General features: G+C 62.5%; 217 protein-coding genes, 1 tRNA gene and 5 pseudogenes (2 of these 223 running past the window's edge). 95 read left to right on the forward strand and 128 right to left on the reverse strand.

The window, feature by feature from the left end:
- The 6 genes from ABVK50_RS18955 to ABVK50_RS18980 form a co-directional block, all read right to left on the reverse strand.
- A protein-coding gene (locus tag ABVK50_RS18955) for an alpha/beta fold hydrolase (protein WP_353645102.1) crosses the window boundary here: on the reverse strand, positions 1-864 show its 5' portion. Its footprint begins 525 nt before the window's first position; 864 of the gene's 1,389 nt are visible here — the first part of the coding sequence; its start codon is at positions 862-864; the stop codon falls past the left edge of the window.
- A 318-nt stretch (positions 865-1,182) separates the two neighbouring features.
- Positions 1,183-2,460: an FAD-binding protein gene (locus ABVK50_RS18960; RefSeq protein ID WP_353645101.1), complete on the reverse strand. Its 1,278-nt coding sequence runs from the start codon at positions 2,458-2,460 to the stop codon at positions 1,183-1,185.
- A 598-nt stretch (positions 2,461-3,058) separates the two neighbouring features.
- A complete protein-coding gene (locus tag ABVK50_RS18965) occupies positions 3,059-6,406 on the reverse strand; it encodes an adenylate/guanylate cyclase domain-containing protein (RefSeq protein ID WP_353645100.1) in 3,348 nt (1,115 codons plus the stop codon).
- Positions 6,407-6,913: 507 nt separating this feature from the next.
- Positions 6,914-7,891: an MBL fold metallo-hydrolase gene (locus tag ABVK50_RS18970; protein ID WP_353645099.1), complete on the reverse strand. Its 978-nt coding sequence runs from the start codon at positions 7,889-7,891 to the stop codon at positions 6,914-6,916.
- Between the two features lie 297 nt (positions 7,892-8,188).
- On the reverse strand, positions 8,189-8,392 hold the full coding sequence (locus ABVK50_RS18975; RefSeq protein WP_353645098.1) for a hypothetical protein: 204 nt from the start codon (positions 8,390-8,392) through the stop codon (positions 8,189-8,191).
- 787 nt (positions 8,393-9,179) lie between these two features.
- Positions 9,180-9,458, reverse strand: a complete 279-nt coding sequence (locus ABVK50_RS18980; protein ID WP_353645097.1) for a methyltransferase domain-containing protein — start codon at positions 9,456-9,458, stop codon at positions 9,180-9,182.
- A 478-nt stretch (positions 9,459-9,936) separates the two neighbouring features.
- Here ABVK50_RS18980 and ABVK50_RS18985 point away from each other — a divergent pair, with 478 nt between their 5' ends.
- Positions 9,937-10,488 carry a DUF262 domain-containing HNH endonuclease family protein gene (locus ABVK50_RS18985; protein WP_353645096.1) on the forward strand — a complete coding sequence of 184 codons (552 nt, stop codon included), beginning with the start codon at positions 9,937-9,939 and terminating at the stop codon, positions 10,486-10,488.
- Between the two features lie 346 nt (positions 10,489-10,834).
- On the opposite strand, the gene ABVK50_RS18990 is transcribed toward ABVK50_RS18985, so the two are convergent.
- A complete protein-coding gene (locus ABVK50_RS18990; RefSeq protein WP_353645095.1) occupies positions 10,835-11,068 on the reverse strand; it encodes a hypothetical protein in 234 nt (77 codons plus the stop codon).
- A 107-nt stretch (positions 11,069-11,175) separates the two neighbouring features.
- Positions 11,176-11,526: a DUF6176 family protein gene (locus ABVK50_RS18995; protein ID WP_353645094.1), complete on the reverse strand. Its 351-nt coding sequence runs from the start codon at positions 11,524-11,526 to the stop codon at positions 11,176-11,178.
- A gap of 161 nt (positions 11,527-11,687) precedes the next feature.
- Here ABVK50_RS18995 and ABVK50_RS19000 point away from each other — a divergent pair, with 161 nt between their 5' ends.
- Complete coding sequence (locus ABVK50_RS19000; RefSeq protein WP_353645886.1) at positions 11,688-12,668, forward strand: phosphoribosylaminoimidazolesuccinocarboxamide synthase; 981 nt, start codon at positions 11,688-11,690, stop codon at positions 12,666-12,668.
- Positions 12,669-12,782: 114 nt separating this feature from the next.
- Here the strand turns inward: ABVK50_RS19000 and ABVK50_RS19005 are convergent, their stop codons facing one another.
- Entirely contained in the window at positions 12,783-13,484 is a 702-nt protein-coding gene (locus ABVK50_RS19005) for an SOS response-associated peptidase (protein ID WP_353645093.1), read from the reverse strand.
- Between the two features lie 4 nt (positions 13,485-13,488).
- Positions 13,489-13,869: a hypothetical protein gene (locus tag ABVK50_RS19010; protein WP_353645092.1), complete on the reverse strand. Its 381-nt coding sequence runs from the start codon at positions 13,867-13,869 to the stop codon at positions 13,489-13,491.
- Between the two features lie 523 nt (positions 13,870-14,392).
- On the opposite strand from ABVK50_RS19010, the gene ABVK50_RS19015 reads away from it, so the two are divergent.
- From ABVK50_RS19015 to ABVK50_RS19025, 3 genes are all read left to right on the forward strand, one after another.
- Positions 14,393-15,346 carry an MBL fold metallo-hydrolase gene (locus ABVK50_RS19015; RefSeq protein ID WP_353645091.1) on the forward strand — a complete coding sequence of 318 codons (954 nt, stop codon included), beginning with the start codon at positions 14,393-14,395 and terminating at the stop codon, positions 15,344-15,346.
- A 607-nt stretch (positions 15,347-15,953) separates the two neighbouring features.
- On the forward strand, positions 15,954-17,549 hold the full coding sequence (locus ABVK50_RS19020; RefSeq protein ID WP_353645090.1) for an AAA family ATPase: 1,596 nt from the start codon (positions 15,954-15,956) through the stop codon (positions 17,547-17,549).
- Between the two features lie 585 nt (positions 17,550-18,134).
- Positions 18,135-18,719, forward strand: coding sequence for a hypothetical protein (locus tag ABVK50_RS19025; protein ID WP_353645089.1), 585 nt, complete (start codon positions 18,135-18,137; stop codon positions 18,717-18,719).
- 257 nt (positions 18,720-18,976) lie between these two features.
- Here ABVK50_RS19025 and ABVK50_RS19030 read toward each other — a convergent pair whose 3' ends face one another.
- The 3 genes from ABVK50_RS19030 to ABVK50_RS19040 all read right to left on the reverse strand — a co-directional run bounded on the left by ABVK50_RS19030 (position 18,977) and on the right by ABVK50_RS19040 (position 23,125).
- Entirely contained in the window at positions 18,977-19,210 is a 234-nt protein-coding gene (locus tag ABVK50_RS19030) for a hypothetical protein (protein WP_353645088.1), read from the reverse strand.
- A gap of 242 nt (positions 19,211-19,452) precedes the next feature.
- Entirely contained in the window at positions 19,453-20,943 is a 1,491-nt protein-coding gene (locus ABVK50_RS19035) for a histidine kinase dimerization/phosphoacceptor domain -containing protein (RefSeq protein ID WP_353645087.1), read from the reverse strand.
- A 412-nt stretch (positions 20,944-21,355) separates the two neighbouring features.
- On the reverse strand, positions 21,356-23,125 hold the full coding sequence (locus ABVK50_RS19040) for an adenylate/guanylate cyclase domain-containing protein (protein WP_353645086.1): 1,770 nt from the start codon (positions 23,123-23,125) through the stop codon (positions 21,356-21,358).
- Between the two features lie 265 nt (positions 23,126-23,390).
- Between ABVK50_RS19040 and ABVK50_RS19045 the strand changes: the two genes are divergently transcribed.
- A complete protein-coding gene (locus tag ABVK50_RS19045) occupies positions 23,391-24,494 on the forward strand; it encodes an alpha/beta hydrolase (protein WP_353645085.1) in 1,104 nt (367 codons plus the stop codon).
- An 11-nt stretch (positions 24,495-24,505) separates the two neighbouring features.
- Here ABVK50_RS19045 and ABVK50_RS19050 read toward each other — a convergent pair whose 3' ends face one another.
- From ABVK50_RS19050 to ABVK50_RS19100, 11 genes and pseudogenes are all read right to left on the reverse strand, one after another.
- Positions 24,506-25,465, reverse strand: a complete 960-nt coding sequence (locus tag ABVK50_RS19050; protein WP_353647050.1) for a dienelactone hydrolase family protein — start codon at positions 25,463-25,465, stop codon at positions 24,506-24,508.
- A 481-nt stretch (positions 25,466-25,946) separates the two neighbouring features.
- Positions 25,947-26,586 (reverse strand): annotated as a pseudogene (locus tag ABVK50_RS19055) (tyrosine-type recombinase/integrase).
- A gap of 220 nt (positions 26,587-26,806) precedes the next feature.
- The gene (locus ABVK50_RS19060; protein ID WP_353645084.1) at positions 26,807-27,892 is read right to left on the reverse strand and encodes a Gfo/Idh/MocA family oxidoreductase; all 1,086 of its coding nucleotides are present in this window, start codon (positions 27,890-27,892) and stop codon (positions 26,807-26,809) included.
- A gap of 272 nt (positions 27,893-28,164) precedes the next feature.
- On the reverse strand, positions 28,165-29,010 hold the full coding sequence (locus ABVK50_RS19065) for an SDR family NAD(P)-dependent oxidoreductase (RefSeq protein ID WP_353645884.1): 846 nt from the start codon (positions 29,008-29,010) through the stop codon (positions 28,165-28,167).
- 124 nt (positions 29,011-29,134) lie between these two features.
- Positions 29,135-29,572 carry a DsrE family protein gene (locus ABVK50_RS19070; protein WP_353645083.1) on the reverse strand — a complete coding sequence of 146 codons (438 nt, stop codon included), beginning with the start codon at positions 29,570-29,572 and terminating at the stop codon, positions 29,135-29,137.
- Between the two features lie 130 nt (positions 29,573-29,702).
- Positions 29,703-30,668, reverse strand: coding sequence for an MBL fold metallo-hydrolase (locus ABVK50_RS19075; protein WP_353645082.1), 966 nt, complete (start codon positions 30,666-30,668; stop codon positions 29,703-29,705).
- A 93-nt stretch (positions 30,669-30,761) separates the two neighbouring features.
- A complete protein-coding gene (locus ABVK50_RS19080) occupies positions 30,762-31,586 on the reverse strand; it encodes an alpha/beta hydrolase (RefSeq protein ID WP_353645883.1) in 825 nt (274 codons plus the stop codon).
- Positions 31,587-31,844: 258 nt separating this feature from the next.
- On the reverse strand, positions 31,845-32,144 hold the full coding sequence (locus tag ABVK50_RS19085; protein WP_352805192.1) for a tautomerase family protein: 300 nt from the start codon (positions 32,142-32,144) through the stop codon (positions 31,845-31,847).
- Positions 32,145-32,179: 35 nt separating this feature from the next.
- Positions 32,180-33,160 (reverse strand): zinc-dependent alcohol dehydrogenase family protein, encoded by a 981-nt coding sequence (locus ABVK50_RS19090; RefSeq protein WP_353645081.1) that lies wholly within the window; start codon positions 33,158-33,160, stop codon positions 32,180-32,182.
- A gap of 147 nt (positions 33,161-33,307) precedes the next feature.
- A complete protein-coding gene (locus tag ABVK50_RS19095; protein ID WP_353645080.1) occupies positions 33,308-36,178 on the reverse strand; it encodes a winged helix-turn-helix domain-containing protein in 2,871 nt (956 codons plus the stop codon).
- 141 nt (positions 36,179-36,319) lie between these two features.
- On the reverse strand, positions 36,320-37,288 hold the full coding sequence (locus ABVK50_RS19100; RefSeq protein WP_353645079.1) for an SDR family NAD(P)-dependent oxidoreductase: 969 nt from the start codon (positions 37,286-37,288) through the stop codon (positions 36,320-36,322).
- A 357-nt stretch (positions 37,289-37,645) separates the two neighbouring features.
- Here ABVK50_RS19100 and ABVK50_RS19105 point away from each other — a divergent pair, with 357 nt between their 5' ends.
- Positions 37,646-38,437: an alpha/beta hydrolase gene (locus ABVK50_RS19105; RefSeq protein WP_353646960.1), complete on the forward strand. Its 792-nt coding sequence runs from the start codon at positions 37,646-37,648 to the stop codon at positions 38,435-38,437.
- 601 nt (positions 38,438-39,038) lie between these two features.
- Here ABVK50_RS19105 and ABVK50_RS19110 read toward each other — a convergent pair.
- From ABVK50_RS19110 to ABVK50_RS19130, 5 genes are all read right to left on the reverse strand, one after another.
- Positions 39,039-39,344 carry a hypothetical protein gene (locus ABVK50_RS19110; protein WP_353645078.1) on the reverse strand — a complete coding sequence of 102 codons (306 nt, stop codon included), beginning with the start codon at positions 39,342-39,344 and terminating at the stop codon, positions 39,039-39,041.
- Between the two features lie 189 nt (positions 39,345-39,533).
- Entirely contained in the window at positions 39,534-39,902 is a 369-nt protein-coding gene (locus tag ABVK50_RS19115; protein ID WP_353645077.1) for a hypothetical protein, read from the reverse strand.
- A complete protein-coding gene (locus ABVK50_RS19120) occupies positions 39,881-40,270 on the reverse strand; it encodes a hypothetical protein (RefSeq protein WP_353645076.1) in 390 nt (129 codons plus the stop codon). Before ABVK50_RS19120 ends, ABVK50_RS19115 begins: the two co-directional genes overlap by 22 nt.
- A gap of 105 nt (positions 40,271-40,375) precedes the next feature.
- The gene (locus ABVK50_RS19125) at positions 40,376-41,140 is read right to left on the reverse strand and encodes a metallophosphoesterase (protein WP_353645075.1); all 765 of its coding nucleotides are present in this window, start codon (positions 41,138-41,140) and stop codon (positions 40,376-40,378) included.
- The gene (locus ABVK50_RS19130) at positions 41,137-43,272 is read right to left on the reverse strand and encodes an AAA family ATPase (protein WP_353645074.1); all 2,136 of its coding nucleotides are present in this window, start codon (positions 43,270-43,272) and stop codon (positions 41,137-41,139) included. Before ABVK50_RS19130 ends, ABVK50_RS19125 begins: the two co-directional genes overlap by 4 nt.
- Before the next feature lie 230 nt (positions 43,273-43,502).
- Here ABVK50_RS19130 and ABVK50_RS19135 point away from each other — a divergent pair, with 230 nt between their 5' ends.
- Entirely contained in the window at positions 43,503-43,745 is a 243-nt protein-coding gene (locus tag ABVK50_RS19135; RefSeq protein WP_353645073.1) for a hypothetical protein, read from the forward strand.
- A 238-nt stretch (positions 43,746-43,983) separates the two neighbouring features.
- On the forward strand, positions 43,984-44,241 hold the full coding sequence (locus ABVK50_RS19140; protein WP_353645072.1) for a helix-turn-helix domain-containing protein: 258 nt from the start codon (positions 43,984-43,986) through the stop codon (positions 44,239-44,241).
- A gap of 178 nt (positions 44,242-44,419) precedes the next feature.
- On the opposite strand, the gene ABVK50_RS19145 is transcribed toward ABVK50_RS19140, so the two are convergent.
- Positions 44,420-44,495, reverse strand: a tRNA-Ile gene (locus ABVK50_RS19145).
- Positions 44,496-44,629: 134 nt separating this feature from the next.
- On the opposite strand from ABVK50_RS19145, the gene ABVK50_RS19150 reads away from it, so the two are divergent.
- Complete coding sequence (locus ABVK50_RS19150) at positions 44,630-45,340, forward strand: SIMPL domain-containing protein (protein ID WP_353645071.1); 711 nt, start codon at positions 44,630-44,632, stop codon at positions 45,338-45,340.
- A 69-nt stretch (positions 45,341-45,409) separates the two neighbouring features.
- On the opposite strand, the gene ABVK50_RS19155 is transcribed toward ABVK50_RS19150, so the two are convergent.
- From ABVK50_RS19155 to ABVK50_RS19165, 3 genes are all read right to left on the reverse strand, one after another.
- Positions 45,410-45,790 carry a hypothetical protein gene (locus ABVK50_RS19155; RefSeq protein WP_353645070.1) on the reverse strand — a complete coding sequence of 127 codons (381 nt, stop codon included), beginning with the start codon at positions 45,788-45,790 and terminating at the stop codon, positions 45,410-45,412.
- A 196-nt stretch (positions 45,791-45,986) separates the two neighbouring features.
- Positions 45,987-46,433, reverse strand: coding sequence for a YcgN family cysteine cluster protein (locus ABVK50_RS19160; RefSeq protein WP_353645881.1), 447 nt, complete (start codon positions 46,431-46,433; stop codon positions 45,987-45,989).
- A 277-nt stretch (positions 46,434-46,710) separates the two neighbouring features.
- Entirely contained in the window at positions 46,711-47,400 is a 690-nt protein-coding gene (locus ABVK50_RS19165) for a hypothetical protein (protein ID WP_353645069.1), read from the reverse strand.
- Between the two features lie 147 nt (positions 47,401-47,547).
- Between ABVK50_RS19165 and ABVK50_RS19170 the strand changes: the two genes are divergently transcribed.
- Positions 47,548-48,699, forward strand: a complete 1,152-nt coding sequence (locus ABVK50_RS19170) for an OmpA family protein (protein ID WP_353645068.1) — start codon at positions 47,548-47,550, stop codon at positions 48,697-48,699.
- 228 nt (positions 48,700-48,927) lie between these two features.
- Positions 48,928-51,039 carry a DUF294 nucleotidyltransferase-like domain-containing protein gene (locus ABVK50_RS19175; protein ID WP_353645067.1) on the forward strand — a complete coding sequence of 704 codons (2,112 nt, stop codon included), beginning with the start codon at positions 48,928-48,930 and terminating at the stop codon, positions 51,037-51,039.
- 122 nt (positions 51,040-51,161) lie between these two features.
- On the opposite strand, the gene ABVK50_RS19180 is transcribed toward ABVK50_RS19175, so the two are convergent.
- The 3 genes from ABVK50_RS19180 to ABVK50_RS19190 all read right to left on the reverse strand — a co-directional run bounded on the left by ABVK50_RS19180 (position 51,162) and on the right by ABVK50_RS19190 (position 52,799).
- Positions 51,162-52,031 (reverse strand): NAD(P)-dependent oxidoreductase, encoded by an 870-nt coding sequence (locus ABVK50_RS19180; protein ID WP_353645066.1) that lies wholly within the window; start codon positions 52,029-52,031, stop codon positions 51,162-51,164.
- Between the two features lie 28 nt (positions 52,032-52,059).
- On the reverse strand, positions 52,060-52,263 hold the full coding sequence (locus ABVK50_RS19185) for a hypothetical protein (RefSeq protein ID WP_353645065.1): 204 nt from the start codon (positions 52,261-52,263) through the stop codon (positions 52,060-52,062).
- A gap of 113 nt (positions 52,264-52,376) precedes the next feature.
- Positions 52,377-52,799 carry a VOC family protein gene (locus ABVK50_RS19190; RefSeq protein ID WP_353645064.1) on the reverse strand — a complete coding sequence of 141 codons (423 nt, stop codon included), beginning with the start codon at positions 52,797-52,799 and terminating at the stop codon, positions 52,377-52,379.
- Positions 52,800-52,867: 68 nt separating this feature from the next.
- Between ABVK50_RS19190 and ABVK50_RS19195 the strand changes: the two genes are divergently transcribed.
- Positions 52,868-53,476: a helix-turn-helix domain-containing protein gene (locus ABVK50_RS19195; RefSeq protein ID WP_353645063.1), complete on the forward strand. Its 609-nt coding sequence runs from the start codon at positions 52,868-52,870 to the stop codon at positions 53,474-53,476.
- Between the two features lie 9 nt (positions 53,477-53,485).
- Here ABVK50_RS19195 and ABVK50_RS19200 read toward each other — a convergent pair whose 3' ends face one another.
- From ABVK50_RS19200 to dnaG, 6 genes are all read right to left on the reverse strand, one after another.
- Positions 53,486-53,776: an HlyU family transcriptional regulator gene (locus ABVK50_RS19200; protein WP_353645062.1), complete on the reverse strand. Its 291-nt coding sequence runs from the start codon at positions 53,774-53,776 to the stop codon at positions 53,486-53,488.
- Positions 53,777-53,869: 93 nt separating this feature from the next.
- Positions 53,870-54,163 carry a GYD domain-containing protein gene (locus ABVK50_RS19205; RefSeq protein WP_353645061.1) on the reverse strand — a complete coding sequence of 98 codons (294 nt, stop codon included), beginning with the start codon at positions 54,161-54,163 and terminating at the stop codon, positions 53,870-53,872.
- A 130-nt stretch (positions 54,164-54,293) separates the two neighbouring features.
- Positions 54,294-54,716: a secondary thiamine-phosphate synthase enzyme YjbQ gene (locus ABVK50_RS19210; RefSeq protein WP_353645060.1), complete on the reverse strand. Its 423-nt coding sequence runs from the start codon at positions 54,714-54,716 to the stop codon at positions 54,294-54,296.
- A 14-nt stretch (positions 54,717-54,730) separates the two neighbouring features.
- Positions 54,731-55,330 carry a Uma2 family endonuclease gene (locus tag ABVK50_RS19215; protein WP_353645059.1) on the reverse strand — a complete coding sequence of 200 codons (600 nt, stop codon included), beginning with the start codon at positions 55,328-55,330 and terminating at the stop codon, positions 54,731-54,733.
- A gap of 171 nt (positions 55,331-55,501) precedes the next feature.
- Positions 55,502-57,532, reverse strand: coding sequence for an RNA polymerase sigma factor RpoD (gene rpoD / locus ABVK50_RS19220; RefSeq protein WP_353645058.1), 2,031 nt, complete (start codon positions 57,530-57,532; stop codon positions 55,502-55,504).
- Between the two features lie 301 nt (positions 57,533-57,833).
- Positions 57,834-59,774, reverse strand: a complete 1,941-nt coding sequence (dnaG, locus tag ABVK50_RS19225; protein WP_353645057.1) for a DNA primase — start codon at positions 59,772-59,774, stop codon at positions 57,834-57,836.
- Positions 59,775-59,972: 198 nt separating this feature from the next.
- Here dnaG and ABVK50_RS19230 point away from each other — a divergent pair, with 198 nt between their 5' ends.
- Complete coding sequence (locus ABVK50_RS19230) at positions 59,973-61,154, forward strand: MFS transporter (RefSeq protein WP_353645056.1); 1,182 nt, start codon at positions 59,973-59,975, stop codon at positions 61,152-61,154.
- 83 nt (positions 61,155-61,237) lie between these two features.
- Here ABVK50_RS19230 and ABVK50_RS19235 read toward each other — a convergent pair whose 3' ends face one another.
- Complete coding sequence (locus ABVK50_RS19235) at positions 61,238-61,597, reverse strand: RcnB family protein (protein ID WP_353645055.1); 360 nt, start codon at positions 61,595-61,597, stop codon at positions 61,238-61,240.
- Between the two features lie 348 nt (positions 61,598-61,945).
- Between ABVK50_RS19235 and ABVK50_RS19240 the strand changes: the two genes are divergently transcribed.
- Positions 61,946-63,610, forward strand: a complete 1,665-nt coding sequence (locus ABVK50_RS19240; RefSeq protein WP_353645054.1) for a Na/Pi cotransporter family protein — start codon at positions 61,946-61,948, stop codon at positions 63,608-63,610.
- A gap of 13 nt (positions 63,611-63,623) precedes the next feature.
- Here ABVK50_RS19240 and ABVK50_RS19245 read toward each other — a convergent pair whose 3' ends face one another.
- Positions 63,624-63,812 carry a hypothetical protein gene (locus ABVK50_RS19245; RefSeq protein ID WP_353645053.1) on the reverse strand — a complete coding sequence of 63 codons (189 nt, stop codon included), beginning with the start codon at positions 63,810-63,812 and terminating at the stop codon, positions 63,624-63,626.
- A 332-nt stretch (positions 63,813-64,144) separates the two neighbouring features.
- On the opposite strand from ABVK50_RS19245, the gene ABVK50_RS19250 reads away from it, so the two are divergent.
- From ABVK50_RS19250 to ABVK50_RS19270, 5 genes are all read left to right on the forward strand, one after another.
- Positions 64,145-66,139, forward strand: a complete 1,995-nt coding sequence (locus tag ABVK50_RS19250) for a protein-L-isoaspartate(D-aspartate) O-methyltransferase (RefSeq protein ID WP_353645052.1) — start codon at positions 64,145-64,147, stop codon at positions 66,137-66,139.
- A gap of 4 nt (positions 66,140-66,143) precedes the next feature.
- Entirely contained in the window at positions 66,144-67,061 is a 918-nt protein-coding gene (locus ABVK50_RS19255) for a hypothetical protein (protein WP_353645051.1), read from the forward strand.
- Positions 67,062-67,132: 71 nt separating this feature from the next.
- Positions 67,133-67,585, forward strand: coding sequence for a hypothetical protein (locus tag ABVK50_RS19260; RefSeq protein ID WP_353645050.1), 453 nt, complete (start codon positions 67,133-67,135; stop codon positions 67,583-67,585).
- 55 nt (positions 67,586-67,640) lie between these two features.
- Positions 67,641-68,216, forward strand: a complete 576-nt coding sequence (locus ABVK50_RS19265) for a hypothetical protein (protein ID WP_353645049.1) — start codon at positions 67,641-67,643, stop codon at positions 68,214-68,216.
- Positions 68,213-69,688, forward strand: a complete 1,476-nt coding sequence (locus ABVK50_RS19270) for an FAD-dependent oxidoreductase (RefSeq protein ID WP_353645048.1) — start codon at positions 68,213-68,215, stop codon at positions 69,686-69,688. The genes ABVK50_RS19265 and ABVK50_RS19270 overlap by 4 nt, the downstream gene beginning before the upstream one ends.
- A 15-nt stretch (positions 69,689-69,703) precedes the next feature.
- Here ABVK50_RS19270 and ABVK50_RS19275 read toward each other — a convergent pair whose 3' ends face one another.
- Positions 69,704-70,144, reverse strand: a complete 441-nt coding sequence (locus ABVK50_RS19275; protein WP_353645047.1) for a DUF2267 domain-containing protein — start codon at positions 70,142-70,144, stop codon at positions 69,704-69,706.
- A gap of 76 nt (positions 70,145-70,220) precedes the next feature.
- Positions 70,221-70,799, reverse strand: a complete 579-nt coding sequence (locus ABVK50_RS19280) for an HPF/RaiA family ribosome-associated protein (protein WP_353645046.1) — start codon at positions 70,797-70,799, stop codon at positions 70,221-70,223.
- 393 nt (positions 70,800-71,192) lie between these two features.
- Between ABVK50_RS19280 and ABVK50_RS19285 the strand changes: the two genes are divergently transcribed.
- Both ABVK50_RS19285 and ABVK50_RS19290 read left to right on the forward strand, forming a co-directional pair.
- Positions 71,193-72,443, forward strand: a complete 1,251-nt coding sequence (locus tag ABVK50_RS19285) for a PQQ-dependent sugar dehydrogenase (protein ID WP_353646961.1) — start codon at positions 71,193-71,195, stop codon at positions 72,441-72,443.
- Between the two features lie 94 nt (positions 72,444-72,537).
- Positions 72,538-72,852, forward strand: coding sequence for a cytochrome c (locus tag ABVK50_RS19290; protein ID WP_353645879.1), 315 nt, complete (start codon positions 72,538-72,540; stop codon positions 72,850-72,852).
- Positions 72,853-73,091: 239 nt separating this feature from the next.
- On the opposite strand, the gene ABVK50_RS19295 is transcribed toward ABVK50_RS19290, so the two are convergent.
- Positions 73,092-73,541: a GatB/YqeY domain-containing protein gene (locus ABVK50_RS19295; RefSeq protein ID WP_353645045.1), complete on the reverse strand. Its 450-nt coding sequence runs from the start codon at positions 73,539-73,541 to the stop codon at positions 73,092-73,094.
- 296 nt (positions 73,542-73,837) lie between these two features.
- Here ABVK50_RS19295 and carA point away from each other — a divergent pair, with 296 nt between their 5' ends.
- The 3 genes from carA (at position 73,838) to ABVK50_RS19310 (ending at position 76,611) form a co-directional block, all read left to right on the forward strand.
- Positions 73,838-75,040: a glutamine-hydrolyzing carbamoyl-phosphate synthase small subunit gene (gene carA, locus ABVK50_RS19300; RefSeq protein ID WP_353645044.1), complete on the forward strand. Its 1,203-nt coding sequence runs from the start codon at positions 73,838-73,840 to the stop codon at positions 75,038-75,040.
- A 145-nt stretch (positions 75,041-75,185) separates the two neighbouring features.
- Complete coding sequence (locus tag ABVK50_RS19305; RefSeq protein WP_353645043.1) at positions 75,186-75,617, forward strand: hypothetical protein; 432 nt, start codon at positions 75,186-75,188, stop codon at positions 75,615-75,617.
- 214 nt (positions 75,618-75,831) lie between these two features.
- Positions 75,832-76,611 (forward strand): SH3 domain-containing protein, encoded by a 780-nt coding sequence (locus ABVK50_RS19310; RefSeq protein ID WP_353645042.1) that lies wholly within the window; start codon positions 75,832-75,834, stop codon positions 76,609-76,611.
- Positions 76,612-76,661: 50 nt separating this feature from the next.
- Here ABVK50_RS19310 and ABVK50_RS19315 read toward each other — a convergent pair whose 3' ends face one another.
- The 5 genes from ABVK50_RS19315 to ABVK50_RS19335 all read right to left on the reverse strand — a co-directional run bounded on the left by ABVK50_RS19315 (position 76,662) and on the right by ABVK50_RS19335 (position 82,606).
- Entirely contained in the window at positions 76,662-77,153 is a 492-nt protein-coding gene (locus tag ABVK50_RS19315; protein ID WP_353645041.1) for a Gmad2 immunoglobulin-like domain-containing protein, read from the reverse strand.
- A gap of 126 nt (positions 77,154-77,279) precedes the next feature.
- Positions 77,280-78,188 (reverse strand): neutral zinc metallopeptidase, encoded by a 909-nt coding sequence (locus tag ABVK50_RS19320; protein ID WP_353645040.1) that lies wholly within the window; start codon positions 78,186-78,188, stop codon positions 77,280-77,282.
- A 117-nt stretch (positions 78,189-78,305) separates the two neighbouring features.
- Positions 78,306-80,981, reverse strand: a complete 2,676-nt coding sequence (locus ABVK50_RS19325) for an EAL domain-containing protein (RefSeq protein ID WP_353645039.1) — start codon at positions 80,979-80,981, stop codon at positions 78,306-78,308.
- A 102-nt stretch (positions 80,982-81,083) separates the two neighbouring features.
- Positions 81,084-81,272: a hypothetical protein gene (locus tag ABVK50_RS19330; RefSeq protein ID WP_353645038.1), complete on the reverse strand. Its 189-nt coding sequence runs from the start codon at positions 81,270-81,272 to the stop codon at positions 81,084-81,086.
- Positions 81,273-81,424: 152 nt separating this feature from the next.
- Positions 81,425-82,606 carry an MFS transporter gene (locus tag ABVK50_RS19335; protein ID WP_353645037.1) on the reverse strand — a complete coding sequence of 394 codons (1,182 nt, stop codon included), beginning with the start codon at positions 82,604-82,606 and terminating at the stop codon, positions 81,425-81,427.
- A 146-nt stretch (positions 82,607-82,752) separates the two neighbouring features.
- Between ABVK50_RS19335 and ABVK50_RS19340 the strand changes: the two genes are divergently transcribed.
- Positions 82,753-83,094, forward strand: a complete 342-nt coding sequence (locus ABVK50_RS19340; RefSeq protein WP_353645036.1) for a helix-turn-helix transcriptional regulator — start codon at positions 82,753-82,755, stop codon at positions 83,092-83,094.
- A gap of 99 nt (positions 83,095-83,193) precedes the next feature.
- The gene (locus tag ABVK50_RS19345) at positions 83,194-83,853 is read left to right on the forward strand and encodes a dihydrofolate reductase family protein (RefSeq protein ID WP_353645035.1); all 660 of its coding nucleotides are present in this window, start codon (positions 83,194-83,196) and stop codon (positions 83,851-83,853) included.
- A gap of 100 nt (positions 83,854-83,953) precedes the next feature.
- On the opposite strand, the gene ABVK50_RS19350 is transcribed toward ABVK50_RS19345, so the two are convergent.
- The 4 genes from ABVK50_RS19350 to ABVK50_RS19365 form a co-directional block, all read right to left on the reverse strand.
- Positions 83,954-84,736 carry an ATP-binding cassette domain-containing protein gene (locus ABVK50_RS19350; protein ID WP_353645034.1) on the reverse strand — a complete coding sequence of 261 codons (783 nt, stop codon included), beginning with the start codon at positions 84,734-84,736 and terminating at the stop codon, positions 83,954-83,956.
- Positions 84,729-86,984: an ABC transporter permease gene (locus ABVK50_RS19355; RefSeq protein ID WP_353645033.1), complete on the reverse strand. Its 2,256-nt coding sequence runs from the start codon at positions 86,982-86,984 to the stop codon at positions 84,729-84,731. The genes ABVK50_RS19350 and ABVK50_RS19355 overlap by 8 nt, the downstream gene beginning before the upstream one ends.
- Positions 86,985-87,051: 67 nt before the next feature.
- Complete coding sequence (locus ABVK50_RS19360; protein WP_353645032.1) at positions 87,052-88,134, reverse strand: substrate-binding domain-containing protein; 1,083 nt, start codon at positions 88,132-88,134, stop codon at positions 87,052-87,054.
- Positions 88,135-88,583: 449 nt separating this feature from the next.
- On the reverse strand, positions 88,584-89,186 hold the full coding sequence (locus ABVK50_RS19365; protein WP_353645031.1) for a TetR/AcrR family transcriptional regulator: 603 nt from the start codon (positions 89,184-89,186) through the stop codon (positions 88,584-88,586).
- Positions 89,187-89,287: 101 nt separating this feature from the next.
- On the opposite strand from ABVK50_RS19365, the gene ABVK50_RS19370 reads away from it, so the two are divergent.
- On the forward strand, positions 89,288-89,770 hold the full coding sequence (locus tag ABVK50_RS19370; protein WP_353645030.1) for a hypothetical protein: 483 nt from the start codon (positions 89,288-89,290) through the stop codon (positions 89,768-89,770).
- A 122-nt stretch (positions 89,771-89,892) separates the two neighbouring features.
- Here the strand turns inward: ABVK50_RS19370 and ABVK50_RS19375 are convergent, their stop codons facing one another.
- Entirely contained in the window at positions 89,893-90,186 is a 294-nt protein-coding gene (locus ABVK50_RS19375) for a hypothetical protein (RefSeq protein WP_353645029.1), read from the reverse strand.
- A 146-nt stretch (positions 90,187-90,332) separates the two neighbouring features.
- Positions 90,333-90,968, reverse strand: a complete 636-nt coding sequence (locus ABVK50_RS19380; protein ID WP_353645028.1) for a hypothetical protein — start codon at positions 90,966-90,968, stop codon at positions 90,333-90,335.
- A 269-nt stretch (positions 90,969-91,237) separates the two neighbouring features.
- Between ABVK50_RS19380 and ABVK50_RS19385 the strand changes: the two genes are divergently transcribed.
- Positions 91,238-92,827: a BCCT family transporter gene (locus tag ABVK50_RS19385; RefSeq protein WP_353645027.1), complete on the forward strand. Its 1,590-nt coding sequence runs from the start codon at positions 91,238-91,240 to the stop codon at positions 92,825-92,827.
- A 51-nt stretch (positions 92,828-92,878) separates the two neighbouring features.
- Here the strand turns inward: ABVK50_RS19385 and ABVK50_RS19390 are convergent, their stop codons facing one another.
- On the reverse strand, positions 92,879-93,085 hold the full coding sequence (locus ABVK50_RS19390) for a hypothetical protein (RefSeq protein ID WP_353645026.1): 207 nt from the start codon (positions 93,083-93,085) through the stop codon (positions 92,879-92,881).
- Positions 93,086-93,330: 245 nt separating this feature from the next.
- On the opposite strand from ABVK50_RS19390, the gene carB reads away from it, so the two are divergent.
- Positions 93,331-96,810, forward strand: a complete 3,480-nt coding sequence (gene carB, locus ABVK50_RS19395) for a carbamoyl-phosphate synthase large subunit (RefSeq protein WP_353645025.1) — start codon at positions 93,331-93,333, stop codon at positions 96,808-96,810.
- Positions 96,811-97,258: 448 nt separating this feature from the next.
- Here the strand turns inward: carB and ABVK50_RS19400 are convergent, their stop codons facing one another.
- A complete protein-coding gene (locus tag ABVK50_RS19400; RefSeq protein WP_353645024.1) occupies positions 97,259-97,630 on the reverse strand; it encodes a rhodanese-like domain-containing protein in 372 nt (123 codons plus the stop codon).
- A gap of 228 nt (positions 97,631-97,858) precedes the next feature.
- On the opposite strand from ABVK50_RS19400, the gene ABVK50_RS19405 reads away from it, so the two are divergent.
- Entirely contained in the window at positions 97,859-99,871 is a 2,013-nt protein-coding gene (locus tag ABVK50_RS19405; protein ID WP_353645023.1) for an ATP-binding protein, read from the forward strand.
- Between the two features lie 32 nt (positions 99,872-99,903).
- Here ABVK50_RS19405 and ABVK50_RS19410 read toward each other — a convergent pair whose 3' ends face one another.
- Entirely contained in the window at positions 99,904-100,344 is a 441-nt protein-coding gene (locus ABVK50_RS19410; protein ID WP_353645022.1) for a hypothetical protein, read from the reverse strand.
- A 222-nt stretch (positions 100,345-100,566) separates the two neighbouring features.
- Complete coding sequence (locus ABVK50_RS19415; protein WP_353645021.1) at positions 100,567-101,331, reverse strand: DUF899 family protein; 765 nt, start codon at positions 101,329-101,331, stop codon at positions 100,567-100,569.
- Between the two features lie 392 nt (positions 101,332-101,723).
- On the opposite strand from ABVK50_RS19415, the gene ABVK50_RS19420 reads away from it, so the two are divergent.
- Complete coding sequence (locus ABVK50_RS19420; protein WP_353646962.1) at positions 101,724-102,578, forward strand: hypothetical protein; 855 nt, start codon at positions 101,724-101,726, stop codon at positions 102,576-102,578.
- Positions 102,579-102,725: 147 nt separating this feature from the next.
- Here ABVK50_RS19420 and ABVK50_RS19425 read toward each other — a convergent pair whose 3' ends face one another.
- From ABVK50_RS19425 to ABVK50_RS19435, 3 genes are all read right to left on the reverse strand, one after another.
- A complete protein-coding gene (locus tag ABVK50_RS19425) occupies positions 102,726-103,184 on the reverse strand; it encodes a GFA family protein (protein WP_353645019.1) in 459 nt (152 codons plus the stop codon).
- Between the two features lie 81 nt (positions 103,185-103,265).
- The gene (locus ABVK50_RS19430; RefSeq protein WP_353645018.1) at positions 103,266-104,318 is read right to left on the reverse strand and encodes a serine hydrolase; all 1,053 of its coding nucleotides are present in this window, start codon (positions 104,316-104,318) and stop codon (positions 103,266-103,268) included.
- Between the two features lie 77 nt (positions 104,319-104,395).
- On the reverse strand, positions 104,396-104,830 hold the full coding sequence (locus ABVK50_RS19435) for a helix-turn-helix domain-containing protein (protein WP_353645017.1): 435 nt from the start codon (positions 104,828-104,830) through the stop codon (positions 104,396-104,398).
- A 102-nt stretch (positions 104,831-104,932) separates the two neighbouring features.
- On the opposite strand from ABVK50_RS19435, the pseudogene ABVK50_RS19440 reads away from it, so the two are divergent.
- Positions 104,933-105,605 (forward strand): annotated as a pseudogene (locus tag ABVK50_RS19440) (glutathione S-transferase family protein).
- Between the two features lie 7 nt (positions 105,606-105,612).
- On the opposite strand, the gene ABVK50_RS19445 reads toward ABVK50_RS19440, so the two are convergent.
- Entirely contained in the window at positions 105,613-106,293 is a 681-nt protein-coding gene (locus ABVK50_RS19445; protein WP_353645016.1) for a lytic transglycosylase domain-containing protein, read from the reverse strand.
- A gap of 196 nt (positions 106,294-106,489) precedes the next feature.
- Between ABVK50_RS19445 and ABVK50_RS19450 the strand changes: the two genes are divergently transcribed.
- Positions 106,490-107,080 (forward strand): methylated-DNA--[protein]-cysteine S-methyltransferase, encoded by a 591-nt coding sequence (locus ABVK50_RS19450; protein ID WP_353645015.1) that lies wholly within the window; start codon positions 106,490-106,492, stop codon positions 107,078-107,080.
- Between the two features lie 41 nt (positions 107,081-107,121).
- On the opposite strand, the gene ABVK50_RS19455 is transcribed toward ABVK50_RS19450, so the two are convergent.
- The 3 genes from ABVK50_RS19455 to ABVK50_RS19465 form a co-directional block, all read right to left on the reverse strand.
- Positions 107,122-107,448 (reverse strand): hypothetical protein, encoded by a 327-nt coding sequence (locus ABVK50_RS19455; RefSeq protein WP_353645014.1) that lies wholly within the window; start codon positions 107,446-107,448, stop codon positions 107,122-107,124.
- A 75-nt stretch (positions 107,449-107,523) separates the two neighbouring features.
- Complete coding sequence (locus ABVK50_RS19460; protein WP_353645013.1) at positions 107,524-107,829, reverse strand: hypothetical protein; 306 nt, start codon at positions 107,827-107,829, stop codon at positions 107,524-107,526.
- 80 nt (positions 107,830-107,909) lie between these two features.
- On the reverse strand, positions 107,910-108,215 hold the full coding sequence (locus ABVK50_RS19465; RefSeq protein WP_353645012.1) for a hypothetical protein: 306 nt from the start codon (positions 108,213-108,215) through the stop codon (positions 107,910-107,912).
- Positions 108,216-108,508: 293 nt separating this feature from the next.
- Between ABVK50_RS19465 and ABVK50_RS19470 the strand changes: the two genes are divergently transcribed.
- Positions 108,509-108,721 carry a cold-shock protein gene (locus ABVK50_RS19470; RefSeq protein ID WP_008835680.1) on the forward strand — a complete coding sequence of 71 codons (213 nt, stop codon included), beginning with the start codon at positions 108,509-108,511 and terminating at the stop codon, positions 108,719-108,721.
- 335 nt (positions 108,722-109,056) lie between these two features.
- Here the strand turns inward: ABVK50_RS19470 and ABVK50_RS19475 are convergent, their stop codons facing one another.
- Together ABVK50_RS19475 and ABVK50_RS19480 are read right to left on the reverse strand one after the other, a co-directional pair.
- Complete coding sequence (locus tag ABVK50_RS19475; protein ID WP_353645011.1) at positions 109,057-109,668, reverse strand: glutathione S-transferase family protein; 612 nt, start codon at positions 109,666-109,668, stop codon at positions 109,057-109,059.
- A gap of 89 nt (positions 109,669-109,757) precedes the next feature.
- Positions 109,758-110,636: an EAL domain-containing protein gene (locus tag ABVK50_RS19480; RefSeq protein ID WP_353645010.1), complete on the reverse strand. Its 879-nt coding sequence runs from the start codon at positions 110,634-110,636 to the stop codon at positions 109,758-109,760.
- A 306-nt stretch (positions 110,637-110,942) separates the two neighbouring features.
- Between ABVK50_RS19480 and ABVK50_RS19485 the strand changes: the two genes are divergently transcribed.
- Entirely contained in the window at positions 110,943-112,145 is a 1,203-nt protein-coding gene (locus ABVK50_RS19485) for a pyridoxal phosphate-dependent aminotransferase (protein ID WP_353645009.1), read from the forward strand.
- Positions 112,146-112,231: 86 nt separating this feature from the next.
- Here the strand turns inward: ABVK50_RS19485 and ABVK50_RS19490 are convergent, their stop codons facing one another.
- A complete protein-coding gene (locus ABVK50_RS19490; RefSeq protein WP_353645008.1) occupies positions 112,232-113,821 on the reverse strand; it encodes an ABC transporter substrate-binding protein in 1,590 nt (529 codons plus the stop codon).
- Positions 113,822-114,103: 282 nt separating this feature from the next.
- On the opposite strand from ABVK50_RS19490, the gene ABVK50_RS19495 reads away from it, so the two are divergent.
- Positions 114,104-116,155 (forward strand): elongation factor G, encoded by a 2,052-nt coding sequence (locus ABVK50_RS19495; RefSeq protein WP_353645007.1) that lies wholly within the window; start codon positions 114,104-114,106, stop codon positions 116,153-116,155.
- A gap of 898 nt (positions 116,156-117,053) precedes the next feature.
- Positions 117,054-117,555, forward strand: a pseudogene (locus ABVK50_RS19500) (isoprenylcysteine carboxylmethyltransferase family protein).
- Here the strand turns inward: ABVK50_RS19500 and ABVK50_RS19505 are convergent.
- Positions 117,549-118,445, reverse strand: coding sequence for a LysR family transcriptional regulator (locus ABVK50_RS19505; protein WP_353645006.1), 897 nt, complete (start codon positions 118,443-118,445; stop codon positions 117,549-117,551). The pseudogene ABVK50_RS19500 and the gene ABVK50_RS19505 sit on opposite strands and share 7 nt — an antisense overlap.
- Positions 118,446-118,554: 109 nt before the next feature.
- Complete coding sequence (gene trxB / locus ABVK50_RS19510) at positions 118,555-119,529, reverse strand: thioredoxin-disulfide reductase (protein ID WP_353645005.1); 975 nt, start codon at positions 119,527-119,529, stop codon at positions 118,555-118,557.
- Positions 119,530-119,790: 261 nt separating this feature from the next.
- Between trxB and ABVK50_RS19515 the strand changes: the two genes are divergently transcribed.
- Positions 119,791-120,261 (forward strand): Lrp/AsnC family transcriptional regulator, encoded by a 471-nt coding sequence (locus ABVK50_RS19515; protein WP_353645004.1) that lies wholly within the window; start codon positions 119,791-119,793, stop codon positions 120,259-120,261.
- Between the two features lie 53 nt (positions 120,262-120,314).
- Here ABVK50_RS19515 and ABVK50_RS19520 read toward each other — a convergent pair whose 3' ends face one another.
- The 5 genes from ABVK50_RS19520 to greA form a co-directional block, all read right to left on the reverse strand.
- Entirely contained in the window at positions 120,315-121,013 is a 699-nt protein-coding gene (locus tag ABVK50_RS19520) for a glycosyltransferase (protein WP_353645003.1), read from the reverse strand.
- Positions 121,006-121,680, reverse strand: coding sequence for a hypothetical protein (locus ABVK50_RS19525; protein ID WP_353645002.1), 675 nt, complete (start codon positions 121,678-121,680; stop codon positions 121,006-121,008). The genes ABVK50_RS19520 and ABVK50_RS19525 overlap by 8 nt, the downstream gene beginning before the upstream one ends.
- Before the next feature lie 143 nt (positions 121,681-121,823).
- Entirely contained in the window at positions 121,824-122,582 is a 759-nt protein-coding gene (locus ABVK50_RS19530) for a glycosyltransferase family 25 protein (protein ID WP_353645001.1), read from the reverse strand.
- Positions 122,579-123,619 carry a glycosyltransferase family 4 protein gene (locus tag ABVK50_RS19535; protein ID WP_353645878.1) on the reverse strand — a complete coding sequence of 347 codons (1,041 nt, stop codon included), beginning with the start codon at positions 123,617-123,619 and terminating at the stop codon, positions 122,579-122,581. Before ABVK50_RS19535 ends, ABVK50_RS19530 begins: the two co-directional genes overlap by 4 nt.
- Before the next feature lie 58 nt (positions 123,620-123,677).
- A complete protein-coding gene (gene greA / locus ABVK50_RS19540; RefSeq protein WP_353645877.1) occupies positions 123,678-124,151 on the reverse strand; it encodes a transcription elongation factor GreA in 474 nt (157 codons plus the stop codon).
- 375 nt (positions 124,152-124,526) lie between these two features.
- Here greA and ABVK50_RS19545 point away from each other — a divergent pair, with 375 nt between their 5' ends.
- A complete protein-coding gene (locus tag ABVK50_RS19545) occupies positions 124,527-125,759 on the forward strand; it encodes a PQQ-dependent sugar dehydrogenase (protein WP_353645000.1) in 1,233 nt (410 codons plus the stop codon).
- A gap of 164 nt (positions 125,760-125,923) precedes the next feature.
- On the opposite strand, the gene ABVK50_RS19550 is transcribed toward ABVK50_RS19545, so the two are convergent.
- On the reverse strand, positions 125,924-126,463 hold the full coding sequence (locus ABVK50_RS19550) for a tetratricopeptide repeat protein (protein ID WP_353644999.1): 540 nt from the start codon (positions 126,461-126,463) through the stop codon (positions 125,924-125,926).
- Positions 126,464-126,701: 238 nt separating this feature from the next.
- Between ABVK50_RS19550 and ABVK50_RS19555 the strand changes: the two genes are divergently transcribed.
- The gene (locus tag ABVK50_RS19555) at positions 126,702-127,595 is read left to right on the forward strand and encodes a DMT family transporter (RefSeq protein WP_353644998.1); all 894 of its coding nucleotides are present in this window, start codon (positions 126,702-126,704) and stop codon (positions 127,593-127,595) included.
- Here ABVK50_RS19555 and ABVK50_RS19560 read toward each other — a convergent pair.
- A complete protein-coding gene (locus tag ABVK50_RS19560) occupies positions 127,585-127,935 on the reverse strand; it encodes a DMT family protein (RefSeq protein WP_353644997.1) in 351 nt (116 codons plus the stop codon). The two genes, ABVK50_RS19555 and ABVK50_RS19560, sit on opposite strands and share 11 nt — an antisense overlap.
- 147 nt (positions 127,936-128,082) lie before the next feature.
- On the opposite strand from ABVK50_RS19560, the gene ABVK50_RS19565 reads away from it, so the two are divergent.
- From ABVK50_RS19565 to ABVK50_RS19580, 4 genes are all read left to right on the forward strand, one after another.
- Positions 128,083-128,508, forward strand: a complete 426-nt coding sequence (locus ABVK50_RS19565) for a DUF3775 domain-containing protein (protein ID WP_353644996.1) — start codon at positions 128,083-128,085, stop codon at positions 128,506-128,508.
- A 59-nt stretch (positions 128,509-128,567) separates the two neighbouring features.
- Complete coding sequence (locus ABVK50_RS19570; protein ID WP_353644995.1) at positions 128,568-129,536, forward strand: extensin family protein; 969 nt, start codon at positions 128,568-128,570, stop codon at positions 129,534-129,536.
- Between the two features lie 103 nt (positions 129,537-129,639).
- On the forward strand, positions 129,640-130,419 hold the full coding sequence (locus tag ABVK50_RS19575; RefSeq protein ID WP_353644994.1) for an extensin family protein: 780 nt from the start codon (positions 129,640-129,642) through the stop codon (positions 130,417-130,419).
- Positions 130,420-130,554: 135 nt separating this feature from the next.
- The gene (locus ABVK50_RS19580; protein WP_353644993.1) at positions 130,555-131,253 is read left to right on the forward strand and encodes an LssY C-terminal domain-containing protein; all 699 of its coding nucleotides are present in this window, start codon (positions 130,555-130,557) and stop codon (positions 131,251-131,253) included.
- 68 nt (positions 131,254-131,321) lie between these two features.
- Here ABVK50_RS19580 and ABVK50_RS19585 read toward each other — a convergent pair whose 3' ends face one another.
- The gene (locus tag ABVK50_RS19585; RefSeq protein ID WP_353644992.1) at positions 131,322-132,539 is read right to left on the reverse strand and encodes a histidine kinase dimerization/phosphoacceptor domain -containing protein; all 1,218 of its coding nucleotides are present in this window, start codon (positions 132,537-132,539) and stop codon (positions 131,322-131,324) included.
- A 273-nt stretch (positions 132,540-132,812) separates the two neighbouring features.
- Between ABVK50_RS19585 and ABVK50_RS19590 the strand changes: the two genes are divergently transcribed.
- Entirely contained in the window at positions 132,813-134,123 is a 1,311-nt protein-coding gene (locus ABVK50_RS19590; RefSeq protein WP_353644991.1) for a hemolysin family protein, read from the forward strand.
- A 58-nt stretch (positions 134,124-134,181) separates the two neighbouring features.
- On the opposite strand, the gene ABVK50_RS19595 is transcribed toward ABVK50_RS19590, so the two are convergent.
- A complete protein-coding gene (locus ABVK50_RS19595; protein ID WP_353644990.1) occupies positions 134,182-134,784 on the reverse strand; it encodes an NAD(P)H-dependent oxidoreductase in 603 nt (200 codons plus the stop codon).
- A gap of 82 nt (positions 134,785-134,866) precedes the next feature.
- Between ABVK50_RS19595 and ABVK50_RS19600 the strand changes: the two genes are divergently transcribed.
- Positions 134,867-135,259, forward strand: a complete 393-nt coding sequence (locus ABVK50_RS19600) for a helix-turn-helix domain-containing protein (RefSeq protein ID WP_353644989.1) — start codon at positions 134,867-134,869, stop codon at positions 135,257-135,259.
- A gap of 113 nt (positions 135,260-135,372) precedes the next feature.
- On the opposite strand, the gene ABVK50_RS19605 is transcribed toward ABVK50_RS19600, so the two are convergent.
- On the reverse strand, positions 135,373-136,110 hold the full coding sequence (locus ABVK50_RS19605) for a cation transporter (protein WP_353644988.1): 738 nt from the start codon (positions 136,108-136,110) through the stop codon (positions 135,373-135,375).
- A 62-nt stretch (positions 136,111-136,172) separates the two neighbouring features.
- Here ABVK50_RS19605 and ABVK50_RS19610 point away from each other — a divergent pair, with 62 nt between their 5' ends.
- The gene (locus ABVK50_RS19610) at positions 136,173-136,598 is read left to right on the forward strand and encodes a helix-turn-helix domain-containing protein (RefSeq protein WP_353644987.1); all 426 of its coding nucleotides are present in this window, start codon (positions 136,173-136,175) and stop codon (positions 136,596-136,598) included.
- A 101-nt stretch (positions 136,599-136,699) separates the two neighbouring features.
- On the opposite strand, the gene ABVK50_RS19615 is transcribed toward ABVK50_RS19610, so the two are convergent.
- Entirely contained in the window at positions 136,700-137,587 is an 888-nt protein-coding gene (locus ABVK50_RS19615; RefSeq protein ID WP_353644986.1) for an NmrA/HSCARG family protein, read from the reverse strand.
- A 100-nt stretch (positions 137,588-137,687) separates the two neighbouring features.
- Between ABVK50_RS19615 and ABVK50_RS19620 the strand changes: the two genes are divergently transcribed.
- Positions 137,688-138,626, forward strand: a complete 939-nt coding sequence (locus tag ABVK50_RS19620) for a LysR family transcriptional regulator (protein ID WP_353644985.1) — start codon at positions 137,688-137,690, stop codon at positions 138,624-138,626.
- 140 nt (positions 138,627-138,766) lie between these two features.
- Here ABVK50_RS19620 and ABVK50_RS19625 read toward each other — a convergent pair whose 3' ends face one another.
- The gene (locus ABVK50_RS19625) at positions 138,767-139,582 is read right to left on the reverse strand and encodes an oxidoreductase (protein ID WP_353644984.1); all 816 of its coding nucleotides are present in this window, start codon (positions 139,580-139,582) and stop codon (positions 138,767-138,769) included.
- Positions 139,583-139,667: 85 nt separating this feature from the next.
- On the opposite strand from ABVK50_RS19625, the gene ABVK50_RS19630 reads away from it, so the two are divergent.
- On the forward strand, positions 139,668-140,105 hold the full coding sequence (locus ABVK50_RS19630) for a helix-turn-helix domain-containing protein (protein WP_353644983.1): 438 nt from the start codon (positions 139,668-139,670) through the stop codon (positions 140,103-140,105).
- A gap of 119 nt (positions 140,106-140,224) precedes the next feature.
- Here ABVK50_RS19630 and ABVK50_RS19635 read toward each other — a convergent pair whose 3' ends face one another.
- On the reverse strand, positions 140,225-140,821 hold the full coding sequence (locus tag ABVK50_RS19635; protein WP_353644982.1) for a hypothetical protein: 597 nt from the start codon (positions 140,819-140,821) through the stop codon (positions 140,225-140,227).
- Between the two features lie 372 nt (positions 140,822-141,193).
- Entirely contained in the window at positions 141,194-141,598 is a 405-nt protein-coding gene (locus ABVK50_RS19640) for an acyl-CoA thioesterase (RefSeq protein WP_353644981.1), read from the reverse strand.
- A gap of 179 nt (positions 141,599-141,777) precedes the next feature.
- Between ABVK50_RS19640 and ABVK50_RS19645 the strand changes: the two genes are divergently transcribed.
- From ABVK50_RS19645 to ABVK50_RS19655, 3 genes are all read left to right on the forward strand, one after another.
- Positions 141,778-143,394: a GMC family oxidoreductase N-terminal domain-containing protein gene (locus tag ABVK50_RS19645; RefSeq protein ID WP_353645876.1), complete on the forward strand. Its 1,617-nt coding sequence runs from the start codon at positions 141,778-141,780 to the stop codon at positions 143,392-143,394.
- Positions 143,395-143,464: 70 nt separating this feature from the next.
- Positions 143,465-144,676, forward strand: a complete 1,212-nt coding sequence (locus tag ABVK50_RS19650; RefSeq protein ID WP_353644980.1) for a mandelate racemase/muconate lactonizing enzyme family protein — start codon at positions 143,465-143,467, stop codon at positions 144,674-144,676.
- 435 nt (positions 144,677-145,111) lie between these two features.
- Positions 145,112-146,569, forward strand: a complete 1,458-nt coding sequence (locus ABVK50_RS19655) for a hypothetical protein (RefSeq protein WP_353644979.1) — start codon at positions 145,112-145,114, stop codon at positions 146,567-146,569.
- A 39-nt stretch (positions 146,570-146,608) separates the two neighbouring features.
- Here ABVK50_RS19655 and ABVK50_RS19660 read toward each other — a convergent pair whose 3' ends face one another.
- Together ABVK50_RS19660 and ABVK50_RS19665 are read right to left on the reverse strand one after the other, a co-directional pair.
- On the reverse strand, positions 146,609-147,484 hold the full coding sequence (locus tag ABVK50_RS19660) for a hypothetical protein (protein ID WP_353644978.1): 876 nt from the start codon (positions 147,482-147,484) through the stop codon (positions 146,609-146,611).
- A 141-nt stretch (positions 147,485-147,625) separates the two neighbouring features.
- Entirely contained in the window at positions 147,626-147,868 is a 243-nt protein-coding gene (locus ABVK50_RS19665) for a DUF1344 domain-containing protein (RefSeq protein ID WP_008835645.1), read from the reverse strand.
- 371 nt (positions 147,869-148,239) lie between these two features.
- On the opposite strand from ABVK50_RS19665, the gene ABVK50_RS19670 reads away from it, so the two are divergent.
- A complete protein-coding gene (locus ABVK50_RS19670; RefSeq protein WP_353645875.1) occupies positions 148,240-148,668 on the forward strand; it encodes a DUF1772 domain-containing protein in 429 nt (142 codons plus the stop codon).
- Positions 148,669-148,773: 105 nt separating this feature from the next.
- On the forward strand, positions 148,774-149,031 hold the full coding sequence (locus ABVK50_RS19675) for a SemiSWEET transporter (protein ID WP_353644977.1): 258 nt from the start codon (positions 148,774-148,776) through the stop codon (positions 149,029-149,031).
- Here the strand turns inward: ABVK50_RS19675 and ABVK50_RS19680 are convergent.
- From ABVK50_RS19680 to ABVK50_RS19695, 4 genes are all read right to left on the reverse strand, one after another.
- Positions 149,028-149,360, reverse strand: a complete 333-nt coding sequence (locus tag ABVK50_RS19680) for a hypothetical protein (RefSeq protein WP_353644976.1) — start codon at positions 149,358-149,360, stop codon at positions 149,028-149,030. The two genes, ABVK50_RS19675 and ABVK50_RS19680, sit on opposite strands and share 4 nt — an antisense overlap.
- Positions 149,357-149,986, reverse strand: a complete 630-nt coding sequence (locus ABVK50_RS19685) for a hypothetical protein (protein ID WP_353644975.1) — start codon at positions 149,984-149,986, stop codon at positions 149,357-149,359. The genes ABVK50_RS19680 and ABVK50_RS19685 overlap by 4 nt, the downstream gene beginning before the upstream one ends.
- A gap of 139 nt (positions 149,987-150,125) precedes the next feature.
- Complete coding sequence (locus tag ABVK50_RS19690; protein ID WP_353644974.1) at positions 150,126-150,659, reverse strand: DUF1097 domain-containing protein; 534 nt, start codon at positions 150,657-150,659, stop codon at positions 150,126-150,128.
- Between the two features lie 211 nt (positions 150,660-150,870).
- Complete coding sequence (locus ABVK50_RS19695; protein ID WP_353644973.1) at positions 150,871-152,007, reverse strand: glycosyltransferase family 4 protein; 1,137 nt, start codon at positions 152,005-152,007, stop codon at positions 150,871-150,873.
- Between the two features lie 310 nt (positions 152,008-152,317).
- On the opposite strand from ABVK50_RS19695, the pseudogene ABVK50_RS19700 reads away from it, so the two are divergent.
- The 3 genes and pseudogenes from ABVK50_RS19700 (at position 152,318) to ABVK50_RS19710 (ending at position 154,895) form a co-directional block, all read left to right on the forward strand.
- A pseudogene (locus tag ABVK50_RS19700) lies at positions 152,318-152,790 on the forward strand (VOC family protein).
- Positions 152,791-152,943: 153 nt separating this feature from the next.
- On the forward strand, positions 152,944-153,657 hold the full coding sequence (locus tag ABVK50_RS19705; RefSeq protein ID WP_353644972.1) for a haloacid dehalogenase type II: 714 nt from the start codon (positions 152,944-152,946) through the stop codon (positions 153,655-153,657).
- A 164-nt stretch (positions 153,658-153,821) separates the two neighbouring features.
- Positions 153,822-154,895 (forward strand): siderophore-interacting protein, encoded by a 1,074-nt coding sequence (locus ABVK50_RS19710; RefSeq protein WP_353644971.1) that lies wholly within the window; start codon positions 153,822-153,824, stop codon positions 154,893-154,895.
- Between the two features lie 12 nt (positions 154,896-154,907).
- On the opposite strand, the gene ABVK50_RS19715 is transcribed toward ABVK50_RS19710, so the two are convergent.
- A complete protein-coding gene (locus tag ABVK50_RS19715; protein ID WP_353646963.1) occupies positions 154,908-156,053 on the reverse strand; it encodes an MFS transporter in 1,146 nt (381 codons plus the stop codon).
- 80 nt (positions 156,054-156,133) lie between these two features.
- The gene (locus ABVK50_RS19720; RefSeq protein ID WP_353644969.1) at positions 156,134-158,257 is read right to left on the reverse strand and encodes a TonB-dependent siderophore receptor; all 2,124 of its coding nucleotides are present in this window, start codon (positions 158,255-158,257) and stop codon (positions 156,134-156,136) included.
- A gap of 222 nt (positions 158,258-158,479) precedes the next feature.
- Between ABVK50_RS19720 and ABVK50_RS19725 the strand changes: the two genes are divergently transcribed.
- Complete coding sequence (locus ABVK50_RS19725; RefSeq protein WP_353644968.1) at positions 158,480-159,676, forward strand: adenylate/guanylate cyclase domain-containing protein; 1,197 nt, start codon at positions 158,480-158,482, stop codon at positions 159,674-159,676.
- Positions 159,677-159,692: 16 nt separating this feature from the next.
- On the opposite strand, the gene ABVK50_RS19730 is transcribed toward ABVK50_RS19725, so the two are convergent.
- Complete coding sequence (locus ABVK50_RS19730; protein WP_353644967.1) at positions 159,693-160,661, reverse strand: alpha/beta hydrolase; 969 nt, start codon at positions 160,659-160,661, stop codon at positions 159,693-159,695.
- 303 nt (positions 160,662-160,964) lie between these two features.
- Between ABVK50_RS19730 and ampC the strand changes: the two genes are divergently transcribed.
- Positions 160,965-162,104 carry a class C beta-lactamase gene (gene ampC / locus ABVK50_RS19735; RefSeq protein WP_353645874.1) on the forward strand — a complete coding sequence of 380 codons (1,140 nt, stop codon included), beginning with the start codon at positions 160,965-160,967 and terminating at the stop codon, positions 162,102-162,104.
- A gap of 20 nt (positions 162,105-162,124) precedes the next feature.
- Here ampC and ABVK50_RS19740 read toward each other — a convergent pair whose 3' ends face one another.
- From ABVK50_RS19740 to ABVK50_RS19760, 5 genes are all read right to left on the reverse strand, one after another.
- Entirely contained in the window at positions 162,125-162,931 is an 807-nt protein-coding gene (locus ABVK50_RS19740) for a hypothetical protein (RefSeq protein ID WP_353644966.1), read from the reverse strand.
- A 10-nt stretch (positions 162,932-162,941) separates the two neighbouring features.
- A complete protein-coding gene (locus ABVK50_RS19745) occupies positions 162,942-163,529 on the reverse strand; it encodes a protein-S-isoprenylcysteine O-methyltransferase (RefSeq protein ID WP_353644965.1) in 588 nt (195 codons plus the stop codon).
- A gap of 70 nt (positions 163,530-163,599) precedes the next feature.
- Complete coding sequence (locus ABVK50_RS19750) at positions 163,600-164,271, reverse strand: hypothetical protein (RefSeq protein WP_353644964.1); 672 nt, start codon at positions 164,269-164,271, stop codon at positions 163,600-163,602.
- Between the two features lie 146 nt (positions 164,272-164,417).
- Entirely contained in the window at positions 164,418-164,564 is a 147-nt protein-coding gene (locus tag ABVK50_RS19755; RefSeq protein ID WP_353644963.1) for an ABC transporter, read from the reverse strand.
- 191 nt (positions 164,565-164,755) lie between these two features.
- Complete coding sequence (locus ABVK50_RS19760) at positions 164,756-165,355, reverse strand: L,D-transpeptidase (RefSeq protein ID WP_353644962.1); 600 nt, start codon at positions 165,353-165,355, stop codon at positions 164,756-164,758.
- Positions 165,356-165,594: 239 nt separating this feature from the next.
- On the opposite strand from ABVK50_RS19760, the gene uvrB reads away from it, so the two are divergent.
- Positions 165,595-168,753 carry an excinuclease ABC subunit UvrB gene (gene uvrB / locus ABVK50_RS19765; RefSeq protein ID WP_353644961.1) on the forward strand — a complete coding sequence of 1,053 codons (3,159 nt, stop codon included), beginning with the start codon at positions 165,595-165,597 and terminating at the stop codon, positions 168,751-168,753.
- 74 nt (positions 168,754-168,827) lie between these two features.
- A complete protein-coding gene (locus ABVK50_RS19770) occupies positions 168,828-169,073 on the forward strand; it encodes a hypothetical protein (protein WP_353644960.1) in 246 nt (81 codons plus the stop codon).
- Positions 169,074-169,128: 55 nt separating this feature from the next.
- Here ABVK50_RS19770 and ABVK50_RS19775 read toward each other — a convergent pair whose 3' ends face one another.
- The gene (locus ABVK50_RS19775; protein WP_353644959.1) at positions 169,129-169,671 is read right to left on the reverse strand and encodes a Kazal-type serine protease inhibitor domain-containing protein; all 543 of its coding nucleotides are present in this window, start codon (positions 169,669-169,671) and stop codon (positions 169,129-169,131) included.
- 371 nt (positions 169,672-170,042) lie between these two features.
- On the opposite strand from ABVK50_RS19775, the gene ABVK50_RS19780 reads away from it, so the two are divergent.
- The 3 genes from ABVK50_RS19780 (at position 170,043) to ABVK50_RS19790 (ending at position 171,392) form a co-directional block, all read left to right on the forward strand.
- Positions 170,043-170,255: a cold-shock protein gene (locus tag ABVK50_RS19780; RefSeq protein ID WP_353644958.1), complete on the forward strand. Its 213-nt coding sequence runs from the start codon at positions 170,043-170,045 to the stop codon at positions 170,253-170,255.
- Positions 170,256-170,589: 334 nt separating this feature from the next.
- A complete protein-coding gene (locus ABVK50_RS19785; protein WP_165032707.1) occupies positions 170,590-170,802 on the forward strand; it encodes a cold-shock protein in 213 nt (70 codons plus the stop codon).
- Between the two features lie 149 nt (positions 170,803-170,951).
- Complete coding sequence (locus ABVK50_RS19790) at positions 170,952-171,392, forward strand: BA14K family protein (RefSeq protein WP_353644957.1); 441 nt, start codon at positions 170,952-170,954, stop codon at positions 171,390-171,392.
- A 55-nt stretch (positions 171,393-171,447) separates the two neighbouring features.
- Here the strand turns inward: ABVK50_RS19790 and ABVK50_RS19795 are convergent, their stop codons facing one another.
- From ABVK50_RS19795 to ABVK50_RS19805, 3 genes are all read right to left on the reverse strand, one after another.
- Positions 171,448-172,092 (reverse strand): MBL fold metallo-hydrolase, encoded by a 645-nt coding sequence (locus tag ABVK50_RS19795; protein WP_353644956.1) that lies wholly within the window; start codon positions 172,090-172,092, stop codon positions 171,448-171,450.
- 122 nt (positions 172,093-172,214) lie between these two features.
- A complete protein-coding gene (locus ABVK50_RS19800; protein ID WP_353644955.1) occupies positions 172,215-172,499 on the reverse strand; it encodes a hypothetical protein in 285 nt (94 codons plus the stop codon).
- A 140-nt stretch (positions 172,500-172,639) separates the two neighbouring features.
- Positions 172,640-173,533: a branched-chain amino acid aminotransferase gene (locus ABVK50_RS19805; protein ID WP_353644954.1), complete on the reverse strand. Its 894-nt coding sequence runs from the start codon at positions 173,531-173,533 to the stop codon at positions 172,640-172,642.
- A gap of 241 nt (positions 173,534-173,774) precedes the next feature.
- On the opposite strand from ABVK50_RS19805, the gene ABVK50_RS19810 reads away from it, so the two are divergent.
- The 4 genes from ABVK50_RS19810 (at position 173,775) to ABVK50_RS19825 (ending at position 177,911) form a co-directional block, all read left to right on the forward strand.
- Complete coding sequence (locus ABVK50_RS19810; protein WP_353644953.1) at positions 173,775-174,308, forward strand: MarR family transcriptional regulator; 534 nt, start codon at positions 173,775-173,777, stop codon at positions 174,306-174,308.
- Positions 174,295-175,014, forward strand: a complete 720-nt coding sequence (locus ABVK50_RS19815) for a response regulator transcription factor (protein WP_353644952.1) — start codon at positions 174,295-174,297, stop codon at positions 175,012-175,014. The genes ABVK50_RS19810 and ABVK50_RS19815 overlap by 14 nt, the downstream gene beginning before the upstream one ends.
- A 208-nt stretch (positions 175,015-175,222) precedes the next feature.
- A complete protein-coding gene (locus ABVK50_RS19820) occupies positions 175,223-176,563 on the forward strand; it encodes an ATP-binding protein (protein ID WP_353645873.1) in 1,341 nt (446 codons plus the stop codon).
- 328 nt (positions 176,564-176,891) lie between these two features.
- A complete protein-coding gene (locus ABVK50_RS19825) occupies positions 176,892-177,911 on the forward strand; it encodes a glycosyltransferase family 1 protein (protein WP_353645872.1) in 1,020 nt (339 codons plus the stop codon).
- 23 nt (positions 177,912-177,934) lie between these two features.
- On the opposite strand, the gene ABVK50_RS19830 is transcribed toward ABVK50_RS19825, so the two are convergent.
- From ABVK50_RS19830 to ABVK50_RS19845, 4 genes are all read right to left on the reverse strand, one after another.
- The gene (locus ABVK50_RS19830) at positions 177,935-178,984 is read right to left on the reverse strand and encodes a DNA topoisomerase IB (protein WP_353645871.1); all 1,050 of its coding nucleotides are present in this window, start codon (positions 178,982-178,984) and stop codon (positions 177,935-177,937) included.
- A 116-nt stretch (positions 178,985-179,100) separates the two neighbouring features.
- Positions 179,101-179,460 (reverse strand): tRNA-binding protein, encoded by a 360-nt coding sequence (locus ABVK50_RS19835; RefSeq protein ID WP_353644951.1) that lies wholly within the window; start codon positions 179,458-179,460, stop codon positions 179,101-179,103.
- A 2-nt stretch (positions 179,461-179,462) separates the two neighbouring features.
- Positions 179,463-179,963 carry a YbjN domain-containing protein gene (locus ABVK50_RS19840; RefSeq protein WP_353644950.1) on the reverse strand — a complete coding sequence of 167 codons (501 nt, stop codon included), beginning with the start codon at positions 179,961-179,963 and terminating at the stop codon, positions 179,463-179,465.
- Positions 179,964-180,284: 321 nt separating this feature from the next.
- The gene (locus ABVK50_RS19845; RefSeq protein ID WP_353644949.1) at positions 180,285-180,602 is read right to left on the reverse strand and encodes an accessory factor UbiK family protein; all 318 of its coding nucleotides are present in this window, start codon (positions 180,600-180,602) and stop codon (positions 180,285-180,287) included.
- Positions 180,603-180,734: 132 nt separating this feature from the next.
- On the opposite strand from ABVK50_RS19845, the gene ABVK50_RS19850 reads away from it, so the two are divergent.
- From ABVK50_RS19850 to ABVK50_RS19880, 7 genes are all read left to right on the forward strand, one after another.
- Positions 180,735-181,391, forward strand: a complete 657-nt coding sequence (locus ABVK50_RS19850; protein WP_353644948.1) for an FkbM family methyltransferase — start codon at positions 180,735-180,737, stop codon at positions 181,389-181,391.
- 91 nt (positions 181,392-181,482) lie between these two features.
- The gene (lgt, locus tag ABVK50_RS19855; RefSeq protein WP_353644947.1) at positions 181,483-182,334 is read left to right on the forward strand and encodes a prolipoprotein diacylglyceryl transferase; all 852 of its coding nucleotides are present in this window, start codon (positions 181,483-181,485) and stop codon (positions 182,332-182,334) included.
- On the forward strand, positions 182,331-183,419 hold the full coding sequence (locus ABVK50_RS19860) for a class I SAM-dependent methyltransferase (RefSeq protein ID WP_353644946.1): 1,089 nt from the start codon (positions 182,331-182,333) through the stop codon (positions 183,417-183,419). The genes lgt and ABVK50_RS19860 overlap by 4 nt, the downstream gene beginning before the upstream one ends.
- Positions 183,420-183,523: 104 nt before the next feature.
- Positions 183,524-184,318: a peptidoglycan editing factor PgeF gene (pgeF, locus tag ABVK50_RS19865; RefSeq protein ID WP_353644945.1), complete on the forward strand. Its 795-nt coding sequence runs from the start codon at positions 183,524-183,526 to the stop codon at positions 184,316-184,318.
- Positions 184,318-185,469, forward strand: a complete 1,152-nt coding sequence (locus ABVK50_RS19870) for a Xaa-Pro peptidase family protein (protein WP_353644944.1) — start codon at positions 184,318-184,320, stop codon at positions 185,467-185,469. The genes pgeF and ABVK50_RS19870 overlap by 1 nt, the downstream gene beginning before the upstream one ends.
- Positions 185,470-185,545: 76 nt before the next feature.
- A complete protein-coding gene (locus ABVK50_RS19875) occupies positions 185,546-186,094 on the forward strand; it encodes a hypothetical protein (protein WP_353644943.1) in 549 nt (182 codons plus the stop codon).
- A 115-nt stretch (positions 186,095-186,209) separates the two neighbouring features.
- Positions 186,210-187,145 carry a ribose-phosphate pyrophosphokinase gene (locus ABVK50_RS19880; protein WP_353644942.1) on the forward strand — a complete coding sequence of 312 codons (936 nt, stop codon included), beginning with the start codon at positions 186,210-186,212 and terminating at the stop codon, positions 187,143-187,145.
- 3 nt (positions 187,146-187,148) lie between these two features.
- Here the strand turns inward: ABVK50_RS19880 and chrA are convergent, their stop codons facing one another.
- Both chrA and ABVK50_RS19890 read right to left on the reverse strand, forming a co-directional pair.
- Positions 187,149-188,489, reverse strand: coding sequence for a chromate efflux transporter (chrA, locus tag ABVK50_RS19885; RefSeq protein WP_353644941.1), 1,341 nt, complete (start codon positions 188,487-188,489; stop codon positions 187,149-187,151).
- A 1-nt stretch (position 188,490) separates the two neighbouring features.
- Positions 188,491-189,290: pseudogene (locus tag ABVK50_RS19890) on the reverse strand (chromate resistance protein ChrB domain-containing protein).
- A 262-nt stretch (positions 189,291-189,552) separates the two neighbouring features.
- Between ABVK50_RS19890 and ABVK50_RS19895 the strand changes: the two are divergent.
- From ABVK50_RS19895 to ABVK50_RS19925, 7 genes are all read left to right on the forward strand, one after another.
- Positions 189,553-191,331 (forward strand): DEAD/DEAH box helicase, encoded by a 1,779-nt coding sequence (locus ABVK50_RS19895; protein ID WP_353644940.1) that lies wholly within the window; start codon positions 189,553-189,555, stop codon positions 191,329-191,331.
- A gap of 406 nt (positions 191,332-191,737) precedes the next feature.
- Positions 191,738-192,376 carry a 50S ribosomal protein L25/general stress protein Ctc gene (locus ABVK50_RS19900; protein ID WP_353644939.1) on the forward strand — a complete coding sequence of 213 codons (639 nt, stop codon included), beginning with the start codon at positions 191,738-191,740 and terminating at the stop codon, positions 192,374-192,376.
- Positions 192,377-192,400: 24 nt separating this feature from the next.
- Positions 192,401-193,117 carry an aminoacyl-tRNA hydrolase gene (gene pth / locus ABVK50_RS19905; protein WP_353644938.1) on the forward strand — a complete coding sequence of 239 codons (717 nt, stop codon included), beginning with the start codon at positions 192,401-192,403 and terminating at the stop codon, positions 193,115-193,117.
- A 165-nt stretch (positions 193,118-193,282) separates the two neighbouring features.
- Positions 193,283-194,386 (forward strand): redox-regulated ATPase YchF, encoded by a 1,104-nt coding sequence (gene ychF / locus ABVK50_RS19910; RefSeq protein WP_353644937.1) that lies wholly within the window; start codon positions 193,283-193,285, stop codon positions 194,384-194,386.
- Between the two features lie 27 nt (positions 194,387-194,413).
- Positions 194,414-195,388, forward strand: coding sequence for a magnesium transporter CorA family protein (locus ABVK50_RS19915; protein WP_353644936.1), 975 nt, complete (start codon positions 194,414-194,416; stop codon positions 195,386-195,388).
- Between the two features lie 94 nt (positions 195,389-195,482).
- Positions 195,483-195,944, forward strand: coding sequence for a MaoC family dehydratase (locus ABVK50_RS19920; RefSeq protein ID WP_353644935.1), 462 nt, complete (start codon positions 195,483-195,485; stop codon positions 195,942-195,944).
- Positions 195,941-196,411 (forward strand): MaoC family dehydratase, encoded by a 471-nt coding sequence (locus tag ABVK50_RS19925; RefSeq protein WP_353644934.1) that lies wholly within the window; start codon positions 195,941-195,943, stop codon positions 196,409-196,411. Before ABVK50_RS19920 ends, ABVK50_RS19925 begins: the two co-directional genes overlap by 4 nt.
- Positions 196,412-196,442: 31 nt before the next feature.
- Here ABVK50_RS19925 and ABVK50_RS19930 read toward each other — a convergent pair whose 3' ends face one another.
- From ABVK50_RS19930 to petA, 4 genes are all read right to left on the reverse strand, one after another.
- Positions 196,443-196,988: an adenine phosphoribosyltransferase gene (locus ABVK50_RS19930; RefSeq protein ID WP_353644933.1), complete on the reverse strand. Its 546-nt coding sequence runs from the start codon at positions 196,986-196,988 to the stop codon at positions 196,443-196,445.
- 102 nt (positions 196,989-197,090) lie between these two features.
- Positions 197,091-197,951, reverse strand: coding sequence for a cytochrome c1 (locus tag ABVK50_RS19935; RefSeq protein ID WP_353644932.1), 861 nt, complete (start codon positions 197,949-197,951; stop codon positions 197,091-197,093).
- 27 nt (positions 197,952-197,978) lie between these two features.
- On the reverse strand, positions 197,979-199,283 hold the full coding sequence (locus ABVK50_RS19940) for a cytochrome b N-terminal domain-containing protein (RefSeq protein ID WP_353644931.1): 1,305 nt from the start codon (positions 199,281-199,283) through the stop codon (positions 197,979-197,981).
- Positions 199,284-199,301: 18 nt separating this feature from the next.
- Complete coding sequence (gene petA / locus ABVK50_RS19945; RefSeq protein WP_353645870.1) at positions 199,302-199,805, reverse strand: ubiquinol-cytochrome c reductase iron-sulfur subunit; 504 nt, start codon at positions 199,803-199,805, stop codon at positions 199,302-199,304.
- A gap of 376 nt (positions 199,806-200,181) precedes the next feature.
- Here petA and ABVK50_RS19950 point away from each other — a divergent pair, with 376 nt between their 5' ends.
- On the forward strand, positions 200,182-200,523 hold the full coding sequence (locus ABVK50_RS19950) for a cupin domain-containing protein (protein ID WP_353644930.1): 342 nt from the start codon (positions 200,182-200,184) through the stop codon (positions 200,521-200,523).
- A 19-nt stretch (positions 200,524-200,542) separates the two neighbouring features.
- On the opposite strand, the gene ABVK50_RS19955 is transcribed toward ABVK50_RS19950, so the two are convergent.
- The 4 genes from ABVK50_RS19955 to ABVK50_RS19970 all read right to left on the reverse strand — a co-directional run bounded on the left by ABVK50_RS19955 (position 200,543) and on the right by ABVK50_RS19970 (position 205,174).
- Entirely contained in the window at positions 200,543-200,857 is a 315-nt protein-coding gene (locus ABVK50_RS19955; RefSeq protein WP_353644929.1) for a DUF6665 family protein, read from the reverse strand.
- 4 nt (positions 200,858-200,861) lie between these two features.
- Positions 200,862-202,730, reverse strand: a complete 1,869-nt coding sequence (locus tag ABVK50_RS19960) for an ABC transporter ATP-binding protein (protein ID WP_353644928.1) — start codon at positions 202,728-202,730, stop codon at positions 200,862-200,864.
- A gap of 104 nt (positions 202,731-202,834) precedes the next feature.
- Positions 202,835-204,706: an ABC transporter ATP-binding protein gene (locus tag ABVK50_RS19965; protein WP_353644927.1), complete on the reverse strand. Its 1,872-nt coding sequence runs from the start codon at positions 204,704-204,706 to the stop codon at positions 202,835-202,837.
- A gap of 141 nt (positions 204,707-204,847) precedes the next feature.
- On the reverse strand, positions 204,848-205,174 hold the full coding sequence (locus ABVK50_RS19970; RefSeq protein ID WP_353644926.1) for a hypothetical protein: 327 nt from the start codon (positions 205,172-205,174) through the stop codon (positions 204,848-204,850).
- Between the two features lie 285 nt (positions 205,175-205,459).
- On the opposite strand from ABVK50_RS19970, the gene ABVK50_RS19975 reads away from it, so the two are divergent.
- Together ABVK50_RS19975 and soxR are read left to right on the forward strand one after the other, a co-directional pair.
- Positions 205,460-205,918: a tRNA (cytidine(34)-2'-O)-methyltransferase gene (locus ABVK50_RS19975; RefSeq protein ID WP_353644925.1), complete on the forward strand. Its 459-nt coding sequence runs from the start codon at positions 205,460-205,462 to the stop codon at positions 205,916-205,918.
- Positions 205,919-206,087: 169 nt separating this feature from the next.
- Positions 206,088-206,549 (forward strand): redox-sensitive transcriptional activator SoxR, encoded by a 462-nt coding sequence (gene soxR, locus ABVK50_RS19980; protein WP_353644924.1) that lies wholly within the window; start codon positions 206,088-206,090, stop codon positions 206,547-206,549.
- Here soxR and ABVK50_RS19985 read toward each other — a convergent pair.
- Positions 206,524-206,781: a hypothetical protein gene (locus ABVK50_RS19985; protein WP_353644923.1), complete on the reverse strand. Its 258-nt coding sequence runs from the start codon at positions 206,779-206,781 to the stop codon at positions 206,524-206,526. The genes soxR and ABVK50_RS19985 overlap by 26 nt on opposite strands.
- A 109-nt stretch (positions 206,782-206,890) precedes the next feature.
- Here ABVK50_RS19985 and hemF point away from each other — a divergent pair, with 109 nt between their 5' ends.
- From hemF to ABVK50_RS20000, 3 genes are all read left to right on the forward strand, one after another.
- Positions 206,891-207,805, forward strand: a complete 915-nt coding sequence (gene hemF / locus ABVK50_RS19990) for an oxygen-dependent coproporphyrinogen oxidase (protein ID WP_353644922.1) — start codon at positions 206,891-206,893, stop codon at positions 207,803-207,805.
- 203 nt (positions 207,806-208,008) lie between these two features.
- On the forward strand, positions 208,009-208,917 hold the full coding sequence (locus ABVK50_RS19995; RefSeq protein ID WP_353644921.1) for an alpha/beta hydrolase: 909 nt from the start codon (positions 208,009-208,011) through the stop codon (positions 208,915-208,917).
- A gap of 95 nt (positions 208,918-209,012) precedes the next feature.
- A complete protein-coding gene (locus ABVK50_RS20000; protein WP_008835572.1) occupies positions 209,013-209,198 on the forward strand; it encodes a DUF1059 domain-containing protein in 186 nt (61 codons plus the stop codon).
- A gap of 81 nt (positions 209,199-209,279) precedes the next feature.
- Here the strand turns inward: ABVK50_RS20000 and ABVK50_RS20005 are convergent, their stop codons facing one another.
- Genes ABVK50_RS20005 through ABVK50_RS20015 form a run of 3 tightly spaced genes read right to left on the reverse strand, consistent with a single transcriptional unit; the run spans position 209,280 to position 211,803 of the window.
- A complete protein-coding gene (locus ABVK50_RS20005) occupies positions 209,280-210,545 on the reverse strand; it encodes a CCA tRNA nucleotidyltransferase (protein ID WP_353644920.1) in 1,266 nt (421 codons plus the stop codon).
- Complete coding sequence (locus ABVK50_RS20010) at positions 210,542-211,171, reverse strand: CoA pyrophosphatase (protein WP_353644919.1); 630 nt, start codon at positions 211,169-211,171, stop codon at positions 210,542-210,544. Before ABVK50_RS20010 ends, ABVK50_RS20005 begins: the two co-directional genes overlap by 4 nt.
- A gap of 2 nt (positions 211,172-211,173) precedes the next feature.
- On the reverse strand, positions 211,174-211,803 hold the full coding sequence (locus tag ABVK50_RS20015; protein WP_353645869.1) for a DUF1285 domain-containing protein: 630 nt from the start codon (positions 211,801-211,803) through the stop codon (positions 211,174-211,176).
- 139 nt (positions 211,804-211,942) lie between these two features.
- Between ABVK50_RS20015 and ABVK50_RS20020 the strand changes: the two genes are divergently transcribed.
- Genes ABVK50_RS20020 through ABVK50_RS20040 form a run of 5 tightly spaced genes read left to right on the forward strand, consistent with a single transcriptional unit; the run spans position 211,943 to position 219,430 of the window.
- Entirely contained in the window at positions 211,943-212,947 is a 1,005-nt protein-coding gene (locus ABVK50_RS20020) for a MoxR family ATPase (protein WP_353644918.1), read from the forward strand.
- 4 nt (positions 212,948-212,951) lie between these two features.
- The gene (locus ABVK50_RS20025) at positions 212,952-213,872 is read left to right on the forward strand and encodes a DUF58 domain-containing protein (RefSeq protein WP_353644917.1); all 921 of its coding nucleotides are present in this window, start codon (positions 212,952-212,954) and stop codon (positions 213,870-213,872) included.
- Positions 213,869-216,685: a DUF4159 domain-containing protein gene (locus ABVK50_RS20030; protein ID WP_353644916.1), complete on the forward strand. Its 2,817-nt coding sequence runs from the start codon at positions 213,869-213,871 to the stop codon at positions 216,683-216,685. Before ABVK50_RS20025 ends, ABVK50_RS20030 begins: the two co-directional genes overlap by 4 nt.
- Position 216,686: 1 nt before the next feature.
- Positions 216,687-218,753, forward strand: coding sequence for a hypothetical protein (locus ABVK50_RS20035; RefSeq protein WP_353644915.1), 2,067 nt, complete (start codon positions 216,687-216,689; stop codon positions 218,751-218,753).
- A gap of 32 nt (positions 218,754-218,785) precedes the next feature.
- Positions 218,786-219,430: a carbonic anhydrase gene (locus tag ABVK50_RS20040; RefSeq protein WP_353644914.1), complete on the forward strand. Its 645-nt coding sequence runs from the start codon at positions 218,786-218,788 to the stop codon at positions 219,428-219,430.
- Here the strand turns inward: ABVK50_RS20040 and ABVK50_RS20045 are convergent.
- The 3 genes from ABVK50_RS20045 to ABVK50_RS20055 all read right to left on the reverse strand — a co-directional run bounded on the left by ABVK50_RS20045 (position 219,427) and on the right by ABVK50_RS20055 (position 221,289).
- Complete coding sequence (locus ABVK50_RS20045; RefSeq protein ID WP_353644913.1) at positions 219,427-219,606, reverse strand: hypothetical protein; 180 nt, start codon at positions 219,604-219,606, stop codon at positions 219,427-219,429. The genes ABVK50_RS20040 and ABVK50_RS20045 overlap by 4 nt on opposite strands.
- 788 nt (positions 219,607-220,394) lie before the next feature.
- A complete protein-coding gene (gene clpS / locus ABVK50_RS20050) occupies positions 220,395-220,700 on the reverse strand; it encodes an ATP-dependent Clp protease adapter ClpS (RefSeq protein ID WP_353644912.1) in 306 nt (101 codons plus the stop codon).
- A gap of 133 nt (positions 220,701-220,833) precedes the next feature.
- Complete coding sequence (locus tag ABVK50_RS20055) at positions 220,834-221,289, reverse strand: Lrp/AsnC family transcriptional regulator (protein WP_353644911.1); 456 nt, start codon at positions 221,287-221,289, stop codon at positions 220,834-220,836.
- Between the two features lie 115 nt (positions 221,290-221,404).
- Here ABVK50_RS20055 and ABVK50_RS20060 point away from each other — a divergent pair, with 115 nt between their 5' ends.
- Positions 221,405-222,385, forward strand: a complete 981-nt coding sequence (locus ABVK50_RS20060) for a nucleoside recognition domain-containing protein (RefSeq protein ID WP_353645868.1) — start codon at positions 221,405-221,407, stop codon at positions 222,383-222,385.
- Between the two features lie 37 nt (positions 222,386-222,422).
- Here the strand turns inward: ABVK50_RS20060 and ABVK50_RS20065 are convergent, their stop codons facing one another.
- Positions 222,423-223,641, reverse strand: partial view of a PLP-dependent aminotransferase family protein gene (locus ABVK50_RS20065; RefSeq protein WP_353644910.1) — the 3' portion only. The gene runs 212 nt beyond the window's last position; only the last 1,219 of its 1,431 coding nucleotides appear in the window; the start codon falls outside the window, past its right edge — the gene reads right to left on this strand; it ends in the stop codon at positions 222,423-222,425.

Consider the following 223,641-nt stretch of genomic DNA (forward strand, 5'->3'; position numbering starts at 1 on the left):
TTGCGAAATGCCGAGAAGCGCGAACCGGCTCAGTCCGGCTGCGGCTGCGACGGTCGACATGTCGCCAGTCATTGCCTTCTCGGATACCGCTTCGATGTCCCAGTCCGACAGGCCATTTCCCCGCTGGTCGAACCGTACCAGCCGGCACAGCCTCGCCAAGCTGACCAGCCACGGATGCCAGATTGGACTGCGCCATTCATACTCCAGATGGTTCAGCCAATTCGGAGCTTTCAGCACAGGCATGCCCTGGCCAATACTGGCCCACGCGATCTGCACTCCGTCTGAGGCAGTGGCGAACTGCACCTGTTGTTGCTGTGCTGCTTTGGGAAGCTCCGGGCTGGGCAGGGAAGCGTCGGGCGTCCACTGCCAGACGCGGATGGGGCGGGAGATATTCTTCACCCGCTGGTTGCCCATGTCGCGGAAAGGCACCTTGATCCTGTCCGCGACCGCTTGATGCACAACATCTGAGATGCAGATGCCGCCTGGCTGCGCCAACCCCTCAAGGCGCGAAGCGACGTTGACGCCGTCGCCGAAAATATCTCCCTCGTCGAAAATCACGTCGCAGAGATTGATACCGATGCGATAGAGTATACGTCTGTCGACTGGGATGTTTCCCTCGCGGTTAGCCATCGCCGTCTGAACATTGACGGCACAGCGGACGGCTTCTTGCACCGATGCGAATTCGGCCAGCATTCCATCTCCCGTCGTCTTGACGATGCGCCCGCTGCGATTGGCGATTTCGGGATCGATCAGTTCCTTGCGGTGGGCCTTCTGGCGCGCGAGTACCCCATCCTCATCTCCTTCCATGAGACGGCTGTAGCCTGCCATGTCGGCGGCCATGATGGTTGCAAGGCGGCGTCCCATTGCAAATTGCCGAACTTGATGCCGGACCTTCTGGTGATTCTACACTGCGTCCGCGAGTGGTTAAGCTCAAGGATTTATCCTTAAGCCCTAGCTGATTTCCTTCCGAAATCCCTGTCGGCGAACGATATTCCCGTTGCGTCGGCGGAAGTTCACACCTGGCACATGCGAATTTGGCCCGGCAGGAATGGATAAAAGTCGGCTAATGCTTGCTGGGACACGAAGCCATGCTGGCCTGGCCCCCGAGCCGACCTTTTGTAATCTGCATTCCGAGCTTTCCCATGGCCAATTCGCTTCCGAGCCATTCCGGTTGATTGAGCATCACCCTGGCCTGATATTTTGGTTGACGCGGAAGAAGTTGGTCGGGTCGTATTTGCTTTTCAAGGAAACGAGGCGGTCATAGTTGTCTCCATACGTTGCCTTCAAGCGGCTGTTGTCCTCGTCGTCCATCATGAAGTTCACGTAGCCGCCGTGATCCGAATAAGGGTGGACGGCTTCCCAATAGCCCTTTGTCCAGCGGGTGATCTCGCCTGCCTTTTGCGGGTTGGCGTCGATGCCTGCAATGACCATCGACCACTTCGCGTTACGTGTGTTCCAGGCTGTGTCGTTCCTCTCCACACGGTGCACCGCGCCATCGATTGGGTAAAGATGCATGAGCGAAAGCGCACTTGGGAGTTTTCTCGCTTGAGCAATATGGACTTCGATCGCCTCGTCCGTCAGTTCCTTGACGAAGTCGCCGCGCCAGTACCATTGCAGGCCTTTCGGAAAGAACGGATCAAACATCGACTGCAATGCGGGAAAGGGCATGGCGCTCATCCAGTTGAAGAGCGGCGCAGGCAACTTCCCCAGGAACTCGCCCATCACCGTCTCGCCCGTTTCGGCGGGTCCGTTGTAGCAAGAGATGATTGCGCAAGCATGCTTGCCCTGGTGTTCGACGGGGAACGGGTCGACTGGCGGAACCGTTTTCAACCCGACGAATGCGCCGAGTTCCTCGGGTGCCGTGGGCAGAAAATCCCGATACGCCCGCATGACAGTGGCGGCATCATCCAGGTCCCAGAAAATCGGCCCGGCATAAACCATTCCCACGGGATGAGCCTGGAACAAGAAGCTCGTGACAATGCCGAAATTGCCGCCGCCGCCGCGAAGGCCCCAATAGAGATCGGGGTTCTCGGACTTGCCTGCTGTGACAATGCTGCCGTCGGCCAGAACGACATCGGCTTCAACCAGGTTGTCGATAGTGAGCCCGAATTTGCGGGTCAGGTAACCGGTGCCACCACCCAATGCAAGTCCGGCTATGCCCGTGGTCGAGACGATGCCGGCCGGCACCGCCAGCCCATAAACCTGCGTGGCGTGGTCTACGTCGCCCTGCGTGCAACCTGGTCCCACGCGGACTGTTCGCTTGGCTGGATCTACACGCACGCCCTTCATCATCGCCATGTCGATCATCAGCCCGTCATCGACGCTGCCGAAACCCGGTCCGTTGTGACCCCCGCCACGTATGGCGACGCGGAGGCCGTTTTGACGTGCGAAATTGACTGCCGTGACGACATCGGCAACATCCGCGCACCGCGCAATCAACTGCGGACGCTTGTCGATCATTCCGTTATAGAGGCTCCGCACATCGTCATAGTCGGAATCTGTCCGGCCGATGACTGGACCGCGCATGGTCGCGACGAAGGCTTCGGTAGCTGTGTCCTGCATGATTTCCTCCCTGGAGTGGCCGTTTTGTTCAACATGATCAGCGTCGATTAAGTGAAGGACCCACTACAAGGCAGAGACGCTGATTTTGATCCGCGAGGCGATGCCTACGCGATCGTCGAAGTCAGCCAGATCGGCCCGGAAGGTTTTCGCGGCCTGAAACTAGCCGTCAACTGCAGTAGAATACGCCTCCCGACGCCGCATATAAATGGGGTCGTTTCGTATTTTCTTAAAAAAAGCCGCCAGCTACGTGCGGTCGTGTCTGGGACTTCGGTTCAACCACTTACGATCTCAGACTTGATTCTGCGCCACTGCTTTGGACGGCCAGTGGAATCGATAAGGCGGTCGTGTGCCAGTCCGTTTTCACAATCCGGACGTTCGCGGTAGTTATGTTTGACTTTGATACGACCTCTGCGAGTATCGCTTGTGCCGGACGTTGCTTCCTGCAAGTTTTGATTTGCCACGATTTACCGCCGAGGATCACCGAGCTCCGGCATTCTTAAAGCTGCAAGGGTCTAAGTTCATCAAGTAGCATTCCGGCCTGACGCAGGTCCGGCGTGTCGAAGCCCTCAGCAAACCAATCATAGGACGGCGCGAGCACATAAAAAGCCTTCCCGCATTCGCCACGCTCGGCCCAAAACCTAGCGAGCGCAGCGCTGGCCCGCAGCTCGAGCATCTTAGCGCCCTGGTCGGCGGCGATTGCCATCGCCCGCTCGAAGGCCGCTTCGGCTTGCTTGCTATCGTCATCGGAAGGTTCGAGCAGCAGGAGTTCGCCGCGCTCGCGTTCGAGCTCTGCATTGCACCAGATCTCGCGATTTCTTTCCGCAATTTGAGCCGCTTCGGCTATGGTTCTGAGCCCGGCGTCCCGGCAACCGGCTCTATGCTGAACGACGGCAAGCAGGCAAAGATAATGGGGCATTCGCAACAAAGCACCAGTCTCTCTGAATTGGTCCAGGGCCGAGCCATAGGCCTCCAATGCTTCTTGATGGTGGCCGTGTTCTGCTATGGCCCACGCTTGGATAAGAGCACTCCACGCCCCGTAATAATCGAAGCGGTATTCCTTGCACAGAAGGCGGGCTTCCTCAGCCATTTTGAGCGCGGCTTCAGGCTCGCGTCGGAACTGGTGCAGCATTGCGAGATAATCGAGCGCGATTGCCATGCTGAAGGGGTGCGCGACTTCTCGGGCGAGCGCAAGTCCTTCCTCGGCAATGCGTAATGCGCGATCAGGATAGCCGAGATGCCAGTCGCAATGACTGATGTATGCGCGACAGAAGACACCCATATTGATGCCGTAGACCTCTGAATGGAAACGGCCGCGATAGCCTCCAGCCTCCAGGCTCTGCTGATGCCAATCTCGGGCAGCCTGGAATTTGCCGGCATGAAATCTCGGTGCCCCAGCAAAATGGTAGGCTTCGACAAGCATCGCCGGGTCACCGATCCGGCGCGCTAGCTCGATGGATTCATCAACCAGCTCCGTCGCTTCGCGAAGATTTGCGCGCACGTGATAGACATACCCGAGCCCTCTTATCGCGGTGAAGAGATCCGTGTCGCGCCTGAGCTCTCGGCTCAGCTCCTGGGCACGCTTATAGACAGCCTCCGCTTCGCGTGACGCAAACCCCTTTGTGGCCAGCAGCGGGCCACCAAGCGCCAGTTGCAGAGACAGCTCCAATCGCGTGCGAGGTTCTCCGGGAGAAAGCGCTGCGAGACTTGCAAGCCCAGACTGCAGATGCGCGATTGCTTCCACATTGGCCGAGCGGCCTGCCGCCAGTCGGCCCCCCCGAAGCCAGTATTCGACCGCCTTGTCGAAAATCCCGGCCTCATGGAAGTGGCGAGCGACCACTTCAGGCCGCGTGTCTATTTTTTGGGGAAAGTCTCTTACGAGCGCCGTTGCAAGCCTCGCATGCAATTCCTGGCGACGCTTTCGCAGCAGGCTCTGATAGGCAGCGTCCCGCACCAGTGCGTGCTTGAAGATGTAAGTTGCCGCGGGGGGAGTGCCGCGGCGGAAGACAAGTTCGGCCGCAACCAGACGGTCCAGCGCGGCACCAAGATCTGCTTCTGCAAGCGGAACGACGGCAGCAAGCAGCTCGTGGTCGAACTCGCGGCCAATGCAGGCACCGATCTGCGCTATCTCTTTTACGGAGGCGAGCCGATCGAGGCGGGCCATCAGCGAGTCGTGCAGGGTTGCCGGTATCGCCAGCGGCGGGAGTGGTCCATCAAGCACATAGCAGTCGCCCGCAACCTTGAGCAGGCCGGACTCAAGGACAGCTTTGGTGAGTTCCTCGGTGAAGAGCGGCACGCCTTCGGTCCGCGCCAGGATTTGCTCGAGCACTTCCGGCGGCATTTCTTTGCCGCTGGTGACCCGCTCAACCAGCGACCGCGCCTGCGCGTGCGCCAGGCGGTTCAACGTGAGCAGAGTGACGTGCGGAAAGCCGATCCAGGGCGGCGACAGCTCAGGCCGGAATGTTGCAACCAGGAGCATCGGCAGGCTCTGAAGGCGTTCGACAATCTGGTCGAAGAGCTCGCGCGAAGTCGGATCGAGCCAATGCACGTCCTCAAGCACGACAAGCACCGGACTGCGCGCTGCCAGCGCCTCGATCTGTGCGAGAAATGCCCGAAAGAGCAGCCCCTTCTTCTGCAGCGCCGACATCTCCGCAAGCTCATCCCCTGAGCCAACCGGGATACCGAGGAGGTCGGCAATGAGCACCACTGCGCTGTCGGGCGCTTCCGCTGTTTCCCGCAGCAGGGATTGAAGCTTGTCGAGGCGGATCTCCCCGGAGTCATCCGGCGAAAATCCCGCCGCCCGCTCAAGCTGTGCGACGAAGGGGAAGAGCGCACTGTTGGAATGATGAGGTGAGCAAGCGTAGGTAAGTGATACCTTCGGCTCCCCCTGGAGCCGTTCGCGCAGCGCAAGTACCAATCGCGATTTACCAATCCCGGGCTCGCCTGAAATGAGCGTCACCTGCCCGGTTCCCTCCTTTACCTGCCGCCAACGTGACAGCACGAGTTCGAGTTCCTCAGTGCGGCCGACGAGCGGGGTGATCCCCGCACCGTGCAGCGCTTCAAATCGACTTTCGGATTTTCCCTCGCCCATTACCCGCCAGACGGGCACCGCTTGTGCGAAACCCTTAATTGAGGACGGCCCAAGCGAGGACAACTCGAATAGGTCGCCGATAAGCCGTCGCGTGGTTTCGGCGATGACAACCGCGCCGGTCTCGGCTAATTCTTGCAGCCGGGCCGCGAGGTTGGGGGTCTCGCCAGCTATGCCGCGCTCCTGCGCCTCGCCCGCGCCAATAAGATCGCCGACCACCACCAGCCCCGTAGCGATCCCAACCCGGGCATTGAGGCGCGCGCCGACCGTTGTCAGTTCTGAAATGCCTTCAACCAGCGCGAGCCCCGACCGCACTGCCCGCTCAGCGTCGTCCTCATGGGCTTGGGGGTAGCCGAAATAGATAAGTACCCCATCCCCCATATATTTGGCGACGAAGCCGCCGTGCTTGCTGGCAATATAGCCGACGCGGGCATGATAAACCCCTAGCAGTTCCTGCATGTCCTCTGGGTCGAGGCTGGCAGATAGCGACGTTGAGCCGACGAGGTCACAAAACATGACGGTGAGCTGCCGCCGCTCGGCTCGATGGGGCGTATTTCGGCCCATAGCCTCCGGCCGCGCCGCCGTCAGTTGGCCAACCGCGTCAAGAATTTTTCGCCGGTGGCCGACTGCGGAAACGCCGATCTCCTTAAGGTCATCCGCCGTCAGGCGGGGCAAAACGTCGAGATCGACGCCGTTGTCGCGAAACGCCTGCTCGTAGGCAGGCAGGCCGAGTTCGCGCAGCCATTGCCCAATGTCCAAGTTACCTCCACGTGGGCGTCACTCGCTTCGTTGAACATTTTCCCAGTACGTCTACACTCGGCTGGACTTTCTGCTCTACAGGGGTTCGTATTTGGTCTCCAACGTTGCCAGCCGCATAGCTGCTGCTAAGGCTTTCCAGCCGCTCTGTATGCCTCATCCCGGCATTGAAATGGCGTAGACTCTGCCGGTCGTGAGGTGCCGCGGCCCGTATCACGTTGCGCCGAGGCAGCAGCGACGCCGTCCGGCCGCCAGAAAATCATTGCATTCCAGATCGTCCGCGCTTCGCGTAACCGGCTTGACGCTGCAGACTTAAGTTGCTGCTGAACTGTTGCCACCGCGCCGTTCGCAGGCCGGCGAAACGTCGCTCCTTCCGTCCCTGACACCACCTGGCATAGAGCCGCGTCATCCGATTGGTGCAGGGGCCTGACGACACAATTACCGGACATGCGCTCCGTTCGGTTCGGCGCTCCTATATGCATGCGTCCGTCCCTCCTGGGCAGACATTTGTTAGCCACCCCAGACCCATTCTGTGGGCAGCCACCGGAAACCATTGCCCTCCTTCACCACATGTCCGACGCCAGGGAATGGATAATGATAGCCGGCGACGAGCAGGCGGTCGTGCGCGGCACGATCCAGCAAAGCCCGACGTGTCTTTGCCCCCTTTTCACGGTCATGATCCCAAATTATCTGCCATTCAGGTCGATCGAAGGCGATGTGGATGCTCGGAACAGCATCACCAGTAATCAGTAGCTGCTCTTCTCCGGACCCCACCAGCAGCGACATATGGCCCTGCGTGTGACCTGACGTGTCCAGTGAAACAACGCCAGTGACAACGTCAGCTCCGCCCCTGATCGGACGAACCCGGTCGCCAAGCGAAGCAAAAACTTCTTGCAGGTGAGGCACGCCGGGAGCCGCCCACTCGGGAACCTTTGACGCCGCGTCCGGAGAATTCCATAAATCCAGTTCGGTTTCCGAAAGAAGAACTTCAGCGTTGGGGAACTGCTTGGCCGCAGCCGCATCAAGACCACCCACGTGGTCGACGTGACAATGGGTAAGGACAATCAGGTCGATCGCATCTGGCGTGACGCCAGCCTCTTCAAGCGATTTGCCAAGTCGCCCGGCGGCGGGTGCCCAATCCTGACCAGGCCCAACGCCAGTGTCGACGAGTATCCGCTTCTCCCCCGTCTCGATAAGGAGCGGACTGGCCTGAAGCGGGAACACGTCCGCTGTCATATAGTGCGCATCAAAATACGCTTTTCTTTCGCCTGCATCGGCATTGGTTGCGATGCTGTCCATAGGCAGGAAAAACACCCCGTCACATAACGCAGCGATGTGGAATTCGCCGAGGCGGAAACGGTAGAAGCCCGGTGCTTCGACAGCAACGTCGGGACTGGCTGCTGTCACGTCAGTTGAGCTGGTAGAGGCGGTAGCAACAGCGCCAGCTGCTGCTGCTTTCAACAAACTTCGCCGGTCAAGGACTAGCATGAGGGATCTCCTTTTGCTGAGATGGCCCCCGGAACCCGTCGATTTGTTATGGATGTTTAAATTAGCACCGAACGGTCGCTGAGGCGATTTCTATTTCAAAATGACCTCCTAATTCGGAAGCCTGCTGGGTCAAAGCGGTTCCGCCGGGTCGTACGTAGGAATAATCCCGAGTCCAAGAGCAGCCTTGGTGACCGCGAACTTAAGGACCCAACGCGCTCTGATCCTTTTGGCTGGTCGAATAGGACCGATGCCGTGAAAATCCTTGTTCTTCTTGAAGACGAGCAGGCATAAAGAGGGCTAATCCTGTTCAGCTAGCGCTAAAATGCCTGCGGCGGCGCTTTCAGCGCGTAACGTATCTGCGATGTCTGAACGGGTTGCGTCCGCGCCTGGATATGCATCCAGCAGATGGTTTGTCTTGGCCTCGACATCAAGCGGCAAGCGCCGCCGCTGCGCGTTTGACACCGCATCCGCAATAGCCACTGCCAAAGGAAGTGTCGGCATCGGTATTCTGCTCCTCGAAACGCCGCAACCGAACCGGTTCGGAACCTATCAATAGACCTACGGCTGCTCAATCTGCGGCCGGACTTGTGGCCAACCGCGCCTCCCCTCAGGAATGCCATAACAGGGCGGGGAGTGCTCCCGCTACGACGATTACTACGGCGTAGATCACGAGTGTGAGCATTGCGGATTTGGCGGGATGTTCCAGGACGTGCTCCTGCCAGTGGTAAGAATCATTCATCTGAACCCCCGTTGTATGACGATGGGAAATTGATGACGGCTTGGCTTGGCTACAGCAGACACTGCGCAAGGACCGCTGCCCCGAGCCTGTCGCTTTCAAGCGCTTCAATGCAAATACGACGCGATATAGGTGGTTGCTGTTCCTCGTCTATAGATCAGCGACGCTGCGCGGTGTGTTGCCTGCACACATTTGTGCTGTAGCGGAGTGACATGGAAGTCACCGCCAAGTGCTGTCTGGGATGGACCTTGCGATCCCAAGATACCCAAGAAAACTTATACCATGGAGACAAGCTACCAGAACACGATCTCAAGGTTGATATTAAGTGCGTCGCATGCTCGCCAACCTTGCCGATCGCGAACCGATCCCGGTGCTAGCGCTCCTGCCAGCATCCGTGCCCGGGAGTTCCGAATCAAATCCATCACGACGGCTCGACCGAGTATCTGGCCTATGCTGGAGTTAAAGATCTACGGGGGCGCGATTACAGCCCCTGACGAGGCGTGCGGGCAATCGTGAAGGGTTGTCTTCAGGACGCTTGGTTTCTTGCTCATCTCATCTCGTCCGGAAATTCCAGTGCTTCCGCCCGGCCAAGCCGGTAGTCCCCGTCCGGTCGAGCGTCCGGGCGTGTCCAATCAGCGCCGCGGTCGGGTCGATTCCCACGGTACGAATGCCGCAGTCCTGCAACATCCGGCAGAACCGGCCCTCGCCGCAGCCGACGTCGAGAGCGAACTCGAACCCGCGACCACGCACCCTTGCCATCATTGGCGCGTCGAGAACATGTTCTCGGGTGTAATCGCCTCGGCTTCCCATTGCCGCGATCCAGGCTTCCACCGACTCATCCCATCCGTTCGACATTTTTTCGCGCTTTCGGAGCGGTGCGAATCTGCAGGTTAGCGACGGCAATCGGGGTGAGGCAGTTCAGGAATCGGTCCCTTATTGCCGCTAGCGCAGTTGTGGCACCAAAAAGTTGGCTCTAGTTGCAGCAAGCCCGTCAGAGCCACCCAGAGGTGAGCCGAAGAGCAGGTTGGGCCGACAGCCGACTGACTGCCTTTGGATGCATCGTCAAAAGCGGGCGTCCAAACCACGGGCAGCAAGGCAAATCGGCAGAAATTAGGCGTCAGGCCACCGGAGTACCCCGGCACCAGCTACGTGCCTTCTCTTCCGTGCGCTAGTATCGGCGTTCCTTGCGAAAAGGACTGACTTCTGAGAACGTCGCCGGCTATCGATTGACCTTGGAGCGCAACGTGGCAGGAAATTTCCATTTCGAGAACAAGGGAATAGGCAACCTACTGCGGGAGACCGGCTCGAGGTGCCGCCCAACCAACGTTCTTACGCTTGGGAGGAAACGCACGTCCGGAATTTTCTTGAGGATCTGAACGAAGCAATCGGCTCTGGCCAGAGCGATTACTTTCTCGGTACGGTCGTGCTCGTTCAGAGCGGCCAGGCGACATTCGCGACGGCACGTGTCTCCCGCACGCACTTGGCCCGGTATTACCTGCGCGCGATTGAGAAGACCCGGAAACACGATCCCCAGCCGGAATACGTGCCGAACGACGACGTGGCCGATATCAACCTAGAGCATGTCCTGCCCCTCAATCCGTCCGCGGATTGGAACATCGACGCCGAATCCGCCAAGGCATCTCAGAAGCTGCTTGGCAATATGGTGCTCTTAAAGGCTGGGCAGAACAAGGACATCGGCAATAAAGCTTTCGCAGAGAAGAAGGTCATCCTCGCCGCGTCCGGATACCAGACGATAAGCGAGATTGCTGCTTATGACCAGTGGACGAACACCGAGATCAAAGAGCGGCAGGCGGCTTTGGCCAAGTCCGCCGTGGAGACGTGGCCGCTGACTTTCAACTGAAGCCAATGAACCCCGCCTTCTACGACCGCTATCGGGCAGTAGCGCAACGGCGCTCAACATCCACAATGGGGGCATAGCTGACTGATGAGATCCCTAGAAAAAACATGCGGGAAGTGGTGGGCCGCCTGTTCGGCGACTAGGAGCGGATCAGCGAAGTGCGGAGCCGCCACGCGGCCGCGGAGACCATGGCCGCGGAACTGGTTGGGAGACCCCGCCTCGCTGAGCTTGAAGCGCTTGTAGAGACTGCGAACGGCAGCATTGCAGAGTGAACTGCCGAGCGACCTGAGATGTGCCCGCCCCGCGCCTGGAGCGGAGGCGGGCTAGACACTCTTGAGGCCATCCGGCGTCAGTCGAGCATCGCCAATGCTTCATTCAGGCTGGCTTCGGAAGCTGCATGGTCGCCTGCGGCGTGCTGCTCCTCACCCTTGTTGCGCAACTCGGTAACCTTTGCCTTGTCAGCGTCCGACAATTGGGCCGACTGTAGCTTCTCGTCGATTTGCTTCACCAGCGACGGGCACTGGTTGGCAAAGCTAGGGCAAGCGAGGGCGAGGACGAATATGGATGCCAAAAGTGTTTTCATGACTTCCTCCTGATCACCGCGTCTTGCGCGGCGAAGCTACCCTAATCGGAACGCAGTGTACTGGCCATGGAAGTCCACCAGTCCGGCGTCCACGGTGGAAGCAGTCGTTAGGCATACGCCTCGAAAAGGAATTCGCAATCTTCGAAACGAGGGCTCTTGGCTGGATCAATGCTGAGCCTTTCGGCGCTGCTCCAGAAGGCTTTGAAATTCTTGTGCACTTCGTCCACCGAAAGCTCTGACTTGGCTGACACCGCTTGTGAGCCGGGGTGGTCGTCAACGTCCATGACACCTAAGACAAATAGCGACCAATCCCTGCCCATGAACCACATTTCATGCCTTACGCTCTCATTGCGCAGGGCAAGGGACACCTCGTCGAGATGCTCGGTCATGTAGGCAGCCCATGCCCAGACTGTCACTTCATCGCAAGTCACGCGGATTTTTGTCGCTAGGTAGTTCATCAGTCAGGAAGTCCTACTGGCGAGCCATTATTACAACTGAGCCAAGGTCCGCAACGGGCGGCGCGCCCGATGGCAAATCTTGCTTGACCCGTGGGTTCGAGCGGTTCTAAGCGGTTGCAGGCCGACAAACGCCAGCGAAAGATCAAGTCCATATGAGACCTTTGCGCGTTCTTTCCAGTGCCTTCATCCCCGAACTCCCGAACTACTATCAGGGCAAGGTCCGTGAGAACTACGATCTGCCGGACGGCCGCCGCATCATCATCGCCACCGACCGCCTGAGTGCCTTTGACGTCATCCTCACCGCGATTCCGTTCAAAGGGCAGGTTCTGACCCAGACGGCACGTTACTGGTTCGAAGAAACCGCAGACATCTGCCCAAATCACGTACTCGATTATCCGGATCCCAATGTCGTCATCGGCACCCGGCTCGACATTCTGCCGGTCGAAATCGTTGTTCGCGGCTATCTCGCCGGCACCACCAGCACCTCGATCCTGACGAAATACCGGAACGGCGAACGCGACATGTACGGTATCCGGCTGCCGGACGGACTTCGCGACAACGAGAAGCTTCCCGAGGCCATCATCACACCGACCAGCAAGGCTTCCGATGGTGGTCATGACCAGCCGTTGTCCCGAACCGAAATTCTTGCCCAAGGTTTTTTGACGGAACAACAATGGGACGTCGTCTCCCATTATGCGCTATCGCTCTTCGCGCACGGCCAGGCGCGCGCCGCCGATCGTGGTCTTATCCTGGCTGACACCAAATATGAGTTCGGCACCGACAGGGACGGAACGATTATTCTAGCCGATGAAATCCATACGTCTGACAGCAGCCGCTACTGGCTGGCAGAAAGCTACGAAAAGAGTTTGGAAAAGGGCGAGCGGCCGCGCAGCTTCGACAAGGATTTGGTACGCGCCTGGGTGACGGCGCAATGCGATCCTTACAAGGATCCGCTTCCGGAAATCCCGGCCGAGCTTATCGAGCAGACATCTAGGGTCTACATACAAGGTTATGAAGCAATCACCGGCAAAACCTTCGTTCCCGATCTTTCCGGCGCGACGGTGCTGGACCGCATTCGGATGAATCTGGAACCCTACATCTCCCAAGGTTTGCGCGGTTCATCTGGAATCCGAGAGGCTTGATGGCTGTGCCACCGGCCGACAGCGTACACCACGGCCTGGTAAACTTCCGGTTTTGGGTCGAGAGCACAGTTGGCGGCGCTCGCTGCCTGAGTCCGGTCAGGGTGAAGAGGTCGCTTACTCGGGAAGACCGTATTCCGATGCCATGTCGATTGGCTTGATCATCTCCTCTCCGCCCTTGTTCTTGCTCGAATTCACCTGCCGATCGACCCTATAGAATTGAAGTTGGCCATCGAGATCGCGGTTGAGCAGGACCTTCGCCTCTGCTGCCGGCGTCGCAGGATCCAACCAGGCATCATAGGCGGCGGGGTCGAGAATAACGGGCTGCCGATCGTGCAGGTTGCTCATCGGAGCCTGCGCTGGGGCAGTCAGGATCGTGCAACTCGTCACGTCCAGGTTCTTGTTATAGGCCCAGAGTCCGGCGAACGAGAACGGCCGATGATCGGGCAGGAAAATATACCAGGGGTCACGTCCCTTGTCGGCAGGGCTCGGTGTCCATTCGTAAAAGCCGTCTGCGGGAATAAGGCAGCGCTTAGATGTGAAGGCGTCGCGGAAGGCCGGCTTTGTGTTGGCCTCCTCTGACCTCGCATTGAACATTGCCCCCTTCGGCGTTTCCTTCGCCCACCAAGGCACCAGCCACCATCTGCCTTCGCGAAGTTTATGATTGCCGCCCTCGCCGGCCGTGACGAACACGACCTCATCGGTGGGCGCGATATTGTATGCGGGTTCATCATTGCGCTGCTTCTCCCAGTCGAGCGTCAGACGATAGAGCCTGTGGATCTCCGACCAGGGAAGGTACCGAGTGAAGCGTCCGCACATGGGTTCAGTTCCTCAAGGTCTCCGGCACGGCCAACGGACCGCTTTCCAGGAATCGCTTGTATTCGTCGGTTCGATGCCATGCGCCCCGCACCCGGCCGCTCTCGCGGTCCAGCTTCGGATCGAAGATCACACCGCCGAATTCATTCTTGAAAGTCTCCGCGGATTCAAGGTCAGCGAAGCAATGTAGGCGATAACGCTCCTGCCTTATCCCTCCCGGCCAGACCGCAGTCACGTGGCGCGTCATGTGTTCCAGTCCGTGTGCCTGACGAAAATCCGAGATCAGCGCAAAATTGCGACCGACGCACAGGTCGTCTGGCAATGCGACCTGATATCGCCATTCGCGGTCGATCCTGGCCGGAGACGGCCCTCCGCTCCTTCGCGTCATGGAGTTTAGCCTATAGAAGCGGGAGCTGGCGCGGATCGGTTGGCCGATCGTAGAAGCCACGCGCGCGGCGGCGGGCGTATTCTTCCTCAAACCGCCCCGGCAACGCGTCGCATGCTCGCCAACCTTGCCGATCGCGAACCGATCCCGGTGCTAGCGCGCTCCTGCCGCGGGAGTTCCGAATCAACCACCTTTGTTCATCATGCCGAGCATCAAAACTGGTGGTGAAAATCTGACGCTTGGTACCCGATGTACCTGTTCCGTCCCTGGGCAGCCGTCGACAGATTGGACGATGAACGGCTCGGTTGAACCCGGTGCGGTCATTGCGTCTTTGTCTTGAAGTTCGCGTTTCCTGGGGGAAGGCTGCCTTCCATCTCCTCGAACCGATAGCGGGATCACAATAAGCGTTGCCAGTCTCGTCTTGGCTGGCCGGGAGAAGACCTTTTTGCGATGACAGGCCGCGTAGCCAGGAGTATCGTTGATTGCGCGGGGGCTTCTGCGGGACTGCTCGTAAAGGAGCCAAGTCATGAGGACCGCTCACGAACCCGATCCGTCAAAAACCTTCATCAGCCGCCGCCAGTTTCTTGCCGCTACAGCGGTGCTGGGATCCGGCCCGCTCTGGTCGTGGCCGGCATTTGCCGCGATGCCTTACACGTTCCATCAAGGGAATTTCGAAATCCTCGTCGTCAGCGACGGCGAACTCACCCTACCGGCCAGCCTTCTTGCGCCGGATGCCCCGCCCGAGGAACTGCAGGCGCTTCTGGCGACCATCGGGCAGGGCCCGGAACAGGTCATCGCCCCCACCAACCCAGTCGTGATCCGCTCCGGCGAGGACATCATCCTCGTCGACAACGGATCGGGGAACAAGTTTCAGCCGGCCGCCGGCAAGCTCGTGGAGAACCTGAGGGCAGCGGGCATCGAGCCCGAGAACGTGAGCAAGCTGGTCTTCAGCCATGCCCATCCCGATCATATTTGGGGCACGCTGAAGGATGACGGCGCACTCGCCTTCCAGAACGCAACCTACTACATCAATTCGGCGGAGTGGGATTTCTGGATGGATCCAGACATCTTGACCAAGATGCCTCAGGAACTCCACGATTTCGCTCGCGGTGCTCAGCGCGATCTCGCCGCTGCAAAGGACCACGCGGTGATGATTAACCCAGGCGAGGACATCGTGACGGGTATCACGGTGCTCGACACCGCCGGCCACACGCCAGGACACATTTCGCTCGAGGTCGCAGGCGACGACGGCCTGATCATCGTCGCAGACGCGATCACTCATCAGGCAGTTTTCTTTGCGCATCCAGAGTGGCGATCCGGCTTCGACGCAATTCACGATTTGGCAGCACAGAACAGGAGGGCCTTGCTGGAGCGTGCTGCGACCGACAAAACGCGCCTGCTCGGCTTCCACTGGCTTTATCCGGGCATTGGCTACGCAGAGCGCAAAGACGACGCCTATCGCTTCGTCTCGATGACGTGAGCAAATATCTCCGATGATGTCGGCTGGAGTTTCTAACCTGCGTGCGAGCGTCGCGCCTAAAGTGCCTGGCGAGGGAATGAATGCGCCTTCTCCGACCCCGCGCCGAAGCCTTCACCGATTCGCTCCGACGAGGGGCGGTTACGCGTGTGCTCGCTTGTCACCGTCTTCGGCAATGCAGTAGTACCGCGCGGCGGAAGAGCGCTGGTGCGGTGAACGTCTGCTATCGGGCAGCGAAATGGGCTGATGAAGGGCGGCTTCGGGTCAGATCACGTCTCTGCTCAAGAGCAGCCTGAAGGTCCGCTTCTGATGATCCGAGCCTCGAAGTTGCCAGTTCGCTTCCGACCCTTTCCGGACGTTCCCTCTACACTGTTGCTGCAGCTGCTCTTGGCCCGGAAGCGGACGCTCCCCGAGGGCTCACAAGGGAGCATGATCGGACCTGCGACGGTCAGAACCAGGTGGAGGATCAGGTGAACTTGCTGCAGTGGCGCAGGAATTCGACGCGACCTACGCTGTGCTGCTGTGGAAGCCGGCCAATGAGCTTCGATCGAGCTAGTCAAACGACCATGCACCGGCTCTACTCCTCAGATTGATTCCGAAGGGCTTTGCCGTGCGTCTGCTTAATATCCATATCACTCGGTTCCGCCGGTTCGCTGATCTGACCATTCGGGATGTCCCAGCGAGCGCCAAGCTGGTGGTGCTTGCTGGCCCGAACGGATCCGGCAAGTCTTCGCTCTTTGACGCTCTGCTTCTACGTTACCGAATGGTTACGGGATACGGCTGGAACGGCGATACCAAGTACTACGATCGGCCGCAGGATCCGGTCGTGGACCTCGGCTCTAGGATCTCCGTCACTACCGACACCAGCAACAGCTTCGCCCGGGGCAACCTCTACGTCCGGACCGCGTACAGGAACGACCATGAATTCACTACCAATACCCTCCGCCGGCAAGGACCCATCCTTGATAACATCAGCTTGAATCGGCTGATCGAACCCGACGCCACGGTCAGCGTCAATTACCAGCGCCTTGCCTCCCAAGCGATGGAGGACGTATTCGTCAACGAGACGGCCGGGACAACCATGGGCGACTATCGCGAGAAGCTGATCGGCGAGGTCCGGTCCCCGTTGAAGCGGTTGTTCCCTGATCTGACCTTCGTCGGTGTAGGCAATCCTCTCGACCAGGGCACCTTCCAGTTCGATAAGGGTACCTCGAAGGGATTCGACTACAAAAACCTCTCCGGTGGTGAGAAGGCCTCCTTCGACCTGATCCTCGATTTTGTGGTCAAGCGGCGCAGTTATACGGATGCGATCTACTGCATCGACGAGCCGGAGTCCCACATGAACACCAGGCTACAGGCGGCGCTCCTCGGCGAACTGGTGGGTCTGCTTCCCGGCAACTCTCAACTCTGGATCGCGTCGCACTCGATCGGGATGATGCGGAAAGCACGCGAGATGTACGATGCCGACCCGACATCGGTGGCCTTCATAGATTTCGGCGGTCACGACTTCGACCAAGTAGTTACTCTCTCGCCGAGCAGGCCCACCCGCGCCTTCTGGGAGGGGGTGATGCACGTCGCCCTCGACGATCTCGCTGCGCTGGTAGCGCCCAAGCAAGTGGTCATCTGTGAAGGCAACCCGATAGGCTCGGTGCCAGGGAAGAACACCGAGCACGACGCTCGGATCTACGAAGCGATCTTCGCCGACGAGATGCCCGACACCACTTTCATTTCTGCCGGCAATTCGAAGGAAGTACAGAACGATTTTATCGGATTGGCGACCGTGCTGCCGAAGCTTACCTCAGGCATGAAAATCATCCGCCTGATCGATCTGGACGACCACACCCCGACTGACGTTGCCGCCTTCAAAAGCAAGGGCATGAACGTTCTGAGTCTTCGACATCTCGAAGCCTACCTCTACGACGACGAAGTGTTGACCGCCCTCTGCGACTCGGTCGGGAAGCCCGAGAAGGCGGCGGACTTAATCGCCGCCAAGGCTGTTGCGATCGCCAGCGTGGTAAGCCAGGGCCACCCTGCGGACGACATCAAGAAGGCCGCGGGCAACATCTATGTCGCGGCCAAGAAGATGCTGTCGCTCACCCAGGCAGGCAACGATGCCCCGGCGTTCGCGAGGAACACGCTGTCGAAGCTGATCAAGCCTGGTATGGCCATCTATGACAAGCTGCGCAAGGACGTGTTTGGGGTCTGACCAGACTCCTGCCCAACATCATCATTGAATGTCCGCTATATAGCGCGCCGCCGACGCTAGCAGCCCGATGTCGGGGAGTCCGCTTCCCACCAAAGTGTGACCTAGACGGCCCAGCCGGACGATGCCGAAATCGGATATCGATTTCCGGCCCGTTCGGGGCCGCTTCCGGACCGTCCGGTCTTGCCTCGCTTTTAGCGGATAGCTGCCATTCAGCAACCGACCCCGTTGCGGTCGCTTGTCACTGTGTTCTTGCGCTCAGGCGAACCTTGCTGCCGTGCCAACACCAATGCAGACTGAAAGTATCCAGCAACTGGTCCGTGCAAGAAGCATTGAGATGCGGTTCGCAAAACTTATCATCGCGATTGCGGCGGGTCTCGTTGGGGCAGGGAGCATGCATTTTGCGCCGATCGCAGGTCCTCGGATGTTCGAAATCCTCTCAATCTCCACTCAAGATGTCAAAACTCTGTCGCCCAGCGCTGCACAGATGGTTGAGGTCATCTCTGCCGAATTAGAGGCTATCCAAGATAGCTCCTAACCCAGGCCACCCGCACCATCCGCCAGGCTGAGGTGGGTGCGGCACGCACAATGATCGACAGGACCGAGGACCGCTTCGGCCTAAAGCCGCCGCATTTGGCCGCCGACAGCGCCTACGCATCGGCGGCAAACCTCGCCTGGTTGTCAAGGAACGGGAGATCGCGCCGCATATTCGGTGTTCGACAAATCCAACCGGACGGCACCTTCTCGCGTGTCGACTTCACCTTCGATCCGCGGGACGAACCAATACACCTGCCCAGGCGGCAAACGGCTGGTGCTGTACCGGCGCAGCTACACGACACCTCGGATGGGGATCACCAGTGCAGGCACGCGGCTCTACCGCGCAAGCCAACACGCCTGCGAAGCCTGCGGGCTAAAGCCGCGATGCTGCCTCACATGGCCTTCCGTAAGATCCGGCGAGATCTGCACGAAATGCCCGCGATGTGGCCAGAGCCATCGCCGACACCGGAATATGAACGATCCCGCCATCGTCGGAAAAAGGTAGACCATCTTGCGGCTTGGACGCCTCGACTGCGCGGGCCCTCTGGTGCACGCAATGAATTCCTGCTCGCCGCCACCGCGCAGAACCTCAGGAAGCTAGCAAAGCTCCGACCGATGACTGCGGCCATGCCGTAAAGGCGGATCGCCACGGCCGTCAGGGAACTCGCAGACATCTGGGACAAATCTGGGCGGGGATCGCCGAGCCCAGTATCATCGCCCGATCCTGATCCGACCAAATCAACAATATCTGCCGTTGCTGACCGAAACCGGACGGTCAGCTTGCGGCCGCGCCACTTCCACACATTCGTGGCGATCCGACCGCTGGATACCTGTGAGTCCCTGGGATCGTTCCGACGGTCGCCACAAAGCAGATCACTCTGAGGTAGGGCGAACTATTCGCCAGGATCGATGAAGGGCATTCTGAACAGCGTTGCTCCCGCGTTGTCCTTCACCAGCAGAACGGCTCCGACGAGCGCTTCGCGGCCGGCTTGAGAATTCGACCGCATGATTTCCCCTGCCGCCACCATCGCCTGGGCAAGTGCGGCAGGCTCGTCCTCAAGATCCATGCCCTCGGGATCGGGAATGACACCTGCCTCGTGCTCGCAAAAGAAATAGTACCGCGGCATAGCCTCCTCCACATTGAGGAGGAAAACACCGGGTTGCCCAAGCCGTTCCAAAGATGCTGACCAATAGGAGGGAACAACGGCGGACTGCCGCCCGCCCATTGCGACACACGGCGGAAACTCTGACGATGATCAGGCAGCACGAGAGGCGTGGTGGGGCGTGCGGGAACGTCGGGCTGTTCGGGAAGCTGCACGCGAACTCTTGAGGCCGAAAGCTTGCCCGCTTTCCTGGCGGGCCGAAGTGCTTAATTCGTAATAGGAAATGTCAGGGTGAAGGTGGTTCCTCGTTTCGAAGATTCAGTCTTAACTTCTCCTTTCAACTGGCTCGCGAAGGCGGCGACGAGTTTGCTTCCCATGTTCTGGGGCGCACTATCGGGATTGAAGCCACGGCCATTGTCGGAAATCGTCAATCTAGCCTCGCGGTCGCTCACCATGGAAAGGGAGATTTTTATGCGCCCGGAAGAAGCACCTTTGAACGCATGTTTGAAGGCGTTGGATACAATTTCATTGACGAGGAGCCCAAGCGGAAGTGCATGGTCACGATCGACCAAAAGAGGATCGATTTCCACCTCCATTTCAACATCGTTGCTGGAACCCTCTCGGAGGTCATCGATCAGCCGATGGAGATATCGGTCGACCGAGACATCTCCATACTCGTCGTTTTGGTATATGTGCTCATGCACGGCGACCATCGCGCTGATACGGCCCGCGATGCTCTGGCGCGCTTCCGCGGGCAGCGGCTGGAGCCGAACCAATGATGCCACGGTCTGGAGGTTGTTCTTGATCCGGTGGTGAATTTCCCGAAGCAAAAACCTGTTGTGCTCGAGCGACCGCTCAAGATCACGCCTGCGCGCTTCATCGGCCCGCTGCAATCGGGCTGTCCCGACCAGACCCCACGCGAGCATGCCAATCAGCGGCACCGCGATTACCGCGCCAGTCAGCAAATTGCGCCAGAAAGCCGCCAACACCTCGCCACGTTCAATCCCGGCCACGGCAATCACAGGTGCTCCGTCGACTCGCCAGAATCCTACAATTCGGGCCTTTCCATCAACCGGGGAGGTTCCGCTGTGATAAACTCCGCTCTGTGCTCGGGCCGCGTCCAAGAGCGGTGTATTGCTGAGGTCCATTGTCTTGCCGAGAGCCGGAAAACGGGCAACCAACCAGCCGTCTGTTCGTATCACCGAAACCGACGAGAACGGACCGAGATTCATTGAGCTCCAGAACCCAGCCATTCTTGCAGCCGGAATGGCTATGCTGGCTGCTCCATGAAACTCTCCCGACCTGACAATCCGGCGAGCGACTACAAAAACGCTTTCATTGCTCAGTCGCTCATCGAGCAGCGGGGAAATCACGATTCCGGATCCGTCCCGCAATTCCTGGAAATATTCCCGGTCGGAGACGTTGATCCCAATTGCCTCTTTGACGCTTGAAAATCTCAGTTGCCCCGTTTCATCGTAGACCGAATACTGGAAGCCACGGGGCAGGTCCCCGATTGCTTCCTCAATACTAAAAACTGTGTTCGCTGTTTCGCCAATTGCCTCAGGTCCGAGCGCGGAATCGATGCGACGGAGAGCTTGGTCGCTCGCCTGCAGCATCCACTGGAAGTGGGCTGCCACGACATGCGCCGACGACAATGCATTGGCTTCACCCTTTTCGATTGCGCCCTGATAATCACGCCAGGCGAGAAGCACCGAGAGCGCAGCGATGGCGCAAAGGAGCAGAGTGCCGAACGCCATCGTCGCAGAGGGAGCGGCGAACCGGGACTGGACAGGCGAACTTACAGATTGCGTAGACAAATGCATTCCCTCGGAACCTTTGTCCAACTTGGCGCTATTGGTGTCAACTTGTCCGTGACAAGGGCGCTCTGGACCACGGCAAGGGGCGCAGTCGCGCCATGTGCACTGGATTGTTCTGGAGGTCCGCTTTCGGGGAGGAAATCAGGGGGTGGCAAGGTCCGGATCGGGTCAGATCACGTCGCTGCTCAACAGCAGCCTGAAGGTCCGCTTCTGATGATCCGAGCCTCGAAGTTGCCAGTTCGCTTCCGACCCTAAAGCTACCTGTCATCAACACGCCGCACAGCGTTCGTTGCTGTTCCTTGGAAGCAGTGGCTGCAGGAGGTTCAATCCCGGACCTCGCCCGGTCAGGTGCTCATACGAGGCCGGCTTTGCGAAGGCCATCCATGATGAGCTCGAAATCGTTGGGATCCTTGTAGGGCAACACTTTGCGGCGATGTTCCAGAGAATACTGGGGGTTGACGCGAAACACTTCCTGCCACTCATGGCGGGCTTCTTCGAACTGGCCCAGATGGCCGTAGCTCGCTGCCAGGAGCACGCGTGAGACGTCGGTGGAAGGGTTACGAACAAGTCGCCGCTTCAGTATCTGGATTGCCTCTTCGTACCTGCTCAACTGGAACATCGCCTGTGCCTGGAAGTGAAGGTATACGTCCGGATAATACGGGTTCAAGGCCATTGCCCGGTCGAAACACCGGAGTGCATCCCCAGACTTGCCGGAATAATGCAGTGCATAGCCGAGATGTTCGTGCCCCTCGGCAAGATTTGGCGCAAGGGCGATCAAGCGTTTAGCCGAGCAGATGGCCGCGTCATGCCGTCGCGAATACAATTCGACGATGCCCAGCGCCCAATGCGCGTAGGGATATCGATCGTCGAGCGCCACTGCCCGTGCCGCGAACATTTCCGCTTGTGCCATTGCGGTCGACCACGATGCGCTCCACTGGTTTGAGTAGTCCAGTATGTTTGCGAAGGCGAGAAACGCGTAGGCTGGGGCGAACCTTGGGTCGAGTTCGATGGCGCGCTGCAACAGCTCCCGGCCTTGGCTATTTTCCGCTTTAGTGAACCGCCATAGCAGCTCTCGGCCATGCAGAAAGCAGTCATACGCTTCCAGGTTACCGGTTTGCTCGGTCGCGAGCCGCTGCTGGTCGCTCTCCGTCAGGCTGAGCGCTAGCGCGTCGACGATTTGCTGCGTCACGTCGTCCTGCACGGCAAAGATGTCGGTCAGGTCGCGATCAAAACGCTCCGCCCACAGATGTCCACCTGTGGTTGCGTCAATAAGCTGCGCAGTGATACGCACCCTGTTGCCGGATTTGCGGACGCTGCCCTCCAGCACGTAATGCACACCGAGATTGCGGCTCACCTCCTGAACGTTCACGTTCCTGCCCTTGAACGTGAAGGACGAATTGCGGGCGATTACGAACAGCTGCGACAGCTTTGAGAGAGCTGTGATGATGTCTTCCGAGATTCCGTCGGCGAAATATTCCTGCTCGGCATCACCACTCATGTTGGCGAAGGGCAGCACGGCTATCGACAGTTTCGGCGGCGGTGCCGTCGCCAGCCGGCCCGACTCGGCTTCAGAGATCGCTGTTGCCTTTGCATCGGCGCTGCCGACACGCAGCGAATACACCCGGATCGGCTCGGCGATGTTCTTGAGCTGCGTGCTGCCGAGATCGCTGACTGAAAGGTCCAGCCTCGCCTTGACCTGTCGATAGGCGTCCTCCGACAGGCAGATGGCTCCCGGGGCAGCGACGCCCTCCAGACGCGAGGCGATGTTGACGCCGTCGCCCATCAGGTCGCCGTCGTTTTCCTCCACCACGTCACCCAGATGAATACCGATACGAAACTCGATGCGGCGGTCCTGCGGCACGCCGGCATTGCGCTCGACCATGCCATTCTGCACTTCCAGGGCGCAGCGCACGGCATCTACCACACTGCGGAACTCAACCAGCGCCCCATCCCCGGTCCGCTTGACCACGCGTCCGTTGTGGATGGCGATGGTCGGGTCAATCAGGTCGCTGCGCAGGGCCCGCAACCTGGCCAAAGTACGGTCTTCATCCTCCCTCGCCAGCCGGCTGTAGCCGACCACGTCGGCGGCCAGGATCGCGGCTAGCTTGCGGTTCTCGCTCACAGGGCATCTCCTAGTCTCCATGATAACACGAAGACACAGCGAACGAAGAAAACGTTCGCTTTCTGAGACGCAATAGGCGGCCGGATGGCCGGTTCGGGCCACCCATTGCTGCCGTTCGTCGGATTGGTCGAATGTCCTGACAGCAGAAAACGATCACTCAGCGGTTGTCCGTAGCGGCGGCTTGGCCATTTGCCCTCGCCTGTCGCAACGGTGACGGCGACCATGGGAATTCCCAGCGTCGTGTGCCTCTCAGGGACACCAAAAGATGGACGGCGGTAATGTACAAAGGATGAACTTGCTCAATTTCGTGATTGGCAGTTTCATACTCTGTCTTATCTTTTCCTCGGGAGGAGTTATGCAGACGAGCTGCGCACCCGCAGGTGACCGCCCTACGCGCAGGGCTGTTCTTATTGCGGCTACTGCCGCAGCAGCAACGGTCTCGACACCGGCTCTGGCTCAGCGCTGCCAAATCGGCCCGCCAAAGCATGAAAAGGGCCCGCCCGTCTTTTTGGAGTATGACCAAGTAGAACTCGACGCGGCCTATGACCAGCAGTACTACGAGCCCCAACTTCGCATCGTGCAAGAGCGTATCGCTTCCCATAGCGAAGCGACCATCGCGCGGATCGGCGTGCCCGAGCGGGTGGCTTACGGCGATGCCGAAGTCGAGCAGATGGACATCTACGGCACTGAACATGCGAGTGCGCCTATCTTCGTGTTTATTCACGGTGGGACGTGGCGCTACGACACGGCCAGAGGATACGCTTACGCTGCGGAGACGTTCGTCGGCGCGGGCGCACACTATGTGGCGGTTGATTTCGCATCGGTCACCGATGTGGGCGGCGACCTCGGCGTTCTGGCTATGCAGGTGCGCAAGGCAATCGGCTGGGTGTATAGGAACGCGGCAAGCTTCGGAGGCGATCCTGACCGCCTCTACATTGGCGGGCATTCCTCCGGTGGCCATCTATGCGCCGTAGCCCTCATAACTGAATGGCAGAAGGAGTTTGGTCTGCCTGCCGACATCATCAAAGGCGGTTTGTGCATGAGCGGCATGTACGAGATGGAACCGGTAAGGTTGTCCTGGCGGCGAGGTTATATCAGGTTCACCGACGAGATCGCGGACGCCATGAGCCCGCTACGTCATGTCGAGAGGTTGGGCGCGCCGGTGGTGGTCACCTACGGTAGTTTCGAAACGCCCGAGTTCCGCCGCCAAGGCCGTGATTTCGCCGCCACAGCGAAGGCCGCAGGAAAGCCTGTCGAACTGATAGAGGCGACCAACTATCATCACCAGGAAATGGCAGAGACATTGGGAAACCCTTACGGCCCCAATGGACGCGCGGCCCTGGCGCTCATGGGCATAGGCGCGGCGTAGTGATTGCCCGCCTATTTGTCTGCAAACACGCCAGTCAGAAATTCCATCACCGCAGCCTGCGCTGCCGTTGCGGCGGCATCGTTGTACTGTGAACTCGGACCGTATTCGACGCAGGCGTCGGCATAGGTGAAAAGCTTGCCGGTTACGGCGTTCACAAGCTGTCCGTCTTCTTCCCGGCGCAGGCAGTTTCGCGAGGTCTGCCAATCGGAATCAGAGACACGAGCGGGATTGCGCGGGCTGTCGAAATTATGCAGCGCGCCGGGATATACGGTCATCTGCGCATCGTGACCTGCCTCTGCGAGCCTGTCGATATAGGCGCGACAAGGGGCGGTTGGCGTCCAGTAGTCTTCTGCCCCGTGAAATTCTCGGATCGGAACGCCGGTAACATTGGCCTGATCCAGAAGCTCGAAGTTGCAAGCCGGATAGAACGGCAAATGGGCGACGATGCGGCCTTCCTTCGGCCCGAATGACTTCTGGAATCTGACCATTGCCGAATAGAGCGCAGCGTTGCCGCCACGCGAGAACCCCATGATCGCCACGCGTGAGCCGTCAATTTTCGGGTGTGCGGCCAAGGCCTCCACGGCCCGATAGGCGTCGGATATCTGCGTGAACTGGCCGAAAAGCGACTGGTCGGACGACGCTTCGCTAAGGCTCCGCCCCGTATAGCTGTCGAGGCTGAGGGTCGCGATGCCTTTGCTGTTCAAAAAGCGGTTCCAGCTCCAGACCGCTCCGCTCCCCGGACCGTCCGTCCCGTGCAGCAGAATAACTACAGGGAGCTTCTGTTCGCCGTCTGGGCCTGAAAGGCCGCCACTTAGAACGACAGGGCTTCCCGCATCCGGATCACCTCCAAGAAATGCGCTGTCGCTCAGGGTCCGCGAGTGAATCTCAAGCTTTTCGGCAAAGGCAAGCGCGCTCGAAGCGCAGCAGCCGATCATGCCAGCGAGAAAGAGCGATAGAGGAAATCGAGACATTCGGACGGCCCCGCGAACATCGGTTCTGGTCAATATCCGTTCCTGTCCAACTATATCATTGAGGCCAGCGGCCGTCACTTTCCACCAAATCGGTGTGCTGGGCTCGTTTCGAGCGCACCAGTGAGTATCCTCGTTCGGCTAGTACACGCTGGCGGAAATTTGGACGCACTGGTTAGGCGGTCAAGGATTTGCCGGCCCAGGTCCATATGAATGGCTTTGCCATGGTCTTGTTGAAGTAATCGATGAAGCGCTCAATGCGGTCTTTTGAGACCGGCGGTGGAGGCGAAGCTGGCGCGGCGCAGCAGCTTGCGCATCAGGATGGAGAACCAGATTTCGAGCCTCTGGCACGAGAGTTGACGCCTTCGGCCATGTCGGCTTTCCAGATGATACGAATATCGGGCTCAACGTCCGAATTCGGCGCAGAACTGCTGGGCCGAATACGAAGCGATGGCGACCCCGCACGACTCACGCGAGGCCGTCCTCACTCAGATTTCAGTTCCCCCGCGGCCACCGTCAGTGCATCCTCGACGTCGACGCCGAGATGCCGCACTGTGTTCTCAATCTTGGTGTGGCCGAGCAAGATCTGAATTGCCCGGAGATTCCCGGTGGCCTTAAAGATAATGGAAGCCTTGGTACGACGAAGCGGATGCGTGCCATAGTCCTCCCGGCGAAGGCCAATCGCCGAAACCCATTCATCGATCAGGCGCGCATACTGCCTAGTGCTCAAATGGTCGGCATGATCGACCCGACTGGGAAAGGCAAAATCGTCGATCGTTCCGCCACGCCGCTCAAGCCAAGCGAGCAGGCTCGCTCTGGTATCTGCCATCATTTCGAATTGGACGGGCCTGCTAGTCTTCTGTTGCACAACCATGGCTCGGGTTCGAATACCCGGTCCATTCACCACCGTGCCGATCTTGAGCTTCACCAGGTCGCAGCCACGCAACTTGCTATCGATCACAAGATCGAACAGCGCTCGGGTCCCGTAATCGACCTTCGCGGTCGAGGAAGAACCGGATTTCCCATATCTGGCGAACCTTCAGGGGGCGTTTGACGCCCACCCTTTTGCCTGCGTTCCAAGCGGGACGACCCCGTCCCGCGAGGTCATATTGCGAATGTCCCATGATCGTTTCTCCTCTGGCCACCATCGGCCAGAGCACAAACGTTCAGCAGAACAGACGTGGGCCGTGACCGGACTGTCCGGTTTTGACTCGCGTCGAGCGGATAGCTACCATTCGGCGATTGACCTCTTGTCGGACGCTCCGTCATCTCCGATCAGCTTCCCACCCTCAAGTATATGGGACAGCAAATCGTCTCGGATACATCACCAGCTCCCGCATCGTCTCAGACTTTGCGCGAGACCCCACCACTTTGCTCGATAGCGTTGATCAGTCGATGCAAGTTGACGGCGTCTCCGAATGTCGGACTCTGACGCGTGCCGGAAGTCATGTCGGAAGCGAAGAGTTCGTAGAGCTTTCTCACGTTGCCCGTCAGGACGTTCTCGCCAGCGCCGAAGTCCTCGGGCACGAAGATCGGCTGAAGGGTCTCGCCTGCCTGCGCCCCCATAAGCTTGAACCCGCCCAAGCCGACGTAGCCGACGGGACTCGTCAGCAAAAGGTCGCCCCTGCTGCCGTTGATCTCAATATGGAAATTCGTAGCGCGCGACAGTCCGCCGCGAAAGTGGCTCGTCACCACGCCGCCTGACGTGAGCGTGCCAGTGAAGGCAATTTGGTCGGCGACGTTGAGCGGAACCACTTCCTTGCTCTCCATCATCCTTATCGTTGGATGCCGGCTGACCAATGTCCCCGACACGCTGAGGAAGTTCTCGTCGAGTGCGAAGAGCAAGGCGTCGATCGTGTGGGCGAACGGTACGTGCAGCATGCTCGCGCCCTTGGACGGATCCAAGGTGTACCGGAAAGCCTCTTCGAGCTCCTCCCCCCAAGTGATACCGGAGCCAATGATCGAGGCCGAGAGCACCTCGCCCAGATAGCCCTGTTGGATCAGCTTTCGCATATGCCTGACGGTCGGATTAGCGCGGGTTTGAAGGCCGACCATTGTCGAGACGCCTATTTCGGCGGCAAGCGAGTTCATCGTCTCGGCCTCACGGAGATTCATCCCGAGCGGCCATTCGGAAAACACGGACTTTCCCGCTTCGAGCGCCGCAGTCACGAGCTGAAGGTGTTCCGGCACCCGCACGGTGACGACCACCAGGTCGACACCAGGATGGTTCACAAGCTCTTCCGTCGACGAAACCGCGTGTCCGAAACCGAACTTCTCGGCCGACGCCCTCGCGGTTTCCATCCGGCTGTGGCTCACGACAGAAAGCCGGAACTGCGGCAAATCTCTCAACGCAGGTACATGGGCGGTCGAGGCCCAACCGCGGTCGGGGTGCACGCCGATGATACCGACTCGGATGGGTGCATGGGTCATTGGACGCGCTCCTTGGGCGTGATTTCCAGAATGGACCGACGGGTTCGAGCTTGGCGACGCGCCACTGCCCAGTCTCGAATTCCCAGCGTCTCATGGTCTCCGGTCAACTGGAAAAGTCGGCTGAAATGCCTGACACCCGACAGCGCTTCACGGGGACTTCGGCCTTCTGGCCCAGACCTGCAGCGAATGCTTTCGCGATTTCGCGATCGCCCTCGCCATGGGAGTGCCCTGGTCGCCGAGACCGATGAGGCTCACTTGCTGGGTCGTGTCCATCATCTGCATTCACCCAAAAAGCCCGCGGCCATTTCCCACAGGCGTTGCGCGTTGGCGCTGTCGAGCGCATATGGGGCAACGCCTTCCAACCTCAACTGGGGGCGGCTCGGCACGATCGAAGCCTCGGCGCAGTCTTCGAAATACCGTCCGTTCGTTCCCTCGACTAACGGCGAGGCCGCGAGAAGCACCGATGTGGCTGCGCCCTCTTCGGGTGTCTTGTGAAGGTGTTCGGGCGTGCGTAGTCCTCCGGTATGACGCTGAAGGTTTGTCGCGATGGCTCCCGGGTTGAGCGCATTCGACACGATGCCGTAGTCGGCCCATCGATCCCGGATCCCCACGGACAGCAGGGTGCAAGCCGTCTTCGACTGGGCATAGGCCAGAAGCGGATCGTACGGGATGAAGTGGAAGTGCGGGTCGTCCCAGAAGACCGGACCGAACAGGCTGCCACTGGAGCTGACAGATACGACGCGAGCGCCCCGAGCCTTGGCCAGGGATCGGTGAAGGCCGAGGGTCAGTGCGAAGTGCCCCAGGAAGTTGGTCGCGAACTGCATTTCCCATCCCTGGGAAGAGCGTTGCAGCTCCGGCAACGCCATGATCCCCGCGTTGTTGACGAGAGCGTGAACGGGACCTTCCCAGTCGTCGACGAACCGGTCAACGGAGCGGAGGTCTGCGAGATCGAGCTGACGCGACTGGATGGTGGAGTTGCCGGTCCTCACCCTGAGGTTCGCTGCGACTTCCTCGGCGGCTTCCCGGCGGCGGGCGGCGATGACAACTGTGGCCCCGGCCGCGGCGAGCGCCGAGGTCGTCTCGATGCCAATGCCGCTTGCGCCGCCGGTGACGATCATCGTCTTACCCCGGAGGTCAACGCCTCTCAGGACTTCAGAAGCGGTCGAATGGAACCCGAAGGGCGATTGGAACATGGCGGACTCCCTGGCTCCTGGTGACGAGACTTGATCGGTGAAACGACCGTCACTCTGTGATCTTGACGAAGCCCTGCTGCACGAGCTCTATCGTGCGGGCCATCGCGTCGAGATTGACCTTGGTGCGGGGGAGAAGATCGGCATTTCCCCAGCCGTTTACCTTCGCGGTCGCGCCGCAGAGTTCGACCTTGACCCCAATGTCGACGAGGTCGGCAACCAGCTTCTTGTAGGGGTTGCCAGTGGCGATATTGCGCGAGGCATTGTAAGCCGCGTCATTCAGCGTGACATGGCCCGCGTTGGTGTGGAAGATCACGATCACGTCCGACGCCGCGTTCCAGTTCGCGATGTCCGTGGTGATCAACTGAAGATGGAACAGCGCCTCGGGCAGGTCGCCTTCGAACTGAAGACTCCCGATGCTGTGGACCGATCTCACTTCCTTCAGTTCGACCGGAATATCGATGAACAGAGCACTTTTTGTTCCCGACATAGCTGTCTCCTGCGGGTTTGGAATTCTGTCAAAAGATTCGGGCTCGGGTCGCCTCGAGAGGCCTCCCGGTGGCGCGGGACCTGGGGGAGCAACGCGCCAGAAGAGAACGTCGGATAACCGAAGGTTCGTGCTAGACGCCCTCGTACACCAGTCGCGTGAAGAAACCCGGATCGATGACGAAATTGCCCCACTTGGCGTCGAACGCCGCCGTGGGCTTGGCGGCGACCGCCTCGTCCCTCGAGCGCCCCTGGCGCTTGAGCGCTGCGACCTTCTCGCGGACGGCGACAAGCATGTCGCGGAATTCCTGCAGCTCGGCGCGGTTGCTCACCGGGTTTCCGTGGCCTGGGATGATGATCGTCTTGTAGGTCGACGCGGCCAGGTTCGCATCCGAGGCGGCGATCATCCCGTCGATGCCGCCTCCAGTCGAATGGTCGATGAACGGATATATCCCGTTCCAGTATGTGTCGCCGACATGGAGCACGTCCGCCTCGCCGAACATGACCGAGATGTCGCCGTCGGTATGCGCCGGACCGTAATATTTCATGGCGAGCGACTGGCCGTTCAGCTTGAGCGAATGCTCCTTTGAGAAGACGAGTTCGGGCACCCCGCTCTGCTCCAGCGGCAGGAAATTGTAATCCCAGTCTTCCACCCACTGCACCTGCGACAGGTGCTTGCGGGTGTTCTCGTGCGCGATGATCTTGGCTCCGCCAGAACCGATCCAAGGGTTGCCGTCTGCGTGATCAAAATGCCAGTGCGTGTTGATGAGATGGGTCACCGGCTCCGGGGAGAGGGCGGTGAGCACCTTCGTTATCTGGGGGCGCGACACGCTGATGCCAGCGTCGACCATGACGAGGCCATCCTTGCCGCCCAGAACTGCGACGTTGCCCCCGGATCCTTCGAGGATGGTGATGTCATTCCTCAGCTTGTGGGTGACGATTTCTGCCTTGGCGGCACTGTCCTTGATGAGACTCACCAGGCCACGTGCCTCGGCATAGGCCTCACGGGGGCTCATCCATCCCCCCGTGGCGGCGAAACTCGCCGCGCCCATGCAGCAAAGGCAGAATCCGCGGCGGGAGATCAGGTGTTCGGACCTCATGACATACCTTTCCGCAGCCGGTTTCAGGCGAGCCGACAGCTGTCGATTAGATTTTGGAGGTTGAGGGCAGGCCTTTCGGCCTTGCCCGGGCGGTCACGAGTTGATGAAGGCCAGCAGGTCCGCGTTGATCACGTCGGCGTGGGTCGTGAACATGCCATGCGGGTAACCGTCGTAGACCTTGAGCTTCCCGTCCTTGAGCAGCTTGACGGAGAGTTCGGCGGAGTCGGCGATGGGCACCACCTGGTCGTCGCTGCCGTGCATCACCAGGACCGGAACGTCAATGACCTGCAGGTCCTCGGTGAAATCGGTCTCGGAGAAGACCTTGATGCACTCGTAGTGCGCATTCGCCCCGCCCATCATGCCCTGACGCCACCAATTGCGGATCGTCCCTTCGGAGGCAACCGCGCCGGGACGATTGAAGCCATAGAACGGGCCGCTGGCGATATCGAGGTAGAGCTGCGCCCGGTTGGCCGCCAGAGCCGCGCGGTAGCCGTCGAAGACCTCGATAGGAAGCCCGCCAGGATTCTTCTCAGACTTGACCATCACGGGCGGAATGGCGGAGATCAGGACCGCTTTGGCGACCCTGCCTTTGCCGTGCCGGGCGACGTACCTCGTCACCTCGCCACCGCCCGTCGAATGGCCGATGTGGATCGCATCGCGAAGGTCGAGCGCCTCGGCCAGTGCCGCGACGTCGGCCGCGTACGTGTCCATGTCGTTGCCGCCGGATGTTTGGCTTGAGCGACCGTGACCCCTCCGGTCATGGGCGATGACCCGGAAGCCCTTGCCGAGGAAGAACAGCATCTGGTTGTCCCAGTCGTCGCCGCTCAGCGGCCATCCGTGATGGAACACGATCGGCTGCCCGGTGCCCCAGTCCTTGTAGAAAATCTGTGCGCCGTCTTTCGTCTTGATGCTGTTCATGGTTGTACTCCCGTTTTCAATGGTTGCACTGGTTGGGTTCGACGATGCAGTGGCGGCCAGGGCCTCCAGCGACAGCGTCGTGGCGAGGGCGACGGCTCCGGTCCCGATCAGGACATCCCGTCTTGTAGCCGTGGGCATTTTCATGGCTGTGCTCGTATCATTTCTCATCCCTGTGTGAGTCGGCACGGGTCCACTGTCAGCTCTGGGCGTGTGCTGCCCGGAAGCTCTCTTTTCGCCCGTGTCGAGATCGCGAAATGGTCATCCCTGAACCGGCGCTGCCGCGGCCCACTCTTTCCGGGTGGTAGGCATGCCGTCGATCATTTCGACGACGTCTTTGGATTTCGAAAGCGTCGTCATCAACGACTTGGGCCCTTCGAACGGCCGGCCGCCAATGTGCCAGCCATCGGTGTGCAATTCCTCGATCAGGACCCATACCACCTCGCGGAAGGCTTCCGATCCCTCGAACTTCACCATGACGTCGGTCAAGGCCTTGGCCATCGCGTGTTTCTCTTCCGGCGTGAAGACGCCGTCGACCAGTTTTACATTGACGAATGGCATGACATCTTACCTTTCAGAGGGTTGAAGGTGCTGCTCTAATCGGCGACGTCGATCACGATCTTGCCGTTGGCGGTCCGGTTTTCGATTTCGGCATACGCCTCCGCTATGGTCTCGAAACCAAAGCGACGCGGATCGACGTGTGGGGTAATCTTTCCCGCTTCCGCGAGCCGCTTGGCCTCTCGCAGGATGTGCCCATGATGGGTCCGGCCTTCCCCAGTCAGGATCGGCAGGAGCGTGAAGACACCCGAGTAGCTTGCGGCACGGAACGAGAGCGGCCCGAGCGAATGCGTGCCCCATCCGAGGCAGCTCACAACGTGGCCAAAACGCGCCACCGCGTTGAACGCGGCGTCAATTCCGGCCCCGCCTACGGTGTCATAGACGACGTCGAAGCCGCGCCCGCCGGTATGGTCCTTGACGTACTCCTCGACAGTCGTCTGATGCCTGTCGATCGCCGTGGCGCAGAGCTCCTCGATCTCGCGCTGCTTGGCAGCCTTCTCCACGGCGAAGACCTCAGCTCCGAAAGCCCGTGCGATCTGGATCGCAACGTGGCCCACACCGCCCGCACCGAGTACGAGCACCTTCTGACGCGCTTGAACCTGCGCGCGGTCAACGAGACCTTCCCAAGCGGTGATGAAGACCAGCGGCAACGATGCCGTTTCGCGCATGGTCAGGTTCGCGGGCTTGGGTGCGAGCAATTCGGCGTCGACGGCAGCGAAGGTCGCCAGAGAACCTTGGAGACCGCCCACGCCACCCGTCAAGCCAAAGACCTCGTCATTCGGCTTGAACGCGGTCACCCCAGGGCCGACAGCCTCGACAATCCCGGCCACGTCCATCCCGAGAATGGCGGGCAGGGGATGCCGCGCATGCGGAGCTTGGCCGCTTTTGATCTTGAGATCGAGCGGGTTGACGCTGCTCGCCTTGACGCGGACAAGGACCTCTCCCGCCGCGGGTGCTGGGCAGACCATGCTGGTGCGGACGAAGTCAGAGTTCGTCTCGTTCAAGACGAGCGCGTCCATTTTCTTCATCTGTCTGCCCCTCTCTCTGCGGCGTCGGCGGCGATCCGGCGACGGGCGGAAGATGACAGAACGTCGTAGTCTCAAGCCAGTGAATCGTAGTGAAATCTTGTGATGGAAGGCGACCGGCCGTACAGGGGGCGGCGAAGGTCAGGACATTTCAACCAAAAGAGCTTGGGCCGTGACTATGTCAGCTGTTTCAAAGCCTTCGGAGAATCGTTGATAAACCGGCTCCAACAGGGCACGCGCTCGAATGGTGTCTCCGTGATCACGTGCCAACCGCGCCAAACTCATGATCGTCCTGAGCTCCCACGAGACCGCGTCCTGTTGCCGCGCCACGTCGACGGAATGGCGATAGCACTGCTCGACGCTCTCGATGCCCCCGCCACCGCGCCAAAGGACGTCGCCTTTCACACGGTATAGTTCCGCGACGCACCAGAGTTCTTCCTTTTCTTCGCTGGCACTGATCGCCGCCTCCACTGCCGCCCGCGCTTCGGCGTGCTGCCCAAGACAAGACAAGCCTTCGGCCAGGAACCCGAAAAATCTGACGTTGTATAGGTTGAAGAGTTTAACCTGTCGCAGCTCAGCCAACCCGTACCGTAGAAGTGGAACGCCTCTTTCGGGAAGCCCTCGCTGGATCAGGAGCGCCGCCTTCCAGCAGCGGCCAAACACCTCCCACGGCCCAAGCGCATTCATTTTCGCCAGGTCGAGGAGCTCGGTGATCGCTGCGTCCGCAGCCGCAAGGTCGCCGACATGAACCAGGACCGGACATGACCAGCGCGCCAAGGCTTCACACAGGGAGATCGTGTGGCCGGAGGCGCGCGCTGCCTCGACGGCGGTATCGACAGCCCGGATTGCCTGTTCCGGGAAACCTTGGATCCAGAGGAGTTGGGCAGGTTGAATTCGCGCTGAAACCGATTGACCGAACCTGAAACGCACAGAACTTTTGGAGGGGATTTCAGCTGAGACATCGTGGGATAGCATGCGATCGGCGTGGAGACGGGCAACCCGGAAATCTCCCATGCAGAACAGCGTCATGCTGAGCATCCGGTCGCCGATGAACCGATCGATGCCGCTTTGGGCAAGCGCCAGGAACCGTTCCGCATTTTCTAGCGATGCTCTATACTCGCCCATACCCACCTGCGCGAGCCATAATCCCCAAAGGGCCTCGGCCTGGCCGTCGACGTCGCCCAACTCTTGCGATATCTCCAATGCCTTGGCGAACGCGGCCGGAGCCTGTGGCGCGAAGCCGACCTTGAACGCCTGGGAGAGCCCGAGAGCCGTGTAGAGCTGCATGATTTGACGAGCGCGCCCGTCTCGTTGCTCTCCCGGGGCGATGCCGAGCAACGCGCGTTGGACGTTATTCAGGCACTCATCAACCAGAGAGAGTTGATACCAAAGTGAAATAGCGGCGATGGTAACTGCGAGGCCGATCTCGACGTCGCCACGATCTGAGTATGCCCAGTCCAGAACCAAGCGCACGTTGTTGATGTGGGAGCCGTACCTGAACAGCCATTCGTCGCTTGACAAGGTTTCGACTTCCTCCCGCGAATACTGGAGAATTTCGCACAGATAGTTCGCCAGTTGCCGCATGACGGCATCGAGCTCCCCTTCCTCCCGAACTTTGTCCAGAACGAACGCCCGCGTCGTGTCGACCAGACGGTATCGCGCGGCCTTGCCATGAGCGTCGACGGCCACCAGGGATTTGGCGACGAGGTCAGCAAGATGGCCTGGTACATCGCGGTCGGGGGCAGTTGGGTCGGTTGCAATGGCAACAGCCGCTTCCCGCCTGAAATCGCCAGCAAACACCGCAAGTCGACGCAAGACTTTCCGCTCACCTTCCGAGAGCGCGCCGTAGCTCCAGTCGATCATTGCAGCCAATGTCTGGTGGCGAGGGAGAGCTGTGCGCCGTCCACCGGTTAGCAACCGTAGACGATCATTCAGAAGTTCCGCGATCCCGCGTGTACCGAAAGCCTCCACCCGCCCGGCGGCGAGTTCGATCGCCAGCGCGATTCCATCGAGCTGGCGGCATATGTGCGTGACCAGCGGGGCTTCGTCGTCGTCAAATTTGTAATCGCTCCCGAACGAGGTTGCCCGCTCGACGAACAGGCGGATGGCGGGAAACTTCAAAGCGCCGGCGGCAGTCAGACCCGCAGCCAACGGCGGCATATCGAGAGGTGGCAGCCTGTAGACGCTTTCACCCTCAACCCTTAACGCCTCGCGGCTGGTGGCGAGAATACTGATCTCCGGGGCTTCCCGGAGCAAAGTCTCTACGAGCCCGGCTGTGGCGTCCAGGATGAGTTCGCAGCTGTCGAACATGAGCAGCATACGTTTGCTGCGAAGGTGCCCGATGATGCTCGCCATCGGATCACCCGATGTCTCCACGAGCCGAAGCTGTGACGCCAGCAATGACGCCAGGAGTTGCGAATTCGCAATTGGTGCTAAGTCCAGAAAGCACAAGCCATGCTCATACGATGACGACAGTTGTTCTGCCACACGGATGCCGACGGTGGTCTTTCCGATGCCGCCCGGTCCCACAATGGTGACCAGCCGGAACCGTTGAAACCGCCCTTCGACAATCTTGATCGCTTCGTCACGCCCGATGGGGTGCGTCAGCTGTCTTGGAAGGTTGTTCGGAGCCGCCGTCGTCGCAGGCTCGTTCTCAACATGAGTGCGGTTAAGAGGCGCAATGAACCGATAGCCTCTTGATGGAACGGCGACGATGTATCGCGGAGCGGCTTGATCGTCGCCGAGCACCCTGCGGAGCAACGCGATCTGAGCTCTGAGGTTCGACTCCTCCACCGTGGTGTTGGGCCAGGCTCGCGCGGTCAATTTATCCTTCGTTACCAGCTCGCCCGCTTGCTCGGTCAACGCGATGAGTATTTCGAGCGCTCGGGAGCCGATCGTGACGGGCTCATTGTCCTTGAGCAGAAGGTGTCGCCCCGGATAGAGCAGGAATGAACCAAAAGTGGTCGCGACATCTGCCGCAGCGGTTGCGTTTGGGAAAGCTTGTCCTTGCATTCCATCCTTCACTGGTAACAGAGCGGCCCGGAATATGGAGTGATGCTGCGAAGCAAGGGCGAGTGTGCCAGAGTGGAGTTGCTGGCGACCGAATGATTTCCCTTGGCTCGGACAGGACTTCGAAGGGTCACACATCGTGCCTCAACTGCTTGCGATGTCCAGTCCGGTCAGCCTCACGCTCGCGCACCATAACCTTTCGGCCCCCTCCGGATCGATCGCATAAGGCCTCACCCCGAACCCTCCATTGGACTCTACGCGTGCGACATCACAGTTCTCGCAATAGACACCGCCTACCGAGGCCAACACAGCAGCCGTGGCGCACCAGACTGTCGTCGCTGCGCCTTGTTCCACGGTTTTCATATCCCTCGCCGGATCAATTATGGGGGACCCATCCGGAGCGACAGCACCGAAAGCGTCGAGTTCGGACCGGGTCAGGTGACGAATCCCGGGTGTCATTATCATTCCCGGGTGTACGGAAAAGGCGCTGATGCCGTGACGACGCCCACGCATGTCGAGTGCGACCGCCAAAAGCGCGCTCGCAGTTTTTGATTGGGCATAGGCCATCCATTTATCATAGGGACGTCGGGCAAAATCGAGATCGTCGATGTCGATATCACATATCTGATGGCCTCGGGACGAGAGGATCACCACCCGGGATTTTCCCGCAGCAAGCAAAGCTGGCCACAGCAGCGCCGTGAGCCGAAAGTGCCCGAGGTAGTTGATGGAAAAATGGCCTTCGTGGCCATCGGAATCACGGAACAGCGGCCGCGCCATCACGCCCGCGTTCAGAACCAGAAGATCAAGTCGGCTTTGTCGCTCGAGAAACGCCGTGGCAAAGGCTTTGATTGAGACGGGATCGATTAGGTCAACAGGCGACACCTCAACCCCGTCAATCCCCCTCAAAGCGGCTCGGGCGGCGACAGGGTTTATCGCGGGCACACAGATGCTGGCCCCGCATGCTGCCAGCACTCTGACCGTCTCGAGGCCCAGCCCGGAGGAACCACCGGTCACCAGTGCAACTTGCCCGGTGAGGTTCACGCCACGTGCCACTTCCTCCGCGGTCACGGCAGGTCCAAAAGTGGTGTGGAGCGGATTCTGCAGTTGTCGCATTTTTGTTCCCCAAAATTCCAGCCCGTCTAATGCTCAGCACACGTAGACCCTTTAGCGATTTTCCAACGCGGTGTCGCCAAAGGAGGGGACCGTTGGAGATATGATAGATGCCTGTCCTTTGACCTGAGCGGGAGAGGAAAGTTCTTGCGGAGCGCCGACGGCACGGGGCCGCTTGCAGACCGTCCGGCTTCGTGCCACTGAGCTCCGAAACCCCGACGGTCCTGGCTGGCCTCAATAAGCCTTCGAGGATGCAGTTAAATGTAAAAGGAAGATGGCACTATACCCGGTTTCCAATGCCGGGCAGTCGACACCGACCGGGGGGCGGTCTTCGTTCATGAAGGAGGAAGCGGGAGCGCCGTGCTGTTGCTCCATGGCTTTCCCGAGACTGGTTTGATGTGGCGTAGGGTTGCTCCGCTCCTGGCCGCAGACTTCGCAGTGGTCGTTGCTGACCTGCCAGGTATGGGCGTAGCAGCTGTCCTGGCGACAGCGACCGACATGCTTCCATGTCGAAACGCGCCATGGCAGCGATGCTTGCTCGTGGACGCGATGCGCGTCGCTGGTCACGAGCGCTTCGCAATAGTGGGTCACGATCGAGGTGGCCGCGTCGCTTATTCGGGAGCCGCTCGCCGACACCGGCCTCATCCATGGACAGGGCCGCTTCTGAAATTTGCGGCCGATCCGATATGGCGGTTCACGCTATTTGGATCAAGTCCGAGCGCCCAATCGCTGTCGCGGCCCAATTCGCCGAATGCGATTGCTTTAGGTGCCGCGTCGTTCATACGATGGTCCATGTTGCCGACGAATAAAACAACGTTGCCGCTGCTCTTCCGCGTGGCCGCGTGGCTTATCCTCGCCGCCGTTGCTCTCGCAACACTGTCCCCGCTGGATGCGCGCCCCAGGTCTGGATTTGTACCTGACATCGAGCGTCTCGCTGCCTTCCTGACAGTCGGACTTCTGTTTGGACTTGGATACCCGAAACGTTGGATTGCCGTCTTTGGATTACTACTCGCAGGTATTATCGGCCTGGAAGCGCTACAGCTTTTGCTTCCCGACAGGCATGGTCAGATTGCCGACGCGGCCTTCAAGTCGGCCGGATGCGCGCTGGGGCTCATGGCCGGGGTAGCAGTCAGGCGCGTGTCGCCGTGGTGACCTGCTCGCTTGTCAGGCATGGCCACACCTCGAAGAAACGAGCCCTGGCTTTGGCATTGCCGTCCAACAGAAGCTGCTTCGCGCCGGTGTCAGGCGGCGAAGGGCATGCGCGACCACCTGGTTCAGGTCAGCCCTCAGTCGCGGTACCGTTTTCGGGTATTAATCACCTGAGCAAGCGTCGCCCCGGGGAATACACTTCACTGATAGACACCGTGCTCGAGTCGAAGAGAGCATCCTCGACGAGCTGTTTGCCCTCGGGCGATTTCAGCAGGTCAATAGGACGCTGGCCGTCCAGACCCATGGCCAGACTGCGCGGCCACAGTTCAGCATCATCTCGACCCAAAGACCTCAATGGCCTCGATGAGGATGCGCTGTCGATCTTATGGATTCGATTTTCGTGGGTCATGAGGATACTCTTGGGGCGAGCAAGGATTCGGTCTTGTTTCCGGTGGTCTCGAAGCAAGCCTTCGCGATAGATCTCCGGACGCTCTCCCTTGCCCTGCTGGTCCCACTTCGAGGTCGCGCTGCTCCGCTTAAATCAAGGTAACTGGAGACTTTCGGACCAGAGCGATGAATTTCGAGTTTCCCGCAATTCTATGGATCACGCACTTTTGCCGAGGACCGCGGCCTGTTCCAATATCCGCGTGCGTGCTGCCTCGTTCAGGCGGCTCCAGCGAATGGCGACCGCAGGTACGAAAAGCATGGTGATCATCTCCTCAAGCCAGTCGACGGCGAAATGCTCGTCGGCGAAATCGGCGTAAATTTTCATCGGGGACGTGGTCGGTGGATTGCCCACGTCCCGTGCGCAGATGAATCGTCCACCCTGGTTTTCAGCAAACCGCTTCAGTTCGGCATAAAATAGCTCCACCACGCTTTCGCTGTCGGGCTCGACTATCCTGTCGAGCAACGACGGCCTCAGTTCGACATCATCCCGCTTTTATGGAAGACCTCTTCGGCGAACATCCACGCAAGGCTGAATGTGTGCGGGTGGAATTTCACTGCAACGCGAACGCGATCTTCCAAAGATCCAATATCGAACTGTCCGCCGTGACCGAAGGCGTAAGCTCCAGCTTCCTTTGAATTTCTTCAGATACACTCATGGCAGGTCCTCCGTGTTGATGACAAGATCCCAGCGAAAGCCGTTGTCGCGTTCGTCCGGCCGCTTCAGGTACCCACGCGGATTGCAGATGATCCGGGTTCTGCCGACCATTACGTCGACTGGATGGTGGGTGTGGCCGCATACCCAGAGCGAGGGGGCGGCATCGGAGTGCAGGATGTCACCGAACAGGACTTCGCTGTTGGCGAACAAATGATTGGCATCGCTGTGCCGACTATCCCGGTAGATCGCGGGAGTGCAATCCGGGTGCGGGAGATGGTGGGTGACGACGACCGTCTTGCCATCGAAACCGAGAAACGAAAGCTGACGTTCGATGAAGCCATAGGTCAGGATGTTGAAGCCGAGCATGACCTCTGGTGCCAGCGGGATCCGTCGCCAAGCCGGATTTGCGAAAAGTCCGCAAGCTGCTTTGGTGCCGCCATCATCCGCGGCCTGATGTCGGCTTCCTTCTCCAGGCCCATCCTGAAATCCGTCCACAGCGTGCCGCCGACGAAGCGCACGCCGCCGATCTCGGCGGCGTCGTCATCCAGCAGGACAAGCCGCTGCGACCATGATTTCGATGCCTCGGCCGCCTCCTTCATCAGGCGATGATCGGACGGCTTGGACCGGGCAGTGGAACCGCCCCAATAGAATTCGTGGTTGCCGGGCACAAAGATTAGAGGCAGGTCGTAACGATGCACGATGTCGAAAAGCCCGTCGCTTGACATCGGGCGCATAGCAAAGATCGCCGGCGCACACGATTGCGTCGACCCCGTCGGGAGCCCTGGGCGGCAGCGGGACATCCTGCATCTCGAGATGAAGGTCCGACCAGATCCAGAGCTTCATGCCCGCACCTCGACAACCAACTGGCGGTCGAACGCCGCGTTTTCGTCTTCATAGCCGCGCGGGTTGCAAACGACACGGGTGTCGCCAAGGGTGTAGTCGCAGGAATCATGCGGGTGCCCATGAACCCACAAGGCGGGGCGGCCGTCCTCGATGACGTCTTCCAGATCGGACGCATAGGCCCCGTTGAAATCCCGGTAGAACCGAGCCGGGAGAGATTTCGCCGACGGAAGGTGATGCGACACCACGACGGTTGGAATGTCGCGATCCGCCTTTAGCGTTTCCTCGATGAAACGGCGCGAATCCTGATGTATCCGGTAAGCGGCCACAGGCACGAACCGCTGCCAGGGGCTCCGCTGCAAGGCGATCTGGCGGTAGTCGTTCATGCGCTCGCGTGCGTGAGCCATCGACAGATGTTGAGAGCCATCAATCCTGAAATCGGTCCACAGGGTTGCGCCGATGAACCGAACGCCGTCGACAATGACAAAATCATTCTCGAGGAAATGAACGTCCGGAAAGCGTTCGGCGGCGGCGCGGCCGTCGTCGAGGCCTTCCTTGATGCCGCCCCGATAGAATTCGTGGTTTCCGGCGACATAGATGCACGGCATGGCCGTCATGACATGTTGCGCGAGCCAGTGGACGCCGTTCGCCGGAGCCCGCATCAAGTCGCCCGCGACCCCGCAGACATCAGCCTCCGGAATAGCCAGTGGAGAGCTGAGATCAGCGTATTCGAGATGGAGGTCGGAAAATATCCAGAGCTTCATGCCCGGCCTCCACCATTCGATGTCGGCTGGATACCTGGTTCGTGCCAGGATCCGCCCTGCTGTATGTTTCCTCTGATGCCGCACAGTTCGGCGATGTCGGCCGCAGACAGATAACCCGAGCGATCGAGGGCATCGGCAACCCTCTCCAGGGCCGCGCGGTTTTTGGCCAGCAGCTCTGCGGCATCCGCCATTGCGCGGTCGAGGCGTCTTTTCACACCGGCGAGAAGGCCTGGCACGGTCGTCAGCGGGTCGCGAAGGTCATCGCCGACATAGATCGGGCCGAAGTCGCCGAAGCCGAATTTGAGTTCGATCTTCTTGGCGAGGTCAGTCGGATAGGCGAGATCGGAATCCGGCGTGCCACCGGCGCCGGCCGTCGGGCTGCCGAGCACCAGCTCTTCGGCGGCGCGACCAGACATGAGCATGATGATAAGATTGTTGCAGTGGTCTGGGTCGAGGCCGCCCTCAGTATTGGAGATTTCCGTCATTCCGTCCCGATCGCCGATCGAAACGCCGAGGATTTCCATGCGGCCGAGAATCGTGCCGGCAACGACATGGCCGGCTTCGTGGATGGCGACCCGGCGTCGTTCCTCGCCGGAGAACGGTTCCCGCTTCGACCTGACCTCTGCCAGAAGGTCATCGATCAGCAAGGCTCGCCGCCCGCGCCTTGCCGCGCCGCGGGCGCGGCGCACGTAAGCCTCAACGTCAGCGCCAGCCGCACCCCTCGCCGCCAGCGCCACCCGCATAAGATCGGCTTCAGGCAGCAGATTGCCCAGATGATGGCGGAAGATATTGGCCAGTGTCTTTGCGTCCGGCTTTTCGATCGCGATCTCACGGTCGAGCCGACCTGCCCTTTTGACCGCGGCGTCGATCCTTTCGGGATGATTGGTCGCGCCGATGACGACGACCCCCGGCCTCTCGTCGACGCCCTGCAGCAGTTCCAGAAACAGATTGACGATCTGGCTCCAGTATTCGACGTAGTCGCCGCTCAGCCTGGCCCGGTCGGATATGCCGTCGAGTTCATCGATAAACAGGATGCAGGGTGCCAGCCTGCGGGCGCGGGCAAACACGTCCTTGATCGCCTGCAAGGTGCCGGACAGATATGTTGCCGCGTTCCAGTCGGCGACGCTGGTCGCAACGAGCGGAACCCGGGCCGATTTGGACAGCGCCCTGGCGTAGCTGGTCTTGCCGACACCGGGAGGGCCGGAAAGCAACAGCCCGCGATTGTCGACCTCGTCCCAGGTGATCCGGCCGGCCTTGTAGTCGGCGACATCGGCAACCAGCTCGAGGCCCCAATCCTTTGCCTCGCCATAGCCGTCCAAGTCTTCAAGTGCTGGCCCGTCGGAGTGGAATTCGCCTTTCCGAGCGGTGAGTTCTTCAAGCCGTGCGATGCACTCTTCAGGACTGCGGTCCGGGCGAAGGGCGAGCACGAGATCGGCGATGTCGAGCAGGCGGATGGCTGCGGGATCGACTGGCCGCTGCGGGCGCTTGCCGGTGACTGCCTCGATGACCAGGAACAGTGCGCTCTCGTCGATCTCTGGCAGCACCAGATGATATTCCGCCGAGCGCATGAGATCGCGCGGCAGCAACTGTCGCGGATCCGGCGCGATGCCGATGATGGTGGCGCGCGCATGAAGGGCGCTGGCCACCAAATCGTTGCCGCTGTTGGATTTATGGCTTTTTTCGGTCCCATCACGGGCGAGGATGACCACATCGTCGCGCATCGGCCGGACATGGTTCTTGTTGGTAGCGATCGACCGCTCCCTTGGCAGCGAGCAGACCTCGATGACCTTGCTGACCGACGACACATGCTCGGACGAATGGGTGGCGATCGTGACCACCGGCGTGCCGCGTCGCAGCGTTCGAGTCAGCCCCGGCTCGGCCTCGATGGCGCGCGCCGTGAGCACGGCCACAGCCGCTAGGTCGGGACGCACCGAAACCCGTTCCTCGATCGGTGTGTCCATCAGATCGTCGAGAAGGATTTCGACAGGATCCGATGGGTCCCCCGAGTGCAGCAGCGACTTGGCGTGCGCCCCCTCCTCTCGCACAAGAATATCGAGATATGCGCGTGCCAGCAGATCGGTGGGGGCGGTCTTTGGCCCACGGGTGGCCGTTTGAACGTTGCAAACCGACATGACGCCTCCTTCAGTCGGCGTGATTGACTCTAGTGGCTACAGTTGAGTCCATCGCTCGATCCATGCCGTCGAACGGTCGTGATAGGGCGCATACTGACTGACCGTATGCCGCTGTGTTGAAGGATTCGCGGCTCTGCCGTGCCTGGCCAAACGGCGACCCTGTCCTGGAGCTCAAGGATTCCGCGTCGATCGCACGCTCGACCGACGCGGCTTCTGTGGCACGACGTAGCTTGAAGGAAACGGCGGGCGAGCGATCAAATATTGACATCGCCGCATCAAACGTTTCGCCGCCATCTCAGGAATCCTTGCAGAAGCGGATGCCCGGTCGACCGGCCCACCAGGCATTTCACGGGCCGGAAGGCAAATCGCCAGCTTTCAAGGATTGGGGCGTTGGGTTGGGCTCGGGCCAGCAACTTATCCAGCGGGAACGGGCTGGCGCAGATGCCATCAAGGTCGACCGCGAGCTGTTCTAATCTGTCGATTTCATTACGTATGACCCGGCAGGACGCATGGCAGTCATATTGGCCAAACTGACGCATGAGGCTTCCTCCTAAGCCGTCAATTGATTCGTGTCTTGGATCAGAAGCGCATTATGCCATGCTGTCGTAATTTACGCTAGTTATTTCTGAAAATAAGATCGGTCGCGCGGAATGGACGCTCGCCATTGACAAAAAATGGAAAGGGTTTGTTCGCCGTGCAAGAATTGGCGGAATGTACAAGCCGCCCTCGAAAAATCTCCTGCGTGCCGCTCGGGTAGCGCTCGGCTTTGACCAGCAGAAGCTGGCAGACCTTAGCGGCCTGAGCGTGCGCACGGTCTATCGAGTCGAGAAAGGCGACGCCCTGCTGGAATCTGTTCTGGAAATCCAGAAAGCGCTGGAGCGTGAAGGTATAGAATTCGTTGACGAGACCGATTCCAAGGGCTCAGGAATAAGGCTGCCGAAGGAAGCGGATGCGACGCATAAAAAGTAGCCGCGTCTTGCATACCAAATTCGCAACAAGTGACGGGCTGAGATCGCTCGCTCTCAACAGTGAGCGCGGAAAACCCGGCCCGCTGCATGCGAGTTTTCGCAACCTATGCGCTTAAAGGCGGCATTCGAGTCCAAAAATCGTGGCGACCGTCCAACAGGATGTGGCTGTAGAGAAATTTTGGTGGGCCCGGAGGGACTCGAACCCCCAACCAAGCGGTTATGAGCCGCCGGCTCTGACCATTGAGCTACGGGCCCGCCGAGCGCTGAATTAGTCAGTTTTGCCGGCGTGCACAAGGCTTTCGCGAAAACGGGCGTCCGCCTGCCGCAATCAATCCATAATCCCGGCAATAATCGCCGCCGTTCAGGCAACATCCCATACGGAGTTTTTGATGACGAACCGATTTTTGCCGCTGGCGCTGGCCGCCGCGATCGCGCTTCCGGCGGCCGCGGCCCAGGCCGACACGCAGCCGCCGCCCCGAATAATGGTGACCGGGGAAGGCGAAAGCGCCATCGCGCCCGATCTGGCGCTGCTGTCGCTCAGCGTCATGCGCGAGGCCAAGACCGCGCGCGAGGCGCTCGACGCCAACAACGATGCTATGGCGGCGGTAATCGCCGCCATGAAGGCGGCGGGTGTCGAGGAGCGCGATCTCCAGACCGCCGGCATCCAGATCACACCGCGCTACAATTACAACAACAAGCCCGACGGCAGCCAGGAGGCCGAGCTCGTCGCCTACCAGGTCACCAACACGCTGTCGGTGCGCGTGCGCGACCTGTCCAAGACCGGCGAAATCCTCGACAAATCGGTGTCGCTCGGCGTCAATCAGGGCGGCGGCATATCATTCACCAATGACGATCCGCAAAAAGCCTTGACGGAGGCGCGCAAGCTTGCGGTCGCCGACGCTGTCCGGAAGGCCCGGACGCTCAGCGAAGCCGCCGGCTTAACGCTCGGGCGCGTCCTCGAGATCTCCGATCAGGTTTCCATGCAGCCGCCGCCTATTCCCTATATGGCCAAAGCCGAGGCGCGCGACGCCGCCGTTCCAATTGAGGCAGGCGAAAACGCTTACCGGGTCCAGGTCAACGTCACCTTTGAGCTGAAATAGCGGAACTGGCGCGGCAAAAGAAAAACCCCGGAGGCGGCGCCTCCGGGGTTTTTCTTTTGATCTGGCTGATTACCAGCCGATGACCGGGCAGTTGGGCGCGCGGCCGAAGTCGACGGTGACGCGGTCGCCCCATTTGCGGCCCCTGACCGTGATCGAACGGCGGTCGATATCGACGATGCGGGCGCGACGGATGCCCATGCGTTCGGCCTTGTCCAGGGCGCGATCGGCAGTGCACTGGCGGCGGACATGGCGGCGCTCCCAGCGATCACGACGATCATGGCGGCGCCACCGGCGGTCATCATCGCCGACATAGACGCCGAGGCGCGCATCGCCATTGCCGCCGAAATTGAGATAGAGGCCTTCGGCCTGGGCTGACGTGGCCGGAATGGCCGCGAGCGTGCCGAGAGCGATGAGAGCCGAAAAGCCTGCGGTCTTGAGCGTCTTGAACACGATGTTCTCCTTTGCTGACGCGATGATCTGTCTTCGCCGAAGCGATGAGGCGACAATGCGCCAGCCAAGCTGAACCGGCCGCGAACCAGCCATTCATGAACCGTTCATGTTGCAATTCCGTCGGAATCAAAGGATTTCTGCTCGGCACGCGGCAGAGGCAAAGGCCAGCGTGTCGACATTCAGGTCAGGATGCAGCTTAAGGCTCGTCCTCGACGATATGCTCGAAAAAATCTTCCGGATCGGCCAGTTCATCCTCGCGGGCGGTGGTGCGCCCGCGCATGGAGATGCCGGCCTCGTGGACCGTCTCGTCGCTTCCCGATACCAGCCGGTGCCACCAGTAGAGATCCCTGCCCTCCGCCACCAAGCGATAGGCGCAGCTCTGCGGCAGCCATGTAATGGTTCGCACATTGGCGGGCGTAAGCCCGACGCAGTCGGGAACGCGCGCAAGCCGGTTGGCATAGTCCGAACACCGGCAGGTCTGCGCGTTGAACAAGCGGCAGCCGACCGTGGTCCAGTAGATCTCGCTGGTATCCTCGTCCTCGAGCTTGGAAAGGCAGCATTTGCCGCAGCCATCGCAGAGCGATTCCCATTCGGCGGGGCTCATTTCCTCCAGTGTCTTGGTTTTCCAGAACGGCTCGTCCATCGCTGGCATGTGGCCCGCCGACATGGGCAGGTCAAGCGTCCGTAGCGGCCTTTTTGCGGACCAAACCACGGTATCGCCGCGGTCCCGACGCCTTGCCGCCCGGCAATTGCCCCATGGCTGCCCGGTTCCGGGCCACCACGGAACAAACTTGCATGATCAATGTTGTGTCCGGGATGGGACCCCACAGGAGAATTTGTCGATGAAACGCCAACCACGGATTCTGGCAGGAACCGCACTCGGCCTGCTCATGGCATCCGCGCCGTTGGGCGCCGTGCCGTTAAACGACGGCGCGCAAACCGTTTTCCAGCCTCGGGCGCAAAATGCGCTGTCCGCGAACAATATGATCCTTGCCCAGGCAGAGGAAACCGAAGAACAGCGCCTGCTGCGCCAGCGGCGCGAGCAGGAAGGGGAAGCCCAGGAGGCTCCGGCCGAAGAACCGCAGCCCGCACCTGAACCCGACCCAGAAGCAGCTCCCGAACCAGAGCCCGAGCCGGAGCCGGAGCCAGAAGCAGCTCCCGAACCAGCGCCAGAGCCTGCACCTGAGCCCGCGCCAGAGCCTGAACCCGAGCCGGAGCCTGAACCCGAACCCGAGCCCGCTCCGGAACCGGCTCCCGAGCCGGAACCTGCGCCGGAGCCCGAGCCGGAGCCAGAACCTGAGCCAGCGCCGGAGCCTGCACCTGAGCCCAAGCCGCAAGCCGAACCTGCACCGGAACCGGAACCCGCACCTGAAGCCGAGCCGACTCCCGCGCCGGAGCCCGAACCTGAGGCAGCTCCCGCAGAACCTGCTGAACCGGTTGAACCGGCTGAACCGGCTGAACCGGCTGAGCCCGCTGAACCGCCTGCTGAGGGCGAGCAACCTGCGGAACCGGCCGAACCTGCGGAACCAGCTCAACCGGCCGAGCCCACTGAACCGCCTGCTGAGGGCGAGCAACCTGCGGAACCGGCCGAACCTGCGGAACCAGCTCAACCGGCCGAGCCCACTGAACCGCCTGCTGAGGGCGAGCAACCTGCTGAACCGGCCGAGCCTGCAGAACCCGCCCAGCCTGCCGAACCGGCTGAACCTACCGAACCGCCTGCCGAAGGCGAACAGCCGGCGGAAGGCACCGAGGCCCCAGTGCTCGACAGCCAGAAGGAAGCGCCTCCGGCGGAAGGTGCGCCTGTCGAGCCGGCTCCGGAAGGCGAACAGCCAGCCCAACCGGCGCCTGAAGGCGAAGCGCCTGCCGAGCCTGCGCCCGAGGGCGAGCAGCCGGCGGAGGTTCAACAGCCCGCTGAAGCCGGTCCTCCGCCCGAAAACGACGCCGAGGCCCAGGCCGAATCGGCACGGCCCGAGCGGATCGAATCGATCACGGTCGAGGAGGGCCAGCGCATCGAGCGTCCGCGCGATTTCCGCGAGGAGCGGCGCGAGGACGTGGAGGTGGTTCGTGAACTGGGTGACCGCTTCATCATCGAGGTCAACAACAACATCTATGTCGAGAGCCCGGATCGCGAACGCCTCGTGGTCGACGCGCGCGAGGTCTATTACGAAGAACTCCCGCGCGGCCGCACCCGCGAAGTGATCGTACGGCCGGACGGCACGCGGGTGGTCACCATCCGCAACCGCTATGGCGACATCCTCCGCCGCTCGAAATTCACGCCCGACGACCGGGAGATTGTTCTGGTCTATGTAGACGAGCGCGATTACGACCGCGTGCTCGAATGGCGCGATCCGGGCGCGGACCTGCCGCCGCTCCGCCTCACCATCCCGGAGGAGGAGTATATTCTCGACGCCGAGGCCGTTGAGGATCCGGATGCGTACTACACCTTCCTCGAACAGCCTCCGGTCGAAAGGGTCGAACGCACCTATTCGATCGCCGAGGTGAAGCGCTCGGCCCGCATTCGCGACAAGGTGCGGCGCGTCGATCTCGACACGATCAACTTCGAGTTCGGCTCGGCGGAAATCGCCGAGAGCGAGATCGCCGATCTCGAAGGCGTGGCGCAGGCCATGGAGCGGCTGCTCGAGCAGAACCCGGCCGAAACCTTCCTGATCGAGGGCCACACCGACGCCGTCGGCACCGACGTCGCCAATCTCGCGCTTTCGGATCGCCGCGCCGAGGCAGTCGCGACTGCCCTCACGGGTTCGTTCGGCATTCCGCCGGAGAACCTGGCGCCTCAGGGTTACGGTGAACAGTACCTGAAGGTGAACACCCAAGGTCCCGAGCGCGAAAACCGCCGCGTCGCCATCCGCCGCATCACGCCGCTGGTGGCGCCGGTGGCGAGCGCGCAGTAAGGGAGATCACAATTTCGCGATTTGGCGGCTCGGGCCATTGAATCGCGGGATTTCTCCCTCAGATGCAAGACTTCCCTGCCCCGTCCCGTCTCCAGCGGGACAATGGCAAAAGAACCCGGCCGGTCCCACCGGCCGGGTTTTTCATTCTCGCCTGCCCCGCTGCACGCGGCAGATGCCACGTTGCGGCGCGCACCTCGCGGCTCTATCAGTGAGCCGGGAGGGTGAGGAATGAAACCAGCGACCGGGGCAACGCCGCTCATCGCGCTCGAGGCTGTGGCGCTCGATACCGAGACCACAGGACTCGATACTGCCAAGGCGCGTATTGTCCAGATCGGCGCTATCGCCGTCTCGCGCGGCCACATCCTCGACGGCCGGCAGATCGAAATGCTCGTCGATCCGGAGATCGCCATTCCCTCGGCTTCGACCCGCATCCATGGCATCACCAACGCAATGGTGCGCAACGCCCCCGCCTTCGCCGCCGCATGGGCCTCCCTGCAGGCTTTCATCGAAAGCCGCATCGTCATTGGCTATGCCATAGGTTTCGACCTTTCCATGCTGGAGCGTGAGGCGGCGCGCGCCGGGCTCCCATGGAAAAGGCCTCGCTCGCTCTGTGTCAGGCTGCTGGCGCGGCTGGTCGAGCCCGGCCAGGCAGACCAGTCGCTCAACGCCATCGCCGACCGGCTCGGCATCGTCATCACCGATCGGCATTCCGCGCTGGGCGACGCCAGGATAGCGGCCGGGATTTTCGTGGCGCTGCTGCCAAAACTCCAGGAACGCGGCATCCGGACGCTCGCAGAGGCCGAACGCGCCTGCATGGAGCAGAGAGCCGAACTCGAAACCGGCCAACGCGCCGGCTGGGCTGATCCGGTGTCCAGGCCGGCGCCGCCTTCGTTCCGCTCCGTCGACCCGTTCGCCTATCGACATCGCGTCGGCGAACTTATGAGCTCCCCGCCGGTCGTCGTGGCGCCGTCCGTCAGCGTGAACGACGCCATCGCGCTGATGATCGCGCGCAGGATCAGCTCCCTGTTCGTGGCTGATCCGGCCGAACCCGGATTGCCTCTGGATGCTTACGGCATCGTCACCGAGCGCGACGTGATGCGCCTACTTGCCTCCGAAGGCGCGGAAGCGCTCGCAAAACCTGTAGACGGCATCGTCACACGCCCGCTGGTTTCGATCCGGGAGCAGGCCTTCGCCTACCGTGCCGTCGGCCGCATGGACCGCCTGAAGATTCGCCATCTTGCTGTGCGCCACGAGGACGGCAGGCTGGCGGGCGTCTTTTCGGCGCGCGACCTCCTGAAGCTGCGGGCAAGTGCTGCGATCAATCTCGACGACACGATCGAGCATGCCGCCTCCCCCGCCGAGATGGCTGCGGCCTGGGCCATGCTGCCCGGTGTCGCCGATGCATTGATCGCAGAACGGATCGACGCGCGCACGGTCGCGGAAATCGTAAGCGAGGAGCTCTGCGCCATGACACGTCGCGCGACGATCCTTGCCGAGGCGGCGATGGCCGGCGAAGGGCATGGCCCGCCGCCCTGCGCCTATGCGGTGCTGGTGCTCGGCTCTGGCGGGCGCGGCGAAAGCCTGCTCGCAGCCGACCAGGACAACGCCATCGTCTTTGCCGAAGGCGATCCGGACGGGCCGGCGAACCGCTGGTTCGCGCGGCTCGGCGAAAAAATCGCCGACCTGCTCGACCAGTCGGGCGTGCCCTATTGCAAGGGTGGGGTCATGGCGAAGAACGCCTTGTGGCGCGGCTCGCTCGCCCATTGGAAAGAGCGTGTAGCTGACTGGATCGGCCGCTCGCGGCCGCAGGATCTGCTCAACGTCGACATCTTCTTCGATCTGAGGCCGGTCTATGGTGATCTGGCGCTTGGCGAGACGCTTTTCGCCCATGCCTACGAGCTCGGCCATGCCCGACCCGAATTCGCCAAGCTGCTTGGCGAGCAGGTCGCGCCCGGAAATCCGTTCACGCTGTTCGGCGGCTTGCAGCTCGAAAACGGCCGCATCGATCTGAAGCTGCACGGCCTGTTCCCGGCGGTGGCCATGGCCCGCACGCTGGCGATTCGCCACGGCATCCGCGCACGCAGTACGCGCGAACGCCTTGAAGGCTTGATCGCGCTCGATATTGGCGGCGACGAAGACATGCAGGCGATGTTGTCGGCGCACAGCGTCCTTCTGGCGCTGCTTCTCGCGCAGCAGAGCCGCGACCTTTACGCCGGGCTGCCGGTATCAAACCGCGTGGAGTTGGCGAAACTCGACAGGGCGCAACGGGCCGAACTGAAAGCGGCTTTGAAGGCGCTGCAGCCTGCTCCCGACCTCGTCCGCGACCTGATGTTCGGGTGACGATCCTCCAGGGCATTTGACTCGGACGGAATTGCCCCTCATCCGCCTGTCGGCACCTTCTCCCCGTGAAGAACGGGGAGAAGGTAAGGGTGAGGGGCAGTCTTAAGCTAAACCAGTATTGCTTAGCCGAACGTCCGCGCCACCTTCGTATCCGTCTTCTCGAACACTTCGTCGGGCACGAAGAAATCCCCCGCCAGCTGGCCCTTGGCTCCCGGCGCGTATTTGGAAAGGTCCGTAATGCCCTGTTCCTTCAGCACAAACTCGTCGATGAAGAAATTGCCGGTGGTCTCGCGCGATGGCCGGGTCAGGATCGCGTACGCGGCGTCGGCCATGATTTCGGGCGAGCGGCTCATCGAGGCGACCGCCTCGCCGCCGAGCAGGTTGCGCACCGCCGCCGTGTCGATCGCGGTCAGCGGCCACAGTGAATTGACGGCGATACCGTCCTTCCGGAACTCCTCGGCCATGCCGAGCGTGCACATCGACATGCCGAATTTGGCCATGGTGTAGGCGACGTGGTTCTTGAACCATTTCGCGCTCATGTCGAGCGGAGGCGCCAGATTCAGAATATGAGGATTTTGTGCTAACTTAAGGTAAGGAATGCACATTTTCGACACGAGAAACGTGCCGCGCGTGTTGATCTGGTGCATCAGATCGTAGCGCTTCATGTCCGTCTGAAGCGTGCCGGTGAGTTGGATGGCGCTGGCATTGTTGATGCAGATGTCGATGCCTCCGAATTTTTCGACGGTCTTCTCGACAGCCTGCGCAACCTGCTCTTCCTCGCGAATGTCGCAGAGCACCGGCAGCGCCTTGCCGCCGGCCGCCTCGATCTCTTCGGCCGCCGTGTAGATCGTGCCGGGCAGCTTCGGATGCGGCTCCGCGGTTTTGGCGGCGATAGTCACATTGGCGCCGTCGCGCGCCGCTCGAAGCGCGATCGCCAGCCCGATACCGCGCGAACCGCCCGAGATGAAAAGAGTCTTGTCCTTCAGCGACATGGTGGTCCCCTCTCGTTTATGCCGGCTTTCAGTAAGTCGTGACGACCGTGTCTGTCGAGCCTGCCTTGACGCCCGATATTCCCACTCCCACCGAACCGGTCTTCACCCTGGTCGTCGCAGTTCCATCGGCAATGGTCGTGCCGAAGACGCCGCCGCCCATCGCGCAGCCGGACAACGCCGCAGCGACCAGGGCTATTCCAAGACAAGCCAGAACGTTTCGGACAAAGCACATGGACATCACCTCTCTAGCATTCTTCTCCGGAATGCCAGCAGGGATCACAAATTCGTCCTTTTCGCGGAGTCGTTAAGCGTGAACTGCCGGATTTTCCTGCCCGCCGCATGGCTTCAGCCTGCCGTTCCCTCCAGATACTGCGCCGCAAACTCCGCGCTCGGCGGGATCGGCTTGATGATGTCGATCAGCACGCCGTTGGGGTCGGCGGTGATGAAATGGCGCTGGCCGAAAGCCTCGTCGCGCAGCGTTTGCAGGATCGGCAAGCCGGCCGCTTTGGCCCGTTCATACTCCGCATCCGGGTCCTTCACTTCGAAATTCAGGATCAGGCCCGACACGCGTCCCCTGCCCGCCTCGGGTATGGTCTCGTGGCTTCCGTCCATGATTGCGAGATTAACGCGTTTGTCTTCCGACGACTGGAGATGGACATACCAGCCGCTGTCGAAAACGCGCTCGAAGCGGAAATGCCTGACGTAAAAATCGGCGGTGACGGCGACATCCTCGGTCATCAGCACGGGATAGTAGCTGGTGGTCTTCATGGCTTCCAATCTCCTTGAAACAAACATACAGTCTGCATGTGACTTTAAGTAACATACAGGCTGCATGTATGCAACAGGATTCAGCACGCCGCTCCAACCGCGAGCGCACCGAGGCCACCCGGGGCTATCTGCTTATGGCGGCAAAGAAACTTTTCGTCGAAAAGGGGTATGGCGACACCGCCACCCCGGAAATCGTGGCAGCGGCGGGTGTGACCCGCGGCGCGCTCTATCATCATTTCACCGACAAGCGCGCTCTGTTCCAGGCGGTGGTGGAACAGGAAGCGGCCGCCGTCGCCGCCGAGATAGAGACGGCAACACCCGACACACGAGATCCCCGCGAAGCTTTGCTCACCGGCGGCCTGGCTTTTTTCAACGCAATGGCCGTTCCGGGCCGCACCCGCCTGCTGCTGCTCGACGGCCCGGCCATACTTGGTCGCGAGACGATGGACGGGATCGACAGCCGCCACGGCGCCCGCACCCTGCGCGAAGGCATCGCCCTTGCGATGCGCTCGGGCGCGATGAAGAAGCTGTCGGTCGAAGCGGTGACCGCCCTGCTTTCTGCGGCCTTCGACCGCGCCGCACTCGCCATAGAAGCGGGTGCGTCGGCCCGGGACTATCTGAAGTCGCTCGAGGCGCTGATCGACGGATTGATGACGGAGCGACAGGGACGCGACTGAAAGCCCGCCTTAGCTAAAAACCTTGTCGCCCTGCTCATCGACCAGTTGCTGGCCCTTCTTCAGCGACACCTCGACCGCGTCGTCGAGCGAGGCAAACCGGTCGGCGCGGATGAATTTGTGCTCCTTCAACACGCCGCCGATATCTTTCGAGACGATGCCGCAGGTCTGGTACTGCCCATCGGCCTTGTAGGGCGTGGCGCTGACCAGGAATCCCTTGTGCTCGATCTGGCGGGCGACGGCCGGAGCCGAAGCGTCGGCCGTTTTGTCGCCACCGCCGAAAAGCCGCTTCAGGAAGGACATTCTTCGCCTGCTCCGTTTTGCCGCCGAGCCTAGCCCGTTCGGCCGGGAAGGTCGAGACCTGCCGCCGATCGGGACGGGGAAAGAACGCGCGGTTCAGCCAAGCGAATTGATGATCTCGCGGTAGGCGGCTTCCGGGAACGCCTTCAAGGTGCGGGTGCGCACATTGCCGCCCATGCCGAGCTGCAGCGCGAACCGCGCCGCCACCGCATCGTCCGGCGCCTCGCACACGGCCACCATGTCGTACTCGCCCATAGTGAGGTAGAACTCCTTGAATGAGCCGCCCATGTCGGCCAGGGACTTTCTCGCGGCGTCGAGACGTTTCGGCGATTCGCGCACGTTTTTGACGCCCTGTTCCGTCCAGTTCACCAGCATGATGTAAGTGGTCACGAGACACCTCCCTCCGGCGACACGAACGTGGATTGACGGGGGGCGCGGCGCCGGGATTGTCGCCCCACTCCACCTGCCCAGATAATATGGACCATACCGGGAAGCCGGCAAGCGACGCTGTCTTGCGCGGCTAGCCGCCGAGATGCAGCACGATCTCGCGCCGGTGGGGGCGTTCGCGATGCTCGAAGAGATAGATGCCCTGCCACGTGCCGAGCGCAAGGCGACCGTTCATCACCGGAATAGACAGCGAAACGGCAGTCAGCGCCGCCTTGATATGCGCCGGCATGTCGTCCGGCCCCTCCGTCGTGTGAACCACCCAGCGCATGGACGGATCATCCGAAGGCGGCGCCAGCCGCCGGAAGAAAGTGTCGAGATCGCGCCGCACGTCCGGGTCGGCATTCTCCTGGATCAGCAGCGAACAGGAGGTATGGCGCACGAATGCGGTGAGCAGGCCCGTTTCGACGCCGGCCTCATTAACGAAGGTCTTGGCCCTGTCCGTGAACTCGTACATGCCAGGACCGGTGGTGGGAATGATGAGCGCAGTCTGGGGCAAGCGCTTGTCGCCACCTACGATGGGCGTAGGCCAAGGCGGCCAAGACAATAACCCACCGCCTCAGCGCGCATGGCAGCAATTTCTTCCGCCGGGCCGATCTCGAGCACGGTGCGGTAACCCTCCGCACCCAGTTGGCGATAGACATAGGTGACGAGGCTGTTGGCATCGATCACCCAGACTTCCGGAATGCCGAATGCCGCATAAACGCTGATCTTGCGGCCGCGATCGTAGGCGAGGCTGGTATCGGCGACCTCGACCGCGAGCAGCACGTCGGGTCCGCGCATGTCGCCGGGAAACACGGAACGGGGAAAGATGCAAAAGTCCGGCTCCAGGAAGCTCTTGTCGTCCAGCCTCAGCGTGGTCTCGGGGGCTACATGCAGGTCGTCGGGAGCGATGCGCTGGAAATGCCGGTTCAATTCCAGCTTCACCATCTCATGGCGTCCGCCCTTGGGCAGCATCGGCACCACCTCCCCGCCGATCAGTTCGAAGCGTTCATCCTCGTCGATGATGCCAGCCGCCATCATCGCCTCGATTTCCGCGACCGTCCACGGCCGGCGCGGCAAGCCTTCCGCGGCCTGTGTGGTGGAGAACGAAGGAGCGACATTCTCGTTCATGGCATCACACCATAGCACAAAGCCGCCGAAACCAAGATGGCCTCCCCACATACGCATCGATCCGCCGTGCGGAGGAAATCGACGAGTTCCGCCTGGCCAACGCCTTACGCTGAAAATTTCCTATTACTTCCCGTCCAAAGAAAAAGGCCCGGTCGATCCGGGCCTTCAAACTCAGCTATCCAAAAAGCTCCTCAGCTTCCTGCTCCTTGACGGATGCTTGAGCTTCCTCAGCGCCTTGGCCTCGATCTGGCGGATGCGCTCGCGCGTCACCGAGAACTGCTGGCCGACCTCCTCCAGCGTGTGGTCGGTGTTCATGCCGATGCCGAAGCGCATTCTGAGCACGCGCTCCTCGCGCGGCGTCAGCGAAGCCAGCACACGCGTCGTCGTCTCGCGCAGATTGGCCTGGATCGCCGCGTCGATCGGCAGGATCGCCATCTTGTCCTCGATGAAATCGCCGAGATGCGAATCCTCCTCGTCGCCGACAGGCGTTTCGAGTGAGATCGGCTCCTTGGCGATCTTCAGCACCTTGCGAACCTTTTCGAGCGGCATTGCGAGCTTTTCGGCCAGCTCTTCCGGCGTCGGCTCGCGGCCGATCTCGTGCAGCATCTGGCGCGAGGTCCGCACGATCTTGTTGATCGTCTCGATCATGTGCACCGGAATGCGGATGGTGCGCGCCTGGTCGGCGATCGAGCGGGTGATCGCCTGCCTGATCCACCAGGTGGCGTAGGTCGAGAACTTGTAGCCGCGGCGGTACTCGAACTTGTCGACCGCCTTCATCAGGCCGATATTGCCTTCCTGGATCAGGTCGAGGAACTGCAGGCCGCGATTGGTGTACTTCTTCGCGATCGAAATCACGAGACGCAGATTGGCCTCGACCATCTCCTTCTTGGCAATCGCCGCTTCACGCTCGCCCTTCTGCACCTGGTTGACGATCTTGCGGAATTCCGCGATCGAGATCGCCGTCTCGGTGGCGAGGTTCTGGATTTCCGAGCGCAGGTCGCGGATCGCGTCCTTCTCGTTCTTGGTGAATTCCTTCCAGCCGCGCGCGGCGAGGTTGGAGATCGACTTGATCCAGTTGGGGTCGAGCTCCGAGCCCTGGTATTCCTGCAGGAAGCTCTCGCGGCGTACGCCATAGCTTTCGGCGAGGCGCAGAAGCTTGCCCTCGTTCTGCACCAGGCGCTTGTTGATGTCGTAGAGCTGCTCGACCAGCGATTCGATGCGCGCATTGTTGAGCGACAGCGACTTCACCGCCTTGATGAGCTGGTCCTTCAGTTCCTTCAGGCGGCGGTCCTGGCTGGGCGACAGCGTGCCGGCTGCCGCCAGCCGGTTCTCGACCTGCTGGTCCTGCAGCTTGCGCAGCTTCTTGTAGGTGTCGGCGATGACGTCGAGCGTTTCCATGACCTGCGGCCGCAGTTCCGCCTCCATGGCGGCCAGCGACAGCGAGGCCTCGTCCTCGTCTTCCTCTTCCTCCTCGGCCAGCCCGCGCATGTCGCCGCCGACATTGGTGATGTCGTCATCCTCGCGCACGGACGGCCGGCGCTGGCTGTGCTCCGGCGTCTTCGGACGCTCGAGCTCTTCCTGGCGCTCGGGCGTCGGTGCCTGCTTGGCCTCGGGCCCGGCATAGGTCGCCTCGAGGTCGATGATCTCGCGCAGCAGGATCTTCGCCTCATTGAGCTCGTCGCGCCAGATGATGATGGCCTGGAAGGTCAGCGGGCTTTCGCACAGGCCGGCGATCATCGTCTCGCGGCCGGCCTCGATGCGCTTGGCGATGGCGATTTCGCCCTCGCGCGACAGAAGCTCGACCGAGCCCATCTCGCGCAGATACATGCGAACCGGATCGTCGGTGCGGTCGGTCGGCTCTTTCTTGGTCGTGGTGGCGGCAACGGCGGTGCCGGTCTGCTCGGCGAGCTCGTTGGCGTCTTCCTCGGCGTCGGAGCCGTCGGCTTCTCCGTCCTCGCCCGCCTCATCGTCCTCGACGACATTGATGCCCATGTCGGAGAGCATCGCCATCGTGTCTTCGATCTTGTCGGGGTCGGTCTGCTCCGACGGCAGCACCGAGTTCAATTCGTCCATGGTGACGAAGCCGCGCTTCTTCGCGGCCTTGATCATCTTCTTGACAGCGTCATCGGAAAGGTCGAGCAAAGGGCCATCGGTGGCCGTTTCGCGTTCGGTTTCGACCTCTTCCTTCTCTGGTTTCGCCATGCTTCTTATTATCTCCAAGCGGCCGGATCGTGCGGGGCGCTGAAACTCTTGAACCGGCAAACCGACCGCAACTGTTCGACCGCTAATGAAAAGCCGCCGCCCTTGCGTCTGATCCCCGATTACTGGTGATATCTGTGGCGGGATTTTTTCCCGTCCAGCCTATCAGCTCCGTTCCGTCGATTTTGGGTGCGGATTGTATCCGCAGGTTAACTTTTCGAATCGTCCTGATTCCGCCATTCCGGCGGAAGGTCAAGCGGCTGTCGCATGATTCGCGTTAAAAAAGCGAATCAATTGCCATATTTTAGGCCCGGTCCACACGCCCCGACGAAATGCCGAAACCTTCGATCAGCGCTTCGGTCGCCTGAACGTCGTGGAACTGGGCCTGGATTTCGACAAGGTGGCGATAGTTTTCGTCTGTCGGATCTGTCGCCAGCGCCGTCTCCGCCACTTTCAGTTCCTTATGTAAGGTGCTCGCGCTGCGGTGCAAGTGCAGCGCCTGCGCGAAGGCGTCGCGGGCATCTTCGATGGCCGCATCCTCCATGACGGGCCACAGCCGCGCCCGCCGAACCAGCGCCATCGCCCGCTGCCAGGCGTCCGCCAGCCCCGCCTCGCCTATTCTCGCAATGACTGCGGAGCGATCGTCGGCCACGCCATGCGCCACCGCATCGATCAGCGCGCTGTGAAGCAGGCGCAGGTCCGGATGCGAAAGATCAAGCGTTTCGACATGGTCGAAATTCTCGTCGATCAGCGCCGGATGATTGACCAGCGCGGCGACGATCGCGGTTTCGCGCAGCGGCATGATGCCGCCGGCGCGCTTGACCATGGCCGATCGCGCCAGGCTGTCGGACACGGCCAGCCGTCCTGCCGTTGGGCCGGGGCCGCCCTTCGCCCACTGGCCGCCCTGGCCCTTGCCGAAATTCCTGTCCCGCTCGCCATGCCTCGGCTGCTGCCGGCTTCGCTGCGCGCCGAAAAAGGCCAGCACACGTTCGCGCATGTCCTGCGCGTAGTGATAGCGGACGCTCTCGTCCTTGATGCGCGAAGTGAGTTCGCGCAGCGTCTTTTCGAGTTCGGCGCGCCGCTCGGGCGTGTCGAATACGCCGCCCGAGGTCTCGCGTACCCACAAAAGATCCGACAGCGGCCGCGCCTCCGAAAGCACGGCTCTGAAGGCCTCCGGCCCATCGGCCTTGACCAGGTCGTCAGGGTCTTTGCCCTCCGGCAGTAGCGCGAAGCGGGCCGTGCGGCCTGCCTGAACCGCCGGCAGCACCATGTCGGCCGCCCGCCACGCCGCCCGCAAGCCGGCTTGGTCGCCGTCGAAGCACAGCACCGGCTCGCCGGTCATCCGCCACAGCAGCTCCAGCTGGTTTTCGGTAAGCGCGGTGCCAAGCGGGGCGACGGCGTTGTCGAAGCCGGCCTGCGCGAGCGCGATCACGTCCATATAGCCTTCGACGGCTATCACCGTGCCGTCCTTGCCCATGCCCTTGCGGGCGCGGGCGAAATTGTAGAGCACATTGCCCTTGTGGAAGAGCTCGGTGTCAGGCGAGTTCAGGTACTTGGCCGAGATCTCCGGCGACAGCGCCCGCCCGCCGAAGGCGATGACCTTGCCGCGAGAATCCTCGATCGGAAACATGATGCGGTCGCGGAAGCGGTCGTAGGAGACGGGAACATCCTCGAACACAGTCAGCCCGCAGGCCTCCATCTGCGCCTTCTCGACGCCTTTGCCGGCCAGGAATTCCTTGAGCGCGTTGCGGCTGTCGGGTGCGTAGCCGAGGCGGAATGCCTGCTGGGTGGCCGGCGTCAGGCCGCGCTCGCGCAGATACGCGCGGGCTTTGGCGCCGTCCGACGATTGCAGTCGCTCCTGGAAGAAGGCCGTCGCCATCTCCATGACGTCGGTCAGGCTGGCGCGCTGCTTCTCGCGCCGTTCCGCCGCCTCGTCGCGCGCGGGCATCGGCACGCCGGCCAGATCGGCGATCTTTTCGACCGCTTCGGGAAAGCCCATCCCGTCCAACTCGGTAAGGAACTTGAAATGGTCGCCCGAAACCCCGCAGCCAAAGCAATGGTAGCGGCCCTTCTTGTCCTCGCAGTGGAAGCTCGGCGACTTTTCGCCGTGGAACGGACAGCAGGCCCAGTAATCGCCGCGCGCCGCGTTCGTCTTCCTGCGGTCCCACGAGACGCGCTGGCCGATGACCGATGAAATCGGCACACGATCACGTATCTCGTCGAGGAAGGAGGGCGGAAAGCGCATGGGATGTGGTTCTCTCTGCCCATCATATAAGCGCCCTTGGCATCCGGCGCTAATAGGCATTTCCGGCGTACCCGAGATTCACAGGGCGCCCCTCGATGCGGGAAATGAAGAAAAGCTGAAATCGGCCTCACAAAATCTGGCTTGCATGAAACCAGTCACGCATGGTTTGAGGCCTCTACCTCAAGCTGCGTGTCCGCCATGTCCCTGCCCCTGGTTGCCCTTTTCATCGCCGCCTTCGCCTTCGGCACGACCGAGTTCGTCATTGCCGGCGTGCTGCCGCAGGTGGCCGAAGGCCTCGACGTGTCCATTCCGACGGCCGGCTATCTTGTTTCCGGCTACGCACTCGGCATCGCGCTCGGCGGTCCGCTTCTCACCATCGCTACGGCGCGCCTCTCCCGCAGGGCGCTTCTGATCGGCCTCGCCGTCGCCTTCACGCTGGGCCAGCTCGCCTGCGCCCTGGCGCCGGGCTTTGCCGAAATGCTGCTCGTCCGCGTCGCGGTGGCGGTCGCACACGGCGCCTATTTCGGTGTGGCAATGGTGGTCGCCGTCGGCCTCGTGAAGGAGGAACGGCGCGGCATGGCCGTCGCGCTCATCCTGGCTGGCCTGACTGTCTCCAACATCGTCGGCGTGCCGGCCGGTGCGGCTATCGGTAATCTGTTCGGCTGGCGCGCGACCTTCTGGGCAATGTTCGCGCTTGGATTGCTCGCCGTCGCCGCCATGATCGCGCTGCTCCCGCGGGCGAACGGCCGGGCGGCCCCGCCGGCTGGCTTTCTGCGCGAGGTACAGGTGCTCGGCCGCCAGCAGGTCTGGACCTCGCTGATCCTCATGCTGATGCTGATGATCGGCCAGTTCGTGCCCTTCACCTATATCGCGCCCATGCTGCGCGAGGTCACCGGCATCAACGCCGACATGATCCCCTGGGTGCTGCTGCTCAACGGCGTCGGCGCCACGGCGGGGGTCTTCATCGGCGGCAGGCTGGCCGGGTGGAAGCTGATGCCTTCTCTCATCGTGATGTTCGCGCTGCAGGGCTTCGTGCTCGCCGTGATGTACCTCGTCAGCCCCTACCCGCTCCCCATGGTCGCAGTCATTACCCTGTGGGGAGGCATCAACTTCGCCATCGGCACGCCGATCCAGACCCGCATCCTCGGCTGGACGGCCGATGCGCCCAACCTGGCCTCCTCGCTGATCCCGGCTGGCTTCAACATCGGCATCGCGCTCGCCGCCTCGGTCGGCTCCATGCTGCTCGCGGGCGGCATGGGCTATCGCGGCCTTCCTCTCCTCGGCGTGCTGGCCATGATCGTGGCGACCGCCGTGGCCTTCGCGTCCTATATATCGGAGCGGCGCAGCGGGGCCAGGCTGCCACTGCCCGCGCCGGGATAGCCCGTACCTCGCCGCATCTGAAATGCAAAAAGGCGGTGCGCGAGCGCCGCCTTCTGTATCCAGTGCATTCAGAATGCTCAAATTTAGTGGGCGGCAATCATCCCCGCGATGAAGCCGGAGGCGATGCTGATCAACAGGTAATCGTTGCCCACCCTGATCCACTGCTGACCGTAGGCCGGACGCCGCAATCCATAGCGACCGTAGTCGCGAACGACCTGCTTCCGCTGCCAGGCCGGCACGTGCTTTCCGCGCGCCCAGCGCTTCGCCACCACTTTCTTTTTCATGACACGCTTTTCGATGTGGCGGTTGGACTTCCTGTTCCAGTGGGCGGAACCGTCATATCGCTCGATGACTTGCGGCCCGTGCTTCGGCGCCGCCTGAGCCTCGACGGCCGGAAGAGCGAGCATGGAAAGAGCAACGGCGGAGAGGATAAAGCGTTTCATTACGATACTCCTTGGTTATCAATGCCAAAGGAAGTACCGGCATCCGCATGAACCGAAACTGAACGAATGAATTACATTTCCGTAATGATATCTGGTACTTATGAGGAAACGCTAATATACATGCTCTACTCGGGAGCAGTACTTTAAAACGTTTGCTCCGTTTGCGCAGTCTGCAGTGGAGGCGCTGTGGCCACGCCGCGTCGACGTCAGGACAGCCTGGCGCAATGGACGCGGATTACATTAACCGGCTAAGCTTCGCGGGTCGCGGAACAATGCCGCGATTCGCCGATTGGATGAGATGATCTTGCGCCTGAATTTCCGCCACAAATACGCTTCCGGGCGACCGGCATGAGCGGCTCAGTCGTGCTTCTGCATCTGGCCGGCGCGGTGGCGCTGCTGCTGTTTGCCACCCGCATGGTGCGCACCGGCGTCGAGCGCGCCTATGGCGACGTGCTGCGCCATCGCCTGCGCTCCGTTCTGCGCAATCCGGTGCTGGCGATCCTCGCCGGCGCAGCACTCGCCATCTGCCTGCAGAGCGCCACCGCGGTCGCCCTGCTGGTCGGCTCGTTCAGCGGCGCGGGCATCGTGGGCGGCACCTCCGGCCTGCTCGCCGTGCTAGGCGCCGATGTCGGCTCGGCGCTGGTGGTCAAGCTGCTGAGCTTCGACCTGTCGCTTTTGGTGCCGCTCTGCCTCGCCGCCGGCACAGCCATGTTCATGGCCACCGAGCGCCGTGACTGGCGCCAGTTCGGCCGCATCCTGGTCGGCATTGGCCTCCTGATTCTGTCGCTGCGCATGATCGGCGAAGCCTCCGAGCCGCTGCGCGAAAGCCAGATCCTGCCGGTCGTGGTCAATTATCTGTCGGGCGATCCGGTGACGGCCTTCCTGCTCGCAGCCGTCATGACCTGGTTGTTCCATTCCAGCGTCGCCGCGATCCTGCTGGTCGTGGCGCTCGCCTCGCGCGGCCTGGTGCCGGTGGAACTCGGGCTCGTGCTGGTGCTGGGCGCCAATCTCGGCGGCGGCGTCATCGCCGTGATGCTGTCGCGGGCGGCGATCCCGAAGGCCAGGATCGTGCCGCTCGGCAATCTCCTGATGCGCGGTACGGGCGCGCTCGCCGCACTCCTTGTACTGATCTTCGTTGCTCCGCCGCTCGCCTGGCTAGGCGCTTCCGCGCCCGAGCAGATGATCCACGGCCACATCGCCTTCAATCTGATGCTGGCGCTGCTCGGCATTCCGCTTGCCGGCCTTGTCCATCGCCTGGCCGGGCGGATCATTGTGTTCAGCGCGCCGGAAGCCAAGCCGGAATCACTCGCCGCCGCGGAGCTCAGCGCCCTCGACGAGGCCGCGCTCGATACCCCCTCGCAGGCGCTCGCCAACGCCACCCGGGAGGTGGTGCGGGTCTGCGAGACCGTGGAGATCATGCTCCAGCGCATCATCGAGCTCTACGTCCAGGCCGACCAGGACAAGATCGACGCCCTGTCTGCCCTCGACGACCGCGTCGACCGCAAGCATGCCGCGATCAAGCTATATCTGGCCAAGGTCACCAGCCGCACGCTCTCCGAAGCCGACGCGCTGCGCTGTCAGGAACTGATCGGCGCTTGCGTCAAGCTCGAGCAGGTCGGCGACATCATCGTGCGCAACATGCTGGTCCATGTGCAGAAGAAGTTCGACCGCGGGCTGGAATTCACCGACCAGGGATGGCGCGAACTGAGGGCCTTTCACACATCGGTTGTGGCCAACGCCAAGCTGGCCTTCAACGTGCTGGTGTCGCGCGACCCCGAGACCGCGCGGCAGCTGGTGCAGGAGAAGGACCGGCTGCGTGATCTCGAAAAGCGCTCCAGCCAGAGCCATTTCGAACGGCTGCGCGAAGGTACGGCAAAGAGCGTCGAGACCAGTTCGATTCATCTCGACACCATTCGCGATCTGAAGCAGATCAACTCGCTGCTGGCCTCGATGGCCTATCCCGTGCTTGAGGAACAGGGGCTGCTCAGCGGCTCGCGCCTCAAGGCAAGCTAATGCGGGCCAAGGATCAGCGGCCCTTGGCGCTCGAATTCTCGTTGCGCTTATCGGCCGGCGTGATCTTGCCCTTGGAGGCCTTGGAGCCGCCGCGCCATTCCTGCGCCTTCTGCTGCTGGCTGCCGCCCTCCTTGCTCGGATGAACGGCCTTGTCGCTGCCGCTGGCACGCTTGTTCGAAATCGGTTTTTCGCGATCGGGCATCTGCGCCTCCATTGTTCCCGCAAAAACCGCTGGGTCGCAAAAGCGTTCCGACGATAGCGCCGGGCGATTTCGCCCGCTGCCGCCGGAATCTGGCCCATTGCCGGTTATTCTCTCTTTTTGTGAACCTCTCGCCCGTTTCCGCATTCAAATCTGATGGCGATCAGCGGCGGCGATCGATCGCAAACCCGCTCGTGCACAGCCTCCCGTGTCGTCACCCACGAAGGGATTCTGTCATGCCGAACGCCGCCGATGTTCTCTTTGAGACCCAGAATGTCAGCCACGAGCCGCTTAGCTCGATGATGACCGGACGCTCGTAACATTTGGAGGCAGCCATGCTTGACCTGTCGAAGGCGCGCGACCGCATGGTCGACGTCCATATAGCCCGTCGCGGCGTGCGCGACCGCAATGTGCTGGACGCCATGCGCGAGGTGCCGCGCGAAAAGTTCGTCGAACCCGGTTTCGAGGAATTCGCCTATGAGGATGGCGCGCTGCCGATCGGCGAAGGCCAGACCATCTCCCAGCCTTACATCGTCGCGCTGATGATCGAGGCCGCTGAGGTCAAGCCTGGCGACAAGGTGCTCGAAGTGGGCGCCGGCTCCGGCTACGCCGCAGCCGTGATGAGCCGCATTGCGAAACGGGTCCATGCAATCGAGCGGCATGCGGCCCTGGCCGAAGCCGCGAGGCAGCGGTTCGACAGGCTGGGCTACGCCAACATCGAATTGCGGGTCGGCGACGGCAGCAAGGGCTGGCCCGACGCCGCGCCCTTCGACGCCATACTGGTCGCCGCCGCCGGCCCCTCGACGCCGCAAGCGCTGAAGGACCAGCTCGATGTCGGCGGCAGGCTGATCATTCCGGTCGGCGAGGAACCGCGCAACCAGCGCCTGCTGAAGATCACCCGCACCGGCGGCACGACCTTCGAGGAAGAGGATCTTGGCGCGGTGATGTTCGTGCCGCTGGTCGGCGAACAGGGCTGGGCGGAGGACGGCAGCCGCTCCGCCAGCAACCATCTGCCCGGCCATACGGCCGGACGCAGCCTGCCGGAGATGATCGCAGCTGCCGCCGAACGCCTGCCCGGCTTCGACGACCCGGCTTTCGGTCGGCTTTTCGACCGCTTCGCCGACCGCCGCGTCGTACTGCTCGGCGAGGCAAGCCACGGCACCTCCGAGTTCTATCGCGCGCGGGCGGCCATCACCCGCCGGCTGATCGAGGAGCACGGCTTCACCATCGTCGCCGTCGAGGCCGACTGGCCCGACGCCGCCGCCGTGGACGGCTATGTGCGCCACCGGCCGGCCAGGGAACGCGCCGAACTCCCCTTCCAGCGTTTTCCCACCTGGATGTGGCGCAACACCGATGTCGCAACCTTCACCGACTGGATGCGCCAGCACAATGAGGGGGTGGCCGACCCTGAGCGCCAGGCTGGCTTCTACGGCCTGGACATCTACAATATGCGCGGCTCGATTGCCGCGGTGCTGGCCTATCTCGACAAGGTCGATCCGGAAGCCGCTTCTGTCGCCCGGGAGCGCTACGGCTGCCTCACGCCATGGCAGAGGGAGCCGTCCACCTACGGGCGCGCCGTGCTGACCGCCGGATACCGCAAATGCGAGCAGGCGGTCATCGACCAGTGCCGTGACCTTCTGGCGAGCCGGCTCGAATATACGTTGCAGGACGGCGAGAGCTTCCTCGACGCTGCGCAGAATGCGCGTCTGATCGCCTCGGCCGAGCGCTACTACCGCATCATGTATTACGGCGGCGCGGAATCCTGGAATTTGCGCGACACCCACATGTTCGAGACGCTGGAGCACTTGCTGGAAGCGCGCGGGCCGCAGTCCAGGGCTGTTGTCTGGGCGCACAACTCCCATATCGGCGACGCCCGCTACACCGATATGGGCGCGATGCGTGACGAACTGAACATCGGCCAGCTCTGCCGCGAGCGTTTCGGCGACGAAGCGGCGCTGATCGGCTTCGGCACGCACACCGGCACCGTGGCGGCCGCGACCGACTGGGACGGCGACATGGAGATCAAGCGAGTCCGGCCGTCGCACCGCGACAGCTACGAGCGGCTGTGCCACGATGCCGGCGTGGCGCGCTTCCTGCTCGATCTCGGCCGTGACGAAGTGTTGCGCCGCCGCCTTCTGGAGCCGCGGCTGGAGCGGTTTATCGGCGTTATCTACAGGCCCGATTCCGAGCTGATGAGCCACTATGCCGACGCCTCGCTGCCGCAGCAGTTCGACGCCTATGTCTGGTTCGACGAGACCCAGGCGGTGACGCCGCTCGGGCCGGAGCACGCCAGACCCGGCGTTCCCGATACTTATCCGTTCGGGCTGTAGTCCGATGCTGCGCGACGTCGACTACGTCCTCGCCAAGCTCGACTGGATGCAAGCCGAACGGATCTGGCCGAACGGCCTGCGCTATCTCTGGACCGACGCCTTCGGCGTTGTTCTCTACGTCTCGCTCTACCGCGAACTCGGCGTGGAGCGCTGGCTCGCCGAGGCGGAGCGGCTGGTGGCCGATGTCGAACGCGTGCTCGGCCGGCCGCGCGGCCTGCGCATCGGCGAGGCGGCGGACCGCGACGGTCAGTACTTCCACTATCTCGCAATGTGGCTGTTCGCCCTGGCGCGGCTCGGCGACATCAAGCCCGAATACCGGCAGCGCGGCATAGCACTCGCGCGCGAGATCCACCCGGCATTCGTGGTCCCCGGTCGCGGCGTGATCTGGAAAATGGCTGAGGATTTGAGCGCGCCCTACCCCGGTTACGGGCTGGGCGCGATGGATGCCTATGACGGCTATGTCTCCTATCGCATGCTCGACGAGGAAGCGCTCGCGCCGGAGATCGCCGAGATGAAGGCGCTGATGGAGCGGGACTGGCGCGCGCTGGAAATCGAGCAGGATCTCGGCCTCGGCATGATGCTGTGGCTCGCCCACTTCTTTCCCGAAGAAATGTGGGCCAAGGAGCAGACGGAGCGATCGCTGCGCACGCTCGACACGATGTGGGTCGACCCGCCGGGCTATTTCTGCCGCGCGCCCTGGCTGCGCGCCACCAAGATCGCCTTCACCAATTACGGCGTCTCGCTCGGCCTGCAGGCCGCCGGCATCTGGCCGGAGCTTGTCGAGCGGCTAAACGCCTTCTTCGAGGACTGGCGCTCCGGCGACGAATACGACCGCGAGGCGATCACCTGGGTGATGGCCTGCACGTCGCATTTTCCGGGCGTGTTTCTCTCCGCCAATGCGGAAGGCGATGCCGCCGGATAGCCTCTCCTCAGGGAAACAATCCGGCCACGCGGTCGTTTGTCATAGATAAACCCCTTCGTCAGGAGAAAGTCATGACCCATCACCCCAGCACGATTGCCATGCTTGCCGGGATGCTCCTTGCAGCCGCTCCGGCGCTTGCCCAGGACGCCGCCACCGTCAAAGTCGCTGAAAGCGCGGAACACGGCAGATATCTCACCGATGCCGACGGGCGGTCGCTCTACCTGTTCGAATCCGACACCAGGGCCGAAGGCGACGCGAAGGCGCAAATTTCCTGTAGGGACGCGTGCCTGGAGCGCTGGCCGCCTTTCTATTCCGAGGGCGAGCCGCAGGCCGGCGACATGGCCGACGCGGGCAAGCTCGGCACGGTCGAGCACGACGGCAAGATGATGGTCACCTACAATGGCTGGCCGCTCTATTACTTTGTCGACGACCAGGCGCCCGGCGACACGAAAGGCCATGACATCGAGGAATTCGGCGCCGAATGGTATCTGGTTACGCCGGAAGGCGAAAAGGCTGAGGGTTGAGCGCGGAACATTCCGGAGCCGCCGCAGTTGGTCCGGCAGTTCAGGGAGACGTCCCATGCTCGCAAACCAACCGCCGCAATATGTAGAAGACTGGCCCGAGGAATCCCGCGAGGCCGCCCAGCTCGTCATCGAAAAGTACGGCGAGCCCGACGAGATCACCGAGACTCAGCTGACCTGGCACAGACCGGGTCCCTGGAAGCGGATCGTCGCTTCCAGGGCGTTCTACGAGCACAATTTTCCTGCGCCGCACAATGATTCCGTGGAATCGGTCATTGATTACCGGGTGTCGCCGGAAAAATTCGACGAGCTCGCCGAATTCGACGGCAGCGTCATCGTCGAGCGCACTGCTGGCGAAGTGTCCGCCCGATGTCATGACGAGCAGGCGAATTTCCTCGCGCTCAACCTGATGCACGACATCGTGACCGGCGCAAAATCCGTGCAGCAGGCGCGGGACTATTACGCCAAGGAGTTCGCGGATTTTCGGCGCAAGAAGCCTACGCCTTACATGGAAAAGCTCCGGTTCACGCCCGCTGCCGGAAATTCCGCCGACCCGGACATCCGCGTGCTGTCGGACAACGATATCGAACAGGCGACGCGCGAGGGCGAGGCGCGCAGCCGGGCGGCATCATGATCGAGCTCCCGGGCAAGTCCGGAAGCTGCTGGACGGCGACGGCGCGCCCTACCGATTATCCCGCGCTCGAAGGTTCCATTCACGCCGAAACGGTAGTGGTCGGCGCCGGCATTGTCGGCCTCACGACAGCGCTCCGCCTCTGCGAGGAGGGACGCGAGGTCGTGGTGCTGGAAGGGCTTCGCGTCGGCGGCCAGGTGACCGGTCGCTCGACCGCCAAGATCACGACGCAGCACGCACTGATCTATCGCCATCTGATAGATGCGCTCGGCATCGATCTCGCGCAGAGCTATACCGACGCCAATCACGCCGGCGCTGGCCAGGTCCGGGAATGGGCGCTCGCCTTTGACATTGCTTGCGATCTGGAAGGGAAGCCTGCCTATACCTATACACATAGCCCAGCGCGACGCGGCGAGATCGAGGCGGAGGCCGAGGCCGCCCGCCGTTTGGGACTGGAGGCCGATGTTCTCGACCGCGCGCCGCTCCCCTTCGACACCGCCGGCGCGCTCCTCTTTCCTGACCAGGCGCAGTTCAATCCGGCCATGTACCTGACCGGCCTGGCCGAGGCCGTCATCGCTCGTGGCGGCCGCATCTTCGAGCGGAGTCGCGTGCGCCAGATCGGTGAGGCGAGCCGCTGGCGCGCGGTTACCGACGGTGGCACGGTGCATGCCGAACATGTGGTCGTGGCCACCAACATGACCATCAAGAGCCCCGTCGGCATGGCCCACCGCACCCAGCCGCGCAGCCATGTCGCCATGGCCTTTCGCGTGGACGATCCGCTGGCCGTCGACGGCATGTTCATCGGAATCGACGACCCGACGCGGTCGCTGCGGATGGGCCGCGACGCCGAAGGCCCGCTTCTCGTGGCGCTCGGCCCGAAATTCAACACCGGCCAGGATGGCGACGTGGCGCAGCGCTTCGTCGAACTGGACAATTGGGCGAGAGCGAACCTGCCGGTCGGCGATGCCGTCTGGCGCTGGTGCAACGAGGATTACGACACGTCCGATCGCGTCGCCTATGCCGGCACGCCAGACCCTGAAAAGGCCCCCGGTTTCCACATCGCGACAGGCTTCAACGCCTGGGGCATCAGCAACGGCACGGCGGCCGGCATGATGATCGCGGAGATGATCCGCCGTGGGTCCAGTCCCTGGCAGAAACTATACGACCCGGCGCGGCCATATCCCGAAGATTTCCACAAGAGCGGCGACAGCCAGTCGATCGTGAAGAGCCTCGACGATATCGCGCCCGGCAAGGGCGGCGTGATCGTCAGGGGCGAAGAGAAGATCGCCGCCTGGCGCGGCGACGGCGGCGAGCTTCACGCCGTTTCGGCGACCTGCACCCACAAGGGCTGCACGGTGACCTGGAACACCGCCGAGCGCACCTGGGATTGTCCCTGTCACGGCTCGATCTTCGCCGCCGACGGTTCCGTCATCCACGGCCCAGCCCGCAAGCCGCTGCCGCCGGCTGAGTTATGAGGCGAGGCCGCGCTGTCAGTGCACATTCTCGCGTGGTTCGGCGACCCGCCTGATTTCCGCGGGCAGGGCCTCGAATATCTTGGTGGCCTGCCCTTCCCCGACATGCTTGGCCAGCACCCGGCAGACGACGCGCAGCGCATCCCCAGAATCCACCGGCCGGGTGAACTGCATGTCCTCCTTGATCTTGCCGAGGAACTCGTCGAGCGAGCGGATCTTGTCGGGCGTCGCCGACGGCTTGTAGCGGTCGAAATAGGCGCCGCGCACGAGCAGCGGCAATTGCGAGCCCAGATGCGCCGCAAGGTCGGGTTGTACCCTGTCCCGGACGGCCCGGAGGACTGAGCCGAGCATATGCCATGCAAGCTGGCGGTCGGGACCCATCTCTTCCATGATCTCGTCGAGCCAGATATTCGTGGTCTGCAGCGTCTTGTCGAATACGTCCAATCCGGTGGCGCTCATCGCTACCTCCTGTTTTCCTGCGCTTGGCGGTGTGCCTGAAAAACAGGGCCGAACGGCCATGGTTCCCAAAAATCGATTACGATTCGGGCGTTTCCACCGGGCGCACCTTGGCGGCGGTCGGCCCGGTATCGCCCATATCCTCGACGTAGTGGACCTCATCGCCGCGCTTCAGCTTGTCGAAATCGCCATTGAGCAGGCTGTTGCGGTGGAAGTAGAGCAGCCCGCCTTCCTTGGTCATCAGGAAGCCATGGTCCTCTTCCGGATGCATCTCGGCAATTTGGCCGAGGAACTGGTTCGTCCCGTCATGATAATCCGCGGTCGCGCCGCCCTCGCGCTGCCGCTTGAAGTCGACGATCTGCCGCTCGGCGGCGTCGAATGCATCGGAAATGGCGTTGCGCAGGTCCGGGTTCTGGAATTTCTGCAGCAGGCGCTCCGGTTCGTAGGCGACCACCAGATCCTTGTGGCCGGGCACGCTCATCTCGATGCGGACCACCGGCGGCGTCCGGTTCTTGTCGGCGCGCTGGTCGACGCGAACGCGGCAGCCCACCAGCCCGCCATAGAGCTTCTCCAGCTTTTCCACGCGGGCGCGGATCTCGCTTTCGGCGGCGTCGGATTTATCTATTCTGTGGAAGGCGATTTCGAGAGGGATTTGCATCGGTCTGCTCGCTGTTGTCTTGGCCCCCCGCGGCAACCTGCCAACGCCCCTGCCGGGCGATCGTTCCGGGTAATTTCGGGACCGGAACAGGAGCAAGGCCGCTTAAATCACCAGCCAGGGCCCACTTGCCACTCGCGCGGTCGGCGCGAGGTCACGCGGATCGGCGGCGGTGCCGCCGACCCGGCGCGGGAACTGCTCGACCACGCCACCTCGGCAGCAAACCAATCGCTATCCCAGATGATTGTCAGGTAGAGTGATTTATGCAACGCTGTCAGCCTTGCGTCAGACTGAGCGAACATGCCCGGCGCTGGAAATCTCGAACCAAAAGCAACCGCCCGTGACGTTGTATCTGGCTACCGCAGATGCCGCAAACGGGCCATGTGGGAGGAAATCGTGATCAAAAAACTCGCTTTCGTTTTGTCATGCGCTGCCGCCTTTTGCGTAACGTCCGCCTTTGCGCAGGACACCAATCTCGAGAAACTTGGCGGCTTCAAAACCACCGGCACACCGATGATGGAGCCGATCCCGCAGACTGGGGAAAACGCCGAAGCCCTCAAGGCCATCGCAGCGAAAATCAAAGTCCCGGATGGCTTCAAGATCGGTCTCTACGCAATCGTTCCGGATGCGCGCCATATGGCTGTGGGACCACAAGGTGTGGTGACGTTTGTCGGCACCCGCAAACAACTGGTCTATTCGATGACCGACCGCAACAAGGATCGCGTCGCCGACGATGTGAAGGTTTTCGCGCCTTCGATCAAAATGGCAGTCCCGAACGGCGTCTGCTTCTCCAGAGACGGCCATCTCTATCTCGCCGAGCAGAACCGCGTATTGTGGTTCCCGGCCGCCGAGTTTTTCTATGAGGGTCCGGATGTCGCGGCCTTCGAAATCGTGAAGCAGGGTGAATTGATACCCGCATCTGATGAGAGCTTCAATCACACGGCCCGAACCTGCCGCATCGGACCTGATGGCCGCATCTATATTACGATCGGCCAGCCCTTCAACGTGCCAGCGCCCGAAATACTCCCGGAATTCGAAAAACTGGGCATCGGCGGCATCGTCAGCATGAAACAGGACGGTACCGACCGCAAAATTTATTCGCGCGGAATGCGCAACCCCCTCGGCCTCGATTTCAATCCAAAGGACAAGACACTTTGGGTGAATGACAATCAGGTCGACGGCATGGGCGACACCATTCCTCCGGGCGAAATGAACCGGGTCACCGGGCCGGACCAGAATTTTGGCTTCCCCTGGTATGGCGGCGGCAAGACTCGAACTCTTGAGTACAAGGACGCCACAGTGCCCGAAGGCGTAATCTTCCCGGAGGTCGAGCAGGACGCTCATGCGGCCGATCTCGGCCTGTCGTTCTATACCGGCAAGCAGTTCCCCGAAAAATACCGGGGCGGCATCTTCTCGACCCAGCACGGCTCATGGAACCGCATCGAGCCCGTTGGCGCGCGGGTGCTGTTCACTTCGCTGAAAGCGGACGGCACCGCGGACAAGACCGAAGTGTTCGCTGAAGGCTGGCTGAACGAGAATGGCGAGTATCTCGGCCGTCCGGTTGATGTTCAGATGCTCAATGACGGTTCGCTGCTGGTGTCGGACGATCTGGCCGGAGCGGTCTGGCGGATTTCCTACGGCGATTGAAAGACTTCGCCATGCGGCGACTTCTACTGCCGCATGGCTCACACCCTATGGATAATGGCTCACACCCTATGGATAGGAGGTCGGTGTGCGGGCTTTGATCGTAAGTCTGGCTGTGCTCGTTGCCTGTTCGACGTCTGCCGAGGCGGGAGGTGATGCCGCCTTGGGCAAAAAGGTGATGCTGAAGTGCCAAGTCTGCCATGGCAAGGACGGCCTCGCCAAAGTGCCCGATGCGCCGAACATCGCCGGGCAGAAGGAGCCATATCTCGTCAAGGCGTTGACGGCCTTCAAGGCAGGCGAGCGAAAGAATGAGCAGATGACTGTCGTGACCAAGGGCTTGAGCGATGACGATATCGCGAACGTCGCCGCCTATTACTCGTCGATCAAAATCACCGTCCAAGTGCCGCCATGAGACGGAGGACATAACCACGCCCTGCGGTCAGCGTGCCAGAAACGGCCGTTCACGGCTACATAAACCAGTGACCGCATTGCGCCAGAAGCTCCCCGGCCTTGTCGCCGCACCCAGAGGGCGGAAGCAGCTTTTGATCGAGAAAATGAGGCTGAGAGCGAGAGTCGCTTCTCAGCCTCCCTGAAGTGATCATACTTCTGAAAGTCAGCTTTCCCGTTACGCCACCGGCGATCCAGGAAAGCCTACTGCAGCATCGTCTTGACGATGCCGCTGGCCTTGCCGAAGTCCATTTTGCCCGGAAACTTTTCCTTGAGCGCGTTCATGCAGCGGCCCATGTCGCGCAGGCCGTCGGCGCCGACCTCGTGAATGACCTGCTGGCAGGCTTGCTTCACGTCGTCCTCGCCGAGCTGCTTAGGCATGAAGCCGCGGATGATCGCGATCTCGTCACGCTCCTGCGCCGCGAGTTCCAGCCTGTTGCCTTCTTCGAAGGCCTTGGCCGATTCCTCACGCTGCTTAACCATCTTGGCCAGGATCTGCATGATCTCCTCATCGCTGACGGGGTCCTTGCCCGCGCCGCGATTGGCGATGTCGCGATCCTGGATTGCCGCATTGATCAGGCGCAGCGTCGAGGTCGAGCGCTTGTCCTGAGCTTTCTGCGACGATTTGAGTGCCTGGGCGATTTGCTCGCGCATGGCGGAATCTCCTTGTACGGCGAACGACAATAACGCCCGCGACCGATCAACGCAAACGCAATGTGAACTGCCAAGTTCCTGTTTTCCAAAGGAAATTATTTGGCTTCACCGCGTCCACGATCATTGACCGGTCGGGCTGCTTCGCTTATTGTCCGCGCCTTGCATGAACTGTTTTGTTTTGCACGGGGGTTTGCCAAAACCGCGGCTTCCCGTGCTTTTCGTTGCGCCATATGGCCTTTTGCGGGCCGTTTTTCAAGGGCGTAGCGCGCCTGACCCGATCGACACGGAGCATCGCCATGGCCACCGCCACCGCCCCCTGGGCAACCGAAACGCCGACCGCCCTTCTGGTGCTCGCCGATGGCACCGTCATCGAGGGGCGCGGGCTCGGCGCGACGGGCAGCGCTGTCGCCGAAGTGTGCTTCAACACCGCGCTGACCGGCTATCAGGAAATCCTCACCGACCCGTCCTATGCCGGCCAGATCGTCACCTTCACCTTCCCGCATATCGGCAATATCGGCGCCAATGACGAGGACATCGAGGACCTGAACCCGGCAGCCCGCGCCGGCGCTGTCGGCGCCGTGTTCAAGGCCGACGTCACCAACCCCTCGAACTACCGCGCCTCGGTCCATCTCGACCAGTGGCTGAAGCGGCGCGGCGTCATCGCCATTTCGGGCGTCGACACGCGGGCGCTCACGGCGCTCATCCGCGAGAAGGGCGCGCCCAACGCGGTAATAGCGCATGCGCCCGACGGCAGGTTCGACATCGACAATCTGAAGGCCAAGGCGAAGGCCTGGTCCGGCCTAGTCGGTCTCGATCTGGCGAAGGAGGTCACCTCCGGCCAGTCGTCGGTCTGGCGGGAAACCCCGTGGGTGTGGGATGAAGGCTATGGCGAGCAGGACGAGCCCTCGATGCACGTCGTCGCCATAGACTACGGCATCAAGCGCAATATTCTGAGGCTGCTTGCCGGCCTCGGCGCCAAGGTCACGGTGGTGCCGGCCAGGACCGGCGCCGACGAGATCCTCGCTATGAAGCCGGACGGCGTCTTCCTCTCCAATGGTCCCGGCGACCCGGCCGCCACCGGCGAATACGCCGTGCCGGTGATCAAGGATCTGCTGAAGACCGAACTGCCGGTGTTCGGCATCTGCCTCGGCCACCAGATGCTGGCGCTGGCGCTCGGCGGCACGACCGAAAAGATGCATCAGGGCCATCACGGCGCCAACCACCCGGTGAAGGATCACACCACCGGCAAGGTGGAGATCGTATCGATGAACCACGGCTTCTCGGTCGATTCGAAGTCGCTGCCCGAAGGCGTGGAGGAGACCCATGTCTCGCTGTTCGACGGCTCCAATTGCGGCATCTCGCTCACCGGCAAGCCGGTATTCTCGGTGCAGCACCACCCCGAGGCCTCGCCCGGCCCGCAGGATTCGCACTATCTGTTCCGGCGCTTCGCCAATCTGATCCGCGAGACGAAGGGCGAACCAGCGCTGGCCGAACGCTGAACAGCTGCGCCCGGGAGCACCGCCAGCCTTTTCGGGCGTGCAAAAGGACGCGCATCGTGTATCCAAAAAAGGCAGTGTTTTCATTCTGCTAAAGGTGGCGGAAGCGCGATAAGGTCGGACGAACGGGTGGGGAATTGTAGAGTCCATGACTGATGGCAAGACTCAGGCACAGATTCTCCTAGATGCGGTTCTCCCTTTCGCCGAAAAAATGCTTGCAGAGCACGGTGAGTTTTTCCCGTTGGCTGGAGCCCTGAGCCCGTCAGGTGAAGTGGTTTCCGTTGGCGGCCATGATGGTCGGGAGCACCCTCCATCCACGGAGATAATCGAGTTGCTCGCGAGCGGGCTTCGTCAAGGCGCAAATAGCGGCGAGTATGTCGCCACGGCACTCGTCTATGACGTGCGCGTGACACCTCCGACTGCGACTGAACCGACCGACGCCATAGCGGCCGAACTGGAACATCAGGACGGTTACGCTGTAACTGTATTCTTCCCCTATCGACTGGCGAATGGTCAGCCGGAACTTGCCAGTCCGTTTGCTACCGCACAGTCTCGCGCCATCTTTTCTATGGCCGGTTAGTTCGCGCCTATTCTTGGGATGTTAATATCCGCAATGGGTCGGCCCTAATCCCAAATTCAAGCTGAGACCCCACCGTATCAATTCCGATTCTCAGGCCGCGCCTTCGCGCCGAAACACCGCACCCTTTCAAGGGGATACGCACAATTCTGACTCGAACTGGCCACATTTGCAGGTCATGATTCGGCAGGCAGGGGACTGCGTAGAGGGTTTCAGTGTGAAAAAATTCCGTAAACTCGGCGCCGCCGGCGTACCGAAACGGCCGTTTCGGGTGCGCATGGATTGGCGCAAAGCCCGCAGAATGGCGGGCATCGCCGCCGCCGTGTCCTCAGTGGTCGCGGCCGGCACTTTGAGCGCGATGTTCGTCGACCACCTTGCCGAACGCGCCGTGATGCGCGCCGCGGCGGAAGCGCCCGCCGTCGCGCGCGAAGCCGTCCGGGTTGCCGCGGCCGATAAGGCCGAGGCAGCGCTGGCGGCGGCGAAGGTCGCGTCAAAACCTGCCGCGCCGCTTCAGCGCGACGCCGTTGGAGCCAAGGCCGCGCCTGCCGGCCTGAAAGCCGCCGCACCCGCGCAGCGCGCCGCGAAGTCCGCGCCGAAATTCCCCGGCCAGGGAGAAACGCCGTCATCCACGCCAACAATGGCCTATGCCGGACAAGGCGACGCAGCCGAACGCCGGTTCGACGCCTCCGCGTCGGAAAACAGCGACGCAACCGACGAGACCGCGACGGCGGCAATCGCCACGGTTCCCCTCCCCGCCTCCGCTCCGTTCCCCGAGCCTCGCGCGGAGGAAGCCGGCGAAGCGGAAGAGGCCGCCGGCCGCGAGGCGCGCGTGACCAAATATGTCAACCTGCGCTCCGGCCCGAACGACGAGTCCAAGGTCGTCGCCGTGGTTCCGGCCAAGGCGTCGGTCAGCGTCCTCGACTGCAAGGCGTGGTGCGAGGTCGTGTTCGACGGCAAGAAGGGCTGGATCTACAAGCGCTTCATTAGCGAGTCCTGACGAGCTCGCCCGAGGGGCCGGCGAGGTTCCATCCGCCGCAGGCAAATCTCTCACGCGCCGATCGGCACTTTCAGCTGCTGGCCGGGGAAGATGAGATTCGGATTGTCGATCACCAGCGGGTTGGCGCGCACGATGCGCTGGAACTGGGTCGTGCTGCCATAGTGCTGCTCGGAAATCTTCGACAGCGTGTCGCCCGGCTTCACCACATGGATACGGAAGCCGATATAGTTCGCGACGATGCGCGGCCCATAGATCACCGGGACGATCACCTTGTTGATCTCCGAGCCGTCCTGCGCACTCTCCTCGAACACCTCGACGAACAGCCGGTCGAGCTGGAAGGCAGCCGCGCCGATCGCCGCCTGGACCTGGAACTGGCCGTGCTCGCCGGTGCCGCCGCCAACGTTGAAGAAGCCGGTGCGCTCGTCATGGCCGTCATGGACACGCCAGTTGAGCGTCGCCTCGAATCCCTGCCCGATGCCGGCAATCAGTACGGGATCGCCGACGAGATCGAACGGTTTTGGCTGCTGGATTTCATTGGGCATGGCGGTGCTCCTTGCGGGACTGCGGGAGCATAGAATGGATGGGCCGGGCAGCGATGTCGGTGAAGCAGATCACATTGGGCCGAGCCGAGCAGAAAGAGCGAGCAGCTTCGGCGTAGCGCCTCAACCTCAAATCGGGTTGTTGAACGTGTCGCAATCCGCCAGCCTGCCGCTCTGGAAACCACGATTGAACCAGGTGGCGCGCTGCTCCGAGGTGCCGTGGTTGAAGCTTTCTGGAACGACGTAGCCCTGCGTGCGCCGCTGCAGCGTGTCGTCGCCGATCTGTGTGGCGGCGTTCAGCGCTTCCTCTAGATCGCCCTGTTCGAGCAGGCCCTTCTGGTCGGTAAAATGCCCCCATATGCCGGCGAAGCAATCGGCCTGCAGTTCCACCCGCGTCGACATCTGGTTTGCCTCGGCCTGGCTCATCGTCTGCCGCATCTGGTTGAACTTCGGCAGGATGCCGGTCAGGTTCTGGATATGGTGGCCCACCTCGTGCGCCAGCACATAGGCCTGCGCGAAATCGCCGGCGGCATCGAACTGGCGCTCGAGCTGGTCGTAGAAGGCGAGGTCGATATAGATTTTGCGGTCGCCCGGACAGTAGAACGGGCCGGATGCCGCCGAGGCGAAGCCGCAGGCCGAGCGCACCTGTCGCGAAAACAGCACCAGCGTCGGCTCGGTGTAGTCGAGCCCTTCGGCCTGGAAGATGCCGTTCCAGACATCCTCGGTCTCGGCAAGCACCGTCGAGACGAACTGGGTCATCTCGTCGCTCGCCTGGGTGTTCGTCCGGGTGATCTGTCCGCCGCCGCCCGCCGGGCCTCCCCCTTCGGTCAGCACTTCGAGGGGGTCGATGCCGCAGGCCCGCAGCACGAAAAACAGCACGACCAGGATGATGATGCCTGAAACGCCGCCGCCGCCAATCCCGCGGCCGACCGGGATGCGAATGCCGCCGCCGCGACCCAGTCCGCCGCCGCCGAAGCCGCCGCCCTGCCCGCGCGCGTCCTGGACGTTCTCGCTCTGTCGACGGCCTCTCCAGCGCATGGCGCATTCCTCATCATTCGAGCCGGCGCGGCGCGAATGCCGCCGGCGATCCTCAACCGATAACTAGCCCAACGGTTGCTATCTGTCACAGCATTGTGCGGTCAGACGCTCGTCGGACTAGGAAGCGGCGCGCTGCTTGCGCTGGCGTATAAACGCCTTGAGCTCGGTGGCGCTCATGGGGCGCCCGAGCGCGAAACCCTGCAGCATATCGCAGCCGAGTTCCTTGAGGATGCGCGCATGCTGCATCGTCTCGACGCCCTCTGCCACCACCTCGATGCCGAGCGATTTGCCGATTTCCACGATCGATTCCACCAAGCTTCTTTGCGTAGGCGATTTGACGATCGGCCTGACCAGTTGCCGGTCGATCTTCAGGCGGCGCGGCTGGAGCTTGAGCAGGCTGACGATCGACGCGTAGCCAGTGCCGAAATCGTCAATCTCGATGTCGATGCCGAGTTCCTTGATCTGGTTGACGTTCCAGGCGACCATCTCGTCATGGTCGTCGAGGAAGATGGATTCGACAAGCTCGAACGACACTGTGCCGGGACGGATGTCCAGGTTGCGCAGGCTCTTGATCAGTTCCTCGTCCTGCAGTCGCCGCGCCGAGACATTGACGGAGACGCGCGGCACGGCGAGGCCGGACTTGGTCCAATCCTCGAAATTCCCGTGCGCCTGCTCGAGGATCATCCGGTCGATTGTCGAGACGACGTTCAGTTCCTCGGCAATCTTGATGAACACTTCAGGCGTCAGTATCCCTTTCGCCGGGTGCCGCCATCGCGCCAGCGCCTCGACGCCGGCGATCTCCAGCGTCTTTGCGTCGAACTGCGGCTGGTAGTAGGCGACGAATTCGCTGCGTTCCAGGCCGCCAAGTATCTCGTCGGCCACGCGCTTGGTAGTGACGATCTCCGCCTGCAGGGCTTCGGTGAAGAATTCGTGCCGGTTGCGGCCGCGGCTCTTGGCCCGGTAGAGCGCGATGTCGGCATTGACCAGCAGGCGCTTCGGATCGATGTCTTCGCCGGTTTCGGCGGCGATGCCGATGCTGACGCCGAACCGGCATTGATGGCCCTCATAGGAGACTGGCTGGCGCATCTGGCCGATGATGCGGTCGGCGAGCACGGCCAGATAGTCCGAACCGGATTCGGACGTGCATACCACCAACACGAACTCGTCGCCGCCGATACGGGCGACGAAGTCCTGCGGCCGCATATTCGCTTTCAGAACCTTCGACGCATGCACCAGCATCGCGTCGCCGGCGGCGTGGCCGAGCGTGTCGTTGATCTGTTTGAAGCGGTCGAGATCGATGTGCAGCAGCGCCGCGTAGCCGCCGCTGCGGGCGCAGGCCGCCGCGTAGTGGTCCAGTATCTCGTCAAGATAACGCCGGTTGGGCAGGCCGGTGAGCGAATCGTGCAGCGCATTGTGCTCGATGCGAGCCTTGGCGGCCTCGAGCTCCGCGTATCGGGTCTCCGCCAGGTTCTTCGCCCGCTCCAGTTCCCTGGTGAGCGTCACATCGGCGGTCACATCCCATTCGGCACCGATCATCTTCGGCGTCTCGTTCCCCTCCTGATAGACGATCGCGCGCGTGCGAAGGTAGCGGATTTCACCGCCGGGCAGCACGATGCGGTACTCCGAGGAGTAGCGCCCGCGCGTCGCGGCGTCATGGAAGTCCTTCTGCGCCCGCTCCAGATCGTCCGGATGGATCTTGCCGGCCCAGTCGTCATAGTGTCGCGGCTTGCCGTCGGCCGGCAGCCCGTAGATCTCGTTGACCCGGTCGTCCCAGACCATCTCGTCGGTTTCCAGGTCGTGTTCCCACACGCCGATCTGCGAAGCATCCAGCGCCAGTTCCAGGCGCTGCGACAGCCGCCTGAGCTGCGTCTCGCGGCGGCGCGCGTCGCGGTAATGCTTCCGCCGCTCCTCGATCAAGTGGCTTGCCGCCAGGATCGGGACTACCACCAGCGCGCCGGCAGCAAAAATCAGGCCGCGCAGCAGCCAGGTGTTCGGAGGCGTCGCGTTCCAGCCGGCTTTCGGAATTGCAGCGATCTGCCATGAGCCGGAGGGCAAGTGCACGCTCGCCGTCACCGGATCGCTTTTCACGACCTCCGGATCGCCATAGAACCGGGTGCCGGTCTCGCCGAGCGCATCGCGGCCGGTCAGCGCCACTTCGATCGGCAGCTCCGGGTCGGTGAGCCCGCTATCCCTATAAAGGCGCTCCACGTCGATGACGGCCGAGACGACGCCCCAGAACCTGTCGCTGTTCCCTGCGCTGGGGACATAGACCGGAAAGCGGCCGATGAAGCCTTGTCCGCCTTGGGCCAGTTCAACAGGTCCTGCAAGAACCAGCCGGCGCGTTTCGCGCGCGCGAAAGACGCTCTCGCGCTGTGCTTCGTTTTCGCGGTAGTCGAGCCCGATCGCCTTCTCGTTACCCTTTATCGGATACATAAGGGAAATGACGAGGTTGGGTGCACCCGCGATATTTTTCAGTTGCGACTCTTCCGCAAACAGGTTGCGGGCAAGCGAGGCGAAGCGCTGCTGGCCCATGTAGGGTTCCGTCACGATCGCCGAGACCAGGCCGCGCACAAGCTGGATGTTGCCGTTGATGTTGCCTTCCAGCTTGGCCCGGATCAGATTGACGTCGGCCAGCACGTCGGCCCGGCTCGCCTGCTGATGCACCAGCCGGTTCTGATGTTCGGCGAAAATGCCGCCAACGATAATGACGACCACAGCGATCACCGCCGGGATATTCGTCCATGCAAGGACGATCCTGCGCGCCTGTGCGAAATTGAAGCCGTAGAAATTCACACCGCAGCCTGTCGGAAATCCGGTATTCGCACCGGTTTTCCCCTTATATTAGCTCAGACTGCTTAACTTTGACTTTCGACCGGCTTCGACTGTTGATGGACTTCAGTCGCGCTGCTTGTCGCCGGCGCTCCTGCCGTCCGAACTCTTCGACCGCTCCTCGAACCGCTTCGCGCCTTTGGCGAGGTCGCCGCCCTTGCGGGTCTCCGTCTTGCGTTCGTCCTTTTCCGCCGCCTGTTTCAGCCCGGCGGCTGCTTGCTTGCCCTTTGCGGTCGGTGCTTGGTTGACGCCCATGATCGTTCCTCCGGAAGATGCGGGAATGTGCCCGTCAACGCACGACCACCCGCCGCGTTCCGGCTTAAGTATGATCCCGAACCGAAGGTCGGCACTGCGAAAAGTTGCAGACTTTTCTGGCAAGATCAGGCGACTAAACAAACATCTAGACCCTACTCGGCTGCCGGTGCCACGGCGACCCGCCGGGATCTCGCGCTCGCCATCAGCACCGCTAGTGCCAGCAACGGAAAGGCGGCGGCGACAAGGCCCAGGTCGGACGGCGTGGCGAATTCGAGCACCCGCCCGCCGACCACTGTCCCGGCGGCGATGCCGAAATAGAGCGCCGAGGCGTTGAGCGACAGCGTCAGATGCGCAACCTCGGGCGCGAAGCCGACGATGCGGCTCGCCTGCGCCGGCGGAAACGACCAGCCGATCGTGCCCCACACGCCCATCAGCGCGATCAGCGCCGGCCCGGAGATCGCAGGCGGCACGAATTTCAGGACGAGCGCGATGACGACGCTTACTGCAGCCGACGTCAGAAGCGCCAGGACCACGACCCGCGTCGCCCCGATGCGGTCGGCCAGATAGCCGCTGGCGAGGTTGCCGATGACGGCCCCGACGCCGAAGGCGAGCAGCATGCCCGGTATGGCGAGAGCCGGCAGGCTGGCGCCCTCGGTGGTCAGCGGCGCGATATAGGAAATGATGGCGAAGCCGCCGGTAAGGTAGAGCAACGTCACGGCGAGCGAGGGCAATATGCCCGGCCTGCCGATCGCGGCAAACCGCTCGCCGAGCGTCAGGCGCGCGCCGCGCATTCCATGCGGCAGGCGTACCCACAGGATCGCCGCGCAGGCGAAGCCGAGCAGCGCAATGGCCACGAACGTGCCGCGCCAGCCCCACATCGTGGCGATCAGCGAGCCCGCAGGCGCGCCAAGCGCGACCGCGAATGTTGTGCCGCCGACCACCACCGCGATGGCGCGCGCGCGGTGCTCCGGCCCGGCCAGCGCCACGGCCGTCGCCTGCGCCGTCGCGGCGAACAGGCCGGCCGACATGCCCATCAGTATCTGCGCGGCCAACAGCCCGGAGAAGGACGAACTTGTCGCCGCGATGACATTGCCGGTGACGAAAGCAAGCATGGCCGCCGCCAGCACGCGCCGCCTGTCGATTTCGCCAGCCAGCGCCGACAGCACCGGTGCGCCGATGGCGTAGGCGAGCGAGAACGCGGTGATCAGATAACCGGCGTGCGGAACCGAAACTCCGGCGTCGGCGGCGATCGCCGGCAACAGGCTGGAGAAGACGAAGCCAACCGTGCTCATCGCGAACGATCCCACGGCCAGCCATATCAGACGCTTGTCCATGACCTTTTTCCTTAGTTCAAAACTTATTGAACTATTGAACCTGTCGCCGCATCATGTCAATCTACTGCCATAGGCCTCCTGCCACGCTCATGTCAGGAGCCCTGCGCTACATTGAATCGAGCCCCGAAAGCCTTCATTCTCGACCCATGATCTTGCCCCACCCCTCCATCGACCAGATCAGCCTCGCCAATGTGCTGTCCGTGTTGGGAGACCAGACGCGGCTGGCCATCGTCGGCTATCTCGCCCGCAACGAAGGCGCACCGATGAATTGCAGCCAGTTCCTCGATTTCGGCTCGAAGACCAATCTCAGCTACCATCTCGCCAAGCTGCGCGAGGCCGGCGTGACCCGCACGGAGATTTCGGGCACCAGCCGGCTGATTTCGCTGCGCCGCGCCGAACTCGATCAGCGCTTTCCCGGCCTGCTCGATTCGATCATGGCTGCGGCTGACGCGGCGCCGCGTTCGAGCGAGAGCATGGATTTGGTCTGAAACCGGATTTTTCTCCCGGCGCTGTCGGAATGCGGACGCCCCGATCGTCCTTGGAAAGATCTCGGGCTTTGACCGGGCGTTTCAACGAGGAGAAATGCAATGAGGAAAATAGTTGCCGGAGCCTTCGTCAGTCTCGACGGCGTCATGCAGGCTCCGGGCGGCCCGGATGAAGATCCGACCGGCGGCTTCAAATATGGCGGCTGGGTCGCGCCGCATTTCGACGAGAAGATGGGCGAAGTCGTCGGCGAGATGTTCTCGAGGCCCTTCGACCTTCTGCTCGGCCGCAAGACCTACGACATTTTCGCAGCCCACTGGCCCTATGTCGAAAAGGACGACCCGATCGGGCCGCTGTTCGACAGCATCACCAAATTCGTCGCGACACGCAACCCGGATTTCAAGCCGGGCTGGCAGAACAGCCGGACGCTCGGGCCCGATCCGGTCGCCGCGCTGAAGAAGCTGAAGCAGGAGGACGGCCCCGATCTTTTAACCCAGGGCTCCACCGATTTCCTGAAGACCTTGCTCGCGCACGGCCTTGTCGACGAATTCAACGTCTCGGTATTTCCGGTCATCCTCGGCAAGGGGAAGCGGCTTTTCGGCGAAACGGCTCAGCCCACGGGCCTGAAACTCCTCTCCGTCCAGTCGTCACCGTCCGGTGCCGTCGCCATGAAATATGTGCCCGACGGCGAGGTCCGCACCGGCTCCTTCGAATTCGACACTCCGACGGAGGCCGAGCTGGAGCGGCGCAGGAATTTGAGCTGAACCTCAGAGTATCCGCCCAGGACTACCGTTGCGTCCTGGGCGGATAACGTTCCAGCGTCGACGTGAATATCCGCGACAACGTCTCGATCGCCATGACCGGTCAAATCGCCGTTGCCTCATCTGCCGTGAGCGCGTTCTCTCTCGTGCCGGAGACGATGATCTCCAAGACCTCGTGCTCGTTCGTCATCCTGACGTAGCGGTCGCCGACATTCTCGCCGCGCTTCAGCACCATGACGCGGTCGCCCACGGCAAAGATGTCGACCAGCCGGTGCGAGATGATGATCTGCGCGACGCCGTGCTTCTTGAGTTCGAGCATCGTCTCGAGCAGCCGTTCGGTCGCCATCACCGAGAGATTGGCGGTAGGTTCGTCGAGGATAACCACGCGCGGCTCGAACGAGATCGCGCGAGCTATCGCCACGGATTGCTGGCGGCCGCCCGACAGGCTCTCGACCTTCTGATGGACGGAGTTCACGTCGACCTTTAGCCGCTTCAGCACGTCGTCGGCTTCCGCGTACATTTTCCGCCGATTGATGAAAAGGCCTTTGCGCGGCCACCGGCCAAGAAAGATATTCTGGCCGACATCCATATTCCCGCAAAGGGCGAAATCCTGGTAGATCATTTCGATGCCGACGTCGCGACTCTCGTGCGGGCTCTTGAAGTGCACCGGTTGCCCGGCAACGAAGATTTCGCCGGCATCGCGCTGGTAGGCGCCCGTCAGGATCTTCATGAGCGTCGACTTCCCGGCCGAGTTGTCGCCGACGAGGCCAAGAATCTCGCCCGGATAGAGGACAAGGTCGACGCCGCTGAGGGCGCGCACCGCGCCGAACGCTTTGTCGATCCCGCGCATCTCGACGATTGGGGTCGGGAGGGGGGTCTCACGCATGGGTGGTCTCCGCCGTAGCGGCCCGCCGGGCAAATCGCGCCCACAGCCGGCCGATGAGATTCGCCTGGCGTATCCAGATGTCGATCAGCACCGCGACGATCAGGATGCCGCCGATGAAGACGTTGATCCAGTGCTGCGGCATGGTGAAGCCTTGGACGTTGAGCTGCAGGAGCGCGCGGACCAGGGTGATCACCGCCGCGCCCGCGAGCGCGCCGATCATCGTGCCGTAGCCGCCGAAGATCGAGCCGCCGCCTATGATCACCGCAGCGATGGCGTCGAGCTCGCGGAACTGGCCTGCGACCGGGTTGAAGCTGCGGAAGTAGGCGATGTTGATCAGCCCCGCCATCGTCGCGCAGAGCGCGCACAGGAGGAGCGCGAGGAAGCGCACGCGGTTGGTGTTGATGCCGGCATAGGCAGCCGCGCGGATGTTGCCGCCGGTGGCGTAGATCTTCTGCCCGAACGGTGTGTAGGCAAGCACGATGCCGGCCAGGAGAGCGACGAAAAGCATCCAGACCGTCTGGACGCTGACCACCTCGGCCACGGCCCGGAGCGGCCCGGGCGGCAGGACGAGGCCGTGGTGAAGCAGGATGTCGTTCACCTTGCGGCCGATCAAATTGTAGCGTTCGGTCCAGCCGGTGAGCTGCTGGCCGGCGGTGAACCAGGCGGCGAGACCGCGGGCGATGTAGAACATGCCGAGCGTCGCGATGAAGGCCGGCAGCTTGAAGCCGACCGTCATCACGGCGTTGACCATGCCGGCGCACATCCCGGCGAGAAGGCCCATCGCGATGGCGGTGACCGGGTCGGCGCCGAGCACTTTTAGGAAATAGGCCGCGGTGCTGCCCGCGAGCGCCAGCACCGCGCCGACCGAAAGATCGATGTCGCCGGCGGCGATCACGTAGACGAGGCCTACGGCGATCAGCGCGAGCTCGGTGTAGTTGAGCAGGATCGCGAAGGTATTCGAGAGGTTCCACCAGTAGTCCGGGCGCAGTGCGAGGCCGGTCAGCCACAGCAGCATGGCCAGGATGATCGCCAGCGCGTCGCGGCGGGCGAGGAACTTGCCGAAGCCGGTCGCCGACAGCGCGATGTCAGCCGCCATGGCGCCCTTGGTCTGAACGCCGATGATCGCGACGCCGCCGATCTCGGTGGCGGGCGGCGGCGGGCGGCCGCGCAGCCAGGCCCAGAACCTCGCCGCAACCTGTCGTCGGATCACGTAGGGCTCAATCAGCACCGCAAGGATCAGGAGGAGCCCGAGAAACACCGGAACCGCTCCCACGGGGAGCGAGTAAATCGCGTTCACCGCGATTTCCTCATCGCCGATCTTGATGACGCGGATGATCGGTACGCCCTCGCGCAGCACCTTGTCGAGCAGCACCACCAGAAACGCCCCAAGGCAGGATCCGATGACGCGCCCCCGGCCGCCGAGGATCGAGGCGCCGCCGATGATGACCGAGGCGATGATGACAAGCTCGAGGCTGACGCCGTAGAGAGGGGTCACGCCCTTGTCCTGCGCCGCCGACAGCAACCCCGCCAGCGCGGCGCAGAGCGAGGAGATCAAGTAGGCGCGGATGCGCACCCAGTTGGTTGCAATGCCGGCATAGACCGCGGCCTGCTCGTTGCCGCCGGTGGCGAAAGTCTCGTAGCCCCAGCGGGTCTTCGCCAGCACTATCGCGCCGATCACCGCGACGATGGCGAAGATCACGATCTGGTTGTTGAAGCCGAGGACGTTGGTCTCGCCGAGATGGAAGAACAGTGGATACCCCGCCGCCTTGGCCGGGTAGTAGATCGACTGGCCATGCGTCAGCGCCAGCACGAAGCCCCGGCCGATGAAGAGGATCGTCAACGTGGCGATGAACGCCGGCACCCTGAGGACGGTAACCAGGACGCCGTTGATGAGCCCGATCGCCGCGCCGAGAAGCAGGCACAGAAGCACCGACGGAACGATCCCCAGGTCGAGGAAGCTCGGCGCGAACAGCCGCGCGAACACGACCGCCACGAGTCCGTAAGTGGAGCCGACCGACAGGTCGAGATCCTTGTTGACGATGACGAAGGTCATGCCCACGGCGATGATGCCGACCCGCGCGCTGTCGCGCAGCACCGCGTGCAGTGCCTCCGTCGTTCCGAAGAACGCCGGATTGACCACCGCGCCGCCAACGTAGAGCAGCAGGATCAGGAGAAGGAGACCCGCCTCCCAGCCGCCGACAAGCTGGGAGGGAGCGCGGCCGGGCACTAGGGTCGCGGTCTGCGCCATCGGTCCTTTCTCATTGCTGCCGCGCCGCGAGGAGTTGCCCCACGCGGCGCTCTGCCTTTCCCCGGCTTCAGTTCTCGAACCGTTTGCCGACGTCTTCGACCGTCTCCTGCGTCACGAGCTGGGCGCGCGTGTCGAGGTTGGCGGCCGCGATGCCACGGTCGATCTCCAGGTAGAGCTGCATTACCGGCCAGAAGCCCTGCAGGAAAGGCTGCTGTCCGAGCGCGCCTGTCAGGTCGCCCGATTTCAGCGCGTCCTGCTGCGCCGGGCCGAGGTCGAAGCCGTAGGCGCAGATCTTTCCGGTCTTGCCGGTCTGGGCGACCGCCTTGGCAAGCGCGGGCGTGAACACGTTGTTGCCGGCGAAGGCGCCAACCACGTCGCCGCGCGACTCGAAGAGCGTCACGATGCCGTTGACAGGGTCGTTGGGGTTGGTGTCGATGCCAGTGTTCTCCGGGCCAGCGTCGACCTTGAAGTTCGCGAGGGTTCCCGCATCGTTCAGCGCCTTGACGATGGCGTTGAAGGCCGAGGTGACGCGGTTGTTCACTTCGACGTTGCCCATCGCCGTTGAGGACGGCAGCACGATCGAGCCCGAGGTGATGCCCTTGTCCTTCAGGCACTGGACAAGCGCCTCGCCGGCGATGGCCGCCGCCGAAGCGTCCTGGCCGGTGTGGCTGATGCTGCTCCGGTTCAGGAGGGTGCCGTCGAACGAATTGGTGGTGGCCACCGGGATGCCCGCCGCCTCGGCGGCCTTGACGATGTCATTGTAGGCGCCGGCCTGCGGCGTCGTCATGATAAGCCCGTCGATCGTCGGATCCTGCACGATCTGGTTCAGGATCTCGATCTCGCGGGCCGGGTCGTCGGTCGGCGATTCCGAGCCAAGCAGCAGTATCTTGGCGCCGATCATGTTGCCGGCGACAGTCGCGCCCACATAGACCGGATCGAAGAATCCGTTGCCGGCCGTATGCGTCACGATGGCGAAAGTGAGATGGCCGTCGGCCGAATGGAAATCCTTCGTGCCGGGGGCTTCTTTTGCGGCCTCCTCGAAACTGTAGCCGCCGACTGCCTTCTCGACGCCGCCGGATTGCGCGAACGCATGCGGGACACCGAGCAACAAAGTCGCGGCGCATGCCGCGAGCCAAACTGTCCGTCTCATGTTTATCCTCCCTTGCATCCAAAGGTCGGGAGCCGTTCGACCTATTTGTCCGATAAGTCGGACAGCTTCCTCCCTGCGCCGGATAATCGGCCTAATGCGCGCTCAGGTAAATAGCTCCCAACCTATGCGGGGCAATTTATTTCGGAACTCGAACTATCAATGTCATCGAAGATGCATTCGACGATCCGCCCGAGCGTTTGGAAGGCTTTGGCGCGCAAGCGAACCAGCGGAGCCGATCTCGAACGCAATCACTACGTGACGGTATTCGAGGTGGGCAAGGCAGCAGTTTGTGACGTTGAAGAGTCGGCATGGGCTGAAAAGCAAACTGTCCCGGCGCTTCCCTCGAACCGAACATCGCGCGCCCTACTGCCGCTGCTCGGTGCCCGGGCGAAAATCGCCACACGGCGCGCCGCTGCCCGCCTCCACGCAGACGTGCCGATAAGGTGAGCTTAGTTCTCCAGGCCTTCGAGCAGTGTGACGAGTGCGGCGTCCAGAGGATTTGGGCCGACTTTTTCGAGCAGGAACAAGCCTTCCATGGTCAACATGGTGATGCCATGCACTTGCGCCCAACAGGCTGCCGCCCGGCCCCGCACATCACGCTTGCGCAGCACCCCCTCGGTCTGGCCCCGCTCCAGCAGTGCGATCACCACGCCAAGCGGTGCGGTCGCCCTCTCGCTCAAATGCACGTCCGCTGCCTTGCCGGCTTCGGCGCTGAACATGAGCCGGTAGAGGCCCGGATTTGACGTTCCGAACCGGACGTAGGCCCGCCCGACGGCGAGGAATTCGTCCCGCCAGGAATTTGCCCCTCTTTGCTTCGATGTCGTCATCGCCTTGTGCAGCCTGTCGAACCCTAGCAGGGCCAATTCGGCAAGCAGGGCGGCTTTGTCCGGAAAGTGCTTGTAGGGAGCGGCATGGCTGACGCCGGCGCGGCGCGCCACTTCCCTCAGAGTGAACTGCCAGCCCTTGTCTTCGTGCAGCATAGCCATGGCGGTCTCGATGATCGTGCGCCTCAGGTCGCCGTGGTGATAGGGCCGAGGAGTGGTGTCCTGCATCTTTCCTCACGAAGTTGTCAGTGAAAACATATGTTGACATTGCCTACTTCCAGGCCTATGTCAATGCCTGGAAGTTAACACTGTCAACATTGGAGCCTGCCATGAACACCGTTGCAAATGAAGTCGGAACCCGTCTGGCCCTTACTCCTAAACGCATGCAGTCGGCGGGTCATGTCCCTGCGGACCAGCCGAGAGCGGAACACTTCAAACGGAGTGCTACACTGCGCAACTTTGCCGGCGGCCTGGCGGCACTCTTCCTGGTCGCGTCTCCCCTGCATGCCGGCGAACTGTCCGCAATGGCGGGCGAGAGCATCGACCTCGGCCGTTTTCATGGGGTGCTCTACTACACCAGCGTAGACGACGGCTATCAGCTTGTCGCAACGATCGCGGACGGTGAGGCCGCGCCCGTGCGTTTCAGGGCCACTCTGGCTGAAAATCAATCGGCCACGATCTCCGTGCCGGGCAAATTGGGCGAGCCAGGCCAAAGCCTCGAAATTTCGCGCTCGGGCGACAAGCTTACCCTCAACAAGGGGCCGATCTCCAACGATCTATCCGATCAGGAGACAGGGGCGATTACCAAGTGATAGCCGCATCCAATTGCCAGCGCGTGCGCCCATCTCGACCGGGGCGCACGCCTGATACGCCGGAAAGAGCCGCACGCATATCGGTTTGATTGCGCCCCGCGAGACCTTGCAAGGAGCACGGCTCAACCTTGCTTCAGAAATGACCGCGCCAACTCTTCCCATTCCTCGTCGAGCGTCAGGGTCGACGGTGCAGCGCCGCAGCGGCGATACCAGTATTCGGCATTCGACTGATCGCCTTCCTTGCGATGGAGGTAGGCATGCACATGCATGCCCGCCGCATCATCGTGCTCCTGCGCGTGCTCGTGCGCCTTGTTCCAATCGCCCTTTGCATCCCACCACAGCGCCTGCAATGCAGCGCTCAAGCCGGCGGGCGGCTGTGGTTTCGCAATCGAATCTCTGAAGGTTTGCAGATCCATTTTTGCCGCCGTCGTGAACTCCAGGAGCAGATAATACCCGCGCCGGCCGCCGGGCGGTAGCATATATCGGGCAATAGCCGGAATGACCGCGTGGGTCGGGAGAGCCGGTTCTAATCAATATCGCTTTCAGGCATCCTCCGGCCTCGTCACCGGCGATCCCTCTTGCCTCCCTGCTGCCGCTGCTCGGTGCCCGCCCCGCCGGTGAAACGCCATACTGCGCGCCGCATCGCGCGCCACTGCTCGGCTTCGCCGAGATCCCGCTGTTTGTGGTATCGCATGTAGAAGTAGGCGATCCCCTCGACCTCGCGCCACCAATCCGCCGGCCGTTCGACCGACAGGCTGACCCGGCGGCGCTTTTCGCCGTTCACCGGAGCCACATCCGAAAAATCCGACTTGGCGTAGAAGCTGTGCAGCGCCCTGCCCTCCGCATCGACCAGCACCGCTGCCGCGCCGAGCGTATCCTCGCCGACGGTTTCCTCGCCTCTGAACTCGAAATGGACTGTCGCTTTCCCGTCCTCGTCGACATGCAGACGGGAAAGGCCTTCCTCCCGGCTCGTGCCGTAGCGCCAGCGGAAGGACAGCCGCTCCTGCGCCTGCAGCGTCTGCACGACCTTGTTGAATGGTGGCGGCAGCGCGCCGAAGGGGACGAGGTCGCCATAGGCCCTTTCGACCAGCACTATGAGCTTGTCCGGATCATCACGGTCCGGAAATATAGTGTAGGCTGAGGCCGGCCCGACCGCCGCAATCATCGCGACCAGCACCGTCGTCGGCAGGAGCCGCATTGGCATTGGTCCTTTCGCCACCAATCATCTCAGTGCGCGGCCGGTGGGGCAAGCCCGGCGGGGCTTTCGCGGGCCCGGCTTTCAGCCCCCGCGAGTTGTGGCGGGAGGCGCTGCGAATGGTCTTGCTCGGCAGAGCGCTACTTCAGGTCGCAACTATCGCCACAATGTCGCAAACAGGACCATGACGCTAGGATAACCGAGTCACCTTGCGCACGGCCATGTGCGCCGATGCCATACCAACACATTACCACAAGCTCAGGGAGGGAAGCATGTCATCTGTTGAAAGCGCCGCGACCGAGGATCATGGCCTCGAAGCCGGTCAGGACAATATCCGCGTTCTGGGGCTGGACATTCACAATCCGGTCTTCTTCGTCTCGGCGGTAGTCATCGTCGGCTTCGTCATCTTCACCCTGATCTTCAGGGATTCCGTCGGCCCGGCGCTCGGCGACCTGCGCGTATGGCTCACCTCCACCTTCGACTGGCTGTTCATCATAGCCGGCAATCTGTTCGTCCTGTTTTGCCTGGTAGTTGTCCTGTCGCCGCTGGGGCGCGTGCGCATCGGCGGTGCCGACGCCGTGCCGGATTTCGGCTACGCCGGCTGGTTCTCGATGCTTTTCGCCGCCGGCATGGGCATCGGGCTGATGTTCTTCGGCGTGCTGGAGCCGATGTACCACTTCAACAATCCTCCGCTGGGCATCGTCGGACCGGTCGGCGCGGACGGCGCGGTGAATGCCGGCGCGGTCGAAACCGCGCGCGAAGCCGCCATGGCCGCCACTATCTACCACTGGGGCCTGCATCCATGGGCGATTTATGCGGTCGTAGGCCTGTCGCTGGCTTTGGCCGCCTATAACAAGGGCATGCCCCTGTCGGTCCGCTCCGCCTTTTATCCGATTTTCGGCGAGCGCGTTCGCGGCTGGATTGGCCACGTCATCGACACCATGGCCGTTTTCGCCACCTTGTTCGGCCTGGCGACATCGCTCGGCTTTGGGGCTGAACAGGCGCTTGCCGGCCTCAACTTCCTTTACGGCGTCCCGGTCACGGACACGATGAAGGTTCTGCTCATCAGCGGCATCACGGCAGTTGCACTGGGTTCGGTCGTCGCCGGCCTCGACGCCGGTGTCAAGCGTCTGTCCGAGATCAACATGGTTCTCGCCGTGCTGCTGGTGGTTTTCGTCTTCGCTCTGGGACCGACCGGGGACATCATCGCCCGCTTCTTCACCAACACATGGTCTTACGTGAGCTATCTGCCTGCGCTGTCCAACCCCTTCGGGCGCACCGACGACGAATTCGTGCATGGCTGGACCACGTTCTATTGGGCATGGTGGATCTCCTGGTCGCCCTTCGTCGGCATGTTCATCGCCCGTATCTCGAGAGGCCGCACGGTGCGCGAATTCATCGTTTGCGTGCTGCTCATCCCGACGGTGGCGTCGATCTTCTGGATGACCGCCTTCGGCGGTACGGCGGTTTCGCAGTTCCTGAACGAGGGTTATCAGGGCGTGCAGGAGACCGTCGTGGCCTACACGCCGGAACTGTCGCTGTTCCGGATGCTGCAGCCCTTGCCGCTGGCGGGACTGACCTCGCTGATCGGCATCGTGCTGGTGATCGTGTTCTTCGTCACTTCGTCGGATTCGGGCTCGCTGGTCATCGACACCATCACTGCCGGCGGCAAGGTCGATGCGCCTGTAGCGCAACGCGTCTTCTGGGCCACTTTCGAAGGCCTGGTCGCCATTGCGCTGCTGCTCGGCGGCGGGCTTGCCGCGCTTCAGGCGAGCGCCATCGCGACCGGTTTCCCCTTCGCCCTTCTGCTGCTGCTCATGATGGTGGCGACCTGGAAGACGCTGCAGTCGGAACCGCGCTGATGAACAAGCCGGCCGGAAGGCTTTGCAAGAAGCATCCGGCCGCGCCGCTCATCACTCCTCGCCGTCCTGCGGAACGGCGAGGCCGGTGGTCTTCTCGTCCTCGCTGGCCTGCGGACGCCGCGCGCGTTTCTCCTTCTCATCCGCCTCCTTCAGCGCATCGCCCTTCCAGTTCTCGTCCTTGTCGCGCTCGCGCAGTTCCTTCTTGATCTGGCTCCTGCCCTTCTCGCCGCGGGTGACGGCCGCCTGTTCGTTGCGCATGGCAATTCTCCTGTCTGCATTCGAACGGCCAACGCATCGCAGGCGGGCATGTTCCACCTTCGCTGCGACCCGTTTGCAGGCCCGCATTTTCGGGGTTACGCGCGCCGGAACATTTGCCTATAAGGCGCCCTTAGCCTGACTTCAGAAACTCCGCAGCGCCGCCGGCCGGGCCTCCCGTGCCGGATTTTCGCGCAAGCCCACCCGCGACGCGTTAGCGCGCAAAACAAAGAACCACGGACCCGCTCATGCCAAAACGCACCGACATCAAGTCGATCCTGATCATCGGCGCCGGCCCGATCGTCATCGGCCAGGCCTGCGAGTTCGACTATTCCGGCACCCAGGCCTGCAAGGCGCTCAAGGCCGAGGGCTACCGCATCATCCTGGTCAATTCCAACCCGGCCACCATCATGACCGACCCGGAGCTGGCCGACGCCACCTATGTCGAGCCGATCACGCCGGAAGTCGTCGCCAAGATCATCGCGCGCGAGCGCCCCGACGCGCTGCTGCCCACCATGGGCGGCCAGACCGCGCTCAACACGGCGCTGTCGCTGCGCCGCATGGGCGTGCTCGACCGCTATCAAGTCGAGATGATCGGCGCCGATGCGCACGCCATCGACAAGGCCGAGGACCGCTCGCTGTTTCGCGAGGCGATGGCGAAGATCGGCCTGGAAACCCCGCGCTCGATGCTCGCGAATGCGTCCGCCGTCAAGGACGAGGACCGCAAGAAGCACGAGGCCGAGCGCGCCGAGCTGAAAGCCTCCGGCGCGCCCGACATGGACGCGGCGCTGGACGCGCTCGAAACCAACTGGAACCTCGGCGAGGGCGACCGCAAGCAGCGCTATATCGGCCACGCAATGGCGATCGCCGCGCAGGCGCTCGACCATGTCGGCCTGCCCGCCATCATCCGCCCCTCCTTCACCATGGGCGGCACCGGCGGCGGCATCGCCTACAACCGCGCCGAGTTCTTCGACATCGTCCAGTCGGGCCTCGACGCCTCTCCCACCACCGAGGTGCTGATCGAGGAATCGGTGCTCGGCTGGAAGGAATACGAGATGGAGGTCGTGCGCGACCGCGCCGACAACTGCATCATCGTCTGCTCCATCGAGAACATCGATCCGATGGGCGTGCACACCGGCGATTCGATCACCGTCGCGCCGGCGCTGACGCTTACCGACAAGGAATACCAGATGATGCGCAACGCCTCGATCGCGGTGCTGCGCGAGATCGGCGTCGAGACCGGCGGATCGAACGTCCAGTTCGCCGTCAACCCGGCCGACGGCCGCCTCGTCGTCATCGAGATGAACCCGCGCGTCTCGCGCTCCTCCGCGCTCGCCTCCAAGGCCACCGGCTTCCCGATCGCCAAGATCGCCGCGAAGCTTGCCGTCGGCTACACGCTCGACGAGCTGGAGAACGACATCACCGGCGGCGCGACGCCCGCCTCCTTCGAGCCCTCCATCGACTATGTCGTCACGAAAATCCCGCGCTTCGCCTTCGAGAAATTCCCCGGCGCCGAACCCACTTTGACCACCGCCATGAAATCGGTCGGCGAGGTCATGGCCATCGGCCGCACCTTCCAGGAATCCTTGCAGAAGGCATTGCGCGGGCTGGAGACCGGCCTCACCGGCCTCGACGAAATCGAAATCCCCGGCATCGGGCATGGCGACGACAAGAACGCCATCCGCGCCGCCCTCGGCACGCCGACGCCCGATCGCCTCCGCATGGTGGCGCAGGCGATCCGCATGGGAACCTCGCTCGAAGACGTGCACCAGATGTGCCGCATCGACCCGTGGTTCCTGGAGCAGATCGCCGGCATCATCGCCATGGAAGCCCGCATCCGCGAGCACGGCCTGCCCGCCGACGCCGCCAATCTGCGCATGCTGAAAGCCATGGGTTTTTCCGACGCCCGCCTCGCCTCATTGACGAAGACCGACGCCGAAGCCGTCCAGAAGCAGCGCCAGTCACTCGGCGTTCACCCGGTCTACAAGCGCATCGACACATGCGCGGCCGAATTCGCCTCGCCCACCGCCTACATGTATTCGACCTACGAGACGCCTTTCGCCGGCAGCCTCGCCAACGAGGCCCAGGTCTCATCCGCCAAGAAGGTCGTCATCCTCGGCGGCGGCCCCAACCGCATCGGCCAGGGTATCGAGTTCGACTATTGCTGCTGCCACGCCGCCTTCGCGCTTGCCGAGGCCGGCTATGAATCGATCATGGTCAACTGCAATCCGGAGACGGTCTCGACGGACTACGACACCTCCGACCGGCTCTATTTCGAGCCGCTGACGGCGGAGGACGTGCTGGAAATCCTGCGCGCCGAACAGGCCGCCGGCACGCTGCACGGCGTCATCGTCCAGTTCGGCGGCCAGACGCCGCTAAAACTCGCCGACGCGCTGGAACAGGCCGGCATCCCGATCCTCGGCACCTCGCCCGACATGATCGACCTTGCCGAGGACCGCGACCGCTTCCAGAAGCTCCTGCACAAGCTCGGCCTGCTGCAGCCCAAGAACGGCATCGCCTGGTCGGTCGAGCAGGCCCGCACCGTCGCCGGCGAGCTCGGCTTCCCGCTGGTGGTGCGCCCCTCCTACGTGCTCGGCGGCCGCGCCATGCAGATCATCCACGACGAGACGATGCTGCAGTCCTACCTGCTCGACACCGTGCCCGGCCTGGTGCCGGAGGACATCAAGCAGAAATACCCCAACGACAAGACCGGCCAGATCAACACGCTGCTGGGAAAAAACCCGCTGCTCTTCGACACCTATCTGTCGGGCGCCATCGAGGTCGACGTCGACTGCCTCTGCGACGGGAAAAACACCTTCGTCTCCGGCATCATGGAGCATATCGAGGAGGCCGGCATCCATTCGGGCGACTCGGCCTGCTCGCTGCCGGTCCACACGCTCTCGCCCGACCTCGTCGACCAATTGGAGGCGCAGACTGCCGCCCTTGCAAAAGCGCTCAATGTCGGCGGGCTGATGAACGTGCAGTTTGCTATCCAGGACGGCACGATCTTTATCCTCGAAGTGAATCCCCGCGCCTCGCGCACCGTGCCCTTCGTTGCAAAAACCATCGGCAAGCCGATCGCCAAGATCGCCGCGCGCATCATGGCCGGCGAGACCCTCGACGAGGCTTTCGCCGCCTATGGCGCGAAGCCCGACGCGCGCAACCCCGGCCACATCGCGGTCAAGGAAGCCGTTTTTCCATTCGCCCGCTTCCCCGGCGTCGATATATTGCTCGGCCCCGAAATGCGCTCCACCGGCGAGGTCATGGGCCTCGACTACGACTACGCGCTGGCCTTCGCCAAGGCGCAGCTCGGCGCCGGCGTCGACCTGCCGCGCTCGGGCACCTTGTTCGTCTCGGTGCGCGACGAGGACAAGCCGGGCATATTGCCGGCGGTCAAGCGCATCGCCGGGCTGGGCTTCAAGGTCCTCGCCACCGGCGGCACCCAGCGTTTTCTGCGCGAGCAGGGCGTCGAGGCCGAGAAGATAAACAAGGTTCTGGAAGGCCGCCCGCATATCGAGGACGCGATCCGCAATCGCCAGGTCCAGCTCGTCTTCAACACCACCGACAGCCAGAAGGCCGTCTCCGACTCCAAATCCATCCGCCGCGCGACGCTGATGCAGAAAGTGCCCTACTACACCACCCTCTCCGGCGCCGCCGCCGTCGCCGAAGCCATCGCCGCGCTGAAGGCCGGGAATTTGGAAGTGCGGCCCCTGCAGGAGTATTTTTAGCGCCAACGCCACTCACGCCAACGCTCCTCATCCTGAGCTTGTCGAAGGATGGAGGCGCAACGCCGAAGCTGCTCCGCTCCCCCCGTCCTGAGCCTGTCGAAGGATACGGGGAGAGGATGCCGGCAGGCAGGTGAGGGGCAGCGCTAGCTTCTGAACCGTTCGCGCCCGCCCCTCATCCGTCACTTCGTGACACCTTCTCCCCGTGAACGGGGAGAAGGAAGTGCGCTGACGCCCTTATCTCCCCCCTTGCGGGGGAGAAAGCGATTTCAGCATTTTAGCGAGCGACAGCGAGCTAAGTGCTAGAAATCGCAAGAGAGGGGATTGTTTGAGGCGGCGCATAGTAACCCCCTCTCTTGGATTTTCTACGACTTAGCCTCGCGAAGGGCTCGGCTAAGACCGTGAAAATCCTTTCTCCCCCGCAAGGGGGGAGATAAACGCGCCGCTCCCCCTACTTCTCCACCTCGCCGCCGCTTTCGGCCCAGTCCTTGAAGGCGCCGAGATTATAAACCTCGCCGTAGCCGAAATCCTTGAGCAGCTTGCCGGAAAGCGCCGAGCGGCCGCCCGAGGCGCAGTAGAGGATCACCGGCCGCTCCTTCGAGAACGCCTTGTCGTGATAAGGCGAGTCCGGGTCGGCGCGGAAGTCGAGCATGCCGCGCGAAACGTTCACCGCGCCCTTCACCTTGCCGCTCGCCTGCACTTCCGGCGCATCGCGCACGTCGACCACGAGCGCGTTCTTCTCGGCCACCAGCCTCCTCGCCTCGTCGGGCGAAATCTTCGGCACCACGGCATTCGCCGCCGCCACCATCTCCTTGACGTTCATGTCAACCTCCCATGGATGAGCCGGGACAGGATAGGAGCGCGGGGTGGCTGGTGGCAACTGGGCGGAGGCGCGCTAGGTGCTGTACTAAACGATACTCTGCGGCGCGGCGGCCGTCGCTGCGCTGAAGGAGGGTAGCCTGGAGGTTCGGCCAATGCAGCAGTATTTTTGAGCGTATCAATTTTGCCGAGCAGCAGTTACTCTCGCGTCCCTGCATGGGGGACGGCCTTAATGGAAACTAATTTTCAGCGCCTTGTTGAACATTGGCCACTATCTTCGATTAGTGGCTCCCTGTTTCCGCTCTTTGAAGCGATCTCAAATTCCATACATGCCTTAAAGGAGTCGGGAGCGCGTAACCCGTTCATTCACGTTTACGTTGAACGCGATGAATCGCAAACTGAATTGAACGGCGACGGTTTTGGGTCAGCTTATCCAATCAGGTCATTTAAGGTTGAAGACAACGGAATCGGCTTTACTGACGCCCATATGGCGGCTTTCAACGAGATTGCGTCGTCGTATAAAGAAGCCGTTGGCCTTGGTGGGAAAGGCGTAGGCCGATTGTCTTGGCTCAAAGCATTCAATGACGTACGGATTGAATCGACGTATCGTGATGATCACAACTTTTTTGGCAGGGAATTCTACTTCTCTCTCCCGCTTGGCGTAAATCGCGAGCAACGTGCCGCAGTTTCCACGCCCAGCACAGGCACATCAGTTACACTCAACAACTCATTGCCTGCCTTCCGGGAACGTATGCCACGGAAACTCGATATTTTAGCACGAGAAATATGCCGACACTTTATGCCGGTTTTAATATCCTCAAATCCCCCAAAAATCGTTCTGTTCGACGGGAGAGAAAAGCTCGACATCAATGTTTCCGATTATAGTTCGGTTGAGAGCACCGGTTTTGAACTAGCTGGAGCACAGTTTGTCGCTCACCATGTCCGAATTCGCTCTCCTTATGAACGCTCCCATAACATCTCCATTTGCGCAGACGGGCGATCTGTCGCGCCTCGAAAAATAGAATTCATTCCCAACAAGCGCCTGAAGGACGACATAGGCGAGTTCTATTATCATTGCTATGTAACAAGTGACTATTTGGACAAGCGGGTTAGCGGCCACCGAACGGTAATTGATCTCCCTCAAGAACCAAGCTTGATAGAACCGGTCGACGAAAAATCACTAAACGAGAAGATAGATGAGGTGGTGGTTCAACATCTGGCCCCGTTTATCGACGAAGCTCGCACCGCCCGCGCGGCGGCTGTCGAGGAAGTGGTCACCCGCCAATACCCGGAATATCGCTACCTGATCGGCGCCGATTCCGATGAGATTGAGAAAATACCGCTGGGCTCAGGCCAGAAGGAAATCACGAACCACTTGGCTGTCGCCCACGCGCAACGGCTAAAGCATGGACGTGCACGTTTGGAGGCAACGCTAAAGCGATTTGAAAAATCCGAAGAGATTGATGCTCGGAAAATATCTGAAGAATTCGATAACGTTTACCTAGATGCCATAAAAGCACATCAGTCGTCTCTGGTAGGATACCTCCTTTTTAGGCGGAAGATAATTGAGCTTTACGATGCTGTTATATCCAAAAGTGGCGGCCAATTCGAGAAGGAGGCAGCCGTACACAGCCTTATTTTTCCACGACACACCTCTGTTGAGGGGCACCGAGATTTTGATGACAATAATCTATGGCTTGTGGACGAGCGCCTTACCTTCGCCAGCTATATCGATAGTGACCGCGACATAAGTGCTCATAAAGCTTTGTTTGATGTAGAACGAGGCAGCGAGCCGGATATCGCGTGTTACTTCAACTTCGCATTTTCATCAGACCAGGATAAAAACGACCTTCGCGAGGTGGTCATTGTTGAATTAAAGCGACCAGGACCGCTGCCCTCCCGCAATGAGCACCCGTATTCCCAAGTTGTTCGCTACATTCGCGCCATGAGGGAAGGAAAGTGGTCCCACGACGGCAGGAAGGTCAAGGCTGATAACTCTACTAGATTCTACGCTTATATAATTTGTGATATTGGCGCAAAACTCACACAGGATATACTTGAGGAATTTCAGTTTCTTCCAATCTTCGGAGGAAGCGAAGGTTACTACAATTTCAATAGGCCGCTGAATGCGTACTTCGAATTTGTTCCATTCGAGAAGATTGCACGCGACGCTCGGCGGAGACACAAAGCATTCTTCGACCGCCTTGCAGTGCCTGCTGGCAACGGCGGCTCGCCGACTCGGTAGTCAAACCCGCATTAATCTAGAGCCACCGTTCACTAGGCCGCAGAGCGTTTATCGTCGCTATTTAACTCATCTACCAAATTTGCGGTCTCGTCAGAAATAAGCTTCTCCTTTTCATCGGCACCCACGGGTGCCTTCAGATACTTGTCGCGGGCTAGTTCCTTCACTTGTTGACGGCCCCTTTGCTCCGCTTTTTGTTCAACCTCTGGTTCTCGCGCAATTTCGCGGGCCAACTCTTCAGAAACGGCTTTCATGGCAACAGAGCGGTCCACATCCATCATTTCCCTAATCATTGCCTGGAAATCGCGTCGGTCGATATCCACTCTCACGCGAGTTGTACCGCCTCCTTTTGAAGCGATTGAGAAAGCGATTCTTAGATCTTTCTCTAGTGGAGTGATCGAAATGTTTTTAGTCTCTAGGGAGATGTATGGGGATGTAATGCCACCTCGATATACTTCAGAGTACTTCAAGTTCATATTAAATCCTCCTGACCTAAATACAATCAGTGCTAAAGATTGAGTCAGCGGCACATCTTGGTTAACTAATGATAAATTTGGACCTTTTTTGGACCGATTGCTACCATGGCGGCAACCCCTCCCTTACGATTCCTATCACTTAGCTCGTGAGGATCGGCCTGACGGCCGAATTCCGTTATGCAGTGCGGGTAGATACAGGCTGGCTCGCCTGTCAGTCCCCCCTCACACCCCCACCAACCCCGGCTTTGCCTCCTCCGGCCCGCGGTCGTTGAGGCCAACGTTCCAGTCGGGGCGGCGGCCGGCCGGCGTCAGGTCGATAAAATTCCACACCGGCTCCAGCGTGCCGAAGGCGCGCTCGTCCTGGCCGGGCTCGGCCTCGGCGAAATGCAGTTCCGAACTCCAGAAGTGGCGGATGCCGCCCTCCGTGCGGTGGAACACCTGCAGCAGCGGAACCTGATGGCCCGCCTCGTCCTCGCCGTGATAGTCCCGTTTGAAGCTGCTGCCCGCCGACGACAGGAAGCGCAGATGCCGCCAGCCGCGCTCGCGCGCGAAGGTCAAGAGCCGCTCCAGCGGCGCATTGGCGACGATGACGAAGTTGAAGCCGGCGGCCTCCAGATGCGGCGCCGCGCCGTCCCACTGGTTGACCAGCGCGGTGCAGGACGGACAGGGGCTGTCCTCGTGCGGCAGGCTGGCGAAAGCGCCCTCGGCCGGCTTCGGCCGCGGGTCGGTCGGGTAGCGCGGAAACATCATGTTGTAGAGGATCAGCGTGTCGCGGCCGGGCGAAAACAGCTCGGAGAAGCGGATGCGGGCAGGCTTGCCGTCCGGGCCCAGCCCGTCAAAGACATAATCCTCCTTGAGCATGCCGCCCTGCGGAAGCTTGCGCCGCTCCTCGGCCACCGCCTCCATCTGCCGCCGAAGCTCGATCTCCTTCTCGAGCAGCCGATCGCGCGCGGCGCGATATTCAGGGGATTCGTTCGGGAAATTCATTGCGAGCCTCCTTCCGCTGCCTGCCCGCCGCGGGCATAACGGACAGGCCGGCGCTTGGTTTCCCGGACTTGTGCCCCTCCACCTTCGTCATCCCAGGGCAAGCGCAGCAAAGCGGAGCGCGACCCTGGGATCCATGCCGTACCATCGCGGCAGCGCCCAGCGGTCCAGAACCAGCATACCGCCCCCGTTCGTCATCCCGGAACCGGAGCGAAGCGCAGGTATCCGGGACCCATTGGTCAGAATATCGTCGAGCATGGCCCAACCCTCGCCTTGGCGCGCTTCACTTGAGGCTGCGTTCTTCCGCCGCCGCGGCCGCGCTGCTCAATAGGTCCCGGATACCTGCGCTTCGCTTCGGTTCCGGGATGACGAGGTTTCGCATCGCGATTACCTTCGTGTCAGCATCTGTCAGGAATGTTTTCCCAGGCTTTATCCACACCCCTGCCACTGCCCGCATACTTCGTCCCGGCAGCTTGCCGAAGGGAATGGCGATGGACTGGAATGCGGCGATCGAGAAAAACCGGGAGGCGCTGAAGCGCATCCTGGCGGCGCTTGTCGCCATGGCCGGGCTCTCCGACGGCCGCGCAGGCATGCTGCCGCGCCACCTCCACCGCGCAGTGCTCCGGCTGCTCCGGCCGGCCGAGGCCGCGACGCGTCGGCTGGTCATCGTGGCGGCGCGCGGGGTCGTGGTGGCGCCGCCGCGTCCGCGCAAGCCGGAGCCTGGTCCGCCGATCCCGGGCAAGCCGGCCGGAAGCGCCGTGCCGTCCGGCGCCCGCACAGCCATGCGCCGCCTGACGCTGCCGCTTTTCGACACGCTGCGCCTGCCCCGCCCCCGGCGGCCTGTCGCCAGCGGCGTGCCGCGCATTTGCGTGCCCGGCTTCAGCGCGCCGTTTCCTGTCGCGCCCCGCCGTCCGCCCGCGCCCGACGACCCGGTCGACCCGGCGCGCCTTGGCCGCAGGCTCGCCGCGGTGGCCTCAGCGCTTGACGATCTGCCGGCGCACGCCCGGCGCTTCGCGCTCTGGCGGGTTCGCCGCGACGCCGCAGGCGCGCAAACCAAAAACTGCAACGCCGCGGGCGCGCAAAACAGAAACCCGCGCAATCTCCCTCACGGCCGGCCGCGCCGCGTGTGGCCGCTGCGTCCCGGCCGGCCGCCCGGCTGGCGCCGCCGGCCCGGGCACGAGGTCTACGAGGTTTTGAACAACGCCCACGGACTGGCCTTCTGGGCGCTTGAGCACCCCGACACGTCCTGACGGTTTGATCGCATTGCGATTGTGATTTGAGCCGGACCTCGTCCGATGCCCTGCCGGGCAGCGGGCGAGCGTTGAATCTGTCGCGCTCCGGCCATTCCCATCGGAGGCGTTCGCCGTTTCCTCGCACCGGTGATGAGCGCCTTGGCGTCAGGCCCGCCCCGCCCACTCCCGGTATTCCTTCATCAGCCCGTCATAGGCGTCCATCGGCGGCAGCGTCTCGTAGCTATGCGGCGCGCCGGTCTCAGCGAAGGGCAGCTTCTCGGCCGTCCAGGTCTCGATGAAGGGCGCGAAGTCCGCCGCGCCGTCGAGCATGGGGGTGCGCAGATTGACGAACCAGTCCATGCCTTCCGGCCGCGTGAACATCCAGCTCATGCAGTGCGGGCAGAAATAATGTTTCGTCGCGCCGTGCAGCCCGCCGACCACCGGCTCGCCCGAAATCACCTCGAAGCCGTCGGCGGGAATCGCGGCCGACAGCGAGAAGGCCGAGGAGCTCATCTTCTGGCAGCCGGTGCAGTGGCAGGCCATGGTGACCAGCGGCGCGGCGCTGATCCTGATCTTCACCTGCCCGCAGCGGCACCCGCCCTCGCGTGGAAGTTTCCAGTCCATCGTGGCATCCCTCCTCAAGAGACCGCGACAATAGCGCGGGAGTTATTGCCGGCAAGCGGGAGACGCGGCGTCTCAGCCCCGCTACCCCTCCCTCGCGGTGCCGGCATCCCCGGCCTGCTCGCCCGCCTCCACCGCGCCGATGATCTCGGCAAGCAGCGCATGCAGATCGTCGCGGTGGCCATTGCGCGCCGAAGGGTTGTCCTCCTCGGACGTCATGACGACGGTCAGGCCGAGCTCCGGCGCGATGTAGAGCATCTGCCCGCCATAGCCCCAGGCATAGCGCACGTCCTGCCCGCCGATCGTGCGCAGGAACCAGCCATAGCCGTAGCCGTCGCCGGTGTAGCGCGAATTGGTGCGCGGCCGCCACGAGGTCTCGATCCAGTCAGCCGAAATAAGCTTCTTGCCCTCCGCGGTCCGTCCGCCATTGCGGTAGAGCTCGCCGAAGGCCAGCAGCGAGCGCGGGCTCATCGCCATCTGGTTGCCGCCGAGATAAAAACCCTGCGGGTCGCGTTCCCAGGCGGCGATCGAGAAATCCTCGAGCGGGCCGAGCCAGTCGCGTGCAAGCTGGAGCGTCGAACGGCCGGCTGCGCGCGTCAGTACCGCCGACAGAAGATGCGTCGAGCCGGTCGAATAGAGCATGTTGCCGCCGGGCTCATCGTCGAACGGCATGGCGAGCGCGGCGCGCACCCAGTCGCGGCTCGACACCCAGCGCCCGTAATTCGGCCCGGAGGTGCGCCCCAGCCCCGCCTGCATCGAGAGCAGATGGCTGATGGTGATGTCGTGGATGCGCGGGTCAGGGTTTTCCGGCAGATGCGGCCGCAGGATAGGCGCTATCTTCTGGTCGACGCCCTTGAGCACGCCCTTGTCGATCGCGATGCCGACCAGCGCCGAGACGATCGTCTTCGACGCCGACTTGATGTTGGTGGGCTGCTCCGTCGAATTGCCGCGGTAGCCGCGCTCGGCGAGGATCTTTCCGCCCTGCGCCACGATCACTGTCTCCAGCGGCTCGAGCGCCTCCGCCCGGTCGAGCACGGAATCGAGCGACGCCGGCTCCGGCGGCGCGGCCTGCTGCGCGGATGCAGCGGGCGCGAAGAGGAGGAGAAGGGCGAGAAGGAAGGCTGCGCGTCTGGTCATCGGTGCGAGTTAGGGCCTCCACGCGGCGAAATCACGGACGGCCGCCGCTCCTCACGGCGAAGTGACCGCACATTGTCTCACACCAGCTTTCCAAGCAATGCCGCGAGCGCCGCCGCCTCCCCGGCCCCCAGCCGGTCGCCGACCGCAGCCTGGATCGCCGGCGCGTACACCGCCCACATGCGGCGGCGCAGATCCCGCCCGGCCGGCGTGACGGCGAGCATCTGCCCCCGCCGGTCGGCTTCCACTGCCCGGCGCTCGACCAGTCCCGCCTTTTCCAGCCGGTCGGCCAGCCGGGAAAGATTGTATTGTTCGAAGAGCAGTGCGCGTTCGAGCTCGAACGGCCTCAGCCCCGCCTCGCCCGCCCGCTCCAGCTCCCACAGCGCGTCATACCAGGAAAGCGGCGGCAGGCCGGCCGCCTTCAGCCGCGCCTCGATACTTGCCGTGGCCACGCGGCCTGCCCGCGCAAGCCCGATCCACGCCGCTTCGGTCGCCTCGTCCGGTTTCCTGTCCATAGCTCACACATAGTTGATTTCATGCAGTTGCATCAAGATTGACATTCGATGCAATTGCATCCAACTTCATGCAACTGCATTCATCCTCAAAGGATCGCCGCCATGCGCCAGGAAAGAATAACCCTCGTCTCGTTCGACCTCTGCCCCTACGTCCAGCGCGCCGCGATCGTGCTCGCCGAAAAGAACGTGCCGTTCGAGCGCGTCGACATCGACCTCGAAAACAAGCCGGACTGGTTCAAAACAATCTCGCCGCGCGGAAAGGTGCCGCTGCTGAAAGTCGGCGACGAGGTGCTGTTCGAAAGCGCTGCCATCGTCGAATATCTCGACGAGACCGAGGAGCCGAGACTGCATCCCGGCAATCCCGCGGCCAGGGCGCGCCACCGTGCCTGGATGGAGTTCGGCTCGGCGATCCTCGGCGATATCTGGACGCTGGAGACCACCGCCGACCGCGCGGCCTTCGACAATGCGGTCGCGGCCCTCAAGGACAAATTCGCCAGGGTCGAGGCCGAACTGGGCGAAGGCCGCTATTTCGCCGGCGACGTGTTTTCCATCGTCGACGCGGTGTTCGCGCCCGCCTTCCGCTATTTCGACGTGTTCGACGAGATCGCCGATCTCGGCATATTCGAGGGCCTGCCGAAAAGTACGGGCATGGCGCGCCGAGCTTGCCAGGCGCTCCTCGGTCAGGAATGCCGTTGTAGTGGATTACAATGACCGGCTGAGAGCCTTTCTGCGCCGCAAGAACGGGCTTCTGGCGCGGATGCCTCTGGCGGCGTGAGGTCTGGTTACACGCCGCGCCGGCGGCGGCGGTCCTTGCCGAGCCCCGTCTCGTCGAGCAGGCCCCGTCGCTTGGCGTCGTAGTAATAGCCGCTGGCGTAGAGCCGTACCGAGCGGTCGTGGTCGCCGCCGGCGGTGATATAGGCCCCGCGCAGATATTTGACGGCGTATTTCAGATTGGTCTCGGCGTCGAGCAGGCCGCTGGCCCCACCCTTATAGCCCATGCCGCGCGCCGTATCGTGACGGATCTGCATCAGGCCCCAATAGGGGCCGTTGCGGGCGGCAGGGCGGAAATTGCTCTCGCGCTTGACCACACGGCGGACCAGTTCGACCGGCACCTCGTAATAAGCGGCATAGCGGGTGATCAGCGCGTCGAGTTCCGGACTGCGGGGCCCGACAGCCGCCTGGCCGAAATTGACGGCGGGCGCATCGATACGGGCAAAGGCGCTGGGCTGGAGATCCTGTTGTTCGCTATCCTCGCCGGGCAGCGCGGCCATCACTACGCCCGCATCGGGCCCGGACTCCGCATCCGCGGAAGCAGGGAGAATGGAGACGCTTTCGGGCAGGCTGACTTCCTCGCCGGGCGCCATGGAAAGCTGCGCGCCCATATCGCTGCTGGTGGTGCAGCCCGCGGCCAGGAGCGGCGATAATGCCGTCAGCACGATTAAAATCCGGTGGAAAGCAGGCAAACCCGCACTCGCAATTGATTGAATATGTAGACCCGCCCGCCCGTTCCTTTACACGACGATCGCCCGCGCGGCAATCGGGTGGCGGTTTCGCGATCAAGGCGGCAAGGTCGCGACAGTACCGGGCGGCAATGTTCCCGATTTGTGCTTGCCGTCCGCGCATGCTAACCTTTGACCCGATCCTGGTAAGGAAAGCCCTATGCCTGAAACTGCACAGCAAACCTCGACCTACACTCTGTTCGAAACCGCTATCGGCTGGATCGGCATCGCCTGGAGCGAGGCCGGCCTGACCCGGCTGCAGCTTCCCGAGCGCAGCGAGGCCGCCACCGAACGGCGGCTGCTCGCCGTGATCGCTTCGGACGGCGGCCCCTCCCCGCAGCGCGCCGTCGGCGACCTGCCCGCTGCGATGGCCGCGCTCATTGACGCCTTGCTGCGTTACGCAGCCGGCGAGCCGGTCGACTTCAGCGATGTTCCCGTCGACCTCGCCGGCGTCGATCCGTTCCGCCGCGCCATCTACGATGCGGCGCGAAAGCTAGGCTTCGGCGACACCGCGACGTATGGCGGCCTCGCTGCCGCGGCAGGCCATGGCGGACTGGCACGCGAGACCGGCCAGGCGCTCGGCCGCAACCCGGTTCCCGTAGTCGTTCCCTGCCACCGCATCGTCGCCGCCGGCGGCAAGCTCGGCGGGTTCTCGGCGCCGGGCGGCGCGACGACCAAGGAGCGACTGCTCGCCATGGAAGGCGTGCGGGTCGGCCCTCCGCCGCCAGCGCAGGCCTCGTTCGGGTTCTGACCGGTCCGCTACGCTTCGGGCGACCGTAAATGGCGACCTGCTCAGCGGCGGTGCCGCCGGAAAATGAGGAAATCGTCCGGATCGACTATGATGCACTCACGCACCAGACAGGATTTCGTATCGGCCGCCGGCACGAACGCTGTTTCAGCGACCTCGTTGTGATTGCAGTAGCGCCGGTCGCTCACATAGCGGCCGTAGAGCGGAAGGCTCGGATTGCGCGTCGAACGGTAGCGCAGAATGGCGGCGCCTTCGCCGCGCACCCTCGCCTGCACCTCGGCGCAGGACATGCTGGTGGAGTTGTAGCGCGAAATCGCCTGCGCCTCGGCGGCTATAAGTGAGAAGCAGAGGGCAAGCAGCAGTGGTTTCATGACGAATCCTCCTTTTCGAGGACAAACACGTGCCTAGCCGTACCGGTTGCAATCAACCGCCCAAATTATCACGTTTCAGCGGCCTTCGGGCAAATCTATGGTCACGCATTTGCGCACGAGGCAGGACGTTCCTCCGCGCGACGGCACGAACGCCGTTTCCGCCACCTGCTCCGGTTGGCAGTACCGCCGGTTGGCGACATAGCGACCGTAGAGCGGCAGCCCGGGATTGCGCGTCGAGCGCCATTGCAGGATCGCCGCGCCCTCGCTCTGCAGCGCGGCCTTGATCTCGGCACAGTCCATGCTGGTCGTGGTGTAACGCGATATGGCATGAGCCTCGCCGGCGAGCAGCGCGAGGAACAACGCGAACGACGCTGCTTTCATGGTGGCTTCCTTCTCGAATTGCGTCAGAGCGCATGCTTCATGCTCCACTTCGCGTGGCGCGCCAAAACACCCCTGATCGCCTATCGGTTTCCGCGATTCCGGAAAACTCTCGCGCACCGGTGAACCGGACAGGATCCATCGGCGGCCGGCACGTAAGCGATCTCGGCCCGCTCCTCCATCTGGCAGAACCGCCGGTTGGCGACGAAGCGGCCGTAGAGCGGCAGGCTGGGGTCACGCGTTGAGCGCCATTGCAGGATCGCCGCGCCCTCGCTCTGCACGGCCGCCTGGATGGCGGCGCAATTCATGCTTGTCGAACTGTAACGCGATATCGCATGCGCCTCGACCGCAAGCAGCGACAGGCAAAGGGCAATCGACGCGGCTTTCATGGCGGCCTCCGTTAGCTTGCGCAGTTGCATCTATGGCAAATCAAGCCGGGTTTGTCGCAGCCGCCTAGCCTTGCCAGCAGCGGTTGTGATCACAAGCCGGTGATCGGCCGCTACCGCAACCACTTGTATTCGTCCCCGCTATCATCTATATGAGCCTCGTTGATATTTTCGGCCGATCGATCTAGTAGTCCCGCGATTTTTTCGCGTTTGCTGACGTCCCCCAAAATCTCGATAAAGCGGCCAAGTGGCTATCGCTTGGTCAAACAACGTTGCAAACGTAAGGAAACACAGAAATGGCAACTGGTACCGTAAAGTGGTTCAATGGAACCAAGGGTTTCGGCTTCATCCAGCCTGACAATGGCGGCGCGGACGTTTTCGTCCACATCTCCGCTGTCGAACGCGCTGGCATGTCGAACCTCGTTGAAGGTCAGAAGATCAACTTCGAGATCGAGCAGGACCGCCGCACCGGCAAGTCCTCGGCCGGCAGCCTCAGCAAGGCAGGCTGATTTAACTGGCGCGCCTGGACGAAAGTCCGGAGCGCTCAGCAAGTCACGGATGTACTGGCGGCTGCGCGACAAGCGCGCCGGAGCAGGTCGAACGGAGACCGGGGCAGCAGATTGCTGCAGGCTTCGCGAGACTGGCTCCAGATCAGTCTGACTGGCAGCGGAAGGCGGGGTAATTCCCCGCCTTTTTGTTGTCTGAGCTCAGGCTAACTAACCGCTTGCTCGTCGCTATGGAAAAAGAAGACCCAGCCGACTGACAACTGCGTGGCGCTCTCGAAGTGATTGCACCAGCGGAAGCGCGGAAGCCAGCGTTGCAAATCAGCTGATATCGGCAGTTCCTAAGGCAGCCATTCCTCGGGCACATGCCCCGGATCCGCCCTCACCCGTTCGAGCCAGGCCGAGACCGCCGGATAGGCGCCGAGATCAAAACCTCCCTTGTGAGCGTCGTGCGTGTAGGCATAGAGAGCGATGTCGGCGATGCTCATCTCGTCGCCGGCGAAGAACGGCGTCTGCGACAATTGTTTTTCCATGACGCCCAGCGCCTTGTTGCCGCGCGTCAGGGTCAGTTCGAGACGCTCGGGCGTGGCGTCCTTGGCGCGCTCGGGAAAGGTCAGGATCGCCTTGCGCACCGCGATATAGGGCTCGTGGCTGTATTGCTCGAAGAACAGCCACTGATAGGCGAGGCCGCGGTGATAGCGGTCGGCCGGCAGGAAGCGGGTGCCCTCGGCAAGATAGATCAGGATGGCGTTGGATTCGGCGAGCAGCCTTCCATCGTCCAGTTCGAGCAGCGGCACCATGCCGTTCGGGTTCTTCGCCAGGTATTCAGGCGAACGCGTGGCCCCGACATGCGAACTGACTTCTACATGCGTGAAAGGCCGGCCGAGCTTGGCCATCAGAAGCCGCGGCTTGTAGCAATTGCCGCTGTCGATCATTCCATAGATTGTGGTCATCCGCGTCCGGCTCCGGCCCAATATGAGCGATGCGCCGAACTATCGCGTCGGGCGCAGGAACCATCCAGTCATTTGTTTTGGCGCGTCCATCAACGCCGGTGATGGTTCCTGCCGAGGTTGACGACCTTGCCTCCCCGGCGGAGCAGCGCCTCGATCGGCTGCGGGTTCTCGTTCAATGCCGAACCCGCCAGTGCGGGCGGCGAAAGCAGCATGCCCTGCAGGTAGTCGGCGCCTGCATCCAGCGCCCCTTCCAGCTCGGCTGGCGTTTCGATGCCCTGCACCAGCAGCTTGGCGCCAAGACCCTGAAAGGCGTTGATGACCGCGGGAAACAGCTGGGCCGTCTCGGAACTCTCCTGCACGTCGCGGAACCATGCTCCGTCGATCTTGATGACGTCGGGCTCGATCTGGGTGACGCGGTCGATCGCCGACTGGCCGACGCGAAACTCCGCGATCGAGACGCGCATGCCGCGGTCACGCAATTCTCCGCTCAACGCCGCCAGCGCCTCGGTATCCAGCGTAACAGCGTCGAGGATTTCGCACATGATCATGCCGGCCGGGATGCCCGCTTCCCCGGCGAGTGCGGAAATCGAGTGGGCCGCGCCATCTGGAGCGTCCCAGCCGTCATGATGCGGATCGATGGTCAGATAGAGTTCGAAGCGCTCGGGTTCGTCTATGCCGATATTGCGGTGGTTGCGCAGATGCAGGGTCCGGCACAGGGCTTCCACGAAGGCCCGGTCGGCTTGCGGCGTCTTCTCGAAGAACTCGGCGGGCGCGATGGCGCTTCCCCCGCGAAAAGGCACCACGCGCGCCTCGACCGCGAAAGGTATAAGCTCCGCGCCTTCGCGCCTGAAGATCGGCTGGTGGGCGGTTTTCAGGCGATAATTCCCGTAGATGCCGGTTTCGATGCCGATCTCGTCGACAAAGAGCGCCCGGTCCAGATCCGGCGGATTGTTCTCGGGGTCGGTCATTGGCTGCGCTCCCGTCGGACGGAAGCGTGTGAGCGGCTCGACGGAATCGCGCCAGCGATCCAACGTCGGGAGCTGGAAGATCCGGAAGCTATGCAACGCAACTGCCCTGTTTTGCGGCTCTTGATCGGCCGTTGCGGTGACCTTTAGCAGGGCAAGTTTGACCGGCGGTTAACGCTCGACTTAGGATTGCATCTAACCCCGGGACAACGCGCCGTAGCCTCCGGCACTTGCGATTTCCCGCGCAATCCGACATGAGATGCGCGGCCGATTTCCTTGCCGAAACCATGAACTGGAGACATTGCTGTCATGGCCTTCCTTGCCGACGCCCTTTCACGCGTAAAGCCCTCCGCGACCATCGCGGTCACGCAAAAAGCGCGTGAGCTGAAAAATGCCGGCCGCGACGTGATCGGCCTCGGCGCCGGCGAACCCGATTTCGACACGCCCGACAATGTCAAGAATGCCGCGATCGACGCGATCCGGCGCGGCGAGACCAAATACCCACCGGTCTCCGGCATCGCGCCGCTGCGCGAGGCGATCGCGAAGAAGTTCAAGCGCGAGAACAATCTGGAATACCGCCCTGAGCAGACGATCGTCGGCACAGGCGGCAAGCAGATCCTGTTCAACGCCTTCATGGCGACGCTGAACCCCGGCGACGAGGTCGTCATCCCGACGCCGTACTGGGTCAGCTATCCCGAGATGGTGGCTCTCTGCGGCGGCACGGCGACCTTCGCCGAGACGACGATCGACAATGGCTTCAAGCTGACCGCGGCCGCGCTCGAAAAGGCCATCACCCCGCGCACCAAATGGCTCGTGCTGAACTCGCCGTCGAACCCGTCGGGCGCCGCCTACAGCGAAGCCGAGCTCAGGGCGCTCGCTGATGTCCTGTTGAAGCACCCCAATGTCTGGGTGCTCACCGACGACATGTACGAGCACCTGACCTATGGCGACTTCGTCTTCAAGACGATCGCCGAAGTCGAGCCGGCGCTCTACGGCCGCACGCTGACCATGAACGGCGTGTCGAAAGCCTATGCCATGACAGGCTGGCGCATCGGCTATGCCGCAGGACCCGTCGAGCTGATCAAGGCTATGGACATGATCCAGGGCCAGCAGACGTCCGGCGCCTGCACGATCGCCCAATGGGCGTCGGTCGAAGCGCTCAACGGCCCGCAGGATTTCATCGCAAAGAACAAGGCGATTTTCCAGGCCCGCCGCGATCTCGTCGTGTCGATGCTCAACCAGGCGCGCGGCATCACCTGCCCCTCGCCCGAAGGTGCATTCTACGTCTATCCGTCCTGCGCCGGTCTGATCGGCAGGAAGACCGCGTCAGGCAAGGTCATCGACAATGACGAGACCTTCAGCGCCGAGCTTCTGGAGGCGGAAGGCGTAGCGGTGGTGTTCGGCTCGGCCTTCGGCCTCGGGCCCAACTTCCGCATCTCCTACGCCACGTCCGAGGCGCTTCTGGAAGAAGCCTGCACGCGCATCCAGCGCTTCACAGCCTCGCTGAGCTGACGAGGGCTGCAGGACAAAGCAAAGCCCCGGCAGGTTCCCACCCGCCGGGGCTTTTTCTTGCTTACGCCGGTCGGTCTAGGCGTCCGTTATGCGTTCAGCCAGCATTTGGTCAGCGCGTGGCCGCCCATCAGCTCGCCGTTCGGGTCGTCGACCCAGCCGCCGACCTTGTCGCTGGTCGCGTCGATATAGTTGTTGAACATCGGCACGATCACGCCGCCTTCGTCGCGCAGGATCACCGCTGCCTGACGGTACAGCGCCTTGCGCTTGGCCTCGTCGAGTTCGGAGCGCGCTGCGAGGATGAGCTTGTCGAAATCCTCGCGGAAGAAGCGCGTGTCGTTCCACTCGGCTTTCGATAGATAGGCGATCGAATAGACCTGGTCCTGCGTCGGCCGGCCGGTCCAGTAGGACATCGAGAAGGGCTGCTTGTTCCAGACTTCGGACCAGTAGCCGTCGCCGGGCTCGCGCTTCACCTCGATGGTGATGCCGGCCTTTGCCGCGCTCTGCTGGTAGAGTTGCGCCGCATCCACGGCGCCTGGGAACGCCACGTCGGAGGTTCGCAGCAGCACTGGGCCGCTATGGCCGGATTTCTTGTAGTGGAACGCCGCCTTTTCCGCGTCGTAGACGCGCTGCTCGATATCGTCGTCGAACAGCGGATAGCCCTTGATCATCGGCGTATCGTTGCCGACCGTGCCGTAGCCGCCGAGGATCTTCTGCACCATCTCCTCGCGGTCGACCGCATATTTCAGCGCCAGCCTCAAATCGTTGTTGTCGAATGGCGCCGTGTTGCAGTGGGCGATGAAGACGTAATGGCCCTTGCCCGGCACGTTGCGGATTGCGACGCCGGGCACGCGCTTGACCAGTTCGACGATCTTCGGCTCGACCCGGTTGATCATGTGCACCTGGCCGCCCTGTAGCGCGGCGGTGCGCGCCGTCGAATCGTTGATGACGACGATTTCGATCTGGTCGGCATGGCCGCGCCGGTCGCTGCCCCAATAGCCTTCGTGGCGCTCGGCCATGTGGCGCACGCCCGGCTCGTTTACCACCACCTTGTAGGGGCCGGTGCCGACGCCTTCGGTCGGGTTGTCCTTGCCGCCGTTCGGCTGGATCATCAAATGGTAGTCGCCGACCACATAGGGAAGGTCGGCGTTCGGCTCCTTCAGCGTGATGACCACCGTGTCGCCGTCGGCCTTGATTGTCTTGAATCCCTGCACGAAGGGCAGCGCAGCCGACTTCGACTCGGCGTCGCCATGGCGCTCCAGCGTCGCAACGATGTCGGAAGGCGTCAGGTCCTTGCCGTTGTGGAAGGTCACGCCCTTGCGGATCTTGAACGTCCAGGTCTTGGCGTCATCGGAAGCGCCATATTCCTCGGCGAGCCGGTATTCGATCTCGCCGGTGGGCGAGACCTCCAGCAACTGCTCGCCCCAGCAGCGGCCGAGCGTATAGGGAACCTGGCTCGACCAGGTGCCGGGATCGAGGCTGTTGGTGGATTCGCCGCCGACGAGTCCGGCCTTGAGCACGCCGCCCTTCACGGGCGCCTGTGCGCGTGCTGCGCCCGCGAGCAGCGAATTGGCGAATGTCGCAGTGACGCCGAGCGCGGCGGCGCGGCCTAGAAAATCGCGGCGCGACATCCTTCCGCTGACAACGCTGCGGCTCAAGAATTCAAGCTCTCTGGACATCTGCGGCTCCCTTTGTTTTTGCTTTCCCGCAGCAATCCTGCATCACGATTGGCCGAATGGCCATTGGGCCACGCCATGACAATTCGCCCAGTCGAACGTGCTGGTGGACCAATCCGGTTTTGGCCTTTACGGACCTTCACCGGCCGGCTTGCCTCTTGCCCTCCCGCCTCTCCCATGTGACGATGAAATGACGGCGGGACCAGACCGGTCCCGCCCCGCGACGGCCGGATGAGGCCGGCCGCCGCCTCGATGGTCAACATTTGAGGAGGAGGTCGTCTCATCATGGGAAATCGCGCAGGAGGAAGACGCACGGGACCGAAATGCATCGCCATCGTCGGTCCCTTCGCAAGCGGCAAGACCACACTCCTTGAAGCCATTCTGGCTCGAAGCGGAGCAATCCCCCGACAAAATCCCGTCTCGTCAGGCAACACCGTTTCGGATCATTCCGCCGAGGCGCGCGCCCATGCGATGAGCGTGGAAGCCACCGTGGCTTCGATCGACTTCATGGGCGACAGCCTGACCTTCGTCGATTGCCCCGGTTCGGTCGAGTTCGCCTTCGAGGCCGAACCCGTCCTGGCAGCCTGCGACATAGCAGTGGTGGTGGCCGAGGCCGACGAGAAGAAGATTCCTGCCCTGCAGCTCATCATGCGCAAGCTCGACGATCTCGGCATCCCGCGCATCCTGTTCTTGAACAAGGTCGACAAGGCCGTGGCCGGCGTGCGCGACACGCTGAAGATGCTGCAGCCGACGAGCTCGACTCCGCTTCTCCTGCGCCAGATTCCGCTGCGCAAGGACGGCATCGTCATCGGCTCGATAGACCTGGCGCTGGAGCGCGCTTACATCTACCGCGAGCACGCCGAGAGCGAGATCACCGAGATTCCGGGCGACGAGAAGGCGCGTGAGGTCGAGGCGCGCTTCGCCATGCTGGAGACGCTGGCCGATCACGACGACCTCCTGATGGAGCAGCTTCTCGACGAGATCCCGCCGCCGCGCGACGCAGTGTTCGACGATCTCGCCGCCGATCTGCGCGAAGGCATGGTGACGCCGGTCCTCATCGGCACGGCCGAAAAGGGCAATGGCGTGCTCAGGCTCCTGAAAGCCATCCGCCACGATGCGCCCGATGTCGAGGCGACCAGAGAGCGTCTCGGCGCGCCCGAGGGGAATGGCGCCTTGGTGCAGGTCATGAAGACCATCCACACCGCCCATGGCGGCAAGCTGTCGATCTCGCGCATCTTGTCGGGGAGCGTCCCCGACGGCTCGGAGTTGTTCCTGCCCGGCGGAGCCACCGCCAAGGTCTCGGGCATCTACCGCATGCTCGGTAAGGATCAGACGAAGCTCACTGTCGCAAACACGGGCGATACGGTGGCGCTCGGCAAGCTTGAGGATGTCCACACTGGCCAGACACTAAGCTCCGCCAAGGGCGGTGCGGCACAGCTCGTCGACCTGAAGCCGGCGCAGCCGGTCTATTCCTTCGCGCTCAGACCCAAGGAGCGGAAGGACGAAGTCAAGATGTCGACGGCCCTGCAGCGGCTGGCGGAGGAGGATCCCTCACTCCTCCTGCGCCACCAGCAGGAAACCAGCGAGACGGTGATTTCGGGCCATGGAGAAATGCATCTGCGCGTCACCGTGGAGCGCCTCGAAGGCAAGAACCAGATCCCGATCGAGGGCCGCGCGCCGGCTGTGCCCTATCGCGAGACGATCCGCAAATCGACGCAGCAGCGCGGCCGCCACAAGAAGCAGTCGGGCGGCCACGGCCAGTTCGGCGATGTTGTGCTGGAGATCAAGCCGCTGCCCCGCGGCTCCGCGTTCCAGTTCACCGACACCATTACCGGCGGCGTGGTGCCCAAGACATATATCCAGTCGGTGGAGACCGGTATTCGCGACTATCTCAAATCCGGACCGCTCGGCTTTCCGGTCGTGGACGTCGCCGTCAACTTGTCCGATGGCTCCTATCATGCCGTCGATTCCTCCGACATGGCTTTCCAGATGGCGGCAAAGATCGCCATGAGGGAGGGCATGGCCGCGTGCTCGCCGGTACTTCTCGAGCCGATCATGAAGGTGGAGATCTTCACGCCCTCCGACGCGACGGCCAAGATCACCGGCATCATACCGCAGCGCCGTGGCCAGATTTTGGGCTACGACGCCCGCCCCGGCTGGCCCGGATGGGACGTGGTCGAAGCGATGATGCCGCAATCGGAGATCGGCGACCTGATTATCGAGCTGAGATCGGCAACCTCCGGCGTCGCCAGCTACCGTGCCGAATTCGACCACATGGCCGAATTGACCGGGCGGCTTGCCGACGAGGCGATGAACGCCAACGGCAAGGCTGCTTGAGGGTCGTAAACGACAAAGAAAAACGGCGTCCGAAGATCGAACGCCGTTTTTCGCGGACCGTACCGCCGTTGGGGAACGGGCGGGAGGATGGCGGCACGTCAGGTCCGCCGCATCGTTCGCCGCCCCGAGGGACAGCGCTTGGGTTTGATGCCCGGAGGCATCTGAATGGGCCGGACGCGACGGCTGCCTAAGCCTCGGAGGTTTCGAGTGATGCCCCCATCTCCCGAAACGGACCGAACGCCGCGTCCTGTTTTGATTGGTACCAAATCAAGGCCGCTCGCGGCAGGTTACCGGATGTTACATATAACCGTTACGTGAGGGCGGATACGGCGGCTGTAACCGTTGCAAGGCTTGGAACTACGGGATTTCTGGCGAACGCCGCTGGTGCTCCGCTTCACGATTGGGCAGGCATCGTCACGGCCTGCGCGATTCGAGTGCAGCTATCGCAGCATGAGAGTTCGGCAAAAGCGTGCGCCGCTTGGTTGCAAGCCCCGCTGCTCCGCAGCCGGCCAAAAGCGCCCGCGGATCGAAAAACAGGAGCCGGCCACCGGCATTTCGGCGCGCCGGATACATCGTCGGATGGTTTCGGGCAACAAAAAAGCCGGATCTGAAAAGACCCGGCTGAGTTTGTTGGAAGTGCCGATTAAGGCTAAACCTCCAGAGGGGAACACTCCCAGGCGCTAATGGGAGGAGGAACGCGCCCGGAAGATGATCAATATATGGGCTTGTCTTGCCCGAGAAACAAGCACCCAGTTTGCAATGCTCCCATGCAAAATGACGCACCCTGTGGTCTAAGCTTCACTTCTACCAGATAGAACCAAGACGACGACGCCGGATGCTTGAACCCGGCCGGCGGGGCGTGATCTGTCCCTATCCGAGGCCCTTGGAAGGAACGACGATGCGCAAGCCTTCGGCCATCGCCGGCAGCGCAGCCTTCCTTATCCTGGCGCCGGGCGTCGTGGCCGGGGTGATCCCATGGTCCTTGACGAACGGTTATGGCCGGCCTCTGTCTTCGCTCGCGATGGTTGCAGCCGGATCGATCCCTGGTCCTGGCCGGCCTCGCGTCCTCCTTCATTCCTTCGCACGCTTTGCCTTCGAGGGCGCCGGTACGCCCGCCCCCATCGCGCCCACTGAAAGGCTGGTCGTCGGTGGCGCCTATCGATATGTGCGCAACCGGATGTATGTGGGGGTCCTGTCGATCATCTCCGGTCAGGCGCTGCTGTTCGCCGATTGGTCGCTCGTCGTCTATGCAGCCATCGTCGCAGTCACGGTGTTCACTTTCGTCAAGCTCTACGAAGAGCCGACGCTTGCTCGCCGCTAATGGCGACGAATATCAGGCCTACCGCGGCGCCGTCCCCGGCCGGCTGCCGCGTCTCACCCCGTGGACAAGCCCTCAATAGGACCAGTTGCGCGCCTTGGCGAACATGAAGTCGCGGAATGCCTTGAGCTTGGCCTGGTTCTTCATCGCGTCGGGATAGACGAAGAAGGTGTCGAAGGACGGCGCCTCGACCTCGGGCAGGATCGGCACGAGGCCCGATTCCTTGTCGGCCATGTAGTCCGGCAGCATGGCGATGCCGACGCCGCGCCTGACCGCCCTGCGTATCGACATCAAATCGTTGATCTGGAGAGCTGCGGGGCGCTTTGTTCCTTCCGGCCGGCCGATCGTCTCCAGCGTGTTGAGGCCGGCGAGATAGGCCGGTACCGGCTCGCCGAAGGTCACGATGCGATGCTGGTCGAGATCGGCGACCGACATCGGTTTGCCGTAGCGGTCCAGATAGGCCTGCGTGGCGAACACGTGCAGATGCACGGTGAAGAGCCGTCGCTGGATCAGATCCGGCTGCTGCGGCTGGCGCAGCCGCACGGCGCAGTCGGCCTGCCGCATCGTCAGGTCGAGCTCCTCGTTGGTCAACACGAGCTGAAGGTTGATCTCCGGATAAAGGTCGAGGAACTCCTTGGCGCGCTCTGTCAGCCAGCCGGTGCCGAGCCCGACCGTGGTCGTCACGCGCAGCGTGCCGGTCGGCTTCTCCAGCGTCTCGGTCAACTGCGTCTTGACGTTTTCGAGCTTCATCAGGACGTCATGCGCCGTCCGGAACAGCATCTCGCCCTGTTCCGTCAGCACCAGTCCGCGAGCGTGCCGGTTGAACAGCGGCACGCCGACATCGTGCTCCAGCGCGCTGACCTGCCGCGAAATCGCCGATTGCGAAAGCCGGAGCGTTTCGGCGGCGTGCGTGAACGAGCCCGCCTGCGCCGCTGCGTGAAACACACGTAGCTTGTCCCAGTCCAGAGACATATCTCCCCCTCGTCAGCATTCACCCCGGAAGCCGCCTCCCGGAGTGCATCTGTGCAGTTAGTCGTTCCCTGCCGGCTTTGCCGGTCTAAGTGTGTTGAATTTCAACACCTTATTCTGCCGCTTCGCGAACCTCTTCCAGGCTCGCGAGATATTTTTCCGCTTCCAGTGCCGCCATGCAGCCGAGGCCGGCCGCCGTCACCGCCTGGCGATAGACGTCGTCGGTCACGTCGCCGGCCGCAAACACGCCGGGCATATCGGTCTGGGTCGAATCGGGCGCGGTCCACAGATAGCCGTTCGGCTTCTGCTTCAGCTTGCCTGCGAACAATTCCACCGCCGGCGCGTGGCCGATCGCCACGAACACGCCGTCGACCTTGAGATGCGTCTCCGCCCCGGTTACCAGATTTTTCAACTTCAGCCCGTCGGCCGAAGGCGGCATCGGCGCCTGGCCGGGGCGGCCGGTGATCTCTTCCACCACCGTGTCCCAGATGACTTTGATGTTTTCCTTCTTGAGCAGCCGCTCGCGAAGGATCCGCTCGGCGCGGAAATCGTTGCGGCGGTGGATGACCGTGACGCTCTTGGCAATATGGGAGAGGTAGAGCGCCTCCTCGACCGCCGAATTGCCGCCGCCGATCACCGCGACATCCTTGCCGCGGTAGAAGAAGCCGTCGCAGGTAGCACAGGCCGAGACGCCGAAGCCCATATAGGTCTGCTCGCTTGGAATGCCGAGCCATTTGGCCTGCGCGCCGGTGGCGATGATCAGCGCATCGCTGGTATAGACCGTGCCCGAATCGCCCTTGGCCCGGAAAGGCCGGACGTCGAGGTCGACTTCGGTGATCACGTCATTGATGATTTCGGTGCCGACATGCTCGGCCTGCTTCAGCATCTGCTCCATCAGCCACGGACCCTGGATCGGATCGGCGTAGCCCGGATAGTTCTCGACGTCGGTGGTGATGGTGAGCTGTCCGCCCTGCTGCAGCCCAGCGACCAGGATCGGCTTCAGCATGGCGCGCGCCGCGTAAATCGCCGCCGTATAGCCGGCCGGACCGGAACCGATGATCAGGACGGGCGCGTGCTTCGATGTCATGGACGTGCTTTCGGCAAAGGGCGCGCGATGCGCGAGGCTGAGTAATCTGAAAATCGGCCCTTAATCTAGGTGTTGCCCGTCACGTCAGCAAGGCGGAGCCGCAATCGTCCCCGGAAACCTTGGTGCAAGCCAGGATTCCGGCCGGGTTGCGCTTGCATAATTCCGCAAAACCGGGCCTGACGGACAACCACCAATGGTTTATTGAGACGCTTTAGCTGGGTCTCCTCCAAAATTCGTCAGATCCCCAACACGGAAGAAAAAATGTCGATCAAGGCCGAACTCGATGCGATCGACTGGAAGATCCTGCGGGAATTGCAGGACGAAGGCCGCATCACCAATGTCGAGCTCTCCCGGCGCATCGGCATATCCGCGCCGCCTTGCCTCAGGCGCGTAAAGCGCCTGGAGGATGCCGGCATCATCCGCGGCTATCGCGCTCTGCTCAATGCCCCTTCGCTCGGCATGGACGTCGTGGCGTTCTGCCTTGTCGGGCTGCACCATCAGGCCGAAAGCGAGTTGAAGGCTTTCGCCGAGCGCACTCGCGGCTGGCCGATCGTGCGCCAGGCGTGGATGGTTTCGGGCGAATCAGATTTCCTGCTCCACTGCGTGGCGAGCGACCTCGGGGCCTTCCAGAGCTTCGTCATAGAGGAACTGACCTCCTCGCCCAACGTCGACACCGTGCGCACCGCGCTGACCATCCGCCAGGTCAAGGACGAGGGCACGGTGGCGATCTAGTCAGTCGGAGCTTGCGCGACCGCCTTCGGCCGGCCGCGCCGTGCCTGGAGCCCTCAGATCGGCTTCCAATCGGGATCGACCTTGGAAGCTTCGGCCCGCCAGAGATCGCCGTAGTCGACGTTCTGCCAATCCTTGAACCAAGGCCCGCCATTGGTGAAATGGACGGCGCTCGGCGTTCCCGCCTCCGGCTTTTCGCTCCATCCCTCCAGCCAGTTCCAGCTTTCAGGCAGGGCTCCGATTTCTTCGTCGGCGGCCCATTGCATCCGATGCAGGTAGGCGCCCGTCTGGCTGTTGATCACTTCCGGCGTCAGGGTCCTGGTGGACGGGTGTTCGCAATTGAACAGCATGAAGGACGACCAGTTCTTGCGCGGGTAGTTGGTCTGCACCTTGCCGTCCATCTTGACTGTCGCCTTCGGCGTATAGTCGTGTTTGACGCACAGCACCGCCTTGGACGGGTCCAGATATTCCGTCAGCTTCGCGATGTCGTCGAGAAACAGGAAGTCGCAATCGCAAAACAGCGCCCAGCCCTTGTAGCCGGCGAGCCACGGCGTGAAGAAGCGCGAATAGGTGAATTCGGTTGAGGCCAGCGGGTCCACCTCGCGTGTATAGGCGCCCTTCTCCACCAGTTCCTGCAGTTTGATGGCGTGCACCTCTACCGGAATGCTCGCCCGATCGAGCAATGTTTTTTTCGCAACGTCATAGGCGATTGGCTCGCGGGAATCCCAACCGATATAGATGTCGAACTTATTCATGTATCAGTCCTTCTGCGCTTGTTGACGCACGCTTCTCGTCTTCCGTCAGCCAGACGCGAATATTGCGTTCCTTGGCCTTGCCGTCGATCCACGCCCGTTCGTCGCCCCAGGCATGGCGCTGCCAGCCTTGCCAATTGAAGCCGGCGATCTCCACATCCCACTCATCGGCCGGAAGTCGCGCGAGCGCATACCGGATACCGAAATATCCAGTGCTTGGAAACCTTCGAATTTTAGTCAGGGAATACGGCTCGAGGCCCAATTCCAGGCAACCCTCCTCATAGAAGGACGGCGGAAGGACCGCGACGATCTTTCCGGCCTCGCCGTACATCATCAGCGCCGGCCACGTCCACTCGGCGCGCCGGCCCTTGATCCAGGAGAGGAAGTTCGGCCGCAGGCCGTATTTCTGTACGGCGATCGGATGCGAAACGAGAATGACGAGCTCCGCCGCCTGAACGATCGGCGAGGTCGGATAATAGGGATTTTCCAGCCGCCGCTGCATCGGCTTGCCGGTGTTGCATACAAAAAGCCAGTTCGTCTTCGTTCCGCTCATCCCGATCGACGCCTTCGGCTCGTTGAACCGAACCACATGATCGCTGGCGTCCACGCGTTCCGACATATCGAAGGGCAACGGCCCGTTGCCGACAACGAACAATCTCTTTCTAGCCATTGCATTCAGCCATCGGATTCTCCTGGCCATCCATCTGGCCCGGCAGGTCGCGCTGTTTAAAACGTTGTGCAGCTTGATCGCAAATCGATTCTCTGCTGGGCCAACAACTGCTGACGGATGGAAAGCCTGGCGATCAGCGGGCGTCAGCGCCTGGCGGAAGCTGCGACGCGCAAGGCCAGCCGATACCAGGCCCGCTTGACCTCCCGCGACAGCACCTCCCTGAGCGGCTTTGTCTTTTTCTGCACGATCGTGCCGCCGAGAAGATGCCCGATCTGGCGGACCGCCGGCGGTCGCACCGCCAGTATGCGGATTTTCGCAAGCCAGCACATCTGGATCGTCGTATCGACCGGCCGGTCGAAGGCTTCGGTCGCCTTCAAAAGCTCCGCCGCAGCCTGCCGGCCGACAAGCTGCGTCTGCATGCCAAGCCCGACATGCGCCGGTTCGACCAGCGCGATGTCGCCGGCTTTGGCCACCTCCGCGCCGCTATCCGTGTGGCTGCGATAGGGAAAGCGGATGTAGTCGCCCGGCCGGATCGTCTCCATCGCCAGCGCCAGCGCCGGCCCGAACAATCCTTCGTCCGGCTCGACATCGTCCTCGACGATCAGCCCGGCGTCGAGCCCGCGGTCGAGGATCGCCTGCCAGGCCTTCCGGTGGGAGAGAAAGCAGCCGACCTCGGCCTTGCGCAGTTCAAACGGATAGCGCGGGCGATGCAGATGGCGGCGGTAGACGGCTTCGATTTCGCCGTCCGCTAGCGTCAGCCCATCGACCGCATCGACGACATTTACCGGCAGCGGCAGCGTGGCCGTCAGCCGGTCGACCTGCGGCTTGCGCGCCTCGGCGCGCGCAAGATGGATGATGAAAGCCTCGGCGCGGCGTATCGGCGCGGCGTTCGGCGTGCTCATCCTTGCGCCCACACCTGGTCGTAAACCGCGCGAACGCCGTCCGCTTCGCGCTGCAGCGGAAACCGCTCCGTCACATGGGCAAGCGCGTTTGCGCCATGCGCCTCGGCCAGCGCCGGGTCGGCCAGATAAGGCCGGATCGCCTCGGTCAGCGCATGGCCGTCGCCGGCCGCCACCACCGCGCCGGTGACGCCCGGAACGATCATTTCGGCATAGGCGCCGGCGTCGCTTGCCACCACCGCCGTTTGCGAGGCCATCGCCTCCAGCGGCGTCAGCCCGAAGCCTTCATTGCGCGATGGCGCGACATAGAGCGAAACCCGCCTGTACCATGGCTTGATGTCCGGAACCTCGCCGAGAAAAACGATGCGGTCTGACAGCCCGGCCTTCGCCACGCGGCTTTCCAGTTCGTCGCCGAACGCTTTCTGCTCGGCCGTCACCCGGCCCGCAATCACCGCCGTCCAGTCGGGATAGAGGGGCAAAAGCTCGATCATCGCGTCGACGAAGAGGTCGGTACCCTTCTGGCGCCGCACGCGCCCGAAGCAGCCGACCGCGTATTTTCCAGGCAAGCCCGATGCGGAGAACGCGTCGTCGCCATCCCTCGGCGGGTGGAATTCCTCAAGGTCCACGCCGTGCATGATCACCGTATGCGGCACTTTCAGAAAGCTGCCGGACCGGACGCTTGTCGCGATCACTGCGTCCATCCGCCGGATCAGCCATTTGGTGAATGGCCGGTGCTCGCGCTGCGCGGCGGAGGTGAAGACGAGTTTTAGCGGGGCGCGCAAGAGCGTTTTCAGAATCACGCCGGCGACCATCTCGGTGTTGCGTCGGCCATGCCAGATCCGTTTGCGACCGGACGCCGGCCGTTTGAGTAGCGCGAACATCTGCCACCATCGCATCCTGGGCAGGCTGTCGGGCAGGCCGGGACCGAGCGTGGCGATCCCGAGCGTACGCGCCTGCAGCGGCACAAGCTGGATGATTGTGCTGGTGACGCCGGAAAGCCGCCGCTTCAGATTGGGAGCGATGACCTCGACGCGGGCCATATCGGGAGCCGGGGCACGCCGTCCGGTCCGGCCGGCGGCCTCGATGCGCGTGTCCACCTCAGATGAACTGCACCTGGACGACTTCGTAGCCGCGCGGCCCGCCGGGAGCGTTGACCTCGATGGTCTCGCCGACCTCTTTGCCGATCAGCGCGCGCGCGATCGGCGACGAGATCGAGATGCGGCCGGACTTCACATCCGCTTCCTGGTCGCCGACGATCTGATAGGTCTTTTCCTCTTCGGTGTCCTCGTCGACCAGCTTCACAGTCGCGCCGAACTTGATCTTGTCACCGGACAGTTTCGAGATATCGATGACTTCCGCGCGCGCCACCAGATCCTCGAGTTCCTGCACACGGCCCTCATTGAGGCTCTGCGCTTCCTTCGCGGCGTGGTATTCGGCGTTTTCGGACAAATCGCCATGCGAGCGCGCTTCCGAGATAGCCTCGATGATGCGCGGGCGCTCGTCCTGCTGACGCCACCGCAGCTCTTCCTTCAGAGCTTCGAATCCGCTGGCGGTCATCGGCACCTTGTTCATTGCAATCGGCCTTTCCATTCCCTGATCCCGCGCCATCCGACACTCGGAGGGAAGGCGGCGGGCAAAAAAAGAAAACGGTCCAGCAGCCTTGGCGACGGAACCGTTCTCAGCTCAATTTATCTCAATATAGCAAGCTCGCGCGCATTTTCACGCGAAAAAATTCCGCTTGGCCCAACTCATCCGACGATTTCCGCCAACGGTCGAGACTGCCCCAGGGGTGCTTTGAGATTCAGGTTGGGCCGAGCTGAAAACGGCGGATTTCGAGAACCGGAGCGGAGCGCACATTCAGGTACGTGAGCACCGGAAGCACAGAAAGCCGCCATTTGCAGGCCGGCCTGACCTAAATCTCAGAGCATTCTGGGCATTCACCCACCTGTGATCGCGGTTGCCGCATTTCTGGGGGACATCGCCGTGGCGCTTTCTTGTCTCGAACGCCTCGATGCCTATGTCGAAGTCATGGCCCGGATCAGACAGAACCTCTCTCGCGCGCTGCTTTCGGCGGCGCTGTCCGCCTTCATCGCTCTGCCGGCCATGGCTGAAAGCCGAACCCTGCGGACCGAGGAGGTCGCAGTCCGCGCCGACATCGTGGCCGACGGCCTCGAACATCCTTGGGGCCTCGATTTCCTGCCAGACGGCGACGTCATCGTCACGGAGCGGCCCGGACGCATCCGCATCCTGTCGAACGGCGAGCTTTCCGAACCGGTCGAAGGCGTGCCCGATGTCGTGGCGCGCGGCCAGGGCGGCCTGCTCGACATTGCCGTCTCGCCGGATTTCGCCCAATCCGGCCTCGTCTTCTTCAGCTTCTCCGAGCCCGGCAGGGGCGGCGCCGGCACGGCGGTGGCGCGGGCGAGGCTCGTCCGCGATGGCGCAGCCGCCCGCCTCGAGGACATGCAAACGATCTTCTCCATGGCAAAGAAGAGCCGCACCAGCCATCATTTCGGCTCACGTATCGTATTTCGCCCGGACGGTACGCTGTTCATCACCACCGGCGATCGCGGCTCGGGCCAGCGCGCGCAGGACATGAACGACCATGCCGGCTCTATACTGCGCATTAATCCGGACGGCTCGATACCGGCCGACAATCCCTCGCCCGACGGCTCGAAGCACCTTCCCGAAATATGGTCGAAGGGCCACCGCAACGTGCAGGGCGCTGCCTTCGACCCGGTGACAAATGCGCTCGTCACCGTGGAGCACGGCTCCAAGGGCGGCGACGAGATCAACCAGCCCGAGGCCGGCAGGAATTACGGCTGGCCCGTCATATCATACGGTGTCCACTATTCCGGCAAAAAGATCGGCGTCGGAACCGAGGCGGAAGGCTATGAGCAGCCGCTGTTCTACTGGGATCCGTCCATCGCCCCGTCCGGGCTGATCAGCTATCAGGGCGAGATGTTTCCGGAATGGAACGGCGATCTCATCGCCGGCGCGCTTAAATTCCAGCTTGTCTCGCGGTTGGAGCGCGACGGATCGGGCAAGATAACCGGCGAGGAGCGGATGTTCGAAGGCGAGTTCGGCCGCATCCGCGACGTCAATCTCGCTCCCGACGGCTCGATCTGGGTGCTCACCGACGAGAGCGACGGCGTCATCGTGCGCCTGTCGCGTGCAGGGTGACGGAAGCGATCCGCCCTTCGGGCCGCCAGCGACCTTCGCCAGTCACCTTCACTCAGTTCACGTCGCGCTGCCCCTCACCTGCCTGCCGGCACCCTCTCTCCGTTGTTCACGGGGAGAGGGTAAAGGTGAGGGGCAATTTCGCTCGGTCTCGACGGTTCAGGCTATCAGCCCTTCGCCTTCATGTACGCCTCGATCTGTGCCGACAGCTCGGCATATTCCTCGCAGCCCGTGCCGCAGCGCTTCTCGATCTCGGAAAGCTGCTCGCGCGCGGCGGCGACATCGCCGAGTTGCAGATGCGCTTCGCCCAGATACTCACGCACCTGCGTGTAGTCCGGGTCGGCCCTCAACGCCTCCTGGTAATAGCCGAGGCCGACGAGGATACGGCCCTGCTTGCGATGCGCATAGCCGAGATAGTTCAGGATGCGCGGATCTGACTTGTTCCCGGCCAGACTGAGCACAGTGATGGCCTCGTCATAGCGCCCGGCGAGCGCAAGCTGGCGGCCCGTCGCGTAGAGGCTGTCGTCGTCGATGACGCCCTGCCCCTGCTGCGGCACGCATTTCTTGGTCTTCTTGTCGTAAACTTGGCCCTTCTTGCATTCGGGAACGGCGTCGCTGCCGCCGCCGCCGGCCGAGAATGCCGGTGCGACGATGAGCGGCGCGGCGACCAGAAGCGAGGCGAGGCTGATAACAAACCGGGTCTGCATGGGAAACCTCCAAAGTGGCATCGGACACTAACGGTTTCGGCGGCGCGGTTCTTCCAGATTTCGGCACGCCCGCGCCTTCCCGCCGCGTTGCAATCATCTTGCCACCATGGCCGCCGAAAGCAAACGTTGCTGAAGCGCCGTGAGCATGCTGTCCCTAAGCCGCCGCCACGCTGGCCCTTGCCGCCGGGATCGCGGCTGATAGAAGTCCGGCTCCATTTCTCCAGCCGGAACACCCGAATTGACCCGTATCCAGGCCAACCTTGTTTTGCTGCTCGCCGGCGCCATGTGGGGCATGGGCTTCGTCGCCCAGTCCACCGCCATGGCCGCGATCGGGCCATTCCTGTTCATCGGACTTCGCTTTGCGATCGCAGCGTTGGCGATCCTTCCCTTTGCGGTCGTCGAGTCGCGGCGCGCAGAACGCCCGCTTACCCCGGCAAGCTGGACGGCGTTCATCTGGATCGGCCTGCTTATGTTCGGCGCGTCTGGTTTTCAGCAGGTCGGCCTCCTGTCCACCACCGTGACCAACTCCGGTTTCCTCACCGGCCTTTATGTGGTGATGGTGCCTTTCTTCGCCGTGCTGCTGTTTCGCAGTTGGCCTCACCCTGTGGTCTGGCCGGCCGCGATCACAGCACTTGCCGGCATATGGTTCCTGTCCGGCGGCAAGGTCGAAGCGCTGACCGTCGGCGACTGGCTAACCGTGCTCGCCGCCGGCTTCTGCGCCCTCCAGCTCATCTATATCGGCCGTAGCGCCAGTCCCACCGGCCGCCCGGTGACGCTGGCCGTCACCCAGTTCGCGGTCTGCGCCGTCATCGGCATGGCTGTCGCCCTGGCCATCGAGCCTTTCGACTGGAGCGCGATCTTGAGCGCCGGCCCCGAAATCCTCTATGCTGGCGTCTTTTCGGGCGGCATCGCCTTCACCTTGCAGGTCGTCGGCCAGCGCTACACGACAGCCCCGCAGGCGGCGATTTTCCTCGCCTCGGAAGCGGTCTTCGCCGCGCTTTTCGGGGCCTGGTTCCTCGGCGAGCGGCTTCCGGCCGCCGGCATTCTGGGCTGCGGCCTGATCTTCGCGGCGATCGTCGTGGTAGAGGTCCTGCCGCCGCTCCTGGCGCGCAGGCGGTCGGCTACGCCCTGAAGATCAGCGCCGCGCCCCCCGCAATCAGCGCAAATCCCAGCGCGTGGTTCCAGGTGATCCCTTCCTTGAGATAGAACACCGAGAACACCACGAAGACGGCCAGCGTGATCACTTCCTGGATCGTCTTCAGCTCGGCCGCCGAATAGACGGAATGGCCGATGCGGTTGGCCGGGACCGCCAGCCAGTATTCCAGAAACGCGATGCCCCAGGAAAACAGCACCGCCGCGTAGAGCGGCGCGGCCTTGAACCTCAAATGCCCGTACCAGGCAAACGTCATGAAGATGTTCGATGCGAGCAGGAGCAGCACCGGCACTATCTTGGGCGACAAGAGCAGCGTCATGAGGGAATCACGTCTGGAGGAAGGCGGCAGCGCCATTTCGGGCCAAGGCCCGTTCCTGTCAATCACCCTCAAGGCCTCGCCGCACATCGGCGCGTGACGTTGCCGTCAAATCGGCTATCATCACGTACCGTAGTCACGGAGACGACCTTGCAGCAGCGGCTAGACAGGGAGTGGGAACTGACCATCGGTCCCGACACCGTCCGCCTTTTCATCGAAAAGGCCAAGGCCATCAGCGCTGCGATTAATGACGACTACGCCGACGGCAGCGAGCACGAGGTCGAGCTCGACGGCAACTCCAGGGACAATCACCATCATGACGGCCTGGCCGAGGAGAAGACCGACAATCTGACCGCCGAGGAGCTCCGCCAGCTCATCGAAGATCTGAATGTCGACGAGGCCGCCGAGCTGATCGCATTGATGTGGATCGGGCGTGGCGATTACAGCGCCGACGAATGGAACGAAGCCGTGAACGAGGCGCGTCAACGCGGTAACCGGCGCACCTCGAAATATCTGCTCGGCATGCCGCTTCTGGGCGACTGGCTCGAGGAAGGGCTGGAAGCGCTCGGCGCGTGACGCCGCTGTCGCCAAACGTGATCTAGGCAGTAGTTGCCTGGCGCTGCCAACGACCGCAAATGGTCGTTGTGGACGCGATTACCTCCCCGCTTTTTGTCAGGACCCGGCAACTCGCGTTGCTGGTAGCCGTCACAGTCCTATGCGGCGGCCCGGTTTATGCCCAGACCCCCGATCTGCCCGAAAAGGCCCCCGTCCCGGAAATCTATCCGCCGCCAGCCGGCAACATCCCGCCCGAACGTCCCGGCGAACCGCCGGTGCCCGAGCCGAAGCCGGCCAATGAACCCGCCCCGGATACTCCATCGCCGGACGGTCTTGGTCCGGAGAAGCCCGGGCCGCCCTCGCAACTCCCCGCGCCGGCTGAAAGCCCGACCGCCGCCGACGATGCACCTTTGCCCGAGCAAAAACCGGATGGAACCACCGCGAACGCCCCGCAACTCCCCGAAATTCCCGCGGACCCGCGCTCGGCGATGCCGCGCTTCGACATCATCCCGCCGGACGAAACCGCCTGCCGCGCGCGGCTGCGTACGCTTGGCGTGGTGTTCGAAGAGCGCCCGGCGCAAAGCGATCCCGCCGGCTGCGCCCTGCCCTACCCGCTAGCGGTGACGAAGCTCAGCCCCACAATTTCACTCGAGCCGGAGGCGCTGATGAACTGCGCCATGGCCGAGGCCGCGGCACGCTTCGCGGCGGACATTGTCTCGCCTGCGGCCAAAGCCGAATATGGCGAAGAGCTCCAATCGATCGGCCACGCCTCGGCCTATGTCTGCCGGCCCCGCAATGGCGGCGAAAAACTTTCCGAACACGCCTTCGGCAATGCGCTCGACATTTCGCGCTTCACCCTGTCGAAAGGCACTGCCGTCGACGTGGAGCCCGCGCCGGACCCGAAGGCGGCAAAATTCCTCGGCGCGATCCGCAAGGCCGCCTGCGGCCCGTTCAAGACCGTGCTCGGGCCGGGCAGCGACGCCGACCACGCGCTGCATTTCCACTTCGACCTCGCCCCCCGCCGCAATGGTGGGACGTTTTGCCAGTAAGGCCGTCGCGGCCCCAATCCCGCCGCAGGCGTAAATATCGCCGCTGACCTTTCCTTTACGCTTCTCCGCTAGGCTGAAAGACCTCGGGACAGGGAACCGGTCGATGGGCCAATCTTTGCCGCGCGCCCGCGCCATATGGTGCGGCGGCGCCCTCATTCTGCTCGCTGCGCTTTCGGCCTGCACCAGCGACGATGTCATGTCGCTTCGTCCCGATGTCGACGTCGGCGCCCAGACCGCGGCGGTTCCCGCGCGCGGCCTGCAGAGCCTGGTCCCGTCCAACCCGATGATGACCGCCTACCCGCGCTTCAACGAGCCGGCGCCGCCGACGCTTTCCATGTCGGCCGACGAAATCGCCTGCCGCCGCGACCTGAAGAAGCTCGGCGTGCAATTCAGGAGCCTTGCGCCGATCGACGATGGCGGCGCCTGCCGCATCGATTTCCCGGTCGAGGTCTCGGCCATCGGCAGCGTCCGCATGAAGCCGGCGGCGACGCTCTCCTGCGCCATGGCCGCCACTTTCGCGCGCTGGACGAAAAAGGAACTCGTCCCGTCGGCGCGCTGGCGCTACCTGTCGGGGGTGAACACCATCCACCAGGGATCGAGCTATTCCTGCCGCAACATCCGCGGCTCGCGTGGAAAACCCTCGCAGCATTCGGTGGGCAATGCGCTCGACGTGATGCGCATCGAGCTGAATAACGGCAGGGATATCGACGTTCGCAAGCCCGGCTGGTTCGCCTTCCGCCAGCGCGGCTTTTTGAACAATGTCCGGGCCGATGGCTGCGACTATTTCACGACGGTGCTCGGCCCCGGTTACGATTACGACCACCGCGATCATTTCCATTTCGACATCATGCCCCGCAAGAACGGCTACGTCGCCTGCAAGTGAGGCTTACGGGGCGAGCTTAACAGAACATGCGCCCTCCTCCCCATCGAGGGGGAGTGGAGCCGCTCATCAGCGCACAATCTATCCTCCCAATCCCTTTCAACGTAAGCTGACGCCGCAACATCGGGGCGGAACCGAATGCGTCGACGCAGGATGCAAACGCGGGTGGCGGGCTGGGTGCTGGCGCTCAGCCTCGCCTATGTTGCGTCCGCCTATCTGGTGGCGCCGGCATTCTGGTCATGGCTGGACCGCGGAAACCTCGCCCTCCCCGACGCGATGGTGACCACGACGCCGCAGGGCATCCCCGGAGATCCCATCAATGTCGGGCTCGTCGGTACGAAACCCGAACTGCTGCAGGCCTTCGCCGCTGCGGGATGGAGCGCCGCCGACGCCATCACCTGGCGCTCCAGCCTGGAGATCGGCGAAAGCGTGCTCTTCGATCGGCCCTATTCCGAAGCGCCGGTCAGCACGTTGCTGTTCGGCGGGCGCAGGCAGGATCTGGCCTTTGAAAAGCCGGTGGGCGGCAGCGCCGACCGCCGCCATCATGTCCGTTTCTGGCTGATGCCTGAGCCCGCGCCGGACGGCCGCCCGCTCTGGCTCGGCTCGGCGAGCTTCGACCGCGGAGTCGGCTTCAGCCACGACACCGGCCAGATAACCCACCACATCGGTCCCGATCTCGACGCCGAGCGCGACTTCCTGATCGACGATCTGGAAGCAGCCGGCGTGCTTGCCTCGAGCTACAGCGAAAGAGGCGTTGGGCCGACCCAAACCGGGCGCAATGGCGGCGGCGATCCCTATTTCACCGACGGCATGGCGACCATCGGCGTGCTGCGGTAGCCACGGTCCGCAGTGGTTGTCCTGGCCGGCATCACAATGACCTGTGAGATTGCCTGCCTCAAGTGCGATTACGTAGGGATGTTGTCGGGTCGAAAAACCATGACGAAACGTGTTCCGGGCTTGGCATCCTGCCACTGGACTTCTCCGCCGAGCCTTCGGGCTAAACCGGAAATCAGCTTTGTCCCGAGCCCGCCGGATTTCGCGGAGTCCTGACCGGCGGGAAGGCCTATCCCCCGGTCGGATACCTCAAGGCTTAGATGGCCTCCCTGTTCTGCTGAAGCAACTGCAAGCCGCACCTCGCCGAAGCCTTCGGGATAGGCGTATTTCACGGCATTGGTGATCAGCTCGTTGACGAGAAGCCCGATGGGTATGGCCTGATCGGTCGGCACGCTTACGGACGCCACGTCGCATATCAGCTGGTGGTTCGGCGCCGAGGCGCGAATATGGTCGCACAGATCGCCGAGATAATCGGCAAGGTCGACAGCCCGGATATCATCCCTTCGCCATAGCTGGTCATGCACCCTGGCAATGGTCTGCACGCGTGCTTGAGCGTCGGCGAGTGCCTGCAGGAGCGCGGGATCGTCTGTCGCGCGGCTTTGCATGCTCAACAGGCTGGCGACTATGGACAAGCTGTTCTTGACCCGGTGGCTGATCTCCTTGGTAAGAAATTCCTGATGGCGCAGTGCATCCTGCAGCAATCTCTCTTGCTGCTTCAGAGCCTCTTCGGTGCGCTGCCGCTCAAGGGCTACCCCTATCAGGTTGGCAAAACCCTTTACGAAAACCAGATCCGCTTCGGTGAACCGTCCTTCGACCGGGCTGTCTACCTCGAGAACCCCGAACCGTGCGCTGCCGCCGTGGATCAAAGCATTAATGGCCCGCTTGACGTTATGTTCTACAAGAAGCGCCGGTGTCCGGAAGCGGCTCTCGCCATCCAGGTGATTGGAGATAACCGGCTCGCCTGTCTTGAAAGCGTAGCCGGTGGGGCTCGCGGTATCGGCCCTGGCTCTTGCCTGACCCACGACGCCCGGTTTCCAGCCGACGCCGGCCCGCACCAGGAATTGATGCTCAGCCGGGAGGTATTCCATGACCTTGCACATCCTGCTTTGCAGCCCCTCTGCGCAAACTCTCGTTGCTTCCTGTAGCAAGGTCTGAAGATCGTGGGTTTGAAGCGCGAAGTAAGCATATTCGGCGGTGAGCTGCTGCTGGCGCAAACGATAGCGCAGCTCTTCGGCAGCGCTGCCCTGCTCGGGGGCGTTTGCGGGGGTTGCGGGCGGTTCCGATATCAACAGAGGTTTCTCCCTGCCTATCTGGTCAAAGCGGTAAAAGACGATGGAAGTTCCCTAAATCCGAAGAATATCTGGGACTGTTCGGAAGCGCGGTTTTGCTCTTGTGGTCCGGGATCTCGACGGCGACCGCTTGTCGCCCAGTCTGTCTGTGACCTGAGCACGTCATCCGCTTCCCGCTTCGGGTCTTGAGTCGACTCCGAACTAAAGACACTGCTGAATACCGGCAGACTCCGGTGCTTCCCGAAGGCTTGGCTCTGATGCTATTGGAAAACCATGTTGTATCTTGAAATCGGCATCGTGGTCGTCCTCATCTGCGTCAACGGCCTGCTCGCGATGTCCGAGCTTGCCATAGTCTCGTCGCGGCCGGCCCGGCTCAAATCCATGATCGACCGCAACATCAAGGGCGCCGGACGCGCGCTTGCGCTCGGCGCTGATCCCGGCAAATTCCTGTCCGCCGTCCAGATCGGCATCACGCTGGTCGGCGTGCTCTCAGGAGCCTTTTCCGGGGCGACCCTCGGCCTCCGCCTGTCTTCGGTGCTTGTCGCTTCAGGCGTTCCCGCAAATATCGCCAATGCGGGCGGCGTCGGTGTGGTCGTCGCCCTCATCACCTACGGTTCGCTGATCATCGGCGAGCTCGTGCCCAAGCAGATCGCGCTGCGCAATCCGGAAGGCGTCGCCGTCAGGGTCGCGCCGGCCATGACCATCCTGTCCAAGGCCGGCGCGCCGCTTGTGTGGCTGCTCGACGTGTCGGGCCGCGGCGTCCTCTGGCTGCTCGGCCAGCACGGCGAAAGCGAGGAAAAGGTCACCGACGAAGAGATAAAAATGCTGGTCGCCGAGGCCGAGCATCACGGCACCATCGAATCCGACGAGCGCCGCATGATCGCCGGCGTCATGCGGCTCGGCGACCGCGCCGTCCGCGCGGTCATGACGCCGCGCACCGAGGTCGACTGGATGAACCTGCAATGGGACGAGCCGACCGCACGCAAAATGCTGATGGAGACCCAGCATTCGCGCCTGCCGGTAGGCGAAGGCAGCGTCGACGCCATGGTCGGCGTGGTGCAGACGCGCGAAATCCTGGCCGCCATGCTGGCCGGCCGCGCCTTCGACCCGCGGCAGCATGTGCGCGCCGCACCCATCGTTCACGATCAGGCCGATGCGCTCGACGTGCTCGCCACGCTGCGCGAATCGGAAGTGCCGGTCGCGCTGGTGCATGACGAATACGGCCATTTCGAAGGCATCGTCACCCCCGCCGATATCCTCGAGGCGATCACCGGCGTTTTTCGCGCCGACGCCGAAGAGGGAGAGCCCTATGCCGTGCAGCGCGAGGACGGCTCATGGCTGCTCGCCGGCTACATGCAGGCCGACGAGATGCGCGACCATCTCGGCATCGACCTGCCTGAAAACCGCGACTACGAGACCGTCGCCGGCTATGTGCTGTCGCACCTGCACCATCTGCCGGCGACCGGCGAAAGCGTCGACGCCCAGGGCTGGCGCTTCGAGGTGGTCGACCTCGACGGCCGCCGCATCGATAAGGTCCTCGCCACCCGCCTTCCCGGCGCGCACAGGCGCGCCGGTGGACATTGAAACGGCAGTGGGCAATAGGCAGTAGGCAATAGTGAGTACGATGCCTACTGCCTACTGCCTACGCTGCCTTCACTTCCGAGATGACCGCATCATTATCCCGCGCGGCCTTCAGCACCTTGGCCCACCAGGCGACGTCGTCGAGCATGGCCGTGGCGGCCTGGTTGAGGTGGTCGATCTCCTCGAGCTTCTTGCCCTGCAGCACGGCGAGATAGTCCGGCCAGAGGATGTGCACGGCGGCCTTGGTCGGCGCCATCTGCATCTCGATGGCGATCTGGCGCAGCTGCTCGATCGCGCGGGCGCCGCCGACGCCGCCATAGCCGATGAACGATACCGGCTTGCGGTTCCATTCGCGGGCGGCGTAGTCGATTGCATTCTTCAGAACGGCCGTTGGGCCGTGATTGTATTCGGCGGCGGTGAAGATGAAGCCGTCGAGTTCGGCGACCTTGGAGCCCCATTTGCGGGCGACCTCGCTTTCAGGAGCCGCCCATGCGGGCGACTTCGCCTCTTCGAAGAAGGGCAGCGGGTAGTCGCGCAAATCGACGATTTCGATATCGAGATCGCCGCGCGCCTTTGCTATGCTGGCGATCCATTCGGCGGGTTTGTCGGCAAATCGGGTTTCGCGGGTCGAGCCGATGACGATGCCGATCTTGGGTTTTGACATGGTTTCACCTCTTGTGTTGGTATAGATTGGATACCGACACTATATAGGAGACCACGCAAAACCCTCGCAAGGAGGCACTTTTTTGAAACCAAGGCACATTCACCGCAGTGAAGACTGCCGCGCCGTCAGCGAGATCCTGCAGCGCGTCGGCGACAAATGGACGGTGCTTGTCGTCGGCAAGCTTGGCAACGGCCGCATGCGCTTCAGCGAGTTGCGCACAGCGGTCGGCGGTATCTCGCAGAAAATGCTGACAACCACCCTGCGCGGCCTCGAGCGCGACGGCTTCGTCACGCGCACGCAATATCCGACCATCCCGCCCCGCGTCGAATACGAGCTGACCGACCTCGGCTTCGAGCTCCTGAAGCCGGTCAACGCGCTCGGCGAATGGGCGCGCAAGAACACCGACCGGGTCAATGAAGCCCGCCGGAAATTCGACGCCGCCTGCCCGGAAGGAAAGAGCGGCAGCCACTTCTAGGGGAGCAGCGCCGGTTCATATCGTTGAACGTTGCGAGCCCTGAGCGCAGGAATCTCCAACTGCCACCAATCAGTCGGTCCGAAAATGTGAAAATCGGACATCCCCTGGCGGTTTTACTCTGCCGCTGCCGGGTGAGGATGTTGCACTTCCCGGTATTCACGCCATGCCTGCCTCAAGATTTGCACCGAAGAAGTAGTGAAAATGCCCGCCATCAGCGCGGCAACGATCAAATCCGGCCACGCTGTAGCAGTGCCCCACACGCCCAATGCCGCTGCCATCACCACGACGTTCCCGATCGCATCGTTGCGAGAACAAAGCCAAACCGAACGGACATTGGCGTCGCCATCTTTGTAGGGCAGCAGCAGCAGGACCGAGCCTAGGTTTGCCGCCAGCGCCAGAAAGCCTATGAGGCCCATCAGTTCCGCGCTCGGAAGTCCCAGAATGAGCGTCTGATAGACGGTAGACCCAAAAACCCACAACGCCATGAGGGAGAGAGATAGCCCCTTGAACAGAGCCGCTGTCGCCCTGGTGCGCAACGAAGTGCCAATAACGGCGAGGCTAAGGCCGTATGTAATCGTATCGGCTAGGAAGTCTAACGCGTCGGCTTTCAACGCCTGCGACCCCGCAAGCTGGCCTGCCACCATTTCCGTCAGGAACATCGCCCCGTTGATGCCAATGACTGCCCACAGTACCCGCTTGTAGCGCGGATCCATGCCGTCGAAGGCCAGCACGCCGCCGGAACAACAAGCATCTTCGGTGTGGTGATCCGCCGTGGCTTGCTCTGCCGGAAGCACAAGCGGCGGCGGCGCGCAGCAGGTGTCATTTTCGTCGTTGCAGCGATTGTCAGCCATAGGAGTCCCTTTAACGCGGGCACCCTACTTCCTATAGTGACTCTAGGTTCAAGAGGCTTCTTATGAATTTTTCGATCGGCGAACTCTCGCGCCGCACCGAAGTAAAGGTTCCGACCATCCGCTACTACGAGCAGATCGGGTTATTGCCGCCTCCGCCTCGTACCGAAGGGCGGCAGAGGCGTTACGGCAAGGATGCTATCGCACGGCTCGCCTTCATCAAGCATTCGCGTGAGCTCGGATTCGACCTGGAAGCTATCCGCACGCTTCTATCGCTTCAAGACAGTCCGGATCGATCCTGCGCCGCTGCCGACAGGATCGCCAAGGTCCGTCTCGCTGAAGTTGAGAGGCGCATCGCTGCCCTTAACGGGTTACGCGCGGAGTTACGGCGGATGATCGATGAGTGCGCCTGTGGTCGGGTGGCCGAATGCCGCGTCATCGAGACCTTGGCGGATAACAGCCACAACCATGGTCGCTTATCAGCGCTTTGATCGTGCGAAATCAAAGGTCCGCAAAGAAGTCGAAGGCGGCCATCGGTGGCGGTTGCCGAATTGCGGGGAACTGAGCGCCCCCCTACTCCCTACTCCCGACCTCAAGCGGCAGAAGACGTCCGCTCAAGAATGCTCCAGTCAAACTCGCGCGCCCAGTCGGCAAAACTGTGCCAGCGGACTTCCGGAAAATCCCTATGCAATGCGGCGATATCGGCGTCGTAGCCGACGCGGTCGAACCATTCGAACATGAGCGCCGTATCCTCGCTTTGCTGGCGAGCCGCGGCAATCGGGATTTCCTGATAGCTGATCGGGCGGCCGATAGCTTGCGACAGGATTTCCGCCTGCTCCTCGCCTGACAACTCGTCCCCGGCGAAATCGAAACGCCTGCCGAACACCTGCTCGCGCCGCTCAACCAGAGCTGCGACGAAAGCCCCGATATCCGCCAAGGCTACGAGTTGAAGGACGCGCTTGGGAGGCATCGCGAAAGCGTGGGTGCCCTGGCGCAGCGCACCGACCGACCACGGCGCGACGATGTTCTCCATGAAGGCGACCGGCGCGCTGATCGTGTAGGGGATGCCGAGTCCGGCCACATGTTTCTCGACGAGATATTTGCTTTCGAAATGCGGAATGCCTGTCTTCTTGTCGGCATCGGCGACGGACGAATAGATCAGGTGCCCGACGCCGGCAGCCTTCGCCGCATCGGCGGCAATGATCCCCTGGCGGGTTTCCTCTTCCGTCCCTGCCTCGTAGCTGTTTCCCATCAAAAACATGGTGTCGACGCCGCTCGCTGCCTTCAGAACGGACGCAGCGTCGCCGAGATCGCCGGCCACGACATCGGCGCCTGCCGACGCCAGCCGCCGCGCGGCATCGCTATCCGGCTTGCGGGTGAGCGCCTTGACGCGATGGCCCCTGGACAGCAGTGAGCGCGCAACTGCGCCTCCTTGCTGGCCGGTAGCGCCGGTAACCAGAACACTTCTTGTGGTGGTCATGAAGTCTGCTCCTTTTGTTTCCAACGGAGCAAAGTTAGGGCCTGCCACATTGATCCATAATGGTCTATAATTGGAAAACATAGTCCCGAATCTGGCAACAATGTTCGATTTCAACGATATTGTGGTGTTCGCCCGTGTCGTCGAGGCTGGCAGTTTCACGGCGGCCGCGCGGCTGCTCGGCATGCCCAAGACGACGGTCAGTCGCCGCATTGCCGCGCTCGAGCGTGAGGTCGGGGTGCGGCTGATTCAGCGCACGACGCGCAGCCTTAATATAACGGACGCGGGACGTCTCTATTATGAGCAGAGCAGTCAGGCGCTGCGGACAATCGAAGACGCGAATTTACAGCTCGCGCAAGCGAGAGTGGAGCCTTCGGGCACGATCCGCATTTCGGCTCCGGTGGGCTTTGGCGGTCATTTCCTGAACAGCACGGTGTTCGATTTTCTTGGCGAGCATCCGAAAACCAGGGTCGAGTTGCACCTCACGGACGACAAGCTCAATCTGGTCGAGAGCGGGATCGATCTCGCCTTCCGTACGGGGATCCTCCCGGACTCGACACTGATTGCCCGCAAGCTCGGCTCCACGCATCGGATCCTGTGCGCCAGCCCGGACTATCTCGCGCGCCGCGGCGTGCCGGCAGCGCCGGCGGACCTCACTCGCCATCACTGCATCATCGCAGGCCCGTCGACGGCGAGCGCTCACTGGGTGCTGGACGGGCCGAACGGCCAGGAAACGGTCACGGTGTCTGGACGCTTCGCCGCCAACGAAATGCAGGCGGTGGTTGCCGCTGCGATCGCCGGCTACGGCATCGCCCAGTTGCCCCACAGCATGGCCCAGGTGTCTACCGGTCGCGGAACGTTGCGCCGCGTTCTCGATAATTACGCGACGCCGGTTGGAGGCCTTTATGCCCTATATCCGAGCAGCCGGCACCTTTCGCCCCTGGTCAAGGCATTCATCGATCTTGCGGCTGAGCGATTGAGCGGCGTCGGATCCAATGAGGGTGACAAGGCCATAGCCGCATTGAACCAAAGCTTCGGCTGACAGGCTGGCTGCCACTGCATGGGTGAAAGCCGGATGGCTTTCTCTGTCCACCATGCATCGACGGCGGCCATCGGTGGCGGTTTGCTACCGAATTTGCAGGGATTGAGCGCCCCCACCGCCGCTCAGCCCCTTGGCCGCCGTCAGGCCGGCAGGCCGTTTTGCTTGCGCAGGCTCTTGTCGAATGCGGATTCGGGGACAAAACGGCGCAGGAAACTGACCTGGCGCGCCATTTTTCCCGCCGCATAGCGCCTCCTCGGAACTGCGTCGGTCGCTGCTTTCAACACCGTCTTGGCTACGACTTCGGGCGCATCGCCTGTTTCCATCGCTTTGCGCATGATCATATTCATGCCGGCGCGGGCGGAATCATAGACGTTGAGCAGCTTGTCCGGCCTGGCGAGATTTTCTTCAAACGAGGTGCGGGTATAGGCAGGCTCAACCAGCACGACGCGAATTCCCAACGGGCGCAGTTCATGGTCGAGCGACTCGGAATAGCCTTCGACGGCATGTTTGGTCGATGAATAAAGAGCAGAATAGGGGGCCGGTATCAAACCCAGCACCGAACTCAGATTGATGATCCTGCCCTTTCCTTGGCTTCGCATCGTCGGCAAGACGGCGTTGGTTACGCGAAGAACGCCGAAGAGATTGACATCGAAAAGCGCCTGGGCCTGGGCGACCGAGGATTCCTCCGCGCCTCCGAGCAAACCAATGCCGGCATTGTTGACGAGCAGGTCGATCCGTCCGGCTTTGGCCAGCACCTCATCTATCAGCCCAGCGACGGAAGCATCCTGGCTTACGTCGCACGTCAGCATCGTAATTCCATCGGAGCGTTCGGGGACGGATTTGCGGCTGGTTCCGAACACGCGGTAGCCCGCGTCCCGCAACGCCTCGGCGGTTGCCCGCCCGATGCCGGTGGATGCTCCTGTGACGAGCGCGACGCCACGACCGGATTTGCTCATGAAAGACTTCCTTCTCATCCAAGGGTGGAATACCACTCGGAAGGATGTTACTATCATTTCGATATGAAGTCACTATCGAAATGATATGAACACTGAAAATATTTCTGAAGGCACCTGTCCCATCGGGCGCGGCATCGCCTGCATCGGCGATGCATGGAGCATGCTTATCCTTCGGGACGCGAGCCTGGGGCTTACCCGCTTCGACGAATTCCGCAAAAGCCTGGGCATAGCGCCCACCATTCTGACGCGGCGGCTGGCGATGCTGACCGCGGAGGGATTGCTGGAAAAACGGCGCTACTCCGAACGGCCTCCGCGGGAAGAATACCTCCTGACCGCCGCCGGGCGGGATTTCCTGCCTGTGCTGTTCATAATCGGCGCCTGGGGGCGCAAGCATCGCGGCCAGGGCAGGCTGACGCGGTTTCTGGACGCCGAGACGGGAGAGGAAATTCAGCCCCTGGTCGTGGATGGCGTCACGGGAGCCGAGGTCGGCACCCGTCCCATTCGAGCCGTGGCCGCCGAATGACCGTTAGAAATTAGACGCCGCTTGCCCGGAGGGCAGGAGCGGCGCCAATTTCTAACTAAGGGATTGGCTCACAACCAATCCTCTCCCGAGGCCGCGGCGATCGCCGCCGTTGTCGAACGTCAGGGCTCCGGCACCAGTTTTGTCGGCATCTCCAGCAGGGAGAACTCCGCACCCTCACAAGTGATGTCGGGATGGGTCGGGCTGAACATCCCCAGCGGATTGTCCTTGAACAGCCAGGCATGCAGATCGTAGTGGTGGAAACCTTGAGGGATCAGCGGTTCATGTCCTTCCATTGGCCCCTGAAACGGCTGTCCTAAGAGGCTCGGCCGCTCCTTGGCGGCCGCCAGGGGCACGAGCCATTCGGCCGCAACCAGTTGGAGTTTTCCGTCGACCGGCTCATAGATCAGCACATTGGGCTTCATAGGGTCCGGTGGCCCCTGTATTGTCAGGTTGACGAAGTGGATGCCCATGCCTCCTTTGGGGTAGTCCATGTGCCCTTCCATCTTCGAACCGTCATAGTGGACGCAGCCCACTGTCGAGAGATAGAGGTCGCGGACCGCGACGTAGGGATCTTTGTATTTTGCAAGCGCCTCCCGTATGGCGTCGATCTCGGCATTCGGGACGTCTTCGGCCTTCGCCGTTCCGATCCCCGACCCCATATGGACCAGCGACATCGCCGCCACGATACAAAGACGGCCAACACTGCATTTAGGCATTGTGCTTCCTCCCTTGATTTTCAAACGGGCATGCGCCCGGCAGGCACTTGTCGATCGTCAACTTGACGGGTCGGGGCGCAAGCAAAATGGGTGCGCCAGCCCACGCCGCCGCTGCAGCGACGAGGGACGCGCGGATTTCTTTGCCCGTCATGCTTTTTCGCCCGGCAGCGATGGATCGCTTCCAGCCCCGGCCCGTTCCATGGAACCCCGTGGCCCGTGGTTTTTGCCCCACGGCGGACTTCCTCGATCAAGCTGCTCCCAAATAAAAGTGTTTGCAAGCGGGAGCTTCGGTCGCGGATGCCAATCCCTTCGAGAAGAGGGGTGACACGGCGGGAGGCCGGGCCAGCACTCAGCCCTCAGGACGTGGTCCGGCTATTCGCCGCCCGCTTCTTCCGGCACCGGCTTCGGCCTGCCTTCGCTATCCAGCGCCACCATGACGAATTCGGCGTCGGTCACCCTCTCCATCAGGTCGGTCAGGTAGCGCTGCGCCCAGGCTTCGACCTTGAGCACCATCGAGGTGCGCCCGACGCGGTTGACATGGGTATAGACGCACAGCGTATCGCCGATCTTCATCGGCTTGGCGAACGACATCTCCTTGACGGCGGCCGTCACCACCCGGCCCTTGGCCCGCTCGGCGGCGCGGATGCCGCAGGCCAGATCCATCTGCGCCATAACCCAGCCCCCGAAAATGTCGCCGGCCGCATTGGCGTCGGAAGGCATGGCAAGCGTGCGCAGCGTCAGTTCGCCTGTCGGCTGTCCGTCGGCATATTGGACCATGCTGCGTCTCCTCTGCTTCTCCTGCCGTAACCGCGCCCGCCTGTCGCGTCAACGACGAGCATCGCCCGGCGCGGTCGCTTTTGTCACAAGCCATGCCGGAAGCCATGTGCCCGGGTGAGTGTGTCGGCGCTACGTTGAATCACCACATGAGTCAGTTCGTGGACGGCCTCGCTCTTTTAATGCAGACTTATGATTTCATTGTCGTCGGCTCCGGTTCCGCCGGTTCGGTGGTGGCCGAGCGCCTGTCGGCGAGCGGCCGCTTCTCGGTGATGGTGCTGGAGGCCGGCGGCACAGACCGCCGCTTCTACGTGCAGATGCCGCTCGGCTACGGCAAGACCTTCTTCGATCCCGCCGTCAACTGGAACTACAAGACCGAGCCGGATCCCGGCTTGGCAGGCAATGCCGATCACTGGCCGCGCGGCAAGCTCCTCGGCGGTTCCAGTTCCATCAACGCGATGGTCTGGATCAGGGGACAGCGCGAGGACTACGATGCGTGGGCCGCGGCCGGTAATCCGGGGTGGGGATTTGACGACCTCCTGCCGCTGTTCAAGGCGATCGAGGACAACGAGGCTGGCGCCGACGAATGGCGCGGCGTCGGCGGCCCGCTCCACGTCACCGATTGCTCGCGCTTCGTCCACCCTCTGACGGCCCGCTATCTAGGGGCGGCCCAGCAGGCGGGGCTGCCATTCAACCCGGATTTCAACGGGGCATTTCAGGAAGGCGTCGGCGTCTACCAGATCTCAACCAAAAACGGCCGCCGTATGTCGGCCGCCCGCGCTTTCCTCCGCCCGGCGATGAAGCGCAAAAATATCCGCGTCGAGACCCGCGCCCTGGCAACCAAAATTCTCTTCGAGGGCAGCCGCGCCGTCGGCGTCGAATACATCCGCAACGGCCGGACGATGACCGCACGGGCCGGCCGCGAAGTCATCCTGTGCGCCGGTTCCGTCAACACGCCGCAGCTTCTGCAGCTTTCCGGCGTCGGCCCGGCCGATCTTCTGCATTCGCTCGGCATACCGGTCGTTCACGCTAACAACAACATCGGCGCCAATCTGCAGGACCACCTCGGCATCAACTATACGTTCAAGGGCAAGGTCCCGACGCTCAACCAGTTGCTCCGGCCCTGGTGGGGCAAGCTCTATGTCGGCATGCGGTATCTGCTTTTGCGCAGCGGCCCGCTTTCACTCTCCATGAACAATGCGGGCGGCTTCTTCCGCACCGACCCGGCTCTGTCGCGGCCGAACATGCAGCTCTATTTCCAGGCCTTTTCGACCGTCATCCCGAAGAGCGGCGAGCGTCCGATCCTGACGCCTGACCCGTGGCCCGGCTTCTCCATCGGCCTTTCGAACTGCCGCCCGACCAGCCGCGGATCGATCATGATCCGGTCGAAAAATCCGCTTGATTATCCGAAGATCGTGCCGAACGCCTATTCGACCGAGCAGGACGTCGCCGAGATGCTGGCGGCGGTAAAATTCGTGCGAACAATCGCATCCATGCCGGCTATGGCGGAGATCATCGAAGAAGAGGTTCTGCCCGGCCCATCGATCACTTCCGACGACGATCTGATTCAGGATTTCAGGAAGCGCTCGGGCACCGTCTATCACCCTGTGTCGACTTGCCGCATGGGCCCGGACCCGTCCAAATCCGTCGTCGATCCGCGTCTGAAGGTGCACGGGCTCGCCGGCCTGCGCATCGTCGACGCCTCGATCTTCCCCGACAACATTTCCGGAAACACCAACGCGCCTTCCATCATGGCCGGCGCCAAGGGGGCGGCGATGATATTGGAGGATTACAGGTGAAGTTCACACTTGCTCCAACCATCGCGCCACCCCTCATCCGCCTGCGAAGAGAAGCTCGAGGACGCCACCCATGAAAATCACCGATGTCCAAACCTTCGTCGTCGGCAATCCCCCGCCCGGTATCGGCGGCAAGTACTTCATCTTCGTGAAGCTCACGACGGACGGCAACGTCGTCGGCTATGGCGAGGCCTACAACGCCACCTTCTCGGCCCATGTCACCGCGAAGATGATCGAGGATCTGGCCGATCGCTACCTCGTCGGCCGCGATCCGCACGACATCGAGAGCTTCTTTCGACGCGCCTATTCTTCCGGATTCTCTCAGCGCCCCGACGTCTCTGTCATGGGCTGCTTCTCGGCGCTCGAAATCGCCTGCTGGGACATTATCGGCAAGGAGGCCGGCAAGCCGGTCTACAAGCTGCTCGGTGGCCAGGTGCACGATGCGCTGCGCTCCTACACATATCTCTATCCGCACACCGGCAGCGTCCATTCCGAGGACGCTGTGGGCAGGAACGTCTACAACGATCCCGACCTCGCCGCCGCCTGCGCGCTCGAATATGTCGAGCAGGGTTTTAACGCGGTCAAGCTCGATCCCGCCGGCCCCTACACCGCCTTCGACGGTCACCAGCCGCGGCTTCTCGATATCGACCTGTCGGCGCGCATGATTAAGGCCATCCGTGAAGCCGTCGGCAATCGCGCCGATATCCTGTTTGGCACGCACGGCCAGTTCACCGCGTCGGGCGCGCTGCGCATGGCGCGCGCCATCGAACCTTACGACCCGCTCTGGTTCGAGGAGCCGGTCCCGCCGGATATGCCGGAGGTGATGGCGCAGGTTGCACGCGGCACCTCCATCCCGATCGCCACCGGCGAGCGCCTGACCACCAAATACGAATTCGCGCGGGTGATCGAAAACCGCGCCGCCACCATCCTGCAGCCCGACCTCGGCCGCTCCGGCGGCATTCTCGAAACCAAGAAGATCGCGGCAATGGCCGAGGCCTACCACATCCAAATCGCGCCGCATTGCTATTGCGGCCCGATCGTCGGCGCCGCCAACATCCAGCTCGCCACCACCCTGCCCAATTTCCTCATTCTGGAGTCGCTCAAGCAGTGGGACGGCTTTCACGCGACGCTGCTGAAGAAAAAAATCGAATGGCAGGACGGAAATGTCATCCCTTCGAAGGAGCCCGGTCTCGGCGTCGAGCTCGACGAGGCGGTCTGCGAGGCTCATCCATGGATCGGCCAGGAGTTGCACTTGCAGATGGCGCAGAACCCGCTGTTTCCCTGAGCGCGCGAGGCCTTTCGCCCTGCTCCACCCCGCAAGGATGCGGTGCTTCTGCCGACGCTGCCCGGCAGTCAAGCCTTCTGCAAATCCCTTTAATTTCAATGCTCTAATGTAAACTACGGAATCGATTTCCGAGCTCTTTGAATCATTGTCTCAAGCGCATGAAGCGATGCGTCAGCACCGGCGGTGGTCATTTTCCACGAGCTCAAGATGGCGGGTATGGATGAGGCAGCAAAGCAAGAATAAGAGCCGCCACAACCTGCTGTATTGTCCGTACGCTTTCGACCTATGGCCGAGTCCAGAGCCCGGCTATTTACTATATCCGGAATTCCGCATGTACCCCCTGTTCCTCCCCCTGCGGAAGCATGTATGATTTATTAATAATGTATGAATGCCGGCAATTGTATTTGGCTGTCATGTAACAGGTGGAGCAGTACCATGAATCTCGCAAACATCCTGACGAGAAAGGACCCCCTCAAGAAGGCGTTTGTCACGCTCGAAGACGGCATGACTGATGTCCTCAACGAGGAATTCATGCTCCCGCCCGAGCCAGAGACTGCATCTCCAGGCAGCGACGAAACGGAAGCTGTCGCGGCCGGCAACGATGAACTCGTGGACGAACTGGCCGAGCAGTTCGACGCCGAATTGTCGGCCGAGTTCGCGGCCGAGGCCATTCCGGCCGAAGCCATCCCGGCCGAAGCTGTCCCGGCCGCGGAAGAGAATTCCGAGCGCCTGACCTCCCATACGCAGAACCGCCTCGCCGGCCTTGCGGCCGTCGACGAGGCCCGCAACAAGATCCAGCAGGATTTGACCCAGATCAGCACGGCGCTTTCCAACATTGTCGCCTCGCAGAATCTGAGCCGCGAGTTTCTCGACGACTGTTACGCCGATATTCGCCGCGCCAACGAACTCGAGATCATGAACGCGAACTACGCGGCCGAAAACCGCAGGCTCGGCGATCGCGTCGACAAGCTCGAAAAGCTGCGGGCCCGCTACGACCAGCTGATCGAGGTGCTGAAGCGGCGCGAAGGCAGGCTGATGATCGAGGCCGAGGACCTGCGCGAATCCCTGAGCTCGGCCAAGCTGGAAGCGGTTGAAGCCAAGAACGCCATCGCCCGGGCTGAGTTCGTCCAGGGAGAACTCCACACGTCGCTGGCCGCAAAGAGCAACGAGGCCGAGCGCTACATGCGCGAGAACGAGATGCTGCGCGAAAAGAACGTCAACATCGCGCTCGATCTCGACAAGGCGCTGCAGCGCCAGGCCGAGACACGTCGCAAATTCGAGGACCTGGCGGCGGTTCACGCCAGTGAATCCGCGCTGGTCGCCAAGACCACTGCCAAGCTTGCGAGCGAGGAGAAGGAGGCGGCGCGGCTGCAGAAGCTGAACGATATGCTGGAAGCGCGCTTGGTCGAGGCCAACGAGCACATCGCCGGCTTCAAGCGCGACATGGACGAGCGTGAGGAGCTTTACCAGAGCGAGTACCACGCGCTGAAGGGCGAGATCCAGACGCTGCTGTCGCGGCTGAATGCAGGCGTCGCCGAGCAGGCCGAAACCGTATCCGAACTGACGGCGCTGAAGACCCGGCTGAACGAACTCGAATCCGAAAAGCAGTTCGCGGAACGCAAATACGCCGGCTTGGCCGCCGAGGTCGACAGCGAGCGCAAGCAGGCGGCGCGCGACGGATCCGGCGAGCACGAGGAGATCGACGGCGGCCTGAACGCCCAGCAGGCCGAGGCCATGCGCCAGCAGATCGAGGAACTGACCAAGACCGTGCAGCGCCTGAAGCGTTACGAGAAGCTGGCCAAGGTCCGCTCCAAGACGGCCGATTTCCCGAACACGTTCGGCGTCAAGCCCAAGGCCAAGAACGGCTTCCGGCCAAAGCTAGCGGCTGGCTGAGCAGGCCGGTCAGGCCGGACGCTCACGCCGGACAAGCCGTCACGATGCGGCTTGCGGCGAAATTCTCGAGGCCTTCATGCCGGCCAAAAGCCCGAGCGAGGCCAGGCCGACAATGGCGAAGCCGGTGACATAGAGCAGCGGTACCGGCTTGCCGCCGACGGCGTTCATCAGCCCGGCCGCGACGACACTCACGCCGTAGACGCCAGCAAAAAGCAGCGCCAGCCGCGCCAGTCCGGCGTCGCGCCGCGACAGGAAGAACGCGACGGCGATGGCCATCAGCATCGCAGCGATCAGCCGTGAACTCAACTCGTCCTGCGGCCAGTTGAACACCAGCGGATACGGCGTGGTGGGGATCAGGAACAGCGCCGCGCCCCAGATCGCCAGCACCAGCCCGGCCACAAGCATCCAGCCCCGCACGGTCGTGCCCGGCGTCGGCCGGGCCGCGTCCACACGTCTGCCGCGCGAAACTTCCAGCGCTGATCCTGCGCAGAGCACGATCACCACCGCGAAGAAGCCGTAGGTCACCGGGCGGGCGAAATCGAAGCGGTCGAGATGCAGCGTCACCGCCGCCAGCGCCAGCGGCACGAGATAGATCAGGATCAACATGTAGAACAGCCGCTCGCGCGCCGCGCTCGGATGTTCCAGCACCGCTATGCCGGTCATGCCGAATGCCAGCGCCGCCACGCCCAGCATGCGTGAGGCCAGCGGCGGCAGGTCCCAGGCGAAGCTCGGCTGCAGGTCGAGCCACCAGAATGGCGCGCCGATCAGCCCGCCGACGGCAGTCGCGATCAGCACGAACCGGCCGACCGGCGACCCTCTGCCATCGCCCGGCTCCCGGCCCCAGCGCGCGAACGCCGCCCCCATCGCGGCCAAAAGCACGATCACCGCAACGCCGAACCACAGATCTTCCGTCATGGCTGCCCTCTACCGCGACCAGCACGTTTGCGGCCAGAATGCCACGATTTCGCTGATTCACGAAGAGCGGCCGCCGCATGCGAAAAGGCCGGCCCCGCAAGGGACCGGCCGACCGTCATTCAAAATTGCTAGGCTATAAAATCACATAGCCGCTTCGATGGCGGTGGCGTTGCTCGTTCCGTCCTCGAGCGTCACCTTGACCTTGGCGCCGGGGGCAAGCGCGTCGATCGCAACGTCCTCCGCCGCGACGACAGCCGTGCCGTCCTCCAGCGTGACGGTGCGCGTTGCCGGATCGACCGACTGCACCACGCCCTCGACGGTGGCTGCGTAGGCGGCGCCGATGAAGGCGAGCGAGGCGATGGTGGTTGCAAGGATCTTCTTCATGCTTGGTACTCCCGTTTGGGTTTCGTCCGTTCGGCCGCCGAACTGGCTGCCGTCGGATGACCCGGAAATAGGCCGGGCAATCACCCGCCGCAAATCACGAACGGTGAAGTTAATGCTACAAGAACAATGGCTTAATTATGCCGCATTTGCCAGAACACGGCCTGTTTCCTGCTTCGCGCGCCGCCGGCCGGCCCGATTGTTACAGTCGCTTTGCTTCCTGATCATGCGCTTGAAGCAATAGGGCCGGCGCCCTGTTACCGCCCCTTCCCCGCCAGAATTTGCGCAGTCGGCGATCACAAGGCCCCGAATTTTCGGCGGCGAATTTGGCTTTTTGTTCTGCTACGGTCACGTCGGCATTGGAGGCCATCATGATTGCCGGACATCTTGCTCTCATTGTCGCTGCGGTCTTTGCCGGCGCGGCAGTCTACATCAACATCGCCGAGCACCCGGCGCGAAGAGGCCTCGACGACCGGTCGATGCTCATCCAGTGGAAGCCTGGCTATAAGCGGGGTTTCGCCATGCAAGCCTCGCTCGCGGTAGCGGGGTTTCTGCTCGGTTTGCTGGCGTGGTGGCAGGCGGGTGGCTGGCTTTGGCTGGCCGGCGCCTTGGTTTTGATTGCCAACTGGCCCTTCACGCTCCTCGTCATGATGCCCGTCAACAACAAGCTCATGTCGATGGACCCCACGGCGGCCGGACCGGACAGTCGCGAACTGCTGGAGAAATGGGCAAGGCTGCATGCCGTCCGCACCGCCCTCGGCTTCGCAGCAACGCTGGTTTTCCTCGCTGCCTCGTTAGACTGAGGCATTCTCGCCTTCCCATTGTGCCAGGCCGCGCCGCCGCTTCACAGCGGCCAGCGCTTCTGGCAGATGATGTGGCGCATTCCCTCTGCGCCGAAGGTCCCATCCTTGTATCCTTCCATCGAAATACTGGGCTCGCTCGCGGCCCTGATAACCACGCTCGGCTGGCTGCCGCAGATCCTCAAGATCGTCCGCGAGCGCAAGGCCGGCGATATCTCGCTGGTCACCAACGCCACCTTGGCCGGCGGCGTTTTCCTGTGGGTGGTTTATGGGCTGCTGATCGGCTCCTGGCCGGTCATCATGGCCAACTCGGTGACCTTCCTGTTCATCCTCGCCATTGTCGGCCTGAAGCTCCGCTACGGCTAAGCGGCCTCCACATCGTCGCTCGCACCGACCTTGCGCACCAGAGCCGCGGTCGCCAGCAGCGCCGCCATGTCGGCGATCATCGGCGCGATGTGCCGTTTATAGTCCGGCGGCTCCGAGATCGGCGGCAGTTCGAAGAAATTCTTCTTCTCCGGTATGAGCAGGTATCCGTCACGGTTCTCCAACGCCAGCCTGACCGGTTCGTCGGGCCACGTTTCGCCAAGCCATTGCAGCGCCTGCGCCAGCCGGCCGGTCACCAGCGGCTGCGCCACCGCTATATTGTTGGTGCGAAATTCGTAGTTCTCATCGAGAGCCGGAACGCCGCTCTTCACCTCCTCCAGATCCCGTCGCCGAACAGCCCGCGGAAAAAAGACGTCACCATGTTGGTCTTATGCGTGGCGACCAGCAGCCCCGGAAAAGGCGCTACGGTCTGGAACGCCAGCACCACGCCCTTGAATTTCATCCGCTCCGATTTTCCCGACTTCTTGGCGAGTTCCGCCTCATACAGTTCGAACACGAAGCCGTCGCATTTGCCCGAAATCACATCGTCGAAGCGTTCGACGTCGAACGTTCCCACCGCCTCACGCGGCAGCCGGTAGAAGGAGGTGGGGCTCGTTTTGTGCTGGTAGTGGAAATCCTCGATGAAGCCGAACACGATCGGCAGCAGATGCTCGCGAAATGCCTGCTGCACGTCCCTCGCCGGCTTCGTCGCCATCCAGGAGGCATAGATGCCGGCAAACATCGCAATGACGTAGAGAAAGAGATGCGGCGCCGAGTGCCACTGCTCATGCGGATCGGCGAACGCGTTGAATCCGTAGGCCAGCGCCGCCACCGCCGCCGCAAGCCCGCCGAGATAGACCGGCACGCGCCAGCCGACCTTCCTGCGCGCCCGCTGGCGCTCGCCTTCATACGTTTCGATATCGGTTCTGATGCCGGCGATCACCGCCTCGTCCGGCATGAAATCCTTGGCCTCCGTCGACCCCCCTCCATGTCGCGGCGCGTCCGCGCGGGACGATTATAGCTGCTTTTGGAGGAAAAATCTGCCGGACGCCGGCGCCAATTCGGTGGCGCCGGAATCCTGACCTTGCGCTTCGATGCTAGGCGGCTCTCGCCGTCGGCGTTTTGGCGGCCAAAGCGCTGCCTATGCGCTCCGACAGCCAACCGAGCAGCGAACCGATCACCATGGAAACGACGATGTTGATCAGCGGATTATCAACCAGCGACGCCGAAGTCAGCGTGCCGAGCTTGCCGGCGAGCAGGGCGTAGCCGGCAACACAGGCGAAGCCGTAGACCGACGACGGAATCGAGCCGAAAGCGCCGATATTGGCCGCAAGCACCATCGCCGCGGCGCCTATCCCGACGCATATCCCAGCCGCGAGAGGAACGCCGAGGCCGCCGGCCAGTGTTGTTGTGCCCACCAGCGCTGCCCAGCCGATGATCGCGCCCAATATATGTGCCGCAACATTGGTCTTCAGCGCGGCTTCCTTGCCGCCCGAATGGTAAAATGCCGCCCAGGCGACGAATGCCGCCCATATCTGCAGGCCTAAAGCGGCAAACGGCCCAACGAAAAGCCAAGTCGCGACGCCGCCGAGAACTCCGATACTGATTGCAAGTGCTGTGAGCAAAGGCATGTCAAATCCTCTAATCGGATTCCGTAAGCAATCACACAGCGTGTGACTTGCCTCGTGACAGTGCCCTACTGCCCACAAAATCAACAATGTTCCCTAACGTCAACTTGCCTTCGGCGCCCGTCCCCAGCTTTGGGCGCGGGCGGGACGGCTCGGCGATGCAATCGTCCGCCGAGCATTTCCCTGACGGCCGCCCCAACCGCAGGCCCGCCTCCTATTCTCCGGGGTCGAGAATGTAGCGATCCGCCGGATTCTTGAAGTATTTCCAGCCGCGATCGCGCGAGCGGGCGAGCGCCGCGCGATAGACTGCATCGATCTGCGGCATGATCTTCTGCGGCGACAATTGTCCGGCGATCGTGGCTCGGTCGAGCGCGCCCGCCTGGTGACGCAGCCCTTCGTCGCGGGCAAGGCGCTCCACCGCCCGCGCCATCGTATCGATATGGCCAAACCGGAAAATCCGCTCGTCTGGCAGCAGGTCGGTCATATTGCCGACATCGGTCGAAACCACCGGGATCTCCTGCGCCATCGCCTCCAGCGGTGCGATCGGCGCCTCCTCCACGACCGAGGTGAACAGGAAGATGTCCATCGCCGCCGCGAGTTCCACCGCGTCGGCGCGCAAGCCGGGAAGATGCACCCGCCCGGAGACCGCCGGGTCGCCGAGCGCTTCGCGCCAGCCGGGCATGGGCTCGCTCTGGGATGGCAGTCCGCCGATCAGCAGCAATTCGGCGTCGAGCCCGGAGGCCGCGAGCCGCTTCAGGATGCGGATCATATCGACCTGGTTCTTGCGCACGCCGATCGCGCCGGTCGAGCCGAGCAGCAGCGCATCCTGCCTGATGCCGAGCTTTTGCCGCGCCTCCGCCCGTCTCTGCGGTGAAACTGGCGCCAGCGCCGACGCGTCGAACATGTTGGGCACGACATGCATCCTGCTTTTGGGAACCAGGAGTCGTCTCGTGTAGTAATCGGCGGTCTGCCGGCTCAGCCCCACCACCGCATGGGCGAAACGCCACGGAGGCTGAAACTGGCGCGAATGCGCCGTCATCACCGCCGGCGCGCCGTCGGCGATGGTGAAGACCATCAGCAACTTGTTGGCCCGGCTGCCATGCGCATGGACCAGCGTGCGGCCCCAGTCGCGGATCGGGTAGCCGGTGGCGCGCAAATCGGCCGGGATGGTCTTGAAGCTCGACTCCAGCATCTTGATCGGCCCGGCAAAGCTTTGCTGGCCGATCCACGATCTCTTCGGATGCACCAGCATCAGCTCGTGCCCGGCCTTGATCTGCTCGTCGATCAGAATCTTGGTGCTCGTCGCCACCCCGTTGAGTGAATCATGACCTACGAGGTGGGCGATCTTCATGTGCGGCTTTTCTATGCCTGTCCGCACCGGATTGAACGAGCGCGGCTGAGCGGATTGCTACGAGACCGGCGCTTATCCCACATCATCTCCGGCCTTATCAAGAGAGGCAGCTTGGCAGTGCCTCAATCTGGATTTCGGCTCTCGACCCAAAGTGGACAGGGACGTTAAGGTTACCCGCCCTTTGCGATCGCCCCGGTGAGACGGACGCTTCCGGGGTGGAGAAAGGCGGTTGGCTACCTATTTCGGAAGAGAGCGGGTAGGAAACAACGCTAAAATCCTGGCTTCAAGTCGAAAGGAATACGCAATGGCAATGGCAAAGAATACGATTTGCCTCTGGTACGACAAGGACGCCGAGGCGGCCGCCCGCTTCTACTCCGAGATCTTTCCCGACAGCATGGTGAGCGCCGTGCACCGAGCACCCGGTAACTACCCATCAGGCAAAGAGGGCGATGTATTGACGGTCGACTTCACAGTGGCGGGCATTCCTTGTCTCGGCCTCAACGGGGGGCCAGCGTTCAAGCATAACGAAGCCTTCTCGTTCCAGATCGCCACCGACGATCAGGAGGAGACCGACCGCTACTGGAATGCCATCGTCGGGAATGGCGGTCAGGAGAGCGACTGCGGCTGGTGCAAAGACAAGTGGGGGATTTCCTGGCAAATCACTCCGCGCGTACTGACTGACGCGCTGGCGGCTGGTGGCGCCGAAGCAAAGCGCGCCTTGATGCCATGATGACCATGAAGAAAATCGATGTCGCCGCGATCGAGGCGGCGCGGCGCGCTTGACGCTCAATCCCGTCTTGCGGCTAAATTGCTGCCAGAGCATGTCCGCCCGCCACCCGAAAGCGGACGCTTGTTTTCGGCGTGTTGCGGCAGCTCGACAAGACAGCCCCTCTTACCGCGACTGATCAGCCACATTGATGGGCATGGAGCTCTAAAATGACGAATGTTGAGGTATTGTTCTTCGACGTTCTGGGAACGGTCGTAGACTGGCGCGGCAGCATAGCGGCGGAGGCGGGTTCATTTCTAAAGCGTCACAACGCTTCTCATATCGACGCCGCGGCTTTTGCGGATGCCTGGGTCGGACGCTACGACGCATCGGTCGAGGCCATCCGCAACGGGCAGCGATCCTTTGTCCCGCTCGATCTGCTCAACATGGAGAACCTGGAAGCCTGCCTGAAAGGGTTCGGGCTGACACTATCGGCATTGCCGCGCGCAGAAATGGAAAACCTGAATCTGGCTTGGCACCGTCTGAAGCCGTGGCCGGATTCGGTGGAGGGTCTTTCCAGACTGAAGAAACGCTTCATCGTCGCACCGCTGTCGGACGGAAACACGCGGCTTCTGGTGGACATGGCAAAACGTGCCGGGCTGCCGTGGGATACGATTCTCGGCGCTGATGTCTCAAAGGCCTACAAGCCGACACCACAGGTGTATCTTCGTGCCTGCGAACTACTGGATGTAAAGCCGGAGAGTGCGATGCTGGTTGCTGCCCATGATTACGATCTGGACGCTGCCCGCCGATGCGGATTGAAGACGGCTTATGTGGTTCGCGCAGATGCGCAAGACCCATCGATGGCTGCCAGTGTCAGGCCGCTCGACGGTTGGGACTATATGGCGAGCGACTTGATCGAACTCGCAGAGATTCTGAAGTAGGTTCCCCATCGGATTCCGGCTGACCAAACAGATCAGGCCCAAAATCTGATATTCACACTCATATTTAACTGGAACTATCGAAGCCACCATGGCATGCCGCAACTGAGGCGTCTCCGCGTGCCGTGGAAGGCGCCGGCCGCCGAACGACGCAAGAGGGCTGGACGATGCACCAACTGAGCGCGGAAACCCGCATCGAGCACGACACCATCAGATCCGTGATGGAAAAGCTGCGCGCCGAGCACAGCGAGTTCGAGATCGAAACCGGGATCGACGACCAATGGGAGTTCCGCACCCATTACGGCTCGCTGAGTGCTGTCGTCGGCGACCGCAGCGTCCGCATCCAGGTCCATGCCGACGACGAGACTAACCTCTCCTACATGAAGATGGGCGTTGCCGGCCACCTCGCCGAACATCTCGGCACGACGGCCGGAATCCGCTGGCAGGGCGACGGCGCCGACGCCGGCAGGCCGGTCTTCTTTCGCGAACTTACCGTCCTTTCTTCAGCCCGGATTTCACCCCACCTGCAGCGCGTACGCTTTTCCGGCCGCCATCTCGGCCGCTTCACCCATGGCGGCCTGCATATGCGCCTGCTCCTGCCACCTAGCGGCAGGCAGCCGGTATGGCCTTCGCTTGGCGCCGACGGTCTGCTGGTCTGGCCTTCGGGCGAGGACACCCTCGTGGTGCGGGTCTACACGATCCGGGGCATCGACGTGACCGCCGGCTGGGTCGATGTCGATTTCGTCCTGCATCCGGGCAGCGATACGCCGGCCGCGACATTCGCCGAGAATGCAAAGGCCGGCGATGTCATCGGCATGATCGGACCCGGCGGCGGCGGTGTCCCTGAGGCGGAAAACCTTCTCCTCTTCGGCGACGACACCGCGCTTCCTGCCATCGGCCGGATTCTCGACAATCTCGCGCCTGCAACCCGCGCCGAAGTGTTTCTCGAGGTCGACGGCCCCGCGGACGCCATCCCGCTGGCGGGCGGCGACAATGTTCGCGTCACCTGGCTCTATCGCCATGGCCGCGATCCGGGAACCGCGGGTCTGTTGTCGGAGACTCTTCGCAGGATGGACCCGGCATCGCTGCCGCCTGATCCTTACGTCTGGGCAGGATGCGAGTTCGCCGACTTCAAGGAAATCCGCAAGATTCTGCGCAAGGAGTGGGGACTGAAGAAGGATCGGCACCTAGTCGTCGCCTATTGGCGGCGCGGCGTATCGGGCGAAAGCGACGATGAGTAGAATGGCTCTGGTTCAGACCGGCGCTGAGCGCCGGCCGGCCACCATGACGATCGCCGGCACGGCGGCAAGCGCGACTGTCCCCGCCCCGGCGAAGAAAACGCCGTAGCCGAAATGCTCGGCCGCGTAGCCGGCCAGGATGCCGCCCGCCATGCTCACCAGCGCGTCCATGCATTGGAACAGCGTGAAGTCCACCCCGGCCTGCCTGGGATCAGACCAGCGCATGAACTGCGCGTAGAGCGCCACGAACCCCAAAGCGAGGATGCCGGACGAACTTGCGATCGCGACCCCGAACAGGACGGTTTTCGACCAGCCGGCCTGGACATCGAAGACTGAGAAGTAGAAGAGCGAAGCCGCCTGCAGGACCAGGGCGAGCACGAGGACATTGCGCACCCCCCACGTCTTGACGAGCGCGCCGCCGGCCAGGGCCGCGGCGACCCCGGCGAGCAGGCCGCCAACGCCATTGAGAAACCCGATCGACGACAGGTCCAGCCCCACGTCGACGAGAAACGGGCCCAGCATCAACAGGCCCACTTTCTGGGCAACGACGTAGATCGCCGCGGCGGCAAGACCGCGGCGGATCTCGGAACGCCGCAAAGCGGCTGCGAGCGAGGGAACATGATCCCTTGTTTCTTCAGGCATATGGCGGGCCGGACCCAGCATGAACGGCAGGCCGAGCAGCAGCACCAGCAGCGCCATGGCCCAGACGGCCGCCAGCCAGCCGGAGGCATCGACGAGAACGAGGAACAATCCCCCGCCGACGGCCGAGCCGAGATAGGCGCCGCCCACCTGCGCCGCATTGCCCCAGCCGTGATGCTCCCGCGAAAGGCTCTGTACCGCGAAACCGTCGCAGGCGATGTCGACCGTGGAGGCGGCGAACGCTACCACTGTCAGGCAGGCCAGGACAGGGACCAGGGACGCCGGCCCCACCGCCCCGACCACAATCAGGCCGAGAACGGAGACGAGGACGCCGGCAAGGACGACGGCGCCGGAGCGGTTTCGTCCGGTGCGAGGGAGTCGAAAACGCTCCACCGCGGGCGACCAGAGAAATTTGAGCGCCCACGGCAGGGCGATCAGGGAAACCAGGCCGATGCGGTCGAGCGACACGCCTTCGGCGCGCATGACGGCGGGCAGGCCGGTCCAGGTGATGCCGCCGATCACGCTCTGAGCCACGTAAAGGCCGCCGATCGCCAGGAACAGGGCGAGAGGCGGCAAAGCCGGCTTCGGGGCTGGAGCGTGCATCAGAAGCGGTACCGCAGGCTGCCGAACACCGAACGGCCTTCGTCCCAGTAGCAGTTGCCGGCCTGGCAGTTCGGCTTCTTCTCGTCGAACAGGTTCTTGGCGTTGACCTGCAGCATCAGCCCTTCGAGGTTCGGGCTCTTCGCGCCGAAATCGTAGGAGAGCGCCGCATCGACGAAGACCCGGTCCTCGTTCTTGAACGTATTGAGATCGTCGCCGTAGCTTTCCCCCACATAGCGGACGCCGGCGCCGAGCCCCAGGCCCTCGAGCGCACCGTCCTGGAACTCGTAGTGGCCCCATAGCGAGACGATGTGGTTGGGCGTCGACGAAAGCTCATTGCCAACCGTCCCCGCAGCGCCCTTCTCGATCTTCATACGCATGTAGGTGTAGGAGGCGATGAGGCCGAAGCCGTTGTCGAAAGAGGCGTTGGCCTCGAGTTCGAAACCCTGGGAGTTGAGGTCGAGCTGGCGCTGGCGCTGGTTGCCGGCATCGTCGAAAGTGCCGTCGAAGACGACGCCGTCCTTCTGGTTGATGTTGAAATAGGCCGCGCCGAGGACTGCATTGTAGTCCGGTAGCTCGTACTTCACGCCGACCTCGACCTGCTCGCCCTTGGTCGGCCGCGCGACCCGCCTCTCATTGGTCTCGCTGTGGTAAACAAAGCCGATATTGGGCGAGAACGAGGTCGAGTAGTTCGCATAAGGGATGATGCCCCACTCCGTCCGATAGGACAGACCAAGCCGGCCGGAGAATGCGCTGTCGCTCTGCTCTGTTTCCGTAAACTCCGGATCGGTGCTGCGGCTCTCGACCCAATCATGGCGGGCGCTGGCGAACAGCGTCAGATCGTTCCACTGCATTTGGTCGTGCAGGTAAACGCCGGTCTGGTGCATTATCTGACCGCCGGAAAAGGCAAGCGGCATCGACTGGATATCTTCGACAGAGGTGTAAGACAGGGCGTTGCTGGCCTCGTAGTCCGACCAGCCATAGTCGACGCCGGCGACCGCCACATGGCTTATCGGCCCGGTGTCGAACTCGAACTGCGCCATGTTGTCCACGACGAAGTTCTTCATATCCTCCTTGTAGTGACCCCAGTAGCGGGCAAGCAGGTCGGGATCAGCCGGGTCGGCCGGGTAATGGCCGCTATACTCCAGATCGGCATCGACGGCGTTGAAGCGCAGGTTCTGGCGCACCGTCAGCAAATCGTTGAAGCGGTGCTCGAATTCGTAGCCGATGCGCCCCTGCAGTCCGGTGAAGTCGTTCCACTCCGGATCGCCCTCATAGATGTTCGACACCTGGCCGTAGGCGGGATTGTAGAAGAAGGCGGTTCCGCCGGTCACGGCGCGGGAGACTTCGCCGAGGATCGTCAGCTTCGTATCCTCGTCGGGTTTGAAGGTGACGGCGGGCGCGAAATAGAGCTTGTCGTCCGAATAGCCAGGGAGTTCGGTATCGGCCAGCCGGCCAAGCCCGGTCATGCGGTAAAGGATGGTGCCCTCTTCATTGGCCGGCCCCGAGAAGTCGAACGCAGCCTGATAGCGGTCGTATCCGCCGAAGAGCACTTCGACTTCCCGGAACCGCTCCTCCTTCGGCCGCTTGGTGACGAGGTTGACGATGCCGCCGGGGCCGCTGATGCCGTAGAGCGACGAGGCCGGGCCTTTCAGGATGGTGATGCCCTCGATGCCGTAGGGCTCGGTCTTGAACCAGGCCGACGGCCCATTGAACTGGCGCAGCCCGTCGCGGAACATGCCGTTGTAATGGGCTGGGAACCCGCGCAGGAAGAACGCGTCGTAGCGGCTGTCGAAGCCGAAGCTGTTCGGGTTGGCGCTGGCGGTGTAGGTCAGCGCCTCGTTCAGCGTCCGCGGTTTCTGGTCCTCGATCTGGTCCTGCGTGACGACGGAGATGGCCTGCGGAATCTGAACGATCGGCGTATCGACCTTGGTGCCGATCCGATCCTGCTTGGCGACATAGCCATCCTGCACGAGGATGTCGTCGCTCTCGGCTTCGACGGTTATCTGCTCGAGCACCGTGACGCCGCGCTCGTCCTGCGCAAAAGCGCCGTGGGTCGCGACCAACGCGGCGGCGCTCCCGAGCAGGATCATCCCCCACCGGCCGGTTATCGATTGCGTCCCCATGAATTCTCTCCGCTTCGCGTTCTGCCCTGTTCGCGGTAGGCGATTCACAAATATGACTGTTTGAGTCAAGTTATTTTTCGGCCACAAGGAAAGCATCCACACTGCGGGGTACTCGACAGGCCGTGGCGTCTGCTAGGCAGCTCGGCAAACACGGGATTCTCGCTGGACCGGCCCTGCTGGACCCTCCTTGCCGGGACCAGTGTGTGGTTTTACGCTCCGTCCATGGCTCAGCGTTTTGCCCTCGACTATCCGCTCATGCACTGGCTTTTGACCGACGCCAGGCGTATCAGCGATCCGAAGGCCTTCCTCGCCGCGCTTGCCGAACAGTTTCTGGTCCATGGCATGGAGGTGGCGCGGCTCACCACAGGCGTTCCGATCCTGCACCCGCAGGTCCATTCCTACAGCGCCCGCTGGGAGCTGGGCAAAGGCGTGTCGGATCGGTACTTCCGCCTCACCGCCGAATCCCTGCCGGCGCTGGAGAACAGCCCGGTCAAGACTGTGTACAGCGGCGGCGGTTCGGTGCGCTGCGACCCGACTGCACCGCCGCGCGAAGGCGAGTTCGGCATCCTCGCCGATCTGCGCCGCGACGGCATGACCGACTACGTCGCGTTGAGCATTCCCTTCTCGGACGGAACCGCGAAACTTCTGACTGTCGCCACCCAGCGGCCCGGCGGCTTTACCGATGCGGAAATGGAGCTGCTGGAGGCGCTGACGCCGGGCGTCGCAGTCAACCTCGAGGTTCAGGCGCTTCGCCTGACTGCCCGCACGCTTCTCGACACCTATATCGGGCGCCAGGCCGGCGCGCGTGTGTTGGAGGGGGCGATCAAGCGCGGCATGGGCGAAACAATCCGCGCCGTGATCTGGCTCTGCGATCTCCGCGGCTTCACCGGCCTGTCTGAGCAATTGCCGCGCGATGCGCTGATCGAACTCCTCAACGCCTATTTTGGTCGCATGTGCGCAGCGCTCGACGCCGGCGGCGGCGAGGTGTTGAAATTCGTCGGCGATGCGCTTCTTGGTATTTTTCCCATACTCGACAGCAATCCGGCTTCGGTCTGCGCCCGCGCACTCACTGCGGCCGAAAATGCGCGGGAAGCGCTGGCGGCGTATAATGCCGAACGCAATGGCACTGGCGCGCCGCGGATAGATTACGGCATCGCTCTCCATGTCGGCGACGTCATGTACGGCAATATCGGCGGCGAGAGCCGGCTCGATTTCACCGTCATTGGCCCGGCGGTCAACCTCGCGGCGCGAATCGAAGGGCTTTGCCGCGACCTCGGCCGCCCTGTCCTCCTCTCCGATGATTTCGTGGCCGCCTCCGGCCTGCCCGCGGACTCCCTCGGGGCTTTCCAGCTGAAGGGACTCTCCGGCGCCCGGCAGATATACGCTCCGCCCGAAGGCGGTGATGCGGCCCCGGTGTAGTCCTTGAGCGTTTCAGTTAGGCTGAGGCATATCCAGGCGTCGCCTCTGCATTCTCAATGAAATTCTTGATCAAAGCGACGCACTCCAGCGCATGGGTCTCGAGGAGGAAGTGTGAACTCCCATAGATGTGGGTTTCGACGTTCTCCAGCACGCGATTATATGCCATCACCTCGTTCAGGTCGAAATAGGGGTCGTGCCTGCCCCAGAGCAGCAGGCATCGCGGCTGATATCGGCGATGATAGGCTTCGATTTCCGGGAAACGGGCGACGTGTTTCCTGAAATCCTGGAAAAGCGCGAACTCAATCTCGATGCGGCCGGGCCGCGACATGCGTTCCCAATCAAGATGCCAGCTTTCCGGCGCCGCAAGGGATTCCAGTGCTTTCGGCATCCCGCCCAGATATGTCTCGCGCGTTCCCTCGAAATTCAGCCATTCCGGCAAGCGCGCCCTGTTTTCTTCGGAAGGATCGGCCCAGAACGCTTTCGTGGTGTCCCACCCCGGCCCCAGGCCCTCGTCATGCGCGCTTGCGTTCTGCACGATGAGCCCGCGGATGCGATCCGGAGCCCGGGTCGCCAGATAGTAGCCGACCGCCACGCCCCAATCGTGCATGTACAGGTAGTAGGAACGAAGTCCGAGATCGTCCAGGAGAGCACCGAGGGTCCGGGAAATATTTTCGAACGTGTAGTCATAATCCTCCTTCCGCGGCATCGCGGAGAAACCGAAAGCCGGCATGTCCGGCGCGATGACGTACGCAGCTTCCGCGAGCGGAGACAAGACATTCCGGTACATGTGAGAAGAGCTGGGGGTGCCATGAAGGAACACAAGCGCGGGCGCATCCGGCGACCCGGCGCTACGAAAATGAATATCCACTCCGTTTGCCGTTGCGTGATTGTGCCTGACCTTATTGATGCTCAGCATGATCGACCTCGCAATTTGACGGGGCTTATCACCGAACCGAACGGCTGGACCGCTCGCACTCGCGCCCACCATTAGTGAGCTCTTACAACGCTACACTGGTCATCCTGTTGCAGGTCAATGTGGGTTTGAACGGCGTGTCAAAGCTGGCTCCGGCCTGCCTCGATCCGGAATGACGGCGGCAAGAATTCAGATTTGCTGAAGAGAACCATGGACGACTCGAAGATTCCCAAGGGGTGATGAAGCCCCGCGATCTTGGTCTCGCTGTCGCCTCATTGCGTTTGCTTTCTTGAAAGCTGGGCGAGTTAGGAACGCCCTTCCCAAAGAGAGAGGACGTCAATTGAGTTTTGTTGCAAAGGCGGTCAGGCCGCTTGCCTGGCCATCATCTCTTCCTGCCTGCTCACGACTGCAGCCGGGGCTGCCGATAGTCCCGGCAAGATAAACGAAGCCGTGGATCGTGCCTTCCGTCCGCTCCTGAAGGAGTATGGCGTGCCCGGGATCGCAGTCGCCGTGACGATTGACGGCGAGCAGCATTTCTTCAGCTACGGGGTCGCCTCGAAAAAGAGCAATGCGCCGGTGACGAAGGACACGCTCTTCGAGATCGGCTCCGTCAGCAAGACGTTCACCGCAACCTTGGCCTCCTACGCGCAGGTACTCGGCAAGATGTCGCTGGACGATCGCCCGGGGAAATACATGCCGCAGCTGCGCGGCAGCGCAATCGACAAGGCAAGCCTGCTCAATCTCGGCACCTATACCGCGGGCGGGCTGCCCTTGCAGTTCCCCGACGCCGTCACGAATGACGCGCAGATGGCGAACTATTTCCAGGAGTGGAAGCCGTCCGCCGCTCCGGGCGCCGAGCGGCGATACTCCAACCCCAGCCTTGGCCTGTTCGGACATATCGCCGGCCTGGCGATGAACGGCAGTTTCCCAAAACTGGTGGAAACCGAACTCTTCCCCCGGCTCGGCCTCGGCCACAGCTATATCCGGGTGCCGAAAGCGGCGATGGGCAACTATGCATGGGGTCACAACAAGGCCGGCAAGCCTGTAAGGGTGCATCCGGGTCTCTTCGACGCGGAAGCCTATGGCGTTAAAACAACCGCCGCCGACTTGATCCGTTTCTTCGAGGCCAACATCCGGCCGGAGACCCTCGATACGCCGATGCGGCGCGCCGTCGAAGGCACTCACATTGGCTACTTCAAGATCGGCGGGATGGTGCAAGGTCTCGGTTGGGAGCAATACCCCTATCCGATCGCGCTGGACCGGCTATTGGCCGGCAACTCCGCGACCATGGCCATGGAAGCCAATGCCGCGACGCAGCTCACGCCGCCGCACATTCCTTCGGGGCCGACGCTGTTCAACAAAACCGGCTCGACCAACGGGTTCGGCGCCTATGTTGCCTTCGTGCCTGACAAGAAGATCGGCATCGTGATGCTGGCCAACAAGAACATCCCGATTCCGGCGCGCATCAAGGCGGCGCATGCCGTGCTCGAGCGGCTTTCCGCGGAAACTCCGTAATTGGCCGGGCCCGGCCCGGCTCACCCGCCTGCGCCGGTTCGCGGCTGTTTGCCTGCTTGCGGAGTTTTCTGAGCGGGCAGGCTGCTTTCGCCGAACTGCATCACCTCGTCGGCGATTTCTCCGTTCAGTATCTCTTCGAACCTGTCGAGCGCACGCGCGACATTGGCTCCATCCATCACCCGGTGGTCGTAATGGATACGGACGGTCACCGAACCGTCGTCTCCGATCGGTCCGTAATTGAGCAGAGTGGTCAGTGGCGTTAGCGGGTTGAGGGATTCTGCCCCGAGCCCCGAATAGACGGAGAACTGGAACGTGCCGAAATAGTTCGGCCTCTGCCGGGCGATATTCAGCCCGAGCCACATCAGCGCCCTTCGGATCGGCGTCGGCACGCGGGCCATCCTCAAAGCGCGCCGGAACTCCCTGATCTCCATGACAGGACGTGACCGCGCCGTGTGGATCGACGCATGCAGTTCGGCGATCGAGCAGCGCTCCGGGCCCTTGATGCGGCTCAGCAGCACAGCCCGCTCGCCCTCATATTCCCGCTCATGGGCGATCGAGGCGACGCTCACCGGGTACTCGTAGAATTGCGGCCAGGGAAGTTTAACGTAGGCCCGCCGGAACTCGGGCGTCTCCCTCGCGAGAAGCGCATATCCCTTCACGAAGATAGCGCTCCAGGAGGGTTTGGGCTGCTGCGCCATCCTGGCCCTTACCAGCGGGCCGAGATTCATGTGACGCTGCACGGTGACGCGCGGCACTCCGATCGAGAATCTCATCAGGTCGCCGACAAGCCGTCGGGGCGCCGAAATCTTTAGGGCTCGGCCTCGCATGACAGGACCTCTAATAAAGATAAGGGATTATTCTTTTGGTCCTCTCCATATAGGCCCGGTATTGGGGCCCGAAATTCTCCAGCATCATACGCTCTTCCTTGTCCACTCGCAGGAAAAAAAGGATTGCGAAGCCGATCAGCCCGGCCAGTCCCGCGACCCAGTTCGACAGCAGAAAGGCTTGCCCAAGGCCCATCAGCATGAATGACGTGTACATGGGGTGCCGGACGACGGCGTACGGCCCGCCACTGACCAGCGCGTGCCGGTCGCGGATCTCCAGCGTGATCGACCAGTTCCGGCCGAGTTCCTTGTGCGACCTGCGAAAAACCCACAGCGCCGAGGCGAAGATGATGGCCCCGAGCACGACGGCCCACCATCTCGCCGGATAGTCGGCCGATTCCGGGATGCCGGTCGCGACGTAGAAGCCCGGCAGGATCGCCAGGCCGAAGAGAGCCGCCGCAAGCCCGACGATTTCGGAAGCCGAACGGCGGTCTGTTACGACCCGCACGCGCTTGGCCCGGCGCTCGAAGGGATATCGAATCACATACCAGGCGACGATCCCGAGCACCCACGCGATCTCGCCAACTGAACTCACTGACATGCTTACTTCACCGGCGCCCTTTCGGCGTTATGGAACGTCCGAAGCGTGGCCGCCTAAACACATCGATCTCCTAACGGACGGCCGTTGCGGCGGGGGCGTTTCCGGATTCAACCCCCGGCGGGCCGGTATAGCCAATCGCATTCGGCCCGCCATTCATCTCTCGAAGCTTTGTGATGAAATCTCGGGGCATGAGCCAGATGCCGGGCGTCTTGTAGCCCATGGAATTTGCAATGTCGGCCACGAAGGCGTTGCAATTGTAGAGCGACGCGTGCCAGAGCGGCGAACTGGCCTGCAGCTTGCGTATGTATGCCACGACCTTCCTGTATTCGGGTTCGCTAAGCGGAACCGTCCAGCTTGCCGACCGGTAAGCGATTTCCAGATCGCCGTCGGTCCATCCGGTCGAGGCCGGCACGGGCGCCAGATGGCCGAGCATATAAATATTGGGATCGTCGGATTTCGGAGCGAGCCCGGCGACCTGGGGATTGATCATCCTTCCCGATTTGTCCATGCGCCCGAAAATCACAAAGGAGTGCCCGTACGTATAGGCGTAGCGGGAGCGGAACTCGATGAAGTACTGGCCTGCGGCTGAGTTCACCGTGCGCGTCGGCGTCCCGGCGGTCGCCAGGGTCCGTTCATCAGACGTGTAATTCAGCTGAGGTTTTTCCGGCGATTGCGATTGGCACGATGCCGCTGCGAGCGCGAGCAGGGCCACAGATATTAAACGGCCACTTACAAGCGTCATCTCATTCCCGAACTCCGAGGAGCGCAGAGCGAAAGCGGGTCATTATGCCCGCCACTGCTGACCTCACGACCGAGACGTGCCCGGTCAGAATTGCTGTTGATGGGGAAAGGACCAAGCGGCCCTTTCCCCAACCGGCCTAAGCCGGTTTACTTGTACACGGGCGCCGGTGCCGGCTCTTCGACGACGACGGGCGGCGGAGCTTTCCCCTTCCCTTTGCCGATGTCCATCGTTCCACAGCCGCTCAGGCTGGCGACGGCAAGGATGGAAATCGCTGTCACTAGAAGTCTGCTCATTAAATTGGTCCTTTCCCCGGAGGCGGAATAGGTAGTCTCAGGCAAATACCACGAATAGTGGTTCGTAAAGGTTAGTCGCGAACCAGCCCCAAGCCTAGTGCAGGAAAGACACAGTTAGGGCTAGTTGCCAGTATGCCTAACGGAAATGTTACGGGCCGGTTCCATCACGGAATGTAGCATAGCTGTAATATTCAGATGACCAGCACCGTGGTTCCTACCGGGGTGCGCTCGTAGAGATCGATAATATCGTCATTCGTTAAGCGGATGCACCCGCTCGACACCGATGTACCGATCGACCAGGGCTCGTTCGTGCCATGTATCCGGAACATGGTGTCCCGCCCGCCGCGGTAGAGATAAAGGGCGCGCGCGCCGAGCGGGTTGTTTGGTCCGCCGGGCACTCCGCCCGCATACTGCACCAGGCGCGGTTTGCGCCGCATCATGTTGGCGGTAGGCGTCCAGGAAGGCCAGACCGCTTTATGGCCGATCCTCGCCTGGCCCTTGAGCGTGAGGCCCTGCTCGCCGACGCCGACGCCGTAGCGCGTCGCCCAGCCGCCGTCCTCAATGGAATAGAGATAGTATTCCGATGTATTGACGACGATCGTTCCAGGCGCCTCGCCTCCGTCGTACCGCACCCGCTGCCGCCGATAGCGGGGATCCACCCGGTAGGTGTCCGCTGAAAGCGCAATCGGGACCGGCTGCACCACATCCTGTATCGTCGACATGCATCCGGAGGTCATCAGCGCCAGGCCGCCTACGATCAGCCCTCGGCGCGTAATCTTTTCATTTTTCATTTTTGCCTGCTTGGTAATCGGCCGTATCAGGGTCTCCTCATAACCTTGAAAACCTGCCGGGCCAAGCCTCGCAGCCGCCCGGACGCGCTTTCCTCCGCCTCCTGTGTCGGTGATGCATCGGCGTCGCATTTGGCTGGTCCCGCCTTCCTGACACCCTTCTGTCAGCATGTGATTCGTTCCGGAGCCTTTGCCCGCGCGTCACCCTTTCCATTTCCGGCGATTCTTCCCATATTCGCCGCATGGCCAAATCCCCCGAAAAGAAGAACCCGCCCGCGGCGGCGGATCAGGACAATCGCATCGGCTTCGCCGAGGCGCCGCAGGCTCAGTTTTCCGGCGCGCCGTTCGACGGCTCGATCTCGGATTGGGCCGACGAGATTTCCCGGGAAGCCGGGCGCGACGCCGACGTCCCCTCGCGGGGAGAGAGTAAGAGTGAGGGGCAGCGCAAGCCAGCCAGGAAAATCCCCGAGCGCTCCGCCGCCCCGAGCAAGACCGCGCGCGGCACCTCGATGGGCGGCGCGGCGACCGCCAGGGAGCGCGCCGCCGCCGGCCTGATGCCCGTCGCCGGCCTCGATGTCACCCTGGAGGAGGCGCAGTCCCTCTCCTCCGGCGGCGTCACCGCCACCGTCGCCGCACTCTCGGCGCTCATCGAATCCGGCAACCCGCTCCACAAGAACGGCGAGCTCTGGGTCCCCCACCGCCCCGCCCGCCCGGAAAAATCCGAAGGCGGCGTCGCGATCAAAATGGTCTCGGACTTCGAGCCGGCCGGCGACCAGCCGCAGGCCATCAAAGATCTCATCACCGGCATTTCCGAGAACGAGCGCACCCAGGTGCTGCTCGGCGTCACCGGCTCCGGCAAGACCTTCACCATGGCCAAGGTGATCGAGGAAACGCAGCGACCTGCCCTCATCCTCGCGCCCAACAAGACGCTCGCCGCCCAGCTCTATTCCGAGTTCAAGAAATTCTTCCCCGAAAACGCCGTCGAGTATTTCGTCTCCTATTACGACTACTACCAGCCGGAAGCTTACGTCCCGCGCACCGATACTTTCATCGAGAAGGAGAGCTCGATCAACGAGCAGATCGACCGCATGCGCCACTCGGCGACGCGCTCGCTGCTGGAGCGCGACGACGTCATCATCGTCGCCTCGGTGTCCTGCATCTACGGTATCGGCTCGGTCGAGACCTACACCGCCATGACCTTCCAGATGGAGGTCGGCGACCGCCTCGACCAACGCCAGCTTCTCGCCGACCTCGTCGCCCAGCAATACAAGCGCCAAGACGTCAACTTCGTGCGCGGCTCGTTCCGCGTGCGCGGCGACACGATCGAGATCTTTCCGGCCCACCTTGAGGACTCGGCCTGGCGCATCTCGATGTTCGGCGACGAGATCGAGAGCATCACCGAGTTCGACCCGCTCACCGGCCACAAGACCGGCGACCTGAAGAGCGTAAAGATCTACGCCAACTCGCACTACGTCACGCCGCGCCCGACGCTCAACCAGGCGATCAAGTCGATCAAGGAGGAGCTGCAGCTCCGCCTCGCCGAACTGGAAAAGGCCGGCCGCCTGCTGGAAGCCCAGCGGCTCGAGCAGCGCTGCCGCTTCGACCTCGAAATGCTGGAAGCCACCGGCTCCTGCGCCGGCATCGAGAACTATTCGCGCTATCTGACCGGCCGCCGCCCCGGCGATCCGCCGCCGACGCTCTTCGAATACATCCCCGACAACGCCCTGGTCTTCGTCGACGAGAGTCACGTCACCGTCCCGCAGATCGGCGCGATGTATCGCGGCGACTTCCGCCGCAAGGCGACGCTGGCCGAATACGGCTTCCGCCTGCCGTCCTGCATGGACAATCGCCCGCTGCGCTTCGAGGAGTGGGACGCCATGCGCCCGCTCTCCATCGCCGTTTCGGCAACCCCCGGCGGCTGGGAGATGGAAGAATCCGGCGGCGTCTTCGCCGAGCAGGTCATCCGCCCGACCGGCCTCATCGACCCGCCGGTCGAGGTGCGTCCCGCAAAAACTCAGGTCGACGACGTGGTCGGCGAGATCCGCGAGACCACCGCCAAGGGCTACCGCACGCTCTGCACCGTGCTGACCAAGCGCATGGCCGAGGACCTCACCGAATATCTGCACGAGCAGGGTGTGCGCGTGCGCTACATGCACTCCGACATCGACACGCTGGAACGCATCGAGATCCTGCGCGATCTGCGCCTCGGCGCGTTCGACGTGCTGGTCGGCATCAACCTCCTGCGCGAGGGCCTCGACATCCCCGAATGCGGCTTCGTCGCCATCCTCGACGCCGACAAGGAAGGTTTCCTGCGCTCCGAGACCTCGCTCATCCAGACGATCGGCCGCGCCGCGCGCAACGTCGACGGCAAGGTCATCCTCTACGCGGACAACATCACCGGCTCGATGGAGCGGGCGATGGCGGAGACCAACCGCCGCCGCGAGAAGCAGCTGGCCTGGAACGAGGCAAACGGCATCACCCCGGAATCGGTCAAGTCGCGCATTTCCGACATTCTCGATTCCGTCTACGAGAAGGACCATGTCCGCGCCGACATCTCGGATTTCACTTCCGAGGGCGCGCTGATGGGCAACAATCTCAAGGCCCATCTGGAACATCTCCAGAAGAAGATGCGCGACGCCGCCGCCGACCTGAATTTCGAGGAAGCAGCGCGCCTGCGCGACGAGATCAAGCGGCTGACGGAGATGGAACTCGCCGTCTCCGACGATCCGCTCGCCAAATACGCCGAGGCCGAAAGCCCGGTCTCCGGCCGCGAGAAGGGCAAGCACAACAAGGGCCGCGCGATCCACCGGGCGGTGGGGAGCGCTTCACCCTCCCCCTTGCGGGGAGGGTCGGCCGCTGAAGGCGGCCGGGGTGGGGGTGGAAAAGGCAGCGCGCCATCTTCCCTCTTCGCCAAGCCCGACCTCGACGACATGGGCCGTTCGGGCGATTACGCGACGCCGGCCAACGCCGTCCCGCGCTCGCTGTTCAAGAAGCAGACCGCCGCCGAAGCCCACGGCTCCGACTATGGCATGCCGGACGACGGTAAATCTCTCTTCCGCAAGAACTCGCTCGACGAGATGACCGTCCGCCGCACCGAAAAGCCTGTCGAAGGAGTCAAGCCTGCGAAGCCGGCCACCTCTCCCCTTGCGGGGTCCGAAGGACCGGCCGAAACCCGCGGCTCGGCCCCACTTGATAGTTCTCCTCGCGAGGAGAAGACGAGCGGTTCGGCGAACTTGGTGAGGGGTGGCGACGATCCCAGACCCTCTCATGGTGAGCCTCCTGAGCATTTGTCGAAGGGCGAACCACGCCGCGCCCGTCCCGGCGCCGGCTCCTACGAAGACGCCGCCGACGCCCGCCGCCAGAAACGCCGCCCCGGCAAGACCGGCCGCCCGGGCAATTAGCGCCCCTTACCTCTCCCCTTGCGGGAGAGGATAGTTCGCCCCGCGAGGCGAAGCCGAGCGGTTCGGCGAACTTGGTGAGGGGTGATGACCCTCACGCCATCATGCCTGGCGATCCCATCTACCCGCACTACGCGCCGCTCTGGCCGGAGGCGCTGCTGACCCGCGCCGTCGACATCGCCCAGGGCATAGCCTTCGCCGATCAGTGCAGCGAGGCCCGCAAGAAAGTTATCCGCGACACAATCGCAAAGTTCGACCCGCCCATGCCTGTAGTCGTCGGCCGGAAGAAGCGCCGCCGGCCGAAAGCTGAGACGCTGCGATGAACTGCGCCGGGGTTTCCCTCTCCCTCGAGGGGAGGGAAAGGCCGCGCCAGGCCTCTCAGCAGGGGCCGTTCGGGTTGACGATCCTATAATCCGCCGCCAGCGCCTCGCAGGAATTGCCGAAGGTCCGGACATTGCCGCGCCCGATCGCGCAGACCGGCCGGTATTCGCGGGTGCAGAAGCGCGGCTCCTCGCCGCCTCCGCCGCCGCCGCGGCATTCGCCCTCGCTGATGATGCGGTAGCCGGCCCGGTCGGCGAGGCAGGAGTTGGAGAAGGTTCGCCGCTCCGATCCACGCCGTCCGCACACCGGGTCGTACTCACGGGTGCAGAAGTCCGGTTGCGGGCGCGGGTCGCGCCGGCACTGGCCGCGGTCGATGACGCGGTAGCCGGCCCGGTCGGCCAGGCACGCATTGGAGAAGGTCTGCCGGTCCTGTCCGCGCCGCCCGCAAACCGGGTCGTACTCGCGGGTGCAGAAATCCGGTCCGGGCGGCAGTGGGCGTGGTCCGGGCCCCGGCTCGTCGACCACCACCGTACAGGCGGCGGCCACCGCCATGACGAACGCCAGCAATGCGCCGCGCCAAAAGACTGCTCTGGAAATCATCGATCGCTCTCCTCCGGCCCGTCCGCCGCTCGACGCCGATCCTTCCGATTCCACGGACAAATGCAATCCCTGCCCGCTTCAGCAGTTGTTTCAATTCGGAAACCATCGCATGCAACGCAAACGGGCCGCCATCTTGCCTCGAATGTATTTCCGTGCGATAAATTTCGTGTTCGGGCATTTGCTGACCCGGAGACTGGAACGTTTTGGACGAAACCTTTCCCCGACACTGTGAATATCTGACGACCCCTTCTTTTGGCGGGGGGTTCGACGTTGCGCGAATGCACGACCGCCAAGCACTGAGAGGAGCCTGCCACCGGGGCGCGGCGGTACGGCAGGAAACAGACCAACGAAACGGGTGAAGGAGTTCTCCCATGTCCCAGAGCGGAACCGTTAAATTCTTCAACGCCACCAAAGGCTTCGGCTTCATCACGCCCGATGGCGGCGCCAAGGACGTGTTCGTCCACATCTCGGCGATCGAGGCTTCCGGCCTGCGCACGCTGATCGACGGCCAGAAGGTCACCTTCGACGTCGAGCCCGACCGCATGGGCAAGGGCCCCAAGGCGGTCAATCTCAGCGCAGCGTAAGCCGCCCCAGACGAATTTTGAAAAGGCGCGGCAGCCGGTCTGCCGCGCTTTTTCGCATGTCCGGCGCGGCTGCGAAGTCGCTGTTTTCGCCCGCAAAAGATTTGCTTGCCCCTGTCCCGAAAATGAAGGACAAATTCTGGCTTCGGGCATTTGCCGGCCCGGAGACTGGAATAGCCTGCCCGGGGTATGACAGCGAAGACTTCGGGTGGGTCGCGAAACGAGAGGGTTTCGGCAGAGCCCCGGCGCGACAAGTCTGTTTCTGCTCCTCCAGCAAACGTCCGGGACCGCGCGGATTTCGACCGCCGGACATGGACCACGCTTGGAGGGAGTTCCCATGCCGCAGACCGGCACAGTAAAATTCTTCAATCATGCCAAAGGCTTCGGCTTCATCACGCCGGATGATGGCGCCAAGGACGTTTTCGTTCACATCTCGGCCGTCCAGGCGTCGGGCCTGCCCGGCCTCGAGGATGGCCAGAAGGTGACGTTCGAGACGGAACCGGACAAGCGCGGCAAGGGCCCGAAAGCGGTCAACCTGTCGATCGGCTGACGCGCGCATTCCGAATTGCGCCGCATTTCCGCGAAATGCGGGTGCGGCGCGGCTGTCGGGTCGCGTTCAGCCTGCGTTCAGATGCCGGGGCGTATTTCCGGTTTCAACGCCTGCCCACCGCATTCGGGACAGGTGCGAAGGAGACAGACATGAACCGCATCCTCAAGACCGCCATTCTCTCGGCCGCAGTCGCCGCCACCACTTTCGCCGCCATGCCTGCCGCCAATGCCGGCGATAACTGGCGCCGCCATCACCGCGATCATTCATCCGACGGCGACCTAGTCGCTGCCGGCATCCTCGGCCTTGCCGTAGGCGCGCTCGCAGTCGGCGCCGCCAACGCCTCGCGGCCCGAATACCGCGTCTATGACGATTACGATTATCCGCGCGACCGCCGCTACTACCCGCGTGACCGCCGCTACTATCCGGTCCGGCGTGAACGCGTCTATGTCGACGAGGGCTATGCCGGCGCGCTGGAGCCCTGGACGCCGGAATGGTACCGCTACTGCGAAGACCGCTACCGCAGCTTCAACGCCCGCACCGGCACCTTTACCGGTTATGACGGCCGCAGGCATTTCTGCGTCGCCGGATAACCGCAGTTGAATACGGACGAAAAAAAGCCGGACCGTTTGCGCGGTCCGGCCTTTGTCATGTTAGGAAAGGATTGCTCAGCCTTTCCTCGCCGAACCGCCCGCCTGGCCCGTGCCCACAAATAAAGCCGATATCGTCGCCGAGCGGCAGGAGCTTTTCCTTGATCGAGGCGATCAGGCTGGCCTGGTCGCCGCCTGGAAGATCGGTGCGGCCGATCGAACCACGAAACAGCACGTCGCCGACATGGGCGAATTTGGCCGCGCGGTTGTAGAAGACGACATGGCCGGGCGCGTGCCCGGGGCAATGCAGCACCTCGAAGACATGCCCATCGAAGGAAACTCGTTCGCCTTCGTCCAGGAAACGGTCAGGAATGCAGTTGCGCACGCCGCCGCCTGTCAGGCCGAACCGCTTCGCCTGGTTTTCGATATTGTCGAGCAGCGGTTTGTCGGCCTCATGCGGCCCGATGATATCGACGCCTAGCGCTTCCTTCAGGTCCATCGCCCCGCCGGCATGGTCGATATGGCCGTGGGTCAGCCAGATCGCCGTGACGGTGATGTTGTTGTCGGCAAGCGCCGCGAGAATGCGGTCGACATCGCCGCCCGGATCGACCACGACGCCCTGCTTGCTGTCGGTGTCGAACAGGATCGTGCAGTTCTGCTCGAATGGCGTGACCGGAACGATGCCGGCATTCAACTGACCCATGTCTTTCCTCTCGCTGGCCCGCCTCCATTTAGGCGAGACACGCCGCCCCGTCCATGATATCCGCTGGTCAAACAAAAACGGGCGGCTTTTGGGCCGCCCGTTTGCAATTTCTTTCCTGGCGCTCAGCGCTTGTTCATCGCGCCCATCACGGCGCCGACGATCGCCGTCAAAACGCCGCCGCCGACAAGCCCGCCGACCGCATCGCCCAACACACCAGTCAAGGCGCCGGACACGTTAGGATCGCTAAGGACGCTCGCGAGAATCTGTCCACCGCCAATACCGCCGACTACACCCGAAATCACCTTGGTCACTGTACTCATCGCCGCCTGCTTCAGCGCGGCTCCTGCTCCGAGCCCGCCAATGGCGCCGGTCACTGCCTGTACGATGATCGGAAGAAGCGCTTCCATGTAGTTTCCCTCCAACGATAACCGACCTCCGCGAGTCGGTGCGCTCATCAGAGACGGAATTATACGAAAGTCAAATGAGCTACCGCTGAAATGAAACAGGCGGCCCGAAGACCGCCCGTGGAAATAGCATGAACGCCGGCCTATTCCGCGGCAATAGCGTGCTTGGGCTGAACGGCCGCGGAATAGTCGTTCATCAGCGTCTTGGTGATCTCGCCCACCTCGAAGCGGTATGGTCCGATCTCCGAAACAGGCGTGACTTCGGCTGCCGTCCCCGTCAGGAAGCACTGCTCGAAGCCGTCCAGTTCTTCCGGCATGATGACGCGCTCCACCACTTCCAATCCGCGCGCCCGTGCCAGATCGATGACGGTCTTGCGCGTGATGCCGTTGAGGAAGCAATCCGGATCCGGCGTATGGATCTTGCCGTCCTTGACAAAAAATATGTTCGCGCCGGTGGCTTCCGCGACATAGCCGCGCCAGTCGAACATCATGGCGTCGGCATAGCCCTTGGCCTCGGCGGCATGCTTGGACAGTGTGCAGATCATGTAGAGCCCGGCGGCCTTGGCGCGCGACGGCGCGGTGCGCGGATCAGGCCGGCGGTATTCGGCTATATCGAGCCGGATCCCCTTGAGCTTCTGCGCCGGGTCGAAATAGCTTGGCCACTGCCAGATCGCTATGGCGCAGTTGATGCGGTTGTTCTGCGCCGAAACGCCCATCTGCTCGCTGCCGCGCCAGGCGATCGGCCGCACATAAGCGTCGCGAAAGCCCTGCTTCTTGAGCAGTTCCCGGCAAGCGTCGTCGATTTCGGCGACCGAATAGGGAATCCTGAAGCCGAGGATGCGCGCCGATTCGTGCAGGCGCTCGGTGTGCTCGGTCAGCTTGAAGATCTCGCCGCCATAGGCACGTTCGCCTTCAAATACGGCGCTGGCGTAGTGAAGGCCATGCGTCAGAACATGGATCTTGGCGTCCCCCCAGTTGACGAATTCGCCATTCATCCAGATGAAGCCTTCGAGTTGATCGAAAGGAACGGATGCCATCATAACCTCCCGCGGGTCTTCGCCCGCACGTCGTTATCAATTTCGGCCGGCTTCGCAGCAACGGCCGCTGCCATGAAGAGTAGGCGTATATGAAAGCCAAGGCAAACTCAGGAAGTTCCAGGAAAAACCACGCTAGCTCGCCTTTTCGTTCGCAATCCGCCGAAAAGCTTGGCAAAAATTACCAACAGTGGAAAAATATGTCAACATGGCTGACATAAATTTGAGAGTTCTTCGAAAACCCATGGCAGACAGCACCGGCGCGAACGCCAAACCCATCAGGACGGCCCTCTCCGGCGAGGACGGCATCGATCTCGCCATCATCGAGCTGTTCTTTTTCGCGTATCGCGACTTCACCTCCGATCCCGATCTGATTCTTGCAAAGTATGGTTTCGGACGGGCCCATCACCGCGTGCTCTACTTCGTCAACCGCAAGCCGGGCCTGACCGTCGCCGAACTGCTCGACGTTCTGAAGATCACCAAGCAGAGCTTGGCGCGCGTGCTTAAGCAACTGATCGACAGCGGCCATGTCACACAGGTCCAGGGCCCGCGCGACCGGCGTCAGCGCGAATTATATCCCACCGCGCGAGGCAGGACGCTGGCGCTGGCGCTGGCCCGGCCACAGTCGCGCCGCATCCGTGCCGCATTGGAAAGCTCTACAACCACCGAGCGCGAAGGAATCGAGCGATTTCTTAAGGCGATGGTAAACCCGGAATTGCGCGCCCAAATCGACAATTTGCCGGGCAACATGCCAGGGGAAGACCATGGAAAGCAATGAACTGGCCAACAATTCGGCAGCGCCGGATGATGACGCACCACACCTGCTCGTCGTCGACGACGATACCCGCATCCGCAATCTTTTGAAGCAGTATCTGACAGAAAACGGCTTTCGGATTACCGTCGCCGGTAATGCCGGCGAGGCCAGGCGACAGCTTGCCGGCCTCGATTTCGACCTGCTGATCGTCGATGTCATGATGCCGGGCGAGAACGGCGTGGACCTGACGAAATCCCTGAGGGCGGAAAAACCTGTTCCCATTTTGATGCTGACGGCGCTGTCGGAAACCGACAGCAGAATTGCCGGCCTTGAGGCCGGCGCCGACGACTACCTGCCGAAGCCATTCGACCCGCGCGAACTCATCCTTCGCATCAACAACATCCTGCGCCGTGGGGGGCCGGCGGCGACGCCGAAGGTCGAGCAACTGGTTTTCGGTCCTTATACGTTCCAGATCGCGCGGCGCGAACTGAAGAAGGGCGGCGAGCCGCTCAAGCTCACCGACCGGGAACAGGATATCCTGGCGATATTCGCCGCGCGCGCTGGGGAAACCATCCCGCGCCACGAATTGGTGGCCGGCGAGGCCGATGTCGGCGAGCGCACGATCGACGTGCAGATCAACAGGCTCAGGCGCAAGATTGAACGTGACCCCGCCAACCCCGTCTGGTTGCAGACGGTGCGCGGCATCGGCTACAGGCTGAGCGTCGAATAGCCAAATACGGCGCCGGCCGACCGCCCCGACGGGGCGCGGCTTGCCCTGCTGGCGGTCTTTCGCTTTCGGAACCATCTTGTGTGGAATAGACTGCCGCCAGATGGCGCTAGGCGGACCGCGTCGGCAGGAATGATAAATGGCGACTTCCGAAGTGGATCGGACGGAAAATGACGGCTTCGCAGCCAAGGTGCTGCGCATTGCCGCCTCGATCCCAAAAGGCTGGAAAAGGTTCTGGCGGCTGGTCTCGTTCTATCTGCCCAAGCGGCTCTATGCACGGTCGCTGATCATCATCATCACGCCGATGATCCTGCTGCAGTCCGTGGTGACGCTGGTGTTCATGGAACGCCATTGGCAGACGGTGACACAGCGGCTTTCCACCGCCGTCACCCGCGATATTGCGGCAATCATCGACATGATCGAAACCTATCCGCAGGGCGACAACTACGCCGACGTGATCCGTATCGCTCAGGAGCGGCTGCGGCTGAAGATCGACATTCTTCCACCCGACCCGCTCCCGCCGCCCGGGCCCAAGCCGTTCTTTTCGATCCTCGACCAGATTCTTTCGGCGGAAATCACCGACCAGATCGATCGTCCGTTCTGGATCGACACGGTGGGGGCCTCCGATGTGGTCGAGGTACGCATCCAACTCGAAGATAAAGTGCTGCGGGTTTTTGTGCGCCGCAGCCAAGCCTACGCCTCCAACACCCACATCTTCATCGTCTGGATGGTCGGCACATCGCTTGTGCTTCTGATGATTGCCATCCCGTTCCTGCGCAACCAAATCAAGCCGATCCTGCAGCTTGCCGAGGCGGCCGAGAGCTTCGGCAAGGGCCGGCCCATGCCGCGCAATTTCCGCCCTCGCGGAGCCGAGGAAGTGCGGCGCGCGGGTTTCGCCTTCATACAGATGCGCGAGCGCATCGAGCGCCAGATCGAGCAGCGCACCGCTATGCTGACCGGGGTGAGCCACGATCTGCGCACCATCCTAACGCGGTTCAAGCTACAGCTTGCGCTGAGCGGGGCGAAGGCGGATACCGAGGCGCTCAACCAGGACGTCAATGATATGCAGGCGATGCTGGAGGGCTACCTGTCCTTCGCGCGCGGCGAAGCGCTCGAGGATCCCGGCCGGTTCGACCTGACCGATTATTTCGAGAAACTCTCCGAGGAAGCCAAGCTGCGCAAGCGCACGCTGACGACCTCGCTGACCGGCGACCCGGACATTCATGTCCGTCCCAACGCATTCAACCGCTTGCTGTCCAATGTCGTGGGCAACGCATTCCGTTACGCGAAAAACGTCCGCGTCAGCGCCACCCACACACGCGGTTCACTGACCATGATCATTGACGATGACGGCCCCGGCGTGCCCGCCGAAAGCAGAGAGGACGTGTTCAAGCCGTTCATGCGGTTGGATGCAGCGCGTAACCTCGATGCCAGCGGCACCGGCCTCGGCCTGTCCATTGCCCGCGATATAGCTCGCAGCCATGGTGGCGATATAACCCTGGAGGACAGCCCGATGGGCGGACTCAGGGTCATAGTTCGGGTGCCGGCGTAGGATTATTGGCAATTCGGACACGGCAGGGCGCAATGCCCGGTGCCGCGCCGTTTTCGCCAGCTGCGCCGGTTACCCGCCTGATGGTTACGTTTAGAAGATCTTGTTGTGGCGATCGGCGGGATAAACACCCCAAGCGTCCGCTCGTCATGTCAAGCGAGCGGAGATGAATCCGCGGTAAAGCTTGCCCGCCGGATCGGCCAATTCATTCTCCCGTCATGAAGCGGTGTTGAAACGCCGCCATGCGGAACGAGGGGCCGGCGATTCGATGTCCGGAAGCATGGATCGGCTGGCAACCAAGAAGCTCGGGGTGGAAAAGCTGCCCGCGAAGTTGCGGATCATGCTGGTCACCGACGCCTGGCACCCGCAGATCAACGGCGTCGTGCGCACGCTGGACAGGCTTGCACAGGAGCTCGCCGCCGGCGGCCATGCGGTCGAGTTGGTGACTTCGGCCGGCTTCCGCACCATCCCGTTGCCCTCCTACTCCGACATCCGGTTGGCGCTGACCACGCCGCGCCAGATCGCACGCCGCATCGGCGCGGCAAATCCCGACCACGTCCATATCGCGACGGAAGGGCCGCTCGGCTTTTTGGCTCGGCGCTTTTGCCTCACCAGGGGCGTCAGCTTCACGACGAGCTACCACACTCGGTTTCCAGAATATCTTCGCGCCCGCCTTCCCATCCCCGAGAGCTGGACCTATCGCTGGCTGCGGCGCTTCCACAATGCGGGCGCCGGAACGCTGGTCGCAACCCCTTCGCTTGCCGCCGAACTGACGCAACGCGGCTTCACCAATGTGCGGCTCTGGACGCGTGGCGTCGACACGCAGACCTATCGCCCAGACCGCCGGCCGGCGCTCGACCTGCCGCGGCCGATCCTGCTTTCGGTGGGCCGAGTAGCTGTGGAGAAGAACTTGTCGGCATTTCTCGATCTCGATCTGCCGGGCAGTAAGGTGGTGGTCGGCGATGGACCGGCGCTTCCCACGTTGAAGGCACAGTACCCAGATGCGGTCTTTCTCGGCACCCGCACCGGCGAAGAGCTTGCCGACATCTATGCATCTGCCGATCTGTTCGTGTTCCCCAGCCGGACCGACACGTTCGGCATCGTTCTTCTGGAGGCATTGGCGAGTGGCCTGCCGGTCGCCGCCTATCCGGTGACAGGCCCTCTCGATGTGCTCGGCGACGGGCTAGGCGGAGCACTTTCCGAAGATCTCAGCCAGGCGATTCGGACGGCACTCGCAATCCCACGCGGCGACGCCCGAGCAAAGGCGATGTGCTACAGTTGGTCGTCATGCGCGGCGCTGTTCCTGCGCCACATACGCGCCGCACATGGCGAGGTGGAGATACCGTTGTAGGGCGTCGGCCGACTGCAGCATCGTTATCCAATGCCGTTTCCGGCGTTGGAAAGCCATTTCCGCACCAGGGTCTCTTCTTCGTCCAGTCCGTCGATCGGTTTGCGCAACGATCGCCTGACGGCCGCCATCTCGTCGGCGAGCCGCCCCTCCGACCAGCGTTCCATGACCAACGGATGGATATAACAATTGCGGCACACAGTCCGGGTGTTGCCGAGCCGAGCCGCCACGCGGTCAACGATTTCGTTGGTCACCCGCGCGGCCGCCGACTTGGTGTCGGGAACCGGCGTGGCGGCAAAGAGCGAGACCGCGCAGATCGTGCCGCCCCAGGTGCGGAAATGCTTGGAACTGAAGTCCGAGCCGCTTGCCTCCCGAATATATGCGTTCACATCCTGTGAGTGCACGACACTGCGCCCGCCATCCGCGGTTTTGTACTGGAAGAGTTGCTGGCCCGGCAGATCCTGCGCGCCGCGCACGATTTTGGCGATGCGCCGGTCGACAAGCCTGAGATTCCATTCCTTGCCCGACTTGCCCTTGAAGGCGAACCGTATCTCGGAGCCATTGATCTCGACGTGGCGGTCGCGCAGCGTCGTCAGCCCGAAGCTCTTGTTATCGCGTGCGTAAGCGCTGTTGCCGATGCGGATCATCGTGTTGTCGAGCAACCAGATGATGGATGCGATCACACGCTCCGGCGGCAAGCCGGGCCTCTTCAGATCGGTATCGACGCGGGCGCGCAGCCGCGGCAAAGCCTTCGCGAAGTCCACAAGGCTTGAATATTTGACTTCGTCGCGGCAGGCGGACCAGCGCGGATGATAACGATACTGCTTGCGCCCGCGTTGATCGCGGCCGGTGGCCTGGAGGTGACCATTCTCGACCGGCGAAATCCAGACGTCGGTCCATGCCGGCGGGATCGCCAGGCTCTTGATCCGGGCGAGCGCCTCGGGGTCGGAGAGTCGCTCGCCTTCGGGCGTCGTATAGGAAAAGCCCTTGCCCGCTCGCCGACGCCGAATGCCCGGCTCCTCGTCGCTGACATAGACGAGCGAAGCGCTTCGCGCGGAAGCCGCCGGTTCGGGCATTATCTTTTTCGGGGTGCTTTCCTGGGACAGATCCAGCACGGGCTACTCCGCCGGAATGAACGACGGATGATTAAGCAATCAGCCGCGCCTAAGTTCCAGCGATTGCAAAATGCAATTCAGAAGAGCCTGCCGCCGTCCGGCACCCTGCGTTCGATTGCACCCAGAACGACCTCGCCATCCTCGTCCGGAAATCCGAGCGTCAGGACTTCAGACAGGAACTTGCCGATCTGGCGCGGCGGGAAATTGACCACGGCAAACACCTGCCGCCCCACCAGCGTCTCCGGACTGTAGTATTTGGTGATCTGCGCAGAGGATTTCTTGGCGCCGATCTCCGGACCGAAGTCGATCTTCAGCTTGATCGCCGGCTTGCGGGCTTCCGGATAGGGTTCGGCTTCCACGATCGTGCCGGCGCGGATGTCGACGCGATCGAAATCGGCAAAGCTGATCTCGGGCTTTCGCCCGCCTGCTGCAGTCATGATCAGGCGGTGCCGAATGTCTCGAACAAGACGCCGGCCAACGCGTCCTTGGCCGAGGTGCCCGACCAGACGACGAACTGAAAAGCCTGGAAATAGCATTCGCAGGCCTCCAACGCCGAGGACAGCAGCACCTCGACCTGCTGACTGGACGGCTCCACACCGCCGGCGAGCAGCAGCGACTGACGGAACATGATCGCCCCCTCTTGCTCCCATAGGTCAAAATGACCGAACAGCATCTGCTCGTTGATCAGCGACAGGAGCCGCATGATTTCCAGCGTCCGGCTCTCCGGCACCTTGATGTCGAAAGCGCAGGCCAGGTGCAGGGCCTCGAAATCCTCCATCCACGAAAAAGAGACATGATAGTCGGTCCAGCTTCCCGCAACCGAGATCGATATTTCATCGTCGCCCGTGCGTTCGAACGCCCAGTCGTTGTGGCTCGCGACATGCTCGATCACATCCACCGGGTGGATTTCGCGAGCAAACTCGAGTTCGAGAAGTTCCATGAAATGCTTCCTGTCGTTACGGGAGCGCCCCGCGCGCTCCGCGGGAAAGGCACACACGACGAACAAAATTCGCGAACTCAGACTGGCAGGACGGTATGGCGCAACAGACCCCAAGCCGGAGCCCCGCCGCCCGGCGCATGATCCGGCTCCGAATCATGCAACAAATTCAGTCTATTGATGCGGAGTCGCGTGACCAGCCCCTTTTTGCGCAGTGCGGCATAAGGGTGTGGAAAGTGGCTGTCATAAAGATTCACGCAAGCCGGATAAGCGATTCAGCGCAAAGCGCTTTTCCGGATCAGGCTTTGTGGAAAAGTTAAAGAATTATTTTTTTGGCTTGGCCTTGGAAACAGTCGGAGAAACCACATCCGCGGCTTTCGCACCCGAAAGCTCTGCTATGCGGACCTCCAGCGCATCTATGCGCGCGGCAAGGCGCTTGGCCTCGGCGCGCGACTTGATGGCCATTTCGCGCATCGCCTCGAACTCTTCGCGCTGCACGACATCCATCGAATTCAGGATTTTTTCGGCTTGGCCCTTGAACGCCGTCTCGACTTCGCGCCTGACGCCCTGCGCCGCACCCGCGGCATCTGTCACCAGTTTTGCAAATTCATCGAGTATGCGGTTCGGTCCGGTCGTCGACATGGCAAAAACCTCGTGGCGTCTCGTTTGAAGTAATGGCGCGCAGCAATGAATGCAAGATCGGACGATGCGGGAGCGCTTTGGCCAGGTCAGCGCGCACGTTGCGTGGGTCGCAATATGTGTCATAAGGGCGCCATGCGTATAGAAAGCGACTTAGAACATTGGATCCGGTGGCATCTCTACAGGAAGCGGAAGAACTCCGGGAGGAGCGGCGCGCTCCGCGAGTTCCACGAATATCTTCGCAAATTGCCCGCGGGCTCGGTCTGCGTTGATTGTGGAGCAAATCTCGGCAATATTACCTATCTGATGCGTCGCAAAGGGTCCCGTGTCATCGCCTTCGAGCCGGACCCGGTCGCTGTCAAAATCCTCAAGCGCCGTTTCACCAATGACCCCGGCATAACGATAATCGAAAAGGCGGTTGGCGGCGCAAATCGAAAGGCGATGTTTTATCAACGGCCGGACGTAGCTGGAGACATCAAGCATACTAAGGGGTCGTCTCTCATCAAAAAGAGAGCGCATCTCGATGTCGCCGTAGCCGAAGTGGATGTGATCGACCTGCCTGAGTTCATCGTGAGCCTTGGTGATCCCGTGGCGTTGCTCAAAGTCGATATAGAGGGCGCCGAGGCCGAGCTTTTGGAAGCGCTATTGCATAAAGGAGTTCATCGAAGCATTGGCCAAATCTACGTCGAAACGCATGAACGTTTCTCGCCCGAACTTGCCAGGCGTATCGCAGACATCCGGCGCCAGATTCAGGTCGAGAAAATCACCAACATCAATTTGGATTGGACGTGAGGGACGAAATTCGACCGAACAGGGTTGGTAGCACTGGGCGCGAGATAGCCTTCGTTCCTCCGCGCAAATTACCTCCAGTCCGGAGTTCCGTTTGACCGATTATCTGCTCCTGCCGCTTGCTGCGCTGCCATTTCCGAACATTGATCCGGTCATCGTCCAGATCGGACCCTTGGCTATTCATTGGTATGGCCTCGCCTATATCGTCGGCATCCTCTTCGCTTACTGGTACGCCAAGCGGCTGGTGACCAATTCCCGGCTTTGGGCCGGTGGCGAGTTGCCGATGAAACCGGAGGACCTCGACGATTTTCTGGTGTGGGCCGCTATCGGCGTGGTGGTGGGCGGCCGCGTCGGTTACATATTGTTCTACGATTTCGCGCGTTATCTGGCCAACCCGTTGGATATGTTGGCAGTCTGGCAGGGCGGCATGTCGTTTCATGGCGGCTTTGCCGGAACCACGCTCGCCATGATCCTGTTCGCCCGTTCGCGCGGCATCAGTGTGTGGAGCTTGTTCGATGTCGTAGCCGCAGGCGCGCCGGTGGCACTCGGACTCGTTCGCGGCACCAACTTCATCAACTCCGAACTTTGGGGCAGGCCGACCGACGTCCCCTGGGCGTTTGTATTCCCGAATGGCGGACCGCTGGCGCGCCATCCAAGCCAACTCTATGAGGCGGCGCTGGAAGGGCTTTTGCTATTCCTTTTGCTGCGCCTGCTCACCCATTCGCTGCTCAAGCTGAAGACGCCGGGCTTCGTCGCCGGCGCGTTCGTCGCCGGTTACGGCGCGTCGCGCATCTTCGTCGAATTTTTCCGCGAGCCGGACCAGCATATCGGCTATTTGCTCGGCGACTGGCTGACCATGGGCATGGTGTTGTCGACCCCGATGGTCATTGCCGGAATCTGGATGATGGCGAGGGCGAAAAGGACCGCCGCGCCAAGCCCGGCATGACGCGGCTGAAGGAGCGAATTGCAGCTCTAATCCAGGTCAGTGGACCGATCAGCGTCGCCGAGTACATGGCGCTCTGCCTGTTCGATCCCGAGGACGGCTACTACACCAATCGCGAGCCGTTCGGCGTCGAAGGCGATTTCGTCACCGCACCCGAAATCAGCCAGATGTTCGGCGAACTGGTCGGCGTATGGCTGCGAGCCGCGTGGGACGCGATCGGGCAGCCATTGCCGGTGACCGTTGCGGAGATCGGCCCCGGGCGCGGCACGCTGATGAAGGATGTGTTGCGCACGCTTTCAAGGCTTGGCCCCGGATTCTCAGTCGAAGCCGATTTCGCGATGATCGAAACAAGCCCGAGACTTGTCGAGATCCAGAAGGAGACGCTCGGACCGGTCGGCGCCGGCGCCCAGTGGCACGCTTCCGTCGACAGTCTCGCCCCGCAGCCACTGCTCATTGTCGGCAACGAACTCTTCGACGCCGTTCCGATCCGCCAGTATGTCCGTGCCGGCGGCAAATGGCGCGAGCGAGCGGTTGGTCTTGATGAAGCCGGCGGCCTGACCTTTGTGGCGGGAGCCGGCGCGCCGGATCCGTTCCTGCTGCCGCCGGATGCCGACAGCGCGCCCGAGGGCGCTGTCATCGAGCTTTCCCCGGCTCGAACCGCGCTGATGGAGACGATAACCGAGCGTATCGCCGGCCATGGCGGAGCCGGCCTGTTCTTCGATTATGGCTACACCTCGCCTGCACTCGGCGACACGCTGCAGGCTCTCCGAAAGCACGAATATGACGACGTGCTCGCCCACCCTGGCGGCGCAGACCTGACCGCACATGTCGATTTTGCCGCTCTTGCCGCAGTTGCACGTCAACGCGGTCTTGACGCTCATATCATGACCCAGGGCGATTTCCTGCTGGCGATGGGATTGCTTGAGCGCGCCGGGCGTCTCGGCGCAGATGCTGGCCTTGCGACGCGCGAGCGCCTGTCCGGCGAGGTCGAGCGTCTTGCCGGCCCCGACCAGATGGGAAACCTGTTCAAGGTGCTCGCCATCACGCCGCGCGCGACTGCCGTTCCACCCTTCGTTCCTTCGGATTGACTCGGCAAATCCCCTGCCCCACTGTCCCGCCACGGGAGCGCGGACCGGCGGACAAGGGCGAATTTGCCTTGACGCCATGGTCTTCGGAGACAACAAGGCGGAGCATGATAACCGACTCGAAGCCGGAGCCGCTCCGGTCACCTTTGCTTGCAAAGGCGGAAGCACAAGGCATCCGCCACGGCTTTTTCACCCGCGTCGGCGGCGTTTCTGAAGGCATTTACCGGGGCCTCAACATCGGCGTTGGTTCGAACGACGATCCGGCACGAGTGCGGGAAAATCGCCGCCGCGTGGCCGAGTGGATGGGTGTCACGCCGGATTCGCTGCTGTCGGTCTATCAGGTCCATTCGCCGGACGTAATCGTCGCCACCGGCCCCTTTCCCGACCCGCGGCCGCAGGCCGACGCTATCGTGACCGACCGGCCCGGGCTGGCGCTCGGCGCTTCCTCGGCCGATTGCGGGCCGGTGCTGTTTGCCGACCCCGAGGCGCGTGTGATCGGCGCGGCCCACGCCGGATGGAAGGGGGCGCTCGCCGGAGTGCTCGAAAACACGGTCGACGCCATGGAGAAATTGGGCGCCATGCGCGAACGCATCGTCGCCGTGCTCGGCCCTTCTATCGGACCCGACAATTACGAAGTCGGAGCCGAGTTCGTCGCGCGATTCGCCGAAGCTAACAGGGATAACGAAAAATATTTCAGGCCGTCTCGTAACGGCGGCCACTCGATGTTCGACCTCAACGGCTATACGCTCGACCGGCTACGCAAGGCAGGCGTTGCGGCGGAAGGCCTCGACCGCTGCACCTATGCCGAGGAGGACCTTTTCTATTCCTATCGCCGCACCACCCACCGTAGGGAGGCCGATTACGGCAGGCAGATTTCGGCAATCGTTCTGGAGGAGATTTGATGGCGCTGCATTTTGAACGATCGGAATTCGACGCGCGCCGCGACCGGCTGATGATCGAGATGGCCGAAAAGAAGCTCGACGCCATTCTGCTGTTCGCGCAGGAAAGCATGTACTGGCTGACTGGTTACGACACGTTCGGCTTCTGCTTCTTCCAATGCCTCGTTCTGAAGGCGGACGGCTCGATGGTGCTCCTGACCCGGTCGGCCGACCTGCGCCAGGCGCGTCACACATCCACGATCGAAAACATCGTCGTTTGGACCGACCGCGCCGACGCCAATCCGGCGCTCGACCTGCGCAATCTGCTGAACGAACTGGACCTCCTGGGCGCGCGCATCGGCGTGGAATACGACACCCACGGCCTAACCGCCTTCAACGGCCGCCGGCTCGACGAGCAATTGCAGACATTCGGCCAGATCGCCGATGCCTCCGGCATCGTCCAGCGCCTGCGCCTGTTCAAGAGTCCGGCCGAAATCAGGAAGGCGGAAAAGGCGGCCAATCTCGCCGACGACGCATTCGATGCGGCCCTGGGATTGATCAAGCAGGGCGCAGACGAAGGCGCAATACTGGCCGCAATGCAGAGCGCGATCTTTGCCGGCGGCGGAGATTATCCCGCCAACGAGTTCATCATCGGATCGGGCGCCGATGCGCTGCTCTGCCGCTACAAAGCCGGTCGCCGCAAGCTCCTGAAGAACGATCAGTTGACGCTCGAATGGGCCGGTGTGTTCCACCACTACCACGCAGCAATGATGCGCACGGTTCTCACCGGCCGGGTGTCGAAGCGACATCAGGAACTGTTCGACGCCTCGCGTGACGCGCTCATGGCCGTCGAGAAGGCGATGACACCGGGCAATACCTTCGGCGACGTTTTCGACGCGCATGCGCGGACGCTGGAGGCGCACGGCCTGACGAAGCACCGGCTCAACGCCTGCGGCTATTCACTGGGCGCGCGCTTCACGCCGTCATGGATGGATATGCCGATGTTCTACCAGGGCAACCCGGAGCCAATAGCGCCGAACATGACGCTGTTTGCCCATATGATCATAATGGACTCTGAGACCGAGACAGCGATGACGCTCGGCCGCACCTATCTGACGACGGATTCGCAGCCAAGGCCGCTTTCGCGCCATGATCTCGACTTGATCGTGAAGTGAATCCGGAATGCGAAAGGGATTTCCGCTTGGCGCGAGGGGCGCAGAGAGGTTCGGGAGAATGAGACGTTTGCCGTTAATGGCCGTGTCATTGCTCGCGGCTGCCGCATTGTCGGCTTGCACCAGCACCCAGGACGTCCTGGAGCCTTCCGCCATCGCCGCGCAGCCGCCTGCCCAGGGCGACGCCGCTCCGTTGCAGCCGGCCACCACGGCCACGCCGGGCGCATCGGCGACGCCAACCCAGAACGCCGCGGTCACGACTAATGCCCGCATCCAGTTCGCTCCGATCGTCGGCACCTCCGTCGAGGCCGCGACGGCGCTATCCGAGCGGCTGTCCACCCGTGCCCGCGAGCGCGGCGTCATGCTCGCCCGCAGCAACGACCCAGCGACAACGCATGTGCTGAAAGGCTATTTCACGCCGCTTGCCGAGGGTAAGGAAACCACCGTCATCTATGTCTGGGATGTCTACGATCCCGCCGGAAACCGGGTTCATCGCATCACCGGGCAGCAAAAAGCGCCATCCAGCGGCGGTGACGGCTGGTCGTCTGTTTCCTCGTCAACCATGCAGACAATCGCCGATGCGACAATAGACCAGTTGGTCACATGGCTTTCGGCGCGCACCGGCTGATCACAGGAATGCGATCAACCAATTCTATGGATTGTCGGCCGAAAACGCATCCCGGCGCTTGCAATAGCAGCGAGGGCCGCTAAAAGCCGCCTCATATTCCTACCAGGAACGGTGTATGAAACTCTTCGCGGGCAATTCCAACCGGGTGCTGGCCGAAGCGGTCGCCCGCTATCTCAATGTACCGATCGGCAAAGCCAGCGTGCGGCGCTTCGCCGACCAGGAAATTTTCGTCGAGATCCAGGAGAATGTCCGCGGCGAGGATGTCTTCATCCTGCAGTCGACCTCGTTCCCGACCAACGATCATCTGATGGAACTTCTCATCATGATCGACGCGTTCATGCGCTCATCGGCGCGCCGCATCACCGCCGTCATTCCGTATTTCGGCTATGCGCGGCAGGATCGCCGAGCCTCCGGCCGCACGCCGATCTCGGCGAAGCTGGTCGCGAACATGATCACCCGCGCCGGCGTCGACCGCGTGCTGACACTCGATCTGCACGCCGGCCAGATCCAGGGCTTTTTCGACATCCCGACCGACAATCTGTTCGCAGTCCCGGTGATGGCGCGCGACGTCAAGGCCAAGTACAAGCAGCTCGCCAACGTCATGGTCGTCTCGCCGGATGTCGGCGGCGTGGTTCGCGCCCGTGCGCTTGCCAAGCGCATCGATGCGCAGTTGGCGATCGTCGACAAGCGCCGCGAACGCCCAGGCGAGTCGGAAGTGATGAACGTCATCGGCGATGTTCGCGGCAAGGATTGCCTGCTGATCGACGATATCGTCGATTCCGGCGGCACGCTGTGCAACGCCGCCGACGCACTTCTCGCCAACGGCGCCACCAGTGTCACCGCCTACATCACCCACGCCGTACTGTCCGGCGGCGCTGCCGCCCGCATTGCGGCATCGAAGCTCCAGGAACTGGTTATCACGGATTCGATCCAGCCGACCTCCGCAATAGAGGCGGCACACAACATCCGCGTCGTATCCATCGCCGATCTCATCGGCGAAGCGATCTCCCGGACGGCCACCGAGGAATCGGTCTCGAGCCTGTTCGACTGAGACCTATACCAGCGTCCAGATCATTCCGGCCAACGCGGCCGCGACGAGTACGGCGATCATGTTCCGGTGATAGCGGATGAGCGCGATGCCGGCAGCAATGGCTATGGCCGCCGCCGCCAGGTCGATCGTGGCGAGATCAGGCTTCGGCAGAACAAACGGCCCGATTACCCATTCGCCCACATGTGCAAAAAGCACATGCAGCGCGAACCAGACTGCGAGATTGGCGATGATGCCGACGACTGCGGCGGTGACGGCCGACAGTGCGCTGGCAAGCCAGCGCACATTGCGCACCGTTTCGACATAGGGCGCACCGACGAAAATCCACAAAAAACACGGCACGAAGGTGAACCACAGCGTTACCGCCGCGCCCAGTACGCCGCCGGTCAGAGCATCGAGGCCGGAGAGACGGGCGCCGCCCAGAAAGCCGACAAACACCAGCACCAGGATCAACGGACCAGGCGTGGTCTCCGCGAGCCCGAGGCCGGTCAGCATTTCGTCCGGCCGAAGCCAGCCGTAAACCTCCACCGCCTGCTGCGCCACATAGGCCAGCACCGCGTAGGCGCCTCCAAAGGTGACGGTCGCCATTGTCGAGAAAAACGAAGCTTCGACGGCAAAGACGTTGGCGCTGCCGAGGGCTGCGTGGAGCGCGAACAGCGGGACGAACCAGATCGCCAGCCAAACCGCGAGAGTGGCGAGGAACCTCCTCCAGTTCGGCCGCGCCCACTCCGGCATTTCGATTCGCATATGCAGTTCGCTGGCCGCGGTTTTTGCATTGGCCTCGGCCAGGGCGCCCGCTTTGTCGAGGAAGACGCCGATCAGCGCGGCGGCTGCAATGATCAGCGGAAACGGCAGTTTCAGAAACGCGATTGCAATGAAGGCCGCTACGGCCAGCGCCACCATTGTCCAATTCTTGAGCGCACGTTTCGAGACCTTGATCAGCGCTTCCAGCACCACGGCTAGCACCGCCGCCTTCAATCCGAACAGCATACCCTGCACCAGGGGCACGTCGCCGACGGTCAGGTAAAGCGCGGAGAGAAGCGCAATGACGACCGCGCCGGGCAGGACGAAAAGCAGGCCGGCGACAAGTCCGCCCCGCACCCCGTGAAGGAGCCAGCCGGCATAGGTCGCCAATTGCATGGCCTCGGGGCCGGGCAGCAGCATGCAGTAGTTCAGCGCATGCAGGAAGCGCGGCTCGTCCAGCCAGCGTTTCTCGTCGACGAGAATGCGATGCATCAGCGCGATCTGCCCGGCCGGCCCGCCAAACGACAGAAGGCCGATCTTGGCGAAAGTTTTCGTTGCTTCCGAAAATGACGGGCCGGCGTGCCGGCGTGCTTGAATATCCATTCTACGCCGCCTTCATCGGCCAATTGTGCGTTTCCCGCGTGGCATGGCGACACCAGCCATAGAGCGCGTCATAGATCAACATGCCCTTTTCCAATTGCGCCAAATCGTCCGGTTCGACCGCCGAAAGCCCGAGCGAGATCGCCAGAAGCCCGGCTGCCTGCGGCTCCAGATCAAGGCTTGCCGTATCGGCCCCGCGAACGATCCTTGCAAGGCAGAATCGGTCAGGCCGAACTCGGAAATTAGCGTATCGAACGTGCACTCCGCGCCCCGATGCGAATAGTGCACATCCTTTACGTCGTAGGGAATCCCGCCGATCTCTTCGGCGACATCCTTGACCCATTCCGCTGCCACGAAATGGAACACCGCAAACGGATCGATGAAGCGGCGGACCAGCCACGGACAGGCAATGCGATCGATCTTCGGCCTTTCCCTGGTCACCCAGACGCTCGGGCCGACAGCGACGTCCACGCCCGGCCCACTACGCGTAACCATGACGCCGCCGGCCTCCTCATAGGCTTCCATGCCGCCCTCCAACATCGCGACATCTGCGCCGTCCGCCGCCAGCCGTGAGGCGGCAAGTTCGCTGACATTGTGACCGTGAATGCAGTAGACGACGATCCGGCGGCCGTCGGCAAAATCTGGAAGCCATTCGGCGGTCCTCAGATGGTCGCGCCAGACCGCGCCGGCGATACGCCTGCCGGCATTCGTGAAAACGCTTTGGCGCCTCACGTCGACGATATGAGGAAGCCGGCTGGTGCCGGTCAACGCAACAAGTTCCTGGGCCGAGATTCTTCGAGGCATGGTTTTCCTCCGCATAAACAAGCGAAGGCGGAACTTGGGCCGAAGCCTCAGCGGGGAGTCCACCCATGCCCCCGATATCAGGACCTTAGCTCCGCCGGTGAGCATGTTCAATGGGCGTTTTAAAGGCGAACGTTATAGCCGCACCCCTCGCTGGCGGCCTTGCCGGTCCCTGCCCAACTCTTTAGGGAGGGGCCTTGACTGTCTGATTGCGCACCCTGCTCCAATTTGAGCCGCCGCGACACTTGCGATGAAAGTTCGTTCCATGACCGATTTCGACACGATGGCGCCGCCGCTGAAGGCTGCGCTCGCGGCCCGTGGCTACGACAGGCTGACACCCGTGCAAAGCGCAATGCTCGGCGCGGAAGCACAAAGCGCCGACCTGCTCGTCTCGGCGCAGACCGGCTCGGGCAAGACGGTAGCGTTCGGCATCGCGATCGCGCCTACGCTTCTGGCCGGCTCGCCGCGATTTGGTCCGGCCGGTCTGCCGCTGGCGCTGATCGTTGCACCGACGCGCGAACTCGCCATGCAGGTGCGCCGCGAATTCGAGTGGCTCTATCGCGAGACGGGAGCGCGCATCGGCTCCTGCGTCGGCGGCATGGATATGCGCACCGAGCGCCGGGCGCTGGCCGATGGCGCGCATATCGTGGTCGGCACACCCGGTCGACTACGCGACCACATCACGCGCGGTTCGCTCGATATTTCGGAACTCCGCGCCGTCGTGCTCGACGAGGCCGACGAGATGCTCGATCTGGGTTTCCGCGACGATCTCGAATTCATTCTCGCCGCCGCGCCCGACGAGCGGCGGACGCTGATGTTTTCCGCCACGGTTCCCAATCCGATCGCGCAGTTGGCAAAGCGCTTCCAGCGCGATGCGCTGCGGATCACGGCCACGGGCGAAAGCAGCCAGCATAGCGACATCGAATACCAGCAGATCCTGGTAGCGCCGGCCGACCGCGAAAACGCCATCATCAACACGCTGCTGTTTTTCGATTCACAGAACACCATCATCTTTTGCCATACCCGCGAGGCGGTGAAGCATCTGGCAAGCCGTCTTGGCAATCGCGGCTTTCCTGTCGTGGCGCTGTCGGGCGAACTCAGCCAGGCCGAGCGCACCAACGCGCTGCAATCGATGCGCGACGGGCGCGCCCGCGTTTGCGTCGCGACCGACGTCGCCGCCCGCGGCATCGACCTGCCCAATCTCGATCTTGTCATCCATGCCGACATGCCGACCAATCCCGACACGCTTCTGCATCGCAGCGGGCGCACCGGTCGCGCCGGCCGCAAGGGCACCTGCACGCTGATCGTGCCCTATCATCGGCGCAATGCCGCGGCGCGCGTGCTGAAACTTGCCAAGCTCACGGCACGGACCGTTCCCGCGCCGAGCGCGAGCGATATCGAAAGGCACAACAAGGAGCGCATTCTCGAAGACCCGGCCCTAGCGGTGACGCCGGGCGACGACGAGATCGCATTCGTCAGGGAACTGATGAACGCCCACAGCGCCGAGCATATCGCCGCAGCCTATCTCCGCCTTCAATTAGCGGCACGCCCTGCCCCGGAAGAACTCCTCGACGCACCTTCGAGCTTCGTCGAGCGGGGTCAGCGCGAGCCTCGCCCGGAAAGCGCGCCACGGGACCGAAGCGATTTCACAAACGGCGTGTGGTTTCGCATCTCGGTGGGCCGCAAGCATCGCGCCGAGCCGCGCTGGCTTCTGCCGATGATCTGCAAGGCCGGCCACGTCACCAAACGCGCCGTCGGCTCGATCAAGATTCTCGATACCGAAAGCCAGTTCGAGATCTCCGGCGACAAGGCGGAAAGCTTCTGGGCGGCGGTCAGGGAAAACGGAACGGGCGAAAAGGGCGTCACCATTCAACGTCTCGATGGCAAGGCCCCGTTCAGAACCGAGCCTTCCAACGAAGCCGCGCCACCTTCGTGGAACAGCACGAAAAAGGGCAAGTTCAAACCGAAGAGCAAGCCACGGCCGGAGGCTTCGACCGGCGCACCTCCGCCAAAGAAAGCCAAGAAGAAGCGGCCGAAGCCGTAACTTCGCAGATTGTCAGGCCTTATACGGCAAGCACGACTTCGGTGCGCGAAGGCTGCAATTTCAGGGAAATTGGGGGGAATGGACCGACGATCGCTGGGCGGGGGGCTTGGGGTCGCGACCGCCGGTCCGTGCCCACGTTGAAGCTTCAACAACAAACGTCAGCGGCTTGAAACGCGCAGCCTCCAAGAAGGTTCCCGTCGTCCGATAAATTTTTTCGTTGGTCCGAACAGAGGCCGGAATTCTACACAACTTGCGCTCCGGAACGCCTTCGGCTATAGAGCCGCCACCCGCGTAGACACCCTTGGAGGCAACGCGGCGGAAGGCCGCCTCATCCGGCGGCTTTCGACGTTTGGGGACCGGGCAAGCGCCCGCCGCAGACGCTCCAGTAAACCCGAAAGGAAATGCCATGAGCCACGACACTTACGAGCTCAAGGCCGAAGCACGCGAACAGGTCGGTAAGGGGTCCGCCCGTGAAGTTCGCCGCAACGGCAAAGTGCCTGCAGTCATCTACGGCGACAAGCAGCCTCCCCTGGCGATCGCCCTGTCTTATAAGGACATCTATTACAAGATTCATGGCGGCGGCTTTCTGACCACCATCGCCACGATCGACGTCGGCGGCAAGAAGGTCCAGGTCCTGCCCAAGGACTATCAGCTCGACCCCGTCCGCGACTTCCCGATGCATGTGGATTTCCTGCGCATCGGCAAGGACACCGAGGTCAACGTCAACGTGCCGGTCCACTTCATCAATGAAGAGAAGTCGCCCGGCATCAAGCGCGGCGGCGTGCTGAACATCGTGCGCCACGAAGTCGAATTCCACTGCCCGGCCAATGCGATCCCCGATTCCATCACGGTCGATCTCACCGGCACCGATATTGGCGATTCGATCCACATTTCGGCGGTCAAGTTGCCGGCAGGCATCAAGCCGGTCATCTCCGATCGCGACTTCACCATCGCGACCGTCGCAAGTTCCTCGGCCATGAAGCCGGAAGCCGCCGAAGAGGCGGCCCCCGAAGCCGAAGAAGAAGAAGCGGCCGAAGAGGAATAATCTCGCAATCCGGAGGCCGAAGCCGTGCGTCTCTTTGCTGGTCTTGGCAATCCGGGTGCGAAATACGCCAATCACCGGCACAATGTCGGCTTCATGGCGGCGGACGCGATCGCCCGCCGCCATGATTTTTCGCCCTGGTCGAAAAAGTTCCATGGCCTTGTCGCCGAAGGAAATCTCGGCGGCGAAAGAGTCATCCTCATCAAGCCCCAGACATTCATGAACCTGTCCGGCCAATCCGTCGGAGAGGCGATGCGGTTCTACAAACTGACACCGGCCGATCTCACGGTATTCTATGATGAACTCGATCTGGCGGCCGGCAAGGTGCGCGTGAAGGTCGGCGGCGGCGCCGGAGGGCACAACGGCATCCGCTCGCTCGACCAACATATCGGCAAGGACTACCGCCGCGTGCGCATCGGCATCGGCCATCCCGGCGTCAAGGAACTGGTTTCACCGCACGTACTGGGCGACTTCGCCAAATCCGACAAGGTGTGGCTGGAGCCGCTGCTTGACGCAATCGCGGGCAGTGCCGAACTCCTGGTCAAACGCGACGATTCGAGTTTCATGAACAAAGTCAGCCTTGCCGCTGCCGGCGGCGACAAGGCGAAGCCGGAGCCGGACCGCCCTGCCCCGAAACAACAAAGCCATATACGCCAGGCGCGGCAGCAGGCCCCCTCCGTGAAGGCTCCAGATACAGGGCCGATGGCCGCGATGCTGAGAAAGCTCTTCGGCAGCAAGAAGTAGTTGCCCGTGTCGGCGCTCCGATGATCGAGCGCTTTGCGCTTGAAGATGCCATCGCATCAGCAGAGCGCGCCGATAACGAATCCGAACAATCCAAGGGTTGACGATCGTCAACCCTTTCGCCCATAGCCCTGATCAAATCTTCTCATCCCGCTAGGACGTCAAACCATGGGTTTCAAATGTGGCATCGTTGGCTTGCCCAATGTCGGCAAATCGACGCTTTTCAACGCATTGACGCGGACGGCCGCCGCGCAGGCGGCCAATTATCCGTTCTGCACCATTGAGCCCAACACCGGCGAGGTCGCGGTGCCCGATCCCCGCCTGCAGAAGCTCGCTGCCGCCGGCAAATCGAAGGAGATCATCCCGACCCGCATTTCCTTCGTCGACATTGCCGGTCTGGTGCGCGGCGCTTCCAAGGGCGAAGGCCTCGGAAACCAGTTCCTCGCCAACATCCGCGAGGTCGATGCAATCGTGCATGTGCTGCGCTGTTTCGAGGATGACGACATCACCCATGTCGAGGGCAGGATCGATCCTGTCGCCGACGCCGAGACGGTAGAGACCGAACTGATGCTTGCCGACCTCGAAAGCCTTGAGCGCCGCATCGTCCAGTTCCGCAAGCGCGCCAGCGGCAAGGACAAGGAAGCGCTGACCGTGCTGCCGATGATGGAGCAGGCTTTGGCGCTGCTGCAGGACGGCAAGCCCACGCGCATCCTGCTCGACGGGATCGCGGCCGAGGATCTGGCCATCCTGCAAGGCCTCAATCTCCTTACCTCGCACCCGGTCCTCTATGTCTGCAACGTATCCGAGGCGGATGCCGCAACGGGCAACGAGCATACCCGCGCTGTCGAGAAAATGGCAGCCGGCCAGGGCGCGCGCGCCGTCGTCATTTCGGCGGCGATTGAAGCCGAAGTGGCGCAACTCGCCGACGATGAAGCCAAGGAATTCCTGGCCGATCTCGGCCTGGAGGAGCCGGGCTTGGATAAGCTCATCCGCGCCGGCTACGAGTTGCTGCAACTCATCACCTTCTTCACTGTGGGGCCGAAGGAGACGCGCGCCTGGACCGTCCACAAGGGCGCCAAGGCGCCACAGGCGGCCGGAGTCATTCACACCGATTTCGAACGCGGCTTCATCCGCGCGCAGACCATCGCCTATAATGATTTCGTGACGCTCGGCGGCGAAGTGGCGGCGAAGGAAGCCGGCAAGGCGCGCGACGAGGGCAAGGAATATGTCGTGCAGGACGGCGACGTCATGCTGTTCAAGTTTAACACCTGACGATCCGACCAGGCGGGAGAACGGACGATGATCAAGGCGTTCGTCGTGGACAAGGACCGGCTGCGCGTCGCCGGCGATCTTCTCGCCCACAAGGGAGAGGTCGTCTGGGCGGACCTCCTTAATCCTACGAAGGAGGAAGAAAAGACGATCGAGGACTGGATCGGCATCGGCATCCCCACGCGCGAGGAGATGGAAGAAATCGAAATCTCGTCGCGCCTTTACACGGAAAAGGGCGCGTTCTTCATGACCGCGACACTGCCCGCCCATGCCGACGGCGACCGCCCCGTAATGTCGCCGGTAACGTTTGTGCTCTCCGAAAACCGGCTGATCACCATCCGTTATCACGAGCCGCGGGCCTTCCAGACCTTTCCGATGCGCGCCGAAAAGGCCGACACCGGCTGCACCAGCGGCGAAACGATCCTGATCGCCTTGCTGGAGGCGATAGTGGACCGCCTCGCAGATGTACTCGAGCGCGCCAGCCGAGAGGTCGTCGAGATCTCGCACGACATTTTCCATCCCGCCGAAAAGAAAGCGTCGAAGCGCGACCGCAGCTTTCAGATCGTTTTGCGCCGGATCGGACGCAAGGAAGACCTCGTGTCCAAGATCCAGGATAGCCTGCTGACGCTGCAGCGCCTGTCCGGTTTCCTCGGGCAGGCGACGGTGCAGCGAGGGAGCGACAAAGATTTGCGCGGCAGGGTGAAGACGCTGTCGCGAGACGTGGAATCGCTTTCGGACCACGCCACGTTCCTATCGCAGAAGATCACGTTCCTCCTCGATGCGACGCTCGGAATGATCAATATCGAGCAGAACGCCATCATCAAGATCGTCTCCGTCGCCGCGGTCGTGTTCCTGCCGCCAACACTGGTCGCTTCGGTCTACGGCATGAATTTCGACGTCATGCCCGAATTGAAATGGTTGCTGGGCTATCCTTTCGCGCTGGCGCTCATGGTCGTGTCGGCGGTTCTTCCCTTCTGGTACTTCAAGCGCCGCGGCTGGCTTTAAGCCATTTCTGGCTCAACCTTTTTTCGGAGATCTGCTTGCCGCCCCGAGCCGATCCCGCCATCATGTAAGTTCAAACCTGAACAGGATTTTGGGCATGACAGCCAAGAAATGGGCCTATGAGGATTTCCGTGAGGGCGTCGCCGTCGACCTTGGCTCAAAACTCGTGACCGCCGAAGAGATCATCGCATTCGCGGGCGAGTTCGACGCCCAACCCATGCATCTCGACGAGGAGGCTGGAAAAGCAAGTATCCTCGGCGGTCTGTCGGCCTCGGGCTGGCACACATGCGCGATATTCATGCGCATGATGTGCGATGCCTTTCTGCTCGATTCGACGTCACAGGGCGCGCCGGGCATCGAATACGTCCGTTGGAAAAAGCCCATTCTTGCCGGCGACACGCTTACCGGCCGCAGCACTGTCCTCGCCAGGCGTGTTTCGAAATCGCGTCCCAGCCTGGGCTTCGTCACCTGCCGCCACGAGCTCTTCAACCAGAGGGGCGAGCAGGTGTTCGAACTCGAAAACACCGGAATGTTCCTGAAACGCGAGGCCGCCGCATGACGCTCGACGAATTTTTCGGCATCGGCGTGACCACCACGCTCGGCTCGCACAAATTCGAGGCGGAAGCCATCAAGGCGTTCGCCAGGAAATACGATCCGCAGCCGTTCCATGTCGACGAGATCGCTGCGAAGAACAGCGTCTTCGGAGGCCTTTGCGCATCCGGCTGGCATACCGCCGCGACCTGGATGAAATACAATCTGGCCACGCGGATGGAGACGGAAGGCAGGCGGTGGGAAGGTCCTGGGCCGCTGCCGGTATTCGGCCCCTCACCCGGCTTCAAGAACCTGAAATGGCTCAAGCCGGTCTATGCCGGCGAGACCGTCAGCTTCACTCGCACAGGCGTTAGCCACCGTCCCATCACTTCGCGTCCGGGCTGGCGGCTCCTGACCATCCGCGCCGACGCGTTCGATTCAACCGGCGACAAGGTGCTGGAGTTCGAAAGCGCCGTTCTGGTACAGGTGGGCTGAAGGCTGGCTGACTGTGACTCGCCGCCGGAAGTCAGTGGCCTTCGTACGCGATCAGTGTCCTGACAGGTACATCCAGCGCCTCCAGCTTCCTGCGCCCGCCAAGTTCCGGTAGGTCGATAATGAAGCAGGCTGCAACGATGTCCGCGCCCATCTGGCGCAGCAGCCTGACGGCGCCGTCTGCCGTGCCGCCGGTGGCGATCAGGTCGTCGACGAGGATCACCTTTTCGCCAGCCACCACAGCGTCCTTGTGCATTTCCATCTCGTCCAGCCCGTATTCCAGGCTGTAGGCGACGCGGACGGTCTCGTGCGGCAGCTTTCCCTTCTTGCGGATCGGGATGAAGCCCGAAGAGAGTTGGTGCGCGATGGCGCCGCCGAGGATGAACCCACGCGCCTCGATGCCGGCGACCTTGTCGATCTTGGTTCCGGCATAGGGATGCACCAGCTCATCGATGGCGCGGCGGAACGCTCGCGCATTGCCAAGGAGTGTCGTGATGTCGCGAAACATGATCCCCGGTTTCGGATAATCCGGAATGGTGCGGATCGCCGAGAGGAGCGTGTCTTCGAGTGAGGATTTCATGGCAGGGATTCCGTTGCGGTCTAGTTTTGCCGGTGCCGGATCAAAAAGAAAAGGGCGCTTTCGAGCGCCCCTTTCAAAATCCCGGTTCCACGACTTCCGTGATCAGTGCGCCACGCCGGCCCAGACCTTGCGCTTCGTCAGATACACCAATCCGGTGAACAGGATCATGAAGGCCATGACGCTGAAGCCGGTCTGCTTGCGCGCCTCGAGATGCGGCTCCGCAGCCCACATCAGGAATGCGGCGACGTCGCGGGCATACTGGTCCACCGTTTCGGGCGAACCGTCATCATAGGTTACTTGACCGTCCGACAGCGGCGGAGCCATTGCCAGCGACTTGCCGGCGATGAAATATGGGTTGTAGTAAGTGCCCTCCGCAATCTCCATGCCGGCCGGCGCTTCTTCTTCATAGCCGGTCAGCAGCGCGTGGATATAGTCGGGACCGCCCTCGGCATACTGCGTAAAGATGTCGAACACGAACAGCGGAAAGCCGCGCTCGACACCGCGCGCCTTTGCGATCAGCGAGAAATCGGGCGGGGCAGCGCCGCTGTTGGCGGCGGCCGCAGCTTCCTGGTTGGGGAAGGGCGAAGGGAAATAGTCCGAAGGCAGCGCGGGCCTCGTGAACATCTCGCCATCCGCATTCGGCCCGTCGGTCACCTCGTACTCGGCGGCGAACGCCTTCACCTGGGCCTCCGAGTAGCCGAGCCCTTCGAGGGTGCGGAACGCCACCAGCTCCATCGAGTGGCAGGCCGAACAGACTTCCTTGTAGACCTTCAGGCCGCGCTGCAGCTGAGCCTTGTTGTAGGTGCCGAAAGGCCCTGCAAACGACCAGCTCTGCTCCTCCGGCTTATGGATCGGGAAGTGGGTGGGCTCGGTCTCGCTGTGCTCCTCCTGCGCGGTGGCTGCGCCCAGCGCGCCGGCAAGCACGAAGCCCGCCACGGCAAGACCGTTGAGAATCTTTTTCATTCCGAAAGTCCCTCTCAAGATTCTCAGCTAGCCTTTGGTTTCCGGCGACGCGGTTGCGTGGGCCAGATGCCCGGCGCCACCCATCTTGTTCTTGTGGAGCACGGCTTCGGTGATCGAATTTGGCAGGCGCCGCGGCGTCTCGATGAAACCAAGAGCCGGCATGATGAAGAGGAAGAAGCCGAAATAATATAGCGTCGAAACCTGCGACATCACCACATAGGCGCCTTCCGCCGGACGCGAGCCGAGCCAGCCCAGGAACAGTGCGTTCGCTACGAAGAGCCAGAAGAACAGCTTGTACCAGGGGCGGTAGACCGCCGAGCGCACTTTCGACGTGTCGAGCCAGGGCACGAAGAACAGCACCGCGATGGCGCCGAACATTGCAAGCACGCCGCCGAGCTTCGAATCGATCGGCCCGATGCTGAAAGTGATGGCGCGCAGGATCGCGTAGAAGGGCAGATAGTACCATTCGGGCACGATATGGGCCGGCGTCTTCAGCGGATCGGCGACGATGTAATTGTCGGGATGGCCCAGATAGTTGGGGATGTAGAAGAGGAAGTACGCGAACACGAGCAGGAAGACCAGCATGCCGAACGCGTCCTTCATGGTCGCATAGGGCGTGAAGGGCAGCGTGTCGGTCTTGGACTTGACCTCGATGCCGGTCGGGTTGGTTTGTCCGGTGACATGCAGCGCCCAGACATGCAGGACGACAACGCCGGCGATCATGAACGGCAGCAGGTAATGCAGCGCAAAGAAGCGGTTGAGCGTCGGATTATCGACCGCGAAGCCGCCGAGCAGCAATTGCTGGATCCAGTCCCCGACCAGCGGGATCGCCGTGAAGAAGCCGGTGATGACGGTCGCGCCCCAGAAGCTCATCTGGCCCCAAGGCAGCACATAGCCCATGAAGCCTGTCGCCATCATCAGCAGGTAGATGATGCAGCCGAGAATCCAGAGCAGTTCGCGCGGCGCCTTGTAAGAGCCGTAATAGAGGCCACGGAAAATATGGATGTAGACCGCAATGAAGAAGAACGATGCTCCGTTGGAATGCATGTAGCGCAGAAGCCAGCCCGAATTCACGTCACGCATGATCTTTTCGACCGACGGGAAGGCGAGCGTGGTTTCGGCGGTGTAGTGCATGGCCAGCACGACGCCCGTGAGTATCTGCGCCACCAGCATGATCGCCAGGATGCCGCCGAACGTGTAGGCGTAGTTCAGATTGCGCGGCACCGGATAGGAGACGAACGAATCGTACACCAGGCGCGGCAAAGGCATGCGTGCATCGACCCAGCGGCCAAGGCCCGTTTTCGGCGTGTATGTCGAGTGTCCACCGCTCATGATTTTCCCCCAGAAACCTCAGCCGATCCGGATCGTGGTGTCGGAAACGAACTGATATGTCGGAATGGCCAGGTTTTCCGGCGCCGGACCTTTGCGGACGCGTCCGGCCGTATCGTAGTGCGAACCGTGGCAGGGGCAGAACCAGCCGCCGAAGTCGCCCGCCTGGCCGAGCGGCACGCAGCCGAGATGGGTGCACACGCCAACCATGACGATCCAGTTTTCCTTGCCTTCGCCGGCGGAGCGGTCGAGGTCCGTAGCCGGCGCGTCGCCCGGAATATTGGCATTGCGCGCGATCGGATCTTTCAACTCGTCGAGTTTCACCGCTTTGGCGGCCTCGATCTCTTGCGGCGTGCGGTTGCGGATGAAGACCGGCCGTCCGCGCCACTTGGCGGTCAGCGACATGCCAGGCTGCAGCGAACTGATGTCGACCTCGATGGTGGCGAGCGCCAGCGTCGAAGCGTCCGGGCGCATCTGGTCGATGAAGGGCCATGCAACGGCGCCCACGCCGACCACTCCGGCCATGCCGGTGGCCACGTAGAGGAAATCCCGCCGGGTCGGCTCGGTCGTGTCGGTTGCACTCACGGGACTATGATCCTTTCGCCTTACTATTGCCGGGCTAGAGCCAGATCCTCGCTCCATCAGCCGTGCCTTTCAGCGCATGGCTGAACGGGCCGGTCGACCGTCCGGCATTCGCGCATCGGTTTATGCGTGAAGCCGACGCATGTCCAGACGGTGCAAGGGGGTGACGGCAGATTGTCGCGGGGCCGCGATGCGGGCTCTGTTCAAGTCTATTTCGGGGGCTAGCAAGGGGCATGCGCACCGGTCGTATCCATTCTGGGCGGCCTTGGCAGGATCGTCGCGCTCGACAGAGCGAAATCCGACGGCATATCATCCGCCCATGGCGTATGTTGTCGATAGAGAAGCCTGGGCTGAAAGCGACCGCTGGCACGGAGAAATGCAGGGCGTGCCTTACGGCGCCGGCATTTCGATTGTGTTCAACGATTTCGACAAGATCGGCGGCGGACCGAGGCTGCACAAGCACCCTTATCCCGAAACCTTCATCATCCGGTCGGGTCGGGCGCTCTTTACTGTCGGCGAAAGCGAGATCGAAGCGAGCGCCGGCCAGATTCTCGTCGTTCCGGCCGATACGCCGCACAAATTCCGCAATCTCGGACCTGAAGCGCTCGTTACGATCGATGTCCACGCTTCGGAAAAGTTCATAACCGAATGGCTGGAATGAGCGGCGCTGCCGCTCCGGCCTACCTTGCGCCCAGCCTGACCAGCACTTCCCGCGGTATTCCGTAGTCGCGGATGATGTCGTCGTGACGGCGGAAACCGCAGAGCTCGCGCTGTACGAAATACGCATAGACGGCATCGGCCGTGCGCTTGACCAGCGCCATACGCGTTTCACTGTCGCCATGGTGCGAACGGAGCTTTTCCAAGCAGTTCTCGACCTTGCGGCCGGCATTGCCGAGGGAGGTCGCCTTTTCGGCCAATATCTCCTGGTCGACCGCGCTGAGGCTGGTCTCAGCCATGATGGAAACGCCGAATTTCTTGGGCATATGGACCGACATCGGACTATTCCGCCGCCAACTGGTCGGCCAGGAAACCACCGGACTGCCGCTTCCAGAGCTGCGCGTAGAGGCCGCCGCGCGCGATCAGCGCCTCATGCGTCCCTTCCTCGACGATTCGCCCCTTATCGAGCACGATCAGTCGGTCGAGCGCCGCGATCGTCGACAGCCGGTGGGCGATGGCGATGACGGTCTTGCCCTCCATCAGACGGTAAAGATTATCCTGGATTGCTGCCTCGACTTCCGAATCGAGCGCCGACGTCGCCTCGTCCAGGATCAGGATCGGCGCGTCCTTCAGCATCATGCGGGCGATCGCGACGCGTTGGCGCTGGCCGCCCGAAAGTTTGACGCCTCGTTCGCCGACATGCGCGTCGTAACCCCGGCGGCCCTTCGGATCGGAAATGCCCCGGATGAATTCGTGCGCCGCGGAGCGCCGCGCAGCATCCTCGATCTCGGCCTCGCTGGCTCCCGCCCTGCCGTAGCCAATATTGTCGCGGATCGAGCGGTGCATCAGCATCGCATCCTGGCTGACCACCCCGAACTGCTCGCGCAGTGACCCCTGCGTCACCGAACGAACATCCTGACCGTCGATCAGGATGCGCCCGGCCTCGACGTCGAACAGCCGCAGCACCAGATTGACGATCGTGGTCTTGCCGGCGCCTGACGGGCCGACCAGCGCTACGCGCTCGCCTGGCCGGATATGAAGGTTGAGATTTTCGATGATGCCGCCGCCCTTGCCGTAGTGGAAGGAGACGTTCTCGAACCTGATGTCGCCCCTGGCGCGCGGCAACACCTTCGCGTCGCCTGCGTCACGTATAGCCGGCCTTACCGAGATGGTACGCGTCGCGTCCTGCACAGTAGCATAATTCCGGATCAAGCCGTTGATGTTGAACATCATCCAGCCCGACATCTGGTTGAGCCTGAAGACCAGGCCCAGCGCCGCCGCGATGGCGCCGGTCGAAATTCCGCCCACAGTGAACTTGTAGATGCAGATCGCCGCGATCGCGCTCATCATCGTACCGTTTAGGATAGCGACGGAGGCGCGCACCGTGGTGACGGCGCGTGTCAGCCGCATAACGGCACGCAGGAAGCGCTCCAGCCCGTCACGGACATAAGCGTGCTCGCGCCGCCCGCTGTCGAAGAGCTTGACGGCCATTATGTTGGTGAAGGAGTCGACCAGCCGGCCGTTGAAGATCGAGCGCTCGTCCGCCGTGGCGCGGCCGGCGCTGCGCATCTCGGGCAGCAGGAAATAGACGATGGAGACATAGCCGGCGAACCATAGTGCGACGACCAGCCCCATCAGCGGGTCGAGCGATACCAGAATGGTGATCGCCAGCAGGATAAAGGTCAGGAACGACCACATCGTCTGCAGTATGTTGACGATGAAATCGCCGACCGCCTCGCCGCCCTGCATGATCTTGGTGGCGATTCGCCCGGCAAAATCGTTCTGGTAGAAATCATAGGGCTGCTCGATGACGCGGCGAAAAGCCTGCCAGCGCACCATGGAATAGAAGCCGGGCACCACGATCTGCTGCTCGACGATCGCCGAAGCAATCATCACCACGGTTCGCACCACCAGCAGCAGCGCAAGCAGCGCTGCGAGTTCAGGCCAATGATCCGCAAACAGCGTCTGTGGATTCGAGCTGTCGAGCAGGTCGATGAGCCAGCCGACCGACCAGTAGAGCGCCGCGTCGACCGCGCCCGCGGCGCCGCCGACGATCAGCAGAAGGACGAACGGACCCGTCGCCTGGCGGGCGAAATAGAGGATGAACTGCCACGCGCTGGCCGGCAGAACTTCCCGGTCGGTGTCCTGAAACGGATCCACCGCGCCCTCGAAGCGCTGCCACAGCCTATCGCGAAATCCTTCCTCAGCCATTCATTCTCGCCATTCGCCATGCCAACCCGCCGCCCGGCTGAAACAATATAGGAAGGCCCCCGGGAAAATCCCGTGAAGAAGCGACATCCGGCATCGGCCCGGCTTCACTCCGCGGCCTGCCCCTTCAGGACCGCCCGCTCCACCGAATCGCTATCCAGAAGAAAACCGCCGGACTGCCTCTGCCACAATTGCCGATAGAGCCCGCCTCGGGCGAGCAGTTCCTCATGCGTGCCATCCTCGACTATCTGTCCCTTGTCCATCACGACGAGCCGGTTCATAGCGGCAATGGTCGAGAGCCGGTGCGCGATGGCAATCACCGTCTTCCCCTCCATCAGCCGGTACAGGTTCTCCTGGATCGCTGCCTCGACTTCCGAATCCAGCGCCGACGTCGCCTCATCGAGTATCAGGATCGGCGCGTCCTTGAGCATTACGCGGGCAATCGCGACACGCTGCCGCTGGCCGCCTGAGACCTTGACGCCGCGCTCGCCGACATGCGCGTCGAACCCCCTTCGCCCCTTCGGATCGGAAAGGCTCGCGACGAAGTCCAGCGCCTCGGCCCGCCGGGCGGCCTCCACCAGCATTTCCTCTGTGGCGTCGGGCCGGCCGTAGAGGATGTTGTCGCGCACGGAACGGTGCAGGAGCGACGTATCCTGCGTCACTACGCCGATATTGGCGCGCAGGCTGTCTTGACTGACGGCCGCAATGTCCTGACCGTCGATCAGGATGCGCCCACTCTCCAGGTCATAGAAGCGCAGGAGCAGGTTCACCAGCGTCGATTTGCCGGCGCCCGATCGCCCGACAATGCCGACTTTCTCGCCAGGACGAACCTTGAGCGACAGGTCTTCAATAACGCCCGAGCGCTTGCCGTAGTGGAACCGGACTTTCTCGAATTCGATCTGGCCGGTCGTGACCAAGATGGCCTTCGCCCCAGGCCTGTCTTCTACAAGGCGCGGCAGCGAAATCGAGCCGATGCCATCCTGAACGGTGCCGATATTCTCGAACAGGGTGGACATTTCCCACATGATCCATTGCGACATGCCCCAGAGCCGCAGGACCAGCCCGATGGCGACGGCGACCGCGCCGATGGTCACGGCTTCGCCGAGCCACAGCCAGATCGACAGCGTCCCGACCGCAAAGAGCAGCGTCGCGTTGAGCAGGTAAAGGGCGCCATAGAGCTTGGTCACCAACCGCATCGAGCGGTAGACCGTATCCATGAACGTCGCCATGCCCTCCCGTGCGAAGGACGCCTCGCGGCGGGCGTGCGAAAACAGTTTTACCGTCTGGATATTTGTATAGCTGTCGACTACCCGTCCGGTCATCGACGAGCGGGCATTGGCCTGCTCCTCCGAAACTGCGCCGAGTTGCGGAATGAAATAGCGAAGCAAACCCACATAACCGACTACCCAGGCGGCGAGCGGGGCAGCGAGCCTCCAGTCGGACGAACCGACGATGAACAACATGCCGAGGAAGTAGACGACCACATAGTTTATGACATCGATCAGCTTGATGATGCATTCGCGCACGGCGAGCGCCGTCTGCATCAGTTTGGTGGCGATGCGGCCGGCGAACTCGTCCTGGTAAAAGGTCATCGACTGCTTGAGCAGATAGCGATGCACCTGCCAGCGGATACGCATCGGATAGTTGCCCATCAGCGTCTGCTGCGAAATGAGCGCATGCACAAAAACGATCGCCGGCAGCGCGATCATCACGACGAATGCCATGCCGGCCAGTTTCCAGCCTTCGGTCTGCAGGAAGGTCTCGCGGTTTTGTGTGGACAGCCAGTCGACGATGTCACCGAGAAAGGCGAACAGCCAGACTTCGGTAACCGCGATCGCCGACATCAGAATCGCAGCGATGATTATGTAGGGCCAGGCGCCCCGCGTGTAGTGCAGGCAGAAGGCGATCAGCGTGTTCGGTGGTTCGACTGGTTCCTGCGGCGGAAACGGGTCGAGCTTCTGTTCAAACCAGCGGAACATTTTCTTCGTCTTTCCAGGCGCTCATGCCGCTGCGCACCATCGTGCAGGCGTGAGGCTAAGATGGATACTGACCGGCTTAATTCCATCGGAGTCACGACCTCGACACCTTAAGATGTCGAGGTCGCTTCGCCGACCCGGCTATCAAAGATTCCTGACAAACGGGTAGCGGCGCTCTTCCTTGGCCGGGTCGCGGAACACGTTCCGAACCCATCCCGCGATCATGCTGACGCGCGACGGCTTGGTCGGGAACGGAACCGCAAGCGATATGTCAACATCGGGAAGATTGCCCCGATGCGGGCGAGCCGCCCGGCCTGGCGGATGCGCCACCGGACTTCGGATGCCTGCAGCGAGTTCCCACGCCGCTAGCTTTTCCCGGCTCAGGTTTGATGCATTGCCCACAACGCCGGCGGCCTGCTGGCGCGCGAGTAAGGAAAGGACCTTTTGGCCCTTGTCGATATTGGAAGACATAGCAAGATTCCTTCGGAAACCATGAAAAGGTCCGGCGGGAATCGAGACGATGAAGCTTTGAAGTGTCAGATAAAGCGTCGAACCGAAACCGCCAGGACGCGGAGCCCGCGGATGGGGCGGTGGATATCTACGGTCATCATGAATTCCATGTCCGCCTCCTTCGGTTCGAGTTGACAATGGCGGCTCTATAGACCCATTCGCCCAATTTGGCCATGCGGAAGATCGCATTCCCGGCAAAGCCGCCGACCGTGTTGCGATTTGGCCACTCATTAGCGGGAGATGATATTGGCGAACGGTATCCGCATCGCGCTCTACCAGCCGGACATCGCCGGCAATACCGGCACAATCCTGCGCATGGCGGCCTGCTTCGGGCTCGCGGTCGACATCATAGAGCCGGCCGGCTTCGACATCTCCGACCGCAATCTCCGCCGCGCTGGAATGGACTATCTCGAAATGGCGACCCTGACCCGCCATGTCGACTTTGCAAGCTTCGAGGACTGGCGGCGGGGCGAGGCGCGCCGCCTGCTGCTGTTTTCGACCAAAGCCGCCCTGCCCTATACTGCGTTCAGCTTCGCCGATGGCGACATACTTCTGTTCGGACGTGAATCGGCCGGCGTACCGGACCACGTCCGCGACCGTGCCGACGCGCGCCTGCTGATCCCGATGAAGGGCCGCGGACGCAGCCTCAATGTCGCGCTCAGCGCCGCGATGGCGGCCGGTGAAGCGATCAGGCAGGTCGGCTGAAGACAACGTGAACCGGACGCCGATGCGCCACGCTGCTGCTCCGCATCCGGAACCGTTGACGCCACAGGCAATCCTTACATCCAAGAGCATCGAATTTCCCTTCCGTTTGCATCGTCAGGGATAGCTTGCTACAACCTCGACTTAAGTTGAGGTCAAGCGGAAAATCGGCATGGCGAAGGAATTGACGGTAGGCCAGGTAGCGGCTCGAAGCGGAGTGGCGGTTTCCGCCCTGCACTTCTACGAAGCGAAAGGACTGATCGAAAGCCATCGTACCGGCGGCAACCAGCGCCGATATGGCGGCGATGTCCTGCGCAGGGTGGCGGTCATCAAGGTGGCGCAGGAGGTCGGCATTTCGTTGGCCGAGATCGGCAATGCGCTCGCCTCGCTGCCGGACGGCAGGACGCCGAACCGCGAAGACTGGAATGCGCTGTCGCAAAGATGGGCGGCAGATCTCGACCGCCGGATTCTCCAGTTGCAGAAACTGCGCGATGGCTTGACCGACTGCATCGGCTGCGGCTGCCTGTCGATCGACCGCTGCAAACTGCGCAATCCGGGAGACCGGCTGGCCGAGGAAGGCCCGGGGGCACGACGCTTGCTGGTGAAGCCTAATCCGAACTCGGCAGCCGCCTGATGGTGAATTCGATCACGTCGCCCGGGCGCTCGAACCAGCTTTCGATAGCGGTCCAGTAGGCCTGCTTGGGCCAGCGGTCGAACCACTCCTTGGCCTTCTTGCGGGCATCGTTGCGCGGCAGCACGAAAGTCTCGCGCAAAAACCCGTCGCGCGGCATGCGCGTGCCCTCGGCCCGGCTTTGATCGAGCCTTTTCTTAAGTCCATCGAGCGGCGGCCGCGACGGGGTGCGCACAGGAACTCCTTGACCCTGAACAATTAGAGATTAGGGATCGCGCCGGAAAAAACGAGTCATTTTTGCATGCCCGCGGGCTGTAGGAACGGCCACGATGCGGAGACGGCGCATGGAACGCCCCGAAATACCGGCTGGGCTGCCGGAAGACATCGAGGAGAAAAAGGCGACCGCGCGGGCGTGGTTCGAGGAATTGCGCGACCGCGTCTGCGCCGCATTCGAGAAGATCGAGGACGATCTGACGGGCCCGCAATCGTCCTGGGCAGCCGGCCGCTTCGAGCGCACACCATGGCAGCGAGAGGAAGGCAAGGGCGGCGGGGGCGTCATGTCGATGATGCACGGCCGGGTGTTCGAAAAGGTCGGAGTTCACACTTCAACGGTGTACGGCGAGTTCTCGCCGGAGTTCCGCAAGCAGATGCCAGGCGGCGAGGAGGACCCACGCTTCTGGGCAAGCGGCATTTCGCTCATCGCCCATCCGTGGAACCCGAATGTGCCGGCCGTCCACATGAACACGCGCATGGTGGTGACATCGCGCAACTGGTTCGGCGGCGGCGCCGATCTGACGCCGGTGCTCGACCGCCGCCGCAGCCAGGAGGACCCCGACGCGATCGCTTTCCATAAAGCCATGCGATTCGCCTGCGAAAAGAACCGGGCCGTCGCCGACTACGAGAACTACAAGGCCTGGTGCGACGAGTATTTTTACCTCCCCCACCGCAACGAGCCGCGCGGGATCGGCGGCATCTTCTTCGACTGGCTGCAATCGTCGCCGGAGAATGGCGGCTGGGAGGCCGACTTCCGCTTCGCCCAGGATGTCGGCCGCTCCTTTCTCGTTGTCTACCAGCACCTGGTGCGCAACAACTTCAACCTGAACTGGACCGATGGCGAGCGCGAGGAGCAGCTTATCCGGCGCGGCCGGTACGTCGAATTCAACCTGCTGTACGACCGCGGCACTATCTTCGGCCTGAAGACCGGCGGCAACGTAAACTCGATACTGTCGAGCCTGCCACCGGAAGTGAAGTGGCCGTAGGGCCGGTTGCGATTGGCGTGGCCTTCGCGACACACCGGCCCTGCTTCTTGCCGCTTCGTCGAATCGTGTGATGAGCAGCCGGCAAGAAACCGCTATAAGAGATTTGGGCAGGGGCAATTTTCCCGCAAGGGTCCCGGAAGCGGCGGCATAGCGGGAACTGCAGGCTCCAAAGTTGATTAACGTTTAGCTGACAGGGTCGGCCAATGGCTAGAAACTGCATCATCAGCTTGCTGTCGATCGTAATCACCCTCGCTTTCGGGAGCATAGGCAATGCCAGCGACTTGTCTGATTGCGACCGCAACGCACCGCAGGGAAAGATCGCGGCAGCGGCAAAGAAGAACCCCGCCCTCAGTGCGGAGGCGCTCCAGTCCTGCGCCGATTTTCCCACAGCAGGAGACGCGGCCGTGCCCTTAGCCCCGAATCGTTCGAATGGCGTAGATGTCGACTCAGCCCCGCAGGATGAGATATCGGCGATCGAGCGGTCGGACCGCTTCCTTGTCCTGCGGAGGCAGCCGAAGCAGGCAACCGGCGAAACTTTCGTGCTGCTGCACGGCTCCGGCGGCGACGAGAGCACGCTGATGGATCTTGCCTCGCGCATCGATCCGCACGCCGTTCTGATGGGCATTCGCGGCCGGCTCGTGCAGGACGGCGTGACGCGCTGGTATCGTCGCCTGACGCCGACCCGATTCGACCAGAATGATATCCGCTCGGAAGCCGGGGCTTTCGCGTCTTTTCTGCGCGATGCAGTCGAAGCGAAGAAGCTCGATCTCGCCAACACCACCTTCATCGGATACTCGAACGGCGCCAATCTTCTGACCGCGATGGCGCTGCTGCATCCGGGCCTTGTCGAACGTGCAGTGCTGTTGCGTCCCATGTCGGTGCTGGAGAGCATTCCCGAGGTCGACCTGTCCGGCACGCGGTTTCTCACCGTCGCCGGGGCAGCCGACAGCATCTATGCGCCGTTCGCCCCTGCGCTGGAAGCGATGCTGCGCAACCATGGCGGCCGTGTCGAGGCCCGCACGATCAAGTCCGGGCACGATCTCGGCAATGACGACGTCACCGTCGTCAGCGAATGGCTCGCCCCCTCGAATGCAGTCTCGCTCAACCAATAGCGTAAGCCGCACAGGGAAAATTGCCTCCTTCGGCAACCTATCGCCGGATTCCATGTTATGCTGGTTTCCCGTCAGAACGAGGAAAGGAGAAACCGATGAAGGAATTTCACTGCGGATCGCTTGTCCCCGGCTGTGACTGGCACACCCGCCATGAGGAAGAGGCCGAAATCATGCGGCGCGCGGTCGAGCATCTGCGCGAAACGCATGGCGAGACCATCATTCGCGAAACGATGATAGAGGCGATCCGCTCGCGCATCGAAAAGGTTCGCGACGCAGCCTGAAACATGTTTTGAAACAGGCCGTTACAGCAGGTTCGCGACTCAGATCGAGAGCCAGTTGAATCAAATCGTCAATCGCTTGAATCAGTTTCTCAACACTGTCGCGGCGCGGTCCAGAAGCGCGCCGCGATCCGGCGAAAAGCCGCCGTCAACCCATTGATTTTCCAGTTCGCGCAGCAGTTCGCCCATCCGTGGCCCGTCCTCGACGCCGAGACCGGCCAGGTCGCGCCCCCTGATCGGGAATTCCGGCTTTTGCCACTGCTCCGCATAGGCGAGCAGACGCGAAAAGCCGCCGGCCTCGACCAAAGCCCTGTTGTCCTCGACCCCGCGCGCTCGCGCTGATGCCAATGCCAGTCGCAGCCGGTCGATGAAGCTGCGGCGCTCGCCCCGATAGAGCAGCCTGGCCAATGCGTCTTCCGGCAAAGTCGAACCCACGGGGGACGTCTTCGCCCACAGCGACAGGCGCTCCGCATCCGCGTTCGAAAGTTTCAGCCGCTCCGCCAGGCCCGCCATCCGCTCCGGATCCGCCGGCACGATGGCCATCAGGCGAAGCAGCGGATCTGGCGTCCAACCCAGTTCCAGTTCGGCTCTGACCAGAGGATGGATCGCGTCGATGCCCCACTTCTCGCTTTCCGGCAAGACGCGGGTCAGCACGCCCGCCTGCCGCATCCAGAGCAGGGCGCGTGACGGGTCGGGCGCCGAAAGCAGCTTCTTCAGCTCGCTCCAGACGCGCTCCGCCGAGAGATGATCGAGCCCGTCCTTCAGGCGAACGCAGGCCTTCACCCCTTCCGCATCCGGCCGTCCCGTCCCGTACCAGGCGAAGAATCTGAAAAACCGCAGGATGCGCAGATAATCCTCGCGGATGCGGTCTTCCGCATCGCCTATGAACCGCAGCCTCCTCGTTTCGATGTCGGCTAGGCCGCCCACCAGGTCGACCACGGTTCCGTCAGCCTCGGCGTAGAGCGCATTGATGGTGAAATCGCGCCTTTGCGCATCTTCCTTCCAGTCGCTCCCGAACCGCACCTTCGCGCGCCGGCCGTCGGTCTCTACATCGGCGCGCAGCGTCGTCACCTCATACGGCTTGCCGCCGGCGATCACCGTGATGGTGCCGTGTTCCACGCCCGTCGGAACTGCCTTGAAACCGGCAGCCTCTGCGCGGCGCGCAGTTTCTTGCGGCAGGTTTGTGGTGGCGATGTCGATGTCGGAAACCGGCTCGGCAAGCAGCGCGTTGCGCACCGCGCCCCCGGCGATGCGGGCCTCCTCGCCATCCGACGACAGCGCCTTCAGCAATCGCTGCAGCTCATCCCGGGCGAGCCAGTCCGCACCGGCGATCTGGGTCATCCCGTTCATGTATAGAGCCTCTCATAGAGCGTGCGGATGATGCCGGCTGTCACGCCCCATATCCGCCGTCCGCCATAGGGCATGTCGTAGTAGAACCATTCCTTGTCGTCCCACATGCGGCTGTCGCGCCGGTGATTGGCGGGGTCCATCAGGAAGCGCAGGGGCACCTCGAAGGCCGCATCGACCTCATGCTCATTGATGATCAACTGGAAGCCTGGCCGGACAATGCCTAGCACCGGCGCAATGCGATAGCCGCTGCCCGCCACATAGTCCGGAATTCGACCGATGATCTCGATATGGTTTGCATCGAGACCGATCTCCTCCATCGTCTCGCGCAGCGCCGCATGTTCCGGCGTCGGATCGATGGGGTCGATACGGCCGCCGGGAAACGCCACCTGCCCCGAATGATTGCGCAGCTTTTCCGCGCGCTTGGTCAGGATCACGGTCGCTTCGTCGCCATGGTCGACGACAGGGACGAGCACCGCCGCATCGCGCAAATCGGCCCGCCGGATCAGCGGGCCGTGCTGCGGATTGAAGCGGTGATCGCCGTACTCCTCGTCGTCCTCGACACGTTCGGCGACAGCGCGCAGCCGGAAATCGGCGGCTGAATAGGGCTTTGCGGCGAAGGCATCCACGGTCAGGCGCTCAGTCTTTTCAGCTTTTCCGCCGGCATGATCGGATAGACCTCGCCTCCGGAGCGCACTGCAAACATCGTCTTGCCGTCGACCTCGATCTCCTCCCCATATTGGACGAGTTCATACATGACCGGCCGCGCCACCAGCGCTTCCAGCCGGCCACGCACCAGCACATAGGGCTTCAAGCCGCCGGTCTTGTCTTCGTCGACAAAGCGCAGCGGATGTTCCGCGCCTACTTCCACGACGTCCCCGACATTAGTGCGGAAAGTAATCGTCCGCTCGCCGCCCTCGCCCGTAACGCTCATTTCCACTGCCACAAAGGGTGCATCGAAAACCCTGATGCCGACCTTCTCGACCGGCGTAACAAGATAGGTCTTGCCGTCGGCGTCCTTGCGCAGCACCGTAGAGAAAAGCTGAACCAGCGGCATGCGGCCGATCGGCGTGCCGAGATAGAACCATGTCCCGTCGGCCTTGATCTCAATATCCAGATCGCCGCAGAAGTCCGGATTCCAGCGCTCCACCGGCGGCAGCCCCTTGCCCGCGCGTGTAGCGCGCGAGATCAGCGCGGACAGATCCGCGGTGTCGCCGGCGGCGGCAAGGCCGTGTTTCTCGGGTCGCACTTGATTGTCCATCGTCACGAAATAGTCACTGTTGTTCCGCTTGTCAGCCTGAATGGGTGATTTAAGTTCATTAGCGCACACCCGTCATGTGTGAATCGCGGCTCTGGAAATTTGCCGGCCGGCGTTCCAGGCAAATGAGGACCGAAGCGGCATGAGCATCATCATCAAGCAGGCCCCGATAAGCGAAAAGGAAATGATCGCCGAGGCCGAAAAGGCGCTTGCCGACATTTCTCGCGTTAGAGAAGGGGTAGGCCGCGTCATCTTCGGTCAGGAGAGCGTCGTCGAACGCACACTGGTCGCGCTTCTGGCCGGCGGCCATGCGCTGCTGGTCGGCGTTCCCGGCCTCGCCAAGACCAAGCTGGTCGAGACGCTCGGCATCGTGCTCGGCATGGATGCCCGCCGCATTCAGTTCACCCCGGACCTCATGCCTTCCGACATTCTCGGCTCCGAAGTTATGGAGCAGGACGAATTCGGAAAGCGCTCGTTCCGCTTCATTCCCGGTCCGATCTTCGCGCAATTGCTGATGGCCGACGAGATCAATCGCGCCAGCCCGCGCACGCAGTCGGCGCTTCTGCAATCGATGCAGGAGTATCATGTGACCGTGGCAGGCGCGCGCCATGACCTGCCCTCGCCCTTCCATGTGCTCGCGACGCAGAACCCGCTTGAGCAGGAAGGCACCTATCCGCTACCCGAAGCCCAGCTCGATCGCTTCCTGATGCAGATCGACATCCTCTACCCCGAACTGGAAGCCGAACGCCGCATCCTGCTCGAGACCACCGGCACCGAGGACGCCCGGGCTCAGAACGTGCTGACGCCCGACCGGCTGAAGGAGATCCAACAACTGATCCGCCGTATGCCGGTGCCCGAAAGCGTGGTGGAGGCGATCCTCGCGCTCGTGCGCTCCGCCCGCCCCGGCCAGGACAACGCCGACACCGACAAGCATGTCGCCTGGGGGCCAGGTCCACGCGCCAGCCAGGCGCTGACGCTCTGCGCCCGCGCCCGCGCCCTCTACGACGGCCGACTGGCGCCGTCGATCGACGACATCAAGGCCCTGGCCGAGCCGGTCCTCCAGCATCGCATGGCGCTGACCTTCGCAGCCCGCGCCGAAGGCATGTCGGTGCGCGACGTGGTGGCGCGGCTGGTGAAAGGCATCTAGCCTGATGGCGCGTGTCGGCGAGGCGTCCTCCCCCGTCCTTACGCGCGACGCGCTCGCCCGCGCCAGGATGCGTGCCTCGCTCGTGCCCGACCTGCTGGTCGAGGCCCGTCGCGTCGTCAACACGGTGATCGGCGGCTGGCACGGCCGTCGCAAGCGCGGCATCGGGGAGAATTTCTGGCAGTTCCGGCCCTACGTCGAAGGCGAGGCTATAGCCCGCATCGACTGGCGCCGTTCGGCTCGCGACGACCATACCTATGTGCGCGACCGCGAATGGGAGGCCGCGCACACTGTCTGGCTCTGGGCCGATCCGTCACCGTCGATGCTCTACAAATCCGCAGGCGCGACCGTGTCGAAGGAATCGCGCGCCCTCGTCCTTATCCTGGCCATGGCCGAGCTTCTGTCGCGCAGCGGCGAACGCATCGCCTGGCCCGGTCTCACCGATCCTTTCACCGCCCGCAACGGCGCGGAACGCCTGGCGTCGCATCTCAGCCACGCGACGGAACTGGACGCGAAACCCGATCTTTCGATCATCCGCCGCTTCTCCGACATAGTTATCACCAGCGATTTCCTCGATCCGGTCGAAGAGACGATGGCATGGCTCGATGTGCTGGCGCGCCACGGTGTGCGGGCTCACCTAATCGAGGTGGCTGATCCCGCCGAGGAAACCTTCCCCTATTCCGGCCGCACGGAGTTCACCGATCCCGAAACGGGCGAGAAATTGACGGCCGGCCGCGCCGAAACGCTGAGCGAAGCCTATCGCTGGCAGTACACGGCCCGCCGGCAGGAGCTTGCCGCCTGGTGCAAGCGCCTCGGCTGGAGCTTCACCGTCAATCATACCGACCGTCTCGCCTCGGACGCACTGGTGCGCGTTCACATGGCCATGACGGCCGATAGCGGCTATGCCGCGGGAGGTGCGCGCGCATGAGTTGGCTGCCGCTCTCCTTCGGTTTTCCCGCCATCCTTTGGGGGCTGCTTGCGCTGCCGGTCATCTGGTGGCTGCTCAGGCTTACACCGCCGAAGCCGCAGATGGAGGTCTTTCCGCCGCTGAGGATCCTGGCGCGGGTGATGAAAAAGGAAGAGACGCCGCACCAGAGCCCGTGGTGGCTGACGCTGCTTCGGCTGGTGATGGCCGCGCTGATTGTGCTTGCACTGGCCGAGCCGGTGTTCAACCCGCGGGAAAAGCTGCCGACCGGTGGCTCCGCACTCGCGCTGGTCGTGGACAATGGCTGGGCCAGCGCTCCCGATTGGGATCGCCGCGTCGCCACGGCAGAGCGTCTGATCGCCGACGCGGCCTCGACCGGCGTGCCGGTCCTGCTCGCTTTCACGGCCGAAAAGCCCAACGCTGAAATCGGGCCGTTCGATGCCGAGGCCGCCCGGGACAGGCTACGCGCCACGGAGCCGCGGCCGGTGCCGGTCGACCGTCCCGCAGTCTACGCGCGCGTCGCCGCGGCTCTCGAAACGCTGCCGGGCGCAAGCGTGGCCGTGCTGGCCGACGGGCTCGCGGCGGAGGGCGACGAAACAGCCTTCTCCAATCTCCTTGGCGGCGCCGCAAATGTGGTCTGGACCGTTCCCGAACGTCTTTCGGCAATCGGGCTGACCGCGGCCGAAAACGAGGTCGATGGCTTCAGGATTTCGGCGATCCGCGCCCCCGATCCGACGATGCGCCAGATCACGGCGGGAGCGTTCGACGACAAGGGCCGCCGCATAGCCGACGCTGTGCTGACATTCGGCGCGGGCGAGACGGAGACAACCGGCCAATTGCAGGTGCCGTTCGAATTGCGTAACGATTTTTCCTCCATCGCCATCGACGGCGAACCGCAGGCCGGCGCAGTTCGCGTGCTCGACGAGAATTCCAAGCGCCGCCGCGTCGGGCTTCTGTCGCAGTCCGAGGCGGATCGCGCCCAGCCGCTGCTGTCGCCGCTCTATTACATCCAACGCGCGCTCGAACCCTTCGCCGATCTGGTCGAGCCTTCGAGCCCCGATCTCGCCGAAGCCATTCCGCAGCTTCTCGAACAGAAGCCGGCTATGATCGTGATGGCCGATGTCGGCACCATTCCGGACACGGCGCGCAACCAATTGATCGAATGGGTGAACGAGGGCGGCACGCTGGTGCGCTTCGCGGGTTCAAAGCTCGCCGCCGCTGGCAATGACGAAGAATTGCTGCCGGTGCGCCTGCGGGTTGGCGAGCGCTCGCTGGGCGGCACGCTGTCCTGGACCGAGCCGCAGCCGGTCACCGAATTTCCGCCGACCGGCCCCTTCGCCGATCTCGCGCCGCCGAACGAAGTCACGGTCACCCGGCAGATTTTGGCCGAGCCGACAGCCGACATCGTCGAACGCACCTGGGCAAACCTGGCGGACGGCACACCGCTGGTGACTGGGGCCAAGCGCGAAAAAGGCACCGTGGTGCTGTTCCACATCACGCCTGAGGCCACCTGGTCGAGCCTGCCGATCTCCGGCAGTTTCGTCGAGATGCTGCGGCGCATCGTGCAATTGTCGCGCAATCAGGGCGCCGCCGCCGGCGCCGAGGGACAGGCCGGCTCGCTCGCCCCATACCGCATGATCGCGGCCAACGGCGCGCTGGTGCCGCCGACGCCGGACGCGCGGCCGCTGACCGTCGGCGGAGGCAAAACCCCGGTGACGATCGAAAATCCGCCCGGCCTCTACGGGACCGAAGAGGGCGTGTTTGCCCACAATCTGCTCGACGCCGAAACGGTTCTCGCCCCGCTCGTTCGCCCGCGCATCGAAGCGCCGGTCACCGAAATGCGCTATGCTTTCGACGAATCGCGCAATCTGAAAGGGCCGCTCGTTGCCGCCGCGCTTCTGCTCATGGTGCTCGATACGCTTGCCGTCTTCTGGATGGGCGGCATGTTCACCCGCCGGCCAAAGCGGACCGCCCGCACTTCCGGCACGGTCGCAGCGCTGCTCATTGCCGTGACGGCGGGGCTGGCGCTTTCCGGCCACGCGGATGCCCAGGACGCAAAACCCGGCGACGCCGAAGCGATCGAAGCCATTTCAACCACCAGGCTCGCTTATGTGCTGACCGGCGACGCCGGGGTCGATTCGATCAGCCGCGCCGGCCTTGCCGGGCTGTCGCGCTTCCTGGTCGAAAAGACCGCGCTGGAGCCGGGCCAGCCGGCCGGCGTGGATATCGCGACGGACGAGCTCTCCTTTTATCCGATCATCTACTGGCCTATCGACCCGAACGCCCCAATGCCGTCGGAAGCGGCGATCGCCCGCGTCGACGCCTATATGCAGCAGGGCGGAACGGTTCTTTTCGACACTCGGGACCAGTTCTCGACCGGATTGGATTCCGGCTCCGGTAGCCCTGCGAACGAGCGGTTGCGCGAAATCCTCGGCAATCTCAATGTGCCGCCGCTGGAGCCAGTGCCGCCGGATCACGTTCTGACCAAGGCGTTCTTCATCCTTCCCGAGTTTCCCGGCCGCTTCAACGGCGGCCCGCTCTGGGTTGAGGCCTCGCTGGAGGCGCAGAACACCGATAACCGGCCGGTTCGAACCGGCGACGGCGTGACCCCGATCATGATAACCGCCAATGATTTCGCCGGCGCCTGGGCTGTCGACGAGAACGGCGGCGCGATGCTGCCCACGGTGCCGGCCGATCCGATGCAGCGCGCCTATGCGCTGCGGGCCGGCGTGAACATCGTCATGTACATGCTGACTGGCAACTACAAATCCGACCAGGTGCATGTGCCGATCCTGCTCGAGCGGTTGGGGCAGTGACATGAACTACTCCATCGCCTTCGAACCGCTCCTTTCCTGGCCGCTGTTGGCGGCAGTGCTGGTTCCGATCACGCTGATGGCGCTTGCCGGCCTGTGGTTCCGCCAGCGCGGCGCGCTGTTCCGCTTTGCAGCCCTGCTGGCGCTGATCGCAGCACTCTTGAACCCGGTGCTGCTCGATGAGGAGCGCGAGCCGCTGCAGAGCGTGGTCGCCCTGGTCGTCGACCGCAGCCAGAGCCAGGAGATCGGCAATCGCAACGAGCAGACCACGCAAGCCGTCGCCGGGCTGCAGGAGCGATTGGCACGCTTCAAGCAGTTCGACGTGCGTGTCGTCGAGGCCGGCCGGGCCGACGCCGCCGACGAGCGCACTGAAACCCGTTTGTTCGGCGCGCTGGAAAGCGCGTTCCGCGACGTGCCACCCTCGCGCATCGCCGGCGCCATCATGGTCACCGACGGCCAGGTCCACGACGCACCGCAGGCAGCCCCCGGTTTCGACGCGCCGCTGCACGCTTTGATCACCGGCGACGAGGGCGAGCGCGACCGGCGCATCCGCTTCGAGAAAGCGCCGCGCTTCGGCATCGTCGACAAGCCACTCGATATGAGCTACCGCGTCATCGCCACCGGCAACGAACGCGGCTCCGTCGATGTCCGCGTCTCCATCAACGGACAGCTGGTTTCGGTCGAGCGCGCCAATATCGGCCAGGAGACGCCGCTGCAGGTGACGATCCCAAGCGCCGGGCGCAACATCGTCGAACTGGCGATCGACCCTGTCGAAGGCGAACTGACCGACACCAACAACCGCGCCATCGCCATCATAGATGGCATCCGCGAGAACTTGCGCGTGCTTCTTGTCTCCGGCGAACCGCATGCCGGCGAGCGCACCTGGCGCAATCTCCTGAAGTCCGACGCCTCGGTCGACCTAGTGCACTTCACCATTTTGCGGCCTCCGGAAAAGCAGGACGGCACGCCGATCAACGAATTGTCGCTGATCGCCTTCCCGACCCGCGAGCTTTTCGTGGAAAAAATCCACGATTTCGACCTGATCATCTTCGACCGCTACCAGCACCGCGACGTGCTGCCGATCCTCTACTACGACTACATCGCCGAATATGTCGAACGGGGAGGCGCGCTGCTCATCGCCGCCGGACCCGAATATGCCGGCGAACAGTCGATCGCCCGCACCCCGTTGATGTCCGCACTGCCGGCGATGCCGACCGGCGATGTCGTGGAAGAGGCGTTCTATCCGCGCCTGACCGAAACCGGACAGCGCCATCCTGTCACCCGTGGTCTCGACGGCTCGGCCGCCGAGCCGCCCAAATGGAGCCGCTGGTTCCGGCTGGTCGGCATCGAGCAGCCGGAGGGCGAGGTGGTGATGAAGGGCGCCGGCGAACGGCCGCTGCTTCTGCTCGACCGCAAGGGCGAGGGCCGCGTCGGCATGTTCCTGTCCGACCAGGGCTGGCTCTGGGCGCGAGGCTTCGAGGGCGGCGGTCCGCACGTATCGCTCTACCGGCGCATAGCGCATTGGCTGATGAAGGAGCCCGACCTCGAGGAAGAGCGCCTGACCGCCGGCGGCCGAGGCATGGTGCTCGACATACGCCGCCAGACCATGAGCGACGACCCCGGCCCGGCGAAGGTCATCACGCCCTCGGGCAAGGCGTTGGACGTGCCGCTGACGGCCGCCGAGCCCGGCATCTTTTCGGGCAGCGTCGAGACCAACGAGATCGGCCTCTATCAGGTGGCCAATGGCGACCTGACCGCACTTGCTCATATCGGACCCGTCAACGCGCCGGAATTCGCCGACACGGTTTCGACCGAAGAGGTGCTGCGGCCGGCGGCCGAGGAAAGCGGCGGCTCGGTGCGGCGGCTCGCCTCGCTGACCGGCCAGTCGCTACCCGGCATCGTTCCGGTCCGCGGTTCGGCCGATGCGGCGGGCCGCGACTGGATCGGGCTCAAGACCACCAACGACAGCCTGCTGAAGTCGGTCAGCCGGGTGCCGCTTTTCGGCGGCTTCTTCGGGCTCGCCCTGCTGCTTCTGGCGCTCGGCTCGATGTGGTACCGCGAAGGCCGTTGATCGCGCCCGCAATCCGCGCTAGTGCCTTTCCTATGACCTATCTGCCGGAACGCCTGCTTGCGGGTTATCGCAGTTTCATGACCGGGCGCTACCAGGTCGAGAGTAGCCGTTACCGGGCTCTGGCGCGCGACGGGCAGGAACCCGAAACCATGGTGATCGCCTGCTGCGACTCCCGCGCCGCGCCCGAGGCGATCTTCGACACCGGCCCCGGCGAACTCTTCGTGGTCCGCAACGTCGCCAATCTTGTGCCGCCCTACGAACCGGACGGCGAATACCACTCGACCTCGGCCGCGCTCGAATTCGCCGTGCAGAGCCTGAAGGTCAAGAACATCGTGGTGATGGGCCACGGCCGATGCGGCGGCATCCGCGCGGCGCTTGATCCGGGAGCGGCCCCGCTGTCGCCCGGTGACTTCATCGGCAAGTGGATGAGCCTTGTCGCGCCCGCAGCCGAGGTCGTCTCGCAAAACACGATGATGACGACCGGCGAGCGCCAGACTGCCTTGGAGCGCATCTCGATCCGCTATTCGATCGCAAATCTCCGAACCTTTCCCTGCGTGAAGATCCTGGAGGACAAGGGCCGCCTGACGCTGTCGGGCGCCTGGTTCGACATTTCGGGCGGCGAACTCTGGGTAATGAACCGCGACACCGGCGATTTCGAGCGGCCCGAGCTCGACTAGCCGGTAGCGGATTCGCCGCGCCGCTTGCGGTCCTGGATGTCTTTGCGCCGCTTGTCTCCTTCTTCGACCGGGCCTTCCCTGTCGCGGTTGTGCTCCTGCCGCTCGAGTTCGCGCTCGATCACCTTGCGCGAACCTTCCGGCGGATCCTTCTGCAGTTTGTGGGTCTCGTCGGCCATTGTCGCCTCCTTTGCTGACTGGTTGTTGGGGCAACGAAGGCGGGCGGTCGCGGGTTCCGTTGAGAGGCCGGTGGTCGGACATCCTTTCCTTCTCCCCTTGTGGGAGAAGGTGGCCGAGCGGAGCGAGGTCGGATGAGGGGTGTTGGACGAAGATCGAGGCCGGTGATTGGCTGGACATCGACATTGGGTGAGTTCCATTTCCTCCATCTCATTTCTTCCAACACCCCTCATCCGCCTTCACTTCGTTCAGGCACCTTCTCCCACAAGGGCAGAAGGAAGAGGCGCGCTTCTCCGTCGCCACGCCCGCTTTCGCGTCTGGCTTCTGAAAAATGTGGGGAGCGGCGCATGGCAACGACGCCTAATCAATTTAATTAGTTGACGCGCTGCCATGCGCCGCCGGCGTTTTCTCCCCTGATCGCCGTCCGGCCCATCGCCCTACCCCGGTATGCCTGGGAATAGAGCGCGGGCGCACAGGCGCGACCCGGGGCCGGAGAGACCCGCGCGACCCAGCGGGTATCGTCTCCGGCGCCACACTTGCCTGGATGCCGGTCGTGTACACCCGTCCCCACCAGCAAGCTGCCGGGACTGAGTATGAGGGAGCGGCCGGATGTGTGAACAAACAGGAGGGTGAAGATTCTTCAAGAATCGTACATCCCATTGTTCCCAAAGCGATCTTTCTTCATTCGGGCCGAAACGGGGGTGGATTCTATCCACGGGCGGGTCTGGAGCGCGCCCGCCCCCTCCACTTCGGCGGTCCCCCTCACCCGTAAACAGGGAGGATCAAGCGCCTATTCCTCGGGCTCGGTCGTGAACATCAGCGGGTAGCCCATGGCCTTGCCGGCGTCGGTGGCGCGGGTCGCCTTGGTCTCGGCGACGTCCTTGGTGAAGACGGCGACGACGCAGGCGCCGCGCCGATGCGCCGTGATCATCACCCGGTGCGCCTGATCCTCGCTCATGCGGAACTCGGCCTTCAGCACCGTCACGACGAATTCGCGCGGCGTGAAATCGTCGTTGAGCAGGATGACTTTATGCAGCTTCGGCCGCTCGGTCTTCAGCCGGGTGCTGGTGCGGGGGACGGTTACGGTGGCGGGCATGGACATTCAGGCGCTGACGGCACTTTGCCCGAAGTTTTGCACAACTGATCGGCGAGGTCCAATTCGACGCATGGGGCTGCGATGGATTCGAAGTCAGCCTCGCACCCCAGAAGCCGTCTTCTTTCACTCCGATCTATGTCAGCTGAATTGCAGTCGTCTCTTTCGCAGTCCGGATTACAAACGACGTATAGTACCGGGCGACATTGGCTTGATCCCGGAAGAGCCGCTCGCAAAGCGCATCAAACTCCGCCATGTCCGATAGACGCAACATCAAAATCGCATCCGTTTGCCCACTTACGCTGTAGGCTTGAATCACCGCGGGTTCGGCGCTGGCCAGGTCAAGAAAGCGGCGTGTCTGCTGCTCGCCGTGGCGCTCCAGTTCAACGGTCACGATCGCCTTCAATCCGTGGCCGACTTTGGACGGGTTGAGAATTGCGACAACCCGATCGACGACGCCCGCCATCTTGAGCCTCGCAATGCGCCGCAAGCAGGTCGACGCCGAAAGTCCCACTTCTTCGGCGAGGCTGGCATTCGTGCGCGAGGCGTCGATCTGCAACAGATTGAGCAGTCTCTTGTCGAGTCGATCCATCACATCCGCTCCGTCCGCACCCCAGTTTGCAATATTATTGCATCTACCCGCAATTTTTGACCACAACCCTCGCCGTCTCCGGCCTATCCAATTGGCGATACAAGGAGGCTCCGCCATGTCGATACACCAGGCGCTTTACCGCAAAACGCTGGAAACGTTGGAGATTTTTTGGGAACTCGCGCGCATCATCGTGCCGATCACGGTCCTGACGCAAGTCCTAACCGAGTTGGGAGTCATCCGGGCGGTGTCACCCTTCCTGGCCCCGGTCATGGGTATCTTCGGGCTGCCGCCCGAACTGGCTCTGGCGTGGCTGACCGGGCTGCTGGTCGGTCTGTGGGGCGCAGTCGCCATAGTCTTCACCTTGGCGCCGGCGTCGGCGTTGACCGTGGCTGACATGACGGTATTTTCGGCGCTCATCCTCGTCGCGCACGCCATTCCGATTGAACAACGCATCATCCAGAAAGCCGGACCAGGCTTTATCCTGACCTCAGTGCTTCGGATTGCCGGCGGTATGGTATTCGCCGTGCTGCTCCATCAGCTGTTCGCCGCGACCGGATGGCTGGCTGCACCGCTGGACCCGGCATGGACGCCGACGGCCGAGGCCGGGGACTGGATGGAATTCGCCATCGGTACGATCGAAACCCTGGCGACAATGCTTGTCGTTTTGCTCGGTCTGAGTTGGGTCATGGAGTTGCTGAAAATCGCCGGCATCCTCGGCTGGCTTCATGGAGCCTTGGCGCCGCTGTTCCGGTTGTCCGGCCTCGATGCGCAGACAGTGCCGTTCGCAACGATTGGGCTTCTCCTGGGGATTTCATACGGCGGCGGCCTGCTCATTCAGGAGGCCAGATCGGGGCGGGTCGAGCCGCGGCAGGTATTTCTCGCCTGTGTCTTCATGGGCTTTGCCCACTCCATCATTGAGGACACCTTGCTCGTCGTCGCTCTGGGCGCAGACTTCGTCAGTGTTTGCCTTGCTCGTCTGGTCTTTGCCGTGCTGGTCACCGCCTTGCTGGCCAGTGTGCTTAAACTGACGACGGACCGCACGTTCTTCGCGACAGCATTCCGCCGCCAAACCAACCAGATTCCGCAATCCGAATAGTACGAGCCAGGAAGGCGTGAGTTTCCTGCGGCTTTGCTCACGAACCGGACTTGCGGGCGTGCTTGAGGGACCTCCGCAGCACCTCGAATATGCGCTCGTCCAGCGTCTGGGAAACGTTGAAACGCATGAAATCGCCTGCGGACTGCGACGCGCTGAATACATTGCCCGGCGCCAGAACCACGTTCTCGGCAAGCGCCGCCCGGGCAAGGTCCGCCGCATCGACGTGATCCGGAAGGCGGCACCATAAAAACATGCCGGCCTCAGGGACGAGCCAAGGTTCGATCCCGATGGCTTTCAGCCTGGCCGCGACATTGGACATGGCCCCGGCCAGACGGCTGCGCAGCGCCTCCATGTGCTTTCGGTAGCCGCCATCGCTCAACACGGCCAGGACCAGTTCGGCGCCCAGCCGTCCGCCGCCGAACGAGGTGGCGATCTTCAGATCGATGAGCGCTTCGATCCATTCCGGGCGCGCAGCCACGAACCCGCATCGCACCGACGCCGAAATCGTCTTGGAGAAGCTGCCGATCAGGACGACACGGTCGAGCCCGTCGAAAGCCGCAAGACGCGGCGCGGGCAAGCGCTCGAAATCGGCGAAAAGATCGTCTTCGATTATGGTCAGCCCGAATTGTTCCGCGAGCTTGAGCACCTTGTGCGCCACCGCGGGCGAGAGGGTCGCGCCGGTCGGATTGTGAATCGCGGAGTTGGTGATGTAGAGCCGCGGACGATGCTCGGCGAGCGCCTGTCCGAACAACTCGATGTCCGGGCCGGATGGCGTGTAGGGCACGCTGACGATCTTTGCACGGTGGGCGCGAAGCAGAGCCTGGAAGTTGAAGTAGCAGGGGTCGTCGACGAGCACCGTGTCGCCGGCATCGAGCAGGAAACGGCACAGAAGATCCAGTGCCTGCGTCCCGGATTCCGTCAGCATGATCTGGTCGGGCGGGCAGCCGATGCCTCGCTCGACCATGCGCCGCGCCAGGAACTGGCGCAGTGGCGGCAGGCCCAATGGCGAGCCGTAGTCGGCAAGGACCGGGCCGTCGGCCCGCGAGAGCGAGCGAAGCGCCTTCCTGATGCCTTCCTCCGGCAGCCATGACGACGGAAGCCAGCCGCAACCGGGCTTAAGGACGCCGTCGCTTGATTCCAACGACTGCCGCGAGACCCAGAAGGGGTCGACCGCACGGTCGACCTTGGGACCGATCTCCGAGAGCGACAGCGGAGTTCCCTGGTCAGCGACGTAGAATCCGGAGCCTGGCCGTGAG

The organism is Mesorhizobium sp. WSM2240 (assembly GCF_040438645.1).
In the GTDB taxonomy this organism is placed as follows: Bacteria; Pseudomonadota; Alphaproteobacteria; order Rhizobiales; family Rhizobiaceae; genus Allomesorhizobium.

Coding starts and splice junctions, on each gene's coding strand:
- ABVK50_RS18960 (WP_353645101.1), bottom strand. CDS start 2,460: ATGATCGACAAGCGTCCGCAGTTGATTGCGCGGTGCGCGGATGTTGCC.
- ABVK50_RS18970 (WP_353645099.1), bottom strand. CDS start 7,891: ATGCTAGTCCTTGACCGGCGAAGTTTGTTGAAAGCAGCAGCAGCTGGC.
- ABVK50_RS18975 (WP_353645098.1), bottom strand. CDS start 8,392: ATGCCGACACTTCCTTTGGCAGTGGCTATTGCGGATGCGGTGTCAAAC.
- ABVK50_RS18990 (WP_353645095.1), bottom strand. CDS start 11,068: ATGAAAACACTTTTGGCATCCATATTCGTCCTCGCCCTCGCTTGCCCT.
- ABVK50_RS18995 (WP_353645094.1), bottom strand. CDS start 11,526: ATGAACTACCTAGCGACAAAAATCCGCGTGACTTGCGATGAAGTGACA.
- ABVK50_RS19005 (WP_353645093.1), bottom strand. CDS start 13,484: ATGTGCGGACGCTTCACTCGGTACCTTCCCTGGTCGGAGATCCACAGG.
- ABVK50_RS19010 (WP_353645092.1), bottom strand. CDS start 13,869: ATGACGCGAAGGAGCGGAGGGCCGTCTCCGGCCAGGATCGACCGCGAA.
- ABVK50_RS19015 (WP_353645091.1), top strand. CDS start 14,393: ATGAGGACCGCTCACGAACCCGATCCGTCAAAAACCTTCATCAGCCGC.
- ABVK50_RS19025 (WP_353645089.1), top strand. CDS start 18,135: ATGATCGACAGGACCGAGGACCGCTTCGGCCTAAAGCCGCCGCATTTG.
- ABVK50_RS19030 (WP_353645088.1), bottom strand. CDS start 19,210: ATGCCGCGGTACTATTTCTTTTGCGAGCACGAGGCAGGTGTCATTCCC.
- ABVK50_RS19035 (WP_353645087.1), bottom strand. CDS start 20,943: ATGGCGTTCGGCACTCTGCTCCTTTGCGCCATCGCTGCGCTCTCGGTG.
- ABVK50_RS19045 (WP_353645085.1), top strand. CDS start 23,391: ATGGACGGCGGTAATGTACAAAGGATGAACTTGCTCAATTTCGTGATT.
- ABVK50_RS19050 (WP_353647050.1), bottom strand. CDS start 25,465: ATGTCTCGATTTCCTCTATCGCTCTTTCTCGCTGGCATGATCGGCTGC.
- ABVK50_RS19060 (WP_353645084.1), bottom strand. CDS start 27,892: ATGACCCATGCACCCATCCGAGTCGGTATCATCGGCGTGCACCCCGAC.
- ABVK50_RS19065 (WP_353645884.1), bottom strand. CDS start 29,010: ATGATCGTCACCGGCGGCGCAAGCGGCATTGGCATCGAGACGACCTCG.
- ABVK50_RS19070 (WP_353645083.1), bottom strand. CDS start 29,572: ATGTCGGGAACAAAAAGTGCTCTGTTCATCGATATTCCGGTCGAACTG.
- ABVK50_RS19075 (WP_353645082.1), bottom strand. CDS start 30,668: ATGAGGTCCGAACACCTGATCTCCCGCCGCGGATTCTGCCTTTGCTGC.
- ABVK50_RS19080 (WP_353645883.1), bottom strand. CDS start 31,586: ATGAACAGCATCAAGACGAAAGACGGCGCACAGATTTTCTACAAGGAC.
- ABVK50_RS19085 (WP_352805192.1), bottom strand. CDS start 32,144: ATGCCATTCGTCAATGTAAAACTGGTCGACGGCGTCTTCACGCCGGAA.
- ABVK50_RS19090 (WP_353645081.1), bottom strand. CDS start 33,160: ATGGACGCGCTCGTCTTGAACGAGACGAACTCTGACTTCGTCCGCACC.
- ABVK50_RS19095 (WP_353645080.1), bottom strand. CDS start 36,178: ATGCAAGGACAAGCTTTCCCAAACGCAACCGCTGCGGCAGATGTCGCG.
- ABVK50_RS19100 (WP_353645079.1), bottom strand. CDS start 37,288: ATGCGACAACTGCAGAATCCGCTCCACACCACTTTTGGACCTGCCGTG.
- ABVK50_RS19115 (WP_353645077.1), bottom strand. CDS start 39,902: ATGCTCGGCTTCAACATCCTGACCTATGGCTTCATCGAACGTCAGCTT.
- ABVK50_RS19120 (WP_353645076.1), bottom strand. CDS start 40,270: ATGCGCCCGATGTCAAGCGACGGGCTTTTCGACATCGTGCATCGTTAC.
- ABVK50_RS19125 (WP_353645075.1), bottom strand. CDS start 41,140: ATGAAGCTCTGGATATTTTCCGACCTCCATCTCGAATACGCTGATCTC.
- ABVK50_RS19130 (WP_353645074.1), bottom strand. CDS start 43,272: ATGTCGGTTTGCAACGTTCAAACGGCCACCCGTGGGCCAAAGACCGCC.
- ABVK50_RS19140 (WP_353645072.1), top strand. CDS start 43,984: ATGTACAAGCCGCCCTCGAAAAATCTCCTGCGTGCCGCTCGGGTAGCG.
- ABVK50_RS19150 (WP_353645071.1), top strand. CDS start 44,630: ATGACGAACCGATTTTTGCCGCTGGCGCTGGCCGCCGCGATCGCGCTT.
- ABVK50_RS19160 (WP_353645881.1), bottom strand. CDS start 46,433: ATGGACGAGCCGTTCTGGAAAACCAAGACACTGGAGGAAATGAGCCCC.
- ABVK50_RS19175 (WP_353645067.1), top strand. CDS start 48,928: ATGAAACCAGCGACCGGGGCAACGCCGCTCATCGCGCTCGAGGCTGTG.
- ABVK50_RS19180 (WP_353645066.1), bottom strand. CDS start 52,031: ATGTCGCTGAAGGACAAGACTCTTTTCATCTCGGGCGGTTCGCGCGGT.
- ABVK50_RS19185 (WP_353645065.1), bottom strand. CDS start 52,263: ATGTGCTTTGTCCGAAACGTTCTGGCTTGTCTTGGAATAGCCCTGGTC.
- ABVK50_RS19190 (WP_353645064.1), bottom strand. CDS start 52,799: ATGAAGACCACCAGCTACTATCCCGTGCTGATGACCGAGGATGTCGCC.
- ABVK50_RS19195 (WP_353645063.1), top strand. CDS start 52,868: ATGCAACAGGATTCAGCACGCCGCTCCAACCGCGAGCGCACCGAGGCC.
- ABVK50_RS19200 (WP_353645062.1), bottom strand. CDS start 53,776: ATGTCCTTCCTGAAGCGGCTTTTCGGCGGTGGCGACAAAACGGCCGAC.
- ABVK50_RS19215 (WP_353645059.1), bottom strand. CDS start 55,330: ATGAACGAGAATGTCGCTCCTTCGTTCTCCACCACACAGGCCGCGGAA.
- rpoD (WP_353645058.1), bottom strand. CDS start 57,532: ATGGCGAAACCAGAGAAGGAAGAGGTCGAAACCGAACGCGAAACGGCC.
- dnaG (WP_353645057.1), bottom strand. CDS start 59,774: ATGCGCTTTCCGCCCTCCTTCCTCGACGAGATACGTGATCGTGTGCCG.
- ABVK50_RS19230 (WP_353645056.1), top strand. CDS start 59,973: ATGTCCCTGCCCCTGGTTGCCCTTTTCATCGCCGCCTTCGCCTTCGGC.
- ABVK50_RS19235 (WP_353645055.1), bottom strand. CDS start 61,597: ATGAAACGCTTTATCCTCTCCGCCGTTGCTCTTTCCATGCTCGCTCTT.
- ABVK50_RS19240 (WP_353645054.1), top strand. CDS start 61,946: ATGAGCGGCTCAGTCGTGCTTCTGCATCTGGCCGGCGCGGTGGCGCTG.
- ABVK50_RS19245 (WP_353645053.1), bottom strand. CDS start 63,812: ATGCCCGATCGCGAAAAACCGATTTCGAACAAGCGTGCCAGCGGCAGC.
- ABVK50_RS19250 (WP_353645052.1), top strand. CDS start 64,145: ATGCTTGACCTGTCGAAGGCGCGCGACCGCATGGTCGACGTCCATATA.
- ABVK50_RS19255 (WP_353645051.1), top strand. CDS start 66,144: ATGCTGCGCGACGTCGACTACGTCCTCGCCAAGCTCGACTGGATGCAA.
- ABVK50_RS19260 (WP_353645050.1), top strand. CDS start 67,133: ATGACCCATCACCCCAGCACGATTGCCATGCTTGCCGGGATGCTCCTT.
- ABVK50_RS19265 (WP_353645049.1), top strand. CDS start 67,641: ATGCTCGCAAACCAACCGCCGCAATATGTAGAAGACTGGCCCGAGGAA.
- ABVK50_RS19270 (WP_353645048.1), top strand. CDS start 68,213: ATGATCGAGCTCCCGGGCAAGTCCGGAAGCTGCTGGACGGCGACGGCG.
- ABVK50_RS19275 (WP_353645047.1), bottom strand. CDS start 70,144: ATGAGCGCCACCGGATTGGACGTATTCGACAAGACGCTGCAGACCACG.
- ABVK50_RS19280 (WP_353645046.1), bottom strand. CDS start 70,799: ATGCAAATCCCTCTCGAAATCGCCTTCCACAGAATAGATAAATCCGAC.
- ABVK50_RS19295 (WP_353645045.1), bottom strand. CDS start 73,541: ATGCGCGAGCAAATCGCCCAGGCACTCAAATCGTCGCAGAAAGCTCAG.
- carA (WP_353645044.1), top strand. CDS start 73,838: ATGGCCACCGCCACCGCCCCCTGGGCAACCGAAACGCCGACCGCCCTT.
- ABVK50_RS19305 (WP_353645043.1), top strand. CDS start 75,186: ATGACTGATGGCAAGACTCAGGCACAGATTCTCCTAGATGCGGTTCTC.
- ABVK50_RS19315 (WP_353645041.1), bottom strand. CDS start 77,153: ATGCCCAATGAAATCCAGCAGCCAAAACCGTTCGATCTCGTCGGCGAT.
- ABVK50_RS19320 (WP_353645040.1), bottom strand. CDS start 78,188: ATGCGCTGGAGAGGCCGTCGACAGAGCGAGAACGTCCAGGACGCGCGC.
- ABVK50_RS19330 (WP_353645038.1), bottom strand. CDS start 81,272: ATGGGCGTCAACCAAGCACCGACCGCAAAGGGCAAGCAAGCAGCCGCC.
- ABVK50_RS19335 (WP_353645037.1), bottom strand. CDS start 82,606: ATGGACAAGCGTCTGATATGGCTGGCCGTGGGATCGTTCGCGATGAGC.
- ABVK50_RS19340 (WP_353645036.1), top strand. CDS start 82,753: ATGATCTTGCCCCACCCCTCCATCGACCAGATCAGCCTCGCCAATGTG.
- ABVK50_RS19345 (WP_353645035.1), top strand. CDS start 83,194: ATGAGGAAAATAGTTGCCGGAGCCTTCGTCAGTCTCGACGGCGTCATG.
- ABVK50_RS19350 (WP_353645034.1), bottom strand. CDS start 84,736: ATGCGTGAGACCCCCCTCCCGACCCCAATCGTCGAGATGCGCGGGATC.
- ABVK50_RS19355 (WP_353645033.1), bottom strand. CDS start 86,984: ATGGCGCAGACCGCGACCCTAGTGCCCGGCCGCGCTCCCTCCCAGCTT.
- ABVK50_RS19360 (WP_353645032.1), bottom strand. CDS start 88,134: ATGAGACGGACAGTTTGGCTCGCGGCATGCGCCGCGACTTTGTTGCTC.
- ABVK50_RS19365 (WP_353645031.1), bottom strand. CDS start 89,186: ATGCAGGACACCACTCCTCGGCCCTATCACCACGGCGACCTGAGGCGC.
- ABVK50_RS19370 (WP_353645030.1), top strand. CDS start 89,288: ATGAACACCGTTGCAAATGAAGTCGGAACCCGTCTGGCCCTTACTCCT.
- ABVK50_RS19375 (WP_353645029.1), bottom strand. CDS start 90,186: ATGGATCTGCAAACCTTCAGAGATTCGATTGCGAAACCACAGCCGCCC.
- ABVK50_RS19380 (WP_353645028.1), bottom strand. CDS start 90,968: ATGCGGCTCCTGCCGACGACGGTGCTGGTCGCGATGATTGCGGCGGTC.
- ABVK50_RS19385 (WP_353645027.1), top strand. CDS start 91,238: ATGTCATCTGTTGAAAGCGCCGCGACCGAGGATCATGGCCTCGAAGCC.
- ABVK50_RS19390 (WP_353645026.1), bottom strand. CDS start 93,085: ATGCGCAACGAACAGGCGGCCGTCACCCGCGGCGAGAAGGGCAGGAGC.
- carB (WP_353645025.1), top strand. CDS start 93,331: ATGCCAAAACGCACCGACATCAAGTCGATCCTGATCATCGGCGCCGGC.
- ABVK50_RS19400 (WP_353645024.1), bottom strand. CDS start 97,630: ATGAACGTCAAGGAGATGGTGGCGGCGGCGAATGCCGTGGTGCCGAAG.
- ABVK50_RS19405 (WP_353645023.1), top strand. CDS start 97,859: ATGGAAACTAATTTTCAGCGCCTTGTTGAACATTGGCCACTATCTTCG.
- ABVK50_RS19410 (WP_353645022.1), bottom strand. CDS start 100,344: ATGAACTTGAAGTACTCTGAAGTATATCGAGGTGGCATTACATCCCCA.
- ABVK50_RS19415 (WP_353645021.1), bottom strand. CDS start 101,331: ATGAATTTCCCGAACGAATCCCCTGAATATCGCGCCGCGCGCGATCGG.
- ABVK50_RS19425 (WP_353645019.1), bottom strand. CDS start 103,184: ATGGACTGGAAACTTCCACGCGAGGGCGGGTGCCGCTGCGGGCAGGTG.
- ABVK50_RS19430 (WP_353645018.1), bottom strand. CDS start 104,318: ATGACCAGACGCGCAGCCTTCCTTCTCGCCCTTCTCCTCCTCTTCGCG.
- ABVK50_RS19435 (WP_353645017.1), bottom strand. CDS start 104,830: ATGGACAGGAAACCGGACGAGGCGACCGAAGCGGCGTGGATCGGGCTT.
- ABVK50_RS19450 (WP_353645015.1), top strand. CDS start 106,490: ATGCCTGAAACTGCACAGCAAACCTCGACCTACACTCTGTTCGAAACC.
- ABVK50_RS19455 (WP_353645014.1), bottom strand. CDS start 107,448: ATGAAACCACTGCTGCTTGCCCTCTGCTTCTCACTTATAGCCGCCGAG.
- ABVK50_RS19460 (WP_353645013.1), bottom strand. CDS start 107,829: ATGAAAGCAGCGTCGTTCGCGTTGTTCCTCGCGCTGCTCGCCGGCGAG.
- ABVK50_RS19465 (WP_353645012.1), bottom strand. CDS start 108,215: ATGAAAGCCGCGTCGATTGCCCTTTGCCTGTCGCTGCTTGCGGTCGAG.
- ABVK50_RS19470 (WP_008835680.1), top strand. CDS start 108,509: ATGGCAACTGGTACCGTAAAGTGGTTCAATGGAACCAAGGGTTTCGGC.
- ABVK50_RS19475 (WP_353645011.1), bottom strand. CDS start 109,668: ATGACCACAATCTATGGAATGATCGACAGCGGCAATTGCTACAAGCCG.
- ABVK50_RS19480 (WP_353645010.1), bottom strand. CDS start 110,636: ATGACCGACCCCGAGAACAATCCGCCGGATCTGGACCGGGCGCTCTTT.
- ABVK50_RS19485 (WP_353645009.1), top strand. CDS start 110,943: ATGGCCTTCCTTGCCGACGCCCTTTCACGCGTAAAGCCCTCCGCGACC.
- ABVK50_RS19490 (WP_353645008.1), bottom strand. CDS start 113,821: ATGTCCAGAGAGCTTGAATTCTTGAGCCGCAGCGTTGTCAGCGGAAGG.
- ABVK50_RS19495 (WP_353645007.1), top strand. CDS start 114,104: ATGGGAAATCGCGCAGGAGGAAGACGCACGGGACCGAAATGCATCGCC.
- ABVK50_RS19505 (WP_353645006.1), bottom strand. CDS start 118,445: ATGTCTCTGGACTGGGACAAGCTACGTGTGTTTCACGCAGCGGCGCAG.
- trxB (WP_353645005.1), bottom strand. CDS start 119,529: ATGACATCGAAGCACGCGCCCGTCCTGATCATCGGTTCCGGTCCGGCC.
- ABVK50_RS19515 (WP_353645004.1), top strand. CDS start 119,791: ATGTCGATCAAGGCCGAACTCGATGCGATCGACTGGAAGATCCTGCGG.
- ABVK50_RS19520 (WP_353645003.1), bottom strand. CDS start 121,013: ATGAATAAGTTCGACATCTATATCGGTTGGGATTCCCGCGAGCCAATC.
- ABVK50_RS19525 (WP_353645002.1), bottom strand. CDS start 121,680: ATGGCTAGAAAGAGATTGTTCGTTGTCGGCAACGGGCCGTTGCCCTTC.
- ABVK50_RS19530 (WP_353645001.1), bottom strand. CDS start 122,582: ATGAGCACGCCGAACGCCGCGCCGATACGCCGCGCCGAGGCTTTCATC.
- ABVK50_RS19535 (WP_353645878.1), bottom strand. CDS start 123,619: ATGGCCCGCGTCGAGGTCATCGCTCCCAATCTGAAGCGGCGGCTTTCC.
- greA (WP_353645877.1), bottom strand. CDS start 124,151: ATGAACAAGGTGCCGATGACCGCCAGCGGATTCGAAGCTCTGAAGGAA.
- ABVK50_RS19550 (WP_353644999.1), bottom strand. CDS start 126,463: ATGCAGACCCGGTTTGTTATCAGCCTCGCCTCGCTTCTGGTCGCCGCG.
- ABVK50_RS19560 (WP_353644997.1), bottom strand. CDS start 127,935: ATGACGCTGCTCTTGTCGCCCAAGATAGTGCCGGTGCTGCTCCTGCTC.
- ABVK50_RS19570 (WP_353644995.1), top strand. CDS start 128,568: ATGGTCGTTGTGGACGCGATTACCTCCCCGCTTTTTGTCAGGACCCGG.
- ABVK50_RS19575 (WP_353644994.1), top strand. CDS start 129,640: ATGGGCCAATCTTTGCCGCGCGCCCGCGCCATATGGTGCGGCGGCGCC.
- ABVK50_RS19580 (WP_353644993.1), top strand. CDS start 130,555: ATGCGTCGACGCAGGATGCAAACGCGGGTGGCGGGCTGGGTGCTGGCG.
- ABVK50_RS19590 (WP_353644991.1), top strand. CDS start 132,813: ATGTTGTATCTTGAAATCGGCATCGTGGTCGTCCTCATCTGCGTCAAC.
- ABVK50_RS19595 (WP_353644990.1), bottom strand. CDS start 134,784: ATGTCAAAACCCAAGATCGGCATCGTCATCGGCTCGACCCGCGAAACC.
- ABVK50_RS19605 (WP_353644988.1), bottom strand. CDS start 136,110: ATGGCTGACAATCGCTGCAACGACGAAAATGACACCTGCTGCGCGCCG.
- ABVK50_RS19610 (WP_353644987.1), top strand. CDS start 136,173: ATGAATTTTTCGATCGGCGAACTCTCGCGCCGCACCGAAGTAAAGGTT.
- ABVK50_RS19615 (WP_353644986.1), bottom strand. CDS start 137,587: ATGACCACCACAAGAAGTGTTCTGGTTACCGGCGCTACCGGCCAGCAA.
- ABVK50_RS19620 (WP_353644985.1), top strand. CDS start 137,688: ATGTTCGATTTCAACGATATTGTGGTGTTCGCCCGTGTCGTCGAGGCT.
- ABVK50_RS19625 (WP_353644984.1), bottom strand. CDS start 139,582: ATGAGCAAATCCGGTCGTGGCGTCGCGCTCGTCACAGGAGCATCCACC.
- ABVK50_RS19630 (WP_353644983.1), top strand. CDS start 139,668: ATGAACACTGAAAATATTTCTGAAGGCACCTGTCCCATCGGGCGCGGC.
- ABVK50_RS19635 (WP_353644982.1), bottom strand. CDS start 140,821: ATGCCTAAATGCAGTGTTGGCCGTCTTTGTATCGTGGCGGCGATGTCG.
- ABVK50_RS19640 (WP_353644981.1), bottom strand. CDS start 141,598: ATGGTCCAATATGCCGACGGACAGCCGACAGGCGAACTGACGCTGCGC.
- ABVK50_RS19645 (WP_353645876.1), top strand. CDS start 141,778: ATGCAGACTTATGATTTCATTGTCGTCGGCTCCGGTTCCGCCGGTTCG.
- ABVK50_RS19650 (WP_353644980.1), top strand. CDS start 143,465: ATGAAAATCACCGATGTCCAAACCTTCGTCGTCGGCAATCCCCCGCCC.
- ABVK50_RS19655 (WP_353644979.1), top strand. CDS start 145,112: ATGAATCTCGCAAACATCCTGACGAGAAAGGACCCCCTCAAGAAGGCG.
- ABVK50_RS19660 (WP_353644978.1), bottom strand. CDS start 147,484: ATGACGGAAGATCTGTGGTTCGGCGTTGCGGTGATCGTGCTTTTGGCC.
- ABVK50_RS19665 (WP_008835645.1), bottom strand. CDS start 147,868: ATGAAGAAGATCCTTGCAACCACCATCGCCTCGCTCGCCTTCATCGGC.
- ABVK50_RS19685 (WP_353644975.1), bottom strand. CDS start 149,986: ATGCCGGACGAGGCGGTGATCGCCGGCATCAGAACCGATATCGAAACG.
- ABVK50_RS19690 (WP_353644974.1), bottom strand. CDS start 150,659: ATGCCTTTGCTCACAGCACTTGCAATCAGTATCGGAGTTCTCGGCGGC.
- ABVK50_RS19695 (WP_353644973.1), bottom strand. CDS start 152,007: ATGAAGATCGCCCACCTCGTAGGTCATGATTCACTCAACGGGGTGGCG.
- ABVK50_RS19705 (WP_353644972.1), top strand. CDS start 152,944: ATGACGAATGTTGAGGTATTGTTCTTCGACGTTCTGGGAACGGTCGTA.
- ABVK50_RS19710 (WP_353644971.1), top strand. CDS start 153,822: ATGCACCAACTGAGCGCGGAAACCCGCATCGAGCACGACACCATCAGA.
- ABVK50_RS19720 (WP_353644969.1), bottom strand. CDS start 158,257: ATGGGGACGCAATCGATAACCGGCCGGTGGGGGATGATCCTGCTCGGG.
- ABVK50_RS19725 (WP_353644968.1), top strand. CDS start 158,480: ATGGCTCAGCGTTTTGCCCTCGACTATCCGCTCATGCACTGGCTTTTG.
- ABVK50_RS19740 (WP_353644966.1), bottom strand. CDS start 162,931: ATGCGAGGCCGAGCCCTAAAGATTTCGGCGCCCCGACGGCTTGTCGGC.
- ABVK50_RS19745 (WP_353644965.1), bottom strand. CDS start 163,529: ATGTCAGTGAGTTCAGTTGGCGAGATCGCGTGGGTGCTCGGGATCGTC.
- ABVK50_RS19750 (WP_353644964.1), bottom strand. CDS start 164,271: ATGACGCTTGTAAGTGGCCGTTTAATATCTGTGGCCCTGCTCGCGCTC.
- ABVK50_RS19755 (WP_353644963.1), bottom strand. CDS start 164,564: ATGAGCAGACTTCTAGTGACAGCGATTTCCATCCTTGCCGTCGCCAGC.
- ABVK50_RS19760 (WP_353644962.1), bottom strand. CDS start 165,355: ATGAAAAATGAAAAGATTACGCGCCGAGGGCTGATCGTAGGCGGCCTG.
- uvrB (WP_353644961.1), top strand. CDS start 165,595: ATGGCCAAATCCCCCGAAAAGAAGAACCCGCCCGCGGCGGCGGATCAG.
- ABVK50_RS19775 (WP_353644959.1), bottom strand. CDS start 169,671: ATGATTTCCAGAGCAGTCTTTTGGCGCGGCGCATTGCTGGCGTTCGTC.
- ABVK50_RS19780 (WP_353644958.1), top strand. CDS start 170,043: ATGTCCCAGAGCGGAACCGTTAAATTCTTCAACGCCACCAAAGGCTTC.
- ABVK50_RS19785 (WP_165032707.1), top strand. CDS start 170,590: ATGCCGCAGACCGGCACAGTAAAATTCTTCAATCATGCCAAAGGCTTC.
- ABVK50_RS19790 (WP_353644957.1), top strand. CDS start 170,952: ATGAACCGCATCCTCAAGACCGCCATTCTCTCGGCCGCAGTCGCCGCC.
- ABVK50_RS19795 (WP_353644956.1), bottom strand. CDS start 172,092: ATGGGTCAGTTGAATGCCGGCATCGTTCCGGTCACGCCATTCGAGCAG.
- ABVK50_RS19800 (WP_353644955.1), bottom strand. CDS start 172,499: ATGGAAGCGCTTCTTCCGATCATCGTACAGGCAGTGACCGGCGCCATT.
- ABVK50_RS19805 (WP_353644954.1), bottom strand. CDS start 173,533: ATGGCATCCGTTCCTTTCGATCAACTCGAAGGCTTCATCTGGATGAAT.
- ABVK50_RS19810 (WP_353644953.1), top strand. CDS start 173,775: ATGGCAGACAGCACCGGCGCGAACGCCAAACCCATCAGGACGGCCCTC.
- ABVK50_RS19815 (WP_353644952.1), top strand. CDS start 174,295: ATGGAAAGCAATGAACTGGCCAACAATTCGGCAGCGCCGGATGATGAC.
- ABVK50_RS19830 (WP_353645871.1), bottom strand. CDS start 178,984: ATGCCCGAACCGGCGGCTTCCGCGCGAAGCGCTTCGCTCGTCTATGTC.
- ABVK50_RS19835 (WP_353644951.1), bottom strand. CDS start 179,460: ATGACTGCAGCAGGCGGGCGAAAGCCCGAGATCAGCTTTGCCGATTTC.
- ABVK50_RS19840 (WP_353644950.1), bottom strand. CDS start 179,963: ATGGAACTTCTCGAACTCGAGTTTGCTCGCGAAATCCACCCGGTGGAT.
- ABVK50_RS19845 (WP_353644949.1), bottom strand. CDS start 180,602: ATGTCGACGACCGGACCGAACCGCATACTCGATGAATTTGCAAAACTG.
- ABVK50_RS19850 (WP_353644948.1), top strand. CDS start 180,735: ATGCGTATAGAAAGCGACTTAGAACATTGGATCCGGTGGCATCTCTAC.
- ABVK50_RS19860 (WP_353644946.1), top strand. CDS start 182,331: ATGACGCGGCTGAAGGAGCGAATTGCAGCTCTAATCCAGGTCAGTGGA.
- pgeF (WP_353644945.1), top strand. CDS start 183,524: ATGATAACCGACTCGAAGCCGGAGCCGCTCCGGTCACCTTTGCTTGCA.
- ABVK50_RS19870 (WP_353644944.1), top strand. CDS start 184,318: ATGGCGCTGCATTTTGAACGATCGGAATTCGACGCGCGCCGCGACCGG.
- ABVK50_RS19875 (WP_353644943.1), top strand. CDS start 185,546: ATGGCCGTGTCATTGCTCGCGGCTGCCGCATTGTCGGCTTGCACCAGC.
- ABVK50_RS19880 (WP_353644942.1), top strand. CDS start 186,210: ATGAAACTCTTCGCGGGCAATTCCAACCGGGTGCTGGCCGAAGCGGTC.
- chrA (WP_353644941.1), bottom strand. CDS start 188,489: ATGGATATTCAAGCACGCCGGCACGCCGGCCCGTCATTTTCGGAAGCA.
- ABVK50_RS19895 (WP_353644940.1), top strand. CDS start 189,553: ATGACCGATTTCGACACGATGGCGCCGCCGCTGAAGGCTGCGCTCGCG.
- ABVK50_RS19900 (WP_353644939.1), top strand. CDS start 191,738: ATGAGCCACGACACTTACGAGCTCAAGGCCGAAGCACGCGAACAGGTC.
- ychF (WP_353644937.1), top strand. CDS start 193,283: ATGGGTTTCAAATGTGGCATCGTTGGCTTGCCCAATGTCGGCAAATCG.
- ABVK50_RS19915 (WP_353644936.1), top strand. CDS start 194,414: ATGATCAAGGCGTTCGTCGTGGACAAGGACCGGCTGCGCGTCGCCGGC.
- ABVK50_RS19920 (WP_353644935.1), top strand. CDS start 195,483: ATGACAGCCAAGAAATGGGCCTATGAGGATTTCCGTGAGGGCGTCGCC.
- ABVK50_RS19925 (WP_353644934.1), top strand. CDS start 195,941: ATGACGCTCGACGAATTTTTCGGCATCGGCGTGACCACCACGCTCGGC.
- ABVK50_RS19930 (WP_353644933.1), bottom strand. CDS start 196,988: ATGAAATCCTCACTCGAAGACACGCTCCTCTCGGCGATCCGCACCATT.
- ABVK50_RS19935 (WP_353644932.1), bottom strand. CDS start 197,951: ATGAAAAAGATTCTCAACGGTCTTGCCGTGGCGGGCTTCGTGCTTGCC.
- ABVK50_RS19940 (WP_353644931.1), bottom strand. CDS start 199,283: ATGAGCGGTGGACACTCGACATACACGCCGAAAACGGGCCTTGGCCGC.
- petA (WP_353645870.1), bottom strand. CDS start 199,805: ATGGCCGGAGTGGTCGGCGTGGGCGCCGTTGCATGGCCCTTCATCGAC.
- ABVK50_RS19950 (WP_353644930.1), top strand. CDS start 200,182: ATGGCGTATGTTGTCGATAGAGAAGCCTGGGCTGAAAGCGACCGCTGG.
- ABVK50_RS19955 (WP_353644929.1), bottom strand. CDS start 200,857: ATGTCGGTCCATATGCCCAAGAAATTCGGCGTTTCCATCATGGCTGAG.
- ABVK50_RS19960 (WP_353644928.1), bottom strand. CDS start 202,730: ATGGCTGAGGAAGGATTTCGCGATAGGCTGTGGCAGCGCTTCGAGGGC.
- ABVK50_RS19965 (WP_353644927.1), bottom strand. CDS start 204,706: ATGTTCCGCTGGTTTGAACAGAAGCTCGACCCGTTTCCGCCGCAGGAA.
- ABVK50_RS19970 (WP_353644926.1), bottom strand. CDS start 205,174: ATGTCTTCCAATATCGACAAGGGCCAAAAGGTCCTTTCCTTACTCGCG.
- soxR (WP_353644924.1), top strand. CDS start 206,088: ATGGCGAAGGAATTGACGGTAGGCCAGGTAGCGGCTCGAAGCGGAGTG.
- hemF (WP_353644922.1), top strand. CDS start 206,891: ATGGAACGCCCCGAAATACCGGCTGGGCTGCCGGAAGACATCGAGGAG.
- ABVK50_RS19995 (WP_353644921.1), top strand. CDS start 208,009: ATGGCTAGAAACTGCATCATCAGCTTGCTGTCGATCGTAATCACCCTC.
- ABVK50_RS20000 (WP_008835572.1), top strand. CDS start 209,013: ATGAAGGAATTTCACTGCGGATCGCTTGTCCCCGGCTGTGACTGGCAC.
- ABVK50_RS20005 (WP_353644920.1), bottom strand. CDS start 210,545: ATGAACGGGATGACCCAGATCGCCGGTGCGGACTGGCTCGCCCGGGAT.
- ABVK50_RS20015 (WP_353645869.1), bottom strand. CDS start 211,803: ATGGACAATCAAGTGCGACCCGAGAAACACGGCCTTGCCGCCGCCGGC.
- ABVK50_RS20020 (WP_353644918.1), top strand. CDS start 211,943: ATGAGCATCATCATCAAGCAGGCCCCGATAAGCGAAAAGGAAATGATC.
- ABVK50_RS20025 (WP_353644917.1), top strand. CDS start 212,952: ATGGCGCGTGTCGGCGAGGCGTCCTCCCCCGTCCTTACGCGCGACGCG.
- ABVK50_RS20030 (WP_353644916.1), top strand. CDS start 213,869: ATGAGTTGGCTGCCGCTCTCCTTCGGTTTTCCCGCCATCCTTTGGGGG.
- ABVK50_RS20035 (WP_353644915.1), top strand. CDS start 216,687: ATGAACTACTCCATCGCCTTCGAACCGCTCCTTTCCTGGCCGCTGTTG.
- ABVK50_RS20040 (WP_353644914.1), top strand. CDS start 218,786: ATGACCTATCTGCCGGAACGCCTGCTTGCGGGTTATCGCAGTTTCATG.
- ABVK50_RS20045 (WP_353644913.1), bottom strand. CDS start 219,606: ATGGCCGACGAGACCCACAAACTGCAGAAGGATCCGCCGGAAGGTTCG.
- clpS (WP_353644912.1), bottom strand. CDS start 220,700: ATGCCCGCCACCGTAACCGTCCCCCGCACCAGCACCCGGCTGAAGACC.
- ABVK50_RS20055 (WP_353644911.1), bottom strand. CDS start 221,289: ATGGATCGACTCGACAAGAGACTGCTCAATCTGTTGCAGATCGACGCC.
- ABVK50_RS20060 (WP_353645868.1), top strand. CDS start 221,405: ATGTCGATACACCAGGCGCTTTACCGCAAAACGCTGGAAACGTTGGAG.